A 222,550-nucleotide genomic window follows, 5' to 3' on the forward strand; every position below is an offset into this window, starting at 1 on the left:
CTCCGCGCCCGACGGGATCAGGTGCGGCTCGTGGACTGCACGGATCTCGACGACGGTGCGGACCTCGACCTCCCCGAGGACCTGTGGCGGCTGGACCTGCGGGGCTGACCTCTCAGCCGCTCGCAGCGGTGCGCGCATGCAGCGGACCCCTGCCGTCGCGCAGCGGCTCCACGGTGCGGCGCTCGGCCCGCGCGGCCAGGATCTCCGCGAGGATCGCGACCGCCACCTCCGCAGGGCTCCCTGCCCCCACATCGAGGCCGATCGGGGAGCGCGGCCGCGACAGCGCCTCCTCGCCCACCCCGGCCTCCCGCGGCGCCGCGCGTCGATCGCGATCGCTGCGCCGGGACCCCATCGCACCGACGTAGGCGAGGTCCAGCCGCAGAGCGGTGGCGAGCACCGGCACGTCGACCTTCGGATCGTGCGTGAGCACGCAGACCATCTGCGGGCATCGAGGTCACCGCGCTCTGCGGCCGCGGCGAGGAACCGGTGCGGCCAGGCACGCACCACCTCCGCCCCCGGGAACGCCGTGGGATCGGTGAATGCCGGCCGATGGTCGCACAGCGTGATCCGCGGCCCGAGCGGCCGCGCCGCCTCCACCAGCGCCTGCCCGAAGGCGTTCGCCCCGCACACCACCAGGTGCGCGGGCCGGATGCGGGACTCGACGAACAGGTCGATCGTCGAGGCGCCCGCGGGGAGGCGGAGGGTGCCGGTGCGCGCCTCGCGGAGCATGGCGGCGACCTGGGCGCTCCCTGCCTCGAGCGTCTCCGGGGGAGCAGGGTCGTGAGCGCGCTGCGGACCTCCTCGGACCTGTCGCCCGCGAGCAGGACAGCGCGCGGGCCGTCGGCGTCCTCGCCCTCGGACCGGGCCGGGCGCCGTGCGTCGTCGCCCTCGGGTGCGACCGTCCGTGGCGCGTCGCCGTGCGGCGACCGGGTCACGTAGGCGGCGGGGGCGGGGCCGTCGACCGTGCCGAGGGGGCTCTGCGCCCCCGGGGGCGGGGGAGTGAACGGCTGGATCAGCACCTCGAGCGAGCCCCCGCACATCAGCCCGACGGCGAAGGCGTCCTCCTCGCTGAACCCGAAGCTCCGGACGCCGCTCCTCCCGGTCTCGAGCGCCTCGCGGCAGGCATCGAGCACCGCTCCCTCGACGCGACCGCCGGAGAGCGAGCCGTGCAGTGCGCCATCGGCGCCCACCAGCATCGAAGTGCCCACGGGCCGCGGCACGGAGCCCTGGGCGGAGACGATGGTCGCCACGGCGCAGGGGACCGGATCGGAGGGCCGGGCGAGGCGCTCCCGGGCGCGGTCCAGGATGTCGAGCACCTCCTCACCCTACGCGGTGGCCCGGACCAGCACGAGGGTCCCGACCTCTCGGCCGGGTGGCGGGGCGACGCGCACTCTGCCTATGACTGGGATCACACCTGCTACGGTTTGCGGGAGCGCCGGTCCTGCTCCCCGGGCCGGGGCGACGAACAGAACGAAGGAGTTGTGTCCGTGACCACCCCGTCCTCTGCGGCCTCCGGCCCCCGCCCCAGCCGGGCTCCTCGCCGGACCGCGGCCCGGCGTCGCATCCCGGCGCCGCGCCCTCCCCGACCCCAGAACAGTTCCAGGCCGTCCAGAAGTCCGAGGAGTTCGGCCGGTCGCGCTCGAGCTTCCGCAGCTTCGCGATCCCGATGACCGTCGCGTTCCTGGTCTGGTACTTCGCCTACGTCTCGCTGTCCACCTACGCCGAAGGCCTGATGTCCACCCCGGTGCTGGGCAACCTCAACCTCGGCCTGCTGCTGGGCATCAGCCAGTTCCTGATGACATTCCTGATCACCTGGCTGTACATCCGCCACGCGAACCGGAACCTCGACCCGATCGCGGAGAAGCGCGCGATGAGCTGGAGGGGGAGCACTGATGGAATTCGGCAACCCGATCTTCAACATCGCGATCTTCCTCGCCTTCGTGGTGGTGACCCTCGCCGTGGTCATCCGCGTCTCCAAGCAGAACGTCACCGCCGGCGACTTCTACCACGGCGGCCGCGCGTTCTCCGGCCGGCAGAACGGCATCGCCATCGCCGGCGACTACCTCTCGGCCGCCTCCTTCCTCGGCATCGTCGGCGCCGTCGCGCTCTACGGCTACGACGGGTCGCTGTACTCCGTCGGCTTCCTCGTCGCCTGGCTGGTGGCGCTGCTGCTGGTCGCCGAGCCGCCGCGCAACACCGCGAAGTACACGATGGCCGACGTGCTGAGCTTCCGCATGCGCCAGCGCCCCGTGCGCACCGCCGCGGCGACCTCCACCCTCGCCGTCACCTTCTTCTACCTGCTCGCCCAGATGGCGGGCGCCGGCGCGCTCGTCTCGCTGCTGATCGGCATCGAGGGCCGAGTGGGCCAGTCGATCGTGATCGCCGTGGTGGGCGTCGTGATGATCGCCTACGTGCTGATCGGCGGGATGAAGGGCACCACCTGGGTGCAGATCATCAAGGCGGTGTCGCTGGTGACCGCCGTCGGCGTCGCGACGGTGTGGATCCTGGCGCTCAACGGCTTCAACCTCTCCGAGGTGCTCGGCAAGGCCGTCGCGGAGCATCCCGACGGCGCCACCATCCTCGAGCCGATGCACCAGTACGGCACCTCCGGCGCGACCAAGCTCGGCTTCGTCTCCCTCGCGATCGCGCTGGTCTTCGGCGCCGCCGGCCTGCCGCACGTGCTGATGCGCTTCTACACCGTGCCGACGGCGAAGGAGGCCCGTCGCAGCGTGGTCTGGGCGATCGGGCTGATCGGCTTCTTCTACCTGTGCACCATGGTGCTCGGCTTCGCCGCCGCGTACATGGTGGGCGTGGACGTGATCGGCACCCTGCCCGGAGGCTCGAACTCCGCCGCACCGGCGCTCGCCTACGCGCTCGGCGGCACCGTGCTGATGGGCATCATCTCCGCGGTCGCCTTCGCGACGATCCTCGCGGTCGTGGCGGGCCTGACGATCACCGCCTCCGCCTCCTTCGCGCACGACATCTACAACGGCGTGATCAAGGAGGGCAGCGCCACCTCGGCGCAGGAGGTCCGGGTCGCCCGGCGCACCGCCGTGGTGATCGGCGGCGTCTCGATCATCGGCGGCATCCTCGCCGCCGAGCAGAACGTCGCCTTCCTGGTCTCGCTCGCCTTCGCGATCGCGGCCAGCGCGAACCTGCCCTCGATCCTGTACTCGCTGTACTGGAAGCGGTTCAACACCCGCGGCTCGCTGTGGAGCATCTACGGGGGCCTCGGCGGCGCCCTGATCCTGATCACCTTCTCCCCGGTGGTCTCCGGCTCCGAGACGGCGATGATCCCCGGCGCCGACTTCGCCTGGTTCCCGCTGACGAACCCGGCGATCATCTCGGTGCCGCTGGGCTTCTTCCTCGGCTGGCTTGGCTCGGTCACCTCCTCGGAGCACGACGAGCTCAAGCAGGCCGAGATGGAGGTCCGCTCCATGACCGGCGCCGGCGCGGAGAAGGCGACCCAGCCGCACTGACCTGCGGCTCCCGGCCCCGAGCGGCCCGGGCGGTGCGTCCTGAGGGGCGCGCCGCCCGGGCCGTTCCTGTGGCGTGGTCGGGAGAGCGGCGGGCAGGTCAGGCGAGCGGCGACCCTGACTCCGGGCGGGTCGCCCGGTCGTGGAGGTCGATGATCCCCTGCTCCTCGGCCGACGGGGCGGGGCCGGTCACCTCGAGCAGGCGGCACACCGCGACCTGCGCGGAGGCGTCGCGGTAGCGCCGCACCCAGTCCTGATGCTCGGGGGCCGAGGCGGTGCGGGTGCCGAGCGTCTCGAAGCGGTCGATCTCCACGCGCCACGGCTTCGGGGTGAGGCGGGCGCGGTAGGTGTCGTGGACCCGGCACAGCGGCATGTACAGCGGATCGCTGTGCACCTCCGCCATCAGCGCCCGGGCCCGTTCGCTCGCAGGATGGGCGTCCGCGCCGGAGACCAGCAGGCGGAAGCCGTGGCGGGTGCGATACGCGCGCACGCCCAGCTCGGGATGCCGCGCCCCGAAATCGCGGATGCTCGTCAGGAGCTCGGCGTGGACGCGGCCGCGCTCGTCGGAGCCCGGTCCGCCGAGCTCGTCGGGCAGACCTGCCGCGTCGTGATTCCCGTCAGCCGCCCCGCCGACACCGCCGGTCGAGATGTCGGCTCCGCGGGGTGCGGGCTCGCCCGGGGAGGTCTCTCGCGCGGTGTCGTGCGTCGCGCCGCCGCCGAGGAGTCGCGAGAGCGGCCCGGGCCGCTTCCCGGCCCGGCCGATCCTCGGCCGCGACCGGCCGACATCCTCCTGGGGAAGGTCGACGTCGCAGATCAGCAGCGCATCGGTGTTCAGCACGGCCGCGCCGTAGCGGTTGCGGGTCACCGCGGCGATCAGTGCGCCGTCCTCGCCATGGACCTCCTCGAGCGGCTCCTCCGGCAGGCGGCGGCTCGGGTAGTACTCCAGGCCCGAGTCGTGCTCCTGCTCGGGGCCGCCCGCGGCGACGAGCGCGTCCATGCGCTCGCGGGCATCGCGCCGGGCGTCCTCGACCGAGACGTCGGAGGAGCCGTGGATCGTCAGTGCGAACGGGCCCTGTCCGGGGAAGGTGTGCGTCTCGCGGACGGCGGCCCAGTGGCGGGGGATCGGTCGCATGGGCCCGACGGTACCCGCCACGGGCCGCCCGTCGGAGGCCTCAACCGAGCGAGGCCTCGAGGGTGATGTCCACGCCCGCGAGCGCCTGGGAGACGGGGCAGGTCTGCTTGGCCTCCTCGGCCAGGCGCTGGAAGTCGGCCTCCTCGATGTCCGGCACCTGCGCGGTGACGGCGAGGGCGATCCCGGTGATGCCGCCCTCGCCCGCGTTGAAGGACACGTTCGCGGTGGTGCTCATCGACGTGGGCGGGGTGTCGTTCTCGGCGAGCATGTTCGAGAACTGCATCGAGTAGCAGGCGCTGTGCGCGGCGCCGAGTAGCTCCTCGGGGGAGGTGGTGCCCTGCTCGGCATCCTCCGAGCGGGCCTTCCAGCTGAGGTCCATGGTGCCGAGCTGCGAGGTCTCCAGGGTGGTGCTCGCCGGAGCCGGAGATCAGGTCGCCGTTCCAGGCGGTCGAGGCGGTGCTGACGACGGTGCGGGGCATGGTGACTCCTTCGTTGGCGGATCGCCCTCTGCGACGGCGGGGGCGCTCCTGGCCACCGTAGCTCCGGCTCGTGCCTCGCCGATAGGGTCGCTCGTCCGGTCGGCCGGGTCGTTCGACGGGCTCGTCCTGCGCGCGTCGGCCGTGTCGACGGGCGGGGTCCGTGCTGTCGGCGCGGCTCCGTGGCGCATTCGCTGGTACTTCCAGCGCTCCCCGATGGTCGCCTTCGCCGCAGTGCGGTTCTTGGCGGAGAGCGGGTCCTTCCCGAGGACCGGGTCATCGCCGACCTGGTAGGTGTCGGTCCAGATCTGGATGACCGACCACGCGACGGCGGTGAGGGGGACGGCGAGCACGGCGCCGAAGAAGCCCCCGACGATCGTGCCGACGGCCAGCGCCAGAAGCACCACGAGGGAATGGAGGCTCAGGGCGCGACCCATGACGATCGGCTGGAGGAGATTGCCTTCGAGCTGATTGACGAGGACGACGATGGCGATCACCACCAGGGCGATGACGGGACCACTGGTCACGAGCGCCACCAGGGCGGCGATGGCTCCCGCGACGGTGGCTCCGACGATCGGGACGAAAGCTCCGACGAACACGATGACCGCCAGGGGCACTGCGAGCGGCACCCCGAGGATCGCGAGCGGCACCCCGATGAAGAGGGCATCGATCGCGGCGATGGCCGCGGTGCCGCGGACATACCCGCCGAGCGCCTGGACGGTCCGGTCTCCGGACTCGGCCAGCTTCGCTCGGGTCCCGGCGCGGAACCAGCGAAGCGTGAAGCTCCACAGCATCGGGCCGTCCTTCAGGAAGAAGAACAGGACGACGATCATGAGCACCGTCCCGGTGACGAAGCCGGTGGCCGCACCGAGGCCGCTCAGCGCGCCGCCGAGGAACGTCCCGCTGGTGACGAACGCGACGGCCTTCTGGAGCGTGGCGTCGATGGACGCGGTATCGACCGGCACGGGGCTGGTCCGCAGGACGCGCTGGAGCTCCTCCCAGCCTTCGACCGCCGAGCGGGACAGCTCGTCCCAGTCGCCGCGTACGGCGAAGACGATCCCGGTCACCGCCCCGCCCAGAACGATCAGGGTGCCCAGGAAGGCGGCGATCGTGGCCAGCAGCGGAGACCAGCGTCTGCGGACCAACCAGTCCACCAGCGGGTGCACCGCCGCGGCGAGGATGAGCGCCACGATCGCGGCGATCACGACGAGACCGACCCGGGCCAGGAGCCACAGCAGGCCACCGACCACGGCGGCGACGAGCAGGATCTGCGCGCGCGCGTCGCGATCAGCCCCAGCGAGTCCGTCCAGGGCCCAGCAGATCCGGCGTCGCCCGGCGTCGCATGCCGGTCCGCAGAGGCCGGTTGCGAGGAGGGGGACGTCGACATGCTCCGGAGACTACGCTCCGAACATGTCCCCCGACAGGTCCTCCGTCGACCACGCAGCGGTCATCTTCAACCCGGTCGCGGTCCCCCTCGACCGCGTGCGCGTCGCCGTCGAGGCGGAGGAGCGCCGACGCGGCTGGGCGTCGTCGCAGTGGTTCGCGACGGACCGGGGGGACTCGGGGCGCAGTGCCGCGCTCCGCGCGCTCGCCGGGGCTCCCTCGGTGATCGTCGTGGCAGGGGGTGACGGGACCGTTCGAGTCGTCGCAGGGGCGCGCTCGGGAGCGGGATCCCGATCGCACTGTCGCCGTTCGGGACGGGGAACCTGCTGGCGCGCAACCTGGGCCTGCCACTGGGGGAGCTCTCCGTGTCCGTCGCGGCGGCGTTCGGCGGCGAGACGCGCCCGGTCGATGTGGGGGTCGCAGAGATCCAGGACGAGGAGGGGACGTGGAGCACCCGGGTCTTCCTGGTGATGGCCGGGATCGGCCTCGACGCGGAGATGGCCCGCACCACGAGCCCTCTGGCGAAGCGGATCATCGGCTGGCTGGCCTACGTGCCGCCGATCGCTCGGTCGCTCCTCGCGAATCGCGCGCTCGGCCTGACGTACCGGATCGATGGTGGTCGCACCAGGGCGGCGCGCGCCCACACGGTGATCATCGGGAACTGCGGCACGCTGACCGGCGGCATGCTCCTGCCGCCGGGGGCCGCTCCTGACGACGGGCTCCTCGATGTGGTCATGCCGCGGCCCGCCCGACGGCTCGGATGGGCCCGGATCGGCACCCGGCTGACGGCCCAGGGGATCGCCCACCGGTCGCGGCTCGGACGGAGCATGCTGCGACTCGCCCCGGGCCGCGCGCCCTGGTCTACGCCCAGGGGCGGCAGTTCGAGGCCCGCTTCGAGATCCCCTGCGCGGTGCGGCTCGACGGGGACGGCGCAGGACTCGCACGCAGGGCCAGGGTCGGTCTCCGCCACCATGCGCGCGGGTATGCGTCGCTGGGGGACCGGGCTGAGCCGGTCCCCGGAGCCGTCTCACTGCAGCGACTCGAACTTCCTCGCCCAGGCGGAGCCGATGGGGTTCGCGTCGGCGACCATGATCCCGAAGCGGTCCCCGGCGATCTCGGCGACCTCGGTCAGGGCCACGCGCCGCTCGTGCTCGGGGGAGTGGGCCAGGCGCCGCACCCCGTCCTCGAGGATCTTGGGGAAGGAGTCGGTGCGGCCCAGGTAGGCCACGAACGGAAGGTCGAACTTCTCCTCGTAGCGAGCGGAGAGGTCGCGCGCCGCCTCCACGTCCTCCTCGGCGAGGCTGTCCAGGGCGAGGGAGCCGACGTCCTGGCTGATCGTGCCGGCCTGCTCCTCGTCGGCCGTGACCAGGGTGGCCATGTCCGGATAGGCGCGCACCAGCGCGTCCTGCTCCTCGCGCTCGGCGGTGAGCACCGCGTCCTCGATCGCCGCGCGCGCCGCGGGCGCGTCGGTGAAGGGGCGTGCCTCCCAGGCCCGCTCGAGCGGCCAGGTCGCGCCGTTGAACAGGGTGCCGAAGGTGCCCACGAACTCGTCGCGGTCCATGGCGTTCACGTCCTCGATGCCGATCCGTCGGCCAGCGGCGTCGGTGGCGACGTTCGCGCCGCGCTGGCGGCCGAGGTGGAAGAACAGGATGTTCAGCACGATCGCGGTGAGCGCGCCGACTGTCACGCCGGAGGAGACGAACACCTGCGCCCAGGAGGGGAACACTCCCGCGATGTCGGGCTTGAAGCTCACCAGCATCGCCAGGCCCAGCGAGGTGCCGACGATGACGGAGTTGCGGTTGTCGGTGAGGTCGACCTGCGACAGGGCCTGGATTCCCACCAGCGCGACCGAGGCGAACAGGGCCAGCGAGGCGCCGCCGAGCACAGGGGAGGGGATCGCGGCGACGACCGCGCCGGCCTTCGGCGGCGACGCCGAGGACGATCATGATCACGCCGGCGCCCGCGACGACCCAGCGGGACTTCACGCGGGTCAGGCGCACCAGGCCGATGTTCTGCGCGAAGCAGGTGTAGGGGAAGGAGTTCAGCACGCCGCCCAGCGGCGTCGAGAGGCCGTCGGCGCGGATCGCCTCGGAGATGTTCCTGGGCCGGATGCGCTTGCCGACGATCTCGCCGGCGGCGAAGACGTCGCCGGTGGTCTCCACCATCGTGATCAGCATGACGATGATCATCGAGATGATCGCGGTGAGCGAGAAGGTGGGGATGCCGAAGTAGAACGGGGTGGTGACCCCGAAGGCGGAGGCCTCCGTGACGCCGCTGAAGGAGGTGTCCCCGAGCAAGACGGCCACGGCGGTGCCGATCACCAGGCCCAGCAAAGACCGCGATCGTGCCGAGGAAGCCGCGGAAGAACCGCTGGACCAGGACGATCACGGCGAGGGTGCCGAGTGCGTAGAGGATGTCGCGGGTGGCGGGGACGCCCTCGGCGTAGTTCGTGATGTCCCCGGCGGAGACGCCCAGCGGCGTGATGCCCATGGTGGTCAGCACGGTGCCGATCACGACCGGCGGGAAGAACCGCAGGATCTTCGCGAAGTACGGCGCGACCAGGAAGGTGAACAGGCCCGCGACGATGATCGAGCCGTAGATCATCGGCAGGCCCTCGGCGCCGCCCTCGCCGCCGGTGGCCGCCAGGCCGATCGCGATGATCGGCGAGACGGCGGTGGTGGTCACGCCCTGGATGATCGGCAGGCGCACGCCCACCTTCCAGAAGCCGACGGACTGGATCAGGGTGGCGATGCCGCAGGTGAACAGGTCCGCGTTGATCAGGTGGATCGTCTGCTCGGGCGTGAGGCCGAGGCCCGAGGCGATCAGCGGCGGCACGATCACGGCGCCCGCGTAGAAGGCGAGCACGTGCTGTATCGAGAGCACGGTGAGCCGGCCGGGCGGCGGCACCTGGTCGACGGGGTGCACGGCGCGAGGAGCGGTCGCGTCCGGGGCGGGGGCGGAGGCGGAGGTCATGGGCGTCCTAGGGATCCGTCGGGCGAGGGGCCGACGCAGGGGTGGGGGCGGGCCCGGCGCACCGGGCCGCGCACCAGCGTAGGCCGGGGCGGGCGGCCGCGGCCTCCCCGTTCGGCCCGCGACCGGCCCTTCCGAGGGCCGAACGGGTCCCTGACCGGCGCGGCGAGGGCCGACGTGAGATCGGTGGCACCGGAGGGAACGCCCTGGCCGATCGCGGAGGGGAGGGGTACAAGGGAGGGGTGAGCACCCCCGAGCAGTCCGACCACCCGACCTCGACGACCTCCGTGGCCTGCGCGCCCGAGGGCCACGTCGGCCGGGGCGGCCGGGTCGTCGGCGCGGTGCTCGCCGTGCTCGCGGTCGCGACGATCGCGGTGAACCTGCGCCCCGGCGCGACCGGCGTCGGACCGCTGATGGAGCCGATCGTCGCCGCCTACGGGCAGGGACCGGCCGCCTCCGGCCTGCTCACCGCCCTGCCCTGCCTCGCCTTCGGCGCCCTGGGCCTGCTCGCCGTGCCGATCTCGCGCCGCCTGGGCCTGACCGGCTCGATCGTCGCCGCCTTCGTGCTCTCCGGGGTCGCGCCGCTGCTGCTGCGGCCGGGCACCGAGGTGTTCTGGCTGTTCGTGGCGCTGTCCGTGCTGGCCCTGATGGGGCCCGCGCTCGGGAACGTGCTGGTGCCGGCGTGGATCAAGGCGCACGGCGGACGCCGCACCGTGGGGCTGATGACCCTGTACAGCGTGGTCCTCGCGATCGGCGGCTCCGCCGGGGCGTCCCTCGCCGTGCCGCTCGCGGGCGGCGCCGCCGACGGCTGGCGCGGCTCCCTGCAGTTCTGGGGCGTGGTGATGGCGGCGCCGATCGTGGTGTGGGCCGTGGTCCTCACCCGCACCGGGCACGACTTCCCGCCCGCCCCGCCGAGCACCGGCCGGGCCGGCGCGCCCCGCGCCTCCCTGCTGCGCTCGCCCACCGCGATCGCGCTGACCTTCATGTTCGCGCTCCAGTCGCTGAACGCCTACACCCAGTTCGGCATGCTCCCGCAGATTCTCGCCGACGCCGGGATCAGCCCCGCCAGGGCCGGGCCGCTGGTCGGCGTGATCTCCGGCTGGGGCCTCGTGGGCGGGCTCGTGATGCCGACGGTCATCGCCCGCGCCCCCGGCCTGCGCTTCGTCGTGGCGAGCTTCGGCGCGCTGACCACGATCGGCTATCTCGGCCTGCTTGCTCGCCCCGACCGTGAGCCCCCTGCTGTGGGCGTGCGTGCTCGGGATCGGCGCGCTTCGCCTTCCCCACCGCGATCGCGCTGCTGCCCGCCCGCACCCGCTCCCCGCAGATCACCGCCCGCCTCTCCGGCGCGACCCAGCCCGTCGGCTATCTCCTCGCCGCGATCGGCCCGATCCTCGCGGGCGTGCTCCTGGACGCGACCGGCTCCGCGGCGGTGGTGCTGTGGTTCCTCGCCGGCACCGGCGTCTCGCTCGCGATCGCGGGCTTCCGCGCCGGGTCGCCCCGGATCGTCGACGATGAGCTGACCGGCTGAGCGAGGGCCGACCGGCCGCCCGCCCTCCGGTGCGCCCGGCAACTCGGGGCGCTCCGACGCGCCGCCGCGGATCCCGTGGGAAGATGCCTCCATGAGCCTCGTCCGCACCCTGCGCATCCTGGCCTCGCAGCGGCCGTCCCTGCCCCCTCGCTCCGTCGCCGACCCCTCGCGGGTGCGCCGTGTGCGTTACGACCACGTGCCCGTGACCTGGATCGATCCCGAGCTCGCGAGCACCGCGGCGATCGTGCACCTGCACGGCGGCGCCTACGTGCAGGGCGAGTCCCGCCAGACCTGGGAGTGGCTCGAGGAGGTCGCCCGCCGCGCAGGCACCGCCGGGGCGATGATCCACTACCGCCTCGCCCCCCGCCACCGGTACCCGGCCGCGGTCGACGACGTGCCGCGGGCGCTGGCCGACATGCGGCGCGAGACCGTCGCCGCGCCCGCGTCGCTGGGTGCTCTCCGGGGACAGCGCCGGGGCGGGGCTCGCGCTCGCCGTCGCGCAGACCCTCGCCGCCACCGGGGTCGACGCCCCTGCCGCGCCGCTGCTCGAGTCGCCCTGGTCGGACCTCTCGCGCGAGGACCACGGGGAGGAGAGCCTGAAGGTCGCCGCCCGTCTCTACGCCGGTGCCGTGCCCCGCACCGAGCCGCGGCTCAGCCCCGCGCTCGGGGACCTCATCGGTCTGCCGCCCGTGCACGTCGTCGGCGGGGACCGCGACCCGCTGGTCCACGACGGCCGGCGCCTGATCGCCGCCCTCGCCGCGGCCGGCGCCGAGCACGAGGTCCTCGAGCGCCCGGCGGCGGCCATCAGGTCGCCGTCGCGGCCGACGGTCCAGTCGCGCAGGAGGCGCGACGCTTCCAGATTGCCGCCGTCCGCGCGGCCCTCGACATCGACGAGCGCGCCGCCCGCTGACCTGCCGCGACAGCACCCGCCCGGCCGGCGGTGCGCGTCGGCCTCCAGGGCACCCGCTCAAAACATGACGCTGTTCAGAATTTGGCGCGGGAGAGGGAGTTATCCTCTCGCCATGAGCGGAGCAGACCGAGGGGTCGGCCGGTACGTGATCTGGGACAGCAGTCCGCGGGCGGTCGCGCGGGTGCGCGATGCGGTGGTCGGGCATGCCGCGACCGGGACGCCGCGCCTGGTCGTCCAGCGGCTCGCCCTCCACGAGGAAGGGCGCGAGGTCGGCGTCCACGAGATCATCGACGCGATCCTCGACGTCGGCGGGAACCTCGTCGCCTACCCGGTGCGGGAGGCGGTGCGGGCCGATGCCGCCGCCTCCGCCGCCCTGGACGGCGCCCTGGCCCAGCCGCGGGCCGACATCGCCGAGGAGCTCACCTCTGCGGTCGACTCGCTCGAGGTGGTGCTGGACCGCGACGGCCGCCGCGAGGTGAGGTCGCTGCTCGCAGGTCGAGGTCTCCCCGGGCGAGCTGGAGGACGATCCCGCCCCCGACGCCCTGCACGACGGCGACTTCCACATCCACCACCACGCGCCCGCGCTCGACGACCTGCGCGACCGTGTCGCCGAGCCGGCGCCGAGCCCGCTGCGGCGCGTGCTGGGCCGGATGCGCGCGAGCCTCGCGCACCGACGCGCCTGACGCCCCGGGATGTCTGTCGGTCCGGGGCGCCTGATGCACCGAGGCGCCCGGCGCTCCGGGGCCTGACGCTCCCCGTCAGCCGCTCTCGACGAGCGGGGCGGAGGCGTGCATGCCGGTCCCGTCCCCGCCGGGACCCGGGCACATCCCCGCGGCGGTCGCCCCGGGCGGCGTGAGCCCCATCGCCGCGGCGAGGATCACGCCGAGGTCCGCCCAGGAGCCTTCGACCCCGGCCGGCGGCGCCCGGGCCCCTGCGCCAGGGCGACCGCCGGGGCGGAGGGGTCGCTGACCGCGCGCGGCCCCGCGTAGTAGGGGTCGTCGCCCTCGACCAGCGGACGATGGGTGGCGGAGAGGCCGAAGACCGTGCCCGAGGTGCCCTCGAGCACCGCGACCACGTCGGTCTCGGCGGTCGCGCCGACCCCGTCGTCCACCGGACGCAGCTGCAGGCGCGAGTGCGCGGCGAGCCCCGTGAGGGCCTCGAGGGCGAGGTCCCGCACCGCCGTCCCCTGCCCGTGGCGCACGTGCACCACGCCGCGCGGCCCGTCGGGCCAGACCAGGACGCGGAAGTCCTTCAGGCGGGTGCCCTCGGCGCGGACGAGCCCCTCCGCGGCGAGCACGGCATTGGGGTGCACGAGCGGCCGCGGCGGGAACCAGCCGGCGCCCCGGGACCAGGAGCACGCGGTCCTCGGGGCCGGGGGAGAAGGCGCCCAGGATCGCCTCGACCTCCTCGGCCGCCTCGCGCGCCGCCCGCGTCGCGGCGGGGGCGTCGAGCCCGGCGGCGCGACGCGCGATCCCCAGACCGCTCAGCCGCACGGCGAGCAGGTCGATGCGGTCGCGGGCCAGGGCCTCGACGGCGATCTCGGAGACGAGCTCGTCGGGGACGGCCTGGGAGAGCCGCACGCCCATCTCGCGGCGCGGCGCGAGATGGTCGGCGACCATCCGCGGCGAGCTCGTGCGCTCGGCCATGTCCCATCGGTTGCGGTAGCGGCGCAGGTCCTCGACCAGCGGCAGGCACAGGTCGATGTCGCCGCCGGCCGTCGCGGGCCACTGCGCGCGGCGGTGCGCGCCCGGCCTGTCGCGCGGCGGTGAAGAGGCTCGGCGTCGCCATCGCCTCGGCGTACCAGGTGGAGCGGCTCTCGGGCCGCTCGGGGTCGAAGGGTCGCTCGGTCGCGACGCCGGTGCGCGCGACGGTGGTGCCGGTGACCAGGGTCGCCAGCGCCGGGGCGGGCTCCGAGGGGCCGCCCGCCCGGATCCGCAGCGGCGAGGCGCCGGCCGCGAGCGCCGCCAGCGGACTGCTCGACCCGTGCTCGGAGCGCGCGCAGTCGGCCAGGTCCTGCTCGTCGAGCCCGTCGACCGCGATCATCAGGGTCCGCCCCGAATCCATGTGCACCCCCGAGTGTCGTCTGTCGCCGTGCCGGGAACCCTAGGGGCGCAGTCTGGCCGCGGTGCGGGGCGTGGATGAGCAGGCGGTCACCGCGAGGTGAACAGGAGGCGACCTGCGCGGCGAGCCGTGCGAGGTGCGGCGGGGCAGACCATCTCGGGCGCCGTGGGGCAGGCCGCGCGGGGGTCGCTGGGCAGGTCGCCCGGGGAGGTCAGCGGAGCTCGGGGTCCGACACGCCCGCGCGCCCGGAGTCCGCGTCGAGGCGGCGCCGGATCAGCGCGGCACGGCCGAGGTCGCGGTCGACGGCCTTGTCCACGAGCGGCGTGGTGTCCTGCTCGGGCTCGTCCGGTCGCAGCACCAGCCACACCACGAAGCCGATGGTCAGTCAGCAGCAGGCGACCCGCGCCCAGCGGCGCCATCAGCGGCCAGGTCGCCGCGACGGGGTCCCAGAACGAGCCTCCCGCCGGCGGCGCGTGAGGCGGTGCGGCGAGAAGCGGCGCGTCCACGGGCACCCCCTCAGGTCGGGACGGTCGGGCCGGGCACGCGCCCGGGCGGCAGGGATCCAGGTCAGCATAACCTCGGTCCGAGCGCTGAGGTTATGCTGGGAAAATCATGGCTGACGTTATTGTCGGGCGCTTCGCGCTCATCGACCTGATCGCCAAGGGCGGGTCCGGGTCCGTGTGGCGCGCCTGGGACTCGAAGACCCAGGAGCTGTGCGCCGCGAAGGTCCTGCGTCAGCGCGATTCCGCCGACCTCATGCGCTTCGTGCGCGAGAAGGGCGTCAGCTTCGACCATCCGCACCTGCTGACCCCCTACGGCTGGGGCGCCGAGGACGAGCACGTCGTGATCGCGATGCCGCTGGTCTCCGGAGGGACGCTCGAGTCGGTGGTCAAGACCCGCGGCAAGCTCGCCGAGCCCGCCGTCGTGGTGATCCTCGACCAGCCGCTGGACGGCCTCTCCCATGTGCACGCCGAGGGCTGGATCCACCGCGACGTGAAGCCCGCGAACATCATGTTCGAGCCCCGCGGGCGCCAGTTCCCCGTCTCGCGCCTGGCCGACTTCGGGATCGCCGTCCATGAGACCGACGTGCGCTTCACGCATGTCGGCATGGTCAACGGCACCCCCGGCTACATGGCGCCGGAGCTGTTCGCGATGGCGGAGCCGGCCCCCTCCCACGACCTCTACGCCGCGGGCGTGGTCGCGCTGGTCGCGCTGAACGGGCCGATCAAGGCGCACGACGGCGCCTTCCGCCCCGACGAGCTCACCCAGCCGCTGCGCGGCGTCACCCCGAAGCTCTCCGCCGTGATCCGCCGCCTGGTCGCCGCCCAGCCCGAGGACCGCTACCAGGACGCCGACGCGGTGCGCCGCGATCTCCCGCGCGTGCCGCCCGGCTACCCGCTCACCCACGCCGACGGCGCGCCGCTGACCTTCCAGGACACCCTGGACCCGGCGCCGCCGAACGCCCCGGGCGCGGTCCGTCCCGAGCGGCCCGCCGCCCAGGTCGCGCCGTCCTCGATGGAGGCGATCCGCGCCGGTCAGGTCCAGCAGGGCTTCTCCGTCGGCTCGGCCTCGCCGCAGACGGGCCCGCAGTGGGCGCAGCGACCCGGTGGTGCGACCGCGGCCGGTCCGGGGCCGGGAGGACAGGGCGCGGGCGGTCCCGGCACCCGCCCCGGCCAGCCCGGCCCGGGCACCTCGCCCCACACCTTCGCCGGCACCACCACGACCACCGGCGGCACGACGGGCGGACGCCCGCCGCGCGATCGCAGCACCATGATCGCGATCGGGCTCGGCGCCGGCTCCGCGCTGGTGCTCGGCGTGATCGTCGCGATCGTCTTCGCTGGTGATCTTCGACGGGAACGCGACCGCCCTGCCGGAGGGGCCGGCGGCCGACGGGACCGTCATCGCCCAGGTCGAGTCCCCGGCCGAAGTGTCGGTCGAGGGCCCGGTCGAGGCCGCGGGGGATCTCCCCGCCGCGGGCGAGCATCCCGCGGACTGACACCCGAACTCGCGCCCGGCACCCCTCGGAGCGACAGGGGCCGACGCGGACCGCAGGAGCCCGCCCTGAGGCGGGCCCGCGGGCCCCGCGCCCCGATCAGCGCGCGATGGTGTCCAGGGACTGGACGAGCCCCTCGCGCCGCGGGTCCATGAGCGGCTCCACCTGCGGCGCCGACGGCGCCGTCGCAGTGTCGCCGGCTGACCCGGCTCCACCCGCGACCGCCCCGCCGCCGCCCGCGCCGCCCGCGCCGCCCGCCGAGCCCGCGCCGCTCGCCGAGCCCGCGCCGCTCCGGGCGGGCACCGTCCAGCGCGCCGCGCCCGGCTCAGCACCTGCGCGTCCCGGACCCGCAGCGCCTCGAGCGCCGAGGCGTCGAGCCCGGTCACGGCCAGCGCCTTCTCCAGCCGACGGCGTCGCTCCGCCCGCGGCACGTCCAGGTCCATGTTGTCCGCGAACCAGGCGTCGGCCAGGGCGTCCTCGCCGGTGCGCGACCAGTCCAGTGCCGCGCGGGCCGCCTCGAGGGTGCGCGGCGCCGCCTCCGGCGCGCGACGCGCCAGCGGCTCCGGCGCCTCGCGCCGCAGGATCCGCGGCGCCTGCATCGACAGGGGAGTGGCCGGGGCGTACTTCGAGTTCGCCAGCGCCACCACGCCCACGCCGGAGTCGCGGTGCCAGACCATGAACGAGCCGTAGCCCGGGTAGCCGCCGGAATGGGAGATCACCTCTCCCAGGTCCGGGAAGTGCTCGACCACCAGGCCGAAGCCGTAGCCGCGCACCCGGTCGAAGCCGGGGGAGACCCCGTCCTGTCCGGCGGGGAGCGGCGCGAGCGCCTGATGGCGGTGCAGCTGCTGCATCTCCCGGCGGGAGGCGGTCGCGAGCGGTCCCGCCCCGCGCGAGGCGCGCGCCCTCGGCATCGGCGGCGGCGAGGAAGCGCACCCAGGTCGCCACGTCGTCGACGCTCGAGAACAGTCCCGCCATCGCCCCGTACACGCCGGGGGAGTCCAGCGGCACGGCCTCGAAGCGGGTCGCGTCGGTGCGGTCGGCGAGCCGGTGCCCGGTCGCGAGACGGTCGGTGTCGATCTCGCCGGCGGACCAGCCCGTGGCCGTGAGGCCGAGCGGGTCCAGGAAGCGGCGACGGATCTCGCTCGCGTAGTCCGAGCTGGTGACCTCGTCGATCACCCGGCCCAGCGGCCGCGTAGCCGGTGTTGGAGTACTCGAACCCGCCGCCGGGGCGGTGCACGTGGCCGAGCCCGCCGCGGAGCACGGCGGCGAACTGCTCGCGGGTCATCGCCTCCTGGCGGTCGCCCCAGGGGTTGTCGGTGATCAGCCCGGCGTCCATCGTCAGAAGATGGCGCAGGGTCGGCTCGCGGTCGTCGTCCGCGAGCTCGAAGGCACCCTCCGCCTCGGGCACGTGCGCGGAGATCGGGTCGTCCAGGGACAGCCGGCCCTCGTCCCGCAGGGCGAGGATCGTCGCGGAGGTGAAGGACTTCGTCATCGAGGCGATGCGGGAGACGGTGGCGCGGTCCATCGGGGAGGAGCCGGGGGCCGGGCGGCCGTCCGCGAGCTCGCGGTGCCCGGCCGCGCCGTGGGCGAGGATCGCCTGATCGTGGGCGTGGCCGCCGATGATCGCCCAGGTCACGCCCGAGGTGCGGTGCTCGGCGACGGCGTTCTCGGCGAGGGCGGCGATGGCGGTGACCGCCTCCGCGGGGACGTGGGGATGGGGGCTCTCGGCGCTGGACGGCATGGATTCCACTGTAGTGCGGCGCGGCGACCGCGCCGACCGGATGCGCCGCCGCTGTGGACGGCCCGATCGCGGCCGTGCCGCGGGCGCTCAGCCCCGCTCAGGGCCTCCGCCCGTCCCGCCGACAGGCTCCCCGCTCGTCCCGTCGACCAGCTCCCCGCCCGGGTGCCCGCCCGGGCCTCCGCTCGACGCCTCCGCGGCGCCCGCGTGGTAGAACGCGGCGATGATCGCGGCGGCCTCCCCGCCGACCACCTCGGCCAGGCGCGCGGGATCGGTGTGCCGCGGGTCGTAGGGCGCAGGCTCCGGCGCCGCCTCCGACCCGCCCGACGCGTCCGGCGCCCCGTCCCCGGCGTCGTCCGCGTCCTCGCCGCGGGGCTGTCCCGCGGCGCCCGCCCCCTGCGTCGCCGGCGCGACGAGCTCCTCGAGCCGGATCCCGCGCAGGGTCAGCAGGTGCACGGGATGCTCGTCCACCGCCTCCACCAGCACGTACACGAGCGCGGAGACGTGACGGCAGGGACCGGGCCAGTCCAGGCAGTCGCAGTCGTGGGAGAGCTCGGCGGCGTCCCGCGGCAAAGAGCGAGAGCATCGAGGGGGCGAGCTCGGCCTCGATCTGTTCGGGATAGGTGCCGGCCGCCAGCCGCGCGGGCGCTCGGGGTGGGCGCGGGCGACCTGCAGGAACACCTCCCGGTCCCCGTCGCGATAGGCGGGCAGGTCCAGACGGGCCTGGTGCAGGCCGCCGTCGGGATCCTCGACCGCGGCGCGGGCGGCGCCCGGCTCGACCTCGAGCCACTGCACGCGGCCGGCGCGCGCATCGGCCCGGCCGCGGCCGGCCCTGCCCGGTCCGAGCGACCGCTCGGCGGCCTCGCGCAGGGCGACCGCCTGCCAGGCGGTGCCGATCGGTCCCCGGCGGGAGCGCGGCTGGATGCTCATCGGGTCCCGTCCCCTCGGTCCTCCTCCGTCTCGTCCAGGGAGAGCAGGTTCAGCGGCCGGTCGTCGTCGAGCTGGGCGAGCCAGTCCTCCCCGTGACCCACCGTGAGGTCGGCCAGGGCCTGCTTGTCCTCGAGCACGGTGTCGATCTTCTCCTCGACCGTCCCGGCGCTGACCAGCGTGTTCACGGTGACGTCGCGGCGCTGGCCGATCCGGAAGGCACGGTCGGTGGCCTGATTCTCCACCGCCGGGTTCCACCAGCGGTCCAGGTGCACCACATGGTTCGCGGCCGTGAGCGTCAGGCCCGTGCCGCCGGCGCGCAGGCTCAGCAGCATCAGACCCGGCCGGTCCCGCCGCTCCTGGAACTCGGCGACCATCGCGTCCCGGTCGCGCTTGGCGACCCCGCCGTGGAGGAAGGGCACCGAGTCGATGCCGAGCTCGGCGAAGCGCTCGGCCCAGTAGGGGACCAGCAGGTGCCCGAAGGTGGTGAACTGCGTGAACAGCGGCGCCTTCTCGCCCTTCTCGAAGGCGGAGGTGAGCAGGTCGTCCACCAGCTCCAGCTTGCCCGAGCGGTGCTCGCCGCCGCGCACCAGCGGCGAGCCGTCCCCGAGATAGTGGGCGGGGTGGTTGCACACCTGCTTCAGCCGGGTGATCGCGGAGACCACGAGGGTGCGCCGCTTGTTCTGCTCGGCCCCGTCGAGCTGGACCATCAGCTCGTTCACGATCGCCTCATAGAGCCCGGCCTGCTCGGGGGTCAGGTTCACCACCCGCTGCGGCTCGATCTTCTCGGGCAGGTCCTGGATGATCGAGCGATCCGTCTTCACCCGCCGCAGGATGAACGGCGAGGTCACGAAGCGCAGGCGGCTGATCGCGCTCTCATCGCCGTCCTCCTCGATCGGGGTGGCGATCCGCTCCTGGAAGCTCGCCGCGCCGCCCAGCAGGCCCGGGTTCACCGCCTCCATCAGGGAGTGCAGATCGCCGAGGCGGTTCTCGACCGGGGTGCCGGTCATCGCCAGGCGGTGCGGGGCCTGCGGCGCGCGGGCGGCCTGGGTGACCTGCGTGCCGGGGGTCTTCACGTGCTGGGCCTCGTCGAAGACGATCCGGTGCCAGGGCACGGCCTGCAGCAGCGGCAGGTCCCGGGCCAGCAGCGAATAGGTGGTGATCACGAGGTCGAGGTCGGAGGCGCCGTCGACGAAGGACTCGTCCCGCGACCGGTCCCCGCCGTGGTGCACGTGCACCGAGAGATAGGGCGCGAACTTCTCCGCTTCGCGCCGCCACGCCCCGACCACTGACATCGGGCACACCAGCAGGGTGGGGCCGACGGGCATGGGCGGGACCTCGCGTCGGTCCGTGAGCGGGCTGTCCACCAGGCGCTCCATGCGCACCCCCTCCCGCTCCCGGCACAGCAGTGCGAGGACCTGCATCGTCTTGCCGAGCCCCATGTCGTCGGCGAGGATCCCGCCGAGGGACTGCGTATCCAGTGCCCACAGCCAGTTCAGCCCGTCGAGCTGGTAGGGCCGCGGCGTGGCCTGCGGCGTCTCGGGGCGCGGATAGGGGTAGGGGCCCTCCGCGCCGGGCAGCGGCCGGGCGAGGCCCCTCGCGCCGCCGGAGACCAGGGCGGACATTCCGAAGTCGACGTCGGCGACCTCGGGGGAGAGGATCATCGAGAACATCTCGATCCACGGCGCACGCCCCTCCATCTCGGCGGGGACCGGTGCGGGCGGCGGCGGCGCCGGTGCGGCGGGGCGGTCCGGCCTGCGCCGGGTGTCGCGGGCTCGCTCCGCCTCCTCGCGGTGCCCCTCCTGCACCTGGCCGTCCTCGCCGGCGGCGAGCCGGTTGCGGCGGGTGCGGCGGCTGAACGCGTCGAGGAACCGCTCTGCGGCGCGGAGGGTGGTGGGGTCCAGGCGCACCCACTGGCCGCGCAGGCTGCACGATCTCGGCCTGCGCCTCGCGGATCTGCGCGATCTCCTCCTCGGTGAGCTCGGTGTCGCCGACGGCGACCCGCCAGCGGAAGGATGCCATCGCCCCGAGCCCCACCCCGGAGCCCTTGCGCTCGCCGGGCTCCTCCTCGGCCTCCTGGGGGCGCAGGGTGGTGCGCTGGGCGGTCCAGTCGCGGGGCAGCAAGCACCGTCACCCCGGCCTGCTCGAGCGCGGGGGTGTCCAGGGCGAGGAATGCGGAGGCCTCCTCGGTGGTCAGCGACCAGTCCACGCCGGTGTCGTCCACGGCGGCGGTGCGCACGGTGGGGGCCAGTCGCAGCACGGCGGCGGAGGCCTCGGCGGCGCCGGCGGCGGTGAGGTCGCCGACGGCGCGGAGGTCCGCGACGGGGTGGACGGTCCCGTCGTCCTCGCGCAGGCAGGTCTGCAGCGGCCAGGCGGTGCCGACCGGCGGCTGGAACAGTCGCACCACCAGCTCGCTGTCCCCGGGGCCGAGCCGCACGCCGGGGCGGCCGGAGTCGACGAAGGCGTCGAAGGCGGTGGTGAGGCGGCGCTGGGCGGGCAGGTCGGCGCGCGGCTCGCCGTCGTCGGCCAGCGCCCACAGCACCCCGGTCGGATCGGCGGACGGCGGCGGGGCGGCGCGCAGGTGCTCGGCGAAGGCGGTGCGGGCGTGCCCGTCGACCAGGGCGTGCAGCAGCGGCGGCGCCTCGGGATCGGGGGCGCGCCACTGCATGACGGGCCGGCCGTAGCGCTCGGTCGCGCGGGCGCGCATGTGCCGTGCGGCGAGCGGCTCCTGGGCGCGGAGGTCCAGCACGCAGGCGGCCAGCAGGTTCGGCATCGCGATCAGGGAGTCGGCGAGGCGGGCGGCGGTCCCGTCGGTGAGCGACTCGGCCAGCCGGTCCGTCAGCTCGTCCTCGAAGCGTTCCGCGAGCAGGGCGGTCGCGGCGCCGACCAGGCCCGTCAGGCCCGTGCCGGACAGCGGCGGCGCGGGCAGGCGACGGGCCCCGTCCTTACCGGGGATCCGCACGCGGTGGCGCGGCTGGTCGGGGGCGTCCTCGAGCGCTGCGGCGATCGCGGCGGGGGCGTCGGCGCGCAGGCCGGCGAGGTCCTCCAGGGCGCGGGACCGGCGCGGGCCGGTCTGCTCGGCCACCCACAGCGCGGGCCCGAGGTCCTCGTCGACGACGAGGTGGAGGCGGCGATCGGGCATGGCGCCCACCCTAGGCGTCGGCGCCGACGGACGGACCGGCCGGCGCCGCGCTGTGGACGGCCGCGCGGTGGATGGCCGTGCGGGGCAGGACGCTGGGGAGGAGAGGTCCGGACGGCCGCGGGCACGTCCCCGGCACGGCCCGTCCGCGCTGGGCCGACCTGCTCGCGGCCCGCCCGTTCACCGACCGCCCGTTCACCGCCCGACGGCTCACAGCCCGTCGACGATGAGCGCGGTCGCGTCCAGCCAGGCCTTCTTGGTGGCCTTGGAGACCCGGTTCCAGTCCAGGTGGGTGCCGTCGACGAACTGTTGCTCGTAGGGCACCTCGGCGACCGCGCGGGTGTGCGCGCCGAAGTGCGCGAGCAGGCGCGAGCGCAGCGTCGGGTCGAACTTCCCCTTGGAGGAGTGGGACAGGATCGTCACCGCGTGGTCGACCTGCTCGCCCAGTCCCGTCGCGCGCGGCTCGTCGATCATCCAGGCCGCGGCGTTGAAGGTGTCCTCGCGGACGGTCGAGATGATCACCAGCTGATCGGCGCTCTTCACAGCGGCCAGCCAGTTCGAGGCGCGCACGTTGTTGCCGGTGTCGATCACCTTGATGCGGTAGAAGCGCGAGAGCGCCTCGTCGAGCTCGCCGAAGGCGCGGTCGTCGATCAGCGCGGCCGAGCCCGGGTCCTCGTCGGAGGCGAGGATGTCGAAGCGCATCTCGCCCTGCGGCCGGACATAGGGGTCGAGGTCCGCGTTGCTCGCCGAGGGGGAGCGGAGCGTCTCGATGTCGTGCAGCAGGTCCACGGCCGTGCGGTGGTGCTCGGTGGGCACGCCGCGCCAGCCGAGGGTGCCGCGGGTCTCGTTGTTGTCCCAGGCCAGGACGTTGCCGCCGCGGGTCACGCCGAGGGTCGCGGCGATCATGAGGGAGGCGGTGGTCTTGTGGGCGCCGCCCTTGAGGTTCACCACCGCGATGTTGCGCGGGCCGTCCAGGGCTCGACGGATCCGCTCCAGGCGCTCGATCTCCAGGCGCTCCTTCCTCCCGGGCCCGGGGAGATCACCCCGCCGGTGGCGCGCGTGATGAAGCCGCGGAACCCGCGGGTGGCCTTCACCTTCCGGTGCTTCGCGGTCGAGGACTGCAGGTCCTGCAGGGTGGGGCGGCCGTCGGCGGGCACCGCCGCGCGCGAGGGCAGCGGTCGCTTCGCCGCCGGGGCGGTCGCTGCGACGCCGGACGACGCCGGGGTCGTGACCTCGGGGAGGACGGTGCGGGAGCGGCCGACGGCGCCGACGGCGCGGAGACGGCCGAGGAGGCGGAGGCGGCCGAGGGCGCGGACGGGGCGGAGACGGCCGACGGCGCGGAGCGGGCCGAGCGGGCCGACGGCGCGGAGGCCGCCGAGGAGGCGGAGGCGGCCGAGGCCGCGGAGCTCGAGGCGGGCGCGACAGCCGACGGTGCGGACGCCGTCGACGCGGCCGCCGACGGTGCGACACCGGCCACCGTCACGTCGACGGCCTCGGGAGCGAACGGCGAGACGCGGGCGTGCTCGCCCGTCGTCACCGCCGCATGCTCCCCGGTCGAGTCGGCGCCACCGCTCGCGGAGCCCGGCACGGTGCTCGCCGGCTTCGAGGCGGCCCGGCGCCGGCGCGCACGGTGCGGACGTGCGGCCGAGGTGCCCTCGGCGTCGACCGCGGGATGCTCTCCGGTGACCATGAGCGGCGGCGCGACCAGCGGCTCGTCGGCCCCGGGGCCGAAGAGCGGGCGGTCGTCGGCCTCGCGCGGGGAGATGCGGCCGCTCGGCTCCACGCGCAGGTGGTGACGCACGTCGGGCTCGACGATGACCACGTCGAGCTCTTCGTCGGCGCTCTTGGCGGAGGTGATGAAGACCTGCTTGACCCGGTCCCGGATCTCGGGGAGGTCGGCCCCGGAGACCTCGACGGACTCGTCCGCGAGATGCACCGTGGCGGTCGTCTCGGAGGTGATGCGCGCCTGCGCGATCATCTGGTCATCCCTTCCATGCTGAGCGCCGCCGGACGAGGTCCGCGGCAGAGGTCCGGGACCACTCTACGGGCGCGGCGACCCCCTCCCGCGCCTACAGTGGCGGCGTGCACATCACGTCCCTCAGCGACCCGGCCGTGCCCGGCGCGGACGAGGACGCGGCGGGGGTGCTGGGCGAGGTCGCCGTGGTCCTGGACGGGGCCGGGGTGCCCCACCGCTTCCGCTCCGGTCGCCGTCACGGCGTCGCCTGGTTCTCCCACGCCCTCGCCGCCCGCCTCCTCGCCCGCGCCCAGGACCCCTCCCTCCCGCTCGCCGGCGCCCTCGCCGCCGCGATCGGCGAGGTCCGCTCCCTGCACGAGCACGAGTGCGACCTCGAGGCGGGCGGCCCCTCGGCCACCGTGGCCGCCGTGCGCCGCACCGGGACGCACCTCGAGCACCTCGTGCTCTGCGACGCCTCCCTGCTCCTGGAGCATCGGGACGGCTCCGTCGTGCGCCTGACCGACCGGCGCATCGAGGAGGTGGTGCGCCGCGAGCGCGGCGCCGAGGCGATCGAGGCGTGCCGCAACGCCCCCGGCGGCTTCTGGGTCGCCCGTCACGAGCCTGCGGCCGCGGACGAGGCGCTGATGGGCCGGGTCCCGCTCGCGGACCTCGCGGCCGTCCATCTGCTCAGCGACGGCGTGACCCGGGCGGTGGAGTCGCTGGGGCCGCACGACGACGTCTCGCTCGCTCGCGCCCTCTCCGCGGATCCGCGGGCGGTGATCTCCTCGATCCGGCGAGCGGAGGACGCGCTGGACCCGGAGCGGGCGCCGCGCAAGCGCCACGACGACGCGACCTCGCTCACCCTCCGTCTTCGGCCGCCCATCGCAGGGGATCGGGCATCTCGGACGAATCACCCCTGAGGTGCGGCTGGGAGAACCGAGCATGCACGGTGGGAGCGCGGGGCCGACGTCGAGGACGACCGGAGCGCCGACCATCCGGCCGGGCGGCGGTGCCGCGTCCGCGAAGTGCCCTCCGACCGCGTCTCTTGACGCTTTCATGGGGATCGCTCGACCTTTTCGCGGCGTGTCGTCCGAACTATGTTTCCTGCACGTCACCTGCAAGAACAGGGCATCCCCGTGCGTTTACAGACGGCGATCCAGGGCCTAGACTCGGTGTCACGACGTCGTTCGGGAAGGCGTCGCGAGCCCCAGCGGGGAGCGTGACGCGAAGAACGTACGGAGTCGGTCTTCGGGGGATGAAACCCCCGCGTTCGGCTGGTAGTGTTCCGAGCGTCGGAAGACATTGAAAATTTGAGAGATGTGCCGTTCCTCAAGACCCCCCTCATGGGGAGCGGCCGGACGGGCGACAATGCCAGGTTCCCCCACCTGTGGCGGCCCGTCCAGCCTGTTCGCCCGCACCCACCCCTGACGGACGACAGGCCTGACGAGCGGTCCGTGAGCCCCCGACACTGTCGGCTGAGAGCTCCGGGCCGCTCGTCGCATTCCATGGCAGTTCGCCGCTGATCCCGCACGGCCGGAGCGCGGCACGCGCGACCGGCGGCCCAGCCGGAGCACGGCAGATCCGGTCGGCGCAGCAGACGCGGTCGGAGCACGCCGGGCCCGGAGCGGGGACGACCCCGCCCGGCCCGGCGCCTCCGCGCCTCAGGACCCCAGGACCGCGACGTCGCTGCCCGGGTCCAGGCGGTAGCCGGCGCCGCGCACCGTCGAGATCAGGCGGCGGTAGCGGCCGAGCTTGGTGCGCACGCGGCGCACGTGCACGTCGACCGTGCGCTCACCGGTGTCCTCGGGTGCATCGGCCCAGACCGACTCCATGAGCTCGGTGCGGGAGATGGTGCGGCGCGAGTCGCGGGCCAGCTTGGCCAGCGGCTCGAACTCCTTGTGGGTGAAGTCCACGTCCTGCCCGTCGATCCGCACCCGGCGGCCGAACAGGTCGATGACCAGCGAGTCCTCAGGGGCCAGCGAGGGGCTTGCGGGGCTGACGGCCGTGGCCTGCAGCTGGCGGCGGCGGGCGGCCTCCGCATCGCGTCGCGCCGGCGAGTTCGGGGAGACGATCCCCTTGCGACGCGGCCGCAGCGGGCTCACCGCGGCGGCGCCCTGGGCGCGGGGCGGCAGGGGACGGGTCGTGCCGCGGCCGGTCGCGGCGAAGGCGCGGGGGCTGTCCACCGAGACCGTGGTGCGGCCGTCGCGGGCGGAGACCAGGCGCCGCGCCCGGGTGCGCGCTCGTCGGCGATGAGCGCGGCCTCGACGTCGCCGGTCCCGGCGGGCAAGGAGACCGACACCGTGATGGTGACGGCGTCCTCGGTGACGACGGGGCGCGAGGCGGTCCCGCCCACCCGCTGCAGGCGGGGCGCGGCGGACCGGGTGCGCGGGGCGGTGGTGCTGGTGGTGGGTCGATCCAGGGTGATGGTCATGATGCGAGTTCTCCGAGGTGCGGCGCGTCCTGCGCGGCGGGCGGTGGGCCCGGGATCCCTGGGTGATCGACGCCTGAGGCGGATCGGTGAGGGGTGTGCTCCCGGTGGCACCTGGAGCCCGCGCCCTCCGGCCGGCTCCTGTCAGCCGATCTCGGAGAGGTCGTGAGCGCTCAGAGGCTCGGCTGACGATGCATCATCGGCATCATCATCATGAACATCATCGCGCGCATGGCGGAGCGGACCACCCGGGGGGCGGTCTCGCGGTGCGCGGCGATCGAGGTCATGGCAAAGAGGATGCCCCGTCCCGTCCCGAGGGGCAAGCGCCTGTTCACATTTCGGGACGGCGACGGGGCGTCAGGGTCCTGCGTCGAGGCCCTCGCGGAGGGCCTTCGTGCAGGTCAGTGGCCGCGTTCTCAGTCGACGACGCCGAAGAGGCGGTCGCCGGCGTCGCCCAGACCGGGCACGATGTAGCCCTTCTCGTTGAGCTTCTCGTCGATCGCGGCGGTGACGACGGTGAGGTCGATCGCGGGGTCCAGCCGCTCCTCGAGCGCCTTCAGCCCCTCCGGTGCGCACAGCAGGGTCACGCAGGTGATGTCCTTCGCGCCGCGCTCGTGGAGGTACTCGCAGGAGGCGATGAGGGTGTGGCCGGTGGCGAGCATCGGGTCCAGCACGAAGCACTGCCGCCCGGAGAGGTCCTCCGGCAGACGGTTCGCGTAGGTGGTGACCTCGAGGGTCTCGTCGTTGCGGACCATGCCCAGGAAGCCCACCTCGGCGGTCGGCGCAGGCGGGTGAGGCCGTCCAGCATGCCCAGGCCCGCGCGGAGGATCGGCACCACCATCGGCTTGGGGTTGGTCAGGCGGGTGCCGGTCATCGTGGTCACCGGCGTCTCGATCTCCACCGGCGCGGTGGCGACGTTGCGGGTCGCCTCGTAGGCCAGCAGGGTCACCAGCTCGTCGGCGAGCTGGCGGAACACCGAGGAATGGGTGGCGCGATTGCGCAAGACCGACAGCTTGTGGGCGACGAGGGGGTGGTCGATCTCCAGAACGCGCATGGGAGGGAATCTACCGGAGCGCGCCCCGTGCCATGCCGCGCAGGGCCGACGGACGGTCCAGGGGAGAGGATGGTCTCGCGCCCCCGGGCGCTCGCCGCATGGGGGAGCACTGGAGAATGAGTGCATGACCGACGCCCCGGCCACCCCGACCCCACCCGGTTTCCCGGCATCCCTTCCGAGCGACGACGAGCTGATGGGCCTCGCGCTCGCCGAGGCCCTCGCCGTCGCCGAGCGCGAGCCCGCCGACGTGCCCATCGGCGCCGTCGTCCTCGGGGCCGACGGCGAGGTGCTCGGGACCGCCGGGAACCGTCGCGAGGCCGACGAGGATCCGACGGCCCACGCCGAGATCCTCGCCCTGCGCGCGCGGCCCGCGCGACCGGGCGCTGGAACCTCACCGGCGCCACCCTCGTCGTCACCCTCGAGCCGTGCACCATGTGCGCGGGCGCGATCGTGCTCTCCCGCGTGCAGCGGGTGGTCGTCGGGGCGATGGATCCCAAGGCCGGGGCCGCCGGCTCCCTCTACGACCTGGTGCGCGAGCCGCGGCTGAACCACCGCGTCGAGCTCACCACCGGGGTGCGCGGGCAGGAGTGCGGCGACCTGCTGCGCGCCTTCTTCCGCGCCCGTCGGAAGCGCTGACGCCTCCGCGCTCCGTCCCGCGCACCGCCCCCGCCGGCGCTCAGTCCCGCAGGTGGTACTCGGTGGTGACGTGCCCGGTGGAGTAGCGCCACTGCTCGCCGAGCCGCGCTACGAGCGGATCCCTGGTGGGCGGGGTGAAGGTGAGCCCCTCGCCGACGAAGGTCGGGACCGTGCGCGACCGGATCGTGTCCACCAGCTCCGCGGCCAGCAGAGCCCTCGACAGCGTGAGGTCGCCCCACACGACGACCCTGCCGTACGGCGCGATCGCCTCGCGCAGGGCGTCCACCCCGCCGCGCACGATCTGGGCCTCGCCCTCGCCCCACGGCGCGGTCTCGAGGGTCTCGCTCACCACGAGCTTGGGCAGGGCGTTGATCGGCCCGGCGAGCCGGTCGTGCTCCGGATCGGCCGTCGGCCAGTACGAGGAGAACATCTCGTAGGTGACGCGGCCCAGCACGATCGCGTCGACCGTCGCGACGAACTCCATCTGGTGCTCGTCGGTGCGGTCGAGGTCCTCGAAGCTCACCGCCTCCACGAAGCGCATCCCGCCGTCGGGCTCGGCCGCGAAGCCGTCGGCCGAGACGAGCCGCTCGAGCACGATCCGCGGACGGCCCGTGCCGGAGCCGCCGGCGAGCTCGCCCAGCGGCGGCACCAGCACCTCGTCGAGCGCCGAGCGCCAGCCGTCGCGTACGTCCTCGTCCTCGCCGGCCTCGGCGGGCACGCGCCGCTCGAGCGTGAACACCATCCGGGTGCGCTCGGCGCCGACCTCCTCGAGCGCGACCGTGACCAGCGGCGAGACCTCGTCGGCGTCCTCCGGGCCGCGCCAGGTGAAGCGCAGCGGCTCCGGCTCGCGGATCTGGAGATAGGTGCCGGCCGTCGGCCAGCGCGCCCGTCCACGGTCATCGTGTAGGCGTACTGCCCGCCCTCGCGCAGGTCGATCGCGACCGAGCCGGTCTCGACCTCGACGCCGGCGGGATGCCACCAGCGGGCGGTCAGCGCGGGATCGGTCCAGGCGCGCCAGACCAGCGCGCGCGGCGCCTCGAGGGTGCGGGTGAGGGTGAAGGAGGCGGGGGTGGTCATGTCGTCGTCGGTCATGAGGGGTCTCCGTCCTGGCGAGCCGGGTCCTGGGGATCCTGCGCGCCCTCGGCGCTGTGCACGCTGGGCATGCCGCGCGCGACGTCCTCGAGGGCGTCGAAGCGGCCGGACCAGATCCGTCGGTGCTCCTCGACCCAGTCGGTCGCCGCCTCGAGCGGCTCCGGGGTGAGGGTGCACAGGCGCCACTGCGCCTGCGGGGTCCGGCTGATCAGCCCTGCCTCCTCCAGCACCCGCAGGTGCTGACTGATCGCGGGGCGGGAGACGGCGAAGGGCTCGGCGAGGTCGCCCACGCGCAGCGGTCCCCGGGCGAGGCGCTCGATCATCGCGCGCCGGGTGGGGTCCGCCAGGGCGTGGAAGACCCGCGAGAGCGGATCCGCCGCAGGCCGCATGTCACCAACTCCTTAAGTAAGGAACTGGTTGCACAGTGCTCCTCCCGCCCCGGGTGTCAAGGGGGTGGCGGGGACTCCTCGAGAGGTCCATCGTGCGAGATCGCAGGTCCGCACTCCGAGACGGCCGTCTAGAGTGGCCTCGCGGGCCCGCCCGCACCGTCCCGCACCGATCGATCCCGCACGTCCCCGCCGGTCGCCGACGACGTCGTCCGCCCCGAGGGCCAGGAGCACGCATGCACATCACCTCTCCCGCCGTCCCGCCCGGCGCCGTCGTCGCCGAGGACGTCTCGAAGGTCTTCTTCTCCGGCACCGACCCCGTCTGGGCGCTCGAGGACTTCTCCCTCACCCTCGAGCCCGGCTCCTTCACCTGCATCGTCGGCCCCTCCGGTCGCGGGAAGTCGACCTTTCTGCGCATCCTCGGCGGGCTCGAGGAGCGCACCGTCGGCTCCGTGACGATGCCGGACGAGGGCCACCGGATCCCCGCCGCCTTCGTGTTCCAGGAGCACGGCGTCTTCCCCTGGATGACGGTGCGGGAGAACGTCGCCTTCGGCCTGCGGATGACCGGCACCGGCGCGGCCGAGCGCCGACGCATCGCCGACGACTGGCTCGCCCGCGTGCGCCTGTCCGACTTCGCGGACTCCTACCCCCACCAGCTCTCCGGCGGCATGCGCCAGCGCGTCGCGATCGCCCGCGCCTTCGCGACCGGCTCCCCGGTGCCGCTCATGGACGAGCCGCTCGGCGCACTGGACGCCCAGACCCGCATGCTCATGCAGGAGGAGCTCATCGCCCTGTGGGAGGCCGAGCGCAAGACCGTCCTCATGGTCACCCACGACATCGACGAGGCGATCATCCTCTCCGACCGCGTGATCGTGATGTCCGGCCGTCCCGGCACGCTCCGCGAGGACATCACCGTACCCTTCGACCGTCGGCGCTCCTTCGAGATCGAGCGCGACCCCGAGTACGCGGCGCCGCGCTCGCGCATCTGGGACCTGCTGCGCGAGGACGCGCGCACCGCCGAGGAGACCGCATGAGCACCGCACCCGCCTCCCGCCCCGCGACCACGGCCGACGGCCGCGAGCGGCCGCACCCTCCTCGCCGCCCGGGAGCGGCGCGCCCGTGACCGGCGCCTGGCCACCCGCGACCTGGTCCTCTCGATCGCCACGCCGATCCTGCCGCTGGTGCTGTGGGAGCTCTGTGCACGCGTGGAGATCATCGACCCGCGCTTCTTCCCGCCGCCCACCCGCATCGTCGCCGCGGGCTGGGAGATGCTGATGAGCGGCGAGCTGTGGCAGACACACCGCGCCCACTCTGATGCGACTCGCCGTCGGCGGCGGGATCGGCGCGCTCGCCGGGATCGTGGTCGGCCTGCTGATGGGCGCCTCCCGGGCGCTGAACGCCGCGCTCGGCCCGCTGTTCTCCGCGCTCTACCCGGCGCCGAAGATCGCGATCTTCCCGATCCTGCTGATGATCTTCGGGCCCACCGAGTCGCCGAAGATCATCGCCGTGTTCATCACGACCTTCTTCATCATGCAGATCAACACCGTCTCCGGCGTGTGGGCGATCGACCGCAAGCTGCTCGAGGCCGGTGCCGCCTACGGCGCGACGGGGCTGGCCCGCTTCCGCCACGTGGTCCTGCCCGGGGCGATGCCCTTCGTGTTCTCCGGGCTGAAGACCGCCACCGGCACCGCCGTCGTGGTGGTCACCGCTGTCGAGTTCACCGGCGCCACCACCACCGGCCTCGGCTACCTGATCTGGAACTCCTGGCGGCTGTTCATCCCGGAGAAGCTCTACGTGGGCCTGGTCGTCATCGGACTGATCGGCGCCCTGGTCACCACGATCCTCAGCCGCTCCGAGAAGTCGCTGCTCGCCCTGGCGCCGCGAGCGCTGACCCCTACCCCGCACCACACCACCCCGCACCCCTAGGAGCACCGATGCGACGACGCACCCTTCTCTCCCTCACCGCCGCCACCGCCCTCGGCGGCGCCCTGACCGCCTGCGGCTCCGCCATCACCGGCGAGGACAGCTCCGGCGGCGGCGCCTACGGCGGCGGCGCCTCCGGCGTCGTGCGCGTGGGCCACCTGCCCTCGGCCCTGTTCGCGCCGCTGTACATCGCCGACGCGATGGGCTACTTCGAGGAGGAGGGCGTCACCCTCGAGCTCACCCCGCTGAAGTCCGGCCAGGACGGCGTGCCGATGCTGTCCAACGACCAGCTCGACGTGATGGTCGCCGGATTCAGCGCAGGGATGTTCAACGCCCTCGAGCAGGGCGTGGCCTTCAAGGTCGTCGGCTCCATGGGCATCTCCCCGGGCGACCCGGAGAACTCGCCCACCGCGCTCGAGGTGCGCCAGGGCCTCCTCGACGACGGCACCGTCAGCGAGGTCGCGGACCTCAAGGGGCGCACCATCGGGGTCGCCGGCGGGCCCGGCGCGACCGGCGGCTACCTGCTCGCGGCGATGCTCGAGGAGGGCGGGCTGACCCTGAACGACGTGGAGATCTCCAACCTCGCCACCCCCGACCAGGAGCCGGCGCTCACCAACGGCTCCGTCGACGCCGCCACCCCGTCCGCCCCCTTCTCCTCCTCGATCGAGGAGGCCGGGATCGCCTCCCCGCTCGCGGTCCCCGCGAAGGGCACCACCGGCACGGGCGTGATGTACTCCGAGACCTTCGTCGGCGCCGAGCTCGCGCAGGGCTTCTTCACCGCGCTCGCCAAGGGCGCCCAGGAGCTCTCGGCCGACGGGAAGCAGACCGACGAGGTCTACCAGATCCTCGCCGACACCCTCGGCCAGGACATCGAGGTGCTGAAGGCCTCCCCGATGTACAGCTACCTCCCCGACCTCGCCCCGCGGCCCGAGCGGCTCGAGGCCATGCAGTCCGTGTGGATCGACGCCGAGCAGATCACCTACACGGAGCCGCTGGACATCGACGGCATCGTCGACGCGAGCTTCGCGGAGGCCGCGGCGGGCTGAGTCGCCTCCGCGGGCCTCAGATCCAGCCCTGGCGGCGGGCGATCGCGGCGGCCTCGTGCCGGTTCGCGGCCTGCGGCTTCGCCTGGGCGCTCGAGAGGTAGTTGCGCACGGTCCCCGGGGCCAGATGGGCGCGCCGAGCGATCTGCTCGACGGGGGCGCCGTCGGCCGCGAACTCGAGCACATCCGCCTCGCGCGGGGTGAGCGGGGAGTCGCCCGAGGAGATCGTCTCCGCGGCCAGCTCGGGGTCGATCGCGCGGCGCCCGTTCGCGACCGAGCGCACGGCGCGAGCGAGCCGCTCGGCCGAGGTGGTCTTCGGCAGGAAGCCCAGCACCCCCTGTGCGAGGGCGCGCTTGAGATAGCCGGGCCGCGCATGCGAGGTGAGGATCAGGCGGCGGGTCGCGGAGGAGGCCTCCGCGATCTGCTCGCACAGCTCGAGCCCGTCGCCGTCGGGCGGCTGCAGGTCCACGACGGCGACGTCCGGCGTGGTCTCGGCGATCAGCCGCGCGCCCTCGGCGACCGTCCCGGCCTCGCCGAGCACCTCGAGGTCCTCCTCGAGCGAGAGCATCGTCGCGAGCGCCGAGCGGATCAGGTGCTCGTCGTCGACGAGCACCACGCGCGCGGGCGAGCAGGGCCATCGGTCATCGGGATCCTCCGGTTGGGGTGAAGCGGACGTCGAGGGTGAAGGTGCCGTCCTCGCGTCGCACCTCCAGGGTCGCCTCGTCCTCGAGGCGCTCCCGCATCCCGGCCAGCCCGCTGCCCTCCCGGATCTCGCCGTCCTCGGGCGCACCGTCGTTGACCATCGTGACGCCGTCCGCGCGGAGGGTGATCTCCACGGCCGACGGGTCGGCATGGCGCAGGATGTTCGTCCCGCCCTCTCGCAGCACCCAGGCGGCGGTGCCGGCCCGGGCCGCGGGGACGTCCTCGGCCGCGCCGTGGACCGTGACCTCCACGTGCGCGGAGCGCAGAAGCGATGCAGTGCCCTGCGGCTCGGTCGCGAGATCCGCTTCGCGGTAGCCGCGCACGAGCGAGCGGATCTCGGCGAGCGAGGTGCGGGCGATCTGCGCCGCCTCCCGGCCGTGCTCCGCGGCGCGGGGGTCGCCGCGCTCGGCCAGCCGCGCCACCAGCTCGGTCTTCACGGCGATCACGGAGAGGTCCCGCCCGGTGACGTCGTGCAGGTCGCGGGCGAAGCGCGACCGCTCCTCGGCGACGGCGAGCTGGGCCTGCGCCTCGCGGGCGTCGTCGAGCTCGCGCACCATCGCCGCCAGCCACAGGGACATCCGCACCGTGAGCACCACGGCGAGCAGCAGTGCGCCGGTGGGGAAGGCGACGGGGGCGGAGAGTCCGAACGCCATCGCGATCACCGTCGTCGCGGCCGCCAGCGCCGCCCCGATCTGCCAGCGCCATCGCAGGAGCGCCGCGGCGGCGAGCGGCGTGAGCGAGGCGGCGAGCACGGGGGCCGCGGAGAGGCCGAGCGGCTGCAGCGAGCACGATGACCGCTGACGGCACCGCGGTGGCGATCAGCGAGCGGTCCGCCGGGATGTCGCCCACCTGCGGGAGGTCCCAGCGGTCCCGCGCCTCGGGCGGCGCGGCCGCCGACCACAGTGCGAGCGCTCGGTGTCCGGACCAGGCGCCGACCACCATCTGCACGATCAGCACCGCGGTCGCCGCCGGGGCCTCGGCCAGCGGCGCGGGCACCGGGGTGCCGAACGCGAGCGAGACCCCCAGCGGGAAGATCGCCTGGATGAGCACGACCGACCACGCCGTGTAGGCGTAGAACACGCTCCACTGGCGTGCGGTGCGGGTCTTCACCGCGGTTCTCCCTTCGGCGTGGGAATGGTCGACGAGCTGGGGCGAAGCGTATCCGCTCAGCCGATCGCGGCGAGGAACAGGCCGCCGAAGGCGCCGAAGACGATGCCCCACAGGATGATGGAGATGCCCATCCAGAGGTAGACCCGGCCGCGCGCGGCGCCGAGCGCGATCAGTGCAGGTCCGGAGATCTGCGAGGCGACCACGAACGGCCCCAGCAGGCACACCCCGGGCACTCCGTACTTCTCCATCGCCGCGGCGACCTTGGTCCGGAAGCGGGAGGGGCTGGGCTCCACGGCGGAGCGGCCCCCGTGCTTCCCGCGACCCTGGGCGATCGCGTCCCGGGTGCGGCCGGCCAGCGCGATCACCACGAAGGTCGCCACCAGGTTTCCCAGCACCGCCGCGGGGATCGCGAGGGCCGGGTGGATGCCGAGGGTGGTGCCCAGGAAGGAGCCGAGATAGCTCTCGATGAAGGGGATCGCACCGGCGGGGACGAGCGCGAGAACCTGCCGCCACGGCGCGAGGCCGGAGACGAGGTCGTGCGGCTGGGCGAGGAGGTCCTGGAACATGGGTGGGGTCCTTCCGGGTTGATGATGGTTCCAGCCTCCCCGTGCACGGCGGCGCGCGGCAGGGCGCGGTGTCATCGACCGGGATGCGTCTCTCACGGCCCGCCCATGACAGATGTCAGACCGCACGGCGTGACCCCGTCCACATGGGGACCTGCAGGTCTGTGACGTTTGTTGCGGCAGATGAACGCGTGCTCGGCGTACGGGGCGCTCGATGCTTGAATTCCGGGGTGATCACTCTCGACGCACTGCGCAAGGTCTTCCCCGCACCCGGCGGCGGAGACCCCGTCGTCGCGCTCGACGGGATCGACCTCCACCTCGGGCCGGGCCGCATCCACGGGATCGTCGGCCGCTCCGGGGCGGGCAAGTCCACGCTCATCCGTCGCCTGACCGGGCTGGAGAAGCCCACCTCGGGGCGGGTCGAGATCGACGGCACCGACATCGCCGCGCTCGAGGGCGCCCAGGCGCGCGCCGCTCGGCGGAACATCGGGATGGTCTTCCAGCACGCGAACCTGCTGGACTCCCGCACCGCCGCCCAGAACATCGCCCAACCGCTCGAGATCGCCGGGGTGCCCCGCGCCGAGCGCGAGCGCCGCGTCGCCGAGCTGGTCGAGCTCGTGGGGCTCACCGGCCGCGAGCACAACCATCCCGCGCGGCTCTCGGGCGGGCAGATCCAGCGCGTCGGCATCGCCCGCGGCCTCGCCGCCGAGCCGAAGGTGTCGCTGTGCGACGAGCCGACCAGCGCCCTGGACGGCACCACCACCCGGCAGATCCTGCGTCTGCTCGCGGACCTCCGCGAGCGCCTCGGCATCACGGTCGTGATCATCACCCACGAGATGGGCGTGGTGCGCGAGGTGTGCGACACCGTCACCCTGCTCCAGGACGGGCGGATCACCCAGAGCGGCGACCTGCTCGAGGTCGCCGCCGATCCGCACGGCCCCCTCAGCGCGGAGCTGATCCCGCGCCGCCGGCTCCTACCGGCATCGAGGCGCTGGTCGTGAACTGCGACTACGGCGACTCCGAGCGCTTCCGCACCACAGATGACCTGATCCGTCTGGCCGAGACGTACGAGGCCGAGGCGACCCTCGTCGCCGGCACCATCGAGACCATCGGCGGCCGGCAGGTGGGGCGGGTCCAGCTCGCCCTGCGCAACCGTTCCGGACAGCCGATCTCCCGCCAGGGGCTCGATGACTTCCTCGCCGAGCTCGAGAGCGCCGGCGTCGTCGCGAAGGAGGTGACCGCATGATCGAGTGGCTCGACAACCCCGTCTTCACCACCTGGGACTCCAACACCTCGCTGTGGTCCAACACCCTGATCACCCTGTACATGACCGTGGGGACCATGCTGTTCTCCACCCTCATCGGTGTTCCGCTGGGCCTCTTGCTCTTCGAGACCTCCGGAGCGCGCGGAGGTCTCGCCCGCTGGGTGAACCGCGTCGTCGGCTTCGTCGTGAACGTCGGGCGGTCCTTCCCGTTCATCATCCTGATCATCGCGCTGATCCCCGTCACCCGCTTCATCGTGGGCCGCGTGACCGGGCCGAACGCCGCGATGTTCGCGCTGGTGATCTCCGCGATCCCGTTCCTCGCCCGTCTCATCGAGATCAACCTGCGCGAGATCTCCGCCGGGAAGGTCGAGGCGGTGCAGATGATGGGCGCCACCCGCTGGCAGATCATCCGACAGGTCCTCCTGCCGGAGGCGCGCCCGGCATCATCGGCTCCCTCACCACCACCACGATCGCCGTCATCGGCTACACCGCCATGGCCGGCACCGTGGGCGGCAAGGGCCTGGGCGACCTCGCGATCCGCAACGGCTACCAGAGCTACGACAACGTGGTCATGGTTGCGACCGTGGTCGTGCTGGTGGTCATCGTGATCGCCGTCCAGGCGCTCGGCTCCGCCCTCTCCCGCGCCGTCGACCACCGCGCCGCGGCCCGCTGACCTGCTTCATCCCACCCTCGTCGAGAAGGACATCCCCATGACCCACATCTCCCGCCGCACCACTCTGCTCGCCTCCGGCGCGGGCCTCGCCGCGCTCGCCCTCGCCGCCTGCGGCGCCGGCGGCACCGAGGGGCCGACGGAGGAGAACGGCGTGACCACGATCCGCATCGGCGCCTCGCCGGCCCCGCACGCCCAGATCCTCACCTTCGTGAAGGACAACCTCGCCGAGGAGGCCGGGCTCGCCCTCGAGATCATCGAGTACACCGATTACCAGCCGCCCAACCAGGCGCTGAACGATGGCGACCTCGACGCGAACTTCTACCAGACCCCCGCCTTCCTCGAGGGCCAGATGTCCGAGAAGGGCTACGACTTCCACGCCTTCGAGGGCATCCACGTGGAGCCCCTCGGCGTCTACTCCGAGACCCTCACCTCGCTCGACGAGCTGAAGGACGGGGACGAGGTCGCGATCGCGAACGACCCCACCAACCGCGGCCGCGGCCTGGACCTGCTCGCCGCCCACGGCGTGATCACCCTCGCAGACGGCGTCGCCCCCACCTCGGCCACCACCGGCGACATCGCCGAGAACCCGAAGAACCTGCAGTTCTCCGAGCTCGAGGCCGCGCAGATCCCGCGCTCCCTCGCCGACTTCGCGATCGCCGTCGTCAACGGCAACTACGCCCTCGAGGCGGGCCTGAACCCCTCCGAGGAGGCCATCGTCATCGAGGAGGGCGAGGGCAACCCGAACGCGAACATGATGGTGGTGCGCACCGCCGACGCGGAGAACGAGGCCCTCGTGACGCTCGACGAGCCGCTCCACAGCGACGACGTCCGCTCCTTCATCGAGGAGACCTACACCGACGGCTCGGTCATCCCGGCCTTCTGAGCCCGAGCGCTCCAGGCCGTACGCCGGCCGACGGAACGACGACGCCGCGCCCGCCCCACGAGGGGCGAGCGCGGCGTCGGTGCGTTCGGGGCGGTCCGGAAGAGCTCGCCTCAGAGCGGCTCCGTCGCCCCCAGCTGGTCCAGCGACCAGGCCAGCTCGTCGGCCCGCTGCTCCCACTTGCGGTACCGGCCGGAGCGGCCTCCGTGCCCCGCGACCATCTCGCAGCGGAACACGATCGGGCGCTCGGCCTGGTCGGAGGTGACCGTCTCGCGCAGGCGGGCCACCCACTTCGCGGGCTCGACGAAGAACACGCGGGTGTCGTTCAGCGAGGTCGCGGCGAAGATCGCCGGGTACTCCACCGCCTGCACGTTCTCGTAGGGCGTGTACTCCTTCATGTACTCGTACACGGCCGGGTCGTGCAGCGGGTCGCCCCACTCCTCCCACTCGCCGACGGTCAGCGGCAGTGAGGGATCCAGGATGGTGGTCAGCGCGTCCACGAAGGGCACCCCGGCGATGATCGCCCGGAACCGCCCCGGGGCGAGGTTCGCGACCGCGCCCATCAGCGACCCGCCCGCGCCGCGGCCCTCCGCCCCGAGCCGGGCCGGGTCCACGAGGCCGCTCGCGCCGAGATGCTCCGCCGCGGCGACGAAGTCGCTGAAGGAGTTCTTCTTCTCCAGCGGCTTGCCGTGGTCGTACCAGTCCCGGCCCATCTCGCCCCCGCCGCGCACGTGCGCGATCGCGACGACCACGCCCCGGTCCAGCAGGGACAGGCGCGTGGGCACGAAGGACGGGTCGACCGAGACCTCGTAGGAGCCGTAGCCGTACAGGTAGCCCGGCGCGGTCCCGTCGGCCGCGACCTCCCTGCGCGCGACGACGCTGAGCGGTATCGCGGTGCCGTCGGCCGCCCTCGCCCACTCGCGCCTCTCCACGTAGAGGGAGGGATCGAAGTTCGGCACCGGGGTGACGCGCAGGATCTCGGTCGCACCGGTGGCGACCTCCCGCTCGGCGACGGTGGGCGGGGTGAGCAGGCTGGTGAGCTCGTAGCGCACCGCCTGCTGGTCCCAGTTCGGGTTCGCGTCGAGCTCGACGGTGTCCAGTCGCCCGCCGTGGGTGAGGTCCTCGGCCTGATCGAGCCGCAGCGACCCGTCGGCCGCCCGCGGGATGATCCGCACCGAGGCGAGCCCGCCGGCGCGCGCTCGAGCGCGACGAAGCCCGCGAACGACTCCACCGCCAGCGCCGCTCGCCCTCGCCGGCGACCAGCGGCTCCTCCCACTGCTCCGGGGTCTCGAGCGGCGCCTGCGCGAGCGCGAAGCCGGTGTGCCCGTCGTTGTGCACCACCAGCAGGCGGTCCCCGGCGTGCTCGACCGCGTAGTCCACGCCGTCGCGCCGCCCGCCCGCGCGAACGGGCGCGGACTCGGGCGCGGCGAGGTCCAGCGACCACGCCTCCGCCGTCGTGGTGGAGGCGGACTGGATGACGAGGGTCGTCTCGTCGCGGGAGCGCTCGAAGCCGATCATGAACCGCTCGTCGGCCTCCTCGAGCACGAGCACGTCCTCGGCCGGATCGGCGCCGATCCGATGGCGCCAGACCTGGTGCGCCGCCAGGCGTCGTCGACCCGCGCGTAGAACAGCCACTGCTGATCGGTGGAGAACGCGATCCCGTAACCGGTGCCGGTCACGGACTCGTCGAGCACCTCGCCGGCGGAGAGGTCCAGGGCCCGCGGCGTGAACCGCTCGTCCCCGGCGGTGTCCACCGCATAGGCGAGCAGGGTGTGGTCGGGGGAGAGGGTCAGCCCGCCGAGGGAGTAGAACTCGTGCCCCGCGGCCTCGGCCTGGGCGTCCAGCGGCACCTGCTCGCCCTCGAGCATCACCCCCGGCTCGACCTGCGGCATCGCGCCCGCGTCGGCCACGCGCGTGAACCTCGGGTAGTCGTCTCCGGCGGTGGTGCGGGTGATGTACCACCAGTCCCCGCGACGCACCGGCACCGACAGGTCCGTCTCCTGCGTGTGACCGACGAACTCCTCGACCAGGCGGCGCCGCGGCGCGCCGAGGTGCGCGGTGCGGGCGTCGGCGTAGGCGTTCTCCGCCTCGAGGTGCGCGATGACCTCGGGATCGGTCTTGTCGCGCATCCACTCGTACGGATCCACCACGACATCGCCGTGGTGGATCCGCTCGGTGGGGCGTCGCTCGGGGAGGGGGCGTCCGGGTGCTGGCTGGTCATCCCTCGAGACTAGTCATCCTTCGAGGTCGGCGGCGCCCAGCTGGTCCAGGAGCCAGGCGACTCCCTCGACGCGGAGGTCCTCGCCGTCCTCGAGGGAGTCGGCGACCCGCAGCAGGATCGGCCGCTCGACCGGATCGGACGTGACCCGCTCTCGCGCCGCGCCACCCAGATCGCGGCGCAGGCCGGCGGGTAGTCCGCCCCTTCGAGCGCGGTGAACGTGTAGACGGCGGGGTACTCGGTCTCGCGGATGTTCTCCGCCGGGCCGCAGGCGCGCAGGGTCCGGTAGGCGGTCTCGTCCTCGGCCGGGTCCCCGAACTCGGTCCACTCCTCGAGGGTCAGCATCACCTCCGGGGCCAGCATCGTCTCCAGCGGGTCCACCAGCGGGGTCTCCGCCAGCACGGCCCGGAACAGCTCGGGCGCCCGGTTCGCGGCCGCGCCGACGACCATCGCACCCGCCCCGGTGGCCACGGCGCCGATCCGGTCCGGAGCCGCCCACCCGGAGGCGACCAGGTGATCCGCGCAGGCGACGAGATCGTCCACCGAGTGCATCCGGCGCTGGCGACGGCCGTCGTGGTGCCACTGCGGCCCGAGCTCGCCGCCGCCGCGCACGTGCGCGACGGCCACGACGACGCCGCGGTCCGCGAGCGCGAGCACCTCGGGCCGCAGCAGCGGGTCGAGGCACTGGCCGAACACGCCGTGGCCGTGCAGCAGCACCGGGGCGGTGCCGTCGGCGACCACGTCGGCCCGGGCGATCAGCGAGATCGGGACGCGGGTGCGGTCGGGCGAGGTCGCCCACAGCCGCTTCTCGACGTACCGCGAGGCGTCGAGGCCGGGCACCTCGACGCGCTTCAGCACGAACGGGTCGCCGCCGTCGAGGGACGCGCGGATCATCGTCGGCGGGGTGAGGAAGCTGTCCACCCGGCGCGGATCGAGCGCGCTCCCAGTCGGGGGTGTGCTCCAGCCGCACCGCGTCCAGCGGTCCGCCGGTGAGGATCTCCCGCACAGCGCCGACGTCGAGGGAGCCGTCGGCCCGGCGCGGGATCATCCGCACCGCCGGCAGGGCGCCGACGCGCGCCTGCGGCGCGACGAAGCCGGCGAAGGCCTCCACGGACTCGAAGCTCTCGCCCTCCTGCGCGTGCAGCAGGGGGTTCGCGCCCTCGGGCGGCGTCCCCGGACCGAGCGGCGCCTCGGCGAGCACGCAGCGATGGGAGGCGGGGTCCGCGTGCAGCAGCAGCAACCGGTCGCCGGCGTGCTCCACGACCGTGGAGGCGCCGGGCAGGCGGTCGGTGACCTGGATGGGCGTCGCCGTCGGCGCGGCGAGGTCCAGCGTCCACACCTCGGCGGCGACCGGCGAGGTCGAGCGGATCATCAGGGCGGACCCGTCCCGGGAGCGGCTCAGGGCGAGCTCGGACCAGTGGTCGGGCTCCTCGAGCGACACCGGGTCCGTGGAGGGGTCGCTGCCCAGCACGTGGCGGCGCACCTCGGCGCGGCGCCCGAGGTCGTCCAGACGGGTGTGGAGCGGCGCGGTCGAGTCCGCGGAGAACACGGGATCGGGCCCCGCGCCGTGCACGGAGTCGTCCACGACCGCGCCGGTATCGGCGTCGGTGACCACGAGGCGGCGACCGCCCGCGGCGGCCTCGGCCCGGGCGAGCAGGCGGTGGTCGGGCGAGAGGGCGATCCCCAGCACCCTCCGGCAGTCCTCCACCAGCACGCTCTCGCCGGGGGCAGCGAGCGCCCGGGAACGGGGACGGGCACGCCGGCCGGGCCGCGCACGGCCTCGCAGTCGCGGACGCGGGAGAAGGCGACGCCGTCCAGCGGGTGGGTGCGGTCGATGTACCACCAGCCGTCCAGCGGCACCGGCACCGACAGCTCCTGCGGGATCTCGCCCTCGAGGGCCCCGGCGAGACGGGCGCGCGGCGGCGCGAGTGCGGAGGTGGCGCGGTCGGTGTGCGCGTTCTCGGCGGCGAGGTGCTGGCGCACCTCGGCGGAGCGGATGCGCGCGCGACCACTGGAAGGGGCGGCGCGGCGGCGTCGCCGAAGAGGATGCGGCGCGCGGTGCGGGGCTCGGGGCGGGGGGCGAGGAGGGACTCCGCGGAGCGCGCGGGGGACGCCGTGCGGCGGGGACGAGGTGATCGGTCATCGGAGCGGCTTTCCTCTCGGGGTGGCCGGTGGGGGGGGATCCCGGTTCCGTGGCGTCTCGGCCGGAGGGGCCACGGCGGGGCACTGCGGGTGATCAGCTCTCCGGAGTCGGGACCCGATCGAGGAGGTCGGCGGTGACGGCGCCGCCGTGATCGGGACGCCCGCGCTCACGGGCACTGCCGCGGCGAGGGGGGACATGAGGGAGGGCGCAGTATGCCTGGGATGCCGGGGTGTCGTTCATCGTCGGGCCCCTCCCTTCCTCGGAGCTCGTGGACGGCCGCAGGGCGGTGCTGAAACGTCGTTCTGTGATATGCGCCATGGACGCTACCCTCAGTGTTTTACAGGTATGTGGAAAGTCCTGAAAACGGGCGCGCGCACCCTCGGCGGGGGATGATCGATGGAGTGCGGCTGGAGGAGGACCAGGCGAGATGGCGACGGATGACCACGGGAGGTTCGCTCCTGAGAGCGCGCGCGGCGATCAAGCGCAGCGGGCTGACCCTCACCGTGATCTCCCAGCGTCTGCGCGCGCGCAACCGTCCCGTGAGCGTCGCGACGCTCAGCAACTGGCAGTCGGGCCGGAGCCTGCCCGGCGGCGATCAGTCCCTCGGTGTCGTCGCCGCCCTCGAGGAGTCGCTCGGGCGGCCCCCGGACTCGCTCGCGGATCTCGTGGGCGGGCCGCGACTGCAGGGGCGCGCGGTGCAGGAGATGAGCTTCGTCGGGCGTCCGTCCAGCCGCGAGGTCTTCCAGGAGGCGCTCGAGGCGCTCGGCTTCGCGAGCGCGCAGCAGTACGCGCACGAGCGCGTCATCCACCAGCTCGCGATCATCGACTCGACCCAGTCGGTGCGGCGCTTCGAGCACCGCATGACCGTGCGTGCGCTGGAGTCGGGGACCTGCCGGCTACCGGCGGTGCACGTGCTGGGGCAGAACGAGCCCAACATCGCTCCCCGCTACATCGCGACCGAGGGTCGCACCATCGGGAGGCGCGTGGCCTGGCCCCGCCGCCGCGCCTACGGGGTCGAGTTCCTGCTCGACGGGCGCCTCGACGCGGGCCAGGTCGCCACCTTCGCCTACCGGGTCGAGATGCACGCCAGCGCCATCGACGTCACGGGAAGCATGTACTCCGTCCCCCGACCCGCGAACGACGTGTGCTCGAGGTCGAGTTCCGCGGCCCGCGCCGCCCCCTGGACTGCGAGCGCTACCGGCGCACGGACGCCGGGGAGACGGTCTCCTCCCTGCGGCTCGACCACCGCGACCGCCTCCAGATCAGCGAGGCGCGCTTCGGGCCCGGCACCTTCGGCCTGCGCTGGTCCTGGGGCGCCGACGACGGCTTCGACGAGGAGCTCGACGACCTGTACTGATCGGGTGAGCACGGCGTATCCTGAGGTGACAGCACGGTCGCACGGGGAGGTGCGGGACATGGAGCCGTCCACTCGGAGCATCCTGGTGGGATATGACGACACCAGCGCCGCGATGGCCGCCGTGCGCTGGGCCGCCGAGCTCGCCCATGACACCGGCGCCGGGATCCGCCTCCTGCACGCTTGGACGTGGCCGCTGCTCGGCCAGGGCCTCGCCGGCATCCCCGTGCTCGACCCCGCCGGCCCCCGCAACCAGGCCAGCCGCCTGCTGGACGACGCGGCCGAGCGCATCGCCACCCACCACCCCGACGTCCCGGTCACCGCCGAGCTCGTCGCCGGCATGCCGCGTGAGGTGCTCGAGGAGGCCTCCGCCGGCGCCGACCTGCTCGTCGTCGGGACCCGCGGGCTCGGCGCCGTGCTCGGCACGCCGCTGGGCTCCGTGAGCCGCGGGTCGCTCCACGACGCCGGTCGCCCCGTCGCGATCATCCGCTCGGACCAGCACCGAGCGGGCCCGGTGCTGGTCGCCTACGACGGCTCCGACACCGCTGGGGAGGCGGTCGACGTCGCCGCCGACCTCGCCGCGGCCTGGGGGGCGACGCGCGCGTGGTGCACGTGCGCACCGTCCCCCACGCCCCCTACGACAGCGGCGGGGAGGCCTGGGAGGCGGGGAAGGGCACCCGCGCCCTGCTCGACGAGGGCGTGGCCCGGGCGCGCGCCCGCCAGGCGCGGGTCGAGGTGCAGTCGCGGATGCTCGAGGCCCGCACCGCCGCGGAGGGGCCGCTGGACGCGGCGGCCGGTGCGCGGATGCTGGTCCTCGGCCATCGCGGGCTGGGCCGAGGTCGCTTCGGCTCGACCGCCCATGCAACGGTGCCGCACGCCACCGGCAATGTCACCGTGGTCCGCCACGGCCCGGAGATGCGGTCGGCGGCGCACGAGGACGTGACGTGACTCGCGTCACTCGCGTCCGACGCTCACCGGTTTGAACGCAGGGTGTCCGTGCGGTTATTCTGCTCGACGGTAGCGTGTCCGAGCGGCCGAAGGTGCATCACTCGAAATGATGTGTGGTTCATAGCCACCGCGGGTTCAAATCCCGCCGCTACCGCCCCTGGCCTGGAGTTTCCTCCCGGTCGACGAAGGCCCTCGCCGATCCGGCGGGGGCCTTCGTGCATGCGGCGGGCGGGGGCGATCAGCTCTCCTGGAACTCCTCGTCGAGGTTCGTCTCGAGCGGCGCCGCGAGGGCGTCCAGCGATTCCTCGGCGCCCTCGCCCTCGGCGCGCGGCGTGACCTCGTCGTCGAAGGCGACGTCGAGGGTGAGGAGCATGAGGATGCTCGAGGCCTTCACCGGGCCGGCGTCCGCAGTCTCGATGGTGACGGCGGCAGGGTCGCTCGGACGCGGCCTGCGAGAAGAGTGCCGCCGGGCGGGCATGGAGGCCGCTCGCGCTCGCGACCTTCACGGTTCGTGCTGACATCTGGCAGGCCTTTCTCGACATGGTCGACCCAGGGTAGCGCCGCGGAGTGTCCTCGCGGGCGTTCATCCGGTGTTACTGCGCCGTTCACAGAGGTTTCCGACAGGTGGAGATTCCCTTACATCCGTCCGAGAAGTGCGTTCGGGGGCGTCGGCGGGCGCTACGGTGGTGCAGGCCGTCAGGGGTGACGGAGCGGCGACGCGCTCGGGGGAGCCGCGTACCTGGCCGTCTCGGCGGAACGGCGAACTCCTCGTCCTCGAGCGCGCCGGAGGCGTAGATCCCCTCGACCACGTCCCCGGGATGCAGGACCACGCCGCCGCGGGCGGTCACGCACCACGCCGCCGCGGGCGTCGACCCGGGCGTGCACGATCGTCGCCCGATCAGGTCCGCGAGGGGAGCGCGGGTCCCGTGGCCCCGTCGGCCATCGGGGCCGGGAGACCCGGCCAGGCCGGACAGGAAGGCACGCACGCACCCAGCCTGCCGCACGCTCCGGCCGCCGGGCGGCGCCCGGGTGCTGGACTACGATGACGCAATGACCTCCTCGAACTCCTCGGGCGAACGCGCCCCGGATCCCCGTCCCGCCCGCACCCGCGCCGCGATCTTCACCGCCGCGCGCGAGCTGAGCGCGGACGACGGCGAGGTCACCGTCAACGCCCTGGCCAAGCGCGCCGGCGTCAGCCGCGCCGCGTTCTACAGCCACTTCACCGGGCTCGACGACCTGCTGGGCGCGATGCTCCAGGAGATGTTCGACGCCGCCTGGGAGCGCGGACGCACCAACGGCGCCGCCGGCCACACCATCGAGCAAGACGTGCGCACGGCTACGCGATGATGGCCGCCTACATCGAGCGGCACCATGCCTTCCTCCGCGGCGCGCTGGACTGGAAGTCCAGCCACCGCACCTACATGATCCTCACCGGGACGATGGCCCGCGCGCACGTCGAGGCGCTCAAGCGCATGCCCGACAGGCTCCCGCCACGTCCCGGCATCGAGGCCCTCGCCCGCGGCCTCACCGGCGGGGAGCTCGTCCACGCCGACCACTGGCTCGTCGCCACCGAGGAGGCGGCGAGGGCTGGGGAGGAGCTGGACGCGACCGAGTCGCTCGAGGTCATGCTCGCCACCGCGCCGTCCTGGTACGTCGGCCTCGGCCCCGACGAGCCGATCCCGGCCGCGGAGCCGCTGGCCTCGGCCCGCACCTACGGCGAGGACGCGCCCGACCAGCACTGAGCTCCGAGCGGAGCGAGCCCCTGCGGGCGGGCTCAGCAGGTCGCGACGAGACGCAGCAGCACCCGCGCGCCGAAGCGCACCGCATCCACCGGCACCCGCTCGTCCACGCCGTGGAACAGCGGGGCGAAGTCGAGGTCCGCGGGCGGCTGCAGCGGCGCGAAGCCGTAGCCGGTGATGCCGAGCAGGCTGAGCGGCTTGTTGTCGGTGCCGGCGCTGAGGCAGTAGGGAAGCACCTTCGAGCCCGGGTCCTCCGCCTGCACCGCCGCGGTCATCGCGTCCACCAGCGGGGACTCGCGCGGGGAGTCGACGGCGACGCCGATGTGGTCCACGACCACCTCGACGTGCTCGCCGGTCAGCTCGTCCAGCAGGGCCAGCGGCTCCTCCTGGTGCCCGGGCAGGAAGCGGCAGTCGAAGCCGGCCTCCGCGGTCTGGGGGATGACGTTGACCTTGTACCCGCTCTCGAGCATCGTCAGGTTCGCCGAGTCGCGCAGAGTCCCGGCGACGAAGTGGCGGGCCCCGCCGGTCAGGGGCAGGAAGCGGTCGATGTCCTGCTCGTCCCAGCCCTGCCCGGTGATCTCGGTGATCCCGTCGAACAGCGCGCGGACGCTGGCGATGTACTCGATCGGGAACTCGTGCTCGTCGATCGCGGTGATCGCGCGGGCCAGGCGCACGATGGCGTTCTCGTCGTTGGGGACCGAGCCGTGCCCGGCGCGGCCGGTGGCGCGACCGCCCCCAGGTCAGGCCCTTCTCGGCGGTCTGGACGAGATAGGTGCGCACGTCCTCGCCGGTGGACTCCTCGGGCAGGGTGATCGAGTAGCCGCCCACCTCGCTGATCGCCTCGGTCATGCCGTCGAACAGCTCGGGGTGGTTCTCCACCAGCCACTGGGCGCCCCAGACGCTCGCATTCTCCTCATCGGCGAAGAAGGCGAACATGAGGTCGCGCGGCGGCGCCTGCCCGCCGCGGGCCAGGTGACGGGCGACGGCCAGGATCATCCCGACCATGTCCTTCATGTCCACGGCACCGCGGCCGTGGATCATCCCGTCGATGATCTCGGCGCCGAAGGGGTCCACCGACCAGTCCTCGGCGCGAGCCGGGACCACGTCGAGGTGCCCGTGGAGGATCAGGCCGCCGCGCTCGCGGTCCTCGCCCGGCACGGTCACCAGCACGCTGGGACGGGCGGGGTGCGACTCGACCACCTGCGGCTCGAGGCCCACCTCGCGCGACCGCTCGACGACGTACTCCGCCGCCTCGGTCTCGCCCTTCCCCCAGGTCTCGGGGTCGTTCCCGCCGAAGTTCGTGGTGTCGATCCGGATGAGCTCGCGGGTGAAGCGCACGGCCTCGTCCTGCAGCAGGGCGAGCTCGTCGGCGGTGGGGGCGGCGATCGGCATGCCGGAGTCCTCCTCGGGGTCGGGTCCGTTCACCGTACCCGGCCCCGACGGAAGAGGTTCAGGACTGTGAACGCTCGAGATGCGCGCGCACGAACCACTGGAACTTCTCCAGCTCGGCGGACTGGCCGATCAGGATGTCCTCGGTGATCGGGTCGAGCTCGCCGGCGAGGGTGATCGCCTTGCGGTGGGAGGCGATGACGCCGTCGTAGACCTGGTCGATCGCGGTGAGGTGCTCCTGGGTGCCGGCCCTGCCGAGCTCGTAGTCGCTCCAGCCGCGCTCGGCGACGAGGCGACCCGGGGTGCCGACGGGGGAGGCGCCCAGCCGCGCGATCCGCTCGGCGACCTCGTCGGCGTAACCGCGCACGAGCTCCACCTGCGGGTCGAGCATCTCGTGCACCGCGATGAACTGCGGACCCACCACGTTCCAGTGGGCATGCTTGAGGGTGAGGTGCAGGTCGTTCAGGGCGTGGAGGCGGTCCTGCGGCGCTTCCACGAGCCGGCGGGAGTCGTCGGTGCCGAGGCCGGGGACGGTGTAGCTGAGGTCGGTCATGAGTGCTCCTTGTCGTGGTCGGGTCCCGGCGGCCGGGCGGCGGCGCCGGGGACGTGCGGATCCTTCCCCTCCATCCTCTCATCCGACCTCTTCGCCGCCGACAGGGACCTCCCTCCTGCCCCGTACGATGGCCCCGTCAGCGTCCCCTGCGGAAGGAGCGCCCATGAGACCCGTCGACGAGCTGCGCGACCGGCTCCACGCCGCGCGCCGACGCGCTGAGATCGCGGGTGCCCGCGCCGACGTCCTCGCCCAGGCGCGGGCCGTGGTCCCCGAGCCGCCGCGCGACGCCGATGCGGGCCACCTCGAGCGGGCCGCCCGACGCCTGGTGCGGCGCGCCGCGCAGGACGAGTTCGCCCGCGAGGGGATCACGAGGATCCCCGTCCCCGAGGCGACCGGACGGGCCGAGCTGCGACGCGCCGACCTCGCCTCCGACGCGGCCTTCCACGCGGTCGTCGAGGACGTGCTCAGCGCCGTCGAGATCGTGCCGAGCCCGCTGGAGAGCGACGACGCGGTCGCGCGCGCGCGACGCCCGCGCCTCGTCCGACGCCTACGGACTCTCGCCCGAGGTCGCCTCCGATCTCGCGTCCTACCTGCTGGGCCGCGCCTTCCTCGCGCGCGCGACGAGGAGCGCGACCTCGACGCCTATCTCGACCGGCACGAGCGGCAGATCCGCGACGACATGCGCGGCGCGCTGGTGCGCCTGGTCCGGGTGCCGCTCGAGCGCGCGGCGCCCGTGAGCGCCATCACCGGATCGCGAGCGGCCTCGCCCCCGAGCCCCCGGGCACCGCGCACGGAACCGGGACGGGTGCTGGGACTGCCGGCGGGGCGGGGAGCGGCGCGAGCGGTGCCGGCGCCGCCGCCCGCGAGGCCCTCTCGCAGCGCGCCCGCTCGGCGATGGACCACGCGCGTGCCGAGGCCGGTCGTGCCGCCCTCGGCGCCCTGCTCAGCGGCGCCGGCCGCGCCTTCGAGCGCTACGGCCGAGGGGACGACGGCGGGGACGTGCGGGGCGGGGAGGCGCGGAGCTGGGATGAGCGAGGTGCCGCGGACCGGGCCCGGGAGCAGCGGATGGGCGGGCGAAGAGGCCGGCGAGCACCGCACAGCCGAGCAGACGGTGCACGACCCACGATCGGACTGATCGGGCGTCGGTCGGACCCATCGGCCGGACCTGTCGGCCGGGCCCATCGGTCGGGCCCGCCGTCGGCGGATCGGCACGTCGCCCCACCCCTCGACGCACTGCGGCGCCGCCCCCTCGGGGACGGCGCCGCAGTGCGCGGGAGGGGCCTGCTCAGACCCCGGCCTTCTCGGAGAGCTGGCGCTTGATCCGCGCGAGCATCCCCGACATGCCGTTCAGCCGCAGCGGGCTGACCACCTCGGCCAGGCCCAGCTCGCCGGTGACCGTGTCCGGGGTGTCCAGCACCTCGCCCACGGTGCGACCGTCGAGGGCCTCGGCGAGGATCGCGGCGAAGCCGCGCGTCGTCGGCGCCTCCGGCGGGGCGGAGAAGAACAGGTGCGCGGTCGCCTCGCGACCCTGCCCCTCGACCTCCGTGGCCAGGAAGATCGGGGACTGGCACTCGGGCACCGGCTCGAGCGGCTCCGGGTGCTCGGAGTAGCGCTCGGGCAGGTCGGGCAGGCCCTGCGAGAACTCCAGCAGCAGGCTGCAGGCGATCCTTCCCGCCGAGCGCGTGGAAGTCGTCGGCGATCTCCGCGAAGCCCTCGGGCGGCGCGGAGGGCGCGGCGTCGGCGCTGTTCGTCGGGTTCATCGGGCGGGGACCTCGCCGGGCTCGGTGCCCTGGGCGATCGGCAGGCGCACGCCGTTGCCCCACTCGGTCCAGGAGCCGTCGTAGTTGCGCACCGAGTCGAAGCCGAGCAGGTGGGTGAGCACGAACCAGGTGTGCGCGGAGCGCTCGCCGATGCGGCAGTACACGACGGTCGGCGTCCCGGTCTCGAAGCCGAGCTCGCCGAGGTAGATCGCCTCGAGCTCCGCGCGGGGCTTGAAGCGGCCGTCCTCCGCGGCGGCGCGGGCCCACGGCACCGAGCGTGCGGTGGGGATGTGCCCGCCGCGCACGGTGCCCTCCTGCGGGTAGTCGGGCATGTGCGTGCGCTCGCCGGAGTACTCCTGCGGGGAGCGCACGTCGATCAGCGGCCCGCCGAGGAAGTCCAGCACGTCCTCGCGGTAGGCGCGGATCGGGGCGTCCTCGCGCTCGACGACGGGGTAGCCGCTGGTCGGCGCGGGGCGGCCCTCGGTCGAGGTCGTCATCTCGCGGCCCTCGGCCTCCCAGGCGGCGCGGCCGCCGTCGAGCAGGCGCACGTCCTCATGGCCGAACAGGCTGAACACCCACAGCGCGTAGGCGGCCCACCAGTTGGACTTGTCGCCGTAGATCACCACGGTGGTCTCGCGGGTGATGCCGGAGGCGTCCATGAGCTTCGCGAAGCCCTCGCCGTCGACGTAGTCGCGGGTGACCGGGTCGTTGAGGTCGAGGTGCCAGTCGATCTTCACCGCGCCCGGGATGTGCCCGGTCTCGTAGAGCGACACGTCCTCGTCGGACTCGACGACCACGAGTCCCTCGGTCTCGCCCGCGGCGAGCCGGTCCGCGAGCCACTGCGTGGTCACGAGCCGCTCGGGGTGGGCGTAGTCCTGCAGGGAAGGAGCCGGATCGGCGGGAATGGTCATCAGTTCACCTTTCGACGGTCGATATCGCACGACGTATGCCCCCAGTCTGTCACCGTCGTGCGCGCAGTGGCGATCCGGCGATGACGCTGTGCGCGGACACGCGCGATGTGCTTCCCCTGCGGGGACCGTGCTCCTACGGTGGCCCCATGATGGAAGACCTGGACACAGAGCCCGTCATCCCCACCCTCGATCTCACCGTCCTCGACTGCCCCGACGCCCTCCAGTTGGCCACCTTCTACGCGAAGCCGCTCGGCTGGCGGGTCGAGGAGGGCAGCGACTCCGACTGGGCGGAGCTGATCCCGCCCCGCGGCCGCCGCAGCGAGGACGATCCCGACGGCGAGGCCTCCCTCGCCTTCCAGAAGGTGGCGGACTTCCGCCGCCCCACCTGGCCCGACGGCGACCACCCCCAGCAGTTCCACCTCGACCTCTCCGTCACCGACATCGATGCCGCCGACCCCCGCGCCCTCGCGCTGGGCGCGACCGTCCACGAGCACCAGCCCTCCGCCTCCGGCGCCTTCCGCGTCTATCTCGACCCCGCGGGACACCCCTTCTGCCTGTGCCTGACGGCCTGAGGGCTGGGTCCGTGTGACAACCGCCTGACGAGCCGGCGCCACCGGTTCCCGCCCCCGCGCCCCTCCGTGTGAGCACGGAGGGGCGCTCTGCGTCGTGAAGGGATCGGCGCGGTGGGGACGACGGGGATGCGCGGCCGACGGGGATGGGCGGCCGGCGGGGATGCGGGGCCGACGAGGATCCCCCTGGCGCCGGGAGCGGCCGACGCCGTCTTCGCGCCGACACGGCCGAGGGTCCTGTGTGCGTCCTCGGGAGTCGCCTTTCGCCATGACGTCAGGTGAAGGACGAGAGGAATTCGGAAATGCCGTCCCTCCGGGTCGTTCGAGATTTCGGTGTATTCGGCGGGAGTGTCGTCCATTCCTTCTGCTCGCCGTCTCCGGCAGTCCGTCGTCGGCCCTCCCGTGCTCCAGGCGCATGCCGTCCGGTGCGATTCGAGGGTCCGCCCTCGGTGCTGGCTCCGTGGGCGTGGAGCCAAACATCATGCAGGTCGAGCGCATAGCAGAGGGGTGTGACATGTGACCGCCGTCGTCCACAGCAGGGTGTGCTCCGGTGGATGAGTCTCCGCCCGATCCTCGCGCGGAGGGCTCATCCACAGTCATCTCTCCTCCCCGCGGGGTGGTTATCCACAGATTTATCCCCATTTCTCTGTAGGGGTTCTGAAATGACGGTGCGGGCGGTAGTGTCGAAGTATTCGAAGGGGTGCTCATCGGTGAGTGCCCGGACAGCGGAGGAGGTGGCTGCAGTGGGAGAGTTCGACGACATCGATGACGATGCGCGCCGCGACGCGTCATCGTCCGAGACCGCGCGACAGTCCCCGTCGAGCGATGCCTCCTCAGGGCCGGGCCCGTCGAGCTCCGCCGCTCCCGCCCGTCCCGCGCGCGAATGGCGCGTGCGCGCCCGCCGGGAGCTCACCGAGGAGCTGATCCTCGAGGAGGTCGGCGGCATCGAGGGGAAGAACGCCGGCCGCGTGCTCGCGCTCCACTCCCTCATGCGCGAGGAGGCGCGGCTCCACGCCCGCCGTCTCCGCCATCTCGCGGACTTCTTCGCCATCGACCCGGACAACGAGGGCTCGCTGATCGACGCGGACATGACCGCGATGAAGGTCGCCGTGGGACTGCGGCCGCTCCGTCACGCAGGCCACCTCGCAGATCCGCGACGCCCACCACGCCGTCGTCGACCTGCCCCGGATGTTCGCGCACCTCGAGGCCGGCGACCTGCCGGAGGACTACCACCGCTTCCTCTTTGCGCCAGGTGCGACGGCTCGACGCCGACCAGATCCGCCTGATCGACGAGCACCTGGCCGGCGTGGAGATCCCCTCGATCCCCCGCGAAGACCTTCGAGGCCCAGGTGCGACTGGCCGTGGCCTCGGTCGGGAACGAGCTGAAGCCGCCCCGCGAGGCGCGCGAGGTGCGGATCGACGGTGTCGACTCCGAGCAGGGCGTCGCCTGGATCACGATCACCGGCCCGATCCCCGAGATCCGCGACCTCGGCCTGCGGCTCGACGTGAGTGCCCGCGCCGTCCAGCGCGCCCAGCGCGTCGCGCTCGAGGCAGGGGAGGAGGAGCCGATCCCCTTCGACCTCGACGGCGACGTCCGCGACCGGGAGCGCCCCCTCAGCCTGTCGGCCCTGCGCTACGCGATCCTCACCCGCACCATGCTCGACCTCGACCCGGTCGAGGAGACCGCGCGACCGTTCAAGATCCTCGTCACCGTGCCCGTGACGACCCTGCTCGGGATGGACGACTCCCCGGCGATGCTCGACGGGCTCACCCCCATCCCGGCCGAGCTCGCCCGGGACCTCGCCGCGACCTCCTCCGTCTGGTACCGGATCCTCACCGACCCGATCTGCGGGACCCACCTCCCCGCCCGGATCGACACCTACCGACCCGACGCACAGCGGCGTATGCGGCTGCGGGTCGCGCCACCCCGTCTGCGCGGCGCCCGGATGCACCCGCCCCACCGCGCTCGCCGCGGAGGACGACCACATCATCGAGTACGACCACCAGGATCCCGCCCGAGGCGGCCCGACCTCCCTCTGGAACCTCCACCGGCTGTGCCGGCGCCACCACCAGCTCAAGACCGCCGGGCTGATCGACCCTGCCAGGGATCCGCAGGACGACCCCGACCGCGGGGACCGCAGCACCAGCGCCGAACCGCTGGTCACGACCTGGCGGCTCGAGCAGGACCTCCGGGTGCGCACCGCGGAGAACACCGATCTGCTCACCCCACGGATGACCCGCCGCCTCGACCAGGCCGAGCGGAGCCACCGCCGCGCCCGGGAGGCCAGGCGGCCGCGGACCCGATAAGCCCCGGCCGCCGAGCCCTCGACGAGGCCGAGGATCATCTCGCCGAGATCCAGCTCGAGGACGAGTTCACCAGAGTGCGGACGAAGCGCCGCATCATCGCGCCCGGGCCGCCGCTCGACGTGGACCACCCGCCGTTCTGACGGCGCCGCGGGTCAGGAGGCGTAGGCCTCGAAGGCCGCGCGGATCCCGTCGGCCGACGCCCCGGAGGCCAGCGGCACCTGCAGCAGCAGGCGGGCCTTCGGGGCGGGCAGCGCGGCCGGCCATCACGGCGCCCGCGTCCAGCAGGTCCACCTCGGAGCCGGGATAGCCGTAGTGGTGCGTGGAGGTGCCGCCGCCGAAGGGCCGCGCCGCGACCACGACAGGCACACCCCTTGCCCAGCAGGCGGCGCAGGCGCGGCATCGCGGCGGGGGAGACGTGCCCCATCCCGACCCCGTCGATCACCAGCCCCGCCAGCGCCTCGGCGGGGAGGTGGTCCAGCGGCCGCGAGGTCCTCGTCGAGACCCGCGGTGAGCGGCGGCACCGCCGGGAAGCGGTCCGGCGGGAGTCCGCCGGAACGGACCGGACGCGGCGGCGGGAGATGGAGGAGGCGCAGGTCCTCCCCGCCGACGATCGCGAGCGGCCCCGAGGGCTCCGAGGCGAAGGCCGAGACCCCGCGGGACGAGGCCTTCACGACCCGGTCCGCGAGATGCGCGTGGGCGTCGAACACGACCAGCACGCCCAGGCCGCGGGCCGACAGAGCGGTCGCTGCGCGGACCGCGTCGCGGAGGTTCGCGGGCCCGTCGGCGCCGGGCGCGCTCGCCGGACGCATCGCCCCGGTCACCACCAGCGGCGCCTCCCGGTCCCAGAACCGGTCGAGCAGGAACGCCGTCTCCTCGAGGGTGTCGGTGCCGTGGGTGAGCACCACGCCGGCCGCGCCGGAATCGACCGCGGCTCGCGCACTCTCCAGCACGGCGCGCAGGTGGTGGGGGCGCACATCGGAGGAGGAGATGTTCGCGAGCGCTCGGGGCCGCGGCTCGACGTCCCCGCCGACGGCGGCGAGCAGTCGCGCCCCGGCGTCGTCGTCCGGGCGGGCGCTCTCGCCGCGGGCGTCCTCGGTCATGAAGATGGTGCCGCCGAGGGAGAGCACCTCCACGAAGGGGCTCACTCGGTCTCGATCTCCTCGCCGAGATAGGCGGCGGCGGTGCGCACCGAGGCCTTGCGGGCGGGCTTGCGGTCCGCGCCCCCGGCGACGTGCGCCTCGTACCAGGCATCCGCCGTGGCGCGCGTGAACTCCGCGCCCTCGGGGGAGCCGGCGAAGTCGCCCAGGCGGCGCATCAGGTCCTTGCCCGGATCCTCGAGGTGGTGGGCCAGCGCGTACAGCGCCGCATCCCAGCCGCGACCCGTCGCGGCGGGGCCGAAGGTCGCCCAGTGCGCGTCGGCGGGGACGGTGTGGCGCAGGGTGAGGGTGTTGCCTCCGCCGTCCGTCCCCTCCTCCGCGGCCGTGATCAGCGGCTCCAGGTCGCTCGAGCTCTTCCCGAACTCCCAGGTCAGCAGCAGACGATGCGGCGGCTCGACCTCGATCAGGCGGCCGCTGGTCTCCATCTCGGGCGGCTCGTAGCGCCCGCCGGGGACCACGTCGCCGCTGGCGGTGCCGAACCAGCGGGCGAGCCGCTCGGCCGTGGTCAGCGCCTCCCACAGCTGCTCCGGGGCGGCGTCGAAGGTCTGGGAGAGGGCGACCGTGTTCCCGTTCTTCGCAGGGGTGACCGTGCGGGTCACGGCGGTCAGCTGGGCGGTGGGGGTGTCAGTCATGAGAGGCCTTCCTCGCCGGGGGCGATGCGTCGCAGACGCACGATCACCTCGGCGTGCTCGGTGTGGGGGAACATGTCGACGTAGCGGCCGGCGACGATGCGCAGCGAGGGCATCGCGGCGAGGTCGTCGGCCAGGCTCGCCGGATTGCAGCTGGAGTAGAGGACGTCGCGGACCCCGGAGCGCTCGAGCCAGCCGGCGAGCTCCGGCCCGAGGCCGCGGCGCGGCGGGTTCACCACGACGATATCGGGCGGGCCTGCCGGGCCGGCGGCCTCCTCGATGGCCCAGGCGGTCGCGTCGGCCGCGAGGAAGCGGACCCGGGCGCCCGCGGCCTCCGCGCCCTCGCGCGCCCCGTCGATCGCCTGGGCGGAGACCTCCACCCCGGTGACCCGCGCGGCGGGGAGGGCGCGGGCGAGGTGCAGGGCGAATCCGCCCAGGCCGCAGTACAGGTCCCAGATCCGCAGGCCGGGGCCCGTCTCCTGGTCTTCCCGCGCCCCCGCGATCTCGCGCGCCCACTCCGCGCCCTGGCGGTACAGGGCGCCGGCGACCTCGGTGTGGGTCTGCAGGAAGGACTGCGGGCGGGAGAACAGCGTGACGTCCCCGGTGCGCACGGCGAGACGCCCGGCCCCGACCAGCGGGATCTCCTCCTCGCCCTCGACGCGCGTGGTGTGCTCGGGGTGGATGTTCGCGCTGACCGACACGACCGAGGGATGCGCCTCGAGCGGCCGCGGCAGGTGCTCCCGCGGCCGCTCCAGCGCCGCGGTCGCGCGCGCGACGAAGCGGAGCAGATGCTCCCCGTCCGGGGAGCTGGTGACCAGCACGTTCTTGATCTCGCCGCGGCGGCGGGCGACGTCATAGGGCGGGATCTGCGCCCGACGGATCAGGGCCTTCGCCCCCTCGAGCACCTCCTCGACCCCGTCCGGGTAGAGGGGGCAGTCGCACAGGTCGGTGCCCGCGGACTGCCCGGGCAGGGTCAGCAGCGGCGCCTGGGCGGTGCCGCCGACGGCCATCTTCCCGCGGGCGCGGAAGCCCTGCTCCGCGCCGACGATCGGCTCCGACCAGATCGTGCCCGGCGCGAGATGCGGGGCGAGCAGCCGCTCGACGCGCTCACGGCCGCGGGCGAGCCGCCGCGGGCGGGGAAGGTCCAGCAGCGGCGTGCAGGACCTGCACGCGCCGGAGTCGAAGTGGTGGCACCGCACCCCAGGAGTCTACGAGCCGGGCCGTCGGCTGTCGCACCCCCGCGCTATCGTCGCCGACGGGTCACGAGACGCGGCCGGACTCCCTCGACAGAGGCCGCGCGGCAACCGGAACCGAACCCGGTGCCCGTCGAGGAAGACCCGGCCGGGGGCGTCCGCCCATCCGGTCAGACGGCCCGGGTCCTCCGCGGGCCCTTCTCGGAAGGTGATTCGCATGCATCTCGACGACCACGCGGCGACCTGGCGCGACCAGCTCGTCGAGCTGTCCCTGCCCGGGGTCGGGGCGGTGACGGCACGGGTGGACGACACACCCCCGGCCGACGAGACGCCGGAGGACGAGCCCGGCTTCCGGCGGCGGGAGCCGACGGCGCCGCCGGCGCGGGAGACGGTGCGCCGCACGCTCGCCGCACGGCCGCCGCTCGTGCTCGAGCACGCCTGGCTGGTGGTGCCGGCGCTCGGGCCCGTGCCGCCGGTGGAGGAGGCGGGCGTGGGGCTCGTCGGCGATCTGTCCGGCCGGCGACCGCCCGAGGAGGTGCGGGGCGAGAGCGCCGCGCCGGCCCGTCCCAGCCGCGAGGGTGCGGAGGTCGGGGCCCCGATCGGGGCTCCTCGGCGGCGTCCGCTGTCCCCGCGGCACGGCTGGTACCGCGTCCCGGCTGTCGCAGCGGCGCGCGGGCGAGGGGCGGGATCGTCGGTCGCGGAGCGCTCGTCGGCCCTCGCCGGGAGTGGTATGAGCCGGCCGTCGCGGCGCGCGAGGACCTGCTGGGCGCCCATCCCGACCAGGCGCTCGAGAGCGCGCTGGCGGCCGCGCGGGAGCTCGGACAGGTGGCGGTGCTGCGGATCGGGCCGGACGGGCTCGACGTCCACCCCACCGGCGCGGACCCGCGGGTCCCCGTGCTGGAGGGGCTCCCGCTGCAGGTCACGGCGCGGCCCGCGCAGTGCCCGCCGCGGGGCGAGGACGGCCGCGGGCCCTGCCGGCCCGTCGGCGGCCCCTGGATCCGCGCCTCGCAGGAGGCGCGGCTCGACTGGGAGGCGCGGCGTGCGCAGGCCGTGGCGATGCTGGGTCGCGGGGTGTGCTTCGGGGAGGCGCGCCACCGGAGCCGGATCAGCCTCAGGTGCCGCGCCTGGCGGAGGCCACGCCCGTCACGCACCTGGGCCGGTCGCACCTGCGCGGCGGCGGGAGCGTGCGGATCGACCCGCTGATCAGGCCGCGCTGACCCCGTTCGCCGGGCTGATCAGGCGAACCACTCCGTGGGCGGGCCCAGCCGCAGCGAGCACCGAGAACACCACCGCGACCACGACGATCGCGATCAGGCCGGCGAGCAGCGGGCGGCGCGGCGCGAGGGCGACCACCTTCTCCGGGAACGAGCGCGGGGCGTCCTCGCGCGCGACCGCCAGGAATCCCCGAGCATGCCCTTCCGGTGCGCCCAGCGCTCGAAGGGGACCGTGAGATACGGGACGAAGGCGGATCCCAGGCCCATCGCCAGGCGTCCGAGGCTCCAGCGCTGATCGACCGCGACCAGCACCGTCACCACCAGGTAGGACAGGAACACGAAGCCGTGCAGGCTCCCGCCGATCCGCACCCCCACCTCGGTGACCTGCGGCGCGTACTTCAGCAAGATGCCGAGCAGCAGCAGGGTCCAGGTGACCATCTCGGCCAGGGCCAGCAGACGGTACAGGCGGGACGGGGTCCGGATCAGACGCATGGTCCTCATGGTGCCAGAGGCCCGCTGGATCCCACCCGGGTGCAGGGGCGGGGCGCGACGATCGTCGGATCCGGTGCGGCGGAGCGCCTGGAAGGGTGGGGTCATGACGACGCACACGATCCCCGGAGAGCTGTTCCTGCTGCTGACCGACGACGCCGGCCGGCAGGACTCGACCTCGTACCGCACCCAGGCCCTCGCCGCCGCCGCGATCGCCGAGCTCGCCCTGCGCGAGCGGATCGCGCTGACCGAGGAGCGCGGCCCGAAGGTGCGGGTCCTCTCCACCGAGTCCACCGACCTGCCCGTCCTCGACCAGGCCCTCGGCGCGCTCGCCGAGCTCGAGGGGAAGTCGCTGAAGTCCGCGATCGGCCACCGCACGATGAACCTCACCGAGGTGATCGGCGAGGGCTTCGCCGCCGTCGGCGCCGTGCGCCGCAAGGACGGCTGGTTCACCACCACCTGGCCCACCCACGACGACGAGCTCGAGACCGCGCGCGCGCCCGGCTCGCCGCCGCCGTCGAGGACCCCGCTCGCGCCTCCCTGCAGGACGGGTCGCTGCTGGAGATCCTGCGCGCCCTCGGGATCGCACATCGCATCCTCAACGACGACCTGCCCGGCCTCTCGCGCCGCGAGCTCGATCAGCAGATCGAGGCCCTCGAGATCGACAGCCCCGCCGCGACGGCCGTGAAGCGGGTCGTGGACGACATGACCGCGGCGCTCGCCGCGGCCACCGTGGTCACGACGGTCAGCTCGACCTGAGCCGCGCCGTGGTCCGCGCGGTGGCCGGCGCGGTCCACGGATCCTCCGGCCAGGGGTGCTTCGGATAGCGCCCCCTCATCTCCTTGCGCACCTCCCGGTACGGCCCGTCCCAGAAGGAGTGCAGGTCGTCCGTGACGGCGAGCGGCCGACGGGCCGGGGAGAGCAGGTGGAAGAGCACCGGCACCCTGCCGCGCACCAGCCGCGGCGTCTCGGCGAGGCCGAACAGCTCCTGCGGCTTTACCGCGACGACGGGCCGGCCGTCCTCCTCGTCCGGCGCGGGATAGTCGATCCGGGCGGTGGATCCCGAGGGGACAGGGAGCCGTTCGGGGGCGAGTGCGTCGAGCTCGGACGCCTCCGGCCAGGGCAAGCATGGTGCGCGCGCCGAGACCAGGTCGATGCCGTCCAGGCGGGTCCTCACGTGCGGGGCGAGCCAGGTCTCGAGGGTCGCCAGGAGCGCGTCCTCGTGCATCGCCGGCCACGGGTCGCCGAGCTCGCGGTGGATCAGGGCGAGCCGGCCTCGCAGGTCGCGGGCGGTGTCCGACCAGGTCAGCGCCACCAGGCCCCTCTCGCGGACCGCGGAGAGCACCGCGGGGACCGTGTCCTCGGCCGTCGCCGCGACCGGGGTGGAGGACAGCTCGATCGCGCCGAGCGCACGTCGGCGGCGGGCACGGACGGTGCCGTTCTCGAGCTTCGCCGTGCGCTCCTCGACGAGCAGACCGGCGCCGAGGTCGAGGGCCTCGTCCTCCGTGAGCGGGGCGGCGGCGCGGATCACGGCGCCGGTGCCGTCGGCGGCGCGGCCCTCGGCGCGCCGCACCTCCCAGACCGCGAGCCACGGCGCGCCGAGCAGGCCGCGCCCTCGGGCAGGGCCGCCCGCGTGCCGGAGGCGAGGAGATAGGAGCGGGAGCCGTCGGCCACCCGCCGCGCGATCCGCTCCGGGCGGGCGAGGGCGAGGACCACGCCGGGGGAGGCGTGACCGCCCGAGGAGCCGGCGAGGCGCGTCAGGCGGTCGCGCTCCCGGCGCCAGCGGCCGGCGCCGGGGGCACGGCCGGCGCGGAGATCGGCGAGGAGGCGGGGGAGATCGGCGCCCGTGGGGCGGTGGTCGTCGGAGACCGCGGCGACGACCTCGGCGGCCGACGGCCCGCCCGCGAGCAGGGCCCGCGCCTCGCGCACGCCGACGGGGAGCTTCGCGGTGCGACGACCGGCCGGGGTGGGGCGGCCCTCCTCGTCGACCAGGTCCAGCGCCCGCAGGGTCTCCTCGGCGGCGCGGATCTCCGCGGCCGGCGGCGGGGTCAGCAGCGGCAGGCCGTCCCCGCGCGGCGTCCCCCAGCAGGCGAGCCAGAGCGCCGCATCGGTGAGATCCGCGGCGGTGATCTCCGGCGGGGACTGGGCCGGCATCCCCGCGAGCTCCGCCTCGGAGAACACCCGCACCGCCCGGCCCGGGCCCTGACGGGCGGCACGGCCTGCGCGCCGCTCGATCGCGGCCCGGGAGGCGCTGACCGTGACCAGGCCCGACATATCCCGGCCGCGATCCCGCCGCACCTCGCGGGACAGCCCCGCATCGACCACCAGATGCACCCCGGGCACCGTGAGGGAGGATTCGGCGAGCGCCGTGGAGACCACGATCCGGGGCGGCTCCCCGGCGCGGCGCCCGCCGGTGGCGCGGTCCTGCTGGGCGGCGGGCGACCGGCCGTGCAGGGGCAGGACCTCGACCCCGTCGACGAGACCCCGCAGACGGGCGACCGTCTCGTCGACCTCCCGCGCGCCGGGCACGAAGACCAGCGCGTCGCAGCCCTCCTCCCCGCGCGCGGGCCGCGGTGCGGACGAGATGGTCGAGGAACTCGCGGGTGACGCCGCGGGCGTCCAGGCGCGGGGACGGGCAGGGGGCGTGCTCGGTGCGCAGGGGGTGCAGGGCGCTCGGCACCTCCACGATCGCCGCGCCGTCCAGCACCGCCGCGACCGCCCGCGCGTCGAGCGTCGCCGACATCGCCCCGACCAGCAGGTCCTCCCGCAGCCGCCGCGTCTCGGCGAGCATTCCCAGCAGCAGGTCCGTCTCCAGGGAGCGCTCGTGGACCTCGTCGAGGACCACCGCCGAGACGCCCGGCGGCTCCGGATCGGCGAGCAGTCGCCGCAGCAAAGACGCCCGGGGTGAGCATCTCGACGGCGGTGCCCTTCCCGACCGTCCGCTCGCCGCGGACCGTGAAGCCGACGGGGCCGCCGAGCAGGTCGCCGTCGAGGGACGCGAGACGGCGCGCCGCCGCACGCACCGCCACCCGGCGCGGCTGGGTGACGAGAGTCAGTCCGTCGGCCAGATTCGCGACCAGCGGCGGCACCAGTGTCGTCTTGCCCGTGCCGGGCGGGGCGGTGACCACCATCGCGCCCGTCCGCGCCGCGGCCCCGAGCTCGTCCCGTGCCGCGGCGACGGGGCGCCCCGCCCCGACGACGTCCAGGTCGAAGCGGTGCAGGGCAGGGGAGCGGTCCGTCATGCCCCCATCATCCCTGGTGCGGAGGTCGCGCCTCAGTCGATGAGATCGAACTCGACCTGCTCGGAGTCGGCGCACACGCTCGTCACCGACAGCGTCCACAGGTCCACGGCGACGGTCTCGCCCAGGGTGATCGGTCCGATCTCCCGGGCGGGGCTGTCGCCGACCTGCGCCATGAGTCGCGCAGGCCGCCGCCCTCGATGCTCTCGAGGGAGACGGTGAGGGACTCCCCACCGCGCTCGGGCAGGCCGGGGTTCGCCTCCCCTCCCAGCTCCGCGTAGAAGGCGCCCTCGCCCGTGCAGGGCTCCGGCGGGACGAAACCGTCCGGTGCGGGCGTGACCTCGTAGGACTCCTGCGGCACGACGGCCGCGGTCTTCCCGCCCTCGTCGGAGGCACCCCCGGCGGAGTCGTCCCCGTCCGAGGCGGCGGGCTCCTCGGCGGTCGTGCCCTGGGCGGCGGGGGAGGAGCTCTCCTCCTCGGGGGAGCCGCAGCGCACCCGGCGGCGAGGAGCACAGCGGCCAGCACGGCGGCGAGACGTGCGGAGCGGGAACGGCGGGCGACGGTGACGGCCACGGGGATCCTCACGGCAGGAAGGGTCGAGACGGGCGACACGCTAGCGGACCGGTGCCCTCGTGGCACCATCGGGGGAGAGCCCGGCGCGACCGGGCGGTCACGAGCCCGCAGGGGAGGGGACGAGATGACGAGCAGGCCCGAGCGACCCGTCCCGAGCCCGAAGGCGCTCGCCGGACGCAAGGACCCCGCCCGCTCCGTGCGGCCCGTGGACTGGACCGCCGTGCCGGAGCGCCGGCCCGAGCAGGCCGCGCGGCCCGAGCAGGCCGACCTGCCCTCCGCCCCGCCGCCGCGCCGACGGGCCCGGACGGTCCAGCGCGCCCCGGGCCGCGTCGGCCGCTCCGAGCGATGCTGTGCACACGCTCGACGCGGACGATCCCCGACCCCTGCCCCGGCCCCTGCGGATCCGCGACGAGGACATCCGCGCCGTCGGCGTGACCGGGGCCGACGGCGAGCGGATCGTGCAGGCCGTCGCCGACCCCGAGGACGCCTGGACCGCCGACGCCGGGACCAGCGACCACTTCCTCCGCGGCGATCTCGTCGTGCAGGTGCGCCGCGCGGACAACGCCGTGATCGGCCTGTTCTCCGCCCGCTACGCGCTCAGCGTGCGCCCCGACGAGTACGAGCCCGCCCTCGACATCGCCGAGGACGCCGCCGGCCCCTCCACCCGCGGCGGGCAGGGCACGCGTCACCCCACCTCGCGCCGCGAGCTGCTGGGCCGCATGCGCGCAGGCGGGCTTCGTCATCACCCCCGGGGCGACGCACGGCCGCGTCACGCATCCCGACCATCCCGGGCTCGTGCTCCCCTTCGCCTCGACCCCCTCGGACCGCCGCTTCACCCGGCACGCCGTCGCGCAGATACGCCGCGTCTTCGGCATCGACCTGCGGCGCTGAGAGCGCCCCGGCGAGGGCGGCGCCGGAGCGGATCACCCCCGGACAGGAAAGTGCCCCGGCTCGTCCCCACGAGCCGGGGCCATCCCTTTCCCCCGCGTCCCGGATCAGCGGATCCCGCCTCCTCCTCAGTCAGCGGGATCCTCCGGTGACGCGTTGAGAACAGTGAACACGCGCCGCCGGAAAAAGCACTGTGCCGAGGCTGTTCATTCCCTGGTAATCGGGGGTCCGGGCGGCCCGGGTTCCTCGCTGACCTGCATCGCATCGAGGATCGAGAAGCTCGCGTGCCCCAGCAGACGCAGCGACCGGACCAGTCGGTCGAAGGCGATCGCGCCCGCCACCGCGCGCATCACCGCCACGTCCTGCGAGACGGACGGCTCGGCCCCCGCCGGCCCTGCCTCGACAGGCCCCGCCCCGGTGCTCATCCAGTCCACGTCCGAGCGGGCGATCTGCGCCATCGGCTCTGCATAGCGCAGCAGCATCCCCGGATCCGTCGGCGCCTCCCACTCCTCCAGGGAACGAAGCGACCGATCCAGCGCGCGGCGCGGGGCGGAGTCGACGTCGGGCCAGCCCAGGTGCGCGAGCAGCGGAGCGATCGAGGGGTGCTCGCCGCCCGCGGCCTCCGCCCCGTCCTCCCTGCCCGCTGCGCTCTGCCCGTCGGCCGGGTCCTCCAGGCCCAGGGCGAGGGTCTGCGACTCGGCGAGCACCTCGATCAGCGGGACGTCGGGATCGTCGAGCAGGGCCGTCACCTGCGCGATCCGCGCGATCGGGGCGCCGGCGACCTCGCGCAAGACCTGGATCAGCTCGAGGCGCTCGACGTGGGCGCGGCCGTAGTCCTGCCGGGTCGTCGTGATCCGCTCGCCCGGCGGCAGCGAGCCCTCGCGCCGGTAGTACTTGATCGAGGCGGCGGAGACCCCCGTCGCCTCCGCGAGCTCGTGCAGGAGCATGACCCGTTCTCCCCTCGGATAGTGCGCCGACCAGCGACTATCTTGATGGCGCCGGCGTGGATAGCGGAACTATCGTCCCTCTCATGGACGCTCTCACGCCAGTGATCACCCTCCACGCCGTCTCCGCCCTCGTCGTCCTGCTCGCTCGGGCCCCTCCAGATCCTCCGTCGGCGCCGCGACCGCGCCCACCGGATCCTCGGCGGCGTGTGGGCGGCGGCGATGGTGGTCACCTGCGTCTCGAGCTTCTGGATCCGCGACGGAGGGTTCAGCTGGTCGCACGGGCTGTCGATCTGGACCCTCGTCTGCCTCGTCGCGGCGATCGTGGGCATCCGCAGCGGGAGCGTCGAGATGCACCGCGGCTTCATGGTCGGCTCCTATCTCGGAACCCTCATCGCCTTCGCCTTCGCGGCGCTGGTGCCCGTGCGGCTCATCCCGCAGCGCTGCGCAGCGAGCCGCTGATCGTGGCGGTGACGGTGCTGGCCGTCGCCGCGGCGCTCACGGTGCTGGTGGTGACGGTGGTGCGCTCTCAGCCGCCGACGGGGACGCGGAACTCCTGGCCGCCGGTGCCGACCTCGTCGGTGTAGCTGATCTCCGCGAGCACCGTGTCCTCGGGGACGTCGGCGTACAGCGCGCCTCGGCCTCCTCGCCGGCCGGGATCTCCGGGCCGGAGGTCGAGAAGGCGCCGTAGCGGATGTCGATCTCCGCGCCGGAGTCGTCGTAGAGGCGGAAGCGGTCGGAGCCGATACCGATGTCCTGCGAGCTGTTGTTCACGATCGTCACCGCCACGCCGATGAACTTGTCGTTCTCCGGGGTCTTCGTCTCGCCGCCCAGATCGAGCGTGGTGCCCTCCTCGGGCTTGGAGACAGTGAACTGGAAGGTCTCGTCACTCGGCTCGGTGGCGTCGGCCGACGGGCCCTCGGTGGGCTTGTCCACCGGCTGGTCGGTCTCGATCTCGGTGGGGGCGTCCGAGGTGGGAGTGCTCGGGTCGTCGGGGGGATCGTCGGAGGGGTCCTCGCTCGGGGGAGGGTCCACGATCGAGCTCGGGGGCGACGTCGGCTCCTCGCCGCCGTCCTTTCCGACGAGATAGAGGCCGACGCCGATGCCGGCGACGACCAGCATCAGCACGAGCAACGCGCCGCAGGCCAGCGCGATGTACAGCGGGGTGCGGCTCTTCGCCGGCGGGAGCGGGGGCGCCCCGGTCGGAGGGGTCGGCGGCATGCCGTACGGGGTGCTCATGAAGGTCCTCCACCTCTGCCGGGAGCGTCGTGGACCACGCTATCCCGGGGTCGGGCGGGGCGCGATGGGGAGGACTCCCCGTCGGACCCCGGGCCGAGGATCCCGCGGGGGCGCGCCCGCGCGGACCGAGGCTCCGCCATAATGGTGAGCGTCCGACGACCAGCCCACCCTGCGGCGGCACGACCGACGAGCGAGACCCGAGCGAATGTGCCGTCCGAGGAGGAGACGAGCACCGTGCTGACGAGACTCCACGACGCGCTGCGACTGCGCACTTCCCCCACGATCTTCTTCGGCTCGGCGGCGATCATCCTCGCCTTCGTGATCGCCACGATCGCCTTCACCGAGCCGATGGGGGCGGCGACCGACAGCGCCTCGCAATGGCTGATGACCAACCTCGGATGGTTCTACATCCTCGGCGTCACCGTGTTCCTGGCGTTCCTGATCTTCATCGCGGCCGGGCGCTTCGGCCGCGTCAAGCTCGGCCCCGACGACGAGCCGCCCGAGCACTCCGGCACGGCCTGGTTCGCGATGCTCTTCGCCGCCGGCATCGGCTCGATCCTGATGTTCTGGGGCGTCGCCGAGCCGATCAGCCACTTCGGCGACCCGCCGCGCGCCACCGAGCTCGGCCTCGAGGCCGGCACCTGGGCCGCCGCCCGGGACGCCATGAACTTCACCTACTACCACTTCACGCCGCACACCTGGGCGATCTTCACCCTGCCCGCCCTGTGCTTCGCCTACTTCATCCACAAGCGGAACCTGCCCCCGCGCGTGAGCTCGATCTTCCAGCCGCTGCTCGGCGAGGGCATCCACGGGCCGATCGGCAAGATCATCGACATCATCGCGATCATCGGCACCGTCTTCGGGGTCGCGGTCTCGGTGGGGCTGGGCACCCTGCAGATCAACGGCGGCCTCAACCAGCTGTTCGGGGTCCCGGAGAACGCGGTGTGGAACCTCGTCATCATCGGCGTGGTCAGCGGGCTGGCGCTGATCTCGGTGTCCCTCGGCCTGGAGAAGGGGATCAAGGTCCTCTCCAACCTCAACATCGTCATGGCCGTCTTCGCTGCTGCTGTTCGTGCTGGTCGCCGGCGGCTCGACCCTCTTCGTCGTCAAGGGGACCCTGGAGTCCTTCGGCAACTACCTGGTCGCCCTGCCGGAGCTCGCGCTGTGGAACGACACCCAGGCCGACTCCGGCTGGCAGAACACCTGGACCGTCTTCTACTGGGCGTGGACCATCACCTGGTCGCCCTTCGTGGGCATCTTCATCGCCCGCATCTCCAAGGGCCGCACCATCCGCCAGTTCGTCTCCGGCGTGCTCGCGGTGCCGGCCGGTTTCTCCGTGATCTGGTTCGGGATCTTCGGCTACGCGAGCTTCGACATCGAGTCGCGCGGCGAGGGCGGGCTCGTGGACCGCGTCGTGGGCGAGGGGGACATCCCCGGCGCGCTGTTCGCATTCCTGGACAACTACCCGGCCGCGTTCTTCGTCTCGGTGATCGCGATCATCGTGGTGGTGATCTTCTTCGTCACCTCCGTGGACTCCGCGGCCCTGGTCACCGACTCGATGGCCAACGGTCACGAGGACTACAACCCGCTGGGCCAGCGCATCTTCTGGGGCGTCGCGATCGGGCTGATCACCGCGACGCCGCTGGTGTTCTCCGGCGAGGACGGTCTGACCGCACTGCAGTCCACGATCATCCTCGTCGGCCTGCCGTTCTTCATCATGGGCTGGTTCCAGATGTACGCCCTCTTGCGCGCGCTGAAGGAGGATGCCGGCGAGTCGCCGCAGATCCGCACCCGCGAATGGGCGCAGGTGCCGCCGCCCGAGGAGTACGAGCGGCGCGAGGAGGACGAGGAGTACGACACCGACGACTACGTCGTCGAGCCGACCTACACCACCGAGGTGCCGGTCATGAGCGACATCTACGAGGACATCGAGGAGGTCGAGCCCGACACGGCGCCCGATGCCGGGACGTCGCCGGCCCGCACCGGCGCGCACGGGCGGCGCCGCCGGAGGACGGGCGGGACGTGTCGCGCTGAGGCGCCCGACCCGTCCGAGGATCAGGCGGGGTCGACCTGGTGGCGTCCCGCGCCGCGGCGGTAGTACATCGCCAGCACCGCGCCGGAGAGGTTGTGCCAGATCGAGAAGATCGCGGCCGGCGGCCGCGGCGGCCGGGCTGAACGACGCCGCGGCGAGCGTCGCGGCGAGGCCCGAGTTCTGCATCCCGACCTCGACGGAGGTGGTGCGGGCGGCGCGCTCGCCCTGGCGCAGCAGGCGGGCGGCCCAGTAGCCGATCAGGTAGCCGAGGCCGTTGTGCGGACCACGGCCAGCAGGACGATCGCTCCGGCGGAGACGATCGCTTCGGTCGAGCCGGAGACCACGGAGACGACGACCAGCGAGATGCCGGCGACGGAGACCCACGGCAGGGCCGGCAGGATCCGGTCCACGAGCTTCCCGGCGATCAGGCGCACCACCAGGCCGCCGACCACCGGGATCAGCACCATCTGCACGATCGACAGCGCCATCGAGCCCGCGTCCACGGGGAGGTACGAGCCGGCGAGCCAGAGGGTCAGCAGGGGGGTGAACAGCGGGGCGAGCAGGGTCGAGATCGAGGTCATCGTCACCGACAGTGCGGTGTCCGCCTTCGCGAGATAGCAGATCACGTTCGAGCTGGTGCCGCCGGGGGCGCGCCCACGAGGATCACGCCGACGGCCAGCTCGGGGGCGGCTGCAGCAGCAGCGAGACCCCGAGCCCGATCAGCGGCATGATCACGTACTGGGCCACGACGCCGATGAGCACCGGTAGCGGGCGGCGCACGACGAGTGCGAAGTCCGGGAGCGTGAGGGTGAGTCCCATCGCGAACATGATCACGCCCAGGTAGATGCTCGTGAACGGCGCAAGGGCCTGGCCCACGGGCGGGGCGAGGAAGCCGATCGCCGCGGCGACGAGGATCAAGGCGGGGAAGACCGTCACCGCGATGCGCGCGGAGCGGTCCTCCGAGGCGCGCGCGGTGCTCGCGGGCGCGGGGGAGGGGGTCTGGGTGCTCATGGGAGCACTGTACTGCCCTGTGAGACGGCTGTCCGAGATGTGGACGCCTGGTGGTCGTGCCGGCCGTCAGCCCCGCTGGCGCGCCGGGACCTGCCAGGCGTGCACCGGCTCACCCGAGTCGACGGCGGCGCGATAGAGGCGGGTCATCTCCGCGAGCGCCTGCTCACGGGTGCCGCCACGCGGCTCGAGCGAGGTGACGGTGTCGATCTGCCAGCGGGCGCCGTTGCGGCCCGTGCGGGCGCGCTCAGTGAGGATCTCCTGGTAGCGGGCGATCACCTGTGCGTCGGCGCCGAGCTCGCGCGGCCCCCTGCATCGCCTGCGGGATCAGATGCTCCTGGAGGAGGTCCGCGACCCGCACCCGGCCCACCTTCGGCCAGCGCACCCGCGCCTCGAGGCCCCAGCGCGCGCACTGCTGGAAGGACTCGTCGGCCTGCTCGAAGCTCATCCGCGACCACAGCGGCCGGCGCTCGTGCACCAGCGAGCGGACGATGCCGTAGAAGAACGCGGCGTTCGCGGCCATGTCCGCGGGAGTCGGGCCGGCCGGCGCAGGCGGTTCTCCAGCCGCAGATGGGGCAGGTCCGTGCCGGGGTCGTAGATCGGCCGGTTCCAGCGCCACACCGTGCCGTTGTGGAGCATCAGCTCGTGCAGGCGGGGGGAGTGGCCATCGGTCAGCAGCGGCTCCTCCGCCATCTCCCGCGACTCGGGGATCAGCGCCGGGAACAGGCGCACGTTCTCCTCGAAGAGGTCGAACATCGAGGTGATCCAGCGCTCCCCGAACCACACCCGCGGCCGCACCCCCTGCGCCGCGTACTCGGGCGGGCGCGTGTCCAGCGCCTGCACGAAGGTGGGGATGCGGGTCTCGTGCCACAGCCGCCTGCCCAGCAGGAACGGGGAGTTCGCGGCGAGCGCGACCTGCGGGCCTGCGATCGCCTGCGCCGCGTTCCAGGCGGCCGCGAACTGCTCCGGCGGCACCTGCAGGTGCGGCTGCATCGAGGTGCACGCGCTCTCCGGCGCGACCGAGTCGAAGGTGGTGTCCACGCCGCGGCCCTCGCCCTCGATCCGCAGGGTGATCTCCTCGCCGCGGGCCTCCATCACGCTGGACTCCAGCGCCTCGTAGCGGGCGCCCGGGGCGCGCCACGCCTCGTCGGCGAAGAGGTCCTCGGAGATCGTGGGCAGGTGGCCGACGGGGACCACGCGCGCCCCGCGGGCCTGCGCCGCCTCGTCGGCCCGGTCGACGGCGGCGCCGAGCGCCGTCTCCAGCTCGCGCGCCCCGGTCCCCGTCGGATGGGTCACCGGGAGGTTCGCCTCGAGGTTGAACCGGCCGATCTCGTGGACGTACTGCTCGTCGCCGAGGTCCTCCAGCAGGGTGTCCGCGATCAGCGCCGGGGCCATCGAGTCGCGGTCGGCGAGGTTCATCTCCAGCTCGACGCCGACGGTCCCTTCGTCCACGAACTCGGCCGTGTCCAGGAAGCTCTCGAAGAGGTCGAGATTCCGTCGCAGCTCCCGCCGATAGCGGGTGCGCTGGGAACGGGTGTACTCGGTGCCGCCGATCTCGCGTCCCATGGGGGTGACCTCCGGTCCTGACGGGTGTGCTCGCTCATCCAAGCACGTGCGGGGGCGGTGCGGCAGGGCCAATCCGCCCCGCGGGAGATGGCGCACATCCGGGGACGGGATTGCCGTGGTGGACAGCGGGTCGCGCGGCGCGGGGCGAGGAGCACCGCGCCGCGGTGGTCCACTGTCTCGACGAGGGCGTGGTGGAGGCCGTGCCGCTGTGGAACACCTGGGGCCCGGTGCCCGCCGCGCGGGAGCTGATCGCCCGGTCCCAGGCCGGTGACCTGTACATCGACGCGCTCGAGAGCAGGATCCGGCCCGGCGGCGCGTGACAGACTGGGCGGGTGAGCACGCCGATGAACACCTCCCTGCCCTGGCCCGACGGCGCCGAGGTGTCGCCGATCGCCCCGCTGCGCCCGGTCCTGGACCGCCTGGCCTCCCTCGTCACCGTCCACGATCAGGACGTCGCCATGGTGCCCGGGCTCGCCGTCACCGAGGAGGAGGTCGCCGCCGATCCGCCGCCCGCCCTCGAGCGGCTCGTCGACGAGCTCGGCGGGATCACCCTGTGCGGCCTGCCGGTGCTGACCCTGCTGGTCGAGAACCGCACCGACGTCGGGCCGTACACGCCGCTGGGCGAGGCGACCAGCTACTACCCCCTGTACGAGACCCCGGACACCGCCGTGGTGCTGACCCTCGACGAGCTCGGGACCCCCGGGGCGGTCTACGGCATCGGCGAGGACCTCGCCCTGCGACTCGCCGCCCCGGACCTGCCCACCTACCTGGGCCTCTTCACCGATGCGCTCGAGGCGACACTCGCCGAGCTCTCCTCCCGCGGCCCCGCCGAGGACGACTCCGAGGGCGAGCGCGCCGAGGCCGCCGAGCGACTCATGGACGCCCACCTCTTCGCGGCGATCCTCGGCATGGTCGAGGACGTGGCCGAGGCGGAGCTCGTCGCCCCTGCCGCGGAGGAGGCGGACGGTGCGCTCGCGCTCGCCGACCTGCGCGGCGCCGCGCTCGGCACCCGCGTGGACCCGATGGAGGTCGAGACCGACGGGGACCCGCTGGAGATGCATCTGCGCTGGCGCGAGCACGGCCTCGTGCTCGCCGTGCACGGGGGTTGAGCCGGGCGCGCGGTGACGCCCAGGCACGGCACCTGTGACACCGACGGCGAGGGGCGGATCGCGCACGTCCGGGACCTCCGACGAGCACCGCGCGTCCCCCTAGGAGACCCCCGACTCCGCCGGTCGCGGCCGTGATGGGGAGTCCTCCCCATGGCGGGGTGAGGGCCGGGACGCATAGGTTCGGGGGCGTGCCCGGCGAGGCACGAGGCGGGGACTGCGACACGGTCACTGCGAGGGGAACGGGGAGGCATGAACGGATTCTGGGGGGCGGACGCCGAGGCCCTGCGGACGATGGGCGCGTTCTGCGCCCGGCGTGCGGAGGCGCTCGACGAGCTCGAGGGGCGGCTCTCCGCGGTGATCGAGACCGTCGAGTGGGTGGGGGAGGACGCCGAGCGGTTCCACGCCGACTGGTCCGGGAGCGTGCGCCCCGGTCTCCAGGACCGCGGTCTCGAGCCGCGCCAGCAGGCGCGACGCCTCGCCCAGCACGCCGAGGAGCAGGAGGCCGCCTCGAGCCCCGACAGCTTCGGCGGCCCCTGGTCGAACCCTGGCGAGTTCCTCGCGGACATGGCGCGGATGGCGCAGGGGATGCTCGCGGGACCTGCTCGGCGGCGGCGCGCTCGGCGGCGAGGGCGGGCCCGCGGGCCGCTTCGCCGACTTGCTGCGCGAGGCGCTCGCCACCCCCGAGGGGCGGGCCGCGGCCGCTCGGCGCCTTCCTCGGGAGCCTGCTCGGCGGGTCGCTCGCCGACCTCGTCCTGCGCGGTCTCGCCCTCGGCATCTTTGCTCGAGGAGCCGCTGGCCGGGCTCGGCGCCGGCGGCGGGCTCGGGAACCTGATCGGGGAGGAGGGGCGCCTGGGCGAGGGGCCCGGTGGCGGTGCCGGTGGTGGCGCCGACGGCGTCGCCGGTGGAGGAGCCGGTGCGGGCTCTGGAGACGGTGCAGAGGTCGCTGGTGGTTCCGGTGGGTCCTGGAGCGGTGCGGGGGAGTCCGCGTCCGGCGGGGCCGGGGGCGAGTCCGGTGGCGGTTCCGACGGCGGGTCGTCGTCGGGCGGCGGGTCCGGCGGTGGCGGTGTTGCTGAGACCGGTGGATCCGGCGGCGCCGAGGCGGGTGCTCGCGGGGACCGGGAGCGAGGCCCCTGCGCAGGGCGGCGCGATGGGCCTGCAGGGACTCGTGGACGGCCCGGCGCAGACCGCCGGCTCGCTGCCCGCGGGCCGGCTCGAGGCGCCCGGCGCCGAGGAGCACGGCACCCTGTTCGAGCGCCTGGTGGCCATGATCGGAGAGATGCTCGGCGGCGCCACCGGTGGCGACGCCCCGAGCCCACGTGGCGCCTCGGCGATCGGCGAGGGGATCGGCTGGGGCTGAGCCGTCGGCGCGGCAGGTCTACCCTGGTGAGACGGCTCCGCACCCCGGCGGGGCCCGTGAAGGAGCAGTGACATGACCGCGACCAGCCCCCGTACCCCCGCCCCGGTGCTCGTGCTCGTCCCCGGCGCGACCGGGGCCCCGTCGGGCGGCGGACCCGGCTACCGCCTCGCCGACCCCACGGTCCCGCGGCTCTCCGTCACCGACCTCGTCGCCACCCGCGGCGACGGCGTCTTCGAGACCATCGGCGCCTTCGACGGCGACCCTGTCAACGTCGGCCCTCACCTCGCCCGCCTCGCCCGCGGCGCCGAGATGATCGACCTGCCCGCCCCCGACCAGGCGCGCTCGCCGAGGCGGTCGACGCCGCGATCGCCGCCCACGAGGCCGTCGCCGAGCTCAGCGTGCGCGTGATGTACACCCGCGGCGTCGAGGGCACCGGCACGCCCACCTGCTGGATCCACGCCAAGGCCTCCGACGACTGGAGCCCGTACCGGGCCGGGATGAAGGTGGCCGTGCTGGACCGGGGCCTGGCGACCACCGCCGCGGAGACCAGCCCCTGGCTCGCTGCAGGGCGCGAAGACCCTCAGTTACGCCGTGAACATGGCCGCGGTGCGCGAGGCGAAGCGCCGCGGCGCCGCCGACGTCCTCTTCGTCTCCAGCGACGGCTACGCCCTCGAGGGCCCCACCTCCACCCTGCTCGTGCGCCGCGGCGACACCTTCCTCACCACCCCCGCGAGCGCCGGCGTGCTCGCGGGCACCGCTGTCGCGACCCTCTTCGAATGGTCGCGCGAGCAGCGAGGGCCTCGTCACCGGTGAGGAGCTCATGACCATCGAGGACGTCAAGGGCTCCGACGGCGCCTGGTCGCTGTCCTCCACCCGCCTCGCCGCCCCGATCACCCACCTCGACGAGCACGAGCCGCCCGTCGACGCCGAGCTCACCGCCCGCTTCGAGCGCGTGCTCAAGGGCGGGATCTGATCAGGCGCGGGACCTGAGCGCGAGCACCTCGCGGGCGAGGTCGACATCGACCACCAGGGTGTCGATCGCGCCGCGCGCGAAGACCCCCACCGCCCCGGGCGCCTTCTCCTCACCGGCCGCGACGCCCAGGACCTCCGGGATCCGCAGCGGCTCCGAGAAGGTCACCGCGAGCACCCGCTGATCCGTCGGCGCCCCGAGCGGGATCCCGTCGGCGTCCACGAACCGGCCGCACACATCGCCCACCGGGCGCGCGCCTCGAAGGCCTCGCGCTCCTCCTCGCCGAGCGCCATCAGGTCCAGCACGTGCGGGGAGGAGTGCACGCCGAGCGAGCCGATGCCCACCACCGCGAGCTCGACCTGCGCGGCCGCCTCCAGCACGGTGCGGATCGAGGACTCCGCCCGCGGCGTGGCGACCGCCGTCGCGGACTCCAGCACCGCCGGGGCGTAGAGCGTCCGCGGCGTCGCTCCGAGCCGCGAGGCGAGCACCCGCGCAGCACGGACTCGCCGGAGTCGAACTGGTCCAGGGCGCTGTGCCCGCCCACCAGCGGCAGCACCGTCGGCGTCGGCCGGGGGCGGAGGGAGTCCAGGGCGGCGACGACGCTCTGGACCGTCTGCCCCCAGGAGACGCCGAGGTCGCGCACCCGGCCCGCGCGCTCCGCGATCAGTGCCGCGCCCTGTCGCGCGACCGACTCCATCGCCGAAGCCCGCGGCGCGGAGACCACATGCGCCTCCCGCAGCGAGAACGTCGCCCGCGGCCGCGCCTCGAGCGCCACGTCGCGGCGCGGCGGGCCGTCGGGGTCGTGGATCGTGATCTCGACGATCCCGCGCTCCCGGGCCTGGGAGAGGATCCGCGAGACGTTCGAGCGGGACAGTCCCAGCTCCTTCGCCACCTCCGTCTGCGAGCGGCCCTGCTCGTGATACAGGCGCGCCGCGCGCACCACGAGGGCGGTGTCTCGAGGGGCGGGCATGGGCTCTCCTGGCGGGCGGCGGCGCGGGACGCGCCGGACGGAACGAGTCCAGCGTACGCAGGTGAGCGCCGACGGGTGCCAGAATCAGGGGGTCGCCGTCCGGGAGGAACCATGAGCACAGATCCGCGCACGCCCCGCGCACCGCTCGCGCTGAGCCTCGTCCTCGCCCGCCTCGAGGCGGCCGACGCGGCCGACGCGCCGCGCACCCTCGCCGGGCACCTGCTGGACGACGGCGCCGTCACCGACGCCTTCCCCGAAGCGCCGCAGGCGCGCGAGCGGCGCTACCCGACGGGCCTGCCCACCCCGATCCCCACCGCGATCCCGCACGCCGACCCCGAGCACGTGCTCGTCCCGGGCCTGGCGCTCGCGACCCTCGCCCGCCCCGTCGCCTTCGGGGAGATGGGGGCCGGCGGCGGGGAGGTCCCGGTGCAGCCTGCTGGCCATGCCGCCGCTGACCGACGCGCGCGATCACCTCGCCGCCCTGCGGCGCCTGATGGGCCTGCTGCAGGACGAGCAGGCGGTCGCCGCGCCGCTCGAGGCCGAGGACGCCGAGACTCTGCGGGCACGGGCCGAGGCGCCGCTGGGGCGTGCCGAGGACGAGGAGGAGATCGCATGAGGAGCCCCAGGCTGGGAGTGAAGGCGCTGATCGTCCGCGAGGGGCAGGTGCTGATGAACCGCTACCTGGAACCGGACGGTCGGGAGGTGTTCGCCCTGCCCGGCGGCGGGCAGGAACACGGCGAGGACCAGACCGCGGCGATGGTGCGCGAGTGCCGCGAGGAGATCGGCGCCGAGGTCGAGGTGCACCAGCCCGCCTGTCTGTTCGAGATCATGATGGACCGACGCATGGTCGACGGCTCCCCGATCCCGCCGTTCCACCAGGTCAACATCGCCTACTGGTGCGGCCTGGCCGAGGGGGAGGAGCCCGGGGAGGGCACCGAGCCGGACCCCGGCCAGGCCGGCACCGCCTGGCTGGCGCTGGACCGGCTCGGCGAGCACGTCGTCCACCCGCCCGAGCTCGCCCGCTGGCTCGAGCAGGACCCCGGCTCCCGACCGTTCAGCCTCGGAGTGTGCCGCGGCTGAGCGAGCGATAGCCTGGGGGAGTGTCCAGCGGCGGTCGAGTCCGCCGCGACCCGAGAGCAAGGAGCCCCATGACCACCTCGCCCCGCATCGACTTCCACGACGGCCGCTCCATCCCGCGGCTCGGCTACGGCGTGTGGCAGGTCGAGAACGAGGTCGCCGCCGACGTCGTCGTCAAGGCCCTCGAGGCCGGCTACCGCCACGTCGACACCGCCCGCGGCTACAACAACGAGGCCGGCGTCGGCCAGGCCCTGAAGTCCGCCGGCCTCCCGCGCGACGAGGTCTTCGTGACCTCGAAGGTCCCCAACCAGGACCAGGGCCGCGACGCGACCCTGCGCTCCTTCGACGCGACCATGGAGGACCTGGGCCTCGACGAGCTCGACCTCTACCTCATCCACTGGCCCGCCCCGTCCAAGGGCCTGGCCCTGGAGACCTGGAAGGCGCTCGTGGAGCTCAGGGAGCAGGGCCGGATCCGCTCCATGGGCGTCTCGAACTTCCGCCGCGAGGACATCGAGACGATCGAGGCCGAGACCGGCGTGTCGCCCGTCCTGAACCAGATCGAGGTCCACCCGTACCTCGGCAACGCCGAGCGCGCGCCTTCCACGCCGAGAAGGGCATCGTCACCGAGGCCTGGTCGCCGCTGGGCCAGGGCGGCGGCGAGCTCGAGGACCCCGTGGTCACCGCCGTCGCCGAGGCGCACGGCGTGAGCCCCGCCCAGGTGCCGCTCGCCTGGAACCTCGCGCTCGGCAACGTGGTGGTCTCGAAGTCCGTCACCCCCGAGCGGATCGCCGCGAACCTCGCCTCCTCGAGCTCACGCTCACCGATGACGAGATCGCGAAGATCGCCGCCCTCGACAAGGGCGCCGCCGGCCGCCAGGGCCCGGACCCCGACACCTTCGCCGGTCACCAGGGCGCCTGAGCTCGACCCGTACGGCCGCGGCCGCGCCGCACGCCACGACGCGCCGCGTCTCCCACCTGGGAGGCGCGGCGCGTCGTCGTGCGGGGAGAGCTCCGACGAGGTCGGCTCCGCCGCCGGGGTGACGCCGTCCGTCGGCTGGCCGTCCTCGCCGTCCGGTCGCTGCACTCGCCCGGCCGCCTTCACGAGCCCGGTCGCGGAGGGTTTTGCTGCTGTGAGGACTCATGTTCGCCCCGACATGAGTCGTGGCGTCACAGAAGGTGCGGGCGGCGCGGCGTTAGGGCCGGGCTTCGACACACCGGTGCCGGTGCCGGACAGGAGAGGGATGTGAGCACACCGCAGAGTCCCGATCCCGAGCAGCGATTCACCGCGCTGTTCGACGGCACGTACGGCGACGTCCTCCGCTTCGTCTGCCGTCGGCACGGGGACGAGGGCGCGGAGGACGTCGTCGCCGAGGCCTTCCTGGTCGCCTGGCGCAGGCTCGAGGACCTGCCCGAGGATCCCGGCGACGCCCGGGCCTGGCTGTTCGACATCGCGCGGGGGACGCTCGCGAACTCGCGGCGCAGCGATCGTCGCCGGGACGCGCTCGGTGTGCGGCTCGCGGACCATGACGCCCGAGCCGGGCAGGTGAACGACGACGCGGCGACGGTGCGGCTCGATGTCGGCCGCTCCTGGACGCACCTCACCGAGACGGAGCAAGAGGTCATCGCGCTCACCGTGCTCGACGGTCTCACCTCGGCGCAGGCCGCCCGGGTCCTCGGCATCACTCCGGTCGCCTATCGGTCGCGACTGTCCCGCGCCCGACGGCGGCCGCGTCGTCTGGTGGAGGACGGCCCGCCGCCGAGCCCCCGTACCGCCGTCGACCGCATCGCACGCCGTGCCGACAACGCCTGGGAGGCGACCTCATGAGGACCACGACGCTCGAGAACACCCTGCGGACGCTCGATCCGGCTCCGCCGTCAGGCGACGGACGCCCCGCACGGGCCGATGCGGATCTCCGGAGAATCCTCGCCACCCCGCGCGACAACGGCGACCGCTCCGATCACCGGTCCGTCGGCGACCGTCCTGCCGTCGGCGCCCGCTCGCTCGTCGGCCGTCCTCGACGTGCGCGATGGCGCGCCGGGCTGGTCGCCGTCGCCGCGGCGACGCTGATGGTGACGACGGGCGTGGTCGGAGTCGACATCCTGCGGCCCACGACGGCTTCCGCGACATGGACACCGGTGGGGGATGCCGTTCCCGCCGATGCTCCCGGGGTCCAGCAGTGCGAGCAGTGGTGGCAGGTCGAGTCCTCCGAGCTCCGACCGGTCCTCCAGGAGCGCCGCGGGATTACCACCCTGGTCCTCGCCGCCGACGATCAGGGCCGCGAGTCGCTGTGCACCGCGACCCTGAGGGACGGGCAGGAGCCGATCGGCGGGATGACCTCGGTGGAGGAGGCTCCGATCGCCCAGCTCGCGCCGCACGAGGTCTCGACGACCTTCGTCGACACGACGTTCGAGGAGGGCATGCCGCAGAACGGGTGGCAGGCCGAGGGATCCACGGCTGTCGCCGGCGACGTCGGGGAGGACGTGACACGGGTGGTGCTCGAGACCGGCGCAGGGCCGGTCGAGGCGAGTCTCGCCGAAGGTCGCTTCGCCGCCTGGTGGCCGATCGAGGACGACTCCGACCCCCACCCCGAGGTGCGTGCGCAGATCACCACCGCCGACGGGGAGACCCGGACCGTGACGGCGCGCGAGCGGGGCTGACCTGGCGGGGCCGTAGAGTCGGGGCATGTCGCTGCCCACCGCCGCCGCCCCGACCGAGGTGCGCCTCGCGCACTGCCTGCTCGACGCCGACGGCGCCGTGCTCTCCGCCGCAAGGGCCGAGGAGCCGTTCTACGCCGCGAGCACCATCAAGCCGCACGTCTCGCTGGCCGTCGCGCGCGCCGCCGAGCAGGGCGAGCTCGGCCTCGACGCGGAGGTGCCCGTGACTCGCACCTTCACCGGCGTCGATGGCGAGCCCTTCACGCTGGGCGGCGACCACCTGGACCCCACCCATCCCGAGCCCGGCACGAAGATCGCGCGCGCGATCTCGCCACGCGGATGATCGACCGCTCCAGCAACGAGGCGACCGATCAGCCGCTCGAGCTCGTCGGCCTGGACGCGGTCGCGGCGGTCGTCGGTGAGCTGGGGCTCACCGCGACCCGGGTCGAGAGGCTGATCGGGGACGCCTCGGCGCTCGAGCGGGGCCTGACCAACGAGACCTCCGCCGCGGACCTCGCCCGCACCATGCACCACCTCGTCGCAGGCCCCGGCCTCTCAGGCGACTCCCGCGAGCTCGCCCTCGCGGCGCGCGCGCGCAGACGATCCCGATCATCGGGAGCGTGCCGCGGGACGGCGTCCGATGGGGGTCGAAGTCCGGGTGGGTCGACGGGTACCGGCACGACGTCGCCTTCTTCGAGGATCCCGCCGGGGCCGGGCGCCGGATCCTCGCAGTGATGACCGCGGGGCTCGCGGAGGACGAGGCCGATGCGCGGATCACCGCACTCGCCGCGGAGCTCCTGCCCGGGCTCACCGCCTGAGAGCGGAGCTCGAGGGCAGGCCGCGCGCGGCTCAGGCGTCGATCACGCGACGCGCCCCGGCGTACTCCCCGGTCGGGTCGTACTCGGTCAGCGACATGATCTCCACGCCGCGCGCCGCGTTCGGGGCCTGCATGATCAGGTCGTCCCCGAGGTACAGGGCGACGTGGCGGATCGAGTCGCCGCCCGGCTCCGTCGCGAAGAACACCAGGTCGCCACGGCGCAGGTCCTCCCGCGCCACCTCCGTGAGACCGGAGTGGTTCATCTGGTCCCCGGCGTCGCGGGCGATCGAGATGCCGTGGTGGTGGAAGAGCGTGTACGTGTACCCGGAGCAGTCGAAGCCCCAGGCGCTCACGCCCGCCCACAGGTAGCGCAGGCCCAGGAAGCGCTCGCCGGTGGCGATCACGTCCTCGACCGTCGGTGCCGGCGGCCGCTCGCCCTGCGCGCGCACCACCACGTCGTCGGCCGGGAGATAGGCGGGACGACCGCCGGGGACGGCGACCTTCACGGCCTTCGCGGTGCGGCCGAGCACCGGCAGGATCGTGTCGAAGGAGACGTCGATCCCGGGATGGTTCCCGGACGGCGTCCCGGTGAGGGTGCTGGTCAGCGTGGTGACGGTCGCGGTCTGGGAGGTCTCGGCGCGGCGGGCGAAGCCCTCGTCGACCACGAGATGGGAGACCGGGACCCAGCCGGGGTAGCCGCGCGGATCGCGCGGGGTGGACTGCGCGGTGACGACCACGTGGGCCCATTCCCCGTCGATCTCGTCGACGATCACCTCGCTGCCGAGCACCGCCTGGCTCTCCAGCTCGCCCGTCAGCCAGCGGCGGGTCTCGGTGTCCTCCATGTTCGCGTTCCAGGCGTCGAGGTCGACGGGGGCCGACACCGCCGGGTCGTCGATCCCGGGCCGGTTCGTGCGCGGATCGACCCACAGCGTCGTCGCGGAGACGGCGACATGGGCGCGATCGCCCGGCGCGGGCGCCGTGCCGGCGGCGGGCCGCGGCGCGGGGGCGGCGGAGGCGGGGCCGAGCGCGGCGAGGGAGGCGACGGCGAGACCGGCGGTGCCGGTCGCGGCCAGGCGCAGGCCGTCGCGTCGGGTGAGGTCGGGGAGGCGGCGGATGGTCATGGCATCTCCTTCAGGGGGTGGGCGCCGGGGCGCCGACGGGGGAGGGGCGTGAGGGATCGGGGACGGTCGGACATCTGGTCGCTCACCGATCACCTCCCTCGGCGTCCTCGTCGGGGCGGAGCGAGCTCGAGGCCGAGCCCGGGCCCGCCCGCGAGGCGCAAGACGCCGTGCTCCTGGACGATCCCGCCGCGGGGCGGCGCGGAGGCGAACCAGGCCGGCGGGTCCAGGTCGATCATCGTGATCGCCGGGTGCGCGAGCGCGAGGTGCGCGGCGGCCGTGATCGAGATGCGCGGCTCCATCATGGCCCCCAGCATGCAGTCGATCCCGGCCCGACGTGCCGCCTCGGCGACCTCGATCGCGCCGCGCGACCCGCCGGTCTTGGCGAGCTTGATGTTCAACAGGTCGCAGGCCCGCGCCTCGATGAGCCGGTGCGCATCGGCCGCCGACCACACGGCCTCGTCGGCCATGATCGGCACGGACACCGCGGCGGTGACGCGGGCGAGCCCCTCCACGTCGCCGGCCGCGACGGGTCGCTCGACGAGCTCGACGGGCAGGCCGTCCTTCTCGAAGCCGGTGATGATCTCGACCGCCTGGTCGGGCGACCAGCCCTGGTTCGCATCCAGCCGCGCCCGCGCCGACGGGGCCGCCTCGACGACCGCGGCGAGCCGCTCGCGGTCCTCGGCGATGTCGTGGCCGAGCTTGATCTTCAGGATCTCGTGCCCGGCCGCGACGGCCTCCCGCGCCCGCTCCGCCATGGTCGCGGGCTCTTCGAGGGAGACGGTCATGTCGTTGCGCATCGTCGCCACGGCGTCGCCGCCCAGCAGCGGCTCCACGAGCGGCCGCCCCGCCGCGCGGGCCCAGGCATCGTGGAGGGCGACCTCGAGCGCCGCCTTCGCGCTCGTCGCCCCGGGCATGGCCGCCGCGATCCGGGCGGAGAGCTCGCCGATCGTGCCCTGCGCGCCGCGCGCGCGGCGCCGAGCGGCCCGTCGAGCGCGGCGAGGATGCTGGCGGCATCCTCGCCGGTGACCACGACGGTCTCCGCGGCCGAGCCCTGCCCGACCGCGCCGCCGGCGAGCTCCACCTCGGCGACCACGTACTCGACCGCCTCGGTGCGGCGGGCCGCGGTGACGAAGGGATGGCGCGGCGGCGCCCGGTGGCGGTGGCGGCGCACCGCCACCACCTCCAGCACCGCCTGCTCGGCGTCCTGCTCCATGGGACCGCCGGTCACAGGGCCGACATGATCTGCGCGGCGGCGAGACCGAGGAAGGTGCCCAGGAACGAGCCCATCAGCGCCATCAGCACGCCGACCGGCACGAGCTGGCGGTTGAAGGCGCTGGCCACGACCGGCGCGGAGGCGATCCCGCCGATGTTCGCGGTCGAGGAGACAGCGATCGAGAACAGGTCGGTGCGGGTGAGCTTGGCGTAGACGACCATGATCGCCAGGTGCACGAGCACGACCAGAAGGCCGATCAGCAGGTACAGGGGCGCCTGCGTGAGCGCGGAGAAGTCCGAGCCGGAGGCGATCTGACCGATCACCACGAACAGCATCAGCGTCGCGATCTCCGTGGACCCGCCGATCCGGCCCAGCGGCGTCTGGGCGATGACGAGACCGAGCACCGAGACGATGACGATCGTCCAGGTGGTGGCGTTGACGACGTCGCCCAGCTCCGGGAGCAGGCCGCCGATCCAGGTCGCGACGACGGAGACGAAGATCGAGCCGAAGACGACGGTCGCGAGGGACTGCACGGTGATCGGCGACTGCTCGGTCTCGAGGTTGTCGCCGTGGTCGGTCAGGTGCGTCGAGCGGGCCTTCGTGAAGCGGTCGAAGCGGCCGGAGACGGCGACGGAGGAGAAGGCGACGGTGAGCCAGATCGAGTAGATGAGGGTGTCGGTGATCAGGGCGTAGCCGAAGATGTTCTCCGGCGCCTGGAGGATGTCCTGCACCGCGACCATGTTTCGCCGCCGCCGGTCCAGGAGGCCAGCAGTGCGCCGAGCACCTTCCACGCCTCCGGGTGCAGGGCGCTCTGGAACGCGAGGAACACGCCCACCATCGCCACGAACAGGGAGGCGGCGGAGACGGCGTAGGTCAGCAGCGACCGCGGGCCGAGCTTGATGATGCGGCGCAGGTCGCGACCGAACAGGAACAGGAGGATCATCGCCGGCAGGACGACGTCCTTCACGGCGGCGATGGGGGCGCGGGTCGCGTCGTCCTGCCCGAACACCCCCAGGGAGTTCAGCGCCGCGCACAGCAGGTACATCAGCACCATGCCGGGCACGTACTTGAACAGCTTCCAGCCGGTGGTGCGCTCGAGCACGATCAGGGCGCACGAGAGCGCCAGCAGGACGCCGAGCATCAGCAGTCCGTCGGTGATCACGGGGTCTCCTCGGTGAGTGGGGAAGGGGATGCGGCCGTGCCCCCGGCGGCTCCGGGGACAAAAAATCGGAAGCACCGGGAACCGGCGCCTCGGGCGAGGCGCGGTGCGGTGCTTCCGACGGGATCCGGTTCGGTGAGGTTCCGGGCGGACGGTCGCGTGTATGTGGTTATGACTCCTGGTCGGGGAGGGCCGACAGGTCGCGGTACTTCGCGGCGGCGGCGGCGCGCACGGCGGCGGCGAGAGCCTTCTGCGAGGACCCGTGGTACCTGTCGGTGATCGACTCCACCAGGGCGTCCTCCTCGAGCAGTGATCGACCGACCACCAGCTCGCGGACGAACTCGACCGTGAGCGTCAGTGTGGCGGTGCAGTCGGTCGCCTGGATGACGTGGGTCTCAGTATCGACGACGAGGCCGACGAAGAACAATCCCCACTGCGTCGTGATCGGATTGTTGCTCGGGGACTTCGCCTCCCCCGTGAGGTAGATCGTGCGGGTCATCCGGTGATCCTATGCGGGTTCTGGAGATGAGGCGCGGCCGACGACGGGAGCGGCCCCGGGCCGGGCGGTGCCCGGCCCGGGGCCGCAGGTCAGGGAGGGAGGAGGTCAGCGGAGGTTCGCCGGACCGGCCTGCTCCGCGGCCTTCTCGGCCTCGGCGCGACGCTCCTCGCGCTGGGTGTCGAGCTCCTCGGCGTTGTCCGCGGGGGCGGACTGCGTCATCAGCGCACGCCGCTGGGCGGCGGGCTGGAGGTCGACGAACTGGCCGCCGAGCTCGCCGCGGACGCGGTTCTCGGAGCCGGTGGGCGCCGGGTCGTTGCCCTCGCCGGTGAGGTCGCCGCGGATGATCGTGTCGGTCACGTCGACGCCGTCGGTGTTGTCCGAGGCGGTGACGTCGCCGCCGAAGTAGGTGGCGCCCTCGCAGGTGATCTTCTGGCCGCCGGACCCGAGGCGCACGCCGGCGTTGCCGGTGAGGGTCGCGTCGCCGTCGAGCTCGCCGGCGCAGAAGGTGGTGCCCTCGGTCGCGCCGGTGACGGTCAGGTTCCCGGCGACGGTCGAGTCGAGTATGTCGGTGAACTCGGAGTTCTCGCTGGTCACGTTGCCGCCGATGGTGTTGCCGCTGAGGTGCACGAGGCCCTGGGCGACGTTCACGCGGCCGGTGATCGAGGAGTCGTAGGAGTACAGGAAGGGCGAGGCGCCCTCGGCGGCGCGGCCGTTGTAGTTGCCGTCCACCGCGGACTCGTCGAGGTAGACGCCGTAGCCGCCGTTGGAGACGACGTTGCCGGCGATCTCGGAGGTGGAGGCGTCGAAGTAGCCGTCGCCCCGGACGAGGACGCGGCCGTCGACCGAGGAGTCGGTGATGAGGAGGTCGGCGCCGGCCTGGACGCGCACCTCGCCCTCGATGGTGACGTCGGTGAGGACGCAGGACTTGCCCTTCGCGACGACGAGGTCGCCGGGGACGGTGACCGAGGAGGCCTCGCCGTCGCAGCGGGTGGTGAGGGCGGCGCTCGCGGAGCCGGCGGTCGCGGCGATGCCGGCGGCGGCGAGGGCGGCGGCGGAGAGGAGGGTCACGGAACGGGAGAGGGTGCGCACTGGGGCTCCTTGGTCGCCGCGCCGGGCAGGGCGGGGCTGTGGGGTTCGATAGGGGTGCGTCACGACCGTAGCGACTCACCTCACACCGGACAATCGATTCGGCGAGATTCGCGGGAGTTCACCGAGATTTCCCCTGCTCGTGCCCCGGACGACGAGCTCTCGTCCCGCTCGCCCCGGCCGCAGGTCAGAGCGGGAGGCGCACGTAGGTCGTCTCGAGGTACTCGGCGAGCCCCTCATGGGAGCCCTCCCGGCCCAGCCCCGACTCCTTCACCCCGCCGAAGGGGGCCGAGGGGTCGGAGGCCATGCCCAGGTTCACCGCGACGATCCCCGACTCGAGCCGTCCGGTGACGGCCGTGACCTCGACGAGGTCCTCGCCCATCACGTAGGCCATCAGCCCGAACTCGGTGGCGCCTGCCGCCGCGATCATCTCCTCGACGTCGTCCAGCACCGTGATCGGCGCGAGCGGGCCGAAGATCTCCTCGCGCCGCACGCGCGCGTCCCGCGGCACGTCGGCCAGCACCGTCGCCTCGTGGAAGAAGCCCTCGCCCTCGCCGGTGCCGCCGCCGGTGAGCACCTTCGCGCCGCGCTCGACCGCGTCGGCCATCAGCTCCTGGACGGAGTCGACGGCGGCGGCGTCGATCAGCGGTCCGAGGGTCGTGGCGGGATCCGCGCCGGGGCCGAGCACGAGCCGCTCGGTGCGCTCGACCAGCCGGTCGGTGAACTCCTCCGCCACGGAGGAGTGGACGTAGAAGCGGTTCGCGGCGGTGCAGGCCTCGCCGTTGTTGCGGAACTTCGCGAGCATCGCCGCCTCGACCGCGGTCTCCACATCGGCTGACGGGAGGACCAGGAAGGGTGCATTGCCGCCCAGCTCCATCGAGGTGCGCGGACGTGCTGGGCGGACTGCTCGATGAGGGTGCGGCCCACCGCGGTGGAGCCGGTGAAGGAGACCTTCCGCAGGTGCGGATCGGCCATCAGCGTGGAGGAGAAGGTCCGCGAGTCGCTCGTGACCACGCAGTTCACCACCCCGTCCGGCACTCCGGCCTCGGCGAGGATCGCCATCAGCGCCAGCGAGGTCAGCGGCGTCTTCTGCGCGGGCTTCAGCACCACGGTGCGACCGGCCGCGAGCGCCGGGCCGATCTTCCGCGTCCCCATCGACAGCGGGAAGTTCCACGGCGTGATCAGCAGGGTGGGGCCGACGGGTCGGACCGTGGTGAGCACGGCGTGGTCGGCGGCGGGGGCGTGGCGGAACCGGCCGGGCTCGCGCACCGCCTCCTCGCTGAACCAGCGCAGGAACTCCGCGCCGTAGCTCACCTCGCCGTACGCCTCGGCGAGCGGCTTGCCCATCTCCAGGGTCATCAGCGCCGCGAGGTCGTCGGCCCGCTCGTGGCACAGCTCGTAGGCGCGGCGCAGGATCTCCGAGCGCTCGCGCGGCGTGGTCGCGGCCCATTCCTCCTGCGCGGCGCAGGCGGCGTCCAGGGCCTTCGCGCCGACGGAGGCGGCGTCGGCGTCGACCACACGGGTCAGCGCCGCGCCTGAGGCGGGGTCGATCACCTCGAGCGCGGCGGTGCCGCCGAGGAAGCGGCCGCCGACGAAGGAGCTGGTCGGGGTGCGCTCGAGCACCTCCGCGATGCGGGTGGGGGTGAGGGCGGGTCGCTGGGACATCGGAACCTCCTGCGTCGACGGATGATTCCTCCAGTCTGCACCCGTCCCGCCCCGCCGTGCCCGTTCGTTCTCAGTCGTGCCGGGCCGCGCTCAGCCGGCGGCGAGGGCGTCGACCGCGCCGATCAGGCCCAGGTGGCTGAAGGCCTGGGGGAAGCTCCCGATCATGCGGCGGTGCGTCCCGTCGTACTCCTCGGCGAACAGGTGCAGGTCGTTCCCGCAGGCGAGCAGGGTCTCCATCAGTTCCTCCGCCTCGTCCCGCCTGTCGGTGGCGGCGGTCATGGGACCAGTGCATCACGGACGGCCGGCCGACGGTCCTGAGCCGGCGACGAGGAACGGTGGGCGAGCGGGGCGACCGGACTACGGTGAGCCCATGACGAACTCCGAGAACAGCCTGTCCGTGGACGTGCTCGTGATCGGTTGGGGCAAGGGCGGCAAGACCCTCGCCGCGGCTCTCGCCGGCCTCGGACAGAAGGTCGCGATGGTCGAGCAGTTCGCGTCGATGCACGGCGGGACCTGCATCAACATCGGTCGCGTCCCCACCAAGACCCTCGTGCACGACGCCCAGGAGCGTCGCGAGGACGACGACGCCGCCTCCTACTGGGCACGGGCCGTCCAGCGCCGCGACAGCCTCATCGGGACGCTCCGCGACGTCAACCACCACCTGCTCGCCGACCTCGACACGGTCACCCTCGTCGACGGCCGAGCCCGCTTCGTGGGCGAGCGGACCGTGGAGGTCAGCGGCGGCGAGGACCGCCTCACCGTCACCGCGCCGACGGTCGTGGTGAACACCGGCGCCGTGCCCTCGCGACCGGATCTGCCGGGGATCGACTCCCCTCGGGTGCACGACTCCACCTCGCTGCAAGACGCCGATCCCTTCCCGCGGCGGCTCGCCGTGGTGGGCGCCGGGCCGATCGGGCTCGAGTTCGCCTCGATGTTCGCGGGCTTCGGCGCCGAGGTGACGGTGCTGAACCGTCGCCCCCGCCTGCTGCCCGCGGAGGACGAGGACGTCGCCGCCGAGGTGCAGTCCGTGCTCGAGGGCGACGGCATCACCGTGTCGCACGAGGCGGACCTCCGCGGCGTCGAGGACGGCCCGGAGCAGGCGGCGCTGCGCCTCGACGTCGCGGGGCGGTCGCGCCAGCTCGCGGCCGACGCCGTGCCGCTGGCCACCGGGCGCCGCCCCGCCACCGACGACCTCGGGCTCGAGGCGGCGGGCATCGACGTGGACGAGCGCGGCGCGATCGTGGTCGACGAGCACCTGCGCACCAGCGCCCACGGCGTCTACGCGCTCGGCGACGTGCACGGCGGCGCCCAGCAGACCTACCTCTCGCTCGACGACCACCGCATCGTCCTCTCCCAGCTCACCGGCGACGGCTCCCGCTCCACCTCCGACCGGGTCGCGGTGCCGACGACGACCTTCCTCACCCCGCCGCTCGCGGCCGTGGGCCTCACCGAGGCGGAGGCACGGGAGCAGGGACGTAACGTCCTGGTCGCGACGCAGAAGGTCGCCGCGATCAAGGCCATGCCCCGCCCGAAGACCCTCGGCGACCCCCGCGGACTGGTGAAGATCGTGGTCGACGCGGGCACCGACGAGATCCTCGGCGCACGACTGTTCCACGTCGACGCCCAGGAGGTCATCAACCTGATCGCCCTCGCGATGCGCGCCGGCACCACGGCGACGCAGGCTGCGGGACGGGATCTGGACCCACCCCTCCTCGACCGAGGCGCTCAACGAGACGCTCGGGAAGCTCGCGCCGGTCGAGTGAGCCGCGGGCGCGGCGGGTCCTCGGCCGGGGACAGCGTCTGCCCCGCCGTGCTCCGCTTCGCCCCGCCGACCGTCGGCCCCGGCGGGGTGAGGCAACTCATCCACCAGCGAACCCCCTGATCGCAGGCGCTTTCCCGACCCTTTTCCAGGGTTCTCCGAGGGTTCCTCGACGGAAGTCCGAGGCACGGTGCGGAGCGTGGGTCCATGAACTCCACCCCGCCCTCCTCCCCGGTGCCTCCTCACTCCCCGCAGGGCACCGACGCCCCGCCCGTCGAGGACGCCGCGGGCGCCTCGGCATCGGAGGTCAAGAGCCTCTCCGTGCCCGGCCTGCTCGCCGGCGGCGCCGCCGCGGCGACCACCTCCGTGATCGGCGGCCAGCTCGGCATCAGCGGCACCGTGCTCGGTGCCGCGATCACCTCCGTGATCTCCGCGGCCGTGGTCGCCTTCTACACCGACTCCGTCAACGGCACCGCCCGCAGGCTCAAGCAGGTCAAGGCCAAGGCGGGGGAGAAGGCGCGACCCCGCGTCGGAGGCGGGGAGGTGCACTCCTCGCGCACTCGCCGCGGTGCGGGCGAGGACGGCGCCGTCGGGACGGACGCCGCCGGGACGTCCGAGCACCGGGCCGGTGCGGACGGCGCCTCCGGGGAGACGCCGGGTCGCGGCCGACGGATCGGGAGGATCGCCCTGATGAGCGTGGTCATCGCCCTGATCGGCATGGCCGCCGTGTTCGGCGTCCAGCGTCTGACCGGCACGGAGCTCTCCCCGGGCACCGGCGAGATCCAGCGCTCCGTCACCGGCACCGAGCACGTGGCCCCGCGCGAGGACTCCGGCGGCACGACCGAGGACGGGACGTCCGAGGACGGCACCGGCGAGGACGGCACGCAGCAGCAGGACGGGACGGAGCGAGCAGGACGGCACCGGCGAGCAGGACGGGACCGGTCAGGACGGCACCACCGTCGACCCGCAGCGAGCAGGACGGCACGACCGACGACGGCACCACCGGCGACGGTACCTCCGGGCAGGGCGGCGGCACGAGCGGCGACGGCGGCTCCTCCGGCGGAAGCTCCTCAGGAAGCGGCGGCCAGGACGGCGGCGGAGCCTCCGGGAGCGGGTCGTCCGAGCGCGGCGGCTCCGGGAGCGGCTCCTCCGGCAGTGCGAGCTCCGGCGGCGGTGCCTCGGGCAGCGGATCGGGCTCGACCGGCTCCGAGAGCTGACCCGTCGGCGGAGCCTCCGGCAGGTCCGGCGGCGCGGGGCCGAGCGGTCCCGGTGGCCCGGCCCGTCGGCGCTCAGGCCTGCCCGTCGTCCTCCGTGCCGCCCGCCCCGGCGACGAACTCGCGCAGGTGGGCGGAGAGCTCGAGGCGGCTCGGCTCGTGGCAGTACATCATGTGCCCCGCCTCGTAGTACTCCACCCGGATCCGCTCGGCGTAGTCCTCGCGCGGGATGGCGAGCTGGGCGAGCACGTGCTCGCTGGCGTGGAACGGGGTCGCCGCGTCGTGATAGCCGTGGGAGACCAGCACCCGGGTGTGCGGGGACTTCCGCGAGACGCGGGCGAGATCGGAGGCGACCTCCACCGAGCGGTTCTCGAAGTCCTTGTAGCTCCACGGGTGCACGCGCCCGGACATGATCTCGTAGACCACGTCGGCGGAGAACTCGAGCTCCCCGCGCAGGTAGTGGTTGATCGCCGCGGTGTAGCTCGGGGCGAGCTGGTCGATCGACGGATCGGTCTCCATCCGCGCCGCGTTGCCGTCCCCGGCGGGCGCCGTGAAGCGGCCGTCGATCCGGCCGGTCACCAGGCCCTCGTCCCGCAGCGACTCGGCGAGGAAGGCCTGGTGCTCCACGCGCAGGTCCGCGCGCTCCACCCAGTCCGGGTCCACGCCGATCAGCGCCCCGATCCGGGCCGCGGCCTCCTGTTTCTGCGCGGGGTCCAGCCGCAATCCCGCCGCGAGCAGCGCTGGGTACTCCTGCTCGGCGAAGGCCTCGGCCTCGTCGACCACGTCCTGCAGCAGTCGGTCCTCGTGCTTGCCGTGGGCGTGGGCGATCGCGGCATAGGTGGGCAGGTAGTGGAGGTAGGGGCGGTCGTTGCCGGGGGAGAACACGATCGTGCCGAAGTCCAGCACCGGCGAGATCAGCACGATCCCGGCGACGGCGAGGTAGTAGCGGTCCAGCAGTCGGGCCGCGACGGCGGAGGCGCGGGTGGTGCCGTAGGACTCGCCGGCGAGATGGACCTCGGAGGTCCAGCGGTCGTTGCGGGTCAGCCAGTCGATGACGAAGGCGGCGATCAGGTCGCGGTCCGCGGCGAGGCCGTGATGGCGGTCGGGCTTCTGCCCGGGTGCGGGGCGGGAGAAGCCCGTGGTCATCGCGTCGACCACGACGAGATCGGCGTCGCGCAGGATCGTCTCGTGGTTGTCCAGCAGGCGGTGCGGGGGAGCGGCGGGGGCTCCCGCGTCCCCGGAGTCCACGCGGCGCGGGCCCAGCAGGCCCAGGTGCGACCAGACGGTGGAGGCGCCGGGGCCGCCGTTGAAGGCGAACACCACCGGGCGGGGCTCCTCGCCCGGGGAGGTCGCGACGTAGGAGACGGAGAACAGCTCCGCGTAGGGCTTGCCGCGCCCGTACTCCTCGCCGTCCGGCTCCTCGCGCGCGACACCACGGTGCCGGCGGTGGCGGTGTAGTTCAGCGGCCCGTCCGGCGGCGCGAGGCTGTGCAGGGTCGTGACCAGGCGGTCCTCGGGGGCGGTCCGGTCGGTGTCGGAATCCGGGCTCGCTGCCGGTCGCGGGGGAGGTGCTGGGGGCGGCGGGCTGGTCGTTCACACGAGCTCCTTCGTCGGATGCGGCATCGCGCTCGATGCTACGCGGGCCCGCTGCGTGGGGGCCTCCTGCAGGAAGGGGACGTGAGCGGCACGCCGCGGAGCTCAGCCGCGCGGCGTGCCGCTCACGTCCCCTTCGTGCGGTCGCGGCGGCGAGATCAGTCCAGGGCCGAGATGTCGTGGGGCTCCTCGGCGCCGGGCTCGTTGTCCCGCACGACCATGCGGATCGGGTCGAGCTTCGTCCAGACCACGAACAGCACGCCGACGACGAGCATCGCCAGGCCGGCCCACAGGTTCGCGTTCATCCCGTCGGTCTTCGCCGCCTCGTCGGGCGAGAAGGCCACCAGGCCCATGATCACGAGGATCAGGCCGAACAGGCCCAGCAGGGTGCCGATGAAGTTGCGGATGTCGAACGCGCCGGCGGTCTGCACGGTCGCGTCGGCCGGGACGTCGGTCCCGGCGGGGGTGTTCTCCTCGGAAGTGCTCATTGCTTCTCTCCTCCGTCTGCTCAGGCGAACGCGATGTTCAGGACGATGACCAGGACGAGCGCGATGCCCGCCATCGGCACCGGGCGGCGCCAGAAGGGCATGTCCTTCTCCTCGGGGTCGACCAGATCGGCCCTCGGCGTCTCCGAGTAGACCAGGCCCTTGAGCTCGTGGGCGGGCTTCGGGGCGGTGATCTGGGTGACCGCGACCGAGACCACGATGTCGACCACGAAGGCGGTCGCGGCGCTCATGAACGCGAGGCCCTGGCCTGGCAGGGAGAAGACCCCGAGGAAGGTCGAGGAGCCCCACAGGATCACGGCCGAGAGCGTGCCCGCGACCAGGCCCGTCCAGCCGGCGGTCGGCGTCATCCGCTTCCAGAACATGCCCAGGATGAACGTCGCGAACAGCGGCGCGTTGAAGAAGCCGAACAGGGTCTGGAGGTAGTCCATCAGGTTGGAGAACTGCGCGGCGATCAGCGCGGTGAAGATCGCGATGACGCAGGCCGCGGCCGTCGCGATCCGGCCCACCTTCGTGTAGTGGTCGTCGGGTGCGTCCTTCTTCACGTACTGCTGGTAGAGGTCGTAGGAGATCACCGTGTTGAAGGCGGAGATGTTCGCGGCCATGCCGGCCATGAACGCGGCGAGCAGGCCCGCGATCGCGACGCCGAGCAGGCCGTTGGGCGCGACGTCCCGCATCAGCGAGCAGCGGCGCGTCGTTGTAGTTCACGCCCGTGGCGGCGGCGCCGGCGGCGTCGCCCGCGTGGTCGAGTCGCTTGAACTCGGTGAGCTCCCCGACCAGCACCGCGGCGATCATGCCGGGGATGATCACGATGAAGGGGATGAACATCTTCGGGAAGGCGCCGATGATCGGGGTCATCCGCGCAGCGGTGATGGACTTGGACGCCATCGCGCGGCGCACCTCGACGAAGTTCGTGGTCCAGTAGCCGAAGGAGAGCACGAAGCCCAGGCCGAACACGATGCCGATCACGGACAGCACGGGGGAGTCGAAGCCGGAGAGGGCCTGGCCGGGCCAGGAGTGCAGCTGCTCGGAGCCGAGCATCCCGTCGCCGGCGATGCGCTCCTTCATCCCGGACCACCCGCCCACGCGGTGCAGGCCGATCAGCGTCAGCGGCGGCAGCGCCGCGACGATCACGAAGAACTGCGCACCTCGTTGTAGATCGCGGCGGAGAGGCCGCCGACGGTGATGTAGAAGAGCACGAACGCGGCGGCGAGCACGAGGCCCACCCACATCGGCCAGCCCAGCAGGCGGTTGACGATCGTGGCCAGCAGCGAGAGGTTCACGCCCGCGATCAGCGGCTGTGCGACCGCGAAGGAGATCGCGTTGACCAGGTGCGCGCCCTTCCCGAAGCGCATGCGCATGAACTCGGGGACGCCGCGCACCTTCGAGCCGTAGTAGAAGGGCATCATCACCACGCCGAGGAACAGCATGGCGGGGATCGCGCCCACCCAGAAGTAGTGCATCGTCGGCATGCCGTACTGGGCGCCGGTGGCGGACATGCCCATGATCTCGACCGCGCCGAGGTTGGCGGAGACGAAGGCGAGTCCGGTGACCCAGGCGGGCAGCGAGCGGCCGGAGAGGAAGAACTCGATGGAGGTGGAGACGCCGCGCTTGGCGTACCAGCCCACACCGAGGACGAACACGAAGTAGAGCGCGATGATCGCGTAGTCGATCCACTGCGCGTCGAGTCTGAGGTCGACCATGAAGGGTCTCCTTGCGACGAGGAGGCGTGCCGCGACGTCGAGCAGGAGGTGGCGCGCGGGCGGGGAACGGCGCCGCCGTGGCGCCGACGAGGGACGTTACCACCGGCTTGCCGGGTGTTCCCGTCGGGCGACGGGCTCCGCGGCGGGGGAGTGAGGTGGGACACCTCGGCGGCGGTGCGGCCGGCGGCGCGGGCCGGTGCAGGCTCGCCCGTCGGGAGCGTCTGCGCAGTTCCCGCGAATTTTGACCGACGGTAGGTGATGCGGCATCCTCGTCGGGCGCGAGCTCTCCCGTGCGGCGGCCGCGCGCCGCTCGCGCCCCGGGGTGGACAAACGGGTCGTGAACGTTCACGATATCTCTGTGCCCCCGAGCACATCACGCCCGCGACCGCGGTGCACTCAAGGACGAGGAGTGATGACCTGCGATGAACCCCCGCTTGTCACGACGATCGGCGCTGGTCGGAGGTGGTGCGGCGCTCGCCGCCGGCCTCGCGGCCTGTGCGCCGCCCAATCCCGGCGAGGTCAATGCCGAGCCGACCATCCCCGCCGCTGACGGCAAGGTCCACCTGACCTACTGGGCCTGGCTGAAGGACCTGCAGAAGGTCCTCGACGTCTTCAACGCCTCCCAGGACCGCATCCAGGTCGACGCCACCTGGATCCCCGGCGGCGACACCGGCGGCTACGCGAAGATCCTCTCCGCGGTCGCCGCGGGCGGCGGCCCCGACATCGCCCAGGTCGAGCCGCGCCAGGTCCCCGAGTTCGCGCTCGCCGGCGCGCTGGTGAACCTCAGCCGCTACGGCTTCGGCGAGGACGAGTCCGCCTTCGACCCCGGCGCGATCAGCCAGGCGAAGGTCGGCGACAACATCTGGGGCGTCCCGCAGGACACCGGCCCCATGGCGAGCTTCTACAACCGGGAGGTGCTCGAGGGCGAGCTGGGCCTCACCTTCCCCTCCACCTGGGACGAGTTCCGCGAGACCGCCGGCATCGTCTCCGAGGCCGGCAAGCAGATCATCAGCCTCGACCCCTCCGACGGCTCCCACCCCATCGGCTGGGTCATGCAGTCCGGCGCCGTGTGGTTCCGGCCCGAGGGCGACGGCTGGATCGTCGACATGACCGACGACGCCTCGATGCGCGTGGCCGAGTTCTGGGACGGCATCTTCGACGAGGGCCTGGTCGGCACCGGCTACGGCTCCTACACCACCCCCTGGTACGCCGCGGCGGCCGACGGGAAGGTGCTCGCCTCGATCAGCGGCTCGTGGTCCGACGCGCTGAACGAGACCGTGCCCGGCGGCTCCGGCAAGTGGGCGGTCGCGCCCATGCCCACCTGGCCCGACGGCTACGCCTCCGGCGGCCACGGCGGCTCCGCCGCCGCGATCCTCGCCAATTCGAAGCACCCGGCCGAGGCGCTCGAGTTCCTCACCTGGATGTGCACGGACCCCGCCGGCATCGACGCGATGATCGAGTACTCCGGCATCGGCTGGTCGCCCGCCGCCGACTACATCGGCGAGAAGCGGCAGCAGCCCAGCGAGTTCTTCTCCGGCCAGAACTACAACGAGGAGGTCATCGTCCCGATGGCCGCCGGGCAGAACCTCGACTGGACCTGGGCGCCGCTCATGCGGCGCGTCCAGGCCCTGATCGGCGACGGCATGACCGCCGCCGTCACCGGCGAGGTCCCGCTCGCGGACATGTTCGCCACTGCGCAGAAGGAGATCGTCGAGATCATGCGCACCATCGGTCTGAACGCGGAGGAGGCACGATGAAGGGCAAGAGCGCCCCCTGGCTGCTGCTGGCACCGTTCCTGGTGCTGTTCATCGGGACCATGATCGTCCCGATCATCATGGCGATCGGCTACAGCTTCACGCGCGTCCAGCGCCTGGGCCTGCTCGGCGAGGCCGGTGTGGACAGCGTCTTCGCGGGGCTGGACAACTACATCGCCGCGCTGACGAACGCGAACTTCATCGCCTCGATCGGGCGGATGGTCCTGTTCGGCGTCGTGCAGGTGACGGTGATGATCGTGGCCGCCACGATCCTCGCCCTCTCGCTCGAGAGCGCCTCGGCGAAGTGGCCCGGCTTCTTCCGCGCCACCTACTTCCTGCCCTACGGCATCCCCGGCGTGATCGCCACGATCCTGTGGTCCTTCCTCTACATCCCGGGGCTGTCCCCGATCGTGGACGTGCTCGGCGCCGTCGGCATCACCGTCGACTTCCTCGGCCCGAACATGGTGCTGTGGTCCATCGCGAACATCGTGACCTGGACCTACACCGGCTACAACATGCTGATCATCGTCGCGCGGCTCAAGGCCATCCCCGGCGAGCTGTACGAGGCCGCGAAGATCGACGGGGCGAGCTCCTTCCGGGTGGCCCGCTCGATCCAGATCCCGCTGATCCGCCCTGCCCTGATGCTCACGATCATCTTCTCGATCATCGGCACCCTGCGGCTGTTCGCCGAGCCGCGCCTGCTGCAGACCATGAGCGCGGGGATCACCTCGGAGTACACCCCGAACATGTCCGCCTATGCCTTCGCGTTCCAGTACAACGACATCGGCATGGCCGCGGCGCAGTCCGTGATCATCGCGGTCGCCGCCTTCCTGTTCTCGGCGCTCGCGCTGGGGATCTCGAACTGGATGGAGAAGCGCCGATGAGCACCACCGACAACGCCCCCACGCACCGCGCGAAGCCGCTCGGCAACGCGGCCAGGGCCGCCCGCGGCGACGGCCGCTCGGGCGACCGCGACGCGGGCCGCAAGCCCACCACCACGATCATCGTCACCGCGATCCTCGCGATGGTCGCCGTGTACTTCCTGGTGCCGGTGTACTGGGTGGTCATCAACGCCACCAAGTCCACCGAGGACCTCTTCGGCACCAGCGGGTTCTGGCTCGGCGAGAACTTCCAGCTGTGGGAGAACCTCCGGTCCGTGCTCACGGCCAACGGCGGGATCTTCCCCCGCTGGGCCCTGAACTCGGTCCTGTACTCCGGGGTCGGCTCCGTGCTCGCGACCTACTTCGCGGTCGCCGCCGGCTACGCCCTGGCCAAGTACCGCTTCCGCGGCCGCGGCCTCGTCTACGGGCTCGTCCTCGGCGGCGTGCTCGTGCCCGGCACGGCCGTGGCGGCCGCCGCTGTTCTTCCTGTTCAGCTCGATCGGGATCACCAACACGTACTGGGCCGTGCTGATCCCCTCGCTGGTGAGCCCCTTCGGCCTGTTCCTCGCCTCGATCTACGCCGGCGCCGCGGTGCCCGACGAGATGCTCGAGGCGGGTCGTCTGGACGGCGTGCGGGAGCTGGGCCTCTTCCACCGCCTGGCCCTGCCTCAGCTGACCCCCGCGATCGTGACGATCGTGCTGTTCCAGTTCATCGCGATCTGGAACAACTACATGCTCCCGCTGGTCATGCTGGCCGACGAGAAGCTGTACCCGATCACCCTGGGCCTGGACAACTGGCGGGCCCAGACGGACCGCCTGCCGGAGTTCTACCAGCTCACCACCGGCGGCGCGGCGCTGTCGGTGATCCCGCTGGCGATCCTGATCCTGGTGCTGCAGCGCTTCTGGCGCGGCGGCCTCACCGAGGGGTCCGTCAAGGGCTGATCCCGCCCCGCCGCGATCGGCCGTTGCCACGACCGCCCTCCACCGCGACCGCCCCGCACCCCGTCAGCCCGGGGGCGGGGCGGTCGTCGTCGCGCGGGCTCGTGGCGGCACGACATGGCATATATGCCACGTCGTCGCGCCGAGCGCCCGTACGCGCCGCCGCCGAGACCGTGGCGCGGCGGCGTGCGTCCTCGGCGCCGCCCGAGCCCGCCCGCTTTCGGGATCCGGTGGCGGGACGGCTCCGGGTGCTCTTGGATGGAGGGATGAGCTCCTCCCGCGGCCCTGCCCCTGCCCGACGCCCCGCGCCGACCGCGGACCGGCTCCCGTCCCCGCCGCGGCGACGCTCCGTCCTCGCCCCGCGCCGACGCTCCGTCCTCGCCGCGGCGGCGGCGGCGCCCTGGCCGGGGCCGGGCTGTCGGGTCGCGGGATGGTCGAGGGGATCGTCGGTGACGACATGGAGCCGGACCTCGTCTCCGAGTCGCCGCGCCGGAAGCCGGCCGAGGCCGACGGGATCGGCCGGCGCGTCGTCCCCTTCACCGCCCACCTGCTCGCCGGCATCGACCGCGAGCCGGTCAACGCCGTCTGCTCCCCGCTCTCGGCGCAGACCGTGCTGACCATGGCTGCGCTCGGTGCCGCGGGGGACACCCTCGCACAGATGGAGGAGGTGCTCGGCGGCACGGTCGACGAGCTCGCCACCACCGCCAACACGCTCTCCGCGGTGCTCGCCGCCGTGGGGGACGCGGCTCGGCAGGAGGACAACCCCGAGGGGCCGGAGCCCGCCGTCGCCTCCCTCGTCAGCGACACCTGGGCGCAGGAGGGCATGCAGGTCGAGCAGGGCTTCCTCGACGGGCTCGCCGAATGGTTCGGCGGCGGCGTCTTCGAGGTCGACTTCCTCGACGAGGCGGCGCGCGAGGAGGGCCGTGAACGGATCAACGACTGGGTGCTCGAGCAGACGAACGACCTCATCGAGGAGCTCGTGCCCGACGGGGCGCTCTCCGACCGCACCCGGGCCGTTCTCGTGAACGCCCTGCACCTCAAGGCGGCCTGGCGCGCCCGCTCGAGCGTCGCGGCGGCACCTTCACCGCGGAGGAGGGCGAGGAGCTCTCCGTCGAGCCGCTCCACGGCAGCGGCTCCGCCTGGTTCGAGGACTCGGTGTGCCGCGCCACCGCGCTCGAGGCCGCCGGCGGCGAACTCGCCCTCGCGCTGGTCCAGCCGGCCGACGGCATCGGCGGGACGATGGACGCCTGGGCCGAGGTCGCGGGCACGTCCGCGGCGGGCCTCGGCGGGTCGCTCGACGGGCTCGAGGACTCCTCGGAGCAGGTCGACCTCGCCGTGCCGCCCTTCGACATCGCCTGGGACTCCTCCCTGGTGGCGGTGCTGGAGGGGCTCGGGATGACCGAGGTGTTCTCCGCGGCGGCGGACCTCTCCGGCATCACCGCTGAGGAGGATCTGATGATCACCGAGATCCTGCAGAAGACCGTGATCACGGTCGACGAGGTGGGCATGGAGGCCGCGGCCGCTACCGCGGCGATCGCCGGCACGACCGCCGCCCCCGTCGAGCCGAAGGAGCTCGTCCTGGACCGGCCGTTCCTGTTCGTGGCCTATGAGCGCTCGACCCGCGCACCGCTGGTCGCCGGCTGGATCGGGGATCCGCGGCAGACGAGGTGAGGACGGGCCGTACGGACAGTCGCGCCGGGGCCCCTCACCGAGGAGCGCCCACCTCGTCATGCTCCGGGAGCACCCGGATGAACTCTTCCCACGCACGGAGCGAGGTGACCGGGCGCAGAGAGGCGACGCTGTTCTGCTCCTCGATGAGGAGATGATGCTCCGCACGCCGGATCTGCACCACGAGGTCCTCGCCGGGCTCCTCGTCGAGCGACGTCCAGGAGCCGCGGGCCTCGACGATCTGCCACGTGTCGTCGGCGGCGGGCCCGAGGACGTTGCCGATCAGGGGGTCGAGGGCCGACCAGGCCGCGACGCGCGTGGCGGTGTCGGGGTCCGTCAGCCGGACCAGTTGCTCCGCCGGGACCCGGATCGGTCCCTGCTCCGAGGTGGGGGCGGCGCCCGGCAGGAAACGGACGAGCCTGGTCATCCCGCCGGGGAGGGTTCCGATGGGGTAAGCGGCCAGCTCTGCGAGGCCGTCCTTCAGCGGGCTTCGACGCACACCGACGCCGTTCGCGCCGACGAGAAGGTCGTGGTCTTGCTGTGCACCGGGCCCCGAGACGGTGATCTCGACGCGGAACAGCGGTGCCGTCAGTGCCCCGCGCATCCCGTCCATCGTCGGGTCCACTGTGATGCCGGGGGCGTGGGCGGCGAGCACTGCGGAGAGCTCGTCGTCGGCCGCGAGGGCGTTGAGCAGACGGTCGAGCGAGGCACGGGGACCTCGGAATGCTGCGGTGGCGGGGTCGAAGGCGATCACGCGAGATCCTCCTCGTCGAGTCGGATGCTGAGGGTGTCGAGGATCTGCTCCATGAGCGCGGAGCTCTCGCGGTCCCGGAACGGGAACGAGGTGAGGGCGAGGGTCACCAAGGTTTCTCCCGCGAGGGCGAACACCTGTCGGGTGATCACCGTCAGGCCGGGAGGGGCGGTCTGCAGCAGGGCTCGGGAATGCCCGCGCAGTCCGCCGACGGCCGCCGGCCGATCCTCGAGGAGGTGCAGGTCGGGAACAGACGCGTGCTTGCTGCGCGCGGGAGATCGCGGTGATCGCCTCGAGGTCCCGCGGGGTCTCGGACGGGAGCGGCTCCAGGGTGACGACGATATTGTCGGCGAACGGGCCCGCCTCCTCGGCGGAGAGCTTCGCGACGAGCGTGGGGGCGCCGTCTCGACGCTCGACCTCCCAGGTGCCGGGGATGTCGACGTCGACAGCAACGCCGGGAGCCGCCGTCGTCGTGACGGAGATGCGTTCCAGGTCCATGCCGCTCTTGCCTCGCCCTCGTGGTGTGACGTCCCCGGGCCTCATCCCAGGACCCAGTCGACGATACCGTTCGCGGCGCTTGCTCCCTCCGAGCCCGCCGAGGATCCCGCCCACAGCACCGCCGATGACGGTGCCGACGCCGGGACAGATCATGGTGCCCAGCGCGGCCCCGCCAGCGGCACCGCCCCACGCTCCGAGTCCCCCGCCGAGTGCATTGGCACCGCCGTCGACGGCGGCGCGCCCGATGCGCTCGCCGGTGCTCAGGCTCGGGTCCGCGGAGTCCTGCTCCCAGCGGTCCCACGCGGCGAAGCCGCCAGTGACGACTGCGCCGACAGGGCCGAGTGCTTTGGAGAACTTCGAGGCCGCACCCGCGGCACCTCTCATCGAGTTCACCAGGTCATCGCCCCCGACGAGCATGAACGTCGCCAGCGTGCGAGGGGATGTCAGGAACTTCGCGAGCCCCGAGTAGGCGCCGCTGACGCCGTCGACCAGGCCGCTGAGGCCCATGCCGACCCAGTCCTCCCAGTCGTTGGGATTCGGGAGGAGGTTGCGCAGGGAGAAGTCCCCGAAGCGGAAGAGATCGTCGAACTTCTCGGCAAAGGCGGAGAGCGCATCGGCGGCCGAGGTGACGTCCTGCTCCTGCGCATCGGCGGAGAGAGCGCGCGCGAGCTCCATGAGTCGCTCGAGCGCGTTCTCGATAGGACCGTTCTGCAACGCGTCCCATCGGTCGCGGAAGCTGTCGGCGTCCGGCCCGATCCAGGCGGCCGCCGAGTGCGCGGATCGTGCCGCCCAGTCGCTCGGTCCTCCCGGCCAGATCTTCGCGGCGCTGGGCCATCAGGCGCGCGAAGTCCTCGCCCTGCGCGGTATCCATCCCGTAGAACATCGTCACCCCTGTGAGTCGTCGTCGGCCCATCTTCCCTGCGGCCGGCGCGGGCGTCGATGGGGAGGACTGCCCATGCCCGCTGCGAGAGCGCCGCCGCAGCGGTGCGGTGGGTGCAGTCCTCTGCGAGGATGTCGGTCATGACGGAACGACTCCTGGTCTCCCTCTCCCTGGCGCTGATCGGCCTCTTGCTCCTCGGGGTCGCCCTGTGGGCGCGCACTGGGCGACCGGCTGTCTTGCGCGGCTGGATGAACCCGCTGTCGGAGAACTGGATGGCAGAGAGGGTGGTCTTTGCTCGGCCTGCCGACGGTCGGGGCGTGCTGGTCTGCGTCGCTCTGGTCGCCGCGCCCCACCAGTGGACCGCGCTCCGTCTGCTGGCGATCGCGGGGATGGTGGTGCTGGCGGTCCCCGCCCTGTACTTCTTGATCGCGCCGGCGCTGTTCGCCGGGCTTTCTATACCCGGGATGGGCGCGCCGTCTGCGCGACGGACGTGAGGCACGTATGCGCGCGTTCCTGACCGGCCAGATCTGAAGGTGCCGTCCGTCGGCGGGCCCGTAGGCGGTCCAGGCGAGCCTGGCGCTCGAGGGGACCGTCGACGAGGCGGCCGACGCCCTACCCGTCCTCGTCGGCGCGTCCTTCACCGCCGACACCCCCGAGGACACCTTCCTGGACGTCTCCGACGCCGGCCACGGCGTCGCCTACGTCAACGGGTTCTGCGTGGGCAGGTACTGGGACATCGGCCCCCAGCAGACGCTCTACGTCCCCGCCCCGCTCCTGCGCGCCGGCCGCAACGAGGTGCCGCTGCTGGACCTCGAACGTCGGCCGACGGGCCTCGCGCTCGCCGAGGCGCACCGCTTCGGGCGTGCCGCCCACGCCCACCCCACCAGCGAGGAGAGCTGATCACCGTGACCCCGACCCCTGACCTGCGCATCGGCGTGATCGGCATGGGCGCCCGCTCCGATCTCGCCTTCCATGCCCACCGCCCCGGTGAGGGCTCCCGCGTCACCGCCGTCGCCGACCCGGCCGAGCGCGGCCGTGACCTCGCCCGCGAGCGCTTCGGCGAGGACGTGGCGACCGCCCGCTCCTTCGAGGAGCCGCTGGCCGAGCACGAGGTCGACGCGGTGATGATCCTCGCCCCCGACTTCGCGCACGCCGGCATCGCGCGGCAGACCCTCGCCGCCGGGATCCCCACCTTCTGCGAGAAGCCGATGGCGATCTCCCTCGAGGACGCCGACGGGATGCTCGAGCTCGCGAAGGAGAAGCGGGCCCGGCTGTACATCGGCCACAACATGCGGCACATGCCGGTGGTGCGGCAGATGAAGGCGATCGTCGACTCCGGCCGGATCGGCAGGGTGCGGGCGATCTGGTGCCGTCACTTCGTGGGCGCCGGCGGCGACTTCTACTTCAAGGACTGGCACGCCGAGCGGGAGAAGGCCATGAGCCTGCTGCTGCAGAAGGGTGCCCACGACATCGACGTGATCCACTGGCTCGCCGGCGGCGCCACCCGCCGCGTCTCCGGCATCGGCGACCTCGCGGTCTACGGCGACATCACCGACCGCCGCGACAACTCCGGCCGCCGCATGGGGGAGTGGTACGACGAGGACATCTGGCCGCCCACCGCGCAGAAGGAGCTCAACCCCGTCGTCGACGTCGAGGACATCTCGATGCCGCAGATGACGCTGGACAACGGCGTGCTCGCCTCCTACCAGCAGTGCCACTTCACCCCCGACTACTGGCGGAACTACACCGTGATCGGGGACGCCGGACGGATCGAGAACATGGGCGACGGCGCCGGCGACCAGATCCACCTCTGGACCTCGCGCCGCTCGGGACCGGGCAGGCCCGATGACATCGAGGTGATCGCCCGCGCCGAGGGCGGTCACGGCGGCGCCGACCCGAGCCTCGTCGCCGAGTTCCTGCGCTTCGCCCGCGGCGGCGGATCCACCGAGGTCTCCGTGATCGCGGCCCGTGAGGCGGTGGCGACCGGGGTGCGCGGCGCGGAGTCGATCCGCTCCGGCGGCGTGCCCCTCGAGGTGCCGCCGGTGGCGGACGAGATCAGGGAGTACTTCGACGGCGGACAGGTCTGAGCAGACTCACCCCCGCATCCCGTGGGCGCGCAGGGCGTCGGCCACGTCCGCGGTCGTGGCGGCGCCCGCATGCGGCGGCCACACCGCGGCGACGTACCCGTCGGGTCTCACCAGCGACATCCGCGCCTCGGCGTCGCGGTCGGATCCCGCACCGCAGAACGGTCCCTCCACCGCCGCGGGAACCTGCGGCCGCACGGCATCCTCGACCCCCTCGACATGCGGCTGCCAGCTCATCGCCCGCGGCGCCTCGCGGTTCGCGTCGGTCGGCAGGAGGCGCCGGCCGACGGCCCGGTCGCGCGCCCAGCGCGGCGGCGGCTCCCCCTCGGGGACCGCGTGGTAGTGGATGCGGTACTGACCCAGCCACCCGCCGAGCCGGCGCCCGACGGGAGTGGCGAGGAGCCGCGGTGCGAGCACCGCCAGCAGGTCACGGGCCCGACGGCGCACGAAGGCGGCGCCGCGGCCGGGCCGCGCGATCACCCCGAAGGCCCGGTCCACGATCCGCACCAGCGTCAGCGCGACCGGGCGACGCTCCGCCTCGTAGCGCTCCAGCTGACCGGGCTCCCGCGGCCCGGAGGCGACGTCGGCCTGGAGGTTCACCAGGTGGTGAGCGTCCTGCAGGCCCGTGTTCATGCCCTGACCGCCCACGGGGGAGTGGACGTGCGAGGCATCGCCCGCCAGGAACACCGGACCCTGCCGGAACCGTGAGGCGACGCGGTGATGGACCCGGTAGGCGGAGAACCAGTCCACGCGCTCGTACCGGATCACGAGATCCTCGCGAGCGCCCGCGAGCGCCTCCTCCTGGTCGGGCTCCGCCCCGCCGTGCGACCAGATCAGCCGGGCGTGCCCGCCCTCGCCCAGCGGGAACAGGAGCGCGAAGCCGCCGGCCGAAGCGTGCGGTGAGCGCCCCGGTCTCGATGCCCCGCACCCGTTGCAGGTCCGCCACGCAGAACGTCGCCTCGTCGGTCACTCCCTCGAAGGGGAGCCCCAGCAGGTGGCGCACGGGCGAGCTCGCCCCGTCGGCCCCGATCAGCCATCGCGCCCGGACCCGGATCGGGTCCTCCGGCCCCTCCAGCGGCGCCTCGACCCCCTCGTCGGCCGACGGGTCCGCGGTGAAGGAGACGAGGCCGAGCCTGTAGCGGACGGGTGCGCCCTCGGCCGCGAGGGCGTCCGCGAGGAGCCGCTCGGTGCGGCTCTGCTCGAAGACCCGCGCCCCCGGGAACGGGGTGTCCCCCTCGCGCGCGCGGCGGCGAAGTCCGCCCCCACTCCGGGGCCGCCCTGCCGGATCCGGATCCGGCCCGCGGCCTGCGCCCCCTCCAGCACCGGTGCGACCAGGCCCAGCTGGTCGAGGATCTCCATGCTTGCGGGACTGGACCACGATCGCCCGCGACTCCCTGGTCGGCCCCGGCTTCGGATCCACGATCAGGGCCGACAGCCCGCGGCGCCGGGCGACGAGCCCCGCCATCAGGCCCGTCGGCCCCGCGCCGACGACCAGCAGATCGGTGGTCAGAGCGGCATCGGGCGAAGGTGCCGGGCCGGTCGTGTGCGCGGCGTCATCCATGGCGGCCTCGTCTCGACGCAGGAGCGGTGGGGACCACCGTAGACCTGTCGGCCCGCGGCCTCGCCCGGCGGTACGGTGCCCACGTGCTCCGTCCGGAGCCGTGCCGTCGAAGGAGTCCGCATGACCGCCACCCGCACCACCCGCCGCATCCTTCCCGAGGACCTCCCCGAGGCCTGGTCCGGGGCGGCGACCTGGACCGGCGTCGCGGGCGGCACCCAGCCCTGGCGCCTCGCGCCGGCGCGGCTGGCGCGGATCGGCTCCGCCGACATCGAGGAGCTCGCCCGCATCCCGAACGGCGTGCGTCTGGCCGTGGAGACCGACGCGCGCCAGCTCGAGCTCGCTCTCACCACGCAGGAGTCCCACGCGAACGCCCCGCGCCGCGCGGACCTCGTGATCGACGGCGAGCACACGGCGACCCTCGAGGCGGGAGGCCGCACGGAGCCGCTGATGGACCTTCCCGGCGACCTGTCGCGCGTCGAGCTGTGGCTCCCGCACACCGCACCGACGGTGCTCGCACCAGGCGCCGCTGCACGAGGCGAGCGTGCTCGTCCCCGCCCCGCCGCGCGGCCCGCGCTGGACCGTGCACGGCGGCTCCATCACGCAGTGCAACGAGGCGGAGAGCCCGAGGGGGACGTGGCCCGCCCTGGTCGCGGCGCAGAACGACTACGAGCTGACCGCGCTCGGCCTGTCCGGGCAGTGCCATCTGGACCCGCCGGTCGCCGAGACGATCGGGCGCTCCCGCCCGGACCTGGTCACCCTCTGCATCGGCGCCAACATCTACGGCGCCTCCACCTTCACCGAGCGCGACCTCGTCGCCGACGCTGATCGGCTTCGTCGACCACGTGCGACGGTTGACACCGGCGCCGATCGTGCTCATGAGCACCATCACCTCGGGCCCGCACCGCGAGGACGCCCCGAACGACGCCGGGCTCACCCAGCGCCGCCTGCGGGAGATCGTCCATCAGGGCGCGGAGCCGCTCGCGGCCGAGGACCCGCCGCTCACGGTCGTCGACGGGACCGAGGTCATCACAGCGCAGGAGATGCACCTGCTCGGCGACCAGTCGCACCCCACGCCCGAGGGCTACCGGGTGATGGCCGAGCGGCTCGCGCCCCGGATGGCCGAGGCGCTCGCGGAGTCTTGCCTCACCCCTTCTGTCGCCCCTTGAAGCGGGGCTCCTCCTTGTTGATCACGTAGAGCCGGCCGCGGCGGCGCACCACCTGGGCGCCGGGGCGGGCGGCGAGGAGCGGAGCGAGGAGCGGACCTTCAGCGCGTCCCCTGCCCGTAGCGGCGGCGGAAGCGCTCCACGCGACCGGCGGTGTCCAGCACCTTCGACTGCCCCGTGTAGAAGGGGTGCGAGGCGGAGGAGACCTCCACGTCGATGACCGGGTACTCCTGGCCATCGGTCCAGGTGATGGTGCGCTCCGAGGTGGCTGTGGAGCGGGTGAGGAAGGAGAAGTCGGCGCTCGCGTCGCGGAAGACGACGGGCCGGTAGTCGGGATGGATGGACGGCTTCATGGGATGTCCTCCTTCAGAGGATGGGGTGGGGCGAGCCGGAGCTCACCAGCTGGACTTCGTCACGCCCGGCGCTCGCCGCGATGGGCGGCCTGGCGGAAGCGCACCCGGGAGAGCCCGAACGTGCGCAGGAACCCGCGCGGACGGCCGTCGATCGCATCGCGGTTGCGCAGTCGGGTGGGGCTCGCATCGCGCGGCAGGCGCTGCAGCGCCCGCTGGGCGAGCACCTTCTCCGCGGTCGTCGCCTGCTTGTCCTTGATCGTGCACTTCAAGGCCGCACGGCGCTCGGCGTATCGGGCCACGGTCCCGCGGCGCCGTGCGTCGGCGGCGATCTTCGAGCTCTTCGCCATCAGCGCTCCTCGCGGAACTCGACGACCTCGCGCATCCGGGGGTCGAACTTCCGCGCGACGAGCCGGTCGGGGGTGTTCCGACGGTTCTTGGTGGTCATGTACGTGAATCCGGTGCCGGCGGTGGAGCGCATCTTGATCACGCCTCGGATGTCGTTCTTCCTGGCCATAAGGGGTTTCCTCTCAGATCTTCTCTCCGCGGGCGCGGATCTCGGCGACGACCGCCTCGATCCCGCGGCGGTCGATGGTGCGCAGTCCCCGGGTGGAGACGCGCAGGCGCACGGTGCGACCGAGCGACGAAACGAAGAACCTCTTCGTCTGCACGTCGGGGTCGAAGCGCCGCGAGGTGCGGCGGTGCGAATGGGACACGGACTACCCGAAGCGGGGAACCGCTCCGGTGACTTGACAGCGCTGGGACATGGGCAGCGATACTAGTAATGAGAATGGTTATCGTCAAGCAGGAAGTGCAGAACCCATGCCCGCGAGCCGCTCCTCGAAGCCCGTCTCCCCCAACCGCTCCCGGGGGCTCAGCATTCCCGCCCTGTCGCGATCGTCACGGCGCTCGACGAGGTGCCGCGCGACGCCCTGGTGGCGAGCCTCCTCCTGGACGCCGGGGGACTCCTCGCCCTGCGCTACGAGGTCGTCGAGGACTCCTCCGCGCTGCGACGCCTCGTCGTCGCGGCCGGCGGGGTGCGCGAGCACGAGCTGGTCGACCTCGCCCACCCCGCAGGAGTGGGCGCGAGGCCTCGCGCCGTGGCTCGGCGCCGAGGACCTCCTCGCACCCTGGCTCGGGGAGCGGGACGCCAGGGTGTGAGAGGGGCGGCGGGCGTGCTCAGGGCCGCCGTGACGGTGCGTCGGGCGTGGCTGCGGTGGGTGAGGACCACGAGGGTGAGCAGCCGCGCCCACGCTCACCGCCGCCACCACGATCCGCGCGACGGGGTCGCCGGTCGCGTCCCAGGCCGTGTGCGGCGACGACCGCTCCGAGAAGGGCGACCACCAGGGCGAGCGCCCCCGGGCCTTATGAGGCGTCTCGACCAGGAACCACAGCGCCGCGCACACCGCGCCCGTCCAGGCCACGTGCCCGGCCGGGACCAGCACCCCGCGCGCGACGAGCGTCGCATCGAGTGCGCCGAGCCCGCCGCCCCTGGACAGCGGCGCCCCGAAGCCGTAGCCCATCGTCTCGAGCACCGCGAAGCCCGTGCCGGCCGCGATGCCGATCACGAGCCCGCCGCCGCGGGTCGCGCGATGGGCGAGCGCGAGCACGATCAGCGGCACCACGAGCTTCGCGGACTCCTCGATCACCCCGACCAGCAGGATCGAGGCGCCGCCGAGCACGGCGCCCGCGATCCGCTCCTCGAGGCCGGCCGCGCAGATGCCGAACAGGCCGCTCGCCGCGACCGTGACCAGCACGATCCGTCCGGGGACGACGGGGCCGCTGCGGGTGGACTGCGCGAGCAGCAGCACGGTCACGGGGATCGTCGCCGCGCCCACCAGCGAGACCGTCGGCGGCAGGATCGGGTTGCCGGTGAGGAGCATGATCACGAAGGTCGTGACATAGCCGAGCGACCCGCCCGCCAGCACCAGCGGCCAGGAGAGGCGCAGGTGCCAGGGGTAGCGGGCCGGGGCGTGCGGGGCCGGGGTCCGAGGTGCTGGGTCCTGTGTGACGGGGAACTGTGCGGTCATCGCCCGCTCCTTCATCCGGCGGGCTCGCTCGTGCTCACCCGAGGTGAGGCGTCGTCATCGCGGCGGCGTCGAGGACAGTATGCGCCTGCGAGGACGGAACGGCATTGTCTGCTGGGTCACGTCGTCGTCGTGCTGATGCGCATGGCTTCGACGCCGAGCCGGCGCCGGCGGCGCGTCCCGCCGCACGGTCCCGCCGACGACGAGAGCCGTGACCCGGGCCGGACGAGCTCGCTCGTCGGCGCCGGATCACGGCTCTCAGCGTGTGCGTGTGCGCCGCCCGTCGGGGCGGCGCAGGCGCTCTCAGGCGGTCGCGGTCCTCGCCGGCAACACCTTGTCGCCGTAGCGGCGACGGAAGCGCTCGACGCGCCCGGCGGTGTCCAGCACGGTGCCGCGACCGGTCCAGAACGGATGCGAGGCCGAGGAGACCTCGACGTCGATCACGGGGTACTCCCGACCATCCTCCCAGCTCACGGTCTTGTCCGAGGTGCGAGTCGAGTTGGTCAGGAAGGATTCCCCGGCGCTCCGGTCCCGGAACACGACGGGTCGGTACTGAGGGTGGATGTTCTTCTTCATGGCGTTCTCCTCACCGCGTCGATGACTGAAGGATCAACGACGCAGGGGGTTCGTGTATTCCCGCGTGGCCCGGCCGGCTATCGCGGCCGGTCGCGGCGCCCGTCGCCGCGGGGCGGCGGGCGCCGCGGGCAGTCAGGCGGAGGTGCCGACGAGAGTGCGTCGGGACTGCTCCTCCTGCACGGCACGGCCTCCGGTGCGCTCCAGATGCGCGGCGGAGGAGAGGTCCACCTCGATGACGGGGTAGATGTTCCCGTCCTCCCAGGTGGTCGAGTGCTCCGAGGTGCGAGTGGAGCGGGAGAGGTAGCGCAGCCCGGCGCTCTGGTCGCGGAAGACGACGAGATGGGGCTGAGGTCGATGGTCCTGTCGGTGGTCGGTCATGTGGTTCTCCTTCGAGGTCGGCTCGCGGCCGACGTGATGTCTGTGCCCGGCACGGTGCCGGGTGGGTGTGCGTGCGGCGGCTCCGCCGGGGCGGAGCGAGGCATCCGTGTCCCGCTGCGCAGGGCTGTCGATGCCGCGCGCGGCATGGCGGGGTGCTCGCGGCGCCCGCTGGGGCGGGTCGCTCGCGCCGCACGCGGTGCGAGGGCCGGGGCGCCGCCGTCGTGGCGGGTCCGGCCGGGAGGCTCGCACATCCGACGACGGCTGGGGCCGTCGTCCGGAGCTCTGCACGCTACGGGGTCATCAACGGGGATGTCCAGGGGTTTATTCCCGCGGGTGCGTCACCCAGTGTGTCACGACCTGCCGTCGGCCCGCGCCTCGTCGTGGTGGCCGCGCCCGGCGGCCCGATCCACGATCAGCAAGACGTCGACCGGACCGCCCTCGGCGCCGAAGGCGTGGGGGACCAGGGTGTCGAACTCGGCGGACTGGTCCTGGGTGATGCGATGGCGCTGAGTGCCGAGCCGCAGGATCAGCGTCCCCGAGAGCACCACCAGCCACTCCTGGCCGGTGTGGGCGCGCATCCGTGCGGGATCCGGGGGCGGGTCCACGACCCGTCGGCGCAGGATCACGGTGTCGGGAGCGCGGCGCATCTGCCAGCGCGGCGCGTCCATGCCGTGGTCCTTCACCGGGTTCGAGACGATCTGCTCGCCCTGCACCGCCACGAGCTCGTCGAGGCTCGTGTCCAGGGCGCGCGAGAGGTCCACCAGCTGGTCGAGGGCCAGGCGCCGCCCGCCGCTCTCGATCCGCGAGAGCGTCGAGGCGCTGAGGTGGGTGCGGCCGGCGAGGTCGTCGAGCGTCAGCCCCTGCGCGAGACGCGGCGCACGCGACCTCTTGCGCACCAGGTCGTCGAGCTCCGCCGTTCCTTGCGACATGAGCAAGAGTGTATGCAGCCAAGGCAAGTCGGTCCAGGGTGGAGACATCGCCCCGCCGAGGGGCGCGAAGACCCGACCGAGAGGACCCCGCCATGACCGACCATGACCAGCACGCCGCCCCGACCCGGCCCGAGCCGACGGAGACCAGCCCGCTCGCCGCCGACCCGGCGCACTCCGACCCGCTGCCCGCGACGCTCGTCGACGCCGTCGTGATCGGCGGGGGCGCCGCCGGGCTGAACGGCGCGCTCATGCTCGCCCGCTCCCGTCGCAGCGTCGTCGTCCTCGACGCAGGCCACCCGCGCAACGCCCCCGCCGAGGGGATCCACGGCCTGCTCGGCAACGAGGGCACGGCGCCCGGGGAGTACCTCGCCCGCGGCCGGGCCGAGGTGCGGCACTACGGAGGGCTCGCTATCCGCGGCGAGGTCGCCTCCGCCCGCGCCGTCGACCCGTCGGCCGAGGGCGATCTGCGCTTCGAGATCACCCTGGCCGACGGGCGCGCCCTCACCGCCCGCCGGGTCCTGGTCGCCACCGGCATACGCGACGAGTCGCCGGAGATCCCCGGCCTCTCCGAGCACTGGGGCCATGACCTCGTCCACTGCCCCTTCTGCCACGGCTACGAGGTGCGCGACCAGGCGATCGGCGTGATCGTGCGCCAGAGCGCCCATGCGCATCTCGCCCTGATGTTCCGTGCGCTGAGCGAGGACGTCGAGGTCTTCGCCGCAGATGTGGAGTTCGATCCCGCCGCCCGCGAGCGCTTCGCCGCGCTCGGCGTCACCGTGCACGAGACCGCGATCCAGGAGGTCCTCGCCGGGCCCGACGGCGGGATCGCCGGGGTCCGCCTCGCGGGCGGCGAGGTGGTCGCGCGCTCCGTGCTCGCGGCCGGCACCCGGATGACCCCGCGCCTGGACGGGCTGGACGGCCTCGGGCTCGCCCTCGAGGAGCCGCCCGCCGGGATGGGGCAGAAGGTCGCCACCGGCCAGGCCGGCACCACCGAGGTGCCCGGCGTGTGGGTCGCCGGGAACGCCGCGGACCCCACCGCGCAGGTCGGGGCGTCCGCCGCGGCCGGGGCGCTCGCCGGCGCGCAGCTGCACGGCGCGCTCGTCATTGCCGACGCCGACGCGGCGGTCGCCGCGCTCGTCCTGCAGGGCTGAGGGCGCCGGCCGCGGCGTGACGGCATGGAGCGGCGACGGGAGGCCGTCCCGTCGCCGCGCCTGGCCCCCTGCCGCTCAGAGCGTGAGCAAGCACCTTCGTCGCGCGGCGCTCGTCCATCGCGGCGTAGCCCTCGGCCGCGTCCTCCAGAGGGAGCGTGAGGTCGAAGACCTTCCCCGGATCGATCTCGCGACGCCAGATCAGGTCGATCAGCTCGGGCAGGTAGCGGCGCACCGGGGCGGGCCCGCCGTGGAGACGGACCGCGGAGAAGAACAGCTCGTCCCCGGGGATCTGCACGTCGTGGGAGACGCCCACGAAGCCCACCGCGCCGCCGGGACGCGTAGCGCGAATCGCCTGCATCATCGACTCCTGGGTGGCGACGGCCTCGATCGTGGAGTGCGCGCCGAGCCCGCCGGTGAGCTCCTTCAGCGCCGCGACGCCCTCGTCGCCGCGGGCCTCGATGATGTCGGTGGCGCCGTACTCGCGGGCCAGGGCCTGCCGCTCGGGGTGGCGGCTGAAGACGATGATCCGCTCGGCGCCCATCTGCCGGGCGGCCAGCACGCCCATCAGGCCCACCGCGCCGTCGCCGACCACGGCGACGGTCCGGCCCGGGCCGGCGCCGGCGGCGTCGGCCGCGAACCAGCCGGTGCCCAGCACGTCGGAGGCGGCCAGCAGCGAGGGGATCAGCTCCGGGTCGGGCATGCCGGGGGTCTTGACCAGGGTGCCGTCGGCGAAGGGGATCCGGGCCCTCTCGGCCTGGGTGCCGATCTGCCCGTCCACGAAGATCGCGTGCACGCGCGGGAGGGATGGCCCTCGCGGCAGATCTCGCACTTCCCGCAGGAGATCACGAAGGAGCCGACCACGAAGTCGCCGACCTCGAGGGTCTCGACCGCGGAGCCGACCTCTTCGACCACGCCCACGTACTCGTGGCCCATGTGCTGGTGGTCGGGGGCGTCGGCGCCGCGGTAGGGCCAGAGGTCGGAGCCGCAGATGCAGGTGGCGGCGAGGCGGATGACGGCGTCGGTCGGCTCGATGATCCGCGGATCCTCGCGGTCCTCGACACGGACGTCGCCGGGGGCGTGCATGATGACTGCGCGCATGGGGTGTTCTCCTTCTGATCGGGACGCGGTCCATTCCATGCCCTGCTCGGAGCGTGGGGGAGTCCCTGGCAGGGGGTGTACCGACAGGGCGCCCCTCGCACGGGACGCGTCAGGGCGGTGCGGCCTACCCTGACCCCATGGACAACAGAGCGGAGGTGCGCGAGTTCCTCATGTCGCGCCGTGCGAAGGTGACGCCGCAGGAGGTGGGGCGCACGCCGCGGGCGCCCGCCGCGTGCCGGGGCGCGCCGCAGCGAGGTCGCGGAGCTCGCCGGGGTGAGCGTCGAGTACTACGCGAAGCTCGAGCGTGGCGCGATCGCCGGCGCCTCCGCCGCGGTGCTCGACGCGCTCGCCACTGCGGCGCGGATGGACGAGACCGAGCGGCGTCACCTGCTCGACCTCGCCCGCGCGGCCGATGGGATCCCCACCTCGGGCCGGGCCCGCAGACCCCGCAGGCTGCGGGGTCGCACCCGTGCGCGAGAGCACCCGCTGGATGTTGGACTCGCTGACCGGTGCGATCGCCTTCGTGCGCGATCAGCACCAGAACATGGTCGCGGTCAACGCGCTGGGCCGCGCCTTCTACTCGCCGCTTGCTGGGCGAGGAGGGGGCCGGCGGGCGGGTGCCGAACCTCGCCCGCTTCCAGTTCCTCGATCCCGCCTCGCGCGACTTCTACCCGGACTGGGAGTGGTTCGCCGAGATGTGCGTGGGGATCATGCGCGCCGAGGCCGGGCGCGATCCCCACGACCCCGTGATGCAGGAGCTGGTGGGAGAGCTGTCCACCTGTTCGGAGACCTTCCGGCGGCTCTGGGGCGCGCACGACGTCCGCACCCACGGCTCCGGCACCAAGCGCTTCGTCCACCCCGTGGTGGGAGAGGTCGAGCTCGCCTACGAGGAGCTGGCGGTGACCGCCGAGCCCGGCCGGGTCATGCTCGTCTACACCGCCGAGCCCGGCTCGACCAGCGCCGAGCGGGCGCGCCTGCTCGCGAGCTGGGCGGCATCGGAGCAGGATCCGCGGCCTGCGCGGGACGAGCAGGAGGCGTAGCCCGCCAGGTGGGTCGCTCGAGGCTCCATGCGTCAGCGCCGCGCTCACCTGCGAGTACGGCATCCGTCCCGGCGGTCGGCGCGAGGAGTCACGGGCCGGCCGCTGAGCCGCGTCGCGTGACGAGTCAGTCGGCCGCGGCGGATCCGGTTGCCCGCTCGGCCGCGGGGGCGGACTCCTGCGCCCATGGCCGCAGTGGGGAGACGGCGTCGATGGCGTCGCGGCGGGGGCCTCGGGGACCGAGGACGACGTTCGAGGCCAGCGGGATCTGGTGGGACGCGCTCTCGAGGATGTGCATCAGGTATCCGGCAGTGTTCGGGAAGGCGAGGAGGTCACCGATCGCGACACCCTCCGGGAAGTCGAGTCGTCGACGCAGGATCAGCTCCGCCTCGATGCAGTACGCCCCGACGAGGAACGCGTGCGCCGGCGCAGAGCGTGGACCGTCCCCGGGGACCAGCGGCGGATCGACGAGGAAGTCGTCCGACGTGGATCGGCACTGGGTCCGATTCATCTCGAGCCCGACGAGCGGCACCCCATCGCTCGTCGTGGTGCGCCGCACGACGCGGGACAGCGTCATGCCGCATCCGTCGAGCAGCGATCTGCCGGGTTCGCAGCGCGGCTCCAGGCCCCGCTCCCTCAGCGCGACGGTCGCGGTCTCCCCGGTGGGGAGCCGTGTGCCCAGCACCTGTTCGAGCCATTCCCCGCGCACCGGTTCCTGGTGGTACGGATAGACCTGGCGCAGGGGCTCCCCGCGCCACGTGACCGTGTCGACGCGGTCGCTCGTCGACGCATCGTGCGCTGTCCAGAACGCGTCCCACTGACCGGCGTCGTCGAGATAGGACATCGGGACGCCCCCGCCGATGTCGATGAATCGAAGGTCGTGGCCGAGGTCGCGGAGCGCATCGCTGAGACGGAGCGCCTCGTCGAGGGCCTGGGCGCGGTGCGCGCGGCATAGCCGTGGAGATGGAAATGGACTCCGTCGATCCTGAGGCCGGCGGCGGAGGTCCGGGCGTGATCGGCCCAGTCTTCGCCAGGTCGCCGCGGACTCCCCGAACCGTGTGGGGGCGACGCCGCTGGCCGGGGACGGTGCGAGGCGGAGCGCGACGGGTTGCGGCCCACCGGTCGTGTTCTCCGCTGCGACCTGCAGGAAAGCCTCGGCCTCGTCGAGGTTGTCGAGCACCAGCACGACACCCGTGTCGCGGGCGAGGCGCAGCAGCTCCGGTGGCTTCACAGCCGCGGTCACCACGACGTCCTCGGGCGCGTACCCCTGGTCGAGCACCTGGGACAGCTCCCGGTGGCTCCCGACGTCCACCCCGTGACCGGCGCGTCTCGCCGACTCGACCAGGCCCAGGGTCTTGTTCGCCTTGCGCGCGACGAAGATCCTCAGCGGCACGCCGTGACGGGCGGCCGCGGACTCCAGCTCGGAGGCGTTGCGGGCCAGGGCCGAGAACTCGTGGACGTTCACCGGGTCGCCGTACTCCTCGATCAGTGCGGAGCAGGCTCCACGATCCGCCAGCGGCTCTCGCATCCACGGCTCGAGACGGGCGCTGAGCGGGGGAGCCCGCCGCGGCGGCGTCGCAGGGCCTCGGTGTCGCCGGGCGGATGATCGGCGGTGGGGTCCGCAGCGGTCGAGGAAGAGGGGGCAGGTCTGGTCATCGCGAACCGATTCTCCGCTCGGGGGTGGTGGTCGTGGTCGGTCGGGGAGGGGCCGAGGGCTCGGCGTCGGTGCGGCGCAGTCTCGAGGTGATCCGCGCCGCCCAGAGACGCGGCTCGTCGTGGAGGTGCCGGTTCAGGGTGTCGTGTCCGATGACGTGGTCCTCCGTCGGGCGCCCGAGCAGGGCGAGGCCCTCCTGCCGCTGGCTCCGGCCGCCGGAACGGTCCGCGGCGAGCGCAGTGCCGTCGTGGTCCACGGCCGCGCCGCGGCGTGCCGGTCGCACCTCGACCAGCCCCTGGTCCACCAATGCTCGCGAGAGCGGGTCGAGGATCCCCACGATCCCCGGCGGCGCCAGCACGGCATCGACCACGACGTCCGGAGGGGCGTGACCGGGCGGGGCGCCCTCGATGCCCGACGCCGTGATCCGGGTCCCGGCATCCACCCAGGAGAGGTCCAGCGCCCCGGAACCGATCATGGCCAGCAAGCATCTCCGCGACCTCGAGGGGAGGGCCGAACGCGAACCTCTCGAGCACCTGGGAGGCCCGACGGAAGCGAGCCCATTCCTCGGCGGGGGCCGCGGAACCGCGGACCGCGAGCGTGAGGGGGCGGTAGAGCCCTCCCCAGACGCGTCCGAGGATCCATGCGGGGCCGGGGGCCCGTCCGCCTCGGCCGATCTCCACGCTCCGTCGCAGGGCGTCCTCGGCGTGGCCCGGTCCGCGGTGCAGATCCGGGTCGGATCCCGAGGCCAGTGCGCGTTCGACCGCCCCTCGCCCGAGGTGGGGATCCGTCCCCGTCGCAACGAGGGCGGCCGTGGCGACGTCCAGGACGAGGTCGATCACGGCGTCGGGGCCGACGTCGGTCCGTTCGGTGGAGCCCAGTCGTCGAGCTCCCTCGGCGACGGCACGGCTCACCCCGGCCGGCAGGGGGAGCCGAGGGTCGGGCTTCGCGTCCAGGAGGCGGCCGTGGCGCGCCGTGGGCAGGAGGACCAGCGGCTCCTCGGAGCCGCGCCGGTGGAGGAGGCCGGGGACGCCGTCGGCGCGCGGGGTGAAGCGCCCTCCGCGCTCGAGGGTGAGCACGAGGGCGGCGTCGATGAACGTCAGGGCGCCGCCGCGCGGCGCCACCCGCGCGCCGGGCGGGACGTCATGAGAACCCAGCATCTCCGCGGCGGGCGGCACCGCCGGACGCGGGATGGTCGAGGACCAGGTGCGGGCCAGGGCACCGGAGTGTTCCGCGGCATGTCCGGTGGCGAGCAGGATCTCCTCCACCGGCGGGAGCGCGCCGTGGCTCGCGGTCACGATCTCCCAAGCCCCGGCCGTGCGCCGGAGCGACACCGCGCGATCGCTCACGGTCCTCGCCGTCACCCCGGTCCGGGCCATGTCCGCCAGCACCCGGCGCCACCGCGCATGGAGGTACTCGCCGACCACGGCGCGCGGCGGGTAGGTCGCGGAGACGAGGGTGGGATGAACTGCGGCGACCCAGTCGCGGAACGACGGGCTCGTCCCGGTCGCCGGGACGTCCAGCAGAGCGGCGTCGACGTTGAGTCGCAGGGAGTGCGGTTGGGTGACGTCATAGGCGGCGCCGGTCCCCTCGACCGGCCCCGGGGCGACCACGGTGATCTCGAGGGCTCGGAGGGAGTCGTGGCATGCGGCGTCGCTGAGCTGGGCGCACAGCTCCTCGAGCGCGAACAGCGCCTTGGGGCCGTCGCCGACGACGGCCAGGGAGAGCGGCTGACCGCTCTCCGGAGCGCGATCAACCACGGCGGGCGAGGGTCCGCAGGGCCGTGGTCGCGGTGGCGACGTCGGAGGGACCGGCGTGCGGCGTCGTGCGCACCCAGCTGTCGTCGTAGACGGTGCCGAGGTAGGGGACGCCGCTGTCGTGGACGATCAGGGCGACCCGGCTCCCAGGGGCGAGGTCCGACACGAGGGTTCCCAGCGCGTGCACGATGCCTCCCGTCGAGGCGCCGGCGAGGATGCCCTCGCGCTCGGCGAGAAGTCGCGCGCCGACCACGCAGTCGAGCCCGCTGACGCGGATGACTCGATCCGGGTCGACCGTGCGGGAGATGTCCGTGACCACTCCGGCGCCGAGACCGGGCAGAGGGCGAGGGGTCGCGGTCCCTCCGAACAGCACGCTCCCTTCCGCGTCCACGGCGACCGTGGTCGTGTCCATCGAGGTGCGTCGGAGGTAGGCGCGCATCCGGCGAGGGTGCCGGTGGTGCTCACCGCGGCCATCAGCACGTCGAGCCGGTGACCGGTGGCTTCGGCGATCTCCCGCATGGTCCCGTCCTCATGGGCGGCCGGGTTCGCAGGGTTGCCGTACTGGTGGAGGTTCACGGCCCCCGGGATCTCCGAGAGGAGTCGTTCGACGCGACGCAGTCGAGCTGTGAGGAGGTCGCCGGTCTCCGGATCGGGGTCCGTCACCATCTCGATGCGTCCTCCGAGGGCCCGGATCGCCGCGACGGCGGTTCCGTTCGTGCGCGAGTCGACCACGCAGACGAAGCGCACAGCGTGCTCCAGGCACACTCGCGCCAGGGCCACACCGAGATTCCCCGAGCTGGACTCGACGACCGTGCCGCCTGGGCGCAGTCTGCCCGAGGCCATGGCATCGCGCACCATCGCCAGCGCAGGCCGGTCCTTGGTGCCGCCTCCCGGATTGGCGGATTCCAGCTTGGCGAGGATCTCGATGCCGGACTCCGGGAAGAGCCGGTCCAGGCGGACCAGCGGCGTGCGGCCGATCGCGGCGGAGACCCCGACCGCGATCGACTCGCGGCCCGTCGTCTGAGGGCGCCACGCGCCGGAGCCTTCGAGTGTGGTGCTCATTCACTGCACGTTACGGCACCTCGCACCGACCGAGCGCTCTTTCGGCCAGGTGCGCTCCACCGGATCGGGCGGCACACCCCGGACACTGCATCGACCCAGCTCGGAGCGGTGGCGGGACGCACGACGAACCGGTATCGCGAGGAGCCGGCGAGGAACCGAACGGTCGGCATCTCTCCTCCCGCCGCGGAGATGGGTACGTTGCAGTGGTCGCGAGTCGTCATGCGGTGAACGGCCGCGATGGCGCGACCACCACGAACGGAAGGAACGCAATGAACGGCATCGAGGAATTCGGACAGAGCGACGTCGTGCGCATCCTGCGAGGGACGGAGCTGGTCATGCTGACCACCGCGCTCCGGGACGGTGCGCTGGTCTCCCATCCGATGACGATCCAGGAGGTGAGTGACGACGTGGACGTGCTGTTCTTCGTGGGCCTCGACAGCGGGCATGCCGAGGCGCTGAGGCAGGGATCGGCCGTGAACCTCGCGGTGGCAGAGGGAGGGACCTGGCTCTCGGTGGCCGGGAAGGCCGTTTTCGAGGACGACCGCGCTCGGATCCGGGCTCTCTGGACCGATGCGGCCGAGGCCTACTTCCCGGAAGGGCCCGAGGACGAGAACCTGGGCCTGCTGCGGTTCTCCGGGGACTCCGCGCAGTACTGGGGCGTGCCGGGTGGGAAGGTCGCCGCGGTCGCACAGATCGTGAGGGCGCGACTGACCGGTGACCGACCTGCCGGCGGCACCGCGACCACAGATCTCTGAGCGCTGAGAGCCCGAGCCGTGGCGTCCTCGGAGCGGGAGGTGTCGACAGGGGCGGCGGGGTGTTCGACCCGGGCGGCCCCACCCTGAGCCATCGGGCGGTCCGCGCTCGACCGACGGGAGCCCGAGCGGTGAACGCCCCGCCGGTCCGACCGGTCGGATCCCTGCTCTCGTCCCCGGGGCCGGGCATAGCATGCGGGCCTTCAGGCTCGACGACGAGGGGGGCGCCATGGCTGATGGCTCGGACGGCATGGCGTCGACGCATGGCCCGGCGAGTCCCGGCCATGAGGCGCGACACCCGGTCCCCTCGTCCCGGGTTCCGGGCCGACGCTCCCGGCTCCGGGTGCTCGACGTCGAGACCGGCCGCGCCACCGTCGTCTACGAGTCCTTCGAGCCGCTCATCGAGTCCGTGAGCTGGCCCGGCGGGGGAGAGACGTTGATCGTGAACGCAGGCGGCACGCAGTGGGGCATCCCCGTCGGGGGAGGGGAGCCGCGCGGCTCGGCCCCGCCCCGGCCCCGGCGGACCCCGTCGCCGGAGCGACCGGGGCCGCAGGGGGCGGGCTCGACGAGGTCGTCCTCACCCGCGTCGGCGCGTGCCGGCTCGCGGACGGCACCTGGATCCCCCCGCGGGTCGTCCGCGTCCCCGGCACCGGAGGGGGCCCGGCCGCTCCGACCGACCGCGGTCGCGATCGCGGAGCGGCCCCTGACCCGCCGGGCGCCGCGCACGGCGGCGGCTGGGTCGTCGTCGACGCGGAGAGCGACCCCGCCGTGCCGGGACATGCGCGGCTGTTCCGCATGCGACCCGACGGCACCGGGATCGAGCGGCTCACCCACGACGAGCGCGTGAACCGCTTCCCGCAGGTCTCCCCGGACGGACGGCTGGTCGCCTATGTCAGCCACCCTTCGGGGGAGGAGGGTGCCGGCGGTGCCGACCCGCTCCTGCGGCTGTGTGCGGTCGACGGGTCGGGAGGGCGCGATCTCGCCCGTCTCCACGGTGTGCTGGGGACCGCGGGCGGGCACTGCTGGTCCCCGGACTCCCTCCGCGTGGTCTGTCTCGATCGCCCGCAGGCGGACTGATCCCCGGCGGACTGATCCCCGACGGGCAGAGCATCAAGGTGAGTGGCACAGAGTGGTGGCTGGTGAACGATGTCGTTCGGGGTCCGGAATCGCGTGAGCGGTGCTCAGCCTGCTCGGCGCGCGGAGAAGCGGTGCAGCGGCTGCGGGGAGTGCCCAGGTGCCACGCCGTGGGTGCGGTCGAGCTCCAGCGGCTCGGGCAGCGGGTCCGCGCGCACGTCGACGAAGCCCGCCTCCTCCCAGACCGTGCAGATCCGCTCCACCCCGGCGCGGGCGAAGTCGAGGTGGTCAACGGCCGCCTTGTCGTAGGCCTCGGCGAAGTGCTCCTGGCGCGCGGTCGCTGACGCCGCACCCCCGTCGTCCTCGGGCTCGAACCACTGCCCGTCGACCGCGACCAGCACGCCGCCCGGGCGCAGCGGCTCGTGCCAGCGCCGCGGCGCCGTGGGGGCGTCCAGCGGCGTCCACAGCAGATAGCGGGAGACGATCGCATCCATGCCGCCGCGCGGGAACGGCGGATCCGCGGCGTCGGCCTCCAGGAAGGTCGGAGGGTGCGGATGGCTCTCGACCTTCGCGCGCGCCTGCGCGAGCATCCCGGAGGAGAGGTCGATGCCGGTGACGTCGTATCCGTCGGCCGCGAGGAGCAGGGCGACGTTCCCGCTGCCCGTGCCGAGGTCGAGCACCTCGCGCGTGCCGGGCGGCGCTGTATCGCCGAAGGCCCGCGACCAGGCCTCGCGCTCGCCGGGCAGGGAGAGGCGCGAGAGCTGGTGCTCGTCGTACTCGGCGGCCCAGCGGGTCCAGTAGCGGTTCCAGGCCTGCTGGTCCTCGGCGGCGGTGCGGGTCATCGGGGCGGCTCCAGGGGTGGTCGGGCAGCTGCGGCGCCCCGGGGGCAGGGCGGTGGTCGTCGGAGAGGCGGGGCCGACGGGTCAGCGGTGGCCGTCGCCCGCGGCGTCGTCCGGGCCGCGGAAGAGGAACTGGGTGGTGCCGTCGGCGGCGAGAGCCCGTTCGGCGGCGACGGCATAGGTCGCGCCGACGAGCCCCACCTCGAGCGCCTCGGCGGGCGGGCCCTCGGCGCGCGCCCGGCCCCCGTCCAGCACGGTCACGCGGTCGCAGTAGCGGGCGGCGAGGTTCAGGTCGTGCGAGACCACCACGGTCGCGAGACCCCGGGCGCGCACCACCTCGAGCACATGGTGCTGGGAGCCGATGTCGAGGTGGTTCGTCGGCTCGTCCATCAGCAAGACACGGGGTCGCTGGGCGAGGGCGCGGGCGATCAGCACCCGCCGCTTCTCCCCTCCGGAGAGCAGGCTGAACTCCCGTCGCGCCAGGTGCAGGGCGCCGGCGCTCTCCAGGGCCTCGGTCGCGATCTCGAGGTCCGCCTCGCCGGTCCCTCCGAACGCGCCGGAGTGCGGGATCCTGCCCAGCGGCACCACATCGGCGACGGTCAGCGGCACCTCGCCGCTGAGCTCCTGCGCCATCACCGCGATCGACCGGGCGCGCTCACGGCCAGGCGACTCGGCGAGATCGCGGCCGTCCAGCAGCACCTGCCCGGCCTCCGGCACCAGCGAGCGGTGCAGGATCCGCGCGCGGTGGTCTTCCCAGCGCCGTTGGGGCCGACGAGGCCGAGCACCTCCCCGTCGTGCACCTCGAGATCGATCCCGTCGAGCACGGGCGAGGCGCCGTAGGAGTGGGCGCGCCCGTGCGCGGACAGCACGGGCGCGGCGAGCCCCGGCCCGGTCATCCCTCGAGCTCCACGAGCCACTCGTGGATCCGCTCGAGCCCGTCGACGACCAGCGGGGAGGCGGGCTCGGCGAAGTTGAACAGCGAGCGGCAAGCAGTGCCTGGTCCTGCACGGCGCGGAGGTCGCCCAGCTGGTCCTCGGAGATCATCTCCTCGGCGACGTCCGAGCCGTCGCCATCGGTCTGGTGGAGCACGATCAGCACGTCCGGGTCGGCGGCCAGCAGCGGCTCGGCGCTGATCTCGAACACGCGCTCGGCGGTGCCCGCGAAGACGTTCTCGATCCCGAGGGAGTCCAGCCGCGCGGTCACCATCGAGGCGGCGCCGTAGGCGTACAGAGGCCCGCCGCCCACGGAGGGATAGAGCACCGCGGCGGTGGCGACGGCGAGGTCCTTCGCGGACTCGGAGACGGCATCGATCCGCTCCTGCAGGGAGGTGGAGAGTCGCTCGGCCTGCTCGCCGCGGTCGAAGATCCGCCCGTAGGCGTCGATCTGCTCGCGCGGCCGTCTCGAAGCTCGAGCGGTGCCCGCCGGTCGCGCAGTAGACGTTCTGCACCACCACCTGCGCGCCCGCATCCGCCATCGCCTCACGCGTGACGCCGTCCGGCAGGCCGAAGACGATGTCGGGCTCCTGCGCGATGACCATCTCCTGGTTGATCTGCAGATGACCGGAGGCGTCGATCTCGTCGCTGAGCGTCGGGATCGCCTCGATGCGTGCGGCGAGGTCCTCGTCGTAGCGACCGGGCGGGAAGGCCCCGGCTCGCGAGACCACCCGCTCCAGCACCCCGATGCCGTCCAGCGTCGTCACCGGCGCCGACTCCAGCAAGCACGATCCGCTCGGGCGGGGCGTCGAAGGTCAGCGTCGCCTCGCAGTTCGCGAGCTCGAGCGGGAAGCCCCCAGCCGAACCGCCGCCGCCGTCGGAGCCTCCGTCCCCTGTGCTCCCGTCCGAGGAGCCGCAGGCGGCGGTGAGGCCGACGGCGCCGAACAGACCTGCCATCAGGGTGCGGCGGCGCAGCGGTGCGGAACTGGGGCCGTGGCCGACGGGCCCGGGGAGCCGGGCTCCGCAACCTCGGATCCGATCACGTCGGGCCCGAGGGCGTCGGCCTGGGGGAGGGACGTGCGAGGCATCGTGCTCCTTCGAGCGGGGAGAGGGGTCAGCGCCGCCGGGCGTGGAGCCGGCGCACGAGGATCAGCAGGAAGGGGGCGCCTATCGCGGCGGTGAGCACGCCGATGGGCGGCTCGCGCGGTCGCATGACCACGCGGGCGAAGGCATCGGCCCACAGCAGGAACAGCCCGCCCAGCAGTGCGGAGGCGGGGATCAGCACGCGGTGGCGGGCACCGACGAGACGGCGGGCGAGGTGCGGGATCACCAGGCCCACGAAGCCGATCGATCCTGCGCCCGCGACCGCGGCGGCGGTGCACAGCGAGACGACCAGCAGGAAGCCGATGCGGGCGCGGTCGGGGTGGATCCCGAGGCCGTGGGCGATCTCGTCGCCGGCGCTGAGCGCATCGAGCACGCGGGCGCCCGCGAGGAGCACGATCGCGCCGAGCACCGCCGCGATGAGTGCGACCCACAGGAAGGCGTTCCATCGGGCGAGGGAGAGGGAGCCGAGCATCCAGAACATCACCGAGCGGGAGCCCTCGGCGGAGTCGGAGGAGAAGATCAGCAGGTTCGTCAGCGCCGTGAGCGCATAGCCGACCGCGACGCCGGAGAGAAGCAGGCGCAGCGAGGTGACACGGCCGCCGGCCCGGGCGATGAGGAACACCAGCGGCGCCGCGCCGAGCGCGCCGAGGAAGGCGAGCACCGACTGCGCGTAGTCGCCCAGCGCCGCGCCGACGCCGAAGAGGATCGCGGCCGCGGCCCCGGTGGAGGCGCCGCCGGAGACGCCGAGGATGTATGGGTCGGCGAGCATGTTGCGGACCATCGCCTGCGCGCGCCGCACCGGAGAGCGCGAGGCAGGCGCCGACGGCGGCCCCCATCAGCACCCGCGGCACGCGCACGTCCCAGACGATCGAGTCGACCGAGGCCTCCCGGGCCGCGGGGACGGGCAGTCCCAGGTGGTGCGCGATGACCTGCAGGGTCGTCCCTGAGGGGATCGGCACCGGGCCGATCCCGACGCACAGCACGATGCTCGCCAGGCTGGCGAGGGCCAGCACGGCGAGGAGCGGCGCGGAGCGTCGGGCGCGCGAGCGGACCCCGAGCGCATCGGGAGCGCGGCCTGTCCCGGGGTGGGCGGCCTGCGAGGTGCCGGCCGGGGCGTTCGCCGAGGTCGCCGAGGCAGGGGCAGAGGACGTCACTTGCACGAGCCTACAAGTGTCGCCGTGGGGCCGGGCGGGCCGTGCCCGCGGTTGCCCGGGCTCGCCGAGCGGTGTGCGGCGTCAGGCGCCGGTGCGCCGACCGGAGCCGTCGTCCGCGCTCGGTCCGCCGTGCGCGTGGTGCCCATCGGGCCCGTCGTGGCCATGGTGCTCGTCGTGCCCGGGGTGCCCGTCGTGCCCGGGGTGCCCGTCGTGCGCGCGGTGGTGCGGGTGGTCGACGTCGTCGAGGTGCCCGGAGCCGAGCTCGTGCAGCAGGTCGTGGGCGAATCCGCTCGCCAGCTCGTAGCGCACCACGCGCCCGGTCCGCACGGCGTGCACCCACCCGGCCTCCCGCAGCAGTGCGAGGGCGTGCGAGGTGGTGGACTCGTGCGCCCCGATCGCCCGGGCGAGGTCCGAGCCGCGGATCAGGGGATGGGCGTGCAGGCAGAACAGGATCCGCAGGCGACGCTCGTCGGCCAGCGGCGCCATGCGCGCGGCGAGCTCGCCGAAGCCGTCCTCCTCGGCGAGCAGGTCGCGCGGCTCCTCGACCAGTCGCTCGTCGTCGAGGACCTCGGAGGAGGTCCGCACGTGGGCGGGGCGGCCGGGGGTCATGGCGGACACGGTACCGGGCGCCCCCTACACTGTCGCCGTCGACCGCGCCCCTGTCCCCGATTCTCTGCGAGGTGCTGCGATGCTCGACGTCCTCTGGGGCACCGGAGGGATGGCAGGCCTCCTGCTCATCGCCTTCGCCCTGTCCAGCAACCGCCGTGCCATCCGCCCACGCACCGTCGTGGGAGCCTTCGCGCTGCAGCTCGTGCTGGGGGCGATCGTCCTGTACTGGGGCCCCGGCCGATGGGCGCTGCAGCAGATGAGCGCCGGATTCCAGGCAGTCATCGACACCTCCTCCGAGGGGATCTCCTTCCTCTTCGGCGGGCGCTGCCGGCCGAGGGAGAAGGGACGATCTTCGCGCCGCAGGTGCCGCCGGTGATCATCTTCTTCGCCTCGCTCACCGCGGTGCTCTACCACTGGCGGATCCTGCCGTGGATCGTCCAGCCGCTCGGCGGCGCCCTCGGCAGGTCGCTCGGCACCGGCTACGGCGAGTCCGTGAACACGGCCGCGAACATCTTCCTGGGGCAGACCGAGGCGCCCCTGGTCATCCGCCCCTATCTCGGCGACCTCTCCCGCTCGGGCCTGTTCGCGGTGATGGTGGGCGGTCTCTCCACCGTCGCGGGCTCCGTGCTGGTGGGCTACTCCCTGCTCGGCGCCCCGCTGGAGTACCTGATCGCCGCGAGCTTCATGGCCGCCCCCGGTGCGCCGCTGATGGCCAAGATCCTCCTGCCCGAGGACGATCCCGAGGCCGTCGCCCGCGAGGCGGAGCTGGTCGCCGCGACCACCCGCAGGAAGGGCAAGGCCATGGCGCCGTCAGCCGACGGAACCGCCGCGACCGACGACACTGTTGCGGGGGTCGGCACTGCCGCGGCCGACGGGGCCGCGCCGATCTCCGCGACCGCCGTCGACTCCGCCGTGACGTCCGATGCGCCCGCGCCCAACGGGGGCACCTCGTCGGCCGCGACGTCGGCGGAGGACGACGAGGAGGACACCCTCTCCTACAGCAACGTTATCGACGCCGCCGCCGGCGGAGCGGCTGACGGTCTGCGGCTCGCCCTGACCGTGGGCGCGATGTCGCTCGCCTTCATCTCCCTGATCGCGCTGATCAACCTGCTGATCGGCACGGTCGGCGGCTGGTTCGGCGCCGACGACCTCACCTTCCAGCAGATCCTCGGCTGGGTGTTCGCGCCGATCATGGTGATGATCGGGGTGCCGCTGGACGAGGCCGTCGCCTCGGGCGCCTTCGTGGGGCAGAAGGTCGTGGTCAACGAGTTCGTGGCCTTCGCCGGCTTCGGCCCCGAGATCGACACCTTCAGCCCCAAGACCGCCGCGATCACGAGCTTCGCGCTCACCGGCTTCGCGAACCTCTCCTCGCTGGGGATCCTGCTGGGCGGCCTCGGCGGCCTCGCCCCCGAGCGTCGCCCCGAGATCGCGCGACTCGGCCTGAAGGCGATCCTCGCGGGCACGCTCGCGAACCTGATGAGCGCCACGATCGCGGGGATCATGCTCGGCTGATCGCCGTCGGCCGTCGGCGTCGATGCCGCGCCGACGCCGACGCCGACGCCGACGCCGACGCCGACGCCGACGCTGTGCCGGTGCCTGGCCGGACTCGGATCAGCCGGTCAGCGCGATCACGAGCAGGAGCCGCGTGAGCAGGAAGCCGCTGAGCAGGTTCAGGCGCAGGAATCGGCGCCAGGCGGCATGGGCGCGCTCCGAGTCGGCATCGGACAGGGAGCGGAAGGGCCAGGCGCTCGCGAGATACGGCGCACCAGCGGCCCCGCGAGCGCGGCCGGCCATCCCGTGACCAGCATCAGCGCGCCGGCCGCGGCATAGAGGCACAGCACCAGGCGCACCGTGCGCGTCGCACCCAGGACGGTCGCGATCGAGCCGATCCCCGCCTCGCGATCCGGCCGGATGTCCTGCACCGCGCCGAGGGCATGCGAGGCCATGCCCCACAGCAGGAACGCGGACAGCGCGGCGAGGGCTGTCGCGCCCACCGGGCCGCCGGCCAGCACCAGGCCGAACGCCGCCGGGCCCACGAAGTGGATCGCGGAGGTCAGCGAGTCCAGCCCCGGCCGCTCCTTGAGCCGGAGCCCGGGGGCGGAGTACCCCACCACCGCGGCGAGCACCACCAGCAAGCACCGCCCCGGAGGCGAGACTGCCCAGCACCAGCAGCGCCACGACGAAGGGCAGCGAGCCGAGGCCCGCCGCCCACAGGGTCGTGCGGTGGACGCGCCGGTCCAGCACGATCCCCTCCACCCCGCCCTTGCGGGGATTGCGCAGGTCGGACTCGTGGTCGAAGACGTCGTTCACCCCGTACATCAGCAGGTTGTACGGGACGAGGAAGAACACCGTGCCCACCAGCGGCGCCGCGTCGAGGCCCCCGCCGGCCAGCAGGTAGGCGGCGGCGAAGGGGTAGGCGGTGTTGATCCAGCTCAGCGGGCGCGAGGTGCCCAGCGGCTGGGACAGCGTGCCCGGGCGCGGGGCGGACAGGACGCTCATCGTTCCTCCTGCGGGGTCAGCAGCAGCCACAGCGAGGGCAGCAGGAGCCCTGCCGCGAGCGGCCAGGCGAGGTCCTCGAGCGGGGTGAGCAGGAGCCGCACGCCCAGCAGGTCCTCCTCGGCGTAGCGGAACAGGTCCGCCGCGATCATCAGCGAGTCGAACACGATCGTGAGCGCCAGCGGCCGCCGCGACAGTCGCGCCGGTGGTCAGCCACCAGCGCGGTCCGGGCCGGCGCCGCACGGCGGCCAGCACCGTCACCAGCAAGACGGGAAGCAGGAAGAGCCCGGCCAGGGCGGCGTAGCTCATGATTCCTCCCGTCGGGCCGGGGCCTGCCGTCGTCGACCGAGCAGCAGATCCATGAGCCCCCACACTACGAGCGTGACATAGCAGAGAAAGGTGAGGAACACGAGCTCCTCGAGCGGCGGCTCGGGACCCAGGAGGATCCCGCTCATCAGCGGACTGCCGCCCATCCGGTAGTGGCCCGACGCGATCGCCGCCAGGTCCCAGGCCAGGAACAGCGCGATCCCGGCGGCGAGCACGATCGCGCCGCGGCGCGTCGCCCGCCACAGCACCAGGCGGAAGCGCCGGTCCAGCGGCACCATGCGACCCAGCACCGTCAGCAGGCACAACAGGTACACGACCCCGCTCATGCGTGCGCCCCCGCGTCGCGGTCGGGTTCGGGCAGCGGTGCCGACGAGCGGTCGCCGCGCAGTCGCTTCGCGACCAGCTCGGCGCTGATCAGGCACATCGGCAGTCCGATCCCGGGCGCGTGCTGGAGCCGGCGTACAGCAGCGCCCTCCACCCGCCGCGAGGCGTTGCGGGCCCGGAAGAAGGCGCTCTGGCGCAGGGTGTGGGCGGGACCGAGCATGCTCCCGGACCAGGCGCCGAGGTCCTCCGCGAACTCCCCAGGGCCGATCGTGCGGCGCACCACGATCCGCTCGGCGAGATCCGGGATCCCGGCCTCCTCTGCGAGCCGTGCGATCGCTTCTGCCGCGATCTCCTCGATCGCGGGATCACCGGTGCCGTCCACGCCGCCGCGGCCCAGCGACGCATCGGCCGGGACGGGGACGAGCACGAAGAGGTTCTCGTGGCCGGGCGGGGCGACCGAGGGATCCGTCGCGGAGGGGCGGCATACGTAGCTGGAGGCAGGGGAGGGCACCCGGCCCTCCCGCGGCGCCCCGAAGTTCTCGTCCCAGTCCCGGGTGAACAGCGGCGTGTGATGGGCGAGCTCGGGCAGGGCCCCGCGCACGCCCAGCGGCACCAGCACCGCGCCGGGGCCGGGAGTGCGGCGGCTCCACCAGGAGGCGGGGTAGGTCTGAAGGCGCCGCGGCGGCAGCGCGGTCTCGACGTGGTGGAGGTCGGCGGTCGCGACGACCACGTCGGCGCGCGACTCGCGCACCTCCCCGTCGGTCGTGCGGATCTCGACCCCGCGGGCCGCGGCGCGGCGGCCCGGCCCTCCGCCGAGGTGCGCACCGCGCCGGCGCCCGCCGCGGTGGTCCTCGGTGAGGACCCGGGTGGCTCGGGTGCCGGTGTGCAGGCGTGCGCCGTGACGGACCGCGAGCCGCGCGACCACGTCGACGAGCTCGGTGAAACCGCCCTGCGGGTACTGCACCCCGCCGGTGAGGTCCAGGGCGCTCATCAGGTGGTACATGCTCGGAGTGCGGTCCGGGGAGGAGCCGAGGAAGACAGCCGGGTAACCGAGCACCTGTCGCAGGCGGGGGTCGCGGAAACGGCGCGCGACGAAGCGGTCCAGCGGCTCGGCCAGCAGGCGCAAGAGGCGCGGGCCGCGGGCGAGCACAGCGGGGTGGAGCAGCGACCGCGGCGAGGTGAACGAGGTGTACAGGAAGCGCTCGAGAGCCATGTCGTAGGTGCTCGCGGCGGAGTCGAGATAGCGGGCCAGGCCCAGTCCCGCCCCGGGCTCGATCCGCTCGAACAGGTCGGCATTGCGGGCGGCGGAGGCGCTCAGGTCCAACGGCTCCTCGTACCCCTCGCACAGGACGCGATACGCCGGGTCGAGAGGGCGCAGGTCCAGCTCCTCGGCCGCCGAGGTGCCCAGCAGGCGCAGGAAATGGTCGAACACCTCGGGCATGAGGTACCACGACGGTCCGGTGTCGAAGCGGAACCCGTCGCGCTCCCAGTCGCCGGCGCGGCCGCCGAGCTCCTCCCGCGCCTCGACCAGGTCCACCTCGTGGCCGTCCCGGGCCAGGAGCGCCGCGGTGGCGAGGCCCGAGATGCCGCCGCCGATGATCACGGCCGAGGGGCGGGACCCGTCGGCCGAGGGCCTGGGGCCGCCGGCTCGGGGTCGTGACCCGGTGCCGGGATTCGTCGTCCGCCGGTTCATCGGGCCGCTCCACGGCGCGCCGCGAGCACGGCGCGGGCGATGACGAGGGCCTTCTCCGGCTCCGGCACCCGCACGCGGGTGCGGCGGATCTGGGCCGCGGGGGTGCGGCGCAGTCGACGGGAGAGCGCCGAGTAGAGGCCGTGGGCGGCGGTGACAGCGGCGCGGCTCGAGGAGGGGAGATGGGGCGGCGCGGTCGCGGCGCGGGCGAGGTCGGCGTCGATGTCGTCGAGCAGCAGGTCCCGCCGCGCGTCGTCGAGGCGGTCCACGTCCACCCCGGGAACGTAGTCGCGGCCCAGGCCGTCGTGATCCTCGGCGAGGTCGCGCAGGAAGTTCACCTTCTGGAAGGCGGCGCCGAGCGCGCTCGCCGCGGGGGCGAGGCGCGCAGCGGCCGCCTCGTCACCGTCGACGAAGACTCGCAGGCACATGAGGCCCACCACCTCGGCCGACCCGTGCACGTACAGCGCGAGGCTCTCAGGGTCGTGGGCGGTGACGGTGAGGTCCGCGCGCATCGAGTCGAAGAAGGGGTCGATGAGCTCCGGACCGATGCCGTGGCGGCGTGCCGTGATGGCGAAGGCCTGCACGACGAGGTTCGTGGAGCGGGTGCCGTCGACCGCACGAGCGGTCTCGGCGGCGAGCTCCTCGAGGGCGCGTGCCCTGGCGGCCGGGTCGAGACCCGAGTCGGGGTCGTCGACGATCTCGTCGGCCAGGCGGACCAGGGCGTACAGGCTGCGAACGTGGGTGCGCACGGGTTCCTCGAGCAGGCGCGTCGCCCAGCCGAAAGAGGTCGAGTAGCCGGCGATCACGCGCCGGCGCGCGGCCGCGCGACCCGGTCGTAGAGGGTCAGGGCGTCCGGGGCGAGGTGCCGCGTGCTCATCGCGCACCACCGTCGGAGGGCCGCACCCCGGCAGGACCGTGCGCGTCCTCGAGGCGCCGGGGCGGCCGCAAGCACGGCGAACAGGGTCGCCAGGACGATCACCGCCGCGACAGTCGCCGCGGCGGTCGCGACCACCGGCGACGAGGGCGCATCGGTCGCGCGGCCGACCGCGATCCAGAGCAGACCCCAGACCACCGCCGCGGGCGCGGCGACCGGGCGGCGACCGGCCCGGGTCAGCGCCACGCCGACCACGGCCACCGCGAGCAAGACCAGCACGGCGAGGACCTCGGGAGCCCCGAAGCCCGAGAAGCCCGCGCCTTTGAGCGCCGCCGCGATGTTCGCGCAGGTCGCGACGCTCACCCAGCCCAGATACAGGCCGAAGGTGCCGTCGACGACGACCCGCTCGACCGCCCCGGCAGGAGGACTGGCCGTGAGACGACGGAACAGAGCGCCGAGCACGATCAGCAGCACCAGGATCACCAGCACGCTCAGCGCGACCGCTCCGGCCTGGACAACGAGGATCCAGGCGGCGTTCAGCAGCAGCGAGGCGATCGTGAGGCCGGCGATCCCGCGGTGGTCGTGCCGGTCCCACCACTGCCACAGCGTGTACGCGCCGAGCCCCAGGTAGATCACCGACCAGATCCGGAAGGCGGGGGTCGCGGGAGCGAGGTGGGTCGCATCGGCGGAGAGCAGGCCGCCGGCGGCCTCGTCGATCGGTGCTCCGCCGAAGGCGCCGACACCCATGGCCGTGCCCGCCATCGCGAGCAGGAAGGCCAGGGTCACCGCGAGGTGCCGGCCCAGCGGGCGGGGGCCGGTGCGCCGTCGGCCCTCCCGGCGGCGATGCGCGGCGGCCGAATGCTCGGGGGTGCTCGCGGCGGTCATGCGGACTCCTCGTCGTCGACGGTGGGTGAAGCGGCGCCGGGCACTGCGTGGGAGGGCGCGGGGGCCCCGGTCCCGGCTGACACCGCGGTGGCTTCAGTCGTCGCCGGCACTAGCCGGCCGCCGATGTACCCGCTCGCGCCGGTGACGAGCACCAGCGGGGCCTCGGGACCGGCGGAGCCGTTCATGCGCTGGCCCGCTGCGAGGCGGCGTCACGCTGTGCGGCGGAGCTCTGCGAGCAGGCGGCCGCGACGGGATCGGGCCCGGTCGGCTCTCCTTCCGACACGTCCGACGGCGCGAGCGGCTCGAGGCCGGCGTGGATCTCCGCGATGGTGGCAGCGAGAGCCTCGCTGAACGCGGGCGGGAGGTCGTGGCGTGCGCGGCGTCGACTGCGCTGGACAGATGCCATAGGGCGAGTTCTTCGACCCAGTCGCGGGATCCGCTCGCGGTGAGCAGGTCACGGGCGCCGCGCGCCTCCTCGTCGGTGAGGTCCTCGCGCCCCAGCGGCGTTCTCAGTCGCGGCCAGTGCGCCGTGGTCGCGGCGTGGGCGACGAGGGCGGTGCGCTTGCCCTCGCGCAGGTCCCCCAGCGCGCTCTTGCCGGTGCGCTCCTCGTCGCCGAAGACGCCGAGGAGATCGTCGACCAGCTGGAAGCCGATGCCGAGCAGAGCACCGATCGCGTCGAGCGCCTCGAGACGGTCCGGCGACGCGTCGGCGAGCAGTCCGGCGGCGTGGAGGGGGAGCTGGAAGGAGTACACCGCCGTCTTCAGCTCGGCGACCGTCAGCGCCTCCTGCGGCGTCTCCGGCCGCTCGGCGGGCCGGAGCGGCGACTGCACATCGGCGATCTCCCCGGCGGCCGAGGCGTGCAGCGAGCTCTCCATCAGGTCCAGGAGAGCGGCGACCACGGGGGCAGGCGCCGAGCATCCGGCCACCGCGCGCAGGGCCGTGATCAGGCCGAGGTCGCCTGCGAGGATCCCGGCGAGATCGCCGACTTGGCGTGCGGTGTGCGCGGTGGCACCTCCGCGGCGCACTTGCGCGGCCACGGAGGCGGGCAGGCTCGGGGCGCCGCGTCGCATCTGGTCGCCGTCGATCACGTCGTCCTGGACCACGAAAGCCGTGTGCAGGATCTCGACCGCCGCCGCGACCTGGATCGCGGCCTCGTGCCGTGAGCCTCCCAGGGAGTCGTGGGTGGCCAGCAGGAGGGCGGGCCGGAATCTCCTGCCGCCCTCGGTGGCCTCGCCGAGCGCGTTCCACAGCAGATGGTGGTCCGCGGAGGCCGCCGCGCCCCCGAGCGCGGTGCCACGACGGAGGAGACGTCTGATCTCGTGGTCGACGCCGGGAGGGCAGGGGATGCTCATGAGGTCTCTGCCGGAAGACGTCCGAGCCGGTCGCCCAGGCGCTCGAGCGCGCGACGGCCCAGGGGCTGAGCGTCCAAGGCGCCAGGCGTGCGAGCGCGGCGAGCTCGTCCGCCGTCACCCACCGCAGATCCATGACCTCCTCGGGTGAGGGCACGGGCTCGCCCTGGGGGATCGCGGTGAAGACGGGGCATACCTCGTTCTCGACGATGCCGGAGGGGTCGACGGCGCGATACCGGAAGTCGGGCAGGGCCGGCCGCACCTCCCGCACCTGGAGGCCGAGCTCGCCGGAGGCGTGGCGGGAGATCGCCTCCTCGAGGGACTCACCCTGGCGTGGGTGGCCGCAGAACGCGTTGGTCCACACTCCGGGCCAGGTGCGCTTCGAGAGCGCCCGGCGCGTGAGCGGCGACGGACCCGTCCTCGCGCACCAGGTGGCAGGAGAAGGCCAGATGGAGCGGTGTGTCGACGGAGTGGACGGTGGCGCGCGGCGCCAACCCGAGGGGGGAGCCGTCGGAGTCCAGCAGGATCACATGGTCCTCGTCGGCCGTCCCGGCCGTTCGTGTCGCAGCGGTGCCGATCACGGCGACCTCCCGTTGTCCGTCGTGACGTACGTAGCCAGGCTATCGACTTCGACCCTAGCATTCGCCCAGAGCATAGTGCGGCGATGTCACCGACCCGAAGAGAATGCGGACGAACCTGCTGACGGAGCCCAGGAAGCCCAGCATCCCCTCGCCGACTCCCGGGGCGGCGCCCTCCGGGCGGGCGAGGATCGTTCCGGTGTCGGTGGAGACCGAGCCCCGGACGGGGCCGCGCCTGAGCCGCGGAGGCCGACGCCCTCGTCCAAAGGGGTGCGGCCGATCGTGCCTCCTCTCGCGACCTGCCGTGCGGCGGGGCTGAACTGCTTTGTTCGAGATCCTGCGGAGGAGAGGAGTGACCGTGCCGCGAGTGCCGCGCGGCATGCGGAGCAGGGATATGCGGGTGGTGCCGGGGCCGCGCGTTGCGGGGCTCCGTGTGGGGGCCTCGGTGACCGCGCCGCCCGCCGTGCGGGGCCGCCACAGCGTGTAAGAGAAGAACCCTGCGGGAATCAGCTGGCGGCTGTTGCGGCAGGGGATGCGGGCAGCGATGACGTCGCAGCGGGGGTGAAGAGTACGGGGTCGAGTGATCTGGCCATGTCAAAGGGGTGACTCACGGGTGGGTCACGATCCGCTCCGATGCGGGGCGGTCATGGGCCGCGCGACCCGTGCGGGCACGGAGACCGGCGGGAACTCCTGTGCGGGGAGAGCTGGTGCCCGGTGCGCCGAGCCTCGGGTCGGAGGAGCTGATCGCTCGGGCCGACGAGCAGTGGGAGGGGCGCGCGGTCCGCGCACGCACCGACAGGCAGATGTGTGACGGCGGCGCCGCTGGTGGACGGAGCGACGCCGACGGTGGACGGTCCGTGCCGGCGAGCGCGCTCGCAGGACCATGCCGAGTCGGGCGGTGCAGGGGAAACGGGGACGGGCGGAGAGGTGTCGCAGGACGTGCCCTCGGCATCGGAAGAGGAGAACGGTGAGACGCACGGGCCGACAGGGGGAAGGGGGCGCCTCGATGAGCGCAGGAGGACGCGTTCGTCGTGCCGGCTCGAGGGCCCAACGAGAGGACGAAGATCGAGTACATCCGGCGAACAGGGGAGCGAAGCGGTCGGCAGGCGCGCGATGCGCGGACTCCCGGGAGCATGCGGGCCGCATCCCGAGGCCGCGACCGAGGCGCAGTGGGAGCCTTCCGGAGGGCGTTCTGGCCAATGTGGTCGAGGCCACCTCGAAAAGGGTCGTTCTGGCTTGACGGGGTCTCGGAACCCCCGTAATGTTCTTCCTCGTGCCCAGGAGATCGGGACAGCGGATCGGCCCAGTGGTCGAGAGGTTGGAACTGGTCCTGACCTGGGGCGGAAGGTTCTCGGAAGAGGATCGCGGCGCGGATCACACCGCAGCGATTTGACTCGGGGGAGCGGAAGTCCTAAGTTAGACGGGTTGCCTCAGGGCGAAGAACTTGAAAAGGTTCGGAACGCTGAGTGCGCGTGTTGCTTGATATCTCAATAGCGTGTCTGTTTATCGATGCCATTATTTTGAATGGCAGATTATAACGGATGATACAGCAGTTAAATGCTGGTTGTTTGTTTATTTTGTCAGGTTTATAGTTTTTCATGATTTTCATGGAGAGTTTGATCCTGGCTCAGGACGAACGCTGGCGGCGTGCTTAACACATGCAAGTCGAACGATGACGGTGGTGCTTGCACCACCTGATTAGTGGCGAACGGGTGAGTAACACGTGAGTAACCTGCCCCCCACTTCGGGATAACCTCGGGAAATCGTGGCTAATACCGGATATGAGCACTCATCGCATGGTGGGTGCTGGAAAGATTTATCGGTGGGGGATGGACTCGCGGCCTATCAGTTTGTTGGTGAGGTGATGGCTCACCAAGACGATGACGGGTAGCCGGCCTGAGAGGGCGACCGGCCACACTGGGACTGAGACACGGCCCAGACTCCTACGGGAGGCGCAGTGGGGAATATTGCACAATGGGCGAAAGCCTGATGCAGCGACGCCGCGTGGGGGATGACGGCCTTCGGGTTGTAAACCCCTTTCAGTAGGGAAGAAGCGAGAGTGACGGTACCTGCAGAAGAAGCGCCGGCTAACTACGTGCCAGCGACCGCGGTAATACGTAGGGCGCAAGCGTTGTCCGGAATTATTGGGCGTAAAGAGCTTGTAGGTGGCTTGTCGCGTCTGCCGTGAAAACCCGAGGCTCAACCTCGGGCGTGCGGTGGGTACGGGCAGGCTAGAGTGTGGTAGGGGAGACTGGAACTCCTGGTGTAGCGGTGAAATGCGCAGATATCAGGAAGAACACCGATGGCGAAGGCAGGTCTCTGGGCCATTACTGACACTGAGAAGCGAAAGCATGGGTAGCGAACAGGATTAGATACCCTGGTAGTCCATGCCGTAAACGTTGGGCACTAGGTGTGGGGGACATTCCACGTTTTCCGCGCCGTAGCTAACGCATTAAGTGCCCCGCCTGGGGAGTACGGCCGCAAGGCTAAAACTCAAAGGAATTGACGGGGGCCCGCACAAGCGGCGGAGCATGCTGATTAATTCGATGCAACGCGAAGAACCTTACCAAGGCTTGACATGCACTGGACGGTCGCAGAGATGTGGCTTTCTTTGGACTGGTGCACAGGTGGTGCATGGTTGTCGTCAGCTCGTGTCGTGAGATGTTGGGTTAAGTCCCGCAACGAGCGCAACCCTTGTTCTATGTTGCCAGCACGTGATGGTGGGGACTCATAGGAGACTGCCGGGGTCAACTCGGAGGAAGGTGGGGACGACGTCAAATCATCATGCCCCTTATGTCTTGGGCTTCAAGCATGCTACAATGGTCGGTACAATGGGTTGCGAAACTGTGAGGTGGAGCGAATCCCAAAAAGCCGGCCTCAGTTCGGATTGGGGTCTGCAACTCGACCCCATGAAGTCGGAGTCGCTAGTAATCGCAGATCAGCAACGTCGCGGTGAATACGTTCCCGGGCCTTGTACACACCGCCCGTCAAGTCACGAAAGTCGGTAACACCCGAAGCCAGTGGCCCATCCTCGTGAGGGAGCTGTCGAAGGTGGGATCGGTGATTGGGACTAAGTCGTAACAAGGTAGCCGTACCGGAAGGTGCGGCTGGATCACCTCCTTTCTAAGGAGCATCACCAATATTGGTGGCCATCGTCGTCTGCGAGTGTCAGGCGGGTGGTTGCTCAAGGGTGGAACATCGATGGATGGGCACTTCATCTGTTTGCTCTGGTCGCTAGTACTCCTTCGGGATGGAACGTGTGAGGGCGCGGGTTCGAGGTGGAGACACGCTATTGGGTTGTGAGGTCGCGACGCGCCCCCGTTTGTGGGGGTGTGTGGCTGGTCCCCCCGATCATGACTGTTCTTTGGATGGTGGTGGTGGGTGTGGGGTTGTTTCTTGAGAACTGTATAGTGGACGCGAGCATCTTGTAAGCAATTTTTAAGCGCAAAGTGTCTTTGTGTTGCCGTAAGTTTTAAAGGGCGCACGGTGGATGCCTTGGCACAAGGAGCCGACGAAGGACGTGGGAGTCTGCGTTAAGCCTCGGGGAGTTGACAACCGAACTGTGATCCGAGGATGTCCGAATGGGGAAACCCACCACGAGTCATGTCGTGGTACCCGCCGCTGAATGTATAGGCAGTGTGGAGGGAACGCGGGGAAGTGAAACATCTCAGTACCCGCAGGAAGAGAAAACAAATAGTGATTCCGTGAGTAGTGGCGAGCGAAAGCGGAGGAGGCTAAACCTGGTCTGTGTGATACCCGGCAGGGGTTGCAGGTCAGGGGTTGTGGGACGTGTCTGTGGGGTCTGCCGGCCTTGCGACGTGTACGCGCAGTGGTAGTCGAAGCCGTGGTGAGTGCGGTGGCGTAGAGGGTGTGACCCCCGTAGACGAAACCAGTGCGTGGCGTGACGCTGTTCCCGAGTAGCACCGGGCCCGTGAAATCCGGTGTGAATCTGCCAGGACCACCTGGTAAGCCTGAATACTACCTTGTGACCGATAGCGGACAAGTACCGTGAGGGAAAGGTGAAAAGCACCCCGGGAGGGGAGTGAAATAGTACCTGAAACCGTGCGCTTACAATCCGTCGGAGCCTTGAGGGGTGACGGCGTGCCTTTTGAAGAATGAGCCTGCGAGTTAGTGGTCGGTGGCGAGGTTAACCCGTGTGGGGTAGCCGTAGCGAAAGCGAGTCTGAACGGGGCGTTCAGTCGCCGGCTCTAGACCCGAAGCGAAGTGATCTATCCATGGGCAGTGTGAAGCGCGGGTAAGACCGCGTGGAGGCGCGAACCCACTTCAGTTGAAAATGGAGGGGATGACCTGTGGATAGGGGTGAAAGGCCAATCAAACTTCGTGATAGCTGGTTCTCCCCGAAATGCATTTAGGTGCGGCTGTTGCGTGTTTCGTGCCGGAGGTAGAGCACTGGATAGGCGATGGGCCCCACCGGGTTACTGACCTTAGCCAAACTCCGAATGCCGGTACGTGAGAGCGCAAAGCAGTGAGACTGTGGGGGATAAGCTTCATGGTCGAGAGGGAAACAGCCCAGAACATCAGCTAAGGCCCCTAAGCGTGTGCTAAGTGGAAAAGGATGTGGAGTTGCTGAGACAACCAGGAGGTTGGCTTAGAAGCGACCACCCTTGAAAGAGTGCGTAATAGCTCACTGGTCAAGTGATTCTGCGCCGACAATGTAGCGGGGCTCAAGCACACCGCCGAAGCTGTGTCACTCCAACTTTTGTTGGGGTGGGTAGGGGAGCGTCGTACAGCCGGTGAAGCCGCGGGGGAACCCAGTGGTGGAGGCTGTACGAGTGAGAATGCAGGCATGAGTAGCGAAAGACGGGTGAGAAACCCGTCCGCCGATTGATCAAGGGTTCCAGGGCCAGGTTTATCCGCCCTGGGTTAGTCGGGACCTAAGGCGAGGCCGACAGGCGTAGTCGATGGACATCGGGTTGATATTCCCGAACCGATCGTAGGAGGACCCATACCGAGGCGGCTGATGCTAACCACCCGAGCTGTCACCGCACCCTTCGGGGTGTGGATGGTGGTGAGGCTGGGAACCAAGGTCGTAGTAGGTCAGCGCGTGGGATGACGCAGAGAGGTAGCTTCCGCGGACTTAATGGAATAGTCCGTCTAAGCGTGCGACCCGGCCCCGGGTAATGCTGGGGCCATGAGGGTGAGACGTGATGGGGATCCCGTATGGGCGTAGGTGAGTGATCCTGTACTGCCTAGAAAAGTTCCGGCGTGACGAATACGGTCGCCCGTACCCTAAACCGACTCAGGTGATCAGGTAGAGAATACCGAGGCGTTCGAGAGAATCGTGGTTAAGGAACTCGGCAAAATGCCCCCGTAACTTCGGGAGAAGGGGGGCCCGATCCGTGAGAGCGGAGAGGGCCGCAGAGACCAGGGAGAAGCGACTGTTTACTAAAAACACAGGTCCGTGCGAAGTCGTAAGACGCTGTATACGGACTGACGCCTGCCCGGTGCTGGAAGGTTAAGAGGACCGGTTAGAGCTCTTCGGAGTTCGAAGCTGAGAATTTAAGCCCCAGTAAACGGCGGTGGTAACTATAACCATCCTAAGGTAGCGAAATTCCTTGTCGGGTAAGTTCCGACCTGCACGAATGGCGTAACGACTTCTCCACTGTCTCAACCGCGAACTCGGCGAAATTGCATTACGAGTAAAGATGCTCGTTACGCGCAAGCAGGACGGAAAGACCCCGGGACCTTTACTATAGTTTGATATTGGTGTTCGGGACGGCTTGTGTAGGATAGGTGGGAGACTGGGAAGCATTCACGCCAGTGAGTGTGGAGTCGTCGTTGAAATACCACTCTGGTCGTTCTGGATTCCTAACCTCGGTCCGTGATCCGGATCAGGGACAGTGTCTGATGGGTAGTTTAACTGGGGCGGTTGCCTCCTAAAGAGTAACGGAGGCGCTCAAAGGTTCCCTCAGCCTGGTTGGCAATCAGGTGTTGAGTGTAAGTGCACAAGGGAGCTTGACTGCGAGACAGACATGTCGGGCAGGTGCGAAAGCAGGAACTAGTGATCCGGCACCTCATTGTGGAATGGGTGTCGCTCAACGGATAAAAGGTACCCCGGGGATAACAGGCTGATCTTGCCCAAGAGCTCATATCGACGGCATGGTTTGGCACCTCGATGTCGGCTCGTCGCATCCTGGGGCTGGAGTTGGTCCCAAGGGTTAGGCTGTTCGCCTATTAAAGCGGTACGCGAGCTGGGTTTAGAACGTCGTGAGACAGTTCGGTCCCTATCCAGCGCGCGCGTTGGATATTTGAGAAGTCCTGTCCCTAGTACGAGAGGACCGGGATGGACTGACCTCTGGTGTGCCAGTTGTTCTGCCAAGGGCATGGCTGGTTGGCTACGTCGGGAAGGGATAACCGCTGAAAGCATCTAAGCGGGAAGCCTGCTTCGAGATGAGATATCCTTGCACCCTTGAGGTGTGTGAGGCCCCCAGTAGATGACTGGGTTGATAGGCCAGATGTGGAAGCACAGTAATGTGTGGAGCTGACTGGTACTAATGGCCGATGACTTACAACAACATTCTTTGTGCTTGTTGTTTGCTGTGTGTGTTCGCGTCCACTGTGCGGTTCTTGGGGAACAACCCTGCCGCCGGCACCTTTTTTGGTGTGGGTGGGTGGCTGGTTGAGTCTCATCGTGTTACGGCGGTCATAGCGTCGAGGAAACGCCCGGTTCCATTCCGAACCCGGAAGCTAAGCTCGATCGCGCCGATGGTACTGCACTCGGGAGGGTGTGGGAGAGTAGGTCGCCGCCGGACATCTTCACTGGGAGTGGAGGAGTGCTTGAACCCCTTGCGGGTGTTCGCCTCCTCCACTCCCTTTTTCATGCCCGCGACCTATGCGCGCGCTGACGCGCGTTCTCGCTCCTCCCGGGCACGGTCAGAAGCATCTCCGACGCCTGGCGCGGCGGCGGGGTGCAGTAATGGGCGCGGATCGTCCGGTGTCCAGTGCTTCCGCCATGAGGGACTCCTCGGTGCGCGTCACGTGCACCGATGCACCGAACCGAAGGGCTACGTCTCCCCGACGGCTGACGATCCGCTCGGCACGTCCCGCAGCGGAGAGCTCTCGACGGGAGCTCGTGGCGGTGGCTTCGCGGTGAGTCGGACGATGCTCCGTACGTGTCGCGCGTATGGTCGGCCCCCTAGCACGGACTTGCAAGGCGGTCGACCGGACGGGTCGTTACGTTGCCAGGCACCGAGGGAGAGTCCTAGCGTCGTTGCCACGAGCAGATGGCTCAGCCGGGCACACTGACCGGCGAACAGGAAGGGAGTTCCATCATGGCTGATCAGAACAACTCCGGACAGTTCGGCAACCGGAACGACACCGAGCAGCAGGCCCAGAAGGGCGGCGAGGCCAGCACCGGCGACTTCGGTGAGAAGAACTCGGCCGATCCGAGCCAGGCCGGCCGGCAGGGCGGCGAGGAGTCCTCGGGCGACTTCGGCGAGAAGAACTCCGCCGATCCGAGCCAGGCCGGTCGCCAGGGCGGCCAGGAGAGCTCGGGCGACTTCGGCGAGAAGAACTTCGCCGACCCCAGCGAGGCCGGCCGCAAGGGCGGCCAGAGCTCCTGAGGCCCGCGGGGCTCAGCTCCTGCGCCCCGTGAACGTGGAGGGGGACGGCCGGCCGGTCGTCCCCCTCCGCTACGCGCACCTTCCCCGCCTCGACCGTGTGACCCGACCCGATCCACAGGAGCATCCCATGCCCTTCGCCCCCACCCGCGCCGTCGTCGTCGGTTCCGATTCCGGGATCGGCAGGGCCACCGCGGTCGCCCTGGCCGAGGCCGGGATGGACGTCGGCATCACCTTCAACACCGACCGGCGGGGCGCCGAGGGCACGGCCGAGGAGGTCCGCAGCCACGGCCGCGAGGCCGTCGTCGCCCACCTCGACACCTCCGACCTCGAGAGGGCCGGGGGCGCCGTGGACCGGCTCGTCGCGCGCTGGGTGGGCTCGACGTATTCGTGCAGTGCTCGGGCACCGGCCACAGCACGCTGTTCCTGGACACGCCGCTGGAGACCTGGCGCGACGTCATGGCCGTCGACCTCGACGGCGCGTTCGTCTGCCTGCAGGCCGCCGCCCGCCACCTCGTCCAGGCCGGGAACGGCGGACGGCTCATCGGCGTCACCAGCGTGCACGAGCACCAGCCGAAGGTCGGATCCTCCGCCTACGACGCCGCCAAGCACGGTCTCGGCGGGTCGCTGAAGACCATCGCCCTCGAGCTGGGCGAGCACGGCATCACGGCCAACGCCGTCGCGCCCGGGGAGATCGCGACCCCCATGACCGGGCAGACCGATCAGGATCCCCGCACCGAGGAGCGCCCCGGCGTGCCGCTGCGACGGCCCGGGGATGCCCGCGAGGTCGCGGCCGTCATCGCCTTCCTCGCCTCGCCCCAGGCCTCCTACGTCACGGGAGCCTCCTGGGCCGTGGACGGCGGGATCTTCGCAGATGGGGCCGCAGGGCGCGGCGGCGACGGTCGACGACGCCTGGCGTCGCCCCTGAGACCGGACGGTCCCGTGACGCCGGCGGCACCGTGAGCGGTCATGCGCCGTCCGGCTCGCTCGGTTCGGCACGACGTCCTCCTCGGCAGGGTCGCCGGCCGGTCCGTTCGCCCAAGAACCCCGGTCGCGAGGGTCCGAACAGGGATCAGACGTCGTTCGGGCGCTGGGCGCAGGTTGGGTCGCCCGCCCAGCCGCCGCACGGTCGACTCCGCCGCACCCGCCCGCCGCGCGGCCTGCTCCGGGAGCTCGTCCCGGCGCAGGCCGATGGTGAGGCCCGCGAGGAAGGCGTCGCCAGCGCCGGCCGGATCGGCGACCCGCTCGGTGCGGCACCAGCTCGCCCCCCCCCGGCCACACCACGAGATCGCCGTCGGGGACGGAGAGCGCGACGAACCCGGCCCCGGCGTCGAGGTCACCGCGGGCTGCGACGCGGCCCGCCCCGTGATCGGCCGGCTCGATGCCGGTCATCAGACGCGTCCCCGCGGCGTCCATCCGCACCACGTCGGCCGCCCCGAGCGACCGGTCGCGGGCCGCGCCCTCGACGGCCTCGTCCAGTCGGTCCCGGCGACGCCGAGCAGGAGCACCGGCGCCCCGAGATGTCGCGGAGCGACCGCCCGATCGGCGCCCTTCCGCCGAGCATCTCCCTTCGCTCGGCGACGCGCGCGCCGCCGCTGGATGGTGGCCAGTGCTCGACGCGGAGCACGAGATCTCGGGCGATCTGGCCGATGACGAGGACACCGGTGGCGGGATCTGTCGTGGTCATGGCCGTGCTACCACGGGGGCGGCGTGCGAGGAAGGGTCATGGACCGGTGGATCGTCCTGCGCAGGATCGTGACGGCAGGGTCGGCTCGACGGATCGCGCGGCACGTGCCAGCCTGACGGCATGTGCCGCAAGCATCCGACCCCTCCACAACGTGGAGGCCGGAGGCCACCTCGCAGGAGGTGCACGATGCCGCACTGCAGCACGTGCGCAAGGTCAGCGCGGTGACCAGGCCCTCGCGGGCCAACGCCGAGATGCTCGAGCGGGCGGTGGCGCAGATCGTCCACGCCACCGAGCACCTGCTCGCCGATCTCGTCACCTCCGCCCCGCCGAAGGACCGCGAGGTCGAGCGGGAGAAGGCCCGGGCCCGCGGCGCGAAGCGGTCGGGGACGCCCGCCGCGTCCTGAGCCGAGGGCGGCGTCTGCACGAAGGGGACTCCAGCGGCATGCCGCGGAGCTCAGCTCGACGCCGTGCCGCTGGAGTCCCCTTTGTGCAGGCCGGTCCCCGATCAGCGGCCCGTGCCGTGTCAGCAGACCGCGGGGACCCCGTCGGTCGTCGTCGGTGCCTCGACGGCGGCGCGCGCCTGCTGGCGTCGGTGCACGGCGTAGGACCATCCGGCGATGCCGAGCCCGGCGATCGCGAGGGCCACGCCCGTCCAGGCCGGGGCGAGCAGGCCCCAGCCGGCGGCGAGCACGGCCCCGCCGAGCGCCGCGCCGAGGGAGTTGCCGATGTTCAGCGCCGAGTGGTGCAGGGCCGCGGCGAGCGAGGGCGCATCCGGAGAGGCGTCCAGCAGGAACAGCCGCAGGGACGGGCCCATGAACTGCGAGGTGATTGCGAGGGAGAACAGCAGGATCATCCCGGCGATCGCGTTCTCGGCCACGAGGGCGAAGACCGTGAGGCTCACGGTCATGCCGATCAGGCCGGTGAAGATCGTGCCGTAGAGGTCGCGGTCCGCGGCGCGGCCGGCGAGGACGTTGCCGATCGTCATGCCGACGCCGAATACGAACAGCGCCACCGGCACCGCCCGTTCGCCGAGGCCCATCACGCCGGGCACGATCTCGCCGATGTAGCTGTACACCGCGAACATGCCGCCGAAGCCGATCGAGCCGATGCCGAGCGCGAACCACACCTGCGCCCGGCGCGGCGCCCGCGGCTCGCCGCGGATCGAGCCGGTGACCCCGGCGCCCTCGGGCTCGGGCACCAGTCGCCAGATCGCGATCGTGCTGAGAGCGGCGACGACCACGACGATCACGTAGGCGGAGCGCCAGCCGACGACCTGCCCGAAGGCGGTGGAGGCGGGCACGCCCAGCATCGTCGCGATCGTCAGGCCCAGCATCACCAGCGAGACGGATCGGGCGCGCCGTCCGGGCGGGGAGAGGCGAGCTGCGACCAGCGAGGCGACGCCGAAGAACGCGCCGTGGGGAAGGCCCGCGACGAAGCGCGCGGCGGCCAGCACCGAGAAGCTCGGTGCCATGGCGGAGAGCAGGTTCCCCAGTCCGATCAGCGCGATGAGCAAGACCAGCGGCTTCGCGCGCGGCATCTTCACCGCCGCGATCGTCACCAGCGGCGCGCCGATCACGACGCCCAGCGCGTACAGGGTGATGAGCATCCCGGCCTGCGGGGTCGAGACCTCGAGGTCCCGCGCGATCTGCGGTAGGAGCCCCATCGAGGCGAACTCGGTGGTGCCGATCGCGAAGGCGCCGAGCGCCATCGCGAGGATCACCAGGCGCAGACGTCCGGGGGAGAGCGGCGCCTGGGGAGCGTGCGGTCGCGTCATCGGGGGACCTCCAGCGGCGGGACGGGGTGGGGACTCGCGCCGACGCTGGAAGCGGAGGGGGACCCACCGATCGTAAGCGCGGGGGAGGGGCCGGGGCCAAGGCGGGGTGAGGGATGGAACGGGGTCGGGCAGAATCCCTCCATGGCACGCGCTCTCGCTCCCGGCCAGCGCTCCCGCATCTGGACCCTTCACGTCGACAGCGGCGAGCGGGCCCTCGTCCACGAGTCCGCGGTCACCCTCTATGAGGCTCCGAACTGGTCCCTCGACGGCGCCTCGCTGTACGTCAACGGCGACGGCCACCTGTTCCGCCTCCGCGTCGGCCCGGGCTCCACGCCGGAGCTGATCGACCTCGGCGATCTCCCCGAGCTCAACAACGACCACGTCCTGGACCCCGACGGGCAACACGTCTTCGTCTCCTGCATGGACTGGCACATCTACCGGGCCCCGCTCGCCGGCGGCACCCCCGACGGATCACGAACGACGACGGCCGCCTCCACTTCCTCCACGGCGTCAGTCCCGACGGCACGACCCTCGCCTACATCGGGCTGACCGCCGACGCGGAGGGGAACTGGCCCCCGCCGAACGTCTTCACGATCCCTGCCGCGGGCGGCGAGGACGTGCGGCTCACCGACGACGAGTTCCCCGACGACGGCTCCGAGTTCTCGCCCGACGGGCGGTGGATCTACTTCAACTCCGAGCGGGCGCGGACTGTCCCCGGCCACGCCCAGCTGTTCCGCATGCGCCCCGACGGCACCGGCATCGAGCAGCTCACCTCCGACGAGCGCGTGAACTGGTTCCCGCACGTCTCGCCCGACTCCAGCCGCCTCGCCTATGTCAGCTTCCCGCCCGGCACCGAGGGGCATCCCGCGGACAGGGACGTGATCGTGCGGCTGTGCGCGGCCGACGGGACGGGGATCCGCGACCTCGCCCAGGTGTTCGGCGGCCAGGGCACGATGAACGTGCACAGCTGGTCCCCGGACGGCCGCTCGATCGCCTATGTGGACTACCCCGTGGACGTCTCGCACGACTGAGAGGGCGCGGCCTGCTGCGACCGCTGCTCTGCAGACTCCCCGGGCCGCTCCCCGCGCCTCCCGGTACCCTGCTCGGAGCCGGTCGCGAGCCGCCCGGCCCCTCGACCCGATGCGGAGCGCCATGGAACAGATCACCGTCGCCGGACACCCCGAGCCGATCCCTGCCTCGCCCGTCGCTGCGCGCATCGCGCGCGAGCGCCTCGAGGAGACCCGCGAGAAGCGCGGGGCCGACGCGGCCGACAGGCTCGAGACCCTGGTCGGCGAGCGGATCGGCATTCTCCTGGCAGGCGGGATGCCCAGCATCGACGTCGCGACGATGCGCTCGAGGTCAAGTCCCCGGAAGTGGTGTAGCGATCCTTCGGCGATAGGGATCAGGCTGTCAGCGCGGGAAGTGCATCGGTGCTCACCTCGTTCACGGGATTGGTGGTGAGGGTGAGGCGGCAACGGGCCAGGACGTCGAGGCCGAGGTAGCGGCGTCCTTCGGCCCATTCATCGGTCTGCTCGGCCAGGACCGCGCCGACGAGGCGGACGATCGCCTCGCGGGAGGGGAAGATGCCCACCGAGTCGGTGCGGCGGCGGATCTCGCGGTTCAGACGCTCGGTGGGGTTGTTCGACCAGATCTGGACCCACACATCCTTCGGAAACGCGGTGAACGCGAGGACGTCTGCGCGGGCGGCATCGAGGTGCTCGGCCACGGCCGGGAGCTTCTCACCGACGTAGTCCAGCAGACGCTCGAACTGCGCATTCACGGCCGCGGCGTCGGGCTGGTCATAGACGCTGTGCAAAGCATCGCTTTCACGGCTGGCCACATGCCCTTGGGGCAGATGCTCATCAGATTCGCGGCGTAGTGGGTGCGGCGGCCACGCCAGGACGCTCCGGGCAGGTGAGCGGCGATCGCCTCGACCAGCCCCGCATGCGCGTCGGAGGTGACCAGGCGGACTCCGCCCAGGCCGCGGGCGACCAGGTCGGCGAAGAAGCTGTTCCAGGCCGCGCCGGTCTCGCTGGTCGCGACCCGGATGCCGAGGACTTCGCGGTGGCCGTCGCCGTTGACGCCGGTGGCGAGCAGGACGACGGCATTGATGACTCGTCCGCCCTCGCGGACCTTCATCGTCAGTGCGTCGGCGGAGACGAACGTGAACGGCCCGGCCTCGTCCAGGGGGCGGTGGCGGAACTGCTCGACGTGCTCGTCCAGATCGGCCGCCATGCGGCTGACCTGGGACTTCGAGAGGCTGTTGATGCCGAGGGTCTTGACGAGTTTGTCCATTCGGCGGGTGGAGACGCCGGCGAGGTAGCAGTCCGCGACCACGGTGATCAGGGCGGATTCGGCGCGTTTGCGGCGCTCGAGCGACCACTCGGGGAAGTAGGTGCCGGTGCGGAGCTTGGGGACGGCGACGTCGATCGTGCCGACGCGGGTGTCGAGGTCGCGGTGGCGGTAGCCGTTGCGCTGAGCGACCCGCTCGGGGCTGGGTCGACCGTATTCCGCGCCGGCGACCGCGTCAGCGTCCGCGGACAGCGACTCGTTGATGATCCTTTGCAGCATCGTGCGCATCAGATCCGGGGAGGCTTCGGCCAGGGCTTCACCGAGCAGGCCGTGAGGGTCGACAATATGAGGAGCGGTCATCGTGATGACTCCGTTCGAGGATTCTGTGGAAGGTTGACTCGAAGGATCACACGGTGGCCGCGTCCTCGTCAGAGACGATCACGGGGCCACCGCGCTACACCACTATGCGGGACTCAACTGCGCTCGATCGTGGAGTACATCGAGCGCGCCCTCGGAGGACGAGCCCGAGCCCACCGGCCTCGGCAAGGTCTTCGCTGATCTGAAGGACAAGGCCGCCCAGCGCGGCTACGGGGGCGCATCGGCTGACGTCCGACGGTCGCCGAGCCCCGCCGCGCGCCAGGCCCACGGTTTCCCTTATGCCGCCCATTAGCTAGCCTGGTGCGCATGATCCTCACCGGCCTCCTCCTCGGCGCCGTGCTCGGCTACGTCCTGCAGCGCTCCCGGTTCTGCGTGACCGGCGCGTTCCGCGACCTCTACCTCAGCCGCTCCACTCGCTACTTCACCCCCTTCCTCCTGGCCATCGCGATCCAGGCCGTCGGCGTCGCCGCGCTGACCGGCATGGGCATGCTCGCCCCGGAGCCCGCTTCCTTCGCGCCGCTCGCCGTGATCGGCGGCGGACTGATCTTCGGCATCGGCATCATCATGGCCGGCGGTCGCGCGACCGGCACCTACTACCGCGCCGGCGAGGGCCTCATCGGCTCCTGGGTGGCGCTGATCTTCTACGCCCTTTTCGCGGCCGTGATGAAGTACGGCCCGCTCGGCGGCTTCACCGAGGCCGCCCGCGCCCGCACCGTCGCCGACTCCACGATCCACGAGACCCTCGGCGTGAGCGTCTGGGTCCCCACCCTCGTGTTCAGCGCGATCGTCGCCGTGCTCGTCGTGCGCCGGTACCGCGCCGCCAAGGCTCGCGCCGCCGCGGGGCGCCCCTCCGTGAAGCTCCCGGCTCGTCGCACCGGCCTCGGCCACTACCTCGCCGACATCCCCTGGAGCCCCTGGGTGGGCGGCGTCGTCGCTGGGCCTGATCGCGATCGCCGCCTGGTCGCTCTCCACCGCCGCGGGCCGCAACGGCGGGCTCGGCATCACCACCCCGTCGGCCAAGATCGCCACTTTCCTGACCACGGGCGACGTGACCCTCGTGGACTGGTCGGTGATGCTCGTGCTCGGCATCCTCGTCGGCTCCTTCGTCGCTGCGAAGCTCTCCGGCGAGTTCCGCTGGCGCGTCCCGGACTCCCAGACCATCCTGCGCGGCGCCGGCGGCGGCGTCGCGATGGGCGTCGGTGCCGCGCTCGCCGGCGGTCGCACCATCGGCAACTCCCTGGTGGAGACCAGCCTGTTCAGCTACCAGGGCTGGGTCTCGCTGGTCGCGATCATGCTCGGCACCTGGGGCGCGGCCTGGTTCTTCCTGCGGCGCCCGCGGCCGCGCCGCCGAGGCCAACCGCCCCGCCCCGGTGCTCACCCCCGCCTCCTGACCGCCCCGCTCACCAGCTCACCGAACAGCACCCAGAACTTGCCCCGACCCTCCTTCGGAAGGACCGCTCCCATGGCCGCCTACACCCTCCAGACCAACGGCTCCGTCTGCCCGTTCCCGCTGATCGACGCGAAGAACGCGATGCAGCAGCTGAGCACGGGCGACGACCTGATCATCGACTTCGACTGCACCCAGGCCACCGACTCCCTGCCCCAGTGGGCGGCGACGGACGGCCACGAGGTCATCGCCTTCGACCGCACCGGCGAGGCCGGCTGGACCATCACGGTCCGCAAGGGCGCCTGAGAGCCCGGCCGACGGGCCGACGGGCCCCGCTGCGAGAGCACTCGCGGCGGGGCCCGTTCGCCGTTCGACTCTTGCCGTTCCCGCTGTCGACCTGGTCAGTCGCCGTAACGCGGCTCGACGCGGCGGTCCGCCGCATTGCCGGCGTCATCGCCCCCGCCTCCGGAGGCAGACGGCTTCGTGTCGCCGTGCCCGGTGACCTCGAGGGTGAGATCGGGGCGCTCGGCCGCGAGCGCGTCGGCGACCGCCTGGGCCCGGTTCTCCGAGAGCCGCTGGTTGTCGAAGTCGTACGTCGAGCGGTCCACCGGCAGCGAGTCGGTGTGCCCGCCCACCTGCACGGTCGCACCCTCGGGGATCTCGGCGGCGAGCTCGACGATGCGGGCCGCGGCCCCGCCGGGGAGGTCCCAGGCATTGGAGGCGAACAGGATGTCGGCCTCGAGCACGATCACCTCGTCCTCGGTCTGCTCGCGCCGCCGAGCTCGGTGATCGAGCGGGACTGGTCGTACTCGGTGATCGAGCGTGCCGGGTCGTAGACCGTGATCGAGCGCTGGAGGATCTCGTCGGTGATCTCGAAGGGTCGCTCGGGCGGGCCCTCCGTCTCGCCCTCGGCGAGGGCCGCGGGCGCGCCGAGGGCCAGCAAGAGGGCGGATGCCGCGAGCGAGGCGGCGGCCGTGGCGCGTCGGCCGACGGCGCGGCCCGCGGACGGCTCGGGCCGCGGAGTCGTGCGGTGCATCCTCATCCCTCCTCGGCCTCGATCTGCACGTTCTCGAAGGAGGGGCCCGCGCCCATCAGGACGTCGCGGTGATGTCGTCGATCGGGGCGGCGAAGTTCGCCCAGTACGCCTGGGTGTCGCGGGAGGCGAGCTCGACCGCCGCCTGCTTGCTGTTCCACATCGTCGGGCCGTCATAGGCCCCGTTGGTGGTCAGGATGTCGTAGCGGGTGAGGTTCGCACGGTCCACGAGGGCCGGCGCCACCACGGAGTGGTCGCCGCCGTGCAGGTCCCAGAGCGTGAAGGCGCCGGGCTCGGTGAACTCCGGGGTGAAGGTGAGCAGCGGCTCGAGGGTCTCGCCGCGCCGGCGCAGATGGTGCAGACCCACGGTCATCGTCCCCTCCACCTCGTCGGAGGCGATGGGGTACTCGAGCGTGGCGATCGCGTCGGCCGGATCGACCGCGGAGGCCGCCTGCGCATCGTCCGCACCGCCCGCGGAGTCCTCCTCGCCGCCGCCGTCGGAGGCGGCCGGTCGCTCCTTGCCGTCCGAGCCGCTGTCGGAGCCGCCGTCGCCGGCCCCGTTCCCGCCGGACTCCTCGAACTCGGCGTCGCCGCCGGTGGAGCAGGCCGCGAGCGAGAACGTGCCGAGCGAGGCGAGGGCCAGGAGGGCTCCGCGCCGGGTGGTGGGACGGATGCGGTGAGCGGTCATGGTCGGACTCCTTCTCTCGGGCCGGCTGCGCGGCCGCCGGGGATGTTCACTCACGGTGTAGGTCGTCGGCCGGAGCGGATCGGTTGCATCGGATCTCGACCAATTCTTCGAGCGGTCACGCGTGGACCCTCACCACGCGCTGTGCCTCGAGCTCCTGCCCCTCCGGGGTGCGGGCGCGCGAGCACCAGCTCGGCGCGTCCCGGCCCCGAGGCGGTCAGCGTCGCCTGCTTCGCTCGTCGACGAGATGCTCGCCGGTGGGCGGCGTCCACACCCACGAGTCGACGCCCTGCACCTCGGCGGTGAACACCGCCTGCTCGCCCACGCGGATCTCGTCCGGGCCGGCGATCGCGAGGGAGAAGTCGCCGGCGGCCGACGGGGCGGACGCGTCCAGCCCGAGCAGGCTCCCTGCCCCGAGGCCGACGCCGAGCGCGAGCACCGGAAGCGCGACGAGGAGGGCGCGGCGGCGAGGGTCGCTGGTGGGGGCTTTCGCGCCGGAGCCGGTGGGGGCGTGCGTGGCCTGAGAGGCCGTCGTGTGCGTGGTGGTCCCGTCGGCCCCGCTGGAGCGGGCCTCCGAATCGCCATCGGCTCCCGGCGAGCCGTCGGCGGCGCCGGCCGGGCCGCCGACGGCTCGCCGGGAGCGGTGCCGCCCGCCGGTTGCGCGGGCGGGGAGGAGCCAGCGACTCCTCGACCTCGGCGATCCACTCCGTCGCTTCAGCCTGGCGCGCGTCGGGATCCTCGGAGAGGCCCCGGGTGAGGACGTCCTGGAGCGCCTGCGGCATCTCGGCGTCGTCGATCAGCCAGCGCAGCGACGCGGACATCGCCCAGATGTCGGCGCGGATGTCGACGGTGCCGGGCCTCGACTGCTCCGGCGGGCGGAACCCGTCGGTGCCCGCCGCGACGGTGAGGCCCGAGCCGCGGGCGAGGTCCTTGCACATCCCGAGGTCGGCGACGAGGAGCCGCTCGTCGGCGCGCACCACGGCCGACGGTGAGGACTCGACGCCGACGGCGCGCGCCGACTCACCGCTGGTGCTGGTCAGCAGCAGGTTCCCGGGGCTGAGGTCGCGGTGGACCAGCTGGGCGCGGTGCACGGCGGCGACCGCCGCGGCGAGGGGCCTCGCCACGGCGAGCACGTCGGCGCCGGTGGCGCGCCAGCCGCCCGCGCGGCTCCTCGACGCGACGGCGCAGGGAGCCGCGGTCGGCGAGCTCGAGCACCAGATAGGGTCGCTGACGCTCGTTCTGCCCGATGTCGTGGACGGAGACCAGGTGGCGCCCGCCGACCCGGCGCAGGTCGCGGCCCTCGGCGATGAACCGCTCGCGGATCTCCGGGTTCAGGCTGTGGTTCTCCGCGAGCACCTTCACCGCGACGTCCGCGTCCAGCCGCTCGTCCCGCGCCCGATGCACGGTCGCGAAGGAGCCCGCGCCGATCACCCCGCCCAGGCGGTAGCGCTCGCCGAGCGCCGTCACGCGGGAGCCCCGGGCACGGGATCGTCCGCGCCCAGTCGCCCGGCGAGCATCGCCCGGCCGCGGCTGACCTGTGACTTCACGGTGCCCTCGGCGCGGTCCAGCGCGCGGCGATCTGCGCGTAGGGCAGCTGCTCGAGGTCGCGCGGCTCGAGGGGGACGCGGTAGAGGTCCGGGAGATCCGCGAGCACCTGCCGCACGCTGACGCGCTCGGCGATCATCGAGCTCATCCGCTCGGCGGGCCGGTGTCGCTCCTCGAGCTCGACCGTGGCCCGCAGGCGGCGCAGATGGTCCGCGACGCGGCGTCGGACGATGGAGTGCGCCCAGGTGGTGACCTTGGAGCGGCCGTCGAAGCGGTGGATCGACTCCGCGATCGAGATCAGCGAGTCCTGGGCGACGTCCTCGACCGCCCCGGGATCCAGCAGTGCGGCCCCGGCGAAGCGGTGCACCACGCCGGTGCCGTCGAGCACCTCGACGAAGAGCTCGAGCGCGGCGGGGCTCGATCCGGCGTGCTCGGCGAGGAGGGCGAGCGCTTCGTCCCGGCCGTCGGTCGCGAGGAGCTCGTCGGCCGAGCGGCGAGCGGCGTCCAGGCGCCCTGCCTGCAGATGTCGTGCCAGCTCATCGCCGTGCCGCGCCGTCGTCGCCGGCGGCGGTCCCCACTCCGTCCCCATGCTCGCGAGCCTATCGCGAACGGGGCGCCCGCCGAGCGGCGGACGCCCCGTCCTGGACAGTGCGAGGACTGGGCCGGTCCGGGCCGGACGAGCCCGGAGCGCGCTCAGCGCTGCGAGGACTCCGCGATGCGGCCGGTGTTCTGGGCCGTGCGCACGGTCGCGACCGCGAACTCGAGCCCGAGGCGCATCGCGATCAGCGCGATCACCGAGGGGATCCAGCCGAACAGGATCGAGAGGATCAGCGGGACCGGGCTGAAGCTCGGCTCGCCGAAGTAGCTGTTCATGCTTCCCCAGGCGAATCCGAACACGATCCCGCTGACGATGTTGCTCAGCCACATCAGCGCCGCGACGACGAACGCGATGACGTAGAGGAAGGACGAGAACTTCACGGTGATGAAGTGCTCGAACTTGAAGTCGAACAGCGCCTTGAAGAAGCCTGCCTCGCCGAAGCGGCCGTCCCCGGAGGCGCCGCCGCCGGTGGCGGGGTAGGGCGCGGCCGCGGGGCTCTGCGCGGAGCCCCAGGCCTGGTCCTGGGCGGACGGTCGCGCGGGGCCGACGGCGCGCTCTGTGCTCCCCAGGCGTCCTGCTGGCCGGACGCGGCGGCGGACTGCTGGCCGTAGGGGTCCGACGACGAGGCGCCGTAGGGATCCTGCCCGGCACCGCTGCTCGCGGCGGCGGGGTCCTGGGCGCCGTATCCGCCGCTCGTCGGCTCGGGCGAGGAGCCCTGTCCGTGCCGCGGGTCGAGCGGGTTGCTGCCCTCGGGCGGCCGCGACATGGTGCGACTCCTTCTGCGAGATCTGATGGACGAGGAGGTGCTCGTCGGCGCCCCGCGCCGCCTTTCCCACCCCGACGCTCACGGTAGCCCGCGGGCGACGGCGATGGGGAGGTGTCTGCGGAGCGGAGTCGGCCCTGGCGCTCCGACCGGAGTTCGCCCGCGGCCCCCGCGCAATGGCATCGCGTGCGGATGCGAAGCTCGGCGGGCCCACCGCACCATGGAGATCATGACCGACCGGGTTCCGCCGCTCAGCCGCGCCCTGCAGCGGCTGCTCAGCTCCGAGACCGCAGGCTCCGCCGCGGTCAGCTCCGTCGCCGGACTGCTCAGCGTGCCGCCGTCGCCCGCTCGATGATCTCCCGCATCCGCGCCGCGGCCCCCGCCTCGTCGCCGGCGCCGATCGCCGCGGCGACCTCCTGATGCAGTCCGAGGTCGTGCCGGTCAGGGGCCTGCTCGCCCCGCTCGACCGTCGCGCGGTGGCGCAGGCCCTCCTCGATCACGGCCCGCGACCGGCCCAGCATCGCGTTGCCGGAGAGGGCGAGGACCTCGGCGTGGAAGGCCCGGTCGGCGGCGAGGAAGGCGCCGGACTCGGGGCCTTCGGCCGCCTCGAGCATCGACTCCGCGGCGGTATCGAGCGCGCGGGTGCTCCCGCGCCGGTCGCGGACCTCGCGGGCCGCGGCCGTCGCCGCCGCGGGCTCGACAGCGTGGCGCAGGGAGCGCGGCTCCGCGAGCCGCCGCGCGTGGTCCGGGCCCTCGAGGCGCCAGCGGATCACCCGTGGATCCAGCAGGTCCCACTCGTCGATCGGGAGGATGCGCAGGCCGACCCGTCGGCCGGCGCTCAGCATCCCGAGCCCGCCCAGCACGCGCGTGACCTCGCGGACCACGGCGCGGGAGGCGCCGGTGCGGGCGATGAACCCCTCGATCGTGTCCGCGGCGCCGGCCTCCAGCTCGCCGCCGACGATCGCGGCGCCGAGCTGGTCCAGCGCCTGCTCGAAGGCGCTCGCGCCGGCGGTCATGCCTGGGAGACGGGGGAGACGACCAGCTCGTCGATGCGTACGTGCGCGGGGGAGTCGAGCACGAAGCAGGCGGTGCGGGCGATGTCCTCCGCGGTGAGCATCCGGGCGCGGGCCTCGGCGTCCGGCACGGAGGGGCGCTGGTCGAGGAAGTCGGTGGCGACATCGCCCGGGCATAGATGGCAGGCCCGCACGCCGTGTCCCGCCTCCTGCTGGTTCAGCGTGCGCACCAGGGAGCCGAGCGCCGTCTTGCTGGCCGAGTAGGCGACCCCCGCACCGGGCTGGAAGGACCAGCCCGCATAGGAGGAGATCACCACGACCTGCCCGCCGCGCTCGCGCAGGCGGGGAGGGCGGCGTCGACGGTGCTCGCGACCGCGGTGAGGTTCGTGGCGACGATCTCGTCGAACTCTGTCAGGTCCTGGTCGTCCCAGCGTCGCTTCGGCGCGTTCAGGCCGGCGGCGAGCACGAGCGCGTCGATCCCGCCGAGGCGTTCGGCGATCCGCTCGGCGGTGCTCCGCACGGCCTTCCGGTCCTGGACGTCCAGCGGTGCGACCAGGACGGCGCCGCCCGCCTCGCGGATCTCGGCCGCGAGCCGCTCGAGCACCTCGCGGCGCCGGCCGCTCAGTGCGACCGTCCAGCCCGAGCGCGCCGCCCGCGCCGCCGTCGCGCGCCCCATGCCGGCGCCCGCGCCGGTGATCCACACCGTGCGAGGGCCGGCCGCGCTCGCGCCGCGCGGCGGCTCGTCGCGCGCGCCTCGTCCGCTCGCCGTCGTCCCATCCGTCGTCATCTCGCTCCTCCTCGGGCGTCCTCGCCATCAGGTCCTCTGCCGCGACCTCCCGGCCCCACGGGCCGACATCACCCAATAGTATGACTATTGAGCGCGGCCGACGGGCCGCACACCGAGCGCGGCACGGGAGCCGCAGGAGAGGACAGGGCGATGGAGCTGGATCTGCGGGACAGGGTGGTCGTGGTGACCGGGGCGGCGCGCGGGATCGGCGCGGCCATCGCCGCACGCTTCGCCGAGGAGGGCTCGCGCGTGGTCGCGCTCGACCTCGCCTTCCCGGACGAGGCGGCGGAGGGTGCCCCGACCGTGGACCAGGTGGTCTGCGACGTCGCCGACCCCGACTCCGTGCACCGCGCGGTCGAGGCCGTCGTGGAGCGCCACGGCACGATCGACGTGCTCGTGAACAACGCCGGGATCGTCGCGGACTCGACCGTGGTCGAGACCGACTGGGCGACCTGGCAGAAGTGCTTCGACGTGAACACCGGCGGCACCTTCCTCATGTGCCGGGAGGTCGCCCCGCACATGCAGAGGGCCGGGCGTGGGCGGATCCTCAACGCCGCCTCGTTCGCCGCGATCGTGCCGAGCGTGGGCGGCGCCGCCTACGCCGCCTCGAAGGCCGCCGTGGTGCGGCTGACCCGCGTGCTCGCCTCCGAGCTCGGCCCCCACGACATCACCGTCAACGCCTACGCCCCCGGCATGGTCCCCACCTCCATGAACGGCTTCGCCGAGTCGCCCGCCGAGCGGCAGGATCGCCTGCTGGACACCCTCTCGCTGCGCCGCTGGGAGAGCCCCGACGACGTCGCCGACCTGCTGATCTTCCTCTCCAGCGACCAGGCCGCGTACATCACCGGGACCCTCGTGGACGTCTCCGGCGGGAAGCTCGCCACGCAGATCCCGGCGGTGGCGCACGGGCGGTGAGGGGCGCGGCGCGTCACCTGAGGGGGATGTGCCTGCGGAGCTCATCGGCGACGTAGGAGACTCCAGAGCGGGCCGGCGCGCCGAGAACGGAATCGGCTGTGCGCGGTGGCTGTCTGGTTGTCGGGACCGCGCCTCGGCGCCGATGGCGGAGTCCTTCACCGCGACCCCCGTGTCCACGAACCGGGGGTAGGACCCGGATGATCGAGGAGGGCGGACCCGGCGGAGTGCTTGAGGGGTCCTTGCATCTGTCCCGCGCCGTCGGGCCGCCCACCCCAGCCCCAGTCCCGTGCCCTGGACGCAATGGTCTCGTTTCGATCACGACGCCTCTCTGGCACAGGCGTGAAACAAGTGTTGCGGTGAGGTGGGGGGACCACGAGATGCGTTCCGCCCAGCATCCCGGCCAGATCAAGAAGGTGGTCCCCCGGTGAGCCGAACCCTGCACTCCACGCTCCGCGTCCTGCACATCTCCCCGGCACCCCTCGCCCTGCGCCGCCCCGCCCTGGGGGCGCTGGCGATCCTCCCGCACTCCGTGCACTACAGCGGCGCGGACCTCGCCGAGCCGCGCCGCGCCCCCGAGTGCGACGTCGCGGTGTTCGATGCGACCTCGGACCTCACCTGGGCCCCGCACATGGCCGCCCGCCTCGAGGCGGCGCGCCTGCACCTGCCGCTGGTGCTGATCATGGCCGAGAGCGGACTGGCCGCCGCGAACCCGGACTGGGGCGCCGCGGACTACCTCCTGCCCACCTCCGGCCCCGCGGAGGTCGACGCCCGCCTCCGTCTCGCGGCGCGCTTCGCCCCCGCACCGGACCTCGGCCCGGAGCTGATCACCGCGGGCGGTCTCGTGATCGACGAGTCCAGGTACACCGCGACCCTGCACGGGCAGGCGCTGGAGCTGACCTTCAAGGAGTTCGAGCCGCTGAAGTACCTCGCCCAGCACCCGGGTCGCGTGTTCACCCGCGCCCAGCCGCTGCAGGAGGTGTGGGGCTACGACTACTTCGGCGGAACCCGCACCGTGGACGTGCACGTGCGGCGCCTGCGCGCCAAGCTCGGCGCCGGCATCGAGTCCGCGATCCACACGGTCCGCAACGTCGGCTACCGCTTCGACCTCGTCGTCTCCGAGGCCGTCCCGGAGCCGCAGAGCGCCTGAGGAACCCCGTCATGACCCAGCCCGACCCGTCACCGTCGCCGGAGCACCTCACCCTGCCCGAGGCCGCGGTTCTGCCAGAGACCGCAGTCCTGCCCGACACGACAGCAGTCCTCCTCGCCGCGGGGAGGGGCGGCGCCTGGGCCGCGGCCCGAAGGCGCTCGCGCCGCTCGGCGGGGAGCCCCTGGTCGCGGTGCTGACCCGGCGCCTGCTCGAGGGCGGTCGCCGGGACGTCCTGGTCGTCACCGGCGCCTACGCCGACGAGGTCGGCGCGGTCGCGCGCGAGGCCGGGGCGCGGGTCGCCGAGAGCCCTCTGTGGCGCACCGGCATGGCCGTCTCCCTGCGGGTCGGGGTCGCGGCGGCCGATGCCCCGCACCTCATGCTCGCCCTGGTCGACCACGTGGGGCTGAGCCCCGCGCTGGTGCGCCGGGTGCTCGGCGCGCACCGGCCCGGCCGTGCGACCGCCGCCTCCTACCCGGGGCCCGACGGTCGGCTCCTGCGCCGCCACCCCGTGCCGCTCGAGGCGGCCGACGCTCGCGCCGCCGCCGCGGAGGCCCATGGCGATCGCGGCGCCCGCGACTGGTCGCACCGCAATCGGGAGCGTGTGGACCTGGTGGACTGCGGGGCCCTCGACGACGGCGGCGACCTCGACACCGTCGCCGACCTCTCCCGCCTCGCCCGCCGCTGACCCGCGAGCGCCGGCCGGCCCCGTCGGCCGCGCCCTCACCCCCGGGCGCGCGCGTGCCCGACCAGCGCGACCGCCGCGCAGAGCGCCCCGGCGAGCAGCGGCCCCGCCCCCGCGTGCACCTGCAGCAGCGGCGCGCCGACGGCGGCGCCGGTGAGCATGAGCAAGACCGCGAGCAGTCGGCGCGGCCACAGCGCCCCGGTCCCGCCGGCCAGTCGCGAGTCCATCGCCAGGCCCGTGATGGTGGAGGTGATGACCACGGTCGTCACGTCCTTCACGGCGAGGGCGCGGGCGGTCGCGGCCTGCGCCCCCATCGCCAGACCCAGCGCTCCGGTCACGCCGAGCGGCGCCGTGTGCGGGGCGCCCTGCCACGCAAGCGGCATCGCGCCGGCGGCGATCACCACGGCCGCGACCGCGCACAGCAGGGCGGTGGTCGCGCCGGTCCAGGCCCCGGTGCGCCCGCCGAGGGCGCGGCCGGCGAGGATCGCACCGAGCACGAAGCCTGCCAGCGCCAGCACCGGGCCGACCACGGGCAGGTCGTCCGCGCCGGTCAGCGCCATGCCGAGGATGACGACGTTGCCGGTCATGTTCGCGGTGAACACCCGGTCCAGCCCCAGGTAGCCGACCGCGTCGACGATGCCGGTGGCGAAGGTGAGGCCGAGCATGAAGCGCAGGTGCCGCGGGCGCAGGTCGGCCGCGGGCGCGGCGCTCGTCTCCGGGGCGGCAGGGTCGCTCGCGGTGGCGGTGGCGGTGGCGGAGGCGGTGTCGGCGGCAGGGGTTCCGGTCATGGCCGGGAGGCTACGGACCTCCTGAAACCCGGGCGGCACGGCCGTGTAACAAGGACGTAAAACCCCGCCCCTAGCGTGGAGCGTGAGCTGAGGAGGACCATGCTGACGGACATCCTGCGAGCGGGCGAGAAGGTGCCGGCCGGATTCGCCCACCTCCCCGTGGAGGAGGGGACGAGCCTGTGGGGCCGACTGCCCTGCGCGGCCGACGCCCCTGTCGCGCGCCTCGAGCCCGGCGACGAGGCGGTCATCGACACCCTCAGCCACGAGGGGATCCTCGAGGACCAGGGCCGGGACCCGCGCGCCTTCTTCGGCGCCCACGGCGTCGAGCCTGAGCAGGTGCGCCCGACGCGATCGCGCTCGCCGCGGGCCATTCCGGTCGCGACCGGGCGACCGACGGTCCCCATGTGGTCACCGGCCCGATCCACGTCGCCGGTGCCCGCCCCGGCGACCTGCTGAAGGTGACGATCCTCGAGCACGAGATGCGTGTGCCCTACGGCGTGGTCTCCAACCGCCACGGCCGCGGCGCCCTGCCCGGTGAGTACCCGGCCGGTCCCGGCACCGTCAGCGTCTTCGCCGGGGTCGAGCACACTCCGAACGGGCCCGTCGGCACCATGGCCCCGCGCGCCGGCGCCGAGCGGACGCTCCGCTTCCCGCGCGCCCGTTCCTCGGGATCATGGGTGTGGCCGTGCCCGGCACGGAGCGCCCCCACTCGGTGCCGCCCGGCCGACACGGCGGCAACATCGACATCAACCTCCTCACCGCCGGGACCTCCCTCTACCTGCCCGTCCAGGTCGAGGGCGCCCTCGCCTATGTCGGTGACCCGCACTTCGCCCAGGGCGACGGGGAGGTGGCGCTGACCGCGATGGAGGCGAGCCTGCGCGACCGGCTCCGGTTAGACGTGATCGCCCGCGAGGACGCGATCGCGCAGTTCGGCGAGGTGGCCGGTCCCCTCGCCGAGACCACCGAGTACCTCATCCCCACCGGGATGGACGAGGACCTCGACCTCGCCGTGAAGGACTGCGTGCGCCACGCGATCGCGGCCGCTCCAGGCCCGCTGGGGCCTGGATCCCGAGCATGCGCTCGCCTACCTCAGCGCCGCCACCGACTTCGACATCTCCCAGGTCGTCGACGTCGTCAAGGGCGTCCACGCCCGCATCCGCACGGCCGACTTCGCGGAGGTCCGCCCATGAGCACCCCCAGCGCTGATGCGCAGATCACGATCCCTTCGGGAGCTGTCTCGCAGGGCTCCGAATCGCCGGGCTCCGTCTCTCCGCCGACGTCCTCGCGGACCGCGCCCGTCCCGTCGCGAACGGCCCCGAGATCCCCGGGTCGCTCGAGGCGTTCTGGGAGTACGAGCGCGCGCTCATGGCCGACGACCTGCCGGCGCTCGACGCCCTGTTCGCCCCCGGCCCGGACACCCTGCGCGGCGACGCGGCGGGGCCGCTGCGCGGACACGACGCGATCAGCACCTTCCGCGGCGGGCGCGGCGGCGCCCCGAAGCGCCGCATAGTCGAGGTCGAGGTGCGGGCGCTCGGCGAGGACCACGCGGCGGTCGTCGCGATCACCGAGCCGCTGCGCGGCGGCCGCGGCCAGCAGACCCAGGTGTGGCGGCGCGGCGAGGACGGCTGGAAGGTCGCCGTCGCCCACGTCGCCGTGGCCCCGCCCGCGATGGACCGCCGGATCTGGCGGGTCCTCGGCGCCCCGCTCGTCCCGGCCTCTCTCAGCGCCGGCGGGGGATCGGCCGACGAGGCACCGGGCCCCCTCACCGGGGAGAGGATCGCGGTCAAGGACGTGATCGCGGTGGCCGGGCAGAGGATCGGCGGCGGCGCCCCGCCCTGCTCGCGGGCGCCCGCCCCGAGCCCCGTCACGCCGACGCGGTGGAGCCGCTGCTGGACGCGGGCGCCGAGATCACCGGCATCGCAGCAACCGACGAGCTCGCCTACAGCCTCGCCGGCACCAACACCCACTACGGCACCCCGCCGAACCCCCGCGCCCCGCACCGGATCAGCGGTGGCTCCACCTCCGGCCCCGCGTCGGCCGTGTCGCTGGGGCACGCGAGCATCGGGCTCGGCACCGACACCGGCGGCTCCCTCCGGGTCCCCGCCGCCTACCAGGGGCTGTGGGCGGCGCGCCCCACCCACGGCGCCGTGCCGTGCGACGGGTGTCGCCCCTCGCGCCGAGCTTCGACACGGTCGGCCTGCTCACCCGCACGCCGGACCTCCTCGCCCGCGCCGCCGCCGTGCTCCTGCCCGAGGTGCAGGAAGGGCTCGAGGACCCCGCGCGCGCACCGTCCCCGGGCTCGAGACGCCGCTGAACCCGGAGGTCGCAGACGCCCTCGACACCGCCCTCGCGCGCTGGCGCACCGCGATCGAGATCGAGGAGGCGGACCCGCTGGACGCCGACGAGCTCACCGGCTTCGCCGAGACCTTCCGCCTCCTCCAGGCCCGCGAGGCCTGGGCCGCCCACGGCGAGTGGGTGAGCGCGCACCGCAGCGAGCTCGCGCCCGACGTCGGTGCCCGCTTCGACGCGGTCGCCCAGGTCACGGCCGACGAGGCCGCCGACGCGCAGCAGGCCCGCACCCGCGCCGTCGGCCAGATCCGACGTCGCCTCGGCGAGGGGGTGCTCGTGGTTCCCGGAGCCTCGTCCATCGCGCCGCTCGTGCGGGACGCGGCCGCGGGCGGCCCCGCGATCGAGGCCCAGCGCGCACGGACCATGCGGCTGACGTGCCTGGCGGGCCTGGCCGGTCTGCCGGCGGTGGCGGTGCCGCTCGTGGCCTCGAGCGGTCTGCCGACGGCCGTGACCCTCGTGGGCCCGCCCGGCGGCGACCTCGCCCTCATCGACCTCGCCACCCGGCTCGAGGAGGACACCGCCCCTCCCCTCGGCCCCGCGCCGGGCGGGGCGGCCACCACGGACGCCGCGCCCACCATCGGCACTGCGCCGGGGAGGGCCCCCGCATGAGCACCCTGCCCGCCCTCCAGCGCCTGAACACCGCACCGCCCGCCGCGCTCGCCGAGCGGCTGCGCGCCTGCGCCCCGATCGAGTCCTGGGTGCGCCACCTCATCGCCGCCCGCCCCTACCCCTGCGCCGAGTCGTTGCTCGCCGAGGCCTCGGACCGCGCCCGACGCTGGACCCCCGAGGAGGTCCACGGGGCGCTCGCCCACCATCCCCGCATCGGGGAGAAGGCGAAGGGCCTGGGGGGGCGCGGAGACCTCGCACTCCGCCGCCGAGCAGGCGGGGGTGGAGGACCCGGGGGAGTGGGTGCGCGCGAACGCCCGCTACGAGGAGCGGTTCGGGACCGTGTTCCTCATCCGCGCCGCCGGCCGCACCCAGGCCGAGATGCTCGCCGAGCTCGAGCGGCGCCTGCTCCTCAGCGACGAGGATGAGCAGAAGGAGCGCGCCGAGCAGCCTGCGCCAGATCGCCCTGCGCCGCCTCGAGGCCCTGCTCGCGGACTGACCCGCCACCTCGCAGGCTTCCCGTCCTCGATCCGCGACGGAAACACCCCTGAAACGTCTGTTGCATTGACTGGGACCAGAACCGATGAACGTCCCAGCACTGCATGCACGTCCCCAGAACGGAACCTCCTTGATGCGCACCTCGCAGATCGCCCCGCCGCCGCGGCCGCTGATGGGCCCCGGCCCCATCAGCGCCGACCCCCGCGTGCCGCGGGCCATGTCCGCCTCGCTGCTGGGCCAGTTCGACCCCGCGATGACGGCGCTGATGACCGAGACCCAGGGCCTCTTCCGCGAGGTGTTCCGCACCCGCAACGAGGCGACGCTCCTGGTGGACGGCACCTCCCGCGCCGGCATCGAGGCCGTGCTCGTCTCCCTCCTCGAACCCGGCGACAAGGTGCTCGTCCCGATCTTCGGCCGCTTCGGCCACCTCCTGGTCGAGATCGCCGAGCGCCGCGGCGCCGAGGTCCACACGCTCGAGACCGAATGGGGGCAGGTCTTCCCCGCCTCCGCCATCGAGGACGCGGTCCGCACAGTCCGCCCGAAGCTCCTCGCCGTCGTCCAGGGCGACACCTCCACCACCATGAAACAGCCCCTCGAGGAGCTCGGAGAGATCGCCGCCAGGCACGGCGCGCCGCTGTACACCGACGCGACCGCCTCCCTCGGCGGGAACGACCTGCTGGTCGACGAGTGGGGGATCGACGCCGCGACCGCGGGCCTGCAGAAGTGCCTCGCCGGCCCCTCCGGCGACTCACCGCTGACCCTCTCCGATCGCGCGGTCGAGGTGATCGGGGCGCGACGCCACGTCGAGGCCGGGATCGCCGACGGCACCGCTGGGCGCGGCACCCGCATCCGCTCGAACTACTTCGACCTCGCGATGATCCTGGACTACTGGGGCGAGCGGCGCCTGAACCACCACACCGAGGCGACGAGCATGCTCTACGCCGCCCGCGAGTGCGCGAGCCTGCTGGTCGAGGAGGGGATGGACGCCGCCGTCGCCCGCCACCGCCTCCACGGCGCCGCCATGGCCGCCGGCATCGAGGGCCTGGGACTCACCCTCTTCGGCGACCAGGCCCACCGCATGCACAACGTCCTCGCCGTCGAGATCCCGGACGGCATCGACGCCGACGCCGCCCGCGCCGCGATGCTGGACGACTACGCCATCGAGATCGGCACCAGCTTCGGACCCCTGCACGGGAAGGTCTGGCGGATCGGCACCATGGGCTACAACGCCCGCCGCGACGCCGTGCTCCTCACCCTCGCGGCGCTGGAGCAGGTGCTCCGCGCCGGCGGGGCGGACGTCGTCACCGGTGGCGGCGTCGGCGCGGCCCGCGAGCACTACGAGGGCGCGAGGGAGGGTGCGGCCGACGGGGCCGCCGCGGCCGTCGCGGGGGCCGCGCGATGACCGCCGACGCCACCACCCCTGCGAGCTCCACCACCCCCGCGCTCTCCGCTGCGACCCTCGAGGCGGCCGCGCGCATAATGGCCGACTGCGACCGGCTCGCCGCGATCTCCGCCCTCGAGGACGGCATCGAGCGCACCTACCTCACCCCCGAGCACGCGGCCCACAACCAGGTCGCCGCCGAGCTCATGACCGCCGCCGGGATGCGCACCTGGCAGGACGCCGCCGGGAACCAGCGCGGACGCCTCGAAGGCTCCCGCCCGGGCCTGCCCGCCCTGGTCCTCGCCTCCCACCTCGACACCGTCCCCGACGCCGGCCGCTACGACGGGATCCTCGGGGTGCTCCTCGCCATCGAGACCGTCGCGAGGCTGAAGGACCGCGCGAGCGAGCTTCCCGTCGCCCTCGAGGTCGTCGCCTTCGCCGACGAGGAGGGCACCCGCTTCGGCGCGACGCCGCTGGGCGCCCGCGCGCTCGCCGGCACCTGGGAGCAGGACTGGTTCGCCCTCGAGGACGAGGACGGGATCACCATGGCCGAGGCGTTCACCCGCTTCGGCCTCGACCCCGCCCGCATCGGCGACGCGGCCCTCGGCGCCGATGAGGTCGCCGGCTACCTCGAGGTCCACATCGAACAGGGCCCCTACCTCGAGGCCGCGGACCGGCCCCTGGGCGTCGTCACCTCGATCGCCGGTGCCCGACGCTTCACCCTCACTGTTCTCGGCGAGGCCCGCCACGCCGGCGGCGCCCCCTACGACCGCCGACGGGACGCCCTCATCGGGGCGAGCCGCGCCGTCCTCGACATCGAGCAGATCGCCCGCGAGCGCGGCGCGATCGCCACCGTCGGCCGGCCGCAGGCCTACCCGGGCGGCGTGAACGTGGTGCCGGGACACGTGGAGATGTCCCTGGACCTGCGCGCCGAGACCGACGAGCCGCGCGACGCGGTGCTCGAGGAGACCCTCGGGACGATCCGCGGCTTCTGCACCGAGCGCGGCCTCACCCTCGAGGTCGAGCAGATCCACGAGGCCTCCGCCGTGCGCGCGCACCGCACCTCATGGACGCCGTCCGCACCGGGATCCGCTCGGTCGGCGATGGTGCCGGCGGCGATGATGCGCCGCTCGAGCTGTTCTCCCGCGCCGGACACGACGCGATGGCCATGGCGGCCCTCACCGACATCGGCATGCTCTTCGTCCGCTGCGCCGACGGGATCAGCCACCACCCCGACGAATCCGTGACCACGGAGGACGTCGCCGCAGCGCTCGACGCCTTCGAGGCCGCGACCCTCGCCGCCGCGGGGATCCGATGAACGCCGCGATCCGCGTGCTCCCGTCGGCCGGCCTGCGGGAGATGCCGCGCCGCGAGGTGCGCATCGACGCCCGCATCGACGCGAAGTATGCCGAGCTCACCCCGCAGGAGCGCCGGATCTGCGACTTCCTGCTCGAGCATCTCGGCGACCTCGCCGTGTTCAGCGCCGCGGACATCTCCCGCGAGACCGGGGTGTCCAAGGCGACCGTCAGCCGCCTGTTCCGCAAGCTCGACTTCGCCGACTTCCGCGAGGTCAAGGAGCACACCCGCGCCATGCGCCGCGCCGGGACACCGCTCGCGGCACCGACCCGCACCGGCGTGCCGGGCCTCAGGCCGAGCCTCGAGGCGCATGTCCGCGCCGAGCGGGAGAACCACGACCGGCCGCTCACCGTCCTCTCCGGCGGGGCGCTCGAGGAGGCGACCGCCCTGCTCACCGGCGCCCGGCGGATCCTCGTGGTGGGTCTGCGCAACAGCTACCCCGTCGCCCTGCACCTGCACCAGCGGCTCATCCAGGCCCGCGACGAGGTGCGTCTCGCCCCTCAGCCCGGCCAGGCGGTGTGGGGAGGAGCTCGCCGGGCTCACCGACGAGGACGCGGTGGTGCTGATCGGCTTCCGCCGTCGGCCGACGACCTTCCCCGCCCTCGCCGACGCGATCGCGCAAGCGCCCGCGCGCCGCCTGCTGGTCGGGGACGGCACCGCCCGCCCCTACGCCGCCGCGGCCGACTGCTGGCTCGAGTGCCCCATCGACTCCGACGGCGCCTTCGACAGCTACTCCACCGCCACGGCGCTGGTGTCCCTGCTCGCCAACGGCGTGCTGAACCGGCGCGGCGCCGACGGGGTGCGCCGCATCAGCCGGATCACCGCCGCCTACGACCTCCTCGGCGAGCTCGAGGACAGCTGAGCCCAGCGCTCACCGCACACAGCCTCACCGCACACCGCACAGAGCGCACAGCACAGCACACTCAGCACATCGACCCCGCACAGCAGAAGGGGCGAGCCCGCAGGCTCGCCCCTTCCTCGGTTCCCCCGGGTCAGATCAGGTCGGGGTTCTCCGCGTAGACCTCCTCGAGCAGGCTGGTGTCGAAGTAGTCCTCCACGGCGAGGTCGTAGCCGGCCGCGACCAGCGCGTCCACGTTCTGTCGCATGAGCTCGTCGGACATGGTCAGCAGACCGTTCGCGTCGGTCTCGTCGGTGCTGACCAGCGCCACCTGCTCCTCGGCCTGGCGGGTCTCCTTCTCCATGTCCAGGCCGAGATCCTGGCCGTAGTCCTCGACCGCGAGGCGCGCGCCCTCCTCGGGCTCGGCGATCGCGTCCTTCCATCCGCGGATGAGCGCCACCAGCGCCGCCTTCAGCAGGTCGCGCTGGGTCTCGATGGACTCCTGTGTGACCACGATGCTCTCGGCCATGAACGGCAGGCCGTTGTCCGCCAGCGGCAGGTTCACCACGTCCTCACCGGCGAGCTCCAGGGTCAGCGCCTCGTTGGTGAGGTAGCCGAAGAACCCGTCGACCTCGCCGTTCACGAGCGGTCGCGGGTCGTACTGCACCGGCACCTTCTCCAGCTCCGCCGCGTCGATGCCGTTGGCGGCGAGGAACCCGTCGAACAGGGTCTCGTTCACGCCGGTCTGCACGCCGATCTTCTTGCCGACGAGGTCCGCCGGGGCGGCGATCGGGGTGGCGTCGCCGAGGGAGATGATCGTGAAGGGGTTCTTCTGGTAGGTGGCGCCGATGATCTTCAGCGGCGCCTCCTCGTCCTGGATCAGCGGCGCCACGCCGAGCGGCGAGGTGGTGCCCATGATCGCCGAGCCCGAGAGGACCATCGTCTCGCTCGAGGTGCCGGACGGGCCGCCGGCGATGAGGTTCACCTCGGAGAACCCCGCCTCCTCGAAGTAGCCGCGGTCGATGGCCATGTACTCGCCGGCGAACTCCGCGTTCTTGATCCACGAGAGGTTGATGTCGAGCGTGCCGTAGTCGGCCGCGCCCTCACCGCCGTCGGAGGAGCCGCCGGAGGCGGACTCGGCGTCGGCCCCGCCGCAGGCGGCCAGCGACAGGGCGCCGAGCGCGGCGAGGGACGTGCCGATCAGGACGCGTCGGGTCGGGGCGGAGGCAGAGGTGCGAGGGGTCTTCATGGCGTTCGCCTTCTTCTCAAGGGGTGCGCGCCTCGGGGCAGTGGCGGCGAGTCCGACGCTAGGGATCGTGTGTTTCAGCGGGTGCCTGGGCCTGTTTCACGGCGGTTACATCTGCAGAGCAGACCCGCGAAACACATGTTTTACACGGGAGAAACGGTCCGGCCGCACCCGATTCCTAGCGTGGAGGAACCAGGGCGGGATTCGGCCGCGCGGCCTGTCGCAGGCGGCGCGCGGAACCCGCCGACCGCAGGAGGAAGGACGCCGTCATCAGCCACGTCACCACCCACGTGCTCGACACCGGCACCGGCCGGCCCGCCGTCGGCGTCGCCGTGACTCTCCTGGATGCAGGCGGCTCCGAGGTCGCGACCGGGGTCACCGACGCCGACGGGCGCGTGCACGACCTCGGCCCGATCGCGCTCGTGCCGGGCACCTACCGCCTCCGCTTCGCGACCGGCGCCTACTACGCCGAACGCCGCCAGGTCACGTTCTTCCCCGAGGTCGAGGTGGCCTTCTCCCTCGACGAGGGCCATGCCCATGTGCCGCTCCTGCTGAGCCCCTTCGCCCACTCCACCTACCGAGGCGACTGACATGCTCGAGACCACCACCCCGCAGACCCCCGCCGGTCAGACCCCCGCCCCGTCGGCCGCCCCCGCGGGCTCCGTGCCCGCCGGCTCCGCCCCCACCGCCGTGCTGGGCCGGAACCAGTACGGCAAGGCCGAGGTGCGGCTCGTCCACGTGGACCGCTCCACCCCGCGCCATGCGCTGACGGACCTGAACGTCACCTCGATGCCGCGCGGCGACTTCGAGGACTGCTACCGCACCGGCGACAACGCGCGCGTCATCGCCACCGACACGCAGAAGAACACCGTCTACGCCTTCGCGAAGCAGTACGGCGTCGCCGGTCCCGAGCGGTTCCTGCAACGCCTGGCCGAGCACTTCATGGCCGAGGGCACGTGGCTGACCGGCGGGCGCTGGGAGGCCGAGCAGTTCGGCTGGGAGCGCATCACCGCCGCAGGTGAGGGGCACGACCACTCCTTCGTGCGCACCGGCCCCGAGGTCCGCACCGCCGCCGTCACCGTCCAGGACGGCGCCGCCCACGTGATCGGCGGGATCAAGGACCTCGTGGTCCTGAAGTCGACCGGCAGCGAGTTCCACGGCTTCCCGCGGGACCGGTACACGACCCTGCCCGAGACCACCGACCGCATCCTCGCCACCGAGGTCACCGCCCGCTGGCGCTTCCGTGAGCCCATCACGGCCGACGGGACCTCCGGCGTCGACCCGGACGAGACCTTCGCGGCGGTGCGCGCGGTGCTCCTGGAGACCTTCGCGACCACGCACTCCCTGTCCCTGCAGCAGACCCTCTTCGCGATCGGCGAGGCCGTGCTCGCCGCCCGTCCGGAGCTGGCCGAGATCCGCATGGTCATGCCCAACAAGCACCACTACCTCGTGGACCTCAGCCCCTTCGAGCTCGGCAACGACAACGAGGTGTTCCTCGCCGGGGACCGCCCCTACGGCCTCATGCAGGCCGCGGTCACCCGCCCCGGCGAGCCCGACCAGCCGGCCGCCTGGGAGTGGCTCGGCGGATTCTGCTGAGGCCCCGGACCATGCCAGGACCAGGGAAGACGGCCGCGACGAAAGCCGGGACGAGCTCCGGCGCGCCGCACACCGTCCGCGCCCACGAGATCTCGCTCGGGGACCGGCTCGTCGCGGCCGAGCTCGACATCGAGGACGGCCGGATCACCGCGATCCGCCCGCTCCCGGACGAGGCACCGCGCCTGCCCGGCACCCTCGTCGTCCCCGACGGTCTGCAGGTGTCGCCCGGGAACGTGGACACCCACGTGCACATCAACGAGCCCGGCCGCACCGAATGGGAGGGTTTCGCGACCGCCACCCGGGCCGCCGCGCTCGGCGGGGTCACGACCCTCGTGGACATGCCGCTGAACTCCATCCCGCCCACGATCGACGTGGCATCGCTGCGTGTGAAGCAGGCCGCCGCCCGCGACGCACTCGCGGTGGACCTCGGGTTCTGGGGCGGGATCGTCCCCGGCAACACCGCCCAGTTGCGCCCGCTGTGGGAGGCGGGCGTGATGGGCTTCAAGTGCTTCCTCGTCGCCGTCGGGGGTGGACGAGTTCCCGCCGGTCGACGCCGCCCAGCGCGCGCGGCGATGCATGAGGTCGCCACATTCGACGGGCTCGTGATCGTCCACGCCGAGGACGCCTCCACCATCGACGCCGCCCCGGCGGTGCCGTCCGCGAGGTACACCGACTTCGTCGCCTCCCGGCCCGAGTCCGCCGAGGTCACCGCGATCGCGAGGCTCATCGAGGCGGTGCGCGAGACCGGCGCCCGCACCCACCTGCTCCACCTCTCCAGCGCCCGCGCCCTGGACCTCATCCAGCAGGCCAAGGCGGAGGGTCTGCCGCTCACGGTCGAGACCTGCCCGCACTACCTGTGCTTCGCCGCGGAGGCCGTGCCGGATGCGTCGCCGGAGTACAAGTCGTCGCCCGCCGATCCGCGACGCCGGCAACCGCGACGCCCTCTGGCAGGGCCTCGAGGCCGGGCTCATCGACATGATCGTCACCGACCACTCGCCGTCCTCCCCGGCGGAGAAGCACCGCGGCGCCCCCGACCTCCAGCAGGCCTGGGGCGGGATCTCCGGACTCCAGGCCGGATTCACCGCCGTCGCCGCCGAGGCCCGCACCCGCGGCATCGACATCGCCCAGGTGAGCGGCTGGATGGCGCGGGCGACGGCCGACCTCGTGGGCCTCGCCCACAAGGGCCGCCTCGAGGTGGGCGCCGACGCGGACCTGATCCTCTACGACCCGGCCCGCCCCCAGACCCTGCGCGCGGACCGCTTCGCCCACCGTCACCCGCTCTCCGCCTACGACGGCCTCGCGCTCCAGGGCGCGGTGGTCGATGCGGTCTTGCGCGGGAAGATCCTCGCGTCCGACGAGGACGCGTCCCCGCGCGGCCGGTTCCTCAGGGGGCCCGGGGCGACGGCGCGCGGCGCGGAGCAGGCGGGAGCGGGCGCATGAGCGACACCCTCGCCGCGCCGCTCCCGGGTGGCCTCGCCGCGGCCTGCACCCGCTGGCTCGAGGCCGGCAAGCCCCTCGCGCTCGCCACCATCGTCGCGACCGAGGGCTCCGCGCCCCGGCCGCTCGGCACCACGATGGTGATCGGGGAGGGCGGGCTGGTGCGCGGCTCCCTCTCCGGCGGGCGCGTCGAGTCGGACCTCGTCGAGCAGGGTCTCGAGGTGCTCGCCACCGGCGTGCCCGAGCGCCGCACCTACGGCTACGCCGACGCCGCCGCGTGGGAGGTGGGGCTCATGTGCGGTGGCGGCATCGACGTGCTCGTCCAGCCCCTCGCCGCCCCGGACCCCGCCGCGGGACTCGACGCGCCGCTCGACGGTGCACCGGGAGCGCTGCTGTGGAGCCTCGACGACCCGAGCCGACGCCTCGCCCTGCCCGTCCCGCTCGCCGACGAGGCGGGGGAGTGGGAGGGCCCGCTCGCGGCGCCGCTCGGCGGGGCCGACGGGCCTGGCGCGACCGACGAGGCCGACGCGACCGGCGGCCCCGGCGCGACCGGCGAGCCCGTGCACTCCGTCGACCCCGCGCTCGTGCGCCGCCTCGCCGCACAGCTCGCCGCCCGCACCTCCGCCGGCGAGACCGGCATCATCGCCCTTCCCGTCGACTGCGGTCTGCCCGCCGAGGGCATCCCGGCCCTGCCCGCACCCGATGCCCTCGAGCTGTTCCTCCTCGTGCGGCGCCCCGCCCCGCGCCTGATCGTCAACGGCACCACCGACCTCGCCGCGGCGGCTGCTCGCCCTGGGCCGCACCCTCGGCTACGACACCACGGTCGTGGACCCGCGCGACACCTTCCTCACCCGCGAGCGGTTCCCCGCCGCGGACCGGCTCGTCGTCGCCCGCCCCGACCGCTACCTCCGTGAGGAGGACGAGGCCGGGCGGCTCGACCACCGCACCGTCATCGCGTGCCTGGGTCATGATCCGAAGATCGACGATCCCCTGGTCGAGACCGCGCTCTCCCTCCCGGTCGCCTACGTCGGCGCGATGGGCTCCCGCCGCACCCACCACGAGCGGATCCGCCGCCTCCTCGAACGGGGCGTCACCACCACCCAGCTCAAGGCCCTGCACTCGCCGATCGGGCTGGACCTCGGCGGCTCCACCCCCGCCGAGTTCGCGCTCTCCGTCATGGCGGAGGTCGTCGCCGAGCGCACCGGCCGCGCCGCCGCGAGACCGCTGCGCACCACCACCGGCCCCCTGCACGGAAGCATCCCCGCATGACCATCACCCCGCAGACCTCCCGCCCCGCACCCCCGGCCGGAGCCCCCGTGATCGTCGACGGCACCCCCGCCGCGACCCCGCCGCGCCCCGGCCAGTGCCTGCGCACCTACCTGCGCGACCTCGGCCGGCTCGGCGTGAAGAAGGGCTGCGACGGCGGGGACTGCGGCGCCTGCACCGTGCACCTGGACGGCAAGCCCGTGCACAGCTGCGTCGTCCCCGCCGTGCGCGCCGCCGGCTCCGCCGTCACCACCATCAACGGCCTCGCCGCGACCGTCCCTGCATCCACCGAGATCCCGGCAGATGGCGCGGCCCGTCGGCCGCCGCGGCCCCGTCGGCCGACGCGACCCCGCCCGCCCCGGCGGGCCCCACCACCCCGCCCGAGCACCCCGTCCAGTGCGCGTTCCGCAAGGCGCAGGGCTTCCAGTGCGGGTTCTGCACCCCCGGCATGATCATGACCGCCGCGGCGCTGACCGACGGGGACCGCGCCGACCTGCCCCGCTCCCTGAAGGGCAACCTGTGCCGCGCACCGGCTACTCCGCGATCGAGGACGCGATCGGCGGACACGTCCACGTCGAGGACGGTGCCGCCGCCGGCCGCGACCTCGGCGCCCCGGCCGCGCGCCGCGTCGTCACCGGCACCGAGCCGTACACGCTCGACGTGGACCCGGCGACCCTGCCGGGGCCGCTGCACCTGAAGATCCTCCGCTCCCCGCACGCCCACGCGCGGATCCGCGGCATCGACACCGCCGCGGCGCTCGCGATCCCCGGCGTGCACACCGTCCTCACCCACGAGGGCGCCCCGGTCACCCTGTTCTCCACCGGGCGGCACGAGCACCTCGCCGACGACCCGCTGGACACCCGCGTCCTGGACGACACGGTCCGCTTCGTCGGCCAGCGCGTCGCCGCCGTCCTCGCCGACACCGTCGCCGCCGCCGAGGCCGGGGTGCGCGCCCTGAAGGTCGACTACGAGGTGCTCGAAGCGGTCACCGACCCGGCCCTCGCCCGCTTCGGCCCGGCCCTGCACGGCGAGAAGACCGGCGCCTCCGGCATCGCGGATCCTGCGACGAACCTGGTCACCGCCCTGCACACCCGCGTCGGGGATCTCGACGACGGGCTCGCCCGTGCCGCCGTGGTCGTCGAGCGCGAGTTCGAGACCCAGCGCGTCCAGCACGTCAGCCTCGAGACCCACGCCGCCATCGCGACCCTCGACGAGGACGGGACGCTCGTGGTCCGCTCGAGCACCCAGGTGCCCTATCTGGCAAAGCGCACCCTGGTGCGCCTGTTCGACCTGGACGAGGAGAAGGTGCGGGTGATCGCGCCGCGCATCGGCGGCGGCTTCGGCGGGAAGCAGGAGGTGTTCACCGAGGACCTCGTGGCGCTCGCGACCCTGCGCACCGGGCGGCCCGTGCGGCTCGAGCACACCCGCACCGAGCAGTTCACCTCCACCTCCGTGCGCCACCCCATGCGGTTGAAGGTCCGCGCCGGCGCCGGCACCGATGGCCGACTCACCGCCCTGCACCTCACCCTGCTGTCCAACACCGGCGCCTACGGCAACCATGGCCCCGGCACCATGTTCCACGGCACCGGCGAATGCCTCGCCCTCTACAACAGCCCGGTCAAAGCTGTGGACGCCGAGGTGGTCTACACCAACACCGTCCCCTCCGGCGCGTTCCGCGGCTACGGCCTCAGCCAGACCGTCTTCGCCGTCGAGTCCACGATGGACGACCTCGCCCGCGAGCTCGGCATGGACCCCTTCACCTTCCGCCGCCTGAACGTGATCCGCGAGGGCGACCCCGTGATCTCCACCTCGCCCACCCCCACGGCCGACGTCGAGTACGGCTCCTACGGGCTGGACCAGTGCCTTGACCTGGTCGAGGAGGCGCTCGCCGCGCCTGGTGAGGGGCTGGGGGAGTCGGCCGAGGGGCTCCTGGCGGGGCCGGCCGGGCGGCCGACGAGGCCGCCGGCGCGGGCGCGCCCGGGCCCGACTGGGCCGTCGGCACCGGGATGGCGCTGTCGATGCTGGACACCGTCCCGCCGCGCGGCCACTTCTCCCACAGCCGCCTGGCGCTCCGCCCCGACGGCACGATCGAGGTGCGCGTGGGCACGGCCGAGTTCGGCAACGGCACCACCACCGTCCACGTCCAGCTCGCCGCCGCCGCGCTCGGTCGCGCCCCCGACCGGCTCACGATCCTGCAGTCGGACACGTCGCTGGTCGGTCACGACACCGGGGCGTACGGCTCCGCGGGCACCGTCGTCGCCGGCAAGGCGACGCTCCACGCGGCGCAGAGGCTGTTCGGGCCGCTCGCCCAGCGGGCGTCGGCGCTCGCCGGGGTGGCGACGGCCGACGAGAGCGCCGCCGCCGGTGGCCTCGCGCCCGCTGGCGAGCACGCTCCCGGCGGCGACCGCGCTCCCGGCGCCGACCGCGCAGGCGACTGGGCGGGTGAGGCAGCGGGCCTCCGCCACGGCCCGACCGGCACCCTCGTCACCTGGGAGGACCTCGCCGCGAGCGGCACCGAGGACTCGCCTCTCGAGGCCGAGGCGCACTGGGACGGCTCGCCCCGCTCCGTCGCCTTCAACGTCCACGGGGTGCGGGTCGCAGTGCACCGCCGCACCGGCGAGCTGCGGATCCTGCAGAGCGTGCAGGCGGCCGATGCCGGCTTCGTCGTGAACCCCCTGCAGTGCCGCGGCCAGGTGCAGGGCGGGGCCGCGCAGGCCCTCGGCGCGGCGGCGCACGAGGAGGTGATCGTGGACGACGCCGGGAAGGTCACCACCGACATCCTGCGCCAGTACCACGTGCCCACCTACGCGGACGTGCCCCGCACCGAGGTGCTCTTCGCGACCACCAGCGACCGCCTCGGCCCGCTCGGCGCGAAGTCCATGAGCGAGAGCCCCTACACCCCGGTCGCCCCCGCCCTCACCAACGCGGTGCGCGACGCGGTGGGCGTGCGGATGACCTCGCTGCCCATGAGCCGCGACCGGCTCTATCTCGCGATGAAGGCCGCGGGCGTCGTCCCCGGCCGCGTCGCCTGAGCGAGCCCGGAACGGCAGACGGGCCGACGCGCACGGCCTCGTCGGCCGGCCCGTCGGCCCGTCGTGGACCGGGCTCGAGCGGTCAGCTCGCGTGCACTCCGGTGCCGCGGGCGTTGTAGAGGGTCGCGCCGCCGCCGGCGACGAGGTCGCGGTAGTCGGCGAGGACCTGGACCGCCTCCTCGCGCAAGACCCCGGTCTCCACCTCGATCCCGCGCTCGGCGAAGCGGCCGATCCAGTCCTCGGGCATGGGGCCCTCGTCGAAGCCGGTCAGCTCCTCCACCTCGGGCCCGTCCACGGCGATGACCAGGCGCTTCACCCCGGACCACATGGTCGCGCCGTAGCACATGACGCACGGGCGGGCGTTGACCCACAGCTCCAGCGGCGCCGCCCCGCGCACCCAGATCCCAGGTCCCGCGCCGCGCCTGGGCGAGGGAGAGGGTGGTGACCTCGGCGTGCATGGAGGAGAGACCCGACGCCAGCACCCGGTTCACGCCGGCGGTGACGATCTCGCCGCTGGCGGGGTCGCGGACGAGCGCGGCGAAGGGCCCGCCGCCGCCCTCGCGCATGTTGCGGTCCGCGAGCCGGTTCAGCGACCGCATCAGCACCGTGCGCGCCTCCTGACCGTCCCCGACCGGGCCGTGCCCGAGCGCGGCGACCTCCTCGTCCACCCACACCGGCATCGACGCGCCGAAGGAGGTGACAGGAGAGATGGTGTCGGAGCGGTGCCGCGGGGCCATGGGTGCCTCCCGGCGGAGCGCGGGCCGTTGCGATGACGGCCCGGTGAGTGGGTGCGTGGGGTGGCGGGAGTGACGGGAGCCGATCCGTCCCTCCGGCCGCGGCCAGGCTAGGCGCGGGATGTGTCGACGGTGTTTCGGTGAGGCACGAGATCGTGGCGAGCTTCGCCCAGGTCGATCCCGAGTCGATCCCGCGACCGCGCCGAGACCCGTCCGAGACCTGGCCGAGACCTGCCCGGGCCCCGTGTTACGCCCCCGAAACAGGAGCGCACCCCTCACGAAACAGCCGTTCCATAGCGTGGCCGCCATCGGATGACCTGTTGCGGAGCACTCGCTGCGCAGGAGCTCCTGCGCGACCCGGTCCCGGCCCCCGTCGGCCGCCCCGGACCCCACGCGCCGCACGGTCCCCGATACCGCGCAGGACCACCGCGCGGACGAGAACCAGTGGAAAGAAGCGCCCTCGATGCACCGCCGTCCTGCCGCCCCCGCCGCGCTCCCCGGAGTCACCGCCGCGCCCTCCCGCCGACTGCTCGCTGGCCGGTGCGCTCGCCGCCCCCGCCCTCGCCCTCGCGGGTCGCTCCGGGTCGGCCGACGGCGAGAGCGCGGGCGGCGACCTCGGCACCCTCGAGGTGAACCAGAACTGGATCCGCACCACCGAGTTCGCCGGCGAGTACTTCGCCGACTCCCGCGGCTACTACACCGACGCCGGCTTCACGGAGGTCACCCTCATCCCCGGCGGCCCCTCCGGCACCTCCTCGGAGGCGATGGTGCTGTCGAACTCGGCACTGGTCGGGATGACGACCCCGCTGGCGGCCGGGTCGATGGTCGCGGGGGAGGAGGCGCCGCTGGTGCCGCTCGGTGCGAAGTTCCAGCGCAACCCCTTCACCATCTGCTCCACCTCCGCCACCCCCATCACCACCCCCGCCGACCTCGTCGGCAAGCGGATCGGTGTCGCCACCGGCACCAACGAGGTCCTCTTCGACGCGCTCCTCGAGGTCAACGGCATCGACCCGGCCGACGTCGAGCGGGTCACTGTCCAGTTCGACCCCCAGCCGCTGATCAACGGCGAGGTCGACGGCCAGATCTGCACCCTGACAAACGAGGCGATCACCGTCTCCCTCGCCGGGCTCGAGGCCGTGAACCTGCCGCTGGCCGACAACGGCCTGCCCTTCGTCTCCGGCGCCTTCGTCACCACCCTCCAGAACGTCGCCGAGCGGCGCGAGGAGCTGAAGGGCTTCCTCGCCGCCACCGTGCGCGGCTGGAAGGACGCCCTCGCCGACCCCGAGGAGTCCGCGCGCCTGGCCTACGAGGAGTACGGCGCGGACCTGGGGCTCGACCCCGAGAAGGAGCGACGCCAGGCCGAGGCCCAGAACCAGCTCGTGGTCAGCGACGAGACCGACGCGAACGGCCTGTTCACCATCTCCGACGAGCTCGCCGCGAAGAACATCGAGCTCCTGGCCCTGGCCGGGCACGAGGTCGACCAGGACGCCTTCTTCGACCCGACCCTGCTGCAGGAGGTCTACGAGGAGAACCCCGACCTCCTCCCCGCCTGACCCCACCCACGCACTGCCCCGCCAGCACCGCCACCCCTGATCCGGCACCCCGAAAGGGCACCAGAATGACCGCGCAGAGCACGCCCCGCCCCACCCCCGAGTCGCCCCGGGCCGGCGCCACCGGCATCGACCTCCAGGGCCTGAGCAAGACCTACACCTCCGGCCGGAAGCCCGTCACCGCCTTCACCGACACCGACCTCGCCGCCGACCGCGGCGCGTTCCTGTCGCTGCTGGGCCCGTCGGGTCGCGGCAAGTCCACGATCCTGCGGATCCTCGCCGGGCTCGAGACCCCCACCGCCGGCACCGCCCTCGTGGACGGGATGAGTCCCGCCGAGCCGCGGGCCAGCTCCCGCCTCGGCATCGCCTTCCAGGACTCGGCCCTGCTGCCCTGGCGCACCGTGCGCGGCAACATCCGTCTCGCGCTCGAGGTCGCCGGGAAGCTCGAGAACGAGCCCTACATCGACGACCTCCTGGACCTCGTGGGCCTGCGCGCCTTCGAGAACGCCAAGCCCGGCCAGCTCTCCGGCGGCATGCGCCAGCGCGTGTCCATCGCCCGCGCCCTCGTGGTCAAGCCCGAGGTGCCGCTGCTGGACGAGCCCTTCGGGGCGCTGGACGACATGACCCGTCAGCGCCTGAACCTCGAGCCGCTGCGCATCTGGACCGAGAAGCCCGCCACCACCCTCATGGTCACCCACGGCATCTCCGAGGCCGTGTTCCTCTCCGACCAGGTCGCCGTGATGAGCGCACGGCCCGGCCGGATCGTCGAGGTGTTCGACGTGGACCTGCCCCGCCCCCGCACCCCCGAGATGATGCGCACCCCCGAGTTCCACGCCCTGTGCGACCACGCCTCCGAGGTCCTCTTCGGCACCCCGACCGCCGCACTCCCCGAGAGCGCCTGAGACGGGACGGAGACGCACCCCATGACCACCTCGACCGCCGCCGCGGAGAAGATCCCCGCCCCCGTCGCCGCGCCCCGTCGGCCGCGCAAGCCCCTGCCCCGCTGGGCGCTCGGCGCGCTCGGCACGCTCGGCGTCATCGCCGTGTGGTGGCCGCTCGCCGCGACCGTCCTGTCCGGGGCGGGCGCCGCCCAGGGCGGCGCGATCCCCACCCCCGGCGCCATCGTCGCCCAGTTCGCGGCCGACGGATGGAGCTACTACTCCCGCAACGCGTCCGTCACCCTCGCCGAGGCGGGACTCGGCTACCTGGCCGGGAACGCGCTCGCGCCGCTGCTCGCCGGGGTGGTGATGGTGGTGCCCGCGCTCGAGCGGATCATCACCCAGCTCGGCGTGATCAGCTACTGCCTGCCGCTGGTCGCGATCGGCCCGATCATCTTCATCGTCCTCGGCCCGCCCACCTCCGGCGCCCCCTCCGGCACCGCCGTGGTCCTCGCCGCCCTGTCGGTGTTCTTCACGACCCTGGTCGGCTCCATCCTGGGCCTCCGCAGTGCCGACAAGGCCGCGCTGGACGTCATCACCGTGTACGGCGGCACCCGCCTCACCCAGTCGCGCAAGGTCCAGATCATCTCCGCCCTGCCCAGCGTCCTGAACTCCCTGAAGATCGCCGCGCCCGGCGCGCTGCTCGGCGCGGTGCTCGGCGAGTACGTCGGCGGCGTGGACCGCGGGCTCGGACCCGCGATGGTCAACGCCCAGCAGTCCCTCGAGATCGAGCGCGTGTGGGGCGTGGCCATCGTGTGCGGGCTCCTCGCCGGCGGCGCCTTCGCCGTCCTCGCGCTCATCGCCCGCTTCGCCACCCCCTGGTCCGCCGGCACCGAAGGAGGCAGGTCCTGATGACCCACGCCCTGAAGTCCCTCTCCCGCTCCACCCTCGGCGTGGCGATCTCCCTCGCCGTGGTCCTCGCGATCTGGGCCGGCGGCCTGCGGATCCTGGACGTCTCCAGTTTCATCGGCAAGGGCCCGCTGGACGTGTTCGGCTACCTCGCGCTGGACGAGGACGCCGCCGCCCACCGCGCCGCCGTCGCGGACAACCTCACCATCACCCTCGCCGATGCGGCGATCGGCTTCGTCGCCGGGCTCGCCCTCGCGCTCGTCGTCGCCGCGGCGTTCACCCTGATCCGCGGCGTGGAGGACGCGCTGGCGCTGCCCCTCGCGATGCTCGCTGCGCTCCGTGCCGCTGGTCGCCATGGCCCCGATCCTCATCCTCATCTTCGGCCGCGGCACCGCCACCGTCGCCGCGATGGGCGGGATCGTGGTGCTGTTCCCGGCACTGGTCACCATCGTGCTCGGGCGCGCTCCGCGTCCCCGGCGATGGTGGACGTGGTCTCCGTGTTCGGCGGCTCCAAGGTCGCCGCGTTCCGCAAGGTCGCCCTGCCCGCCTCGCTGCCCGCCTTCTTCACCGCGCCGCGCATCTCCATCCCGGGCGCGCTCACCGGGGCGCCGCTGGCCGAATGGCTCGCCACCGGTCAGGGCATCGGCTACCAGATCGTCTCGGACGTCTCCCGCGCCCGCTACGAGAGCGTGTGGGCGTCGGTCGTGGTCGTCACCGCCGCGTCCCTGCTCCTCTACGGCATCGTCTCCGTGCTCGAGCGGCTCGTCGCCGCGCCGCATGGGCCAGACGGTCTGAGCCCGTGGACCTCTCGACCGTCGAGGAGGTGCTCGCCACCGCCGACCCCGACGACTTCCGGGCCGGGGACGCCTGGCTCGGCGGCGGCACGGTCCTGTTCTCGTACGGCAGCGACCGCCTGCGCCGCCTGCTCGATCTGCGCTCGGCCGGCTGGGAGCCGTGGGAGCTGTGGGAGAGCGGTCTCGAGATCGCCTCGACCTGCACCATCGCCCAGCTCTACGCCCTCCCCGGCAGCGAGGCGCCCTACGGCGTGCTCCGCCCCGGCACGGCCCGGCAGGCGCGGGCAGGCGGGTTCCCGAGCGTCGAGGAGTGGCCCGCGACCGCGCTCATCCGCCCGTGCTGCGACGCGTTCGTCGCCTCCTTCAAGATCTGGAACACCTCCACCGTCGGCGGCAATGTCGCCACCGCCCTCCCCGCCGGGCCCATGACCTCCCTGCTCGCGGGCCTGGACGCCGATGCGGCTGCTGTGGGCGCCGGGCGGCGGGAAGCGTCGCGTCCCGGTCGCGCGGCTCGTGCTCGGCGACGGCCGCACCGTGCTCGGTCGCGGGGAGCTGATCCGCTCCTTCCTCATCCCGCGCGCGTCGCTGGAGTCCCGGGCGGCGTTCCGGCGGCTGTCCCTGTCGAACCTGGGCCGCTCCGGTGCACTGCTCATCGGTCGGGACCTGGGCGATGGGCGCCTGCGCCTGACGATCACCGCCGCGACCGTGCGGCCCGTGCGGCTCGAGGTGCCGCTCGGCGCCGGGGACGCGGAGGTGGCTCGGCGGGTGGAGGCGGCGCCGCCGGCCCGGCTCGTCCACGACGACATCCACGGCCTGCCCGAGTGGCGGCGCGACATGTCCGTACTGCTCGCCCAGGAGATCGTCGCCGAGCTCAGCACCCCTCCCGCCCCGGTGCGGGAGGCGGTGCATCCGCTCGAGGGCGCGGGCGGGCACCTGCGCTGAGCGGGTCTGCGCCCGAGGCACCTCGATACGCATCGTCCCGCGCCGCCCCGGCCCCGCACGACCCCGTCGGCCGACCCCCGATGACCCGACCCCCAGTAGACCCGTCATGCCCCACGCCCCGTGCGACACCCTGATCCACTCCGCGCACCTGGTCGTGGACCGCGGGCTCGAGTCGCCCGGCGGCTGGATCGCGCTCACCGGCGGGCGGGTCGCCGCCGTCGGCGCGGCCGATGAGCCGACGCCCGAGGCGGCCGAGCGGATCGACGCCGGCGGGCGCCTGGTCACCCCGGGACTCATCAACACCCACCACCACATGTACCAGAACCTCACCCGCGCCTACGCCCCGGCGATCAACGGGTCCCTGTTCGACTGGCTGACCGCGCTGTACCCGGTGTGGGCGCGGCTGGACGTCGACGACATCGAGATCTCCACCTACGTCGCGATGATCGAGTCGCTGATGGGCGGTCGCACCACCAGCTCCGACCACCTCTACGTCCACCCCCGACCGGGCTTCGTCGATGCGCAGGTGCGCGCCGCCCGCGAGGTGGGGATGCGGTTCGTCGCCACCCGCGGATCCATGACCCGCTCCGTCGAGGACGGGGGCCTGCCCCCGGCGTCCGTCGTCCAGGACCACGACGCGATCATGGCCGACGCCGAAGCGGTCATCGCCGCCCACCACGACCCGAGTCCCGGTGCGATGGTCCGGATCGCGCTCGCGCCCTGCTCCCCGTTCTCCGTGTCCGAGCGGATCATGGTCTCCTCCGCCGAGCTGTCCGCGCGCACCGGCGTGCGCCTGCACACCCACCTCGCCGAGGACCACGACGAGGACGACTACTGCGCCGAGGTGTACGGTCGCCGCCCCGTCGAGTACCTCGAGCGGGTGGGCTGGGCGGGGGAGCGCACCTGGCTCGCCCACTTCATCTACCCGAGCGAGGACGAGGTCGCGCGGCTCGGCCGCGCGGGCGTCTCCGCCACCCAGTGCCCGAGCTCCAACATGATGATCGGCCACGGCACGATGGACGCCCCGCGCTGGAAGGAGCTCGGGATGACAGTGGGGCTCGGCTGCGACGGCTCCGCCTCCACCGACAGCGCGTCGCTGTGGATGGAGACCCGCAACGCCCTCCTGCTGGGCCGGCTCCGCAACGGCCCCGCCTCGATGCAGGCCCGCGACGCGCTGGATCTTGCGACCCGGGGGAGCGCTCAGTGCCTCGGCTGGGAGGACGAGATCGGGCACCTGCGCCCCGGCGCCTGCGCCGACCTCGTGGTGTGGGAGACCCACCCCGTCGCGCTCGCCGGCGCGCTCACCGACCCCGTCGAGGGCTGGTCGCGCACCGGCCCCGCCCGCGCCTGGCACACGCTCGTGGCCGGAGAGGTGCTGGTGAGGGACGGGGAGCCGGTCGCGCCCGCGCTCGGCGAGATGTCGCGCGCGCACCGGCGGTCCGCCGAGCGGCCGCAGGCGGCGGCGCTGGGGTGAGGGGCGGCCGACGGGCGTACGCGCACGCGCTCGCCATGCCGCGCTGAGCTGCGCAGATGTCGATCTGCTCCTCCCGTCGGCCGCTCTGGCGGCGGGCGATGGCGGCTTTGAGCTGAGCGTGAAGATCTGGAGAGGAAGTGGGTCGATAGGGGCATCTTCACCCCTGCACCAGCTCCCGCCCCGCCGCCACCAGCACCGCCTCCGTCAGCCCCTCGAGCGGCGTCGAGGGCGTCCTCGCCACCTGCCAGTACAGCGCCGAGGTGACAGGCTCGCCGCCGAGCGCGACCAGATCCCCGCTCGCCAGCGGCGGCTCGGCCTGCATGGTCAGCAACATCCCCCAGCCGAGCCCGGCGACGACCGCATCGGCGAGCTCATGGGTGGAGGGGACGAGATGGCGCGGGGCGAGTGCGGGATCCATTCCCTGTCGGCGCGACCAGGCGGACTGGAGGTCGTCGTGCGCGTCGTAGTCGATCCGCGGGGCGCGGGCGAGCACATCGGCATCGACCTCTTCCGCCCGTCCGGCCCAGCGCTCCCGCCATGCGGGGGAGGCGACCGCGACGTAGACGATCACGCCCAGCGGCACGGAGCGGAACCCCGGCGGCGCCGTCGGCGACGAGGTCACGGCGGCGAGGGCGGCGCCGGTGGTGAGCAACCGTGCGGTCTCATCCTGGTCCTCGCGCTGCGCAGCTCCAGCTGGGCGTCGTGCGAGCGGGCGAAGTCGGCCAGGGCTGGCAGGAACCACGTGGCCAGCGAATCGGAGTTCACGGCGATGCCGAGGCGCGGCGCTCGCCCTGCGCGTCGAGCCCGAGCGCGGCGCTTGCCTCCTGCTCGAGCAGGGACTGCCCGCGCGCGAAGCGCACCACCACCTCGCCGGGCGCGGTGAGCCGCACCGGCTTCGCCCGCACCAGGAGCCGCTGGCCCAGCTGCTGCTCGAGCGGCTTCAGCCGCTGGCTCACGGCCGAGGGGGTCATGTGCAGGTGCCGTGCCGCGGCCTCGAGGGTGCCCTGCTCGGCGACGATCCGGAGCGTCTCGGCGAGGGAGGGGTCGATGCGCATCCTCGGATGTTAGATGAAGTCGTGCTTCAGGCAGTGAAGGAATCCTCGCTGGTGCTTCACTCCCGCTGTGCCTACCGTCGAGCAGGTGACCATCGCACTGCACGGCCTCCTCGCCGGCCTCACCCTCATCATCGCCATCGGCTCCCAGAACGTGTTCGTGCGCGTCAGGGGATCCGCCGCGAGCACGTGGGCGCGGTGGTCGCCGTGTGCATCGCCTCCGATGTCGTGCTGATCAGCGCGGGCGCCGGCGGGCTCGGCGCGCTGGTGCGGGCGATGCCCGAGGTGGTGGAGGTCGCGCGCTGGGCCGGGGTCGCTTTCCTGCTCGGCTATGCGGCGCTCGCCGCCCGTCGGCGCCGCGCGGCGGGGAGGCGCTCACGGCCGACGGGACCGCGCGGCCGGCTCGCCCCCGCGGCACCGGCCGCGCCGCTGCGGTGACCACGGCGCTGGCGCTGACCTGGCTGAACCCCCACGTCTACCTCGACACCGTCTCGCTGCTGGGCTCGATCGCCTCCACCCACGGCGCGCAGGCCTGGCGGTTCGTGCTCGGCGCGCGCGCTCGGCGAGACGCTGTGGTTCACGGCGCTCGGGTTCGGGGCGCGGTATCTGGGGCGATTCCTCTCCAGCCCGCGCTCCTGGCAGGTGCTGGACGGGGTCGTCGCGGTGACGATGGTGGCCGTCGCGGGAATGCTCGCCGTGGGGTGAGGGAGAGCGAGGCGCCATGAATACCGCGGCGACCCAGCTGAACCCACGTGCCGAGGCGGACGGAGGCGGCCGTGCGGGCACAGCGCCTCCCGCACCTCATTAGGCTCGGTCCCACCATCTCCCCGAGAGTCGGGCGCCCTCGTCGCCCCGGACAGGGGGCACCTCATGACCCTCGACCACCTGCTCGCCCCCGACGCCCGCCTCGAGAAGGTCGCGAGCGGCTTCACCTGGGTCGAGGGAACCGCCTGGATCCCCGTCCGCGGCGTCGTCGCGCTTCAGCGACATCCCCGGCAATCGGGTGGTGGAGTTCTCCGAGGCCGACAGCAGAACAGCCGTGTTCAGCGACGACGCCGAGTTCACCAACGGCCGTACCCTCGCCCGCGACGGCTCCGTCATCGAGTGCTCCCACGGCCGGCGCGCCGTGCAGATCGATCGCTCCGCCTCCGAGCCCGGCGCCGACTACGCCCCCCAGATCCTCGTGGACCGCCTCGATCCTGCGGACGGGTCGCTGACCCCGGTCGTGATCGACGTGGAGGCGTCCAACGGCCTCGCCTTCTCCCCGGACGAGGGAGTCCTGTACGTCTCGGACTCCTCCCTCTCCCCGGCCGAGGCGGACCCGCCCGCTGGGCGACCGCGCGGCCACTCGATCCACGCCTACGACGTGATCGCGGGGCGCCATGCGAAGAACGGCCGGGAGCTGGTCGAGGTGAGCCCGGGACTGCCCGACGGCTTCCGCGTGGACGCCGAGGGGAACCTCTGGTCGTCCTCCCTCTCCGGGATCTGGTCGTCCTCCCTCTCCGGGATCCAGGTGTTCACCCCCTCCGGTGAGAAGCTCGGCGAGAACCCCGTGCCGGAGAAGGTCACGAACTGCGCCTTCGGCGGTGCCGACGGTACGACTCTGTACATCTGTGCGAGCACCGGCATCTACCGGATCCGCACCCGGGCCAGGGACGCCGTCGCGGATCGTCGGGCGGGATCGTCCGGGCGGCCCTGACCTACTGGTCCGTCCTCTCGGCCGTCCTGCGGAACCGCCCCGCGTCTGGGCGCCGGTGAACTAGTGTGCGAGCACGGACCCGACGAAGGGAGCGCGTGATGAGACGGCCGCCGCCGTTCCTGGACAAGGCCGCGCCCGAGGCCTGGGACCTGCTCGGCGAGGTGCGCAGTGCCGTCGCGGAGCAGAACGAGGCCGCCGGGATCGCGACGACGACACTCGAGCTCATGTACCTGCGCATCTCCCAGCTCAACGGTCGCGCCTTCTGCGTGGACCTCCACCACCGCCGCGCCGTGCGCGCCGGCGCGCCGGACGACCAGGTCGCGCAGGCTGCCCGTCTGGCGCGACTCGCCCAGCTTCGATGCCGTCGAGCGCGCCGCGCTGCTGCTGGGCGAGACGGTCGCGACACTGCCCGAGCCGATGGTCCGCGACCGCGACCTCATGGTCGCCCGCGACGTGCTCGGAGAGCAGGCCTTCGCAGCGCTGGAGTGGTCCGCGGTGCTGATGACCACGTACAACCGTCTGTCCGTGCTCTCCCACCACCCCGTGCCCGGCGCCCGCTGACCGCCGCGCCCTCCTCAGGAAGGACCCCCGATGACCGACGACACCACCCCCGCAGAGACCGTCGACCCGGCCGACGAGACCGTCGAGGTGCGCGAGAACCCCGGGAGGAACCGCTTTGACATCCTCGTCGGCGGCCGCCAGGCCGGCTTCTCGATGTTCACCACCCCGGCGGAGAACCCCGATGACCAGCGGATCTTCTACCACACCGTCATCGACGACGCCTTCGGCGGGCGGGGACTGGCCGGCGTGCTCACCCGCGGCGCGCTCGCCGCGAGCGTCGAGCAGGGCAAGCGGATCGTGCCCGTCTGCCCGTACGTCGCGCGCTGGGTCCGCGGCCACGACGACTTCGCGGACTCCGTGGACCGGGTGAAGTCCGTGCACCTCGAGGCCGTGCGCGCCGTGAACACCGAGGCCGACGGCACGGCATCATGAGCTGAGCGACCGTCCGCGCCTCTCACCGCCCGAGAACGCCGCTGTCGTCACGCCCGTCCCGCATGCGACGCTCGGAGATGACTACGCTGATGAAGGGCTCGCGACGGCCCCGGGCACCGCAGCGTGCTCGCAGCACCCGAGGCGAAGGAGCGACCGGAAATGCGCACACCGAGAAACCAGCGATCGGCCGAGGCCGTCGAGGCCTTCACCCGGATCATGGGGCGCAAGCACGTGCTCACCTCGGCGCGTGCCACCGCGCCGTTCACCACGGGCGACCGCTTCGGCGCCGGTGAGGTGCTCGCCGTCTCGCGGCCCGGCTCGCTGGTGGACATGTGGCGGGCACTGCAGGTGTGCGTGGACCACGATCTGATCGTCATCACGCAGGCCGCGAACACGGGGCTCACCGGCGGCTCCGGCCCCGGCGACCAGGACTACGACCGCGACATCGTCATCCTCTCCACGCCGCGGATCGACGGGATCCACCTCATCAACGATGCCCGCGAGGCGATCAGCCTGGCCGGCGCCACCCTGTTCTCGCTCGAGGAGAAGCTCGCCGCGCACGGCCGCGAGCCTCACTCGGTGATCGGCTCGAGCTCCATCGGCGCGACCGTCGTCGGCGGCATCGCGAACAACTCCGGCGGCTCCCAGATGCGCAAGGGCCCCGCCTACACGGAGCAGGCGATCTTCGCCCGCGTCGATGAGGACGGCCGGATTCACCTGGTGAACCACCTCGGGATCGATCTCGGGACCGATCCCACGCACATCCTCGACCGGCTCGAGCGCGGGGACTGGGACGCCGCCGACGTCACCCCGCCGCCGCCCGACTCCACCGGCACCGACTACGCGGACCACGTGCGACAGCTGGCCGACACCCCGGCCCGCTTCAACGCCGACCCGACCTTCCTCCACGAGGCCTCCGGCGGCGCCGGCAAGATCATGGTGTTCGCCGTGCGCACCCGCACCTTCCCGCTCGAGAAGGACAAGGCCACCTTCTACATCGGCACCGACCGCCCTGCCGATCTCGAGGCGCCGCGCCGCCGCATCCTCGCCGCCGACGGCCCGCCGCCGATCTCGGGCGAGTACATGAGCGCGCATGCCTTCGACCTCGCGACCGAGTACGGCAAGGACACCTACGTCTCGCTCAAGCACGCCGGCTCCCGCACGCTGGTGCGCATGTTCGCGCTGAAGGGCTGGGCCAACGGGGTGTTCGCGAAGTCGCCCGGCTTCGGGCCCTCCACCGCCGATGCGATCTCCCAGAAGCTCTTCTCCCTGGTGCCGGAGAAGATCCCGTCCCGGCTCACCGACTACCGCGACCGCTTCGACCATCACCTGCTGCTGGTGGTCAGCGGCGGCGAGCGCGCGGCGACCGCCCAGTCGCTCCGCGAGTTCTTCGCCGGCCCCGAGCACGAGGGCGACTTCTTCGAGTGCGACGCCGACGAGGCCCAGAGCGCGACCCTGATCCGCTTCGGCGTCGCCAGCGCCGCGAGCCGCTACTACGTCATGCACCGTGCCGAGGCCTCGGCGATGGTCACCTTCGATGTGGCCCTGCGCCGGGACGACGAGGACTGGCTGGAGCGCCTGCCCGAGGAGATCGCGGACCAACTGCTCGAGAGCGCCTACTTCGGCCATTTCTTCTGCCACGTCCTCCACCAGGACCACGTGGCGAAGAAGGGCGTGGACCCGGTCGCGTTGAAGAAGCGGATGACGCAGGCTGCTGGTGGACCGCGGGGCTGCGGTCCCCGCCGAGCACAATTACGGCCGGATCTACCCGGCCCCCGAGCGCCTGGTCGCCCACTACCGTGAGCTCGACCCGCTGAACATGTTCAACGCCGGGGTGGGGGAGACGTCGGCGAAGAAGGGGTGGGGGTGAGCGGCGCGGCCGGACCGGCCGCGGCCCTCCCTCCTCTCATCGAGCGGCGATCTCCTCGAGCTGAGCAACCCACGCGTCGACGCGCTGAGGGTCGGCCCAGCTGATCTCGACCGAGTTGCGGGCAAGCCGCACGACCTCCTCGCGGCTGAGCTCCTGGGCGATGGCCAGCGCCTCGAGGTTGTCGCCCACGTACCCGCCGAAGTAAGCGGGATCGTCCGAGGCGACCGAGACCTTCAGCCCCTGACGCAGGAGGTCGGTGATCTCCTGACCCTTCATCTGCTCGGTGACGAAGGAGTTCGACAGCGGGCAGCGAGGTGAACCCGATCCCGCGCTCCTTCGCCTCGGCGACCAGGGAGCCGTCCTCGAGGATGTTCGTCCCGTGATCGATGCGCTCCACGCCGATCCTGTGCGAAGACCGTGGCGATGTTCGCGATCGACTGCTCCTGGTCGATGTCGCAGTGCATGGTCAGGCGGTAGCCGGCCTGCTTCGCGGCGTCGAAGACCGCGGCGAACTTCTCAGGCGGATTGCCGCGCTCGTCGGAGTCCAGCCCCACCCCGAGGATCCGGTCTCGATAGGGCAGCGAGGCCGCGAGCGTCTCCTCGGCCGACTCGACGCTGTGATCACGCAGGAAGCACATGATCAGCGCGGCCTCCACGCCGAGGCCCCGTGCCTCCTGCACAGCCGACCAGAGCCCGTCGACCACGGCGGCGAAGGGCACGCCGCGGCTGGTGTGGACCTGCGGGTCGAAGAAGATCTCCGCGCGCACCACTCCGTCGGCGGCGGCGCGTTCGAAGTACGCCATGGCCAGGTCATGGAAGTCCTGCTCGGTGACCAGCACCTCCATGGCGGGGTAGTAGACGGCGAGGAAGCTGGTGAGATCGGTGAAGTCGTACGTCGCACGCACCTGCTCCACCGTGCTCTGCCCGATGTCCACACCGTTGCGGCGGGCCAGCTCGAGCTTCAGCTCAGGCTCGAGGGTGCCCTCGATGTGCAGGTGGAGCTCCGCCTTCGGCAGGGAATCGATGAACGGGCGATCGTAGCTGGGCATGACGGGGTGGTCTCCTCGAGGTCACAGGGCAGGACTCGGCCAGGATAGGAGGCTCGCTGCACTTCAGTGCGGTGCGATCACGGCAGTGCGGGGTCTATCCGTCGATCGGTCAGGTCAGTCCCCGGACGTCTGCATCGCCGAGCCGAGGGGCGCGAGTCCGTGATGCGCCACTCACCCGTCCGACCGCGAGAACCGGTTGGTCATCCCCTCGCTCGCCGTGAACAGCACCTGGCCGAGCGGCGCCTCGGTCGCCTCGCGCACCTGCTCGGCGACCTCGGTGTTCGCCGCGGCGAGCGGCGCGGGCACGTCCTCCTCGGCACCGGCCTCGGCGGCCTTCCCGTCGGCCGCGCGGACGGCGGCGCGGCCGAGCGCCTGGGTGCGCTGCTGGTAGCGCTCGATCAGCGGGATCACCTGGTGGAAGTGCGGATCGGCCAGCGCTGCGATCATCCGCGAGGTCCAGTAGAAGCTGTCGGTGGAGACGGTCTCGCCGGTGGTCGAGAGATAGGCGGGAGCCTCCTCGACGTTCGTGAACATCGGGATCAGCGCCGTGAACGGCAGCGAGGCGTAGGCGATCCACTGCACCGAGCGGTGCGAAGCGGGCAGGTCGCCGCGGACCTGCAGGATCGCCAGCGCGTTGTGGCGGTTGATGCCGATGGGGCGGAAGGCGCGCCGCTCCGCGTCGGTGCCGCGCGAGGAGTAGGGATCGAAGACGGTGCCCTGGTAGTGGGAGGAGAGCACGTCCTTGACGTCCTCGACGGTGAGCGACCGCTCCGGGCGGCGGCTCCAGGGGAGGTCGTCGGCGTCGGGGCTCGCGCCAGGGCGGCCCGCGTCCCAGTCCTCGGCGCGGGGACTGAGGGTGCGCCGCATGTACCAGGCGCGGGGCGTGTTGTAGAGGTGGTCGTGCTCGGTGTGGGAGCCGAAGGCCTCGCGCGGGTTGAACGCCGTGTCGCCGCCGGTGGAGCCGCTGCGAAGGGTGAGGTCGAGGTGGTGCTCCCGCAGGAAGACGCGCAGATCGGGGCTCGCGAGATGGTCACGGCCCGGGCCCTCGGCGTCCTCGAGGTCGAAGGAGTCGATGCCCAGCTGGTTCGGCATCGTCACGTAGTGGTCCTCGGGCACGCGCCGCGCGATCCAGTGGTGCCCGCCGACGGTCTCCAGCCACCAGATGTCCTCGGCGTCGCTGAACGCGATCCCGTTCATCTCGTAGGTGCCGTGCTTCTCGAGGAGAGCGCCGAGCCGCGCGCACGCCCTCGCGGGCCGAGCGGATGTACGGCGACGACGAGCGTCACGAAGTCCTCCTCGCCGAAGCCGCCCGGCGTCTCCCCGTCCCGCTCGACCAGCGGATCCGCGGCCAGCACGCGCGGGTTCGAGGTGATCGTCTCGGTCGCGCTCATCGCGACGTCCGCCGCGTTGATCCCGGCGCGACCCCAGATCCCCTCGTCGGGCAGGGCGTTCGGGATCGCGGTGTAGCGCAGCGGGTTCTCGGGCGCTCGATCGTGCGCCCGCCGAGCACGGAGGTGTAGGTGCGCGGCTGGTCCTCGGGCAAGACCACCACGGCCCGCTTCGGGTCGAAGGCGCCGGCCGAGGAGTCCTCGGTGCGGGCGACGAGCGGGGAGCCGTCGGCGCTCGCACTGCGGCCGACGAGAAGGGTGGTGCAGGGCATGGGCGGGTGACTCCTGGGGTGCGGGGGACGGTGTGCGCTCTCCACCGTAGACCTGCTCCCGGCATAGGGTGGCCCGCACCATGGTGCCGCGTCCGGCGGCGCCGATCCGTCGTGGGGGAGCGGAGCAGTGATGAGACGACGACGCAAGCGACGTGCGCGATTCTCCAAGAGCGAGGGGGCGTCACTTTTCCTGGAGCTGTTCGACCTCATCGCCGGCGTGGCGCGGCTCCTGGGGCGGATCCCGGCGCTGATCCTTCACCTGTTCAACTGAACGCGCAGAACCTCGAGGCAGAGCACAGGACAAGTTCGCCGCTCAGGCGTCGCCCTCCGTCAGGCTCGCCGTCGGCGACCAGTCCGCGCCGAGCAGCCTGCGCCACGTCGGTGAGCCCCTCGGTGTCCCCGCCGACGGTGTCCGAGGCGGCGGCGATCCGCTCCACCATCACCTTGGAGACCTGCTCCTCGACCGTGCCCTCGGCGTAGGCGATGTGCCAGGGAGAGACCTGGTGGTCGCGGTGGGTGCGGCCCGTGACCTGCCGGCCCGCGATGCCGGAGAAGCGGGCCTGATGGAAGATCCCGACCCGCGGCTCCGTGGACGCCTGCTTCCCGCCGGGGAGGGTCTCGCCGGCGTGGAGGCTGATCGAGGCGACGGTGGTGAACACGCACACCGGCGCCTCCCCGGTCTGGAAGCGCGACCGCTCGGCCTCGACGTCGAAGCGGTCCCGGCCGAAGATCGTCGCGACCTCGATCCCCGCGTCCCGCAGGCGCTCCGTGATCGGATCGGCGGCGGTGGTCACGAACTCGACCGAGCAGGCCACCTGCCGCTCCGCCTCGACCTGCTGCGCGATCCACTGCACCGTCGAGTCGACGCGGAGCGACCCCGCCTTCTGCCGGAAGCGCAGCAGCGCCGCCCGACCCTTCGCGGTGTTGCGTCCGCGGCGGGCGAGGTCCATCTCGCGGCAGAACTCGCCCCACTCCGCCTCGTACGCCTCGCGCTCGGCCGGGGTCAGCGCCACCGGCATCCCGGAGATCGGCACCGGCCCCCACGGTGCGGCACGGTGCGAGCATCGCGGCAGGCTCGTCGTCCGTCAGCCAGTGCGCACCCGCGCGAGATCCTCCGCCCGACGAGCAGGATCCGTCGTCCAGGTCGCGCCGTAGCGGCCCTTCTCCAGGCCGACCCCGTGCCGCTCCAGCGCGGAGGTGAAAGTGTTCGCGGGCTCCTTGGCCGAGGCCCAGGCGGTCATCGGCTCCCCGTGCGACTGCGCGTAGGCGGGGGCCAGGTACGGCGACTCGAGCGGGGTGTGTCCGGGCGTCGCCGTCGTCGCGATGACGAAGGGCGCCGCGTCGTGCGAGCGGGTGTGCCCGGAGATCCGCGACCAGAGCGTCCACCGCTTCGTGGTGGTGCGGCGCAGGGCATGCGCCTCGTCGGCGATGATCACGTCCCAGTCGTGGCCTGCGACCTTCTCCAGCCGGTCCCAGGTGATCACCACCCACTCCAGGCCGCTGTCCCCGAGCGCCGTGATCGTGCGGCACCAGTTCCCGATCGTGATCGCCGCCGGCCGGTCCGCGACCACCAGCACCCGCTCCGCACCGCGCAGATCGCCGACGGCGGACGCGCCGAGCACGGCGGAGATCGTCTTGCCGACGCCCGGCTCGTCGGCCAGCAGGAACATCCGCCCGCCCGCCTCCGCACGGGCCGCGATCGCGTCGGCCGCCTCGTACTGGTTCTGCCGCGGCTCGAAGCCGTCGGTCGGCGCCGGGAGCTCGGCGGGGGAGCCGGGGTTGTGGAGGTTCTCCAAGAAGCGGCCCAGCGTGTGCGGGCCGGGGGAGTAGGGAGCCAGATGCGCAGGCAGGATCCGGCCCACGTGCACGTGCATCTTCACGGCCGGATGCCAGGAAGCGCCGTCGACCTGTGTGCCGTAGGGGACGTCGAGGATCCACAGCCGCTCGCCCGGGCCGACGAAGGGGAGCTCGCGCGGAGCGTGGCGGGAGGTGCTCGATGAGCGACGACGTGAGGACCTGCGGCGGCGGGTGGAAGGGGAGCGGCGGGAGGTGGGCACCGCTCGAGGTTAGCGGGGCGCGGCGGCGGGTGCCCCGGCGCTCGGCGTGCTCGGGGACGCCTCGACGGCGATCCGCGCTACCGAGCGGTTCCTGCAGGACGCGCAGGTGGTGGCGTTCCCATGGCACTAGGCAGATGCCGGTGAGAAAGTGGGTGTCCGCACGACCCCATCTCAGGAGGTTCGGACATGAGCAAGCACCCCGCTGTACCACCCCGATGACGACGAGACGAATCCCCACCCGGAGGACCAGGGCATCTCCCCCAGGGTGGCCCGGAGGATCCCGCCGACGCGGGAGTCTCGCGCTCCTCCCAGGACGCCGGCTCCTCGGACACCGATCTCGATGAGCTGAACGACGAGGGCGTCGGCGGCACCGTCGGCTCGAAGGACACCTTCGAGCCGGAGGAGTCCGACGCCTCCCGCCATGCCGGAAGGGGCGACTCGCCGCAGGCATGAGGCCCGCCCGCTGTGAGCGACGATGATCGCTCACAGCGGTGCGTCCGAGGACGGCTTCCGGGTCACCGGGCGGGGCTCGCCCCTGCCACCACGAGATCGACGAGCCGGCGCGGCGCCTCATCGATGTGCTCGCCGTCGATCCGTCTCTGCCGGGAGCGGTTGAGCTCGGCCAGCACCCCGGCGACGATGAGCCGGGCGCCGGCCGCCGCGGCCGCACCGGGCGCCTCTCCGGCAGTGCCGGTCGCACCGTCCCGCGCCGCTCCGATCGCACCGGAAGCGTCGGCCCGGCCGTCCTGCAGGCGCGCGGCGATCTGCTCTTCGAGGCGATCGACGTGGTCGAGGACCCGCCGGCGATGCGGCATGTCCGCACCGAAGAGGATCTCGCGGGCGACCCACGTCGCAAGCTCGGGCCAGCGCCGCATCGCGGTGACGAGCGGCGAGATCAGCTCCGCGATCCGGTCCGCGGTCTCCCCGCCCGCCGTCGCGGTGCCGGGCGCGGCGGGCGCGGCGAACGCAGAGAGCGACGGGGCGGTCGTCGCGTGCTCGTGAGCTCCCCAGAGCGCATCGACGACCATCATGAGCGACTCGACCTTCGTCGCCGCGTACTGGAAGACAGTGCCCTCGGCCACATCCGCCGCGCGCGCGACCTCGCTCATCGAGGTCCGCTCGAAACCGCGCTCCTCGAACAGCGCGCGCGCCGCGGCGAGGATGCGGGCGCGCTTCTCCGCCTTCGCCCGCTCGCGCCTGCCCAGCGCCGCCGAGGGCGCCAGCTCCTTGTCATCCCGAGTTTCCATGCGGCCATTGTAGTCGACTCAATTCTGAGTACACTCAATATTGAGGCCGGGTGATCGGCATCCGGCACGCGTCGGGAAGGATGGATCATGCGCGACACGGCAGGTAACTACGAGGCGTTCGCGCGTCCCCGCCCCGCACAGCACGCGCAGGAGACGAAGGCCTACATCGTCGGCGGCGGGCTGGCCGGGCTCGCGGCGGCCGTCTTCCTGATCCGCGACGCCGGGGTCCCCGGTGCCAATGTCACGATCCTCGAGAAGGACGACATCGCCGGTGGTGCGCTCGACGGCCTCGACGTTCCGGAGAAGGGCTTCGTCATCCGCGGCGGCCGGGAGCTGGAGAACCACATGGAGTGCCTGTGGGACATGATGCGCTCCATCCCCTCCCTTGAGCTCGAGGGCGCCTCCGTGCTCGACGAGTTCTACTGGCTCAACAAGGACGACCCCAACTACTCGCTGCGTCGGGCCACCGTGCGCCAGGGCGAGGACGCGGGCCACGAGGGCCGCTTCGACCTGCCGAAGCGGGCCCAGAAGGACCTGCTCAGGATCTTCCTCGCCGAGCGCGCGGAGATGGAGGGCAAGCGCATCGACGAGGTGATGGGCCGTGAGTTCCTCGACTCGCCGTTCTGGATGTACTGGCGGACGATGTTCGCCTTCGAGGAATGGCACTCCGCGCTCGAGTTCAAGCTCTATCTCCACAGGTTCGTCCACCACATCGGCGGACTGCCCGATTTCTCGGCGCTGAAGTTCACGAAGTACAACCAGTACGAGTCCTTCGTCCTGCCGCTCATGCACTACCTCACCGACCACGGCGTCGTCTTCCAGTCCGGCACCGAGGTCCTCGATGTGGACTTCGCCCACCGCAACGGCGAGATCCGCGCCGCCGCGATCCACTGCCGCCGCGACGGCGCCGAGGAGACCATCGAGCTCGGTGAGCACGACCTCGCGCTGATGACGATCGGCTCGCTGGTGGACAACTCCGATGAGGGCGACCACCACACGGCCGCCGTGCTCGACGAGGCCCCGGCCCCGGCCTGGGACCTGTGGAAGCGCATCGCGAAGAAGGACCCGTCGTTCGGTCGCCCGGAGGTCTTCTGCTCCTCGATCGAGGAGACGAAGTGGGAGTCGGCCACCGTCACCACGCTCGATCAGCGCATCCCGGCCTACATCGAGCGCATCGCCCAGCGCGATCCGTTCAGCGGCCGCGTGGTCACCGGCGGCATCGTCACCGCCGAGGACTCCTCCTGGCTCGCTGAGCTGGACGGTCAACCGCCAGCCGCACTTCAAGAAGCGACCGAAGGATCAGATCGTCGTCTGGGTCTACGGCCTGTTCGTCGACGTCGACGGCGACTACGTGAAGAAGCCCCTGTCGCAGTGCACCGGTGAGGAGATCACCCAGGAATGGCTCTACCACCTGGGAGTGCCCGTGGAGGAGATCCCTGAGCTCGCGGCGACCGGCGCCCGGTGCGTGCCGGTGATGATGCCCTACGTGACGAGCTTCTTCATGCCCCGCCGCGCTGGGGATCGGCCTCGGGTCGTCCCGGAGGGCGCCCAGAACTTCGCGTTCCTCGGGCAGTTCGCGGAGACCGGCCGCGACACGATCTTCACCACCGAGTACTCCGCGCGCACCGGCATGGAGGCCGTCTACGAGCTTCTCGACGTGGAGCGCGGCGTGCCGGAGACCTGGGGCTCCACGTACGACGTGCGCGACCTCCTCGAGGCCTCGGCGCGCATGCGCGACGGCAAGAAGGTGGAGATCCCCGGCCCGGCCGCGCCGCGCAGCTACCTGCGCGACAGGCTCGAGCACGGAGAGATCGGCCAGCTCCTCGAGGAGCACGGCCTGATCTGAGCCTCGCGCCCGCCGGCCGGGCGTGCCTCGGGCGGTCCCGGGGCGCGCCCGGATCGCTTGCGCGTGTGCTCGGGGAGGTGCCGAGCGCCTTGTTCCAGAGCTCTGCACCGCTGTTCTGGAGGGGCGCGGCTCGGCCTGCGCCGGTCGGCTCGTCGGTTTCCAGAGGTACCGCGTCCCCGGAACGGTAGAGCCCGCGAGCGTCGCGCCACGGACCACTCCCGAAGCACCGACGGTCGATCGACAGCCCCGGGCAGGTTGCCCAGGACTGTCGATCGGTGAGCCTTGTCAGCTCGACGGCCGGCTTGCCTCGCCGGCGACGCCTTTCACGACGGGCGAGCCCTCCCCCGACGCAGTGCGGGCGACGTCAGGGAGCCGAGGCTCACTCGAGCCTCCGCGCGGCGGCGGAGACCGTGTCCTCGGACTGGAAGGACGCGAGAACGGTCTCTTCGGTCGTCTCGAGGACAGAGGGGAGGCCGGGCACACGCATGTTGACGCGTCGTTCTCCCGCGGGCATGTTCCGCTCCATCTCGGCCAGGACGCTCTCCCCGTCCCAGACGAAGAGCTTCGTCGCTCCCTTCACCGGGGCATGGACCACTGCCGTGATGCGGTCCTTCTTCCTCTCCACCGACACGATCTCCAGATGGGGGCTGGTGGGGCTGTGGCCGCCGAGCGGCACACGGTCCCCGGCGCTCTGGATGATCGACAGCGGCGAGTCCACCGACCGAGCTGCGGTCGACGGAAGCACGGCGTCCTTCGGCTCGGAGCCCGCATCCTCCAGCCCTTCGAGAGAGACCTGCCCCCATCGCCAAGGGTCCGCGCGCACGCCGGCGAACGTGGACCAGCCGACCCGCACCTGCGCCGCCTGATTCTGGGTGTCGGAGTCGTTGATCAGGACGTTGAAACCCATGTGGCGAGGATCGATGGCGTCCGGGAGCACGTCGAAGGGGATCTTGACCTCGAGGTCGTAGCCCGAGTACTCCTCCTCGTTGTCCGCCATGGTCACGGCGACCTCCATGCCCGGTGCGGTCTCCTCGGCGACTCCCTGGTGATTGTCGCGGTCCCGACCTGCTCCGGGCGGTCCGGTCATCGAGCCCATCGAGGGCATGATCCCGGCGATGAACGTCTCCGCGGTGTTCGCAGCGTTCCCCCGCGGGTCCACGTAGATCTCCACGGAATCAGTGCGACGCTGACGCTTGTTGTCGTCGACGGGCAGGATGGTGCCCCTCACATCGTCGGTGACGGAGACGAAGACGTAGAGGTTCTCGTCGTCGAAGGTGAGCCAGCAGTCGCCGCTCACTGACTCCGTGGTCCTGCCTGCAGCGCTGACCGGGTCCCAGATCGTGTCGACGGGGATCGGCTCGCCGGCGACGAACTCGTAGCGTTCAGGGGCGACCTCCAGGTGGGCCCCCAGCGGCAGGCCCCCGTCGATCGGCAGGGTGGCGCCGCGCAGGGCGGCGCCGCCGCCGCTCGTCGGATCCACCAGAGGCGTTCGCGTGTGCAGCAGCGTCATCCACGTGCTCGCGATCTTCTCCGGATCTGACGGACTGCCCTCGCGCTCAGCCCACCCTGCGTCTCGTAGGTCCAGATAGCCTCATCCTTGACCGCAGACCACCGTTTGCCGTGAGCTTCGCTCGGAGTGCCGTCCCAGCGACCGAACACGAGGTCGCTCTCGACGGTCGGGACGTAGCCCTCGGCCACGCTGTCGGGACCGGTCGTGCCGGTGCCGTTCGCCCCGCTCCGCAGGATGCGCTGCGGTGTCCACGCAGCGAAGCCCTCCTCGAGATGCTCGGGGGACACGGACGGGTCGCCGGAGCAGAGATACGCCTCGAGGGCGTACCTCGCCGCCTGCTGGTGGTTGCCGTGGTTGCCCTCGACGGCCGAGGGATTCATGGTCACGATGATCTCCGGGCGGGTCGCGCGCACCACGCGCACGATGCGGCCGAGCAGCTCCTCCTCGCCCCACACCTCCCGAGAAAGGGGTGCGCTGGCGGTGTAGAAGAAATCGAGGGCGTCGAGATTGTAGATGTGCTCGATGCCTGCGAGTCCGACGGCATCTCGCTCCTCCGCCTCGCGGATGAGTCCCAGCGCGGGCCCCTCCTCGAGCCCGACGGCGTTTCCGCCGCCCTCACCGCGCGTCGCGGTGATGACGCCGGCCTTCATGTCGTGGAGCTCGCCCCACTGTCCGAGCGCCGCCGTGGACGGCGGCGCTCACCGTGCACGCGACCGTGCACCGGTCCCTGCCCCGCGGCGTGCAGTCCACCATCGCCTCGAGCGTGGGGGTGCTGGTCTCCTTCGCGATCGGGGCCCTCCTGGGCGTGAGCGTGTGGACGTTCGCGCTGGCACTGCTGGTGGGTCTGCTGGGCGCCCGGATTACCGGCCCTTCGCAGATGAGGGGGTAGCTGCGGAGTGTGGGGTGGGCGCGTCGGTGCCGGGATAGACGTCGAGGTCTCCCGATGATGGAAGTTCTGACGCTCGCCATCTGGAAGACCTCGACGTGCCTAACGCTACCTTCGCCGACCCCGATCTGACGACCTTCACGCGCTTGGAGGAGCTCGACCTCGTCGCTGTCGGTCAGTGGCTCACGACCGAGCGGGCGGTGCTCGAGTGTCGGCTCGCTGAGGAGGATCCGTGGTGCCGCGCCTGCGGAGCACGGGCGACCTCGCGCGGCACGATCACTCGTCGCCTTGCCCATGAACCTTTCGGCCACCGCCCCACGACGTCGCTGGTGCGGATCCGGCGTTACCGGTGTGATCACTGCGGGAACCGGTGGCGCGAGGACACCACTCGCGCGAGACCCGAGCGGGCGAAGCTCTCTCGCGGCGGGATGCGGTGGGCACTGGAAGCCCTGGTCATCGATCACCTCACGATCGCAAGGATCGCCGCCGGGCTCGGGGTTGCCTGGCACACCGCCAACGACGCCGTCCTGGCTGAGGGCCAGCGGGCGCGCTGATCGATGACCCAGCCCGCTTCGACGCCGTCCGCGTGATCGGTGTTGACGAGCACGTCTGGCGCCACACCCGGCGCGGCGACAAGTACGTCACCGTGATCATCGACCTCACCCCAGCCAGGGACAAGACCGGCCCGGCGAGGTCGCTGGACATGATCCCCGGCCGCTCCAAAGCGGCGTTCAAGGCCTGGCTCGAGGCCCGCCCCAAGGCATGGAAGGACCGCATCGAGGTAGTGGTGATGGACGGGTTCACCGGATACAAGACCGCCACCGGCGAGGTCCTCCCAGGCGCGGTCGCGGTCATGGATCCCTTCCACGTCGTCCGCCTCGCCGGAGACGCACTGGACGACTGCCCACGACGCGTCCAGCAGCAGCTCCACAAGCGCAGGGGCCGCAAGGACGACCCCCTCTACAAGAGTCGCCGCACCCTCCACACCGGCACCAAGGCGCTGACCGACCGCCAATGCCAGCGTCTCAGCGACCTGTTCGAGCGAGAGAAGCACGTTGCGGTCGAGGTGACCTGGGAGATCTACCAGGCGATGGTCGCCGCCTACCGAGAACCCGACCGGGCGAAAGCCAAAGCGAAGATGGGTAAGCTCATCACCGCGCTGAGCAAGCGCGTCCCGGACGCCTTGCCCGAGCTGGCCAAGCTCGGCCGAACACTGACGAAACGCGCAACCGACGTGCTGGCCTTCTTCGACCGACCGGGCACCAGCAACGGTCCGACAGAGGCGATCAACGGCCGGCTCGAACACCTCCGCGGCTCCGCCCTCGGGTTCCGCAACCTCACCCACTACATCGCCCGCGACCTCCTCGAAGCAGGAGGCTTCAGACCCCACCTACACCCTCAAATGCGATGAGCCCGTTTGGGTTCCCACCGCCGTGCCGAGGAGTCGGGAAGCGCGAGCAGGCCCATCCAGGCAGTGATTTCGCTGGCCAGAGCGATGATCTGGCACCAGATCCGGTTCTGGGCGAAGGATTTCAGCGGCAGGTTCCGTAAGCCAGCGTCTTTCGCGGCCCGGATCCGGTCCTCGCATCGCGCCCGGCGGCGGTGACGGACCTCGAGGTCAGCCAGCTGCCCTCGGGTGGTGTTGGTCGCGAAGGCGGTCAGCCGGTAACCGTCGACGTCCTCGAACCGCAGCTGCGCCCCGGGGTGCGGTCGCTCGCGGCGGACGATGACCCGCATCTCCTCAGGCCAGTCCTTGAGGTCCAGCAGTTCGGTCAGCTCGGCCACGTCCGCCCCTTCTCGTGGGGTGCCGTCGGGGTCATAGGCCGGCTCCCAGACATGTTCGGGGATGATCCGATAGACCTCCGGGGTGTTGGCGGGCAACGTGAATCCCACCGAGTACGAGACCCGGCGTTTGACCAGCTCCTCGATGGTTTTCTTGGTGGAGCCGGCACCGTCGATCCGGATCAGCACCTTCTTCCCCGGCCTGGGCCCCAGCCCTACTTGGACCAGCGCCTGTCTGATCACGGTCTTGTGGTCAGCGACCGTGTTGGAGCCCGCGTTCCCGGGCCGGAGCAGGCAGGTCAGCATCTCCCCACCACTGACTTTGCCGTGGTCGGCGAAGGCCAGGGGATGGAACCCGAATCCCTTCTTGAACGTCGCTCGTGCGTTCTCCTTCTCGCTATGAGCTGTCACGAGGGTGGCGTCGAGATCGATGACCAGCGGGTTCTTCGCGGTGACGTGATGGCTCGGGGCATGGTCGCCGGCCCGAGCCCACGCCGCCTCGCGGGCGCGGCGCCGGGCGGTGTTGATCGCGCGTTCGGCGCGATCGACATCGCTGGCCAGGAGCGCGAGCAGGCGAGAGATCGTGGGATCCGAGGCCACCTGACCGTAGACGTCCGGCTCGGCCCGCACCGCGGCGACGTCGGCCAGGCAGTCCCCGCCCTCAGCCAGTGTCAGCGCGAGGTCGAGCAGGATCTTGCCTGGATCATGCCGCGCCAACGGGCGCCGCCACGGTCCCAGCGCTTGCGACAGGGCCCGGTCCAGGCCGGTGGCGCGGACCGTCTCGGTCAGCGACACCCCACCCGCCTGCCCCACCGCCGCACTCGGTGCGACATCAACCTGCACCCGCGGATACAACCCGGTAGTGTTCACCCTGAAGGTGCTCCTTCGACCTTGGAGAATTGGACCCTAAGCAAGCCCTATTCTTCCAGGTCAGGAGCACCTTTCCGCGTCTACGGCCACCCCTCGGACACCTCAACGATGAAAGCCCGAGGCTAGCTGTAGGCGGTCTCGCCATGGCAACCGCCGACCGTCCCCGCACACCAGGGACTGCCGCACCGGTAGGTGACGTTGACCTATCGGTGCGGCAGTCCCAAATCCGTGGACCATGATGCTCGCCGTTCGAGGAGACCGGCCCATGGCTCCAGCGCCACCCATCGTGCCGGTTCGGGGGCCCGTTCCTTGATCCCCGGCCCGGTGACTACAACGTCGTGACCCACTACAACTAGCATCGAAGCATGTCCCGCCGCCCCGATGACGTGAGCGGCTTCGTCACCGCGCTCCTGCCATCCCTGTCGCGGAGCCTCGCAGAGCAGTTCAATGTTTTCCGGGTGATGCATCACGGGACGCACGAGAAGCGGCTCTCCAATGTCTTCGCGTGGCTGTTCACGATCGACGCGACTCATGAGCTCGGCGATGCGGCCCAGCGCATCTTCCTCGACCTGGTCAACGATTCCCTTCCTCCTGGCGACCAGTCGCCCGTGACCGGATACCGGGTGACCTAGGAGGTCGACACTCGCGGTGATGAGGAGGTCGACGGCGGCGAGGTCGGCATGGACATCGCCGACATCCTCCTCACCCGGGATGACGCGGCAGTCGTCATCGAGAACTACGAGATCTCCGACGGCCATGGCCATGGCTACGCCCGGTATCGCGAGCACGCCATCTCCACCGGAGGGGCCGGCGCGGTGGTCCTGCTCTGTCAGCGGCGCGAGGTCGCCCTCCAGCAGAACGGCTGGGAGGAGGCCGTCGTCGTGACCTATGCCGAGGTCCTCGAGAGGCTCCGGGAGCACGTAGTCCGGGACGAGCGATGGGTCCACGCGCACCCGGAGCAAGACTTCTTCATCCAGCAGATGGTTCACCAGTTCGTGGAAGGTCCAGCCGCAGTGAGTCTCGACGATCAGATCGACTTCATCAAGGGCATGTGCGACGCAGGGGAGTCGGCGCGTTACGGCGACTCCTCGAAGGAGGAAGTCGCCCAGAAGTTCGCCGACATCGTCGCCGCCCATGCTCATCGGCAGTTCGAGGACGGCCGACGGACTCTCGCCCGGGTGAAGGCTTCACTGAGGCGATTCGCGAGCACGACTCTGGTGAAGCGGCTCGAGAACGCGCCGGACGGCGCGAGGCTGGAGACAGTGGGCAGCAACACCAGGGGGCTCTGGTTGTGGGGGCTCTCCCTTCAACGACCCGCCCCGAATCGCACCCTCCACCTCGTGTTCGGGCCGACGGCCGCTCACGTGCTGGCGCACCTCTCCGAAGTGGACGTCGATCCCGACTATTCACGGATCTTCGTGACCTATCCGGCCGCTGACGTACGCCATGCGGGGCACATCATTCAGACGGACGTGCGACTCGACGAAGTCATCAAAGGTCTGGCAAGCGATGACGTGAGACTGCGCGACGCCGTGCTCGCTCTGAGCGCGGCGTAGCGGAGACCGGAGGTCCCCGGGGACTGGTGTGCGATCAGGTGTCAGCTGGGGTTAGGCCGCCAGGCTGACGGTCGGGTTCATGATGGTCTCGTACTCGATGGGGGTCAATCGGCCCAGGCGGGCCTGTCGGCGTCGTCGGTGGTAGGTCCTCTCGATCCAGGTGATGATCGCGATCCGCGGCTCTTCTCGAGTCCGCCATCGCTTGCGGTCTAGGACGTTCTTCTGGAGTAGCGCGAAGAAGGATTCCATCGCGGCGTTGTCCCCTGCGGCACCGACTTTCCCCATCGATCCGATGAGGTGATGGCGGTTCAGGGCGTGCACGAAGCTTCGCGCTCGAAACTGGGTGGATTCAACTGGTGGACGCAACACCTCAGGTCGAGGAGGGTGTTGATGGGACGACCAGCTGGATGGCTGAAGGAACTCACGGGCCGGTCGGCGATGATCTCGCCAGGCGCCCCGAAGACGCGCCGCGGCATCGAACGCAGGTTCTGGAAAGAGATAGCGACGGGACGCTCCTCGGAGGACGCACCGGGAAGGTGGGCGTGTCTGCGACCGTCGGGGCACGCTGGTTCCGACAAGGTGGCGGCATGAGGACGATCGAACTCACCGAGCCTGGCGGACGTTATCTGTCGTTTCCTGAGCGGGAGGAGATCGCTGTCCTGCACGCTCAGCAGGTGGGCGTGCGCGAGATCGCGCGCAGGATCAACCGCGACCCGGCCACGATCTCGCGCGAGTCGCGTCGAAACGCCGCTACCCGCGGCGGGAAGCTGGAGTACCGGGCCTCGGTCGCGCAGTGGAAGGCGGAGCTGATGGCGCGGAGGCCGAAGACCGCGAAGCTGGTCGCGAACCCGAAACTACGGAACTACGTCCAGGACCGGCTCAGCGGCGATGTGTGCCATCCAGATGGGTCGATCGTGGCCGGGCCGGACGTACCGGCGTGGAAGGGCAGGTCGAAGCCACGCCGGGCCGACCGGCGGTGGGTCACGGCGTGGAGTCCGGAGCAGATCTCACACCGGCTTGAGATCGACTACCCCGAGGATGAGTCCATGCGTATCAGTCACGAGGCGATCTACCAGTCCCTGTTCATCGAGGGCCGGGGCGCGCTCAAGCGAGAACTGGTCGCCTGCCTGCGCACCGGCCGATCTCTGCGGGCGCCCCGAGCCCGGTCGAAGAACAAGCCTCAAGGGCACGTGACCGAGGATGTGGTCCTCAGTGAACGCCCCGCCGAAGCCGCTGACCGCGCCGTGCCAGGACACTGGGAAGGTGACCTGATCATCGGCACGAACCGGTCCGCGATCGGTACCGTCATTGAGCGCAAGAGCCGAGCCACGTTGCTGGTGCACCTGCCTCGGCTGGACGGCTACGGGCAGACACCGCGGGTCAAGAACGGTCCCGCCCTGGCCGGCTACGGCGCTGTGGCGATGAACGCCGCTTTGACTGCCTCGATGACGACCCTGCCGCAGCAGTTGCGCAAGACGCTGACCTGGGACCGCGGCAAGGAGCTGTCTGGGCATGCGCAGTTCACTGTGGAGACGGGCACGAAGGTGTTCTTCGCCGATCCCCACTCGCCGTGGCAGAGGCCCACGAACGAGAACACGAACGGGTCGCTACGTCAGTACTTCCCGAAGGGTACCGATCTCTCACGCTGGACTGTGCAGGACCTCGAAGCGGTCGCGCTGGCAGTCAACAATCGTCCCCGGAAGGTCCTCGGCTGGAAGTCTCCAGCTGAGGTGTTCGCCGAGCGCCTACAGTCACTCGAGCAAGAGGGTGTTGCATCCACCGATTGAATCCACCCTGGGATCCGCGGTCCGAATGCACGATGCAACCGGCGGCGTCGCCACGCCGTGAAGCGGCGTTGTTCAGGGCGTTCACCGCGAGGCGGGCCTTCATCCGGTCGCTGATGGAGTAGCCGACGATCCGGCCGGAGAATACGTCCTTGATCGCGCAGAGGTAGAGCTTGCCCTCGTCGGTCCAGTGCTCGGTGATGTCAGTCAGCCACAGCTCGTTGACATCGTCGGCGGTGAAGTCGCGTTTGACCAGGTCGTCGTGCACGGGCGGGCCCGGGCGCTTGCCGTTCTTGCCGCGCTTCTTGCCGAACACGGACCACCACTGGTTGTCTCGGCAGATCCGCCACGCAGTCCGCTCGCACATCACTTCGCCCGCTTCAGCGGCTTCGCCGACGAGGAACCGGTAGCCGAACTCGGGATCCTCACGGTGCGCGTCGAACAGAGCGTTGGCGCGATAGGCCTCGACCAGCTCGGACTCGGTGAACTGCTGTTTTCGCCAGCGGTAGTAAGGCTGGCGAGAGAGCTTCAGGACCCGCAAGGACACCGCGACAGAGATCCCATCGGCAGCGAGCTCACTCACGAGCGGGTAGAGCCTTTTCCCGGCAGGTTCGCCTGCGACAGGTAGGCGGCCGCGCGGCGCAGGATCTCGTTCTCCTGCTCCAGCGACCGGTTCCGGCGACGCAGATCCCGCGGCTCGGAGGATTCCTCACGGGTCTTACCGGGCCGGGCACCGTCCTCGACATCGGCCTGGCGCATCCAGTTCGTCAGACAGGATTCGGAGATGCCGAAGTCCTTCGCGATCACCGCGAGCTTCTGGCCAGGTTCACGGTTCCTCGCGACGCGCACGACGTCGTCACGGAACTCCTGGGGATAGGGAGCGGGCATGGTCCACATCCTTCCCTGCAACGCTCCACAGCGCCACAGATCATGTGACACCTATACGCGCATCAGTCCCCCGCGCGGCGTTTTCGAGGTGCGCGGATTCTGTCGCGCCGGTGCTCTGCATGCTGGTTGTCCTCCTGGAGGCGCCCGAGGTGCTCTGGGTCGTGCTGAAGTTCGTGGTGCGCATACCGGCGCCGCTGCGATTCCTGATCTGAGAACGCACGGCCCGCAGAACACGACGGAGAGTCGCGGAGGAGACTGGCTCTCCGCACCTCTCAGACACCGCCCTCGGTCAGGCTCGACGAGAGCATCGTCGAGGCGTCCCACCGCCTCGCGGACGCCGCGAAGACGGGCCGCTGGGACGTGGTGATCGACCTCCTCGAGTCGGGGCAGGCGCAGGACGCCAATCAGTGGCGGTTCGGCGGGACGTCCTGGTTCACCCCGCGCACCAGGCGGCGTGGCTCGGGGCCCCGGTCGAGGTCGCCGAGCGGCTGATCCGGCTCGGCGCGTGGCGCTCGCTCCGGACGGCCGACGGCGCCCGGGTGGACGACCTCGCCCGGACCTGCGGCCACCGCCACCTGCTCGAGATCCTCTCCGTGTCGGAGCCGAACGCACAGGAGCGGCAGACGTTCGCCGCGTGGGACCGGCACCTGACCGCCCTCATCGCAGAGCGCACCCGGAGCCTTGAGCCGGTGCGGTCCCGCCCGGTGCTCAGGCGGTCGATCTCGCGCGGAAGCGCGGCCACCTCCGCCTGTTGGAGATCCTCGCCGCGCGTGAGGCGAGCGATCATGCGCGCGGATGTTCGCGGCATGGGATCATCACCTTTCCGGCATGATCGCTGAGCGCACCAGTGCCCTCGAGCCCGTGCGATTCCGGCCGGTGCCCACTGAGGTGATCATCATGGACGAGCTCGAGAACCTGTGGGTCCCGTATCCCGGGATGTATGGCGGCTTCACCATGTCGGTCCACAGGAACCGGCTCGTCGTGGAGAGCTGGAGCCGTGTCGTCGGCCGGTCGGGCCAGGCCCATGTCATCACCGAGAGCGGGTGCGTGCTCGTCGAGGAAGGCTTCATCTGAGCCGGTGATGACTGCGTCGTCGTGTCGATCAGCCGGCTTCTGGGCCTACAGGGATCTCGTGTCCTCGCCCGGCGAGGCGGTACGGGTCGGCGCTGGCGTCGAAGGCGGTCTTCGTCTGCTCGCGCACTCGGTGAACCAGGCTCGATAGGAGTCCGCGGGGCTGTACCAGGAGCTCTTTTTGCTCCCGTGCCGCCGCAGGATCCCCGAGGCGACCAGTGTGGCGAGATCGCGCGCGCCGGTACGTCATCGGCCCGCTGAGGCCACCGGGGCGGAGTCACTCCTCCAGCGCGAGCTCGAAGTCGTCCAGGACGCCGAGGATGTGCGCGGTCATCCGCTCTTCCAGGTCCCGAGGGTTCTCCCGGAGCAACTCGGTGACCTCGCGGTGACGCGCGACCGCGACGTTCTGCCGGGCCTTGTCGACGCCGGCGAACATGATTGACATCCGCACCACGCCGGAGATCTGCTCCCATGTCGTGAGGAGTCGCGCGTTCCCCGATGCCCGGCACAGGGTGCGGTGGAACTCGACGTCGGCCTCCAGCCGCACGTGCAGCGATTCCTCTTCGGCCGCGCCCATCACTTCGAGAGCCTGCTCCAGCGCCGTCAGCGCGTCGTCCTTCGCCGCGCCGGGAAGCTCGGCGATGGTGCGCGCGGCGAGGGACTCTAGCGCCGCCCGGACCCGGAACGCATCGCGGACCACGCGCGCGTCCAGCGAGCGCACGTGCAACCTGCCGCGACCGTCGGTCACGGCGAGACCCTCCTGCTGGAGCCGCCGAAGAGCCTCGCGGAGCGTCCCCCGGCTGATGCCGAGATCGCTTGCCAGGCGCACCTCCGCCAGGTGCGAGCCAGGAGTCAGCGACCCCATGACGATGGCCTCCCGCGCGCGCCACGAGTGCCTGCTCCCGAAGGTTCTGGGATTGGAGCGAGGGGAGCGGGGCGGTAGGCGACGTCATCTTCGTATTGAACCGCGATAACGCGCTGCTGGCAACTGTTGACAGTCGAACAGTTAGACCCGTACTGTCCTCAACATCGACCTCACAAGCTCGGACGTCGCCGTCCGCAAGGAGACAGAGTTGCCTCTTGACCAGCGAGTCATCTGCTCGACCATCAGCTTCCGCCGCCTCCCGCTCGAGGCCGCACTGCGCCAGATCTCCGACCTCGGATTCTCGGGGATCGACCTCGGTGCACTACCCGGAGTGTGCGACCACGTCCCGTACGAGCTGACGGCGGACGCCGTGGCCGAGGTCGCCTCGACCCTCCGCGGGTCAGGACTCGCCGTGCGCTCGATCAACGCCGACATCGGCGACCTCAACCAACCGCTCGACGCCGACGGACGGACAGGGCGGGACGAGCACCTGGAGCGGCTCCTCGACCTCGCCGTGCAGGTCGGTGCCCCGGCCATCGTGCCGCCGTGCGGCTCCCAGGGCCACGCACCGCTCCGCGATCTCGCCACCGACATCCGCCTCGTCGCCGAGGAGCCGCATCATGCCGCGCGGATCGCCGCCACCCGCGGGGTCGAGATCTGGGTCGAGTCCCAGCACTCGGGCCGGCTCTGCTTCGACCGCGACCGCGCCGGGCGACTCATCGAGGCGCTCCGCGGCGGCCCCGTGCGCTCCATCCTGGACTTCAGCCACGTCGTCGCCTCCGGCGACGATCTGCTGAGCTGGATCGACCATCTCGCTTCCGAGGTCGCGCACATCCACATCCGCGATGCCCGCCGCGGCGACATCCACCTGACCCCGGGCAACGGGGAGGTCGACTTCGCCGCCGCGATCGCCGCGCTCTCCGCCGCCGGCTACAGCGGCGACTTCTCGCTCGAACTGGAGACGGCCGACGTTGCAGACGCCGAACGACCCGCCGCCGCCGCGCGCGCCGGCCGCCTCATCTCCTCCCTCCTCTGACTCGCGGACGATCGGACACCACTCATGGACCTGACCCTCTCCACCCAGCGCACCGCCGTCGTGACCGGCGCCGGTTCCCCGCGCGGCCTCGGCCGAGCCACTGCCCGGCGGTACGCCCGTGAGGGATGGGCGGTCGTGGTCGCCGACCTCGACGCCGCGGCCGCCGAGGCCACCGCCGCCGTCCTCGCCGAGGAATCCGCCGTGCCCGTGCTCGCCCACCAGGTCGACGTCACCTCCGCCGCGTCGGTGGACGCCCTGCACGCCGCCGTGCAGGCCGCGGATCTGCCGCCTGTGGGCGCGGTCGCGACCATCGCGGGCATCGCGGACCCGACGCCTTTCCTGGAGGTCACTCCCGAGCTGTGGGAGCGGGTGTTCGCGGTCAACTCGACCGGCACCTTCCTCACCGTGCGCGCCTTCGTGCCCGACATGATCGAGCACGGCTACGGGCGCGTGGTGACCATGTCCTCGGTCTCCGCGCAGCAGGGCGGCGGAGTGTTCTCGAAGACCCCGTACTCCGCGGCGAAGGCGGCCGTCCTCGGCTTCACGCGCTCGATCGCCCGGGAGCTCGCGCCCTACGGGATCACCTGCAACGCCGTCTCTCCCGGCGCGGCGAGCACCGATATCCGCGCCGGCGCAACCGATGCCGAGCGGGAAGCGGCGCTGTCCGCGTCGATCCCGTTGGGACGGCAGGCGACGCCGGAGGACATCGCCGCCCTGTTCGTCTTCCTCTCCAGCGAGGACGCCTCGTACCTCACCGGCACCACACAGAACATCAACGGCGGCGCCTACATCGCCTGACCGAACCGACGAAGAAGGAGGCTCCTCCATGCATTCAGCGACGAACATGGTGAAGAAGGTCCTCGACGCGATCGAGAAGGTGGTGATGGCGGCGGCAGTGATCGCCCTCGGCATCATCGTGCTCACCGTGGTGTGGCAGGTGATCGCCCGCTACGTGACCAGCCAGTCCACCGCCTGGGCGCCCGAGCTCGCCCAGACCGCCTTCGTGTGGACGGCGCCGCTGGCGATACCACTCGGGACCCGCAGCGGGCGGCACATGCTGGTGGACATCTGGCGCGGACGGTCCGAGACCCTGCAGAAGATCATGTTCACCATCGCCTCGGTCGTCGTCTTGCTCATCTGCGCGACGCTCGTCGTCTACGGGATCGAGATGCTCGGCACCTCCTCCCAGCGCAAGCTCCCGAGCCTCGGGATCTCCTCGGGGTGGCAGATGCTCGCCGTCCCCATCGGATTCGGACTCAGCTTCATCTTCCAGCTCGAGGTGCTCGTACGGCGATTCATCGCGCCCGCCACCGTCGAGGTCGACCCCGCCGAGCAAGCGCTCTGAGTCGGGAAAGGAATCACAGACATGGGCGGAATGCTCCTGGGAACGTTCGGCGGCGGGATCCTCGCACGGATCCCGATCGGCTTCGCACTGGCCGGTGCCTCGCTGATCACGCTGTACCTGATGACCAACAACAACCTCGCGATCGGTGCCCAGCGCATCGTCGCCGGGATCACCCCCTACCCGCTGCTCGCCGTTCCCCTGTTCATCCTGGCCGGCGGCCTCATGAACGTCGGCGGCATCTCCAAGCGGTCGCTCGGGCTCGCGGACGCGATCGTCGGCCGGCTATCCGGCGGTCTCGCCCACACCAATATCCTCTCCTCGGTGTTCTTCGGTGGGCTGTCCGGCTCGTCCGTCGCGGACGTCTCCTCGCTGGGCCGCATCCTCATCCCCGCCATGAAGGAGCGCAACTACACCGCCGCCTACGCGGCAGGCGTGACGGCGGCCTCCGCGATCATCGCGCCGATCCTGCCGCCCTCGATCACGCTGATCCTGTACGGCGTGGTGACCGGGACTTCTATCGGACAGCTGTTCTTCGCCGGCATCGTCCCCGCGATCATCTACATGGCGGTCCTGATGGGCACGGTCCTTCTCACGGTCAAGCGTCGCGGCTTCGACAAGGAGTCCGTCGCAACGGTCGATCCGAAGGAGATCGGCCGCACCCCGAAGGCGGACATCCCCGCCCTCCTGCCCGCTTTCATCGCGGCCATCCCCGCGCTGATGCTCCCGGTCCTGATCCTGGTCGGGATCCGAGGAGGGATCTTCACGCCCACCGAGGCGACCGCGATGGCCGTCGCCTACTCCGTGCTCATCGGTGCTCTCGTGTACCGCGAGCTCACGCCGGCGAAGATCATCGTCGCGATGAAGGACTCGATCGTCCTGATCGGTCTGATCCTGCTCGTCATGGCGTCGGCGCAGCTGTACTCCTGGGCGCTCACCTCGGGCGGCGTCCCGCAGGCGATCGCCGGTGCGCTCATCGAGGTCTCCCAGAGTCCGATCGTGATCATGCTTCTGATCAACGTCTTGCTGCTGTTCGTCGGCATGTTCATCGAGGCGAACGCCGCGATCATCATTCTCATCCCGATCCTGTTCCCGGTCGCCATGGAACTCGGCATCGACCCGCGCACCTGGGCGTCGTGATCGTCGTGAACATGGGCCTCGGCCTCGTGACCCCGCCTGTGGGTCTGAACCTGATGCTCGCTTCGGAGATCGCCGAGATCGACATGTTTGAAGCCGTCAAGGGCATCTGGCCCTTCCTGCTCTCCGGCCTCATGGTCCTGATCTCGCTCACCTTCGTTCCCGTGCTGACCACCTGGCTACCGGGCATCGCGTTCTGACCCCGCGCCGGACGCCCGTCCGGTGCATCCCACCGCACGACCCCACCCCCATAAAGGAGTGTTCGACGATGATCACACGCAGGCAGTCCCTCACCGGTATGACCGCCCTCGGTGCCGCCACCCTCGGCCTCGCAGGCTGTTCGAGTCTCCGCCCCGGAGGCGGCGGCAGCGATGCGGGAGGCGCCGACAGTGCCCCCACCACCCTCGTGCTCGGCCACGCCGGCTCCGAGACGGATCCCCGCCAGCTGGGCTCCGAACAGATCAAGGAGCTCATCGAGGAGCGCACCGACGGCCGGCTCACGGTCGAGATCCACGCCAACTCAACCCTCGGCTCCTGGGAGCAGATGATCGAGGGCCTGCGGCTCGGCACCACCCACATGGTCATCGAGTCGATCCTCTCCCTCGAGGCCTACAGCGAGCTCGCTGCGGTGGAGACCGCCCCGTTCCTCTACGAGTCCGACGAGCAGTTCTTCGGGGTCTGGGACGGCGAGCTCGGGACCGAGATCAAGACCGCCCTCACCGAGGCCACCGGCTTCGAGCCGCTGGGCAATATGTTCCGCGGCGCCCGGAACCTCACCGCGAATTCCGAGGTCGCCACCCTCGATCAGCTCCAGGGCCTCACCATCCGCACCCCCTCCACGCAGACCATGGTCGACACCTGGCAGACGCTCGGCGCGCGTGCCGAGGCGATGCCCTGGGACGAGGTGTACTCCGCGCTCGAGCAGGGCGTCATCGACGGTCAGGAGAACCCGCTGGATGTCGCCACCTTCAATGCGCTGTTCGAGGTGCAGACCCACTGCACCCTCACCCAGCACATGTACGCCAACTACCACTTCCTCATGTGGGGCGAGGCGCTCGCCGGCTTCTCGGAGGAGGATCAGCAGATCATCCGCGAGGCGGCCGACGAGGTGGGGAAGACCTACACCGAGCGCACCGTCACCAACCTCGAGGAGTACCGCACCACGCTCGAGGACGAGGGCATGGTCTTCGTCGAGCTCGAGGACCGCGAGCAGTGGGTCGAGAAGGTCGCCCCGCTCATCGACGGGCTCCCGGACCAGGTCGCCACCTGGGTCGAGCAGATCCGGGGCGAGGCGTGAGTCGATCCGTCGACGCGGTGGTCGTCGGGCTCGGCGCGATGGGACTGCCCATGGCGCGGAACCTGACGGCCGTCGGCCTCGAGGTCGTCGGCGTCGAACCCTCGGCGCGCCGCCGAGCCGACGCCGCCGACCTCACCACGGTGGCGGCCCTCGGGCAGGCCCCACCGAGCACGAGCGTCCTGGCCATGGTCGCCACCGCGGAACAGTTCGCCGCCGTGGTGGACGACGCCCTCGCCGCCGGGCCGACCGAGGCGACCTGGATCCTCTCGGGCACCCTGGGCGTCGACGCGGTCCTCGCCCAGGCCGAGCGGTCGCGGACGATCGGTGCCCGCATCGTCGATGCGCCGGTGACCGGTGGGGTCGCCGGGGCGACGGCGGGCACGCTGATGCTGTTCGTCGGCGGGGCCGAGACGGACATCGCCGCCGCGCGGCCGGTGCTCCGCGCCCTCGGCACGGCCGAGGTCGTCGGAGACCGGGTGGGCGATGGCCAGATGATGAAGATGGTCAACCAGCACCTGTGCTCCATCCATCTGGCCGCCGCCGCCGAGGCGCTCTCCCTCGCCGGCCGGCTGGGGCTCGACCAGCAACGAGCGCTCGAGTCGCTCGGCCGCGGCGCGGCCGGTTCCTGGATGCTCACCGACCGCGGCCCGCGCATGCTCACCCCGCCGGAGACCGTGAACTCCTCGGTGGACATCTTCGTCAAGGACTCCCAGCTGGCGCTGGAGACCGCCGAACGCGTCGCCGCTCCGGTCCCCGTGCTCGCCGCCGCGCGCGAGCACTTCCTGACCGCCCACCGCCGCGGAGCGGGATCCGCCGACGACTCCCGGGTCATCGCCGTCCTCGACCCGGCCTCCTGAACCGGGAGCGACCGCAGCCCGCACGCCGCCCCTTCACCCCGCACACCCCTTCACGTCTGAAAGGACACCACCATGAATCTGCACGAACTCCTCAAGGGCCGTCAGGACGCCGGTGACCCGATCAAGATCGGCCTCATCGGCGCGGGCCGCTTCGGCACCATGTTCCTCTCCCAGGTGCGCAACACCCCGGGCATGCATGTCGTCGGCATCGCCGACATCAACACCGAGCGCGCGAAGGGCGCCCTCGAGCTCGTGGAGTGGCCGGCCGACGCCGTCGCCTCGAGCGTGGAGGACGCCCTCGCGAACGGCACCACCGTGGTGGTCCCCGATGCGGGAGCGTTGCTGGACGCGGACCTCGACATCATCGTCGAGGCGACCGGCAACCCGATCGTCGGCACCGACCACGCGCGCGCGCGATCCGCGGCGGCAAGCACATCATCATGGTGACCGTCGAGGCCGACGCGCTGTGCGGCCCGGCGCTGGCCGCGGAGGCCAAGAAGGCCGGTCTCGTGTACTCGCTCGCCTACGGGGACCAGCCGGCACTTATCTGGGAGCTTGTGGACTGGGCCCGCACCTCCGGATTCAAGGTCACCGCCGCCGGCAAGGGCGCGAAGTACCTCCCGCACTACCACCAGATGAACCCGGACAACGTGTGGGAGAACTGGGAGTTCTCCAAGGAGCTCACCGACTCCGGCCAGCTGAACCCATACATGCACACCTCGTTCCGCGATGGCACGAAGGCCGCGATCGAGATGGCGGCGGTGGCGAACGCCGCCTCGCTGTTCCCCTCCGACGACGGGCTGACCTTCACCCCCGGGGACGTGGAGCAGATCGCCTCGATCTGCCGCCCCGCGGCCGACGGCGGCGTGCTCGCGCACAACGGCTCGGTGGACGTGATGAGCTCGGTGACCCGCGATGGTGAGTGGATCGACCACAACACCCAGGAGGGCGTGTTCGTTGTGGTCGAGGCGACCAACGACTACGTCTCAGGATGCTTCACCGAGTACCCCTGGCACCCGGACTCCACCGGCCGCTACGCCGCGCTGTACCGCCCGTACCACTACGTCGGCCTCGAGCTCGGCATCTCGATCGCCAACGCGGTGCTCCGCGGCGTGGCGACCGGCGACCCGGCCGGGTTCTACGCCGACGTGGTCGCGACCGCGAAGAAGGACCTCACCGCCGGCGAGGTGCTCGACGGCGAGGGCGGGTTCTGCGTGTACGGCAAGCTGATCTCCGCCGAGACCTCGGTGGCGCGCGGTGGGCTCCCCGTTGCCCTCGCGCACAGCGTCCCGCTTATCCGTGACGTCGCCGCGGGCGAGGTCGTCACCTGGGACGACGTCGAGATGGTCGAGGGCATGGAGACCGTGCTGGAGATGCGCCGCGCGACCGTGGCCCTGATGGAGCGAGCCGGCGAGCCCGCGGCCATCTGAGGTCGCTGCCTCTTCTGAGCGAGGTGGGGTGCTGACGTCACCGGCCGCGCCCCGCCTCGCCTCCCGTCGCCGCACTGCCGTGCCGTGTCGGCGACCAACCGGGCCCTACGAAGGAGATCTCATGGAACAGCCGACAGTGTCGGTGATCGGCCTGGGCCCGATGGGCCATCCGATCGCGGAGAATTTGCTCGCCGCGCACCGGGAGGTGGCGGTCTGGAACCGCACCCCGAGCCGCGCGGACGATCTCGTCGCCGCGGGCGCGGTACGGGCACAGTCGCTCGCTGACGCGGCCGCGCCGGTGATCCTTTCCGTCCTCCCCGATGTCCACCACCTCCGCGCCCTGCTCACCCCCGAGGTGCGGGCGGCGTGGTCGCAGGCCGGGACCCGCCTGGTGGTGCTGTCCACCACCGGTCCCGAGCAGGTGCGGGCGCTGGCGGAGGACCTCGCGGCCGACGGGATCCCCGTAGTCGACGCGCCCGTCTCCGGCGGCGTCGCGGGTGCGCGCGCCGCGACCCTGTCGATCATGGTGGGCGGCGCGGAGGAGGACGTCGAGGCCGTGCGCGGCGTGCTCGAGGACGTCGGCTCCACAGTGCCGCACCTGGGGCCCCTGGGCAGCGGTGCCACGGCGAAGCTGTGCAACCAGATCGTGGTGGCCGGCACCCTCGCCTCCCTCGGCGAGGCGCTGGCACTCGCACGGCGCAGCGGACTCGACATCGACGCCCTGATCACCCTGCTCCAGGGCGGGCTCGCCGGCAGCGAGGTCCTCACCCAGAAGCAGGAGAACCTTCGCAATCGCAGCTACCCGCTGGGAGGGTCCACCGACAACCAGGTCAAGGACCTGCTGTACGCGACGGACGCCGCCGAAAGCGTGGCCCTGCCGTCCCGGATGGTGCCGGTGCTCGCTCGAGCTGTTCGAGGCCGCGGTCGAGGCCGGGCTCGGGCGCGACGACCACGCCGCGGTGCAGGAGATGTTCCTCAAGAGCTGAGGCGGAGTCGCGCCGGACGATACGGCGCGCCTTTGGAATGCATGACGAATCGAGGTGCGCGGTGAACTGTCACCGGCACCCAGGAGAAAGGCTCACCGATGACTGTTGTTGTGACTGCCGTGTTCTACCCGCCGCCCGGCCGCAAGGAGGAGCTGGCCACTGCGATGCGCGCCGGTATCGAGGCCGTTCATGGAGAGAAGGGCTGCGAGCTGTACGCGATCCATGATGCGGAGGACGGCACCATCACCATGATCGAGAAGTGGACAGCCGCAGGGGACCTCGGCGCACACGCCGGTGGCGCCGCGGAGGCCATCCTGCGAGGGGACGTCGAAGACCTGCTCGAGAAGCCCACGCTGGTCACACGCATGACCCCGATCCCGATCGGTTCCGAGGACCAGGGGCGGCTGTGACGGGTCGCTCCAGCGGAGTGTGAGTACGCCGATATGGGTCGCTGGGGATCAGCCAGCGAGGTCTGCCCTCACCCCCGGTCCAGCGCCCCCGGCGCCTCCTCATGCCATTCCGCAGGGGCCTCGGCCGCCGGGGCCGCCGGCGCGACGCCCTTCCCGTCCGGGCGCGGGATCGCTCCCAGCGCGCGCCTTCGTGTAGGGGTGGACCGGATCGGCCCAGACCATCGCCGTCGGCCCGGACTCCACGATCCGGCCGCGGTACATCACCGCCACACGGTCGGCCATGATCCGCACGACGGACAGGTCATGGGAGATGAACAGCATGCCCGCTCCGGCCTGGAGAACCAGCCGGCGCATCATCGAGGCGACCTCCGCCTGGCTGGAGGCGTCCAGCGCGGAGATCGGCTCGTCGGCGACCAGCAGGTCCGGTCGCGCGGCCAGGGCCCGGGCGATCGCGATCCGTTGGCGCTGACCGCCGGAGAACTGGTGCGGGTAGCGAGTGACCATGTCGGGATCCAGGCCCACGGCGCCGAGCCACTCACGGGGAGCGTCCGAGGACAGACCGCGAGCTCGTGCCGCGGTGACTCCGTCGGCGATCTGGTCCCCGATCCGCTTGCGCGGGTTCAGTGATGAGTTCGGGTCTTGGAACACCATCTGCATCGCTGTGAGCTCGGCCTTCCGGCGGCGCAGTCCCAGTGGCGGCACCGGGGCTCCCCGGAACTGGACGTCCCCGGAGTGGGGCTTCTCCATGCCGATCACGGCGCGGGCGGTGGAGGACTTGCCGCGCCCGCTCTCGCCGACCAGCGCCAGCACCTCGCCGGCGCTGATCGTCAACGAGACGCCGTCGACCGCCCGCACGGTGCGGTGCCCGCGGTACTCGACCGCGAGGTCCGTCGCTTCCAGAACGGTGCTCATTCGTCGTCCTCCACGAGTGACTGCTGCGCATCGGGCATCGACTCCAGCGGCGTGCGCGTGTAGGCGTGCTGGGGCGTCGTGAAGACGTCGTGGGTCTCGCCGGACTCGACGATCTGTCCGTAGCGCATCACCGCGACGTCGTCCGCGACGGCGCTCATCACGCCGAGGTCGTGGGTCACCAGCAAGACGGCCAGGTCGCGCTGGTCCACAAGTTCCCGCAGGAGGTGGAGGATCCCCGCCTGGACGGTGACGTCCAGGGCGGTGGTGGGCTCATCGGCCAGCGGCACCTCGGGGTCGCAGGCCAGGGCGACTGCGATCGCGATGCGCTGTCGCTGACCGCCGGAGAACTGGTGCGGGTACCTCCGCAGCGCCTCGGCGGGCTCGGGCACGTGCACCTGGGTCAGCAGGTCGACGGCCCGCCGCTGGGCATCGCGCCGGTTCAGGCGCAGGTGCGCACGCACGTGGTCGGTCAGCTGTGCCCCGATCGTCAGCCGCGGATGCAGGCTGGCCGAGGGATCCTGGAACACCATGGCGATGCGGCGGCCGCGCACCCGGTTGAGCTCACGGGGGCGCATCCCGACCAGCTCGGTGGTGCCCAATCGGATCGAGCCACCGACCTGCGCGGTCGCCGGCAGCAGCCCGAGCACGGCCATGGCGCTGACGGTCTTGCCGGAGCCGGATTCCCCGGCGAGGCCCTGGATCTTCCCGGGGAGAGGTCGAGGGAGATGCCGGCGACCACCTGCACCGGGTCGTGGCGTCCGAAGGCGATCGTCAGGTCACGGATGCTCAGGGCGCTCATCGTCCCTCCTCCGTCGTCGGGTTCTCGATGATCGCCGGCTCCTTGTGCTCGGTGCCGCCGGTCGCGCCCTCGCGCTCGGCGGAGGAGAGCGGGTCCAGCGCATCGCGCAGCGAGTCGCCGATGAAGTTGAATGCCATCACCACGGTGAGGATCGCCAGGCCTGGGAAGACCCCGAGCCACCAGGCATCGATGTGACTCATCGCGCCGGAGATCATCGAGCCCCATTCGGCGGCCGGCGGCTGGGCGCCCAGGCCCAGGAACGACAGGCCGGTCAGCAGCAGGATCGCGGTGCCGATGTCGAGGGAGGCGAGCACCAGCACGGGCCCGGCGACGTTGGGCAGGATGTCGCTGCGCAGCGACCTCCACGGGGAGTAGCCCAGCAGTCGCCCGGCGATCACGAAGTTCTGGGTGCGCAGGCTCAGCACGAGGGAGCGCACCACACGGGCGTACTGCGGCCAGGACACGATGATGCCGGCGATCACGGCGTTCAGCAGCGAGGGCCCCAGCGAGGCGGCGATGATCATCGCGAGGATGACGGTGGGGAATGCCATGATCAGGTCGGTCAGGCGCATCAGCATCTCGTCGACCCAGCCGCCCACGAATCCGGCGACGGAGCCGATCAGGGTGCCCAGCACGGTCGCGCTGACCACCATGAGCAGGGCGAGCGGCATGGTCACCCGGGCACCGGTCAGGAGGCGGGAGAACACGTCGCGGCCCACCTGATCGGTGCCGAGGACGGAGACGTCACCGGGCGCCGTCAGGCGGGGAGCCGCTGGGCGAGCGGATCGTGGGGCGCCACCCAGGGAGCGATCAGCGCGATCACGATCCAGGCCAGCGCGATGATCGCGCCGACCATCGCCAGGGGAGTGCGCCAGGCCGCAGGGATCGCACGGAACAGGCGGCCCCGACGAAGCCGCGTGCGCGGGGAGGTCGATGTGCTCATGCCAGCCTCACTCGGGGATCGAGGACCCCGTAGAGCAGGTCCACCGCGAAGTTGATGACCAGGTAGATCACGCCCACCACGAGCCCCACGCCCATCACACCGGGCAGGTCGAGGTTGATCGCGGAGTTGAACGCATAGGTGCCCAGCCCCGGCCAGGCGAAGACGGCCTCGACCAGCACGGTGCCGGACAGCGAAGACGCCGAAGGCGACACCGACGACGGTGAGGATCGGCAGGGAGGCTCCGCGCGAAGACGTAGGCACCGATGACTCGGCGACGGGGCGACCCCTTGGCGCGGGCGGCGCGGATGTAGTCGGTGTCCAGCACCTCGAGCACGGCGGCTCGGATGAACCGGGTGAGCAGACCGATGGTGAACAGCGACAGCACCAGCACGGGCGCGCCAGATGGGCGAGCGCGTCGAAGAAGCCGACGGGGTCGCCGCCCAGGATGAAATCCACGGTGTACAGCCCGGTGACGGTCGGCGGCGGGGTGAACGCGGGGTCCAGCCGGCCCGCGCCCGGCGCGATGCCCAGGCGGAGGAAGAAGGTGTGGTAGGCCATGATGGCCAGCCAGAAGGTGGGCACGCTCAGGCCCAGCAGGGAGACGACCCGCAAGCACCTGGTCGGTCGCGCGGCCGCGGTGGTGCGCAGCGATGGTGCCGAGCGTGAGGCCGACGGCGAGGCTGACGACGATCGCGCAGAGCGCGATCTCCACCGTCGCCGGGACGGCGGTGGCCAGTTCGGTCGCCACCGGGCGACCGGTCGTGATCGAGGTGCCCAGATCGCCCTGGAGCAGAGCGGCCAGGTAGATCAGATAGCGCTCGGGGATGGACTTGTCCAGGCCGTGCTTCTCGACGTAGGCGGCCACGGTGGCGGGGTTGCTCGCGGCACCTTCGCCCAGCGCTGCGGCGATCGGGTCGCCGGGCACGAGTGCGGTGAGCACGAACGTCACCATGGTGACGCCGAGCATCAGCGACACCGAGGTGCCCAGGCGGCGCAGGACGTACCCGACCAGCGGCCACCGCTGCCAGGGCATGAGCCGTCGTCGCGGCGGAGACGTCGTCGTCACAGCGGGCAGGCTCAGCCGGCCGGCTGGATGAGCGGGATGTCGAGCGTCCAGTTGGTGTTGTTCTGGACGTTCGTCACCGTGCTATCGCTGGCGAGGTTGATGCCCGGCACGATGAGCGGCACGAAGGGTCCCTCCTCCTGCATGGCGGTGGCGTACTCGCGCATCGCATGCTCCCGCTCGTCCATCGAGGTCGCGTCCTCCGCGGCAGTGACCAGTTCGGCGATCTCGGGGGCGGCGTCGGCCTCCCAGCCGGCGCGCAGGCCCACCTTCTTGCCGGGGCCGAAGGGCAGGAACGAGGAGGAGTCGGCGAAGTCGGGACCCCAGTACCACATGGAGAATGCCTCCTGACCGTTGACGTACGGCTCGATCTCGGTGGCGAAGGGGGCGGGGGCGAGCTCGGCGCTGATCCCGGCGTTCTTCAGCTGGGCCTGGACGCGCTCGGCGACCGGGGTGAACTCCACGCCGCCGACGGGGTTGTCGCTGGGGAACTGCGGCGTCACGGTCTCGCCGGCGTAGCCGGATTCCTCCAGCGCCGCCGTCGCGCGGTCCAGGTCCTGGCTGACGCCGCTGTCGAGGGCACCGACGAACATCGGCGGGATCACGCCGGTGGCCTGCTCGGAGCCTGCGCCGGCGAGCTGGAGCGCGACTCCTCGTAGTTCAGCGCGTAGCGCACGGCCTCGGCGAACTTCGGGTTCGCGGTCACCTCTCCCACCTCCGGGTTCTGGTTCACCAGCAGGAAGATGGTCTGGGCCGAAGGGGTGGAGGTGACGGTGAAGTCGTCGCCGAGCTCCGCGACCTGGTCACCGTTGAGGTCCACGGCGAGATTCGAGTCCCCGCCCTGGAGGTTGATCAGCTGGGTGGCGCTCTCGGTGACGTTGCGGATCACGATCCGCTCGAAGCTCGGGGCGTGGTCGCCGTCGTACTCGGGGTTGGGGACCAGCACCGCCCGTGAGGTGATGTCCATCGAGTCCAGCATGTAGGGGCCGGAGCCGGCGGAGGTCGAGCCCAGAAACTCCTCGGCGGCGTCGTCCTCGCCGGTGGTCCCGCCGTTGGCCTGCACGACCTTCGAGTTCAGGATGGACAGCGCCGGGTTGGTGACGATGGCGGGGAGCTCGAGGGAGGGCCCGTCGGTGGTCAGCTCGACGGTCATGTCGTCGACCTTCTCGACGGTGATGCCGTTCATCAGGAAGTTCGCCTTGGACTCCGTGATGCCCTGGACGCGGGTCAGGGAGAACACGACGTCATCGGCGGTCACGGGCGCACCGTCGGAGAAGGTGCGGCCCTCGGCCAGGGTGAAGGTGAAGACGGTGGCGTCCTCGTTCTGCTCCATGGTGGCCAGCGACGGGATCGGCTCGTCCTCCTCGGAGCCCTCGAAGGTCAGCAGGGTGTCGTAGATGGCGTGGAGCATCATGTTCCCGGTGGGCACGTAGTTCCGGCCCGGGTCCCCGGTTTCCAGGGAGAACGCGGTGTCGATCACCAGCGTGGACGAGTCTTCGCCCCCGCCTCCGCCACCGGAGTTGCTGCCCGCTGAGTTGCCGCCGGAGCAACCGGCCAGTGCGAGGCTCGCGCCGAGCCCGAGAGCGATGACGGTGCGACGAGAGGTGCGGTGCACGGAAGCCTCCAACGGTGGGTGACCCGCGATGGACGGGTAGCGGAACTGCAGGTGTGACTGGGAACTATATGTCCTCGCTCACGTCCGTCATCGATCATCTCTACCTACCGAGACGTCACCTGCGGCAGAATGTCCAGAGTGAACAGTGATACGACGAGGACTTCAGGACGTTCCGCCGCAGGAATCGACGACATCAGCTTTCGCATCCTCCAGGTGCTGCGAGATCACGGTCGAATCTCGATAGCAGCGCTGGCCCAGGAGGTGGGCGTGTCCCGCTCGAACGCCTATGCGCGGGTCGAGGCGCTGACGGACTCGGGGGTCATCACCGGCTACTCCGCGCAGATCGATCCGGTGAAGGCCGGCCTCGGGGTCTGCACCCTGGTGTTCGTGACGGTGCACCCGCAGCTGGTCGCCGGAGTTCCTCGACGAGATCTCGGGGATCCCGGACGTGGAGTCGGCGAAGATCACCACCGGCGAGCACGACGTCATGCCGCTGACGCGCGGAGTGGGGGTCGATGACGTGCACAGCTTCGTGGTCGGTGTGGTGGCCGCTCTGCCGCAGGTCAAGAGCGTGGAGACGGTGCTGGTGCTCGACGAGGTGTTCGACCGCGGCCGGCTCGCTGCCGCCGGATCTGGGCGATCACCAGCAGGTGGCGGCCGAGCGCGGCCTGCTGCGCTACACCCGCACCAATCCGGACCGGCCCAGCAAGCATCGACTGACGCGCAGGCGGCCGACGGGCTGAGCACACGCTCAGACCTGCAGGCAGACGCTCTCGTGGGCCGCGCCGTCCTTCGTAAACTCCTCGATCAGCGCGATCTTGCCGTCGCGCTCTTCGACTCGGCTGGTCGCCTCCCCGCGCGCCACGCTGCGATCGGCGACCAGCTCATGGGCGAAGGAGATCGCGAGCTCCGTGCCGGTCAGCCGCCCGACGAAGCGGCCCTCCGTCACGGTGTCCCCGGTGTAGCTGCCCCACACCAGTTCGCCCTGCTGGTGGTAGACGAAACGGGTGGGAGAGGTCGGGTCCACGACGGAAGCGGTGGAAGAGACCATGTCGAAGACGAGGCCGTCGAGGGTGAGGGAGGAGGGGGTTGGCATGGGGTGAGTATGGCTCACTGAGAGGGGGTTGGCATGGGGTGAGTATGGCTCGCGGAGAGGGGTGAGTCGCTCCACGGGTCTGCGCGCACTGATAATCGACCGGCTCGAGTCGCTCTGGTTCCCCTATCCCGGGATGTACGGCGGCTTCACCATGTCGGTCCGGGAGGACCGGCTCGTGGTGGAGAGCTGGAGCCGGGTCGTCGGCGGCTCCGGGCAGAGGCACGTCATCACCGTGCGCGGGTGCGAGCTCGTCGAGGAAGGGCTCGTCTGAGCCGTCGTCGGCCCGTCGCGAGCCCGCTTATCCCACCTGTTCCACGGCTCCCGCCGCGCGTACCCTGGGAGCACCACGACAGGGGAGGCCTCGCCATGACCGCTCGATCCGGAGATCCCACGCACGAACCGTTCCCCGGACCTGGAGATCCGCCCGTGCCACAGCTCGAGGACGACGAGACGACGGCGCCCCGCCCGGAGGAGGAGATCGCGGATCAGCCGCGCTCCGAGCCCGATCCGGGCGGTCGCCCTCACGAGGACTGACACTCAGCGCACCGCACGGTCACAGCGGGCGCCGCGGGGCGCCGCCACTGCACCACAGGGGAATGGAGCATCGATGGGACGACGACGCCGCAGAATGGATGGAAACAGCTCCGGACACCTGCTTGCTCGCCTTTCTGGAGCTGGGCGAGGGGCTGTGGGCCGTGCTGACGTTCGCGGTGCGCATCCCGGCGCTCGCTGCCGCGGTCGCTGATCTGAGAACGCACCGCACGGACGGAGCAGGGCCCTTCTCGCTGCGCCGAAGCACGGCGAGGATCTCTTCAGCCCCTCGGGGAAGTGCGACCTCGTCGCTCGGCGCTCATGCGACGGAGGGCAGTCAGGGTGAGGCGCACGCGTCCGCTGGTCTGGTGATAGTGGGGATCCGTGAGGCCGACGAGGCGCATCTCCTCGAACATTCGCCGGATGCCCTCCCCTCGTTCCTGGGTGATTCCGAGATCGGACCAGACACGAGCGATACGAGGGTTGCGCGCGTATCTGGCGATGTCCAGGGGTTTGGTGGGATCCGCCTGACGGGTGAGGACCCTCAATTCGGCGTGGGCGACCAGATCCATCCTTCGTCGGCCGCGGCGGCGAGTTCCGCTCGTGGAGAGATCGCCCTGCCGAGGAGCACCTCTCGGGCGACCACGGCGGCGATCACGGCGTCGAGTGCATCGTCCGAGGCCGCGCACACGTCCTGGTGTCCTGCCCAGTCCGGCCACGGCCAGCGGGCGCTGAGCGCTTCGACGAGCTCGCCGCGCACCAGAGCTCCGGCGGCCTTCTTGTAGCGCTGGGCTCCGAATCCCCATGCGGCCAGCGCGGCGCCGGGGTAGACCTCGCAGGCCACACCGCTTCCGTCGCGCGGGGTGGGGATGTCTTTGCTCCCGCAGGCGCGCGGCGATCGCCGCCCAGCGGATGGCGGGGTAGGCGATCTTGTCCGCTGCGACGCTGAGAGGCGTCTTGCCCGCCAGCCTGCGCACCTCGAGATCCGTCTCCCGGTAGAGAACGGCCCGACGCCAGTCCGGCCCGGTGTGCGCCGGGGACTCGAGGTAACCGGCCTGGTGCCCGGCGACCAGATCGACGAAACGGCGCGGCCATCCAAAGGGCACGTCCACGCCGGCTTTCGATGCGGGAATGATCGCCGCGAGAACGTCGTCGTCGCTCGCCCCCACGTGGACGTCGTCGAGGCGGACCACGTGACCCTCCTCGCGAAGCACCGCGAGACCTGTTTTGCGCGGGTCCGCCGCGAGATCGATGCCGGCGACGAGCCGAGGGGTCACCGTTCTCACCCGTCCGACCGTGAGAAACGGTTCGTCATGTGCGTGCTCGCAGTGGCGAGGACCTCGCCCAGCGGCGCGTCCGTCGCAGTGCGGATCTGCTCGGCGATCCTCGTGTTCGCCTCGGCGAGCAGGCCCGGCACAGCGGCGTCGTCGGCCGACGATGCCGACGATGCCGACGCGGTCGCCGCGTGCACGGCGGCGTGACCCAGCGCCAGGGTGCGGCCGCTGGTAGCGCTCGATCGCGGGGAGGGTCTCGGCGTGGTGCGCGTCCGCGAGAGCCGCGATCATGCGTGAGTCCAGTAGAAGCTGTCCGTGCTGACGTTCGCCCCGGTGGTCGTGAGGTAGGCGGGTGCCTGCTCGACGTTCGTGAACATCGGGATCAGCGTGCTGAACGGGAGCGAGGCGTAGGCGACCCACTGCGGCGCGCGATGGGACGGGGGCAGGTCCGGCCGGATCTGCAGGACCGCGAGCGCGTTGTGGCGGTTGATGCCGATGGGGCGGAACGCCGTGCGCTCCGCCGCGGTGCCGCGGGCGGAGTACGGGTCGAAGACCGTGCCCTGGTAATGGGAGCTGAGCACGTCCTTGACGTCCTCGATCGTGAGAAGGCGCTCGGGCCGCCGACTCCACGGGAGATCGTCCGAGTCCGGGCTCGCCCCGGGCAGGCCCGCGTCCCAGTCCTCGCTCGTGGGGTTCAGGGTGCGCCGCATGGACCAGGCGCGGGGCGTGTTGTAGACGTGGTCCGCGTCCGTGTGGGAGCCGAACGCCAAGCGCGGATTGAACACCGACGGCGCCGCATCGTCCACGTCCCGCTGTGTGAGGTCCAGGTGGTGGGTGGTGAGGAACTCCCGCAGGTCGGGGCTCGCCAGGTGGTCGCGGCCCGGCCCTTCGGCGTCGTCGAGGTCGAAGGAGTCGATGCCCAGCTGGTTCGGCATCGTCACGTAGTGGTCCTCCGGGACGCGCCGCGCGATCCAGTGGTGCCCGCCCACCGTCTCGAGCCACCAGATGTCCTGCTCGTCGCTGAAGGCGACCCCGTTCATCTCGTAGGTGCCGTGCTCCGCGAGCGGCCGCGCCGAGGCGCTCCACCCCGTCGCGCGCGGTGCGGATGTAGGGGAGGACGAGTGTCACGAAGTCCTCCGCGCCGAACCCGCCGGGCGCGCCCGTGGCCGGGTCGTGCTCCACGAGCGGGTCCGCGCCGAGCACCCGCGAGTTGCTGGTGATCGTCTCCGCGGCGCTCATGCCGACGTTCGCCGCATTGATGCCGGCGCTCGCCCACACCCCGTTGACCCCCAGCGCATCCGGGATCGCGGTGTATTGCAGCGGATCCTCGGGCAGGGCGATCGTGCGCTTGCCGATCACGGAGGTGTAGGTGCGGGGTCGCTCGGCCGGTCGCACCACCACGACCCGCTTGGGATCGAAGGACCCTTCGCTGGAGTCCTCGTTGCGGGCGACCAGGGGAGAGCCGTCCGCGCTCGCGCGACGGCCGACGAGGATCGTGGTGCAGGGCATGGGGGAGGGTTCCTTCGAGCGCAGGGATCTGGGGAGGTCCACGGTAGTCCCGGGGCCGACGGTCCTTGTGCGCCCGCGCCGCGGGTGCCGGCGGGGTCGCCGGCATCCGGCGGCGATCGCGCCCGGGTGATTGAGTCGCTCATGGCCCGGCCTCCGATACTGGAAGTCCGAGGCCGGACGGGGACCTCTCCCATCGCCGCTCCCGGCGTGCTCGGGTAGCTTGCGACGCATGTCAAATTTTCTCGGATCCGACACCGACGCGCTCCGAGAGTTCGCCCAGCTCTACGACGCGCAGGCGTCGGCGAGAGATGCGACGGAACTCGACGAAAACCCGTGGCTATCAAGCGGTGACCGCTGACGTGAAAGCGCGCCGCCAGCGCTCGCGCCCGCAGGTCCGGAAAGTCGCGAAGGATCCGGTGCTCAAGGCCCGGGTGAACGCCGACCTAGCGGCGTCATGGACGCCGAACGAGATCGCGGGCCACTTGCGTCTGGAGGCCGCAGACCCGACCGTTGACCGCATGGCGAACTCTCCCG

The 222,550-nt window shown here is 72.4% G+C and carries 207 protein-coding genes, 1 tRNA gene, 3 rRNA genes and 61 pseudogenes (2 of these 272 only partly in view); 131 read left to right on the plus strand and 141 right to left on the minus strand.

Translation table 11 applies throughout. The features are described from left to right. Positions 1-108, plus strand: the end of a protein-coding gene (locus tag WKH84_RS16005) for an NTP transferase domain-containing protein (RefSeq protein ID WP_341854385.1). It extends 354 nt beyond the left edge of the window; 108 of the gene's 462 nt are visible here — the last part of the coding sequence; the start codon falls outside the window, past its left edge; the stop codon is at positions 106-108. 4 nt (positions 109-112) lie between these two features. On the opposite strand, the pseudogene WKH84_RS16010 reads toward WKH84_RS16005, so the two are convergent. Next, a pseudogene (locus WKH84_RS16010) lies at positions 113-1,316 on the minus strand (XdhC family protein). Between the two features lie 350 nt (positions 1,317-1,666). Here WKH84_RS16010 and WKH84_RS16015 point away from each other — a divergent pair. Further along, positions 1,667-1,801, plus strand: a pseudogene (locus WKH84_RS16015) (DUF485 domain-containing protein); the annotation flags it as partial. A gap of 91 nt (positions 1,802-1,892) precedes the next feature. Further along, positions 1,893-3,479: a cation acetate symporter gene (locus WKH84_RS16020; protein WP_341854386.1), complete on the plus strand. Its 1,587-nt coding sequence runs from the start codon at positions 1,893-1,895 to the stop codon at positions 3,477-3,479. 97 nt (positions 3,480-3,576) lie between these two features. Here WKH84_RS16020 and WKH84_RS16025 read toward each other — a convergent pair whose 3' ends face one another. The 3 genes from WKH84_RS16025 to WKH84_RS16035 are packed head-to-tail and all read right to left on the minus strand — an operon-like array spanning position 3,577 to position 6,334. Beyond that, positions 3,577-4,608 (minus strand): hypothetical protein, encoded by a 1,032-nt coding sequence (locus tag WKH84_RS16025; RefSeq protein ID WP_341854387.1) that lies wholly within the window; start codon positions 4,606-4,608, stop codon positions 3,577-3,579. 40 nt (positions 4,609-4,648) lie between these two features. Further along, positions 4,649-4,987 (minus strand): OsmC family peroxiredoxin, encoded by a 339-nt coding sequence (locus WKH84_RS16030; RefSeq protein ID WP_341854388.1) that lies wholly within the window; start codon positions 4,985-4,987, stop codon positions 4,649-4,651. 48 nt (positions 4,988-5,035) lie between these two features. Continuing rightward, a complete protein-coding gene (locus WKH84_RS16035; protein ID WP_341854389.1) occupies positions 5,036-6,334 on the minus strand; it encodes an AI-2E family transporter in 1,299 nt (432 codons plus the stop codon). 630 nt (positions 6,335-6,964) lie between these two features. Between WKH84_RS16035 and WKH84_RS16040 the strand changes: the two genes are divergently transcribed. Continuing rightward, positions 6,965-7,690 carry a hypothetical protein gene (locus WKH84_RS16040; protein WP_341856925.1) on the plus strand — a complete coding sequence of 242 codons (726 nt, stop codon included), beginning with the start codon at positions 6,965-6,967 and terminating at the stop codon, positions 7,688-7,690. Here the strand turns inward: WKH84_RS16040 and WKH84_RS16045 are convergent. The 3 pseudogenes from WKH84_RS16045 to WKH84_RS16055 form a co-directional block, all read right to left on the minus strand. Continuing rightward, a pseudogene (locus tag WKH84_RS16045) lies at positions 7,624-8,352 on the minus strand (solute carrier family 23 protein); the annotation flags it as partial. The gene WKH84_RS16040 and the pseudogene WKH84_RS16045 overlap by 67 nt on opposite strands. A gap of 103 nt (positions 8,353-8,455) precedes the next feature. Beyond that, a pseudogene (locus WKH84_RS16050) lies at positions 8,456-8,788 on the minus strand (solute carrier family 23 protein); the annotation flags it as partial. A gap of 64 nt (positions 8,789-8,852) precedes the next feature. Beyond that, positions 8,853-9,440 (minus strand): annotated as a pseudogene (locus tag WKH84_RS16055) (solute carrier family 23 protein); the annotation flags it as partial. A 239-nt stretch (positions 9,441-9,679) separates the two neighbouring features. On the opposite strand from WKH84_RS16055, the gene WKH84_RS16060 reads away from it, so the two are divergent. The 3 genes and pseudogenes from WKH84_RS16060 (at position 9,680) to WKH84_RS16070 (ending at position 12,731) form a co-directional block, all read left to right on the plus strand. After that, positions 9,680-10,957, plus strand: coding sequence for an MFS transporter (locus tag WKH84_RS16060; RefSeq protein WP_341854390.1), 1,278 nt, complete (start codon positions 9,680-9,682; stop codon positions 10,955-10,957). Positions 10,958-11,056: 99 nt separating this feature from the next. After that, positions 11,057-11,696 (plus strand): annotated as a pseudogene (locus tag WKH84_RS16065) (alpha/beta hydrolase fold domain-containing protein); the annotation flags it as partial. A 291-nt stretch (positions 11,697-11,987) separates the two neighbouring features. Further along, a complete protein-coding gene (locus WKH84_RS16070) occupies positions 11,988-12,731 on the plus strand; it encodes a hypothetical protein (RefSeq protein WP_341857032.1) in 744 nt (247 codons plus the stop codon). A 21-nt stretch (positions 12,732-12,752) separates the two neighbouring features. On the opposite strand, the gene WKH84_RS16075 is transcribed toward WKH84_RS16070, so the two are convergent. From WKH84_RS16075 to WKH84_RS16085, 3 genes are all read right to left on the minus strand, one after another. Next, positions 12,753-13,172 (minus strand): hypothetical protein, encoded by a 420-nt coding sequence (locus tag WKH84_RS16075; RefSeq protein ID WP_341854391.1) that lies wholly within the window; start codon positions 13,170-13,172, stop codon positions 12,753-12,755. Beyond that, positions 13,127-13,945 (minus strand): hypothetical protein, encoded by an 819-nt coding sequence (locus WKH84_RS16080; protein ID WP_341854392.1) that lies wholly within the window; start codon positions 13,943-13,945, stop codon positions 13,127-13,129. Before WKH84_RS16080 ends, WKH84_RS16075 begins: the two co-directional genes overlap by 46 nt. Before the next feature lie 202 nt (positions 13,946-14,147). Next, positions 14,148-14,303: a hypothetical protein gene (locus WKH84_RS16085; RefSeq protein ID WP_341854393.1), complete on the minus strand. Its 156-nt coding sequence runs from the start codon at positions 14,301-14,303 to the stop codon at positions 14,148-14,150. A 245-nt stretch (positions 14,304-14,548) separates the two neighbouring features. On the opposite strand from WKH84_RS16085, the gene WKH84_RS16090 reads away from it, so the two are divergent. Beyond that, positions 14,549-16,084, plus strand: coding sequence for a serine/threonine-protein kinase (locus WKH84_RS16090; protein WP_341854394.1), 1,536 nt, complete (start codon positions 14,549-14,551; stop codon positions 16,082-16,084). A 286-nt stretch (positions 16,085-16,370) separates the two neighbouring features. Continuing rightward, entirely contained in the window at positions 16,371-16,619 is a 249-nt protein-coding gene (locus WKH84_RS16095) for a hypothetical protein (RefSeq protein ID WP_341857033.1), read from the plus strand. 231 nt (positions 16,620-16,850) lie between these two features. On the opposite strand, the pseudogene WKH84_RS16100 reads toward WKH84_RS16095, so the two are convergent. The 8 genes and pseudogenes from WKH84_RS16100 to WKH84_RS16135 all read right to left on the minus strand — a co-directional run. Further along, positions 16,851-17,105: pseudogene (locus WKH84_RS16100) on the minus strand (serine hydrolase); the annotation flags it as partial. A gap of 67 nt (positions 17,106-17,172) precedes the next feature. Continuing rightward, positions 17,173-17,670: pseudogene (locus WKH84_RS16105) on the minus strand (serine hydrolase domain-containing protein); the annotation flags it as partial. An 87-nt stretch (positions 17,671-17,757) separates the two neighbouring features. Then, positions 17,758-18,597 (minus strand): hypothetical protein, encoded by an 840-nt coding sequence (locus WKH84_RS16110; protein WP_341854395.1) that lies wholly within the window; start codon positions 18,595-18,597, stop codon positions 17,758-17,760. Next, a complete protein-coding gene (locus WKH84_RS16115) occupies positions 18,594-20,504 on the minus strand; it encodes a DEAD/DEAH box helicase (RefSeq protein ID WP_341854396.1) in 1,911 nt (636 codons plus the stop codon). Before WKH84_RS16115 ends, WKH84_RS16110 begins: the two co-directional genes overlap by 4 nt. A gap of 76 nt (positions 20,505-20,580) precedes the next feature. Next, a pseudogene (locus WKH84_RS16120) lies at positions 20,581-20,718 on the minus strand (SNF2 helicase-associated domain-containing protein); the annotation flags it as partial. A gap of 1,225 nt (positions 20,719-21,943) precedes the next feature. Next, entirely contained in the window at positions 21,944-22,684 is a 741-nt protein-coding gene (locus WKH84_RS16125; RefSeq protein WP_341854397.1) for a hypothetical protein, read from the minus strand. Further along, the gene (locus WKH84_RS16130) at positions 22,678-22,827 is read right to left on the minus strand and encodes a hypothetical protein (protein ID WP_341854398.1); all 150 of its coding nucleotides are present in this window, start codon (positions 22,825-22,827) and stop codon (positions 22,678-22,680) included. Before WKH84_RS16130 ends, WKH84_RS16125 begins: the two co-directional genes overlap by 7 nt. Continuing rightward, entirely contained in the window at positions 22,824-23,711 is an 888-nt protein-coding gene (locus WKH84_RS16135; RefSeq protein WP_341854399.1) for a hypothetical protein, read from the minus strand. The genes WKH84_RS16130 and WKH84_RS16135 overlap by 4 nt, the downstream gene beginning before the upstream one ends. A 104-nt stretch (positions 23,712-23,815) precedes the next feature. Here WKH84_RS16135 and WKH84_RS16140 point away from each other — a divergent pair, with 104 nt between their 5' ends. After that, positions 23,816-24,607: a protein phosphatase 2C domain-containing protein gene (locus WKH84_RS16140; RefSeq protein WP_341854400.1), complete on the plus strand. Its 792-nt coding sequence runs from the start codon at positions 23,816-23,818 to the stop codon at positions 24,605-24,607. Positions 24,608-25,348: 741 nt separating this feature from the next. Here WKH84_RS16140 and WKH84_RS16145 read toward each other — a convergent pair. The 4 genes and pseudogenes from WKH84_RS16145 to upp all read right to left on the minus strand — a co-directional run bounded on the left by WKH84_RS16145 (position 25,349) and on the right by upp (position 27,169). Then, a complete protein-coding gene (locus tag WKH84_RS16145; RefSeq protein WP_341854401.1) occupies positions 25,349-25,870 on the minus strand; it encodes a winged helix-turn-helix domain-containing protein in 522 nt (173 codons plus the stop codon). Continuing rightward, on the minus strand, positions 25,786-26,118 hold the full coding sequence (locus WKH84_RS16150; protein ID WP_341854402.1) for a hypothetical protein: 333 nt from the start codon (positions 26,116-26,118) through the stop codon (positions 25,786-25,788). Before WKH84_RS16150 ends, WKH84_RS16145 begins: the two co-directional genes overlap by 85 nt. 170 nt (positions 26,119-26,288) lie before the next feature. Then, positions 26,289-26,438 (minus strand): hypothetical protein, encoded by a 150-nt coding sequence (locus WKH84_RS16155; protein ID WP_341854403.1) that lies wholly within the window; start codon positions 26,436-26,438, stop codon positions 26,289-26,291. Between the two features lie 93 nt (positions 26,439-26,531). Next, positions 26,532-27,169, minus strand: a pseudogene (gene upp, locus WKH84_RS16160) (uracil phosphoribosyltransferase). A 193-nt stretch (positions 27,170-27,362) separates the two neighbouring features. Between upp and tadA the strand changes: the two are divergent. Beyond that, positions 27,363-27,805, plus strand: a pseudogene (gene tadA / locus WKH84_RS16165) (tRNA adenosine(34) deaminase TadA). A 40-nt stretch (positions 27,806-27,845) separates the two neighbouring features. On the opposite strand, the gene WKH84_RS16170 reads toward tadA, so the two are convergent. Beyond that, positions 27,846-28,784, minus strand: a complete 939-nt coding sequence (locus tag WKH84_RS16170) for a dihydrofolate reductase family protein (protein WP_341854404.1) — start codon at positions 28,782-28,784, stop codon at positions 27,846-27,848. Between the two features lie 109 nt (positions 28,785-28,893). After that, a complete protein-coding gene (locus tag WKH84_RS16175) occupies positions 28,894-29,286 on the minus strand; it encodes a metalloregulator ArsR/SmtB family transcription factor (protein WP_341854405.1) in 393 nt (130 codons plus the stop codon). A gap of 233 nt (positions 29,287-29,519) precedes the next feature. Here WKH84_RS16175 and WKH84_RS16180 point away from each other — a divergent pair, with 233 nt between their 5' ends. From WKH84_RS16180 to WKH84_RS16190, 3 genes are all read left to right on the plus strand, one after another. Continuing rightward, positions 29,520-30,317, plus strand: a complete 798-nt coding sequence (locus WKH84_RS16180; RefSeq protein WP_341854406.1) for an ABC transporter ATP-binding protein — start codon at positions 29,520-29,522, stop codon at positions 30,315-30,317. Between the two features lie 280 nt (positions 30,318-30,597). Beyond that, positions 30,598-31,209, plus strand: a complete 612-nt coding sequence (locus WKH84_RS16185; protein WP_341854407.1) for an ABC transporter permease subunit — start codon at positions 30,598-30,600, stop codon at positions 31,207-31,209. Positions 31,210-31,217: 8 nt separating this feature from the next. Beyond that, entirely contained in the window at positions 31,218-32,252 is a 1,035-nt protein-coding gene (locus WKH84_RS16190; protein ID WP_341854408.1) for an ABC transporter substrate-binding protein, read from the plus strand. A gap of 16 nt (positions 32,253-32,268) precedes the next feature. On the opposite strand, the gene WKH84_RS16195 is transcribed toward WKH84_RS16190, so the two are convergent. Beyond that, complete coding sequence (locus WKH84_RS16195; RefSeq protein WP_341854409.1) at positions 32,269-32,862, minus strand: response regulator transcription factor; 594 nt, start codon at positions 32,860-32,862, stop codon at positions 32,269-32,271. A 28-nt stretch (positions 32,863-32,890) separates the two neighbouring features. After that, a complete protein-coding gene (locus WKH84_RS16200) occupies positions 32,891-33,703 on the minus strand; it encodes a histidine kinase (protein ID WP_341854410.1) in 813 nt (270 codons plus the stop codon). Between the two features lie 38 nt (positions 33,704-33,741). Between WKH84_RS16200 and WKH84_RS16205 the strand changes: the two genes are divergently transcribed. Beyond that, positions 33,742-34,020 carry a hypothetical protein gene (locus tag WKH84_RS16205; protein ID WP_341854411.1) on the plus strand — a complete coding sequence of 93 codons (279 nt, stop codon included), beginning with the start codon at positions 33,742-33,744 and terminating at the stop codon, positions 34,018-34,020. A 97-nt stretch (positions 34,021-34,117) separates the two neighbouring features. Here WKH84_RS16205 and WKH84_RS16210 read toward each other — a convergent pair whose 3' ends face one another. Then, positions 34,118-34,627, minus strand: a complete 510-nt coding sequence (locus WKH84_RS16210; RefSeq protein WP_341854412.1) for a hypothetical protein — start codon at positions 34,625-34,627, stop codon at positions 34,118-34,120. A gap of 227 nt (positions 34,628-34,854) precedes the next feature. Here WKH84_RS16210 and WKH84_RS16215 point away from each other — a divergent pair. From WKH84_RS16215 to WKH84_RS16225, 3 genes and pseudogenes are all read left to right on the plus strand, one after another. After that, positions 34,855-35,870, plus strand: a pseudogene (locus WKH84_RS16215) (ATP-binding cassette domain-containing protein). Next, the gene (locus WKH84_RS16220) at positions 35,867-36,496 is read left to right on the plus strand and encodes an ABC transporter permease subunit (RefSeq protein WP_341854413.1); all 630 of its coding nucleotides are present in this window, start codon (positions 35,867-35,869) and stop codon (positions 36,494-36,496) included. The pseudogene WKH84_RS16215 and the gene WKH84_RS16220 overlap by 4 nt, the downstream one beginning before the upstream one ends. A 102-nt stretch (positions 36,497-36,598) precedes the next feature. Further along, on the plus strand, positions 36,599-37,444 hold the full coding sequence (locus tag WKH84_RS16225) for a MetQ/NlpA family ABC transporter substrate-binding protein (protein WP_341854414.1): 846 nt from the start codon (positions 36,599-36,601) through the stop codon (positions 37,442-37,444). Positions 37,445-37,554: 110 nt separating this feature from the next. Here the strand turns inward: WKH84_RS16225 and WKH84_RS16230 are convergent, their stop codons facing one another. From WKH84_RS16230 to WKH84_RS16245, 4 genes and pseudogenes are all read right to left on the minus strand, one after another. Next, the gene (locus WKH84_RS16230) at positions 37,555-38,616 is read right to left on the minus strand and encodes a prolyl oligopeptidase family serine peptidase (protein WP_341854415.1); all 1,062 of its coding nucleotides are present in this window, start codon (positions 38,614-38,616) and stop codon (positions 37,555-37,557) included. A gap of 139 nt (positions 38,617-38,755) precedes the next feature. Continuing rightward, a pseudogene (locus tag WKH84_RS16235) lies at positions 38,756-39,570 on the minus strand (oligopeptidase B); the annotation flags it as partial. 101 nt (positions 39,571-39,671) lie between these two features. Further along, positions 39,672-40,580: a prolyl oligopeptidase family serine peptidase gene (locus WKH84_RS16240; RefSeq protein ID WP_341854416.1), complete on the minus strand. Its 909-nt coding sequence runs from the start codon at positions 40,578-40,580 to the stop codon at positions 39,672-39,674. A gap of 160 nt (positions 40,581-40,740) precedes the next feature. Then, positions 40,741-41,802: pseudogene (locus WKH84_RS16245) on the minus strand (S9 family peptidase); the annotation flags it as partial. Positions 41,803-43,271: 1,469 nt separating this feature from the next. Between WKH84_RS16245 and WKH84_RS16250 the strand changes: the two are divergent. The 3 genes and pseudogenes from WKH84_RS16250 to WKH84_RS16260 form a co-directional block, all read left to right on the plus strand. Continuing rightward, positions 43,272-43,586: pseudogene (locus WKH84_RS16250) on the plus strand (universal stress protein); the annotation flags it as partial. A 182-nt stretch (positions 43,587-43,768) separates the two neighbouring features. After that, a complete protein-coding gene (locus WKH84_RS16255) occupies positions 43,769-44,104 on the plus strand; it encodes a universal stress protein (protein WP_341856926.1) in 336 nt (111 codons plus the stop codon). 68 nt (positions 44,105-44,172) lie between these two features. Beyond that, positions 44,173-44,258: transfer RNA gene (locus WKH84_RS16260), tRNA-Ser, on the plus strand. Positions 44,259-44,342: 84 nt separating this feature from the next. Here WKH84_RS16260 and WKH84_RS16265 read toward each other — a convergent pair. Beyond that, positions 44,343-44,625: pseudogene (locus WKH84_RS16265) on the minus strand (HPr family phosphocarrier protein). A gap of 529 nt (positions 44,626-45,154) precedes the next feature. Between WKH84_RS16265 and WKH84_RS16270 the strand changes: the two are divergent. Beyond that, positions 45,155-45,451, plus strand: a complete 297-nt coding sequence (locus tag WKH84_RS16270; protein WP_341854417.1) for a helix-turn-helix domain-containing protein — start codon at positions 45,155-45,157, stop codon at positions 45,449-45,451. Further along, positions 45,448-45,846: a hypothetical protein gene (locus WKH84_RS16275; RefSeq protein WP_341854418.1), complete on the plus strand. Its 399-nt coding sequence runs from the start codon at positions 45,448-45,450 to the stop codon at positions 45,844-45,846. The genes WKH84_RS16270 and WKH84_RS16275 overlap by 4 nt, the downstream gene beginning before the upstream one ends. A 32-nt stretch (positions 45,847-45,878) precedes the next feature. On the opposite strand, the pseudogene WKH84_RS16280 reads toward WKH84_RS16275, so the two are convergent. Both WKH84_RS16280 and WKH84_RS16285 read right to left on the minus strand, forming a co-directional pair. Next, a pseudogene (locus WKH84_RS16280) lies at positions 45,879-47,235 on the minus strand (M20/M25/M40 family metallo-hydrolase). A gap of 58 nt (positions 47,236-47,293) precedes the next feature. Next, on the minus strand, positions 47,294-47,785 hold the full coding sequence (locus WKH84_RS16285) for a DNA starvation/stationary phase protection protein (RefSeq protein ID WP_341854419.1): 492 nt from the start codon (positions 47,783-47,785) through the stop codon (positions 47,294-47,296). Between the two features lie 163 nt (positions 47,786-47,948). On the opposite strand from WKH84_RS16285, the gene WKH84_RS16290 reads away from it, so the two are divergent. Further along, complete coding sequence (locus tag WKH84_RS16290) at positions 47,949-48,920, plus strand: hypothetical protein (protein WP_341854420.1); 972 nt, start codon at positions 47,949-47,951, stop codon at positions 48,918-48,920. A 150-nt stretch (positions 48,921-49,070) separates the two neighbouring features. Here the strand turns inward: WKH84_RS16290 and WKH84_RS16295 are convergent. Both WKH84_RS16295 and WKH84_RS16300 read right to left on the minus strand, forming a co-directional pair. Then, positions 49,071-49,545 (minus strand): annotated as a pseudogene (locus WKH84_RS16295) (SufE family protein). Next, positions 49,542-50,456: a sulfurtransferase gene (locus WKH84_RS16300; protein WP_341854421.1), complete on the minus strand. Its 915-nt coding sequence runs from the start codon at positions 50,454-50,456 to the stop codon at positions 49,542-49,544. Before WKH84_RS16300 ends, WKH84_RS16295 begins: the two are co-directional and overlap by 4 nt. A gap of 149 nt (positions 50,457-50,605) precedes the next feature. Between WKH84_RS16300 and WKH84_RS16305 the strand changes: the two genes are divergently transcribed. From WKH84_RS16305 to WKH84_RS16315, 3 genes are all read left to right on the plus strand, one after another. Then, complete coding sequence (locus WKH84_RS16305; protein ID WP_341856927.1) at positions 50,606-51,028, plus strand: VOC family protein; 423 nt, start codon at positions 50,606-50,608, stop codon at positions 51,026-51,028. A 731-nt stretch (positions 51,029-51,759) separates the two neighbouring features. After that, on the plus strand, positions 51,760-52,311 hold the full coding sequence (locus WKH84_RS16310; RefSeq protein ID WP_341854422.1) for a hypothetical protein: 552 nt from the start codon (positions 51,760-51,762) through the stop codon (positions 52,309-52,311). Positions 52,312-53,014: 703 nt separating this feature from the next. After that, a complete protein-coding gene (locus tag WKH84_RS16315; RefSeq protein ID WP_341856928.1) occupies positions 53,015-53,332 on the plus strand; it encodes an HNH endonuclease signature motif containing protein in 318 nt (105 codons plus the stop codon). Between the two features lie 263 nt (positions 53,333-53,595). On the opposite strand, the gene WKH84_RS16320 is transcribed toward WKH84_RS16315, so the two are convergent. From WKH84_RS16320 to WKH84_RS16330, 3 genes are read right to left on the minus strand one after another with little or no spacing between them, the layout of a single operon-like run. Then, positions 53,596-54,477, minus strand: a complete 882-nt coding sequence (locus WKH84_RS16320) for an asparaginase domain-containing protein (RefSeq protein ID WP_341854423.1) — start codon at positions 54,475-54,477, stop codon at positions 53,596-53,598. Next, positions 54,474-55,121: an SRPBCC domain-containing protein gene (locus WKH84_RS16325; protein WP_341854424.1), complete on the minus strand. Its 648-nt coding sequence runs from the start codon at positions 55,119-55,121 to the stop codon at positions 54,474-54,476. Before WKH84_RS16325 ends, WKH84_RS16320 begins: the two co-directional genes overlap by 4 nt. Further along, positions 55,118-56,317 (minus strand): methyltransferase domain-containing protein, encoded by a 1,200-nt coding sequence (locus tag WKH84_RS16330; protein WP_341854425.1) that lies wholly within the window; start codon positions 56,315-56,317, stop codon positions 55,118-55,120. The genes WKH84_RS16325 and WKH84_RS16330 overlap by 4 nt, the downstream gene beginning before the upstream one ends. An 825-nt stretch (positions 56,318-57,142) precedes the next feature. Between WKH84_RS16330 and WKH84_RS16335 the strand changes: the two genes are divergently transcribed. Continuing rightward, the gene (locus tag WKH84_RS16335; RefSeq protein ID WP_341854426.1) at positions 57,143-57,514 is read left to right on the plus strand and encodes a hypothetical protein; all 372 of its coding nucleotides are present in this window, start codon (positions 57,143-57,145) and stop codon (positions 57,512-57,514) included. On the opposite strand, the gene WKH84_RS16340 is transcribed toward WKH84_RS16335, so the two are convergent. Next, a complete protein-coding gene (locus tag WKH84_RS16340) occupies positions 57,515-57,664 on the minus strand; it encodes a hypothetical protein (protein ID WP_341854427.1) in 150 nt (49 codons plus the stop codon). After that, positions 57,622-58,017, minus strand: coding sequence for a DUF3817 domain-containing protein (locus WKH84_RS16345; RefSeq protein ID WP_341854428.1), 396 nt, complete (start codon positions 58,015-58,017; stop codon positions 57,622-57,624). Before WKH84_RS16345 ends, WKH84_RS16340 begins: the two co-directional genes overlap by 43 nt. Before the next feature lie 103 nt (positions 58,018-58,120). Here WKH84_RS16345 and WKH84_RS16350 point away from each other — a divergent pair, with 103 nt between their 5' ends. Beyond that, positions 58,121-58,702 carry a GPP34 family phosphoprotein gene (locus WKH84_RS16350; protein ID WP_341854429.1) on the plus strand — a complete coding sequence of 194 codons (582 nt, stop codon included), beginning with the start codon at positions 58,121-58,123 and terminating at the stop codon, positions 58,700-58,702. Between the two features lie 57 nt (positions 58,703-58,759). On the opposite strand, the pseudogene hrpB reads toward WKH84_RS16350, so the two are convergent. Next, positions 58,760-61,256 (minus strand): annotated as a pseudogene (hrpB, locus tag WKH84_RS16355) (ATP-dependent helicase HrpB). Positions 61,257-61,338: 82 nt separating this feature from the next. Then, on the minus strand, positions 61,339-61,749 hold the full coding sequence (locus WKH84_RS16360) for a hypothetical protein (RefSeq protein WP_341854430.1): 411 nt from the start codon (positions 61,747-61,749) through the stop codon (positions 61,339-61,341). A gap of 427 nt (positions 61,750-62,176) precedes the next feature. Here WKH84_RS16360 and WKH84_RS16365 point away from each other — a divergent pair, with 427 nt between their 5' ends. Next, positions 62,177-62,866: a hypothetical protein gene (locus WKH84_RS16365; RefSeq protein WP_341854431.1), complete on the plus strand. Its 690-nt coding sequence runs from the start codon at positions 62,177-62,179 to the stop codon at positions 62,864-62,866. Between the two features lie 54 nt (positions 62,867-62,920). Here the strand turns inward: WKH84_RS16365 and WKH84_RS16370 are convergent, their stop codons facing one another. Further along, positions 62,921-63,661, minus strand: a complete 741-nt coding sequence (locus WKH84_RS16370) for a MerR family transcriptional regulator (protein WP_341854432.1) — start codon at positions 63,659-63,661, stop codon at positions 62,921-62,923. Positions 63,662-63,853: 192 nt separating this feature from the next. Here WKH84_RS16370 and WKH84_RS16375 point away from each other — a divergent pair, with 192 nt between their 5' ends. Further along, positions 63,854-64,120, plus strand: a complete 267-nt coding sequence (locus WKH84_RS16375) for a hypothetical protein (RefSeq protein ID WP_341856929.1) — start codon at positions 63,854-63,856, stop codon at positions 64,118-64,120. Positions 64,121-64,156: 36 nt separating this feature from the next. On the opposite strand, the gene WKH84_RS16380 is transcribed toward WKH84_RS16375, so the two are convergent. Further along, the gene (locus WKH84_RS16380) at positions 64,157-64,897 is read right to left on the minus strand and encodes a hypothetical protein (RefSeq protein WP_341854433.1); all 741 of its coding nucleotides are present in this window, start codon (positions 64,895-64,897) and stop codon (positions 64,157-64,159) included. Positions 64,898-65,131: 234 nt separating this feature from the next. On the opposite strand from WKH84_RS16380, the pseudogene WKH84_RS16385 reads away from it, so the two are divergent. Further along, a pseudogene (locus WKH84_RS16385) lies at positions 65,132-66,931 on the plus strand (BCCT family transporter). 21 nt (positions 66,932-66,952) lie between these two features. Here the strand turns inward: WKH84_RS16385 and WKH84_RS16390 are convergent. Both WKH84_RS16390 and WKH84_RS16395 read right to left on the minus strand, forming a co-directional pair. Then, positions 66,953-67,940 (minus strand): annotated as a pseudogene (locus tag WKH84_RS16390) (bile acid:sodium symporter family protein). 66 nt (positions 67,941-68,006) lie between these two features. Continuing rightward, positions 68,007-69,503, minus strand: a pseudogene (locus tag WKH84_RS16395) (glutamate--cysteine ligase). Positions 69,504-69,667: 164 nt separating this feature from the next. Here WKH84_RS16395 and WKH84_RS16400 point away from each other — a divergent pair. Next, positions 69,668-69,823: a hypothetical protein gene (locus WKH84_RS16400; RefSeq protein WP_308739866.1), complete on the plus strand. Its 156-nt coding sequence runs from the start codon at positions 69,668-69,670 to the stop codon at positions 69,821-69,823. Between the two features lie 12 nt (positions 69,824-69,835). Beyond that, positions 69,836-70,612 carry a hypothetical protein gene (locus WKH84_RS16405; protein ID WP_341854434.1) on the plus strand — a complete coding sequence of 259 codons (777 nt, stop codon included), beginning with the start codon at positions 69,836-69,838 and terminating at the stop codon, positions 70,610-70,612. A 225-nt stretch (positions 70,613-70,837) separates the two neighbouring features. Here the strand turns inward: WKH84_RS16405 and WKH84_RS16410 are convergent, their stop codons facing one another. Then, positions 70,838-71,098 carry a hypothetical protein gene (locus WKH84_RS16410; protein ID WP_341854435.1) on the minus strand — a complete coding sequence of 87 codons (261 nt, stop codon included), beginning with the start codon at positions 71,096-71,098 and terminating at the stop codon, positions 70,838-70,840. 580 nt (positions 71,099-71,678) lie between these two features. On the opposite strand from WKH84_RS16410, the gene WKH84_RS16415 reads away from it, so the two are divergent. The 4 genes from WKH84_RS16415 (at position 71,679) to WKH84_RS16430 (ending at position 72,942) form a co-directional block, all read left to right on the plus strand. After that, positions 71,679-71,969, plus strand: a complete 291-nt coding sequence (locus WKH84_RS16415; protein ID WP_341854436.1) for a hypothetical protein — start codon at positions 71,679-71,681, stop codon at positions 71,967-71,969. A gap of 72 nt (positions 71,970-72,041) precedes the next feature. Beyond that, the gene (locus WKH84_RS16420; RefSeq protein ID WP_341854437.1) at positions 72,042-72,377 is read left to right on the plus strand and encodes a hypothetical protein; all 336 of its coding nucleotides are present in this window, start codon (positions 72,042-72,044) and stop codon (positions 72,375-72,377) included. 189 nt (positions 72,378-72,566) lie between these two features. Continuing rightward, positions 72,567-72,782 carry an aminotransferase class IV gene (locus WKH84_RS16425; RefSeq protein WP_341856930.1) on the plus strand — a complete coding sequence of 72 codons (216 nt, stop codon included), beginning with the start codon at positions 72,567-72,569 and terminating at the stop codon, positions 72,780-72,782. A 7-nt stretch (positions 72,783-72,789) separates the two neighbouring features. After that, positions 72,790-72,942 (plus strand): hypothetical protein, encoded by a 153-nt coding sequence (locus WKH84_RS16430; RefSeq protein WP_341854438.1) that lies wholly within the window; start codon positions 72,790-72,792, stop codon positions 72,940-72,942. On the opposite strand, the gene WKH84_RS16435 is transcribed toward WKH84_RS16430, so the two are convergent. From WKH84_RS16435 to WKH84_RS16445, 3 genes and pseudogenes are all read right to left on the minus strand, one after another. Then, positions 72,943-73,185 (minus strand): sugar-binding domain-containing protein, encoded by a 243-nt coding sequence (locus WKH84_RS16435; RefSeq protein ID WP_341854439.1) that lies wholly within the window; start codon positions 73,183-73,185, stop codon positions 72,943-72,945. Further along, positions 73,104-73,427 carry a sugar-binding domain-containing protein gene (locus WKH84_RS16440; protein WP_341854440.1) on the minus strand — a complete coding sequence of 108 codons (324 nt, stop codon included), beginning with the start codon at positions 73,425-73,427 and terminating at the stop codon, positions 73,104-73,106. The genes WKH84_RS16435 and WKH84_RS16440 overlap by 82 nt, the downstream gene beginning before the upstream one ends. 98 nt (positions 73,428-73,525) lie before the next feature. Continuing rightward, a pseudogene (locus WKH84_RS16445) lies at positions 73,526-73,909 on the minus strand (MarR family transcriptional regulator); the annotation flags it as partial. Positions 73,910-74,020: 111 nt separating this feature from the next. On the opposite strand from WKH84_RS16445, the gene WKH84_RS16450 reads away from it, so the two are divergent. The 7 genes and pseudogenes from WKH84_RS16450 (at position 74,021) to WKH84_RS16480 (ending at position 78,458) form a co-directional block, all read left to right on the plus strand. Beyond that, positions 74,021-74,989, plus strand: a complete 969-nt coding sequence (locus WKH84_RS16450) for an NUDIX domain-containing protein (protein ID WP_341854441.1) — start codon at positions 74,021-74,023, stop codon at positions 74,987-74,989. A gap of 68 nt (positions 74,990-75,057) precedes the next feature. Further along, positions 75,058-75,904, plus strand: a pseudogene (locus tag WKH84_RS16455) (aldo/keto reductase). A 324-nt stretch (positions 75,905-76,228) separates the two neighbouring features. Then, complete coding sequence (locus WKH84_RS16460) at positions 76,229-76,810, plus strand: sigma-70 family RNA polymerase sigma factor (RefSeq protein WP_341854442.1); 582 nt, start codon at positions 76,229-76,231, stop codon at positions 76,808-76,810. Further along, a complete protein-coding gene (locus WKH84_RS16465; RefSeq protein ID WP_341854443.1) occupies positions 76,807-77,643 on the plus strand; it encodes a hypothetical protein in 837 nt (278 codons plus the stop codon). Before WKH84_RS16460 ends, WKH84_RS16465 begins: the two co-directional genes overlap by 4 nt. Before the next feature lie 25 nt (positions 77,644-77,668). Continuing rightward, positions 77,669-77,983: a serine hydrolase gene (locus WKH84_RS16470; protein WP_341854444.1), complete on the plus strand. Its 315-nt coding sequence runs from the start codon at positions 77,669-77,671 to the stop codon at positions 77,981-77,983. After that, positions 77,980-78,168: pseudogene (locus WKH84_RS16475) on the plus strand (serine hydrolase); the annotation flags it as partial. The gene WKH84_RS16470 and the pseudogene WKH84_RS16475, both read left to right, overlap by 4 nt. A 92-nt stretch (positions 78,169-78,260) precedes the next feature. Next, the gene (locus tag WKH84_RS16480; RefSeq protein WP_341854445.1) at positions 78,261-78,458 is read left to right on the plus strand and encodes a serine hydrolase; all 198 of its coding nucleotides are present in this window, start codon (positions 78,261-78,263) and stop codon (positions 78,456-78,458) included. Between the two features lie 31 nt (positions 78,459-78,489). On the opposite strand, the gene WKH84_RS16485 is transcribed toward WKH84_RS16480, so the two are convergent. The 8 genes and pseudogenes from WKH84_RS16485 to WKH84_RS16520 form a co-directional block, all read right to left on the minus strand. Next, positions 78,490-79,578, minus strand: coding sequence for a C40 family peptidase (locus tag WKH84_RS16485; RefSeq protein ID WP_341854446.1), 1,089 nt, complete (start codon positions 79,576-79,578; stop codon positions 78,490-78,492). An 89-nt stretch (positions 79,579-79,667) separates the two neighbouring features. After that, entirely contained in the window at positions 79,668-80,375 is a 708-nt protein-coding gene (locus WKH84_RS16490) for an enolase C-terminal domain-like protein (RefSeq protein ID WP_341854447.1), read from the minus strand. Next, positions 80,360-80,806, minus strand: coding sequence for a hypothetical protein (locus WKH84_RS16495; protein ID WP_341854448.1), 447 nt, complete (start codon positions 80,804-80,806; stop codon positions 80,360-80,362). The genes WKH84_RS16490 and WKH84_RS16495 overlap by 16 nt, the downstream gene beginning before the upstream one ends. Continuing rightward, positions 80,803-81,953 (minus strand): annotated as a pseudogene (locus WKH84_RS16500) (DUF819 family protein). The gene WKH84_RS16495 and the pseudogene WKH84_RS16500 overlap by 4 nt, the downstream one beginning before the upstream one ends. A gap of 166 nt (positions 81,954-82,119) precedes the next feature. Further along, entirely contained in the window at positions 82,120-82,449 is a 330-nt protein-coding gene (locus WKH84_RS16505; protein WP_341854449.1) for a DUF3870 domain-containing protein, read from the minus strand. Between the two features lie 105 nt (positions 82,450-82,554). Continuing rightward, on the minus strand, positions 82,555-83,538 hold the full coding sequence (locus WKH84_RS16510) for a hypothetical protein (protein ID WP_341854450.1): 984 nt from the start codon (positions 83,536-83,538) through the stop codon (positions 82,555-82,557). A 184-nt stretch (positions 83,539-83,722) separates the two neighbouring features. After that, positions 83,723-85,200: pseudogene (locus WKH84_RS16515) on the minus strand (NAD-dependent succinate-semialdehyde dehydrogenase). A gap of 90 nt (positions 85,201-85,290) precedes the next feature. Beyond that, a complete protein-coding gene (locus WKH84_RS16520; protein ID WP_308445951.1) occupies positions 85,291-85,479 on the minus strand; it encodes a glycoside hydrolase family 15 protein in 189 nt (62 codons plus the stop codon). Between the two features lie 91 nt (positions 85,480-85,570). On the opposite strand from WKH84_RS16520, the gene WKH84_RS16525 reads away from it, so the two are divergent. Further along, positions 85,571-87,082 (plus strand): FAD-dependent oxidoreductase, encoded by a 1,512-nt coding sequence (locus tag WKH84_RS16525; protein WP_341854451.1) that lies wholly within the window; start codon positions 85,571-85,573, stop codon positions 87,080-87,082. Positions 87,083-87,166: 84 nt separating this feature from the next. Further along, positions 87,167-88,363 (plus strand): hypothetical protein, encoded by a 1,197-nt coding sequence (locus WKH84_RS16530; RefSeq protein ID WP_341854452.1) that lies wholly within the window; start codon positions 87,167-87,169, stop codon positions 88,361-88,363. Here the strand turns inward: WKH84_RS16530 and WKH84_RS16535 are convergent. The 3 genes and pseudogenes from WKH84_RS16535 to WKH84_RS16545 form a co-directional block, all read right to left on the minus strand. Further along, positions 88,249-89,769 (minus strand): carboxypeptidase, encoded by a 1,521-nt coding sequence (locus tag WKH84_RS16535; RefSeq protein WP_341854453.1) that lies wholly within the window; start codon positions 89,767-89,769, stop codon positions 88,249-88,251. The genes WKH84_RS16530 and WKH84_RS16535 overlap by 115 nt on opposite strands. Before the next feature lie 154 nt (positions 89,770-89,923). Next, the gene (locus tag WKH84_RS16540; RefSeq protein WP_263312082.1) at positions 89,924-90,253 is read right to left on the minus strand and encodes a hypothetical protein; all 330 of its coding nucleotides are present in this window, start codon (positions 90,251-90,253) and stop codon (positions 89,924-89,926) included. 20 nt (positions 90,254-90,273) lie between these two features. Further along, a pseudogene (locus WKH84_RS16545) lies at positions 90,274-91,971 on the minus strand (sodium:solute symporter family protein). 422 nt (positions 91,972-92,393) lie between these two features. Between WKH84_RS16545 and WKH84_RS16550 the strand changes: the two are divergent. From WKH84_RS16550 to WKH84_RS16570, 5 genes and pseudogenes are all read left to right on the plus strand, one after another. After that, entirely contained in the window at positions 92,394-93,728 is a 1,335-nt protein-coding gene (locus WKH84_RS16550; protein ID WP_341854454.1) for an extracellular solute-binding protein, read from the plus strand. Beyond that, positions 93,725-94,609 (plus strand): sugar ABC transporter permease, encoded by an 885-nt coding sequence (locus WKH84_RS16555; protein WP_341854455.1) that lies wholly within the window; start codon positions 93,725-93,727, stop codon positions 94,607-94,609. The genes WKH84_RS16550 and WKH84_RS16555 overlap by 4 nt, the downstream gene beginning before the upstream one ends. Next, positions 94,606-95,548: pseudogene (locus WKH84_RS16560) on the plus strand (carbohydrate ABC transporter permease). The gene WKH84_RS16555 and the pseudogene WKH84_RS16560 overlap by 4 nt, the downstream one beginning before the upstream one ends. A 454-nt stretch (positions 95,549-96,002) precedes the next feature. Beyond that, positions 96,003-96,542 (plus strand): annotated as a pseudogene (locus WKH84_RS16565) (serpin family protein); the annotation flags it as partial. 50 nt (positions 96,543-96,592) lie between these two features. Then, positions 96,593-97,216 (plus strand): serpin family protein, encoded by a 624-nt coding sequence (locus WKH84_RS16570; RefSeq protein WP_341856931.1) that lies wholly within the window; start codon positions 96,593-96,595, stop codon positions 97,214-97,216. Positions 97,217-97,250: 34 nt separating this feature from the next. On the opposite strand, the gene WKH84_RS16575 is transcribed toward WKH84_RS16570, so the two are convergent. Continuing rightward, positions 97,251-99,176, minus strand: a complete 1,926-nt coding sequence (locus WKH84_RS16575) for a hypothetical protein (RefSeq protein WP_341854456.1) — start codon at positions 99,174-99,176, stop codon at positions 97,251-97,253. Between the two features lie 306 nt (positions 99,177-99,482). Between WKH84_RS16575 and WKH84_RS16580 the strand changes: the two genes are divergently transcribed. From WKH84_RS16580 to WKH84_RS16590, 3 genes are all read left to right on the plus strand, one after another. Then, on the plus strand, positions 99,483-99,836 hold the full coding sequence (locus tag WKH84_RS16580; protein ID WP_341854457.1) for a hypothetical protein: 354 nt from the start codon (positions 99,483-99,485) through the stop codon (positions 99,834-99,836). A 172-nt stretch (positions 99,837-100,008) separates the two neighbouring features. Further along, entirely contained in the window at positions 100,009-100,242 is a 234-nt protein-coding gene (locus WKH84_RS16585; RefSeq protein WP_341856932.1) for a hypothetical protein, read from the plus strand. 5 nt (positions 100,243-100,247) lie between these two features. After that, positions 100,248-101,429: a Gfo/Idh/MocA family oxidoreductase gene (locus WKH84_RS16590; RefSeq protein ID WP_341854458.1), complete on the plus strand. Its 1,182-nt coding sequence runs from the start codon at positions 100,248-100,250 to the stop codon at positions 101,427-101,429. A 6-nt stretch (positions 101,430-101,435) separates the two neighbouring features. On the opposite strand, the gene WKH84_RS16595 is transcribed toward WKH84_RS16590, so the two are convergent. Further along, positions 101,436-102,194 carry an FAD-dependent monooxygenase gene (locus tag WKH84_RS16595; protein WP_341854459.1) on the minus strand — a complete coding sequence of 253 codons (759 nt, stop codon included), beginning with the start codon at positions 102,192-102,194 and terminating at the stop codon, positions 101,436-101,438. A 131-nt stretch (positions 102,195-102,325) separates the two neighbouring features. On the opposite strand from WKH84_RS16595, the gene WKH84_RS16600 reads away from it, so the two are divergent. The 3 genes from WKH84_RS16600 to WKH84_RS16610 all read left to right on the plus strand — a co-directional run bounded on the left by WKH84_RS16600 (position 102,326) and on the right by WKH84_RS16610 (position 104,153). Beyond that, entirely contained in the window at positions 102,326-102,565 is a 240-nt protein-coding gene (locus WKH84_RS16600; RefSeq protein WP_341854460.1) for a hypothetical protein, read from the plus strand. Positions 102,566-103,107: 542 nt separating this feature from the next. Then, the gene (locus tag WKH84_RS16605) at positions 103,108-103,812 is read left to right on the plus strand and encodes a hypothetical protein (RefSeq protein WP_341854461.1); all 705 of its coding nucleotides are present in this window, start codon (positions 103,108-103,110) and stop codon (positions 103,810-103,812) included. A 50-nt stretch (positions 103,813-103,862) separates the two neighbouring features. Beyond that, entirely contained in the window at positions 103,863-104,153 is a 291-nt protein-coding gene (locus tag WKH84_RS16610) for a hypothetical protein (RefSeq protein WP_341854462.1), read from the plus strand. Here the strand turns inward: WKH84_RS16610 and ykgO are convergent. The 9 genes and pseudogenes from ykgO to WKH84_RS16655 form a co-directional block, all read right to left on the minus strand. Further along, positions 104,131-104,255: pseudogene (gene ykgO, locus WKH84_RS16615) on the minus strand (type B 50S ribosomal protein L36). The gene WKH84_RS16610 and the pseudogene ykgO sit on opposite strands and share 23 nt — an antisense overlap. Next, positions 104,252-104,503 (minus strand): type B 50S ribosomal protein L31, encoded by a 252-nt coding sequence (locus WKH84_RS16620; protein ID WP_263312097.1) that lies wholly within the window; start codon positions 104,501-104,503, stop codon positions 104,252-104,254. The pseudogene ykgO and the gene WKH84_RS16620 overlap by 4 nt, the downstream one beginning before the upstream one ends. 42 nt (positions 104,504-104,545) lie before the next feature. Then, positions 104,546-104,850: pseudogene (gene rpsN, locus WKH84_RS16625) on the minus strand (30S ribosomal protein S14). After that, positions 104,850-105,017, minus strand: coding sequence for a 50S ribosomal protein L33 (gene rpmG, locus WKH84_RS16630; protein ID WP_263312099.1), 168 nt, complete (start codon positions 105,015-105,017; stop codon positions 104,850-104,852). The pseudogene rpsN and the gene rpmG overlap by 1 nt, the downstream one beginning before the upstream one ends. 13 nt (positions 105,018-105,030) lie before the next feature. Further along, complete coding sequence (gene rpmB, locus WKH84_RS16635; protein ID WP_263312100.1) at positions 105,031-105,216, minus strand: 50S ribosomal protein L28; 186 nt, start codon at positions 105,214-105,216, stop codon at positions 105,031-105,033. 84 nt (positions 105,217-105,300) lie between these two features. Next, a complete protein-coding gene (locus WKH84_RS16640; protein WP_341854463.1) occupies positions 105,301-106,530 on the minus strand; it encodes a PrsW family intramembrane metalloprotease in 1,230 nt (409 codons plus the stop codon). A 300-nt stretch (positions 106,531-106,830) separates the two neighbouring features. Then, positions 106,831-107,103, minus strand: a complete 273-nt coding sequence (locus WKH84_RS16645) for a type B 50S ribosomal protein L31 (RefSeq protein ID WP_341854464.1) — start codon at positions 107,101-107,103, stop codon at positions 106,831-106,833. A 132-nt stretch (positions 107,104-107,235) separates the two neighbouring features. After that, on the minus strand, positions 107,236-107,481 hold the full coding sequence (locus WKH84_RS16650) for a 50S ribosomal protein L31 (protein ID WP_263312104.1): 246 nt from the start codon (positions 107,479-107,481) through the stop codon (positions 107,236-107,238). Between the two features lie 350 nt (positions 107,482-107,831). After that, positions 107,832-108,410, minus strand: coding sequence for an XRE family transcriptional regulator (locus tag WKH84_RS16655; protein WP_341854465.1), 579 nt, complete (start codon positions 108,408-108,410; stop codon positions 107,832-107,834). 92 nt (positions 108,411-108,502) lie between these two features. Between WKH84_RS16655 and WKH84_RS16660 the strand changes: the two genes are divergently transcribed. Then, positions 108,503-109,561, plus strand: a complete 1,059-nt coding sequence (locus WKH84_RS16660) for an NAD(P)/FAD-dependent oxidoreductase (protein WP_341854466.1) — start codon at positions 108,503-108,505, stop codon at positions 109,559-109,561. Between the two features lie 88 nt (positions 109,562-109,649). On the opposite strand, the pseudogene WKH84_RS16665 reads toward WKH84_RS16660, so the two are convergent. Next, a pseudogene (locus tag WKH84_RS16665) lies at positions 109,650-110,659 on the minus strand (zinc-dependent alcohol dehydrogenase family protein); the annotation flags it as partial. A gap of 273 nt (positions 110,660-110,932) precedes the next feature. Between WKH84_RS16665 and WKH84_RS16670 the strand changes: the two are divergent. Both WKH84_RS16670 and WKH84_RS16675 read left to right on the plus strand, forming a co-directional pair. After that, positions 110,933-110,989 (plus strand): annotated as a pseudogene (locus WKH84_RS16670) (hypothetical protein); the annotation flags it as partial. Between the two features lie 179 nt (positions 110,990-111,168). Beyond that, positions 111,169-111,699, plus strand: coding sequence for a hypothetical protein (locus tag WKH84_RS16675; protein ID WP_341854467.1), 531 nt, complete (start codon positions 111,169-111,171; stop codon positions 111,697-111,699). A gap of 124 nt (positions 111,700-111,823) precedes the next feature. Here the strand turns inward: WKH84_RS16675 and WKH84_RS16680 are convergent, their stop codons facing one another. The 5 genes and pseudogenes from WKH84_RS16680 to WKH84_RS16700 form a co-directional block, all read right to left on the minus strand. Then, positions 111,824-113,224, minus strand: a complete 1,401-nt coding sequence (locus WKH84_RS16680) for a Y4yA family PLP-dependent enzyme (protein WP_341854468.1) — start codon at positions 113,222-113,224, stop codon at positions 111,824-111,826. Next, positions 113,182-115,107 (minus strand): FAD/NAD(P)-binding protein, encoded by a 1,926-nt coding sequence (locus tag WKH84_RS16685; RefSeq protein ID WP_341854469.1) that lies wholly within the window; start codon positions 115,105-115,107, stop codon positions 113,182-113,184. The genes WKH84_RS16680 and WKH84_RS16685 overlap by 43 nt, the downstream gene beginning before the upstream one ends. Beyond that, a complete protein-coding gene (locus WKH84_RS16690) occupies positions 115,100-115,270 on the minus strand; it encodes a hypothetical protein (protein WP_341857034.1) in 171 nt (56 codons plus the stop codon). The genes WKH84_RS16685 and WKH84_RS16690 overlap by 8 nt, the downstream gene beginning before the upstream one ends. Before the next feature lie 12 nt (positions 115,271-115,282). Further along, positions 115,283-115,543: pseudogene (locus WKH84_RS16695) on the minus strand (2,3-diaminopropionate biosynthesis protein SbnA); the annotation flags it as partial. Between the two features lie 47 nt (positions 115,544-115,590). Then, positions 115,591-116,166 (minus strand): annotated as a pseudogene (locus tag WKH84_RS16700) (pyridoxal-phosphate dependent enzyme); the annotation flags it as partial. Between the two features lie 269 nt (positions 116,167-116,435). On the opposite strand from WKH84_RS16700, the gene WKH84_RS16705 reads away from it, so the two are divergent. Next, on the plus strand, positions 116,436-116,921 hold the full coding sequence (locus tag WKH84_RS16705) for a pyridoxamine 5'-phosphate oxidase family protein (protein WP_010550703.1): 486 nt from the start codon (positions 116,436-116,438) through the stop codon (positions 116,919-116,921). Between the two features lie 459 nt (positions 116,922-117,380). Beyond that, on the plus strand, positions 117,381-117,995 hold the full coding sequence (locus WKH84_RS16710; RefSeq protein ID WP_341854470.1) for a hypothetical protein: 615 nt from the start codon (positions 117,381-117,383) through the stop codon (positions 117,993-117,995). A 104-nt stretch (positions 117,996-118,099) separates the two neighbouring features. On the opposite strand, the gene WKH84_RS16715 is transcribed toward WKH84_RS16710, so the two are convergent. The 8 genes and pseudogenes from WKH84_RS16715 to WKH84_RS16750 form a co-directional block, all read right to left on the minus strand. Beyond that, positions 118,100-118,834: a class I SAM-dependent methyltransferase gene (locus WKH84_RS16715; RefSeq protein WP_341854471.1), complete on the minus strand. Its 735-nt coding sequence runs from the start codon at positions 118,832-118,834 to the stop codon at positions 118,100-118,102. Between the two features lie 81 nt (positions 118,835-118,915). After that, entirely contained in the window at positions 118,916-119,548 is a 633-nt protein-coding gene (locus WKH84_RS16720) for an ABC transporter ATP-binding protein (RefSeq protein WP_341856933.1), read from the minus strand. Next, complete coding sequence (locus WKH84_RS16725; RefSeq protein ID WP_341856934.1) at positions 119,464-119,727, minus strand: ATP-binding cassette domain-containing protein; 264 nt, start codon at positions 119,725-119,727, stop codon at positions 119,464-119,466. The genes WKH84_RS16720 and WKH84_RS16725 overlap by 85 nt, the downstream gene beginning before the upstream one ends. A gap of 163 nt (positions 119,728-119,890) precedes the next feature. Continuing rightward, positions 119,891-120,298, minus strand: a pseudogene (locus WKH84_RS16730) (ABC transporter substrate-binding protein); the annotation flags it as partial. Positions 120,299-120,309: 11 nt separating this feature from the next. After that, positions 120,310-120,720 (minus strand): hypothetical protein, encoded by a 411-nt coding sequence (locus tag WKH84_RS16735; RefSeq protein ID WP_341854472.1) that lies wholly within the window; start codon positions 120,718-120,720, stop codon positions 120,310-120,312. A gap of 157 nt (positions 120,721-120,877) precedes the next feature. After that, positions 120,878-121,666 (minus strand): iron ABC transporter permease, encoded by a 789-nt coding sequence (locus tag WKH84_RS16740; RefSeq protein ID WP_341854473.1) that lies wholly within the window; start codon positions 121,664-121,666, stop codon positions 120,878-120,880. Between the two features lie 55 nt (positions 121,667-121,721). Then, positions 121,722-122,027: pseudogene (locus WKH84_RS16745) on the minus strand (iron ABC transporter permease); the annotation flags it as partial. A 75-nt stretch (positions 122,028-122,102) separates the two neighbouring features. Further along, positions 122,103-122,630: a MarR family transcriptional regulator gene (locus WKH84_RS16750; protein WP_341854474.1), complete on the minus strand. Its 528-nt coding sequence runs from the start codon at positions 122,628-122,630 to the stop codon at positions 122,103-122,105. A gap of 79 nt (positions 122,631-122,709) precedes the next feature. Between WKH84_RS16750 and WKH84_RS16755 the strand changes: the two genes are divergently transcribed. Together WKH84_RS16755 and WKH84_RS16760 are read left to right on the plus strand one after the other, a co-directional pair. Next, a complete protein-coding gene (locus tag WKH84_RS16755) occupies positions 122,710-123,006 on the plus strand; it encodes a Na+ dependent nucleoside transporter N-terminal domain-containing protein (protein ID WP_341854475.1) in 297 nt (98 codons plus the stop codon). Further along, positions 122,994-124,142, plus strand: coding sequence for a nucleoside transporter C-terminal domain-containing protein (locus WKH84_RS16760; RefSeq protein ID WP_341854476.1), 1,149 nt, complete (start codon positions 122,994-122,996; stop codon positions 124,140-124,142). Before WKH84_RS16755 ends, WKH84_RS16760 begins: the two co-directional genes overlap by 13 nt. A 99-nt stretch (positions 124,143-124,241) precedes the next feature. Here WKH84_RS16760 and WKH84_RS16765 read toward each other — a convergent pair. The 9 genes and pseudogenes from WKH84_RS16765 to WKH84_RS16805 all read right to left on the minus strand — a co-directional run bounded on the left by WKH84_RS16765 (position 124,242) and on the right by WKH84_RS16805 (position 131,157). Further along, positions 124,242-125,129, minus strand: a pseudogene (locus tag WKH84_RS16765) (prenyltransferase). Continuing rightward, positions 125,126-125,293, minus strand: a complete 168-nt coding sequence (locus tag WKH84_RS16770; RefSeq protein WP_341854477.1) for a hypothetical protein — start codon at positions 125,291-125,293, stop codon at positions 125,126-125,128. Before WKH84_RS16770 ends, WKH84_RS16765 begins: the two are co-directional and overlap by 4 nt. 138 nt (positions 125,294-125,431) lie before the next feature. Next, entirely contained in the window at positions 125,432-125,779 is a 348-nt protein-coding gene (locus WKH84_RS16775) for a lycopene cyclase domain-containing protein (protein WP_341854478.1), read from the minus strand. Beyond that, the gene (crtI, locus tag WKH84_RS16780) at positions 125,776-127,470 is read right to left on the minus strand and encodes a phytoene desaturase family protein (RefSeq protein ID WP_341854479.1); all 1,695 of its coding nucleotides are present in this window, start codon (positions 127,468-127,470) and stop codon (positions 125,776-125,778) included. Before crtI ends, WKH84_RS16775 begins: the two co-directional genes overlap by 4 nt. Further along, positions 127,467-128,216: a squalene/phytoene synthase family protein gene (locus WKH84_RS16785; protein ID WP_341854480.1), complete on the minus strand. Its 750-nt coding sequence runs from the start codon at positions 128,214-128,216 to the stop codon at positions 127,467-127,469. The genes crtI and WKH84_RS16785 overlap by 4 nt, the downstream gene beginning before the upstream one ends. A gap of 53 nt (positions 128,217-128,269) precedes the next feature. Further along, the gene (locus tag WKH84_RS16790; protein WP_341854481.1) at positions 128,270-129,226 is read right to left on the minus strand and encodes a tryptophan-rich sensory protein; all 957 of its coding nucleotides are present in this window, start codon (positions 129,224-129,226) and stop codon (positions 128,270-128,272) included. 93 nt (positions 129,227-129,319) lie between these two features. Further along, a complete protein-coding gene (locus WKH84_RS16795; protein ID WP_341854482.1) occupies positions 129,320-130,579 on the minus strand; it encodes a polyprenyl synthetase family protein in 1,260 nt (419 codons plus the stop codon). 97 nt (positions 130,580-130,676) lie between these two features. Further along, positions 130,677-130,940: pseudogene (locus WKH84_RS16800) on the minus strand (NUDIX domain-containing protein); the annotation flags it as partial. Beyond that, a complete protein-coding gene (locus WKH84_RS16805; protein ID WP_341854483.1) occupies positions 130,900-131,157 on the minus strand; it encodes a hypothetical protein in 258 nt (85 codons plus the stop codon). The pseudogene WKH84_RS16800 and the gene WKH84_RS16805, both read right to left, overlap by 41 nt. A 1,601-nt stretch (positions 131,158-132,758) precedes the next feature. Between WKH84_RS16805 and WKH84_RS16810 the strand changes: the two genes are divergently transcribed. From WKH84_RS16810 to WKH84_RS16835, 6 genes and pseudogenes are all read left to right on the plus strand, one after another. Continuing rightward, a 16S ribosomal RNA gene (locus tag WKH84_RS16810) occupies positions 132,759-134,277 on the plus strand. A 340-nt stretch (positions 134,278-134,617) separates the two neighbouring features. Then, a 23S ribosomal RNA gene (locus WKH84_RS16815) occupies positions 134,618-137,689 on the plus strand. 121 nt (positions 137,690-137,810) lie between these two features. Then, positions 137,811-137,927: ribosomal RNA gene (rrf, locus tag WKH84_RS16820) — 5S ribosomal RNA — on the plus strand. The 16S, 23S and 5S rRNA genes sit together here, the layout of an rRNA operon. Positions 137,928-138,632: 705 nt before the next feature. Next, positions 138,633-138,737: pseudogene (locus WKH84_RS16825) on the plus strand (stress protein); the annotation flags it as partial. A 127-nt stretch (positions 138,738-138,864) separates the two neighbouring features. Further along, a pseudogene (locus tag WKH84_RS16830) lies at positions 138,865-139,662 on the plus strand (SDR family oxidoreductase). Between the two features lie 871 nt (positions 139,663-140,533). Then, a pseudogene (locus WKH84_RS16835) lies at positions 140,534-140,825 on the plus strand (DUF2277 domain-containing protein). Positions 140,826-140,944: 119 nt separating this feature from the next. On the opposite strand, the gene WKH84_RS16840 reads toward WKH84_RS16835, so the two are convergent. Continuing rightward, positions 140,945-142,195, minus strand: a complete 1,251-nt coding sequence (locus WKH84_RS16840; protein ID WP_341854484.1) for an MFS transporter — start codon at positions 142,193-142,195, stop codon at positions 140,945-140,947. A 141-nt stretch (positions 142,196-142,336) separates the two neighbouring features. Between WKH84_RS16840 and WKH84_RS16845 the strand changes: the two genes are divergently transcribed. Both WKH84_RS16845 and WKH84_RS16850 read left to right on the plus strand, forming a co-directional pair. After that, a complete protein-coding gene (locus tag WKH84_RS16845; RefSeq protein WP_341854485.1) occupies positions 142,337-142,744 on the plus strand; it encodes a hypothetical protein in 408 nt (135 codons plus the stop codon). A 68-nt stretch (positions 142,745-142,812) separates the two neighbouring features. Further along, complete coding sequence (locus tag WKH84_RS16850) at positions 142,813-143,226, plus strand: hypothetical protein (protein WP_341854486.1); 414 nt, start codon at positions 142,813-142,815, stop codon at positions 143,224-143,226. A 371-nt stretch (positions 143,227-143,597) separates the two neighbouring features. On the opposite strand, the pseudogene WKH84_RS16855 reads toward WKH84_RS16850, so the two are convergent. Further along, a pseudogene (locus WKH84_RS16855) lies at positions 143,598-144,847 on the minus strand (IS256 family transposase). Positions 144,848-145,171: 324 nt separating this feature from the next. Here WKH84_RS16855 and WKH84_RS16860 point away from each other — a divergent pair. The 3 genes and pseudogenes from WKH84_RS16860 to WKH84_RS16870 all read left to right on the plus strand — a co-directional run. Beyond that, positions 145,172-145,708, plus strand: a pseudogene (locus WKH84_RS16860) (YeeE/YedE family protein); the annotation flags it as partial. A gap of 106 nt (positions 145,709-145,814) precedes the next feature. Next, positions 145,815-146,111 (plus strand): annotated as a pseudogene (locus WKH84_RS16865) (YeeE/YedE thiosulfate transporter family protein); the annotation flags it as partial. A gap of 216 nt (positions 146,112-146,327) precedes the next feature. Next, positions 146,328-146,558, plus strand: a complete 231-nt coding sequence (locus tag WKH84_RS16870; RefSeq protein ID WP_341856935.1) for a sulfurtransferase TusA family protein — start codon at positions 146,328-146,330, stop codon at positions 146,556-146,558. 95 nt (positions 146,559-146,653) lie between these two features. Here the strand turns inward: WKH84_RS16870 and WKH84_RS16875 are convergent, their stop codons facing one another. The 10 genes from WKH84_RS16875 to WKH84_RS16920 all read right to left on the minus strand — a co-directional run bounded on the left by WKH84_RS16875 (position 146,654) and on the right by WKH84_RS16920 (position 152,676). Beyond that, positions 146,654-146,998, minus strand: coding sequence for an OmpA family protein (locus WKH84_RS16875; protein ID WP_341854487.1), 345 nt, complete (start codon positions 146,996-146,998; stop codon positions 146,654-146,656). A gap of 2 nt (positions 146,999-147,000) precedes the next feature. Further along, complete coding sequence (locus WKH84_RS16880; protein WP_341854488.1) at positions 147,001-147,288, minus strand: hypothetical protein; 288 nt, start codon at positions 147,286-147,288, stop codon at positions 147,001-147,003. Between the two features lie 55 nt (positions 147,289-147,343). Then, positions 147,344-147,973 (minus strand): hypothetical protein, encoded by a 630-nt coding sequence (locus WKH84_RS16885; RefSeq protein ID WP_341854489.1) that lies wholly within the window; start codon positions 147,971-147,973, stop codon positions 147,344-147,346. Between the two features lie 50 nt (positions 147,974-148,023). Next, positions 148,024-149,094 carry a hypothetical protein gene (locus WKH84_RS16890; RefSeq protein ID WP_341854490.1) on the minus strand — a complete coding sequence of 357 codons (1,071 nt, stop codon included), beginning with the start codon at positions 149,092-149,094 and terminating at the stop codon, positions 148,024-148,026. Beyond that, positions 148,991-149,437, minus strand: coding sequence for a protein kinase (locus WKH84_RS16895; protein WP_341854491.1), 447 nt, complete (start codon positions 149,435-149,437; stop codon positions 148,991-148,993). The genes WKH84_RS16890 and WKH84_RS16895 overlap by 104 nt, the downstream gene beginning before the upstream one ends. Positions 149,438-149,513: 76 nt before the next feature. Beyond that, positions 149,514-150,104 (minus strand): RNA polymerase sigma factor, encoded by a 591-nt coding sequence (locus WKH84_RS16900; RefSeq protein WP_341854492.1) that lies wholly within the window; start codon positions 150,102-150,104, stop codon positions 149,514-149,516. 104 nt (positions 150,105-150,208) lie between these two features. Further along, positions 150,209-150,949 carry a DUF4282 domain-containing protein gene (locus WKH84_RS16905; protein ID WP_341854493.1) on the minus strand — a complete coding sequence of 247 codons (741 nt, stop codon included), beginning with the start codon at positions 150,947-150,949 and terminating at the stop codon, positions 150,209-150,211. Between the two features lie 253 nt (positions 150,950-151,202). Continuing rightward, positions 151,203-151,892 (minus strand): FCD domain-containing protein, encoded by a 690-nt coding sequence (locus tag WKH84_RS16910; protein WP_341854494.1) that lies wholly within the window; start codon positions 151,890-151,892, stop codon positions 151,203-151,205. Continuing rightward, positions 151,889-152,206 (minus strand): SDR family NAD(P)-dependent oxidoreductase, encoded by a 318-nt coding sequence (locus WKH84_RS16915; RefSeq protein ID WP_341854495.1) that lies wholly within the window; start codon positions 152,204-152,206, stop codon positions 151,889-151,891. Before WKH84_RS16915 ends, WKH84_RS16910 begins: the two co-directional genes overlap by 4 nt. Next, positions 152,200-152,676 (minus strand): SDR family NAD(P)-dependent oxidoreductase, encoded by a 477-nt coding sequence (locus WKH84_RS16920; protein ID WP_341854496.1) that lies wholly within the window; start codon positions 152,674-152,676, stop codon positions 152,200-152,202. Before WKH84_RS16920 ends, WKH84_RS16915 begins: the two co-directional genes overlap by 7 nt. Before the next feature lie 150 nt (positions 152,677-152,826). Here WKH84_RS16920 and WKH84_RS16925 point away from each other — a divergent pair, with 150 nt between their 5' ends. The 4 genes from WKH84_RS16925 to WKH84_RS16940 all read left to right on the plus strand — a co-directional run bounded on the left by WKH84_RS16925 (position 152,827) and on the right by WKH84_RS16940 (position 155,423). Next, the gene (locus tag WKH84_RS16925; RefSeq protein WP_341854497.1) at positions 152,827-153,591 is read left to right on the plus strand and encodes an SDR family NAD(P)-dependent oxidoreductase; all 765 of its coding nucleotides are present in this window, start codon (positions 152,827-152,829) and stop codon (positions 153,589-153,591) included. A gap of 424 nt (positions 153,592-154,015) precedes the next feature. After that, positions 154,016-154,738, plus strand: coding sequence for a response regulator transcription factor (locus tag WKH84_RS16930; protein ID WP_341854498.1), 723 nt, complete (start codon positions 154,016-154,018; stop codon positions 154,736-154,738). A gap of 11 nt (positions 154,739-154,749) precedes the next feature. After that, positions 154,750-154,935 carry a hypothetical protein gene (locus WKH84_RS16935; RefSeq protein ID WP_341854499.1) on the plus strand — a complete coding sequence of 62 codons (186 nt, stop codon included), beginning with the start codon at positions 154,750-154,752 and terminating at the stop codon, positions 154,933-154,935. After that, positions 154,875-155,423: an NTP transferase domain-containing protein gene (locus WKH84_RS16940; protein ID WP_341856936.1), complete on the plus strand. Its 549-nt coding sequence runs from the start codon at positions 154,875-154,877 to the stop codon at positions 155,421-155,423. Before WKH84_RS16935 ends, WKH84_RS16940 begins: the two co-directional genes overlap by 61 nt. A 35-nt stretch (positions 155,424-155,458) precedes the next feature. Here WKH84_RS16940 and WKH84_RS16945 read toward each other — a convergent pair whose 3' ends face one another. Further along, entirely contained in the window at positions 155,459-156,208 is a 750-nt protein-coding gene (locus WKH84_RS16945; protein WP_341854500.1) for a YoaK family protein, read from the minus strand. Between the two features lie 99 nt (positions 156,209-156,307). Here WKH84_RS16945 and WKH84_RS16950 point away from each other — a divergent pair, with 99 nt between their 5' ends. From WKH84_RS16950 to WKH84_RS16985, 8 genes and pseudogenes are all read left to right on the plus strand, one after another. Next, positions 156,308-156,664, plus strand: a complete 357-nt coding sequence (locus WKH84_RS16950; protein ID WP_341854501.1) for a hypothetical protein — start codon at positions 156,308-156,310, stop codon at positions 156,662-156,664. A 217-nt stretch (positions 156,665-156,881) separates the two neighbouring features. Continuing rightward, positions 156,882-157,718 (plus strand): acetamidase/formamidase family protein, encoded by an 837-nt coding sequence (locus WKH84_RS16955; protein ID WP_341854502.1) that lies wholly within the window; start codon positions 156,882-156,884, stop codon positions 157,716-157,718. After that, complete coding sequence (locus WKH84_RS16960; protein ID WP_341856937.1) at positions 157,604-159,166, plus strand: AtzH-like domain-containing protein; 1,563 nt, start codon at positions 157,604-157,606, stop codon at positions 159,164-159,166. Before WKH84_RS16955 ends, WKH84_RS16960 begins: the two co-directional genes overlap by 115 nt. Then, a pseudogene (locus tag WKH84_RS16965) lies at positions 159,163-159,336 on the plus strand (hypothetical protein); the annotation flags it as partial. The gene WKH84_RS16960 and the pseudogene WKH84_RS16965, both read left to right, overlap by 4 nt. A gap of 109 nt (positions 159,337-159,445) precedes the next feature. Continuing rightward, positions 159,446-159,553, plus strand: a pseudogene (locus WKH84_RS16970) (2-oxo-4-hydroxy-4-carboxy-5-ureidoimidazoline decarboxylase); the annotation flags it as partial. Positions 159,554-159,794: 241 nt separating this feature from the next. Continuing rightward, the gene (locus tag WKH84_RS16975) at positions 159,795-161,063 is read left to right on the plus strand and encodes an alanine--glyoxylate aminotransferase family protein (RefSeq protein ID WP_341854503.1); all 1,269 of its coding nucleotides are present in this window, start codon (positions 159,795-159,797) and stop codon (positions 161,061-161,063) included. Then, a complete protein-coding gene (locus tag WKH84_RS16980; protein WP_341856938.1) occupies positions 161,060-162,289 on the plus strand; it encodes a Zn-dependent hydrolase in 1,230 nt (409 codons plus the stop codon). Before WKH84_RS16975 ends, WKH84_RS16980 begins: the two co-directional genes overlap by 4 nt. Positions 162,290-162,356: 67 nt before the next feature. Next, on the plus strand, positions 162,357-163,418 hold the full coding sequence (locus WKH84_RS16985) for a MurR/RpiR family transcriptional regulator (RefSeq protein WP_341854504.1): 1,062 nt from the start codon (positions 162,357-162,359) through the stop codon (positions 163,416-163,418). Here the strand turns inward: WKH84_RS16985 and WKH84_RS16990 are convergent. Further along, positions 163,391-164,485, minus strand: a complete 1,095-nt coding sequence (locus WKH84_RS16990) for an ABC transporter substrate-binding protein (RefSeq protein ID WP_341854505.1) — start codon at positions 164,483-164,485, stop codon at positions 163,391-163,393. The two genes, WKH84_RS16985 and WKH84_RS16990, sit on opposite strands and share 28 nt — an antisense overlap. Before the next feature lie 266 nt (positions 164,486-164,751). Here WKH84_RS16990 and uraH point away from each other — a divergent pair, with 266 nt between their 5' ends. From uraH to WKH84_RS17025, 7 genes and pseudogenes are all read left to right on the plus strand, one after another. After that, positions 164,752-165,072, plus strand: a complete 321-nt coding sequence (gene uraH / locus WKH84_RS16995) for a hydroxyisourate hydrolase (RefSeq protein ID WP_341856939.1) — start codon at positions 164,752-164,754, stop codon at positions 165,070-165,072. Between the two features lies 1 nt (position 165,073). Further along, positions 165,074-166,078 (plus strand): factor-independent urate hydroxylase, encoded by a 1,005-nt coding sequence (gene pucL / locus WKH84_RS17000; protein WP_341854506.1) that lies wholly within the window; start codon positions 165,074-165,076, stop codon positions 166,076-166,078. A gap of 11 nt (positions 166,079-166,089) precedes the next feature. Beyond that, a pseudogene (locus WKH84_RS17005) lies at positions 166,090-166,860 on the plus strand (amidohydrolase family protein); the annotation flags it as partial. A 193-nt stretch (positions 166,861-167,053) separates the two neighbouring features. Further along, positions 167,054-167,518, plus strand: a complete 465-nt coding sequence (locus WKH84_RS17010) for an amidohydrolase family protein (protein ID WP_341856940.1) — start codon at positions 167,054-167,056, stop codon at positions 167,516-167,518. Next, positions 167,515-168,429 (plus strand): XdhC family protein, encoded by a 915-nt coding sequence (locus tag WKH84_RS17015; protein WP_341856941.1) that lies wholly within the window; start codon positions 167,515-167,517, stop codon positions 168,427-168,429. Before WKH84_RS17010 ends, WKH84_RS17015 begins: the two co-directional genes overlap by 4 nt. Further along, positions 168,341-168,784 (plus strand): XdhC family protein, encoded by a 444-nt coding sequence (locus WKH84_RS17020; RefSeq protein ID WP_341854507.1) that lies wholly within the window; start codon positions 168,341-168,343, stop codon positions 168,782-168,784. The genes WKH84_RS17015 and WKH84_RS17020 overlap by 89 nt, the downstream gene beginning before the upstream one ends. Further along, positions 168,781-171,813: pseudogene (locus tag WKH84_RS17025) on the plus strand (molybdopterin cofactor-binding domain-containing protein). Before WKH84_RS17020 ends, WKH84_RS17025 begins: the two are co-directional and overlap by 4 nt. 82 nt (positions 171,814-171,895) lie before the next feature. On the opposite strand, the gene WKH84_RS17030 reads toward WKH84_RS17025, so the two are convergent. After that, positions 171,896-172,210 carry a hypothetical protein gene (locus WKH84_RS17030; RefSeq protein ID WP_341854508.1) on the minus strand — a complete coding sequence of 105 codons (315 nt, stop codon included), beginning with the start codon at positions 172,208-172,210 and terminating at the stop codon, positions 171,896-171,898. Between the two features lie 657 nt (positions 172,211-172,867). On the opposite strand from WKH84_RS17030, the gene WKH84_RS17035 reads away from it, so the two are divergent. The 6 genes from WKH84_RS17035 to WKH84_RS17060 all read left to right on the plus strand — a co-directional run bounded on the left by WKH84_RS17035 (position 172,868) and on the right by WKH84_RS17060 (position 179,094). After that, a complete protein-coding gene (locus tag WKH84_RS17035) occupies positions 172,868-174,100 on the plus strand; it encodes an ABC transporter substrate-binding protein (RefSeq protein ID WP_341854509.1) in 1,233 nt (410 codons plus the stop codon). Between the two features lie 65 nt (positions 174,101-174,165). Next, positions 174,166-174,999: an ABC transporter ATP-binding protein gene (locus WKH84_RS17040; protein ID WP_341854510.1), complete on the plus strand. Its 834-nt coding sequence runs from the start codon at positions 174,166-174,168 to the stop codon at positions 174,997-174,999. Positions 175,000-175,020: 21 nt separating this feature from the next. Then, positions 175,021-175,887, plus strand: a complete 867-nt coding sequence (locus WKH84_RS17045; protein ID WP_341854511.1) for an ABC transporter permease subunit — start codon at positions 175,021-175,023, stop codon at positions 175,885-175,887. Next, positions 175,887-177,107, plus strand: a complete 1,221-nt coding sequence (locus WKH84_RS17050; protein ID WP_341854512.1) for an ABC transporter permease subunit — start codon at positions 175,887-175,889, stop codon at positions 177,105-177,107. Before WKH84_RS17045 ends, WKH84_RS17050 begins: the two co-directional genes overlap by 1 nt. 27 nt (positions 177,108-177,134) lie before the next feature. Beyond that, positions 177,135-177,620 (plus strand): hypothetical protein, encoded by a 486-nt coding sequence (locus WKH84_RS17055; RefSeq protein WP_341854513.1) that lies wholly within the window; start codon positions 177,135-177,137, stop codon positions 177,618-177,620. 106 nt (positions 177,621-177,726) lie between these two features. Then, positions 177,727-179,094, plus strand: coding sequence for an 8-oxoguanine deaminase (locus WKH84_RS17060; protein WP_341854514.1), 1,368 nt, complete (start codon positions 177,727-177,729; stop codon positions 179,092-179,094). A 157-nt stretch (positions 179,095-179,251) separates the two neighbouring features. On the opposite strand, the gene WKH84_RS17065 is transcribed toward WKH84_RS17060, so the two are convergent. After that, positions 179,252-179,746: a LysR substrate-binding domain-containing protein gene (locus WKH84_RS17065; RefSeq protein WP_341854515.1), complete on the minus strand. Its 495-nt coding sequence runs from the start codon at positions 179,744-179,746 to the stop codon at positions 179,252-179,254. 109 nt (positions 179,747-179,855) lie between these two features. Further along, the gene (locus WKH84_RS17070; protein WP_341854516.1) at positions 179,856-180,149 is read right to left on the minus strand and encodes a LysR family transcriptional regulator; all 294 of its coding nucleotides are present in this window, start codon (positions 180,147-180,149) and stop codon (positions 179,856-179,858) included. A gap of 85 nt (positions 180,150-180,234) precedes the next feature. Between WKH84_RS17070 and WKH84_RS17075 the strand changes: the two are divergent. The 6 genes and pseudogenes from WKH84_RS17075 to WKH84_RS17100 all read left to right on the plus strand — a co-directional run bounded on the left by WKH84_RS17075 (position 180,235) and on the right by WKH84_RS17100 (position 184,708). Beyond that, a pseudogene (locus tag WKH84_RS17075) lies at positions 180,235-180,851 on the plus strand (LysE family transporter). A 301-nt stretch (positions 180,852-181,152) separates the two neighbouring features. Then, positions 181,153-181,845: an SMP-30/gluconolactonase/LRE family protein gene (locus WKH84_RS17080; protein WP_341854517.1), complete on the plus strand. Its 693-nt coding sequence runs from the start codon at positions 181,153-181,155 to the stop codon at positions 181,843-181,845. Between the two features lie 168 nt (positions 181,846-182,013). After that, positions 182,014-182,406, plus strand: a complete 393-nt coding sequence (locus WKH84_RS17085) for a hypothetical protein (protein ID WP_341854518.1) — start codon at positions 182,014-182,016, stop codon at positions 182,404-182,406. 30 nt (positions 182,407-182,436) lie between these two features. Further along, a complete protein-coding gene (locus WKH84_RS17090; protein ID WP_341854519.1) occupies positions 182,437-182,838 on the plus strand; it encodes a GNAT family N-acetyltransferase in 402 nt (133 codons plus the stop codon). 159 nt (positions 182,839-182,997) lie between these two features. Then, on the plus strand, positions 182,998-184,641 hold the full coding sequence (gene dld / locus WKH84_RS17095; protein ID WP_341854520.1) for a D-lactate dehydrogenase: 1,644 nt from the start codon (positions 182,998-183,000) through the stop codon (positions 184,639-184,641). Beyond that, a complete protein-coding gene (locus tag WKH84_RS17100; protein WP_341856942.1) occupies positions 184,601-184,708 on the plus strand; it encodes a hypothetical protein in 108 nt (35 codons plus the stop codon). The genes dld and WKH84_RS17100 overlap by 41 nt, the downstream gene beginning before the upstream one ends. A 36-nt stretch (positions 184,709-184,744) precedes the next feature. Here WKH84_RS17100 and WKH84_RS17105 read toward each other — a convergent pair whose 3' ends face one another. From WKH84_RS17105 to WKH84_RS17125, 5 genes and pseudogenes are all read right to left on the minus strand, one after another. Beyond that, the gene (locus tag WKH84_RS17105; RefSeq protein WP_341854521.1) at positions 184,745-184,984 is read right to left on the minus strand and encodes a hypothetical protein; all 240 of its coding nucleotides are present in this window, start codon (positions 184,982-184,984) and stop codon (positions 184,745-184,747) included. Next, positions 184,981-185,757 (minus strand): hypothetical protein, encoded by a 777-nt coding sequence (locus WKH84_RS17110; RefSeq protein WP_341854522.1) that lies wholly within the window; start codon positions 185,755-185,757, stop codon positions 184,981-184,983. Before WKH84_RS17110 ends, WKH84_RS17105 begins: the two co-directional genes overlap by 4 nt. Before the next feature lie 171 nt (positions 185,758-185,928). Next, positions 185,929-186,960: pseudogene (locus WKH84_RS17115) on the minus strand (C69 family dipeptidase); the annotation flags it as partial. Further along, positions 186,951-187,229 (minus strand): C69 family dipeptidase, encoded by a 279-nt coding sequence (locus WKH84_RS17120; RefSeq protein WP_341856943.1) that lies wholly within the window; start codon positions 187,227-187,229, stop codon positions 186,951-186,953. The pseudogene WKH84_RS17115 and the gene WKH84_RS17120, both read right to left, overlap by 10 nt. Next, entirely contained in the window at positions 187,145-187,417 is a 273-nt protein-coding gene (locus WKH84_RS17125; RefSeq protein WP_341854523.1) for a C69 family dipeptidase, read from the minus strand. The genes WKH84_RS17120 and WKH84_RS17125 overlap by 85 nt, the downstream gene beginning before the upstream one ends. Before the next feature lie 130 nt (positions 187,418-187,547). Between WKH84_RS17125 and WKH84_RS17130 the strand changes: the two genes are divergently transcribed. Further along, entirely contained in the window at positions 187,548-187,688 is a 141-nt protein-coding gene (locus WKH84_RS17130; protein ID WP_259813060.1) for a hypothetical protein, read from the plus strand. On the opposite strand, the gene WKH84_RS17135 is transcribed toward WKH84_RS17130, so the two are convergent. From WKH84_RS17135 to WKH84_RS17145, 3 genes are all read right to left on the minus strand, one after another. Beyond that, on the minus strand, positions 187,681-188,451 hold the full coding sequence (locus tag WKH84_RS17135; RefSeq protein WP_341854524.1) for a hypothetical protein: 771 nt from the start codon (positions 188,449-188,451) through the stop codon (positions 187,681-187,683). The two genes, WKH84_RS17130 and WKH84_RS17135, sit on opposite strands and share 8 nt — an antisense overlap. Before the next feature lie 51 nt (positions 188,452-188,502). Next, on the minus strand, positions 188,503-189,474 hold the full coding sequence (locus tag WKH84_RS17140; protein ID WP_341854525.1) for a hypothetical protein: 972 nt from the start codon (positions 189,472-189,474) through the stop codon (positions 188,503-188,505). A gap of 515 nt (positions 189,475-189,989) precedes the next feature. Then, the gene (locus WKH84_RS17145; protein ID WP_341854526.1) at positions 189,990-190,721 is read right to left on the minus strand and encodes a helix-turn-helix domain-containing protein; all 732 of its coding nucleotides are present in this window, start codon (positions 190,719-190,721) and stop codon (positions 189,990-189,992) included. A gap of 87 nt (positions 190,722-190,808) precedes the next feature. Here WKH84_RS17145 and WKH84_RS17150 point away from each other — a divergent pair. After that, a pseudogene (locus WKH84_RS17150) lies at positions 190,809-192,567 on the plus strand (oleate hydratase). 379 nt (positions 192,568-192,946) lie between these two features. On the opposite strand, the gene WKH84_RS17155 reads toward WKH84_RS17150, so the two are convergent. Both WKH84_RS17155 and WKH84_RS17160 read right to left on the minus strand, forming a co-directional pair. Further along, positions 192,947-194,077 carry a sugar-binding protein gene (locus WKH84_RS17155; protein WP_341854527.1) on the minus strand — a complete coding sequence of 377 codons (1,131 nt, stop codon included), beginning with the start codon at positions 194,075-194,077 and terminating at the stop codon, positions 192,947-192,949. Further along, a complete protein-coding gene (locus tag WKH84_RS17160) occupies positions 194,074-194,727 on the minus strand; it encodes a PIG-L family deacetylase (protein WP_341854528.1) in 654 nt (217 codons plus the stop codon). The genes WKH84_RS17155 and WKH84_RS17160 overlap by 4 nt, the downstream gene beginning before the upstream one ends. Positions 194,728-194,777: 50 nt before the next feature. Between WKH84_RS17160 and WKH84_RS17165 the strand changes: the two are divergent. Further along, positions 194,778-194,966, plus strand: a pseudogene (locus tag WKH84_RS17165) (hypothetical protein); the annotation flags it as partial. 95 nt (positions 194,967-195,061) lie between these two features. After that, positions 195,062-196,374 (plus strand): annotated as a pseudogene (locus tag WKH84_RS17170) (ISL3 family transposase). Positions 196,375-196,376: 2 nt separating this feature from the next. On the opposite strand, the pseudogene WKH84_RS17175 reads toward WKH84_RS17170, so the two are convergent. Then, positions 196,377-197,615, minus strand: a pseudogene (locus tag WKH84_RS17175) (IS1380 family transposase); the annotation flags it as partial. Positions 197,616-197,980: 365 nt separating this feature from the next. Between WKH84_RS17175 and WKH84_RS17180 the strand changes: the two are divergent. Next, positions 197,981-198,247, plus strand: a complete 267-nt coding sequence (locus WKH84_RS17180; RefSeq protein ID WP_341854529.1) for a PD-(D/E)XK nuclease family protein — start codon at positions 197,981-197,983, stop codon at positions 198,245-198,247. 48 nt (positions 198,248-198,295) lie between these two features. Continuing rightward, positions 198,296-199,171 (plus strand): hypothetical protein, encoded by an 876-nt coding sequence (locus WKH84_RS17185; RefSeq protein ID WP_341854530.1) that lies wholly within the window; start codon positions 198,296-198,298, stop codon positions 199,169-199,171. 51 nt (positions 199,172-199,222) lie between these two features. Here WKH84_RS17185 and WKH84_RS17190 read toward each other — a convergent pair. After that, positions 199,223-199,516: pseudogene (locus WKH84_RS17190) on the minus strand (IS3 family transposase); the annotation flags it as partial. 93 nt (positions 199,517-199,609) lie between these two features. On the opposite strand from WKH84_RS17190, the pseudogene WKH84_RS17195 reads away from it, so the two are divergent. Further along, positions 199,610-200,958, plus strand: a pseudogene (locus WKH84_RS17195) (IS30 family transposase). On the opposite strand, the gene WKH84_RS17200 reads toward WKH84_RS17195, so the two are convergent. The 3 genes from WKH84_RS17200 to WKH84_RS17210 all read right to left on the minus strand — a co-directional run bounded on the left by WKH84_RS17200 (position 200,855) and on the right by WKH84_RS17210 (position 202,418). Then, positions 200,855-201,502: a DDE-type integrase/transposase/recombinase gene (locus tag WKH84_RS17200; protein WP_341854531.1), complete on the minus strand. Its 648-nt coding sequence runs from the start codon at positions 201,500-201,502 to the stop codon at positions 200,855-200,857. The pseudogene WKH84_RS17195 and the gene WKH84_RS17200 sit on opposite strands and share 104 nt — an antisense overlap. 32 nt (positions 201,503-201,534) lie before the next feature. Continuing rightward, a complete protein-coding gene (locus WKH84_RS17205; RefSeq protein ID WP_341854532.1) occupies positions 201,535-201,843 on the minus strand; it encodes a transposase in 309 nt (102 codons plus the stop codon). A gap of 404 nt (positions 201,844-202,247) precedes the next feature. Then, positions 202,248-202,418: a hypothetical protein gene (locus WKH84_RS17210; RefSeq protein ID WP_341854533.1), complete on the minus strand. Its 171-nt coding sequence runs from the start codon at positions 202,416-202,418 to the stop codon at positions 202,248-202,250. 220 nt (positions 202,419-202,638) lie between these two features. On the opposite strand from WKH84_RS17210, the gene WKH84_RS17215 reads away from it, so the two are divergent. Continuing rightward, entirely contained in the window at positions 202,639-202,917 is a 279-nt protein-coding gene (locus WKH84_RS17215; RefSeq protein WP_341854534.1) for a hypothetical protein, read from the plus strand. Between the two features lie 274 nt (positions 202,918-203,191). Here WKH84_RS17215 and WKH84_RS17220 read toward each other — a convergent pair whose 3' ends face one another. Beyond that, positions 203,192-203,785 carry a GntR family transcriptional regulator gene (locus WKH84_RS17220; RefSeq protein WP_341856944.1) on the minus strand — a complete coding sequence of 198 codons (594 nt, stop codon included), beginning with the start codon at positions 203,783-203,785 and terminating at the stop codon, positions 203,192-203,194. A 202-nt stretch (positions 203,786-203,987) separates the two neighbouring features. Between WKH84_RS17220 and WKH84_RS17225 the strand changes: the two genes are divergently transcribed. The 10 genes and pseudogenes from WKH84_RS17225 (at position 203,988) to WKH84_RS17270 (ending at position 212,274) form a co-directional block, all read left to right on the plus strand. Continuing rightward, positions 203,988-204,815 carry a sugar phosphate isomerase/epimerase gene (locus tag WKH84_RS17225; RefSeq protein WP_341854535.1) on the plus strand — a complete coding sequence of 276 codons (828 nt, stop codon included), beginning with the start codon at positions 203,988-203,990 and terminating at the stop codon, positions 204,813-204,815. Positions 204,816-204,839: 24 nt separating this feature from the next. After that, positions 204,840-205,613, plus strand: coding sequence for an SDR family NAD(P)-dependent oxidoreductase (locus WKH84_RS17230; protein WP_341854536.1), 774 nt, complete (start codon positions 204,840-204,842; stop codon positions 205,611-205,613). Between the two features lie 28 nt (positions 205,614-205,641). Then, entirely contained in the window at positions 205,642-206,160 is a 519-nt protein-coding gene (locus tag WKH84_RS17235) for a TRAP transporter small permease (protein WP_341854537.1), read from the plus strand. Between the two features lie 30 nt (positions 206,161-206,190). Continuing rightward, a pseudogene (locus WKH84_RS17240) lies at positions 206,191-207,494 on the plus strand (TRAP transporter large permease). A 68-nt stretch (positions 207,495-207,562) separates the two neighbouring features. Further along, entirely contained in the window at positions 207,563-208,591 is a 1,029-nt protein-coding gene (locus tag WKH84_RS17245) for a TRAP transporter substrate-binding protein (protein ID WP_341854538.1), read from the plus strand. Next, positions 208,588-209,448 (plus strand): NAD(P)-dependent oxidoreductase, encoded by an 861-nt coding sequence (locus tag WKH84_RS17250; RefSeq protein WP_341854539.1) that lies wholly within the window; start codon positions 208,588-208,590, stop codon positions 209,446-209,448. The genes WKH84_RS17245 and WKH84_RS17250 overlap by 4 nt, the downstream gene beginning before the upstream one ends. Before the next feature lie 72 nt (positions 209,449-209,520). Then, positions 209,521-209,895 (plus strand): Gfo/Idh/MocA family oxidoreductase, encoded by a 375-nt coding sequence (locus WKH84_RS17255; protein ID WP_341854540.1) that lies wholly within the window; start codon positions 209,521-209,523, stop codon positions 209,893-209,895. Continuing rightward, positions 209,889-210,878 (plus strand): SAF domain-containing protein, encoded by a 990-nt coding sequence (locus WKH84_RS17260; protein ID WP_341854541.1) that lies wholly within the window; start codon positions 209,889-209,891, stop codon positions 210,876-210,878. Before WKH84_RS17255 ends, WKH84_RS17260 begins: the two co-directional genes overlap by 7 nt. 121 nt (positions 210,879-210,999) lie before the next feature. Further along, positions 211,000-211,929: an NAD(P)-dependent oxidoreductase gene (locus WKH84_RS17265; RefSeq protein WP_341854542.1), complete on the plus strand. Its 930-nt coding sequence runs from the start codon at positions 211,000-211,002 to the stop codon at positions 211,927-211,929. A 33-nt stretch (positions 211,930-211,962) separates the two neighbouring features. Next, positions 211,963-212,274, plus strand: coding sequence for an antibiotic biosynthesis monooxygenase (locus WKH84_RS17270; protein WP_341854543.1), 312 nt, complete (start codon positions 211,963-211,965; stop codon positions 212,272-212,274). Positions 212,275-212,373: 99 nt separating this feature from the next. Here WKH84_RS17270 and WKH84_RS17275 read toward each other — a convergent pair whose 3' ends face one another. The 8 genes from WKH84_RS17275 to WKH84_RS17310 all read right to left on the minus strand — a co-directional run bounded on the left by WKH84_RS17275 (position 212,374) and on the right by WKH84_RS17310 (position 217,471). Continuing rightward, positions 212,374-213,186 carry a dipeptide/oligopeptide/nickel ABC transporter ATP-binding protein gene (locus WKH84_RS17275; protein ID WP_341854544.1) on the minus strand — a complete coding sequence of 271 codons (813 nt, stop codon included), beginning with the start codon at positions 213,184-213,186 and terminating at the stop codon, positions 212,374-212,376. Then, on the minus strand, positions 213,183-213,839 hold the full coding sequence (locus WKH84_RS17280) for an ABC transporter ATP-binding protein (RefSeq protein ID WP_341854545.1): 657 nt from the start codon (positions 213,837-213,839) through the stop codon (positions 213,183-213,185). Before WKH84_RS17280 ends, WKH84_RS17275 begins: the two co-directional genes overlap by 4 nt. A gap of 142 nt (positions 213,840-213,981) precedes the next feature. Next, on the minus strand, positions 213,982-214,692 hold the full coding sequence (locus tag WKH84_RS17285) for an ABC transporter permease (RefSeq protein WP_341854546.1): 711 nt from the start codon (positions 214,690-214,692) through the stop codon (positions 213,982-213,984). A gap of 50 nt (positions 214,693-214,742) precedes the next feature. Continuing rightward, on the minus strand, positions 214,743-214,928 hold the full coding sequence (locus WKH84_RS17290) for a hypothetical protein (RefSeq protein WP_341854547.1): 186 nt from the start codon (positions 214,926-214,928) through the stop codon (positions 214,743-214,745). After that, positions 214,925-215,107: an ABC transporter permease subunit gene (locus WKH84_RS17295; protein WP_341854548.1), complete on the minus strand. Its 183-nt coding sequence runs from the start codon at positions 215,105-215,107 to the stop codon at positions 214,925-214,927. The genes WKH84_RS17290 and WKH84_RS17295 overlap by 4 nt, the downstream gene beginning before the upstream one ends. Beyond that, positions 215,023-215,961: an ABC transporter permease gene (locus WKH84_RS17300; RefSeq protein ID WP_341854549.1), complete on the minus strand. Its 939-nt coding sequence runs from the start codon at positions 215,959-215,961 to the stop codon at positions 215,023-215,025. The genes WKH84_RS17295 and WKH84_RS17300 overlap by 85 nt, the downstream gene beginning before the upstream one ends. Positions 215,962-216,005: 44 nt before the next feature. Beyond that, the gene (locus WKH84_RS17305) at positions 216,006-216,596 is read right to left on the minus strand and encodes an ABC transporter substrate-binding protein (RefSeq protein ID WP_341854550.1); all 591 of its coding nucleotides are present in this window, start codon (positions 216,594-216,596) and stop codon (positions 216,006-216,008) included. After that, positions 216,593-217,471: an ABC transporter substrate-binding protein gene (locus WKH84_RS17310; protein WP_341854551.1), complete on the minus strand. Its 879-nt coding sequence runs from the start codon at positions 217,469-217,471 to the stop codon at positions 216,593-216,595. The genes WKH84_RS17305 and WKH84_RS17310 overlap by 4 nt, the downstream gene beginning before the upstream one ends. Positions 217,472-217,735: 264 nt before the next feature. Between WKH84_RS17310 and WKH84_RS17315 the strand changes: the two are divergent. The 4 genes and pseudogenes from WKH84_RS17315 to WKH84_RS17330 all read left to right on the plus strand — a co-directional run. Beyond that, positions 217,736-217,873: pseudogene (locus WKH84_RS17315) on the plus strand (Lrp/AsnC family transcriptional regulator); the annotation flags it as partial. Beyond that, positions 217,874-218,125 carry a hypothetical protein gene (locus tag WKH84_RS17320; RefSeq protein WP_341857035.1) on the plus strand — a complete coding sequence of 84 codons (252 nt, stop codon included), beginning with the start codon at positions 217,874-217,876 and terminating at the stop codon, positions 218,123-218,125. Next, the gene (locus tag WKH84_RS17325; RefSeq protein WP_341854552.1) at positions 218,055-218,723 is read left to right on the plus strand and encodes a hypothetical protein; all 669 of its coding nucleotides are present in this window, start codon (positions 218,055-218,057) and stop codon (positions 218,721-218,723) included. The genes WKH84_RS17320 and WKH84_RS17325 overlap by 71 nt, the downstream gene beginning before the upstream one ends. Positions 218,724-218,763: 40 nt before the next feature. After that, positions 218,764-218,973, plus strand: a complete 210-nt coding sequence (locus WKH84_RS17330) for a hypothetical protein (RefSeq protein WP_341854553.1) — start codon at positions 218,764-218,766, stop codon at positions 218,971-218,973. A gap of 541 nt (positions 218,974-219,514) precedes the next feature. On the opposite strand, the gene WKH84_RS17335 is transcribed toward WKH84_RS17330, so the two are convergent. Together WKH84_RS17335 and WKH84_RS17340 are read right to left on the minus strand one after the other, a co-directional pair. Next, positions 219,515-219,805, minus strand: coding sequence for an ATP-binding protein (locus WKH84_RS17335; RefSeq protein ID WP_341856945.1), 291 nt, complete (start codon positions 219,803-219,805; stop codon positions 219,515-219,517). Next, positions 219,778-220,332, minus strand: a complete 555-nt coding sequence (locus tag WKH84_RS17340) for a DUF429 domain-containing protein (RefSeq protein ID WP_341854554.1) — start codon at positions 220,330-220,332, stop codon at positions 219,778-219,780. Before WKH84_RS17340 ends, WKH84_RS17335 begins: the two co-directional genes overlap by 28 nt. Here WKH84_RS17340 and WKH84_RS17345 point away from each other — a divergent pair. Next, the gene (locus tag WKH84_RS17345) at positions 220,292-220,714 is read left to right on the plus strand and encodes a hypothetical protein (RefSeq protein WP_341857036.1); all 423 of its coding nucleotides are present in this window, start codon (positions 220,292-220,294) and stop codon (positions 220,712-220,714) included. The genes WKH84_RS17340 and WKH84_RS17345 overlap by 41 nt on opposite strands. Positions 220,715-220,794: 80 nt before the next feature. On the opposite strand, the gene WKH84_RS17350 is transcribed toward WKH84_RS17345, so the two are convergent. Next, positions 220,795-221,547 carry a C69 family dipeptidase gene (locus WKH84_RS17350; RefSeq protein ID WP_341854555.1) on the minus strand — a complete coding sequence of 251 codons (753 nt, stop codon included), beginning with the start codon at positions 221,545-221,547 and terminating at the stop codon, positions 220,795-220,797. 88 nt (positions 221,548-221,635) lie between these two features. Further along, positions 221,636-222,247: pseudogene (locus WKH84_RS17355) on the minus strand (C69 family dipeptidase); the annotation flags it as partial. A 287-nt stretch (positions 222,248-222,534) separates the two neighbouring features. On the opposite strand from WKH84_RS17355, the gene WKH84_RS17360 reads away from it, so the two are divergent. Continuing rightward, positions 222,535-222,550: the 5' portion of a hypothetical protein gene (locus tag WKH84_RS17360; RefSeq protein ID WP_341854556.1), read on the plus strand. It continues 215 nt past the right edge of the window; only the first 16 of its 231 coding nucleotides appear in the window; it begins with the start codon at positions 222,535-222,537; its stop codon lies off the right edge, out of view.

It is taken from the genome of Brachybacterium sp. GPGPB12, assembly GCF_038396325.1.
Classification (GTDB): domain Bacteria; phylum Actinomycetota; class Actinomycetes; order Actinomycetales; family Dermabacteraceae; genus Brachybacterium; species Brachybacterium conglomeratum.

Bases quoted from the DNA above. Each gene is read 5' to 3' on its own strand.
- WKH84_RS16020 (WP_341854386.1), top strand. From the start codon at position 1,893: ATGGAATTCGGCAACCCGATCTTCAACATCGCGATCTTCCTCGCCTTC.
- WKH84_RS16025 (WP_341854387.1), bottom strand. From the start codon at position 4,608: ATGCGACCGATCCCCCGCCACTGGGCCGCCGTCCGCGAGACGCACACC.
- WKH84_RS16030 (WP_341854388.1), bottom strand. From the start codon at position 4,987: ATGGACCTCAGCTGGAAGGCCCGCTCGGAGGATGCCGAGCAGGGCACC.
- WKH84_RS16040 (WP_341856925.1), top strand. From the start codon at position 6,965: ATGGCCCGCACCACGAGCCCTCTGGCGAAGCGGATCATCGGCTGGCTG.
- WKH84_RS16070 (WP_341857032.1), top strand. From the start codon at position 11,988: ATGAGCGGAGCAGACCGAGGGGTCGGCCGGTACGTGATCTGGGACAGC.
- WKH84_RS16090 (WP_341854394.1), top strand. From the start codon at position 14,549: ATGGCTGACGTTATTGTCGGGCGCTTCGCGCTCATCGACCTGATCGCC.
- WKH84_RS16095 (WP_341857033.1), top strand. From the start codon at position 16,371: ATGTTGTCCGCGAACCAGGCGTCGGCCAGGGCGTCCTCGCCGGTGCGC.
- WKH84_RS16110 (WP_341854395.1), bottom strand. From the start codon at position 18,597: ATGAGCATCCAGCCGCGCTCCCGCCGGGGACCGATCGGCACCGCCTGG.
- WKH84_RS16135 (WP_341854399.1), bottom strand. From the start codon at position 23,711: ATGATCGCGCAGGCGCGCATCACCTCCGAGACGACCGCCACGGTGCAT.
- WKH84_RS16150 (WP_341854402.1), bottom strand. From the start codon at position 26,118: ATGACCATCACCCTGGATCGACCCACCACCAGCACCACCGCCCCGCGC.
- WKH84_RS16175 (WP_341854405.1), bottom strand. From the start codon at position 29,286: ATGCGGCCTGCGGCGGATCCGCTCTCGCGGGTCTTCCACGCCCTGGCG.
- WKH84_RS16180 (WP_341854406.1), top strand. From the start codon at position 29,520: ATGCACATCACCTCTCCCGCCGTCCCGCCCGGCGCCGTCGTCGCCGAG.
- WKH84_RS16185 (WP_341854407.1), top strand. From the start codon at position 30,598: ATGCGACTCGCCGTCGGCGGCGGGATCGGCGCGCTCGCCGGGATCGTG.
- WKH84_RS16190 (WP_341854408.1), top strand. From the start codon at position 31,218: ATGCGACGACGCACCCTTCTCTCCCTCACCGCCGCCACCGCCCTCGGC.
- WKH84_RS16205 (WP_341854411.1), top strand. From the start codon at position 33,742: ATGACCGCTGACGGCACCGCGGTGGCGATCAGCGAGCGGTCCGCCGGG.
- WKH84_RS16210 (WP_341854412.1), bottom strand. From the start codon at position 34,627: ATGTTCCAGGACCTCCTCGCCCAGCCGCACGACCTCGTCTCCGGCCTC.
- WKH84_RS16220 (WP_341854413.1), top strand. From the start codon at position 35,867: ATGATCGAGTGGCTCGACAACCCCGTCTTCACCACCTGGGACTCCAAC.
- WKH84_RS16225 (WP_341854414.1), top strand. From the start codon at position 36,599: ATGACCCACATCTCCCGCCGCACCACTCTGCTCGCCTCCGGCGCGGGC.
- WKH84_RS16270 (WP_341854417.1), top strand. From the start codon at position 45,155: ATGACCTCCTCGAACTCCTCGGGCGAACGCGCCCCGGATCCCCGTCCC.
- WKH84_RS16275 (WP_341854418.1), top strand. From the start codon at position 45,448: ATGATGGCCGCCTACATCGAGCGGCACCATGCCTTCCTCCGCGGCGCG.
- WKH84_RS16285 (WP_341854419.1), bottom strand. From the start codon at position 47,785: ATGACCGACCTCAGCTACACCGTCCCCGGCCTCGGCACCGACGACTCC.
- WKH84_RS16290 (WP_341854420.1), top strand. From the start codon at position 47,949: ATGAGACCCGTCGACGAGCTGCGCGACCGGCTCCACGCCGCGCGCCGA.
- WKH84_RS16300 (WP_341854421.1), bottom strand. From the start codon at position 50,456: ATGACCATTCCCGCCGATCCGGCTCCTTCCCTGCAGGACTACGCCCAC.
- WKH84_RS16305 (WP_341856927.1), top strand. From the start codon at position 50,606: ATGGAAGACCTGGACACAGAGCCCGTCATCCCCACCCTCGATCTCACC.
- WKH84_RS16325 (WP_341854424.1), bottom strand. From the start codon at position 55,121: ATGACTGACACCCCCACCGCCCAGCTGACCGCCGTGACCCGCACGGTC.
- WKH84_RS16345 (WP_341854428.1), bottom strand. From the start codon at position 58,017: ATGCGTCTGATCCGGACCCCGTCCCGCCTGTACCGTCTGCTGGCCCTG.
- WKH84_RS16350 (WP_341854429.1), top strand. From the start codon at position 58,121: ATGACGACGCACACGATCCCCGGAGAGCTGTTCCTGCTGCTGACCGAC.
- WKH84_RS16370 (WP_341854432.1), bottom strand. From the start codon at position 63,661: ATGCTCCTGCACGAGCTCGCGGAGGCGACGGGGGTCTCCGCCGCCTCG.
- WKH84_RS16380 (WP_341854433.1), bottom strand. From the start codon at position 64,897: ATGAGCACCCCGTACGGCATGCCGCCGACCCCTCCGACCGGGGCGCCC.
- WKH84_RS16420 (WP_341854437.1), top strand. From the start codon at position 72,042: ATGACCGCGACCAGCCCCCGTACCCCCGCCCCGGTGCTCGTGCTCGTC.
- WKH84_RS16425 (WP_341856930.1), top strand. From the start codon at position 72,567: ATGGCCGCGGTGCGCGAGGCGAAGCGCCGCGGCGCCGCCGACGTCCTC.
- WKH84_RS16430 (WP_341854438.1), top strand. From the start codon at position 72,790: ATGACCATCGAGGACGTCAAGGGCTCCGACGGCGCCTGGTCGCTGTCC.
- WKH84_RS16450 (WP_341854441.1), top strand. From the start codon at position 74,021: ATGAGCACAGATCCGCGCACGCCCCGCGCACCGCTCGCGCTGAGCCTC.
- WKH84_RS16465 (WP_341854443.1), top strand. From the start codon at position 76,807: ATGAGGACCACGACGCTCGAGAACACCCTGCGGACGCTCGATCCGGCT.
- WKH84_RS16470 (WP_341854444.1), top strand. From the start codon at position 77,669: ATGTCGCTGCCCACCGCCGCCGCCCCGACCGAGGTGCGCCTCGCGCAC.
- WKH84_RS16485 (WP_341854446.1), bottom strand. From the start codon at position 79,578: ATGACCATCCGCCGCCTCCCCGACCTCACCCGACGCGACGGCCTGCGC.
- WKH84_RS16490 (WP_341854447.1), bottom strand. From the start codon at position 80,375: ATGCGCAACGACATGACCGTCTCCCTCGAAGAGCCCGCGACCATGGCG.
- WKH84_RS16505 (WP_341854449.1), bottom strand. From the start codon at position 82,449: ATGACCCGCACGATCTACCTCACGGGGGAGGCGAAGTCCCCGAGCAAC.
- WKH84_RS16520 (WP_308445951.1), bottom strand. From the start codon at position 85,479: ATGACCGCCGCCACCGACAGGCGGGACGAGGCGGAGGAACTGATGGAG.
- WKH84_RS16525 (WP_341854451.1), top strand. From the start codon at position 85,571: ATGACGAACTCCGAGAACAGCCTGTCCGTGGACGTGCTCGTGATCGGT.
- WKH84_RS16530 (WP_341854452.1), top strand. From the start codon at position 87,167: ATGAACTCCACCCCGCCCTCCTCCCCGGTGCCTCCTCACTCCCCGCAG.
- WKH84_RS16540 (WP_263312082.1), bottom strand. From the start codon at position 90,253: ATGAGCACTTCCGAGGAGAACACCCCCGCCGGGACCGACGTCCCGGCC.
- WKH84_RS16550 (WP_341854454.1), top strand. From the start codon at position 92,394: ATGAACCCCCGCTTGTCACGACGATCGGCGCTGGTCGGAGGTGGTGCG.
- WKH84_RS16555 (WP_341854455.1), top strand. From the start codon at position 93,725: ATGAAGGGCAAGAGCGCCCCCTGGCTGCTGCTGGCACCGTTCCTGGTG.
- WKH84_RS16580 (WP_341854457.1), top strand. From the start codon at position 99,483: ATGACGGAACGACTCCTGGTCTCCCTCTCCCTGGCGCTGATCGGCCTC.
- WKH84_RS16605 (WP_341854461.1), top strand. From the start codon at position 103,108: ATGACCGCCACCCGCACCACCCGCCGCATCCTTCCCGAGGACCTCCCC.
- WKH84_RS16610 (WP_341854462.1), top strand. From the start codon at position 103,863: ATGAGCACCATCACCTCGGGCCCGCACCGCGAGGACGCCCCGAACGAC.
- WKH84_RS16620 (WP_263312097.1), bottom strand. From the start codon at position 104,503: ATGAAGCCGTCCATCCATCCCGACTACCGGCCCGTCGTCTTCCGCGAC.
- rpmG (WP_263312099.1), bottom strand. From the start codon at position 105,017: ATGGCCAGGAAGAACGACATCCGAGGCGTGATCAAGATGCGCTCCACC.
- WKH84_RS16640 (WP_341854463.1), bottom strand. From the start codon at position 106,530: ATGACCGCACAGTTCCCCGTCACACAGGACCCAGCACCTCGGACCCCG.
- WKH84_RS16645 (WP_341854464.1), bottom strand. From the start codon at position 107,103: ATGAAGAAGAACATCCACCCTCAGTACCGACCCGTCGTGTTCCGGGAC.
- WKH84_RS16650 (WP_263312104.1), bottom strand. From the start codon at position 107,481: ATGACCGACCACCGACAGGACCATCGACCTCAGCCCCATCTCGTCGTC.
- WKH84_RS16655 (WP_341854465.1), bottom strand. From the start codon at position 108,410: ATGTCGCAAGGAACGGCGGAGCTCGACGACCTGGTGCGCAAGAGGTCG.
- WKH84_RS16660 (WP_341854466.1), top strand. From the start codon at position 108,503: ATGACCGACCATGACCAGCACGCCGCCCCGACCCGGCCCGAGCCGACG.
- WKH84_RS16680 (WP_341854468.1), bottom strand. From the start codon at position 113,224: ATGCGAGAGCCGCTGGCGGATCGTGGAGCCTGCTCCGCACTGATCGAG.
- WKH84_RS16705 (WP_010550703.1), top strand. From the start codon at position 116,436: ATGAACGGCATCGAGGAATTCGGACAGAGCGACGTCGTGCGCATCCTG.
- WKH84_RS16715 (WP_341854471.1), bottom strand. From the start codon at position 118,834: ATGACCCGCACCGCCGCCGAGGACCAGCAGGCCTGGAACCGCTACTGG.
- WKH84_RS16725 (WP_341856934.1), bottom strand. From the start codon at position 119,727: ATGACCGGGCCGGGGCTCGCCGCGCCCGTGCTGTCCGCGCACGGGCGC.
- WKH84_RS16735 (WP_341854472.1), bottom strand. From the start codon at position 120,720: ATGGCAGGTCTGTTCGGCGCCGTCGGCCTCACCGCCGCCTGCGGCTCC.
- WKH84_RS16750 (WP_341854474.1), bottom strand. From the start codon at position 122,630: ATGACCCCCGGCCGCCCCGCCCACGTGCGGACCTCCTCCGAGGTCCTC.
- WKH84_RS16755 (WP_341854475.1), top strand. From the start codon at position 122,710: ATGCTCGACGTCCTCTGGGGCACCGGAGGGATGGCAGGCCTCCTGCTC.
- WKH84_RS16775 (WP_341854478.1), bottom strand. From the start codon at position 125,779: ATGAGCGGGGTCGTGTACCTGTTGTGCCTGCTGACGGTGCTGGGTCGC.
- crtI (WP_341854479.1), bottom strand. From the start codon at position 127,470: ATGAACCGGCGGACGACGAATCCCGGCACCGGGTCACGACCCCGAGCC.
- WKH84_RS16790 (WP_341854481.1), bottom strand. From the start codon at position 129,226: ATGACCGCCGCGAGCACCCCCGAGCATTCGGCCGCCGCGCATCGCCGC.
- WKH84_RS16795 (WP_341854482.1), bottom strand. From the start codon at position 130,579: ATGAGCATCCCCTGCCCTCCCGGCGTCGACCACGAGATCAGACGTCTC.
- WKH84_RS16840 (WP_341854484.1), bottom strand. From the start codon at position 142,195: ATGACGCGACCGCACGCTCCCCAGGCGCCGCTCTCCCCCGGACGTCTG.
- WKH84_RS16845 (WP_341854485.1), top strand. From the start codon at position 142,337: ATGGCACGCGCTCTCGCTCCCGGCCAGCGCTCCCGCATCTGGACCCTT.
- WKH84_RS16870 (WP_341856935.1), top strand. From the start codon at position 146,328: ATGGCCGCCTACACCCTCCAGACCAACGGCTCCGTCTGCCCGTTCCCG.
- WKH84_RS16880 (WP_341854488.1), bottom strand. From the start codon at position 147,288: ATGCACCGCACGACTCCGCGGCCCGAGCCGTCCGCGGGCCGCGCCGTC.
- WKH84_RS16885 (WP_341854489.1), bottom strand. From the start codon at position 147,973: ATGACCGCTCACCGCATCCGTCCCACCACCCGGCGCGGAGCCCTCCTG.
- WKH84_RS16900 (WP_341854492.1), bottom strand. From the start codon at position 150,104: ATGGGGACGGAGTGGGGACCGCCGCCGGCGACGACGGCGCGGCACGGC.
- WKH84_RS16910 (WP_341854494.1), bottom strand. From the start codon at position 151,892: ATGACCGCCGGCGCGAGCGCCTTCGAGCAGGCGCTGGACCAGCTCGGC.
- WKH84_RS16920 (WP_341854496.1), bottom strand. From the start codon at position 152,676: ATGACGACGGATGGGACGACGGCGAGCGGACGAGGCGCGCGCGACGAG.
- WKH84_RS16925 (WP_341854497.1), top strand. From the start codon at position 152,827: ATGGAGCTGGATCTGCGGGACAGGGTGGTCGTGGTGACCGGGGCGGCG.
- WKH84_RS16935 (WP_341854499.1), top strand. From the start codon at position 154,750: ATGACCCAGCCCGACCCGTCACCGTCGCCGGAGCACCTCACCCTGCCC.
- WKH84_RS16945 (WP_341854500.1), bottom strand. From the start codon at position 156,208: ATGACCGGAACCCCTGCCGCCGACACCGCCTCCGCCACCGCCACCGCC.
- WKH84_RS16950 (WP_341854501.1), top strand. From the start codon at position 156,308: ATGCTGACGGACATCCTGCGAGCGGGCGAGAAGGTGCCGGCCGGATTC.
- WKH84_RS16955 (WP_341854502.1), top strand. From the start codon at position 156,882: ATGGGTGTGGCCGTGCCCGGCACGGAGCGCCCCCACTCGGTGCCGCCC.
- WKH84_RS16975 (WP_341854503.1), top strand. From the start codon at position 159,795: ATGCGCACCTCGCAGATCGCCCCGCCGCCGCGGCCGCTGATGGGCCCC.
- WKH84_RS16980 (WP_341856938.1), top strand. From the start codon at position 161,060: ATGACCGCCGACGCCACCACCCCTGCGAGCTCCACCACCCCCGCGCTC.
- WKH84_RS16985 (WP_341854504.1), top strand. From the start codon at position 162,357: ATGAACGCCGCGATCCGCGTGCTCCCGTCGGCCGGCCTGCGGGAGATG.
- WKH84_RS16990 (WP_341854505.1), bottom strand. From the start codon at position 164,485: ATGAAGACCCCTCGCACCTCTGCCTCCGCCCCGACCCGACGCGTCCTG.
- pucL (WP_341854506.1), top strand. From the start codon at position 165,074: ATGCTCGAGACCACCACCCCGCAGACCCCCGCCGGTCAGACCCCCGCC.
- WKH84_RS17010 (WP_341856940.1), top strand. From the start codon at position 167,054: ATGATCGTCACCGACCACTCGCCGTCCTCCCCGGCGGAGAAGCACCGC.
- WKH84_RS17015 (WP_341856941.1), top strand. From the start codon at position 167,515: ATGAGCGACACCCTCGCCGCGCCGCTCCCGGGTGGCCTCGCCGCGGCC.
- WKH84_RS17040 (WP_341854510.1), top strand. From the start codon at position 174,166: ATGACCGCGCAGAGCACGCCCCGCCCCACCCCCGAGTCGCCCCGGGCC.
- WKH84_RS17045 (WP_341854511.1), top strand. From the start codon at position 175,021: ATGACCACCTCGACCGCCGCCGCGGAGAAGATCCCCGCCCCCGTCGCC.
- WKH84_RS17050 (WP_341854512.1), top strand. From the start codon at position 175,887: ATGACCCACGCCCTGAAGTCCCTCTCCCGCTCCACCCTCGGCGTGGCG.
- WKH84_RS17055 (WP_341854513.1), top strand. From the start codon at position 177,135: ATGCGGCTGCTGTGGGCGCCGGGCGGCGGGAAGCGTCGCGTCCCGGTC.
- WKH84_RS17060 (WP_341854514.1), top strand. From the start codon at position 177,727: ATGCCCCACGCCCCGTGCGACACCCTGATCCACTCCGCGCACCTGGTC.
- WKH84_RS17070 (WP_341854516.1), bottom strand. From the start codon at position 180,149: ATGCGCATCGACCCCTCCCTCGCCGAGACGCTCCGGATCGTCGCCGAG.
- WKH84_RS17090 (WP_341854519.1), top strand. From the start codon at position 182,437: ATGACCGACGACACCACCCCCGCAGAGACCGTCGACCCGGCCGACGAG.
- dld (WP_341854520.1), top strand. From the start codon at position 182,998: ATGCGCACACCGAGAAACCAGCGATCGGCCGAGGCCGTCGAGGCCTTC.
- WKH84_RS17105 (WP_341854521.1), bottom strand. From the start codon at position 184,984: ATGAAGGGTCAGGAGATCACCGACCTCCTGCGTCAGGGGCTGAAGGTC.
- WKH84_RS17110 (WP_341854522.1), bottom strand. From the start codon at position 185,757: ATGCCCAGCTACGATCGCCCGTTCATCGATTCCCTGCCGAAGGCGGAG.
- WKH84_RS17125 (WP_341854523.1), bottom strand. From the start codon at position 187,417: ATGCCCTGCACCACCCTTCTCGTCGGCCGCAGTGCGAGCGCCGACGGC.
- WKH84_RS17130 (WP_259813060.1), top strand. From the start codon at position 187,548: ATGAGACGACGACGCAAGCGACGTGCGCGATTCTCCAAGAGCGAGGGG.
- WKH84_RS17145 (WP_341854526.1), bottom strand. From the start codon at position 190,721: ATGGAAACTCGGGATGACAAGGAGCTGGCGCCCTCGGCGGCGCTGGGC.
- WKH84_RS17155 (WP_341854527.1), bottom strand. From the start codon at position 194,077: ATGACGCTGCTGCACACGCGAACGCCTCTGGTGGATCCGACGAGCGGC.
- WKH84_RS17160 (WP_341854528.1), bottom strand. From the start codon at position 194,727: ATGAAGGCCGGCGTCATCACCGCGACGCGCGGTGAGGGCGGCGGAAAC.
- WKH84_RS17180 (WP_341854529.1), top strand. From the start codon at position 197,981: ATGTCCCGCCGCCCCGATGACGTGAGCGGCTTCGTCACCGCGCTCCTG.
- WKH84_RS17185 (WP_341854530.1), top strand. From the start codon at position 198,296: ATGGACATCGCCGACATCCTCCTCACCCGGGATGACGCGGCAGTCGTC.
- WKH84_RS17205 (WP_341854532.1), bottom strand. From the start codon at position 201,843: ATGCCCGCTCCCTATCCCCAGGAGTTCCGTGACGACGTCGTGCGCGTC.
- WKH84_RS17215 (WP_341854534.1), top strand. From the start codon at position 202,639: ATGTTCGCGGCATGGGATCATCACCTTTCCGGCATGATCGCTGAGCGC.
- WKH84_RS17230 (WP_341854536.1), top strand. From the start codon at position 204,840: ATGGACCTGACCCTCTCCACCCAGCGCACCGCCGTCGTGACCGGCGCC.
- WKH84_RS17235 (WP_341854537.1), top strand. From the start codon at position 205,642: ATGCATTCAGCGACGAACATGGTGAAGAAGGTCCTCGACGCGATCGAG.
- WKH84_RS17245 (WP_341854538.1), top strand. From the start codon at position 207,563: ATGATCACACGCAGGCAGTCCCTCACCGGTATGACCGCCCTCGGTGCC.
- WKH84_RS17255 (WP_341854540.1), top strand. From the start codon at position 209,521: ATGAATCTGCACGAACTCCTCAAGGGCCGTCAGGACGCCGGTGACCCG.
- WKH84_RS17260 (WP_341854541.1), top strand. From the start codon at position 209,889: ATGGTGACCGTCGAGGCCGACGCGCTGTGCGGCCCGGCGCTGGCCGCG.
- WKH84_RS17265 (WP_341854542.1), top strand. From the start codon at position 211,000: ATGGAACAGCCGACAGTGTCGGTGATCGGCCTGGGCCCGATGGGCCAT.
- WKH84_RS17270 (WP_341854543.1), top strand. From the start codon at position 211,963: ATGACTGTTGTTGTGACTGCCGTGTTCTACCCGCCGCCCGGCCGCAAG.
- WKH84_RS17275 (WP_341854544.1), bottom strand. From the start codon at position 213,186: ATGAGCACCGTTCTGGAAGCGACGGACCTCGCGGTCGAGTACCGCGGG.
- WKH84_RS17280 (WP_341854545.1), bottom strand. From the start codon at position 213,839: ATGGCCGTGCTCGGGCTGCTGCCGGCGACCGCGCAGGTCGGTGGCTCG.
- WKH84_RS17290 (WP_341854547.1), bottom strand. From the start codon at position 214,928: ATGAGCACATCGACCTCCCCGCGCACGCGGCTTCGTCGGGGCCGCCTG.
- WKH84_RS17300 (WP_341854549.1), bottom strand. From the start codon at position 215,961: ATGCCCTGGCAGCGGTGGCCGCTGGTCGGGTACGTCCTGCGCCGCCTG.
- WKH84_RS17335 (WP_341856945.1), bottom strand. From the start codon at position 219,805: ATGGATCTGGTCGCCCACGCCGAATTGAGGGTCCTCACCCGTCAGGCG.
- WKH84_RS17350 (WP_341854555.1), bottom strand. From the start codon at position 221,547: ATGAACGGGGTCGCCTTCAGCGACGAGCAGGACATCTGGTGGCTCGAG.